Raw genomic sequence first — 230,686 nt, forward strand, 5'->3', positions numbered from 1 at the left:
ATTTTGATGCTAAACCTTTTTGACATGTAACATTTAACTCACCCAATTCAGATAAAATATTTTTTCTTGATACATTTTTATCTATAAAAGGATTTTCTCCCATATTATCTTTTAGTGTCGCTACTGCACATTGGCGAACACCGGCTGTTTCTAAGAAGTCAGCCCCCATATCTACTACTTTTTCCCCATTGTAATACATTTCCAAACAATGTTTATCAGTAACAGTTGCAACGTGAGAATACTCAATATTTTCCTTTTCACATTCTTTAATAAATTTTTCATAATCTTTCTTATCAATTGCCACCGCCATACGCTCTTGTGATTCACTGGTAGCTAATTCCGTTGCATTTAATCCTTGATATTTAGTTAAAACCTTATCTAAATGAATCTCTATACCGTCTGATAGCTCTCCAATGGCTACACAAACACCACCGGCACCAAAATCATTACATTTTTTAATTAGTTTCGTTACTTCCGGCTTTCTAAATAAACGTTGTAGTTTTCTTTCTTCGGGAGCATTACCTTTTTGTACTTGGCTTGACATTGTTTCCAGTGAATTATTAGTATGTTCAAGACTTGACCCACTTGCACCTTGAATACCATCACGTCCGGTACGTCCACCGATCATAACAACAATATCCCCGGCTATTAAACTCTCACGTTTATAATCACCGTCTTTAACCGCTCCAACGACAGCACCTACTTCCATATGTTTTGCCACATAACTGTCATCATATAGCTCTCTAACAAAAGTAGTAGCCAAACCAATCTGATTACCGTAAGATGAATTACCATGTGCTGTACCTTTAGCTATTTCCACTTGTGGTAACTTATACGCTAACGTATTTTCACGTTTTTGCAAAATATTTCCGCTACCCGAAATACGCATAGCTTGATAAACATAACTACGTCCTGATAACGGATCACGAATAGCACCACCGATACAGGTACTCGCTCCACCGAAAGGTTCGATTTCACTCGGGTGATTATGCGTCTCATTTTTGAATTGAATTAACCAACGTTCATTTTCTCCGTTATTTTTAATAGTTGTGAAGAAAGAGCAAGCATTAATTTCCTCACTAACTTCAATATTTTTATCTTTTAATACTTTAACATGATATTTACCGATAATACTAGCCATATCCATTAATGTTAAAGGTTTATCTTCTCTTCCTAAATCAGATCTAATTTTTAAATAATAATCAAAAGCGTCTTGCATTTCTTTTTTAAATAATTCCGATTTGATATTAACTTCTTCTAAAATAGTTTCAAAAGTCGTATGACGACAATGATCACTCCAGTAACAATCTAATACATAAATTTCAGTCTCTGTCGGATTACGTTTTTCTGATTTAAAATAATTTTGAATAAAAATTAAATCCTCTATATTCATTGCCAGTGAAAATTCTTTTTTTAGATTTTCTAAATCTTTTTTTGTAAACTCTAAAAAACCTGTTAAATTTTTTAAGGGTGTCGGCTCAGAGTTTAGATTAAATTCTAAAACAGATAAATCTTTTTTCCGTGCTTCTATAGGATTTACTAAATAATTCTCAATCAATTTTAGTTCATCTTCGGTTAATTTTTTGTCAAAAATAACTAGTTTTCCACTTCTTACTGTCGTTTTACTTTTTGCATCAAGCAACTTAATACTTTCTTCTGCACTGTCGGCCCTTTGATCATATTGAGCCGGTAGCACTTCATATGCGAAATATTTTCCGGTTTCTAATTCAATACTTTCAAATACTTCATCAACAACAATTTCAGAAAATACAGAAGTTTTTGCCAATCTATATGTTTTTTCATCTATATTATAAATATCATAAATAACGTACAACTTAACTTCTTCCAGTCCCAGATTGTATTCTAAGTTTAAATTTTCTTTAAGTTGCAATTCTTCTTTATTATATCCACTACGCTTTTTGACAAAAATTCGTTTATTGTTCATCATAACCTCCTAAAATGATATTTCCGTAAAAGTTAATATGCCCTACTTTTCTATTTTTACGCGGTTCTTTTTCATACAAATGTAAAAAACCATGCTTTTTTGTAATTAAATTTTTAAAATATTCTAAATCTTGACCGAGTATATTATATAAAGTTGTTTCTCTGTTTTGTATTTTGCCAACACGCAAACCGCAAATAGCCTCAATATGAGCTCTAAATTGACTCTTAGTAGCTGATTGCATTGTAATATGTCCGGAATTATGAACTCGCGGAGCAATTTCATTAAAAATTACTTTCCCGTTACTAATAAAAAATTCTACTGTAAGAACTCCAAAGTATTCTATATTTTCCAAAATTTTTCTTGTATATTCTATTGCTAAATTTTCTTGCTCTTCAGTTGCGGTAGTCGGAACTTTTGAACGAAATAATATATTATTTTTATGTTCATTTTCTACAACCGCAATTATTTGAATATCAAATTTATCTTTAACAGCTACAACCGATATTTCTTTATCCAATGTTATTAATTCTTCTAAAATTGTATATTGTTCAATCTCTTCTTTTTTAGAAATTATTTTTTGACCTTTTCCATCATAACCGAAGCGGACGGTTTTCATAAGATAAGTTTTTTCTATATCAATATTTGTGTCTTCTTCAATATAAATATAATCAACAGTTGGAATATTCAACTTATGAGCAAATTCTTTTTCATAGTACCTATGTTGCGTGATTTTTAAAACCTCAGCACTTTGAACTATATTATATATTTCCTCTAATTTTTCTAATACCATTGCATTAATATTTTCAAATTCAAATGTAACAACATCACTTACCTTACATAATTTTTCTATACTTTCCGTATCATCAAACGATGCTTCAATAAAAATATCACTGAATTGTTTTGCGCAACAATCAAAACTCGGGTCTAAAATAGCAATTTTATACCCCATTTCCTTGGCACTCATAGCCAACATTCTACCCAGCTGTCCACCACCAATAATTCCTATAGTTTTTTCCGGTAAAATAGTTTTAATCATAATGTCATCTCTTCCAATACTATTCTTTCTTGTTCTCGTTTAAATTCTTCATATTTATCAGCATATTTTTTATTAGTAATTCCTAATATTGATAAAGCACTTATTGCAGCATTTTTTGCTCCTGCAATACCTATTGCCATAGTTAAAACCGGAACACCTGCCGGCATTTGTACTATAGAATACAAAGAATCTACTCCACTTAAAACACTGGACTTTATCGGAACACCAATTACCGGTAAAGTTGTCATTGATGCAACCATTCCGGGTAAATGAGCAGCACCGCCTGCTGCCGCTATTATTAGTGAATAACCATTTGTTCGTGCATTTTTTGAAAAATTAACCAATAAATTTGGTGTACGGTGTGCACTAACAACCTTTTTATCATAAGGAATCTCAAATTCATCTAATAATTTACATGTTTCTATCATTGTTTTATAATCCGAGTTTGAACCCATAATAACAGCTATTTTCATACATTAAACTCCTTTTTTACCACTAACGTCCGTTTTATAATAACATATCTTAACAATATAAATTTTAATGTCCGTTTATATTTTAAATTATACTCCCATATATAAATTAAATCAAGTATAAAACGTATTTTTTTATTTTATTTTTAGTATTTCATTTCATAATATGAACTTTTATAATAATATTCAATAAAAAATATATATTTTACACATTAATTATTAACAATTAAATATTTTATATTTTAAAATAATTATTTGTATTGGTTAATATATGGTTATATACAAAATTCTCTGTTTTATCGTTTTAAAACGTATATATTATTTTATAAATATTTTAGCAATAGTCAGTAGTGGTATGAACGCCTACAACTAACCTAGGTTAATTCTAGAATTTTTAAGCATCTATGATGCGTAAAAATTCTAGAATTAAGGTGTGCAAGGCTACTCTAATCTTTACGAACAAAGTGAGTAAAAGATTAGTTAGTAGCTACTGCCACGGGTCAGCAGTTGATACTAACGTATCATCTGCAACCTATGGTTTTGACGATACTAGTGTCTTTGCATACGTCACTTCTAATATTTATGATGTGCAAATAGCACTCATAAATAAAGAATTGTCGCATAAAATTCTCCAAAAAAATACCTTTATCATTTTTCTATTACCACTACAAACATTGCTATTAGGCTCGTTGCTATTCTTCGTGGTGGATTTCTTAAAATTGTATCCCCACTATATAATCAGCAACAAAAAATATTTTGTATATAAATATATAATAAAAAAGCAGTATCGCTACTGATACTACTTTATATTTTTCCTCAATAATTCTACCATATGGTTGTTAGCAATAAATTCAACATCATTTTTTAATGGTTTCCACTCATAATTTCCATACTTATTATCTAATGCAGCTTTAATTAAATAATCAGCCACATTAGGATTTTTTGGTAAAATTGGTCCGTGAAGATATGTGCCTATTAAATTATTATACAATAATCCTTCTTTTTTATCATAATCATTATTTCCAAATCCAACTATAACATTACCTAGCGTATTATAATTATGATATGTTCTACCTCCGTGATTTTCAAAGCCGACGATATTTCCAAACATTTCCGATTCAACTAGTATATTCCCTATTAAACGTGGTGCATCTTTCTTCGATTCCGTATAAAAATTTAAAATATTTAACCCCGGCAATTTAACACCATCCACAGTTTTGTAATATTCCCCTAAAAATTGATAACCTCCACAAATAGTTAATGCCGGCACTCCGGCTTCTATGGCTGACTTAAACTCATTTTTTATCTTAGAAAATTGTTCAGTTGCAATGCACTGTTCTCTATCCGAGCCACCACCAATAAAGAACATATCACAGTTTGATAACTTTACACCATCCGTTGAAGTTATATTTTCTATTTTAAGATTTATACCACGCCATTCACATCTTTTTTTGAGTGCTATAACATTTCCAATATCACCATAAAGATTTAATTTATCAGGCATAAAATGATACAATTTCAATTCCATTTTAATTCTCCAATTCTTTTTGAGTTTCTATCAGTGCTGTATAATTCGGTATTACAATAGAATATTTTTCACTGTATTTTTTTAACCTCGCAACTGCCTCTTTTATATTTTCCAAAACTACTATATTGGCATTAATCTCACTGTATTTCAACCTTAATGCAAGTTCCTTGGCACGTTTACCTGAACAAATAATATTATTAATATTTTGAGATGCCAATATATTAAAATCAGTATCCCAAATCCATGAAATATCAAAACCGTCTGCACCGTTATCATTTAAAATCAATAAATAATTTATTCTCATATCTATTGTTTTTCCGATAGCTAATGAAGCGTTAAGTCCTGCCGGATTTTTAGCAAGGTTTAACAATGCAGTTGTTTTGCCGGTAATCTCAATACTTTGCATTCGCCCATTTTTAGAGGTGTAGCTTTCTAAACCTTTTTTAATTTTTTCTTTGTTTAATCCTAAAATATTTAACAAAGTATATGCTGCTAAGATATTGTAAATATTATAATCCCCGGCTAATTTCGTAGAGAAACTGTCTTCATTATTTACACTTAATGAAATAAAAGGTTTTAACTCAGCATAAGTTACTGTATAATCAGGATTAGGACGTGAAAATCCACAATTTGGACATTCATAATATCCAAGCTGACTATAATGAATATAACTATAAGTTAACTCTGTTCCACAATTCGGACAAAATTTCGATTCAGAAATTCCATAATCTGAAAATTTATACGCATCTTTACTTATACCAAAATATATATTATTTTTTCCGTATTTAGCAAGTCTTGTTACAAAAGGATCATCACTATTCAAAATAAGTTGAACATTTTTACCTTCTAATTGCTCCCCTATTGTTGCTATTAAAGTATCAATTTCTCCAAAACGATCTATTTGATCTCTAAAAAAATTATTAATAACAAACCTTGTAGGTGTTATATACTCCATTACCCTTTTTATGGATCCTTCGTCTATTTCTATAATTGCTAACTTTGTATTATTATTTGACTGAACAGCAAATGTTGAAATAATTCCATCCAGCATATTAGCTCCCTCAAAGTTATTTACAAAATTTATTCCCGCTTTTTTTAACGTATGTCCTATTAAATTAGAAGTTGTCGTTTTACCGTTAGTACCTGTAACAAAAACTATTTCATCAAATTGTTTTGCTAGCTTTACTAAAATATTTTTGTCTAATTTTCTTAGTACTTTTCCCGGTAAATCTGTTCCTTTTTTCCCAACAAGTTTACTTGTATTTCTTGTTAATTTTGCTAAATTTTTATAAAATGATAGCATTGGTTCTCCTTAATCTACAAACTATTTAAAGACGTATCAAATTTATAGCCAATACCCCAAACAGTAGTTATCATTTGTGCTACTTTAGGGGAAATTTTAGCTATTTTTTTTCTAACCCTCTTTATATGTGTATCTACAGTTCTAAGATCCGTATAGAAATCATAATTCCAAACAGCTCTCAATATTTCATTTCTCCTAAATGCTTTATCCGGCGATTTCGCCAAAAACATCAGTAAGTCAAATTCTTTCGGTGTTAAAAATATCTCGGTATCATCTACGATAACTTTATGTGAATTAACATCAATTATCAATCCCGGGAAAACTAAGACATCTTTTGTATATAACTCCGGTGTATAAAATACACTTCTTTTTGTTCTCTGTAGAATAGCATTCACCCTTAACATAAGTTCTCTTGGACTGAACGGTTTTATCACATAATCATCAGCACCAAGCTCAAAACCTTCCACTCTACTTTGCTCATCAGCTTGTGCTGACATAATTATTACCGGAGTGGCTTTCGTTTTTCTAAGTTCGGTTAATATAGTTTTCCCATTAAGCATTGGTAAATGAACGTCTAATAAAACACAAGAATAATCCATATATTTTAATCTTTCAAGTCCATCCTGCCCATTATCAGCCTCATCAACAATATATCCTTCCTTTTCAAGATACATCACCAATAATTTTCTAATTCTTTCTTCATCATCAACTATTAAAATTCTTTCAGCCACTTAAAAGCTCACCCCCTATAATCTACTTATCACCGTTTTTAGCCTTATTTATTAATCTCTTAACTTCATGAATAGTTAAAATGCGATATTCACCTTTTCTTAACCCCTCCAAAGTTAAATCCTCAATTGATTCACGTTTTAATTTTAATACTTCATAACCCAATGCTTCAAACATCTTTCTTATCTGTCTATTTTTTCCTTCATGAATAGTAAGTCTAACTAAGGTGTTGGAACTTTTATTTTTATTTTTTACAATACTTACTTCTGCCGGAGATGTTTTATAATCATCTATTTTTACTCCGGAACGTAGTATTTTTAAATGTTTTTCCTCTAACTTTCCATTAATTTTAGCAATGTACGTTTTTCTTATTTTATGACTTGGATGTGTAATGAGATTTATAAATTCTCCGTCATTTGACATTATAAGAACACCGGATGTATCATAATCTAATCTTCCTACAGGTACTACTCTTTCATTTACTGCTTCAAAAAAGTCTTTAACACAAGTTCTTTCTTTCTCATCCGCCATAGAAGTAATTACTTTTTCCGGTTTATAAAATAAATAATACCTTTTGTTTTCTTTTAAAAGCCTTGTCCCCTCCACAATAATTATATCACTAGGTTCTGCTTTTGCACCTAATTCTCTTACTACTGAACCATTTACACTGACCTTCCCATCCAATATTAATTGCTCAGCTTTTCTTCTTGATGTATATCCTGAGGCAGCTATTAATTTTTGCAGTCTTTCCGCCATTTTATATCTCCTAATCTTTTAAAAATTTGGTTAATTCATCTTCATTAATAATTTCTGATTTCGGCAATTCTTCCAGACTTTCTAACCCAAAAACATCCAAAAACAATTCCGTTGTTTCATATAATTTCGGTTTCCCGATTGTGTCTAGTGTTTTATTTGATACAATTAATTCCTTATTTACAAGAGAGTATATTATAGTATCACTGTTGACACCTCTTATTTTATCAATTTGAGTCTTTGTTATTGGTTGATTGTACGCTATTATTGCCAATGTTTCGAGTGAAGATTTTGATAATTTTACTAAATTTTTTGAAACAATAGCCTTTTTTATCATATTATATATTTCATCTTTTATCAACATTTTATATAATGAACCATATTTTTTAATCGTTAAAGAATTATTCTTTTTATTATATTCTTCACAGAAAACATTAAGCATATTTTGTGCTTCGGCACTGTCTATTTCCATAAAAGTAGAAAAAAATTCTATTGAAACTCCATCTTCTCCTTTCATAAAAAGAAGTGCTTCTATTGTTTTTCTTGTTTCATCTAATAGCATATTATTCTTCCTTTATTAAATATTTTAAATTTATTTCATTATCATCGATAATACACAGCAAATCCTGATCTTTTATCATACCTAATATACTAATAAAAACAAGAACAATCTCCTGTTTTGTATCATAATAACTAATTAGCTCGGAAAAAAATATTTTCTTTTTTATTTTAAAAATATTAAGTAAAGTGTGTTTCACCTTTTCTAAAGATAACTCACTTCTATAGCTAATTAACGTTTCTTCCGTATTATTATCATAAGATTTTAAAACTTTTTCCATAGCTTTTAATAATTTATCAGAAGTAATCTTTAAATTTCTTACGCTGGATTTATCTTCTATATTATGGCTTTCTTTATCTAAAAATAATTCTCTTTGCTGTTTTAAATTTTGAAGTTTAATACTTAATTCTTTATAATTTTTGTATTCTATCAACTGCTGTACTAATTCTTCTTCTGTTTCTTCTGAATTTATTTCATCAAAAACCGGTAACAAATTTTTACTTTTTATGTGGAGTAATGTTGCTGCCATTACTATGTATTCTTCAGCATTTTCCAAAGAAAATTCTTCCGTATTGTTTATATATTCCAAATAGCTTTCCGTTAATTTTGCCATTGGAATATTATAAATATCTATTTCCATTTTTTCTATTAGATGCAATAATAAATCAAGCGGTCCTTGAAATACTTCTAATTCAACATTATACATTATAAAATCCTTATCTTATCGATTTTCTCGGATGATTTGACAACATTCTTTTTACATTTTTTTTTCGTTGTAATTTTCTAAAATGTAATTTTAAACTGTGAATATTTTTTAAACCTAAAATTTCCTGAACTTCTTCAGCCGGAATTTTATCTTCTAATAGGTGAATTGCTAAAGAATTTCTAAAATTCATAGTATTCAATTCTTTAGTTAGTCCCAGTTCTTGTTGACGTTTTTTGAATATTTTCCAAAATCCTTGTCGACTTATTCCCTCTCCATCATGATTTAAAAATAATTTACACTGATCATCTATATCAAATTTATGTTTTTTTAATTCTTCTATATAATTTTTTATAGAAACTATAGCTTCTTCATTTAGTGGAACAGTTCTAACACCATCCTTAGTTTTATATTTTAAATATCCTATTTCTAAATTCACATCTTTTATTTTCAGATTTATACATTCAGTTGGTTTAATTCCAATAGAATATGATAATTCAAAAATAGCTTTATCTCGATAATCATTTAAAGTACAAGGTTCGATATCTAAAATTCTTGAAATTTCTCCTCGTGTAAAAATAACTAATTCGTCTTTTTCTTTTTTATCTATTTTTATATTGATATTTATTCTATCAGAAATAATCTTCTCTTCATACAAATAATCAATAAAACCATGAATAGTCGATATAGTCCTTGATAACGTTGCAGAAGAATATTTGTTATCCTTTAAATAATCAATATATTCTATGACAAATGGTTCATTAAGCCAATTATAATTTTCTAAATCATAACCACCTTCTTCAAGGTATGCCAAAATTTTTTTTATATCTCTATCGTATGATTCAACGGTATTATCAGAAAAGCTTTTACTTCTCAATAAATACTCTTTAAAACCATTTAGTATGTTCTCATTCATAAAAATACCCCCCTAGTACTTCAAAACTATTTTCCCTAAAATTTTATTTCTATACTAAATTATAACATTGCTAAAACTTTATGTAAATATATATCATTATGCTTTTCTCGTAAAATCATTTTGAATAATTTTAACAAAGAAAATATTTACTATAATAACTATTATTGGAGTAAGTATCGCCTTGTGAAAAAAATATTTTGATACTGCCGCTCCAAAAACTACTCCAAATAAAAATACTGAAATAACCAAACTATAAATTAAAAATGGTAATTTACTATTCTTTTGTCTCAAAAATACATATCTATATAAATGTTCACTCATAGAGCGTAAATTGCCCGTACAAAAAACACTGGCAAAAGCAAGATTATTAACTTTTCTAAAACCGTCAAATTGTATTGCACAAATAAACGAAATTACAATCGGTCTAATATCAATACCGAAAATTGTTTGCTTAAGAAAAATAAAAATCAATGCAAAAATTTGAGTAAACAAAAGCATATATATATGTTTAAACATTGATAACTGTTTGTATTTAGATTCAAAACTTTTACTTACCAATACACCGACAATAAACGAAATAATTGGCACGGTATAGTGAATAACTTCTGAAAAATTTCCGTCAACTATCCCTATTCCAACAAAAATTAAATTTCCCGTTTGTGCATTGGCGAATATTCCTCCACAATTAACAAAGGTATATGCATCAAAAAAACCGCCAACTACCGTTAATAGTAAACAGAAAATTAATTGTTCTTGTACCGGAAGATTTTCTTGTATTATATTTTTTCCTAATTTCATACTTTTTCCTTCCTTTTAAACTTTAATCAAATAAAACATCCCAAGTCTCTTGATTATTATAGCAATCAAAACACATTTCTAACTGTTTATAAGTAGTACGTGTTATTGATAAATCAGGCAGATTATCCAAAGAGAAAAACTTAGCATCAGCAGTTTCTGTATTATTTTCAAATTTGTGTTTAATATAATCACATAGAACAAATATTTTTACCATTCCAAATGGAAAATTCACATGATGGTGTTTATTATAATCAAATACGGCAATTAATTTTTTAGGATTAACTATTGCACCTGCTTCCTCACTAGCTTCTTTTATAACATTATCCCTTACAGATCTGTCAACATCTTGATACCCTCCGGGTAATGCCCACTTTCCGTCTAACTGCTCTTTTACCAATAGTATTTTATTGTCTTTTATTATCGCTGCTCTATTTTCAACTTTTGGGGTTTGATAGCCAAGCTCACCGGCAAAATTAATTTTTATTTTTTCCGGCGTAACATTATACTTATAACTTAACATCTCACAAGAAATTTCTCTAATTCTTTCAGCACGTTCTCTATCAAACTTATCCTTACTGTAGGCTAGTGAGCACTGTGCTAAAAATTGTAATTCTTTTGCCCAACTTTGCCATATTCCACTTTCATATACTCTTATCACATCTTCCAAATTTTTTATAAAAATTGAATTTTTTACATCAAGAAAATCATAATCATTTGAAAGTAAAAAAACGTTACTATACTTTGATTTTAAATTATGCTTATTATTTGTCAAAAATAATACGTTATTTTCTAATGTTTCTTTTCCATTAAAAAATTTATAATTTATATTTTTTTCATTAAATAAATTTAATAATTCTTCTGAAATGCTATTCCTCAATTCACCGTCAATTAATAATTTTTCGTACATAACCATCACCTCTATAACTTAATATTATATCACAAAAATTTTCTTTTATGTTACTTTATTAAATTTTTATTTTATAAAATAAAACGGTTTATTTTTGAAAAGTTAAAATTTATTTTATGTACATTTGTAAATGATGTGAGACAAAAAAAGTAAAAAATAAATACCAGATATAATAGAATTACATAGAAGCTAGCTTCTATGTAAACCGTATGAAGCCCCCGACGTAAATTACATTATTTGATTAGATTTGCCAGCTTTAATTCCTTAGAGAACATTTCAGATTTCTAAAACTTATTTGTCAAGGATTTGAAAAAGGCGTAGCCCTTGTCCTTGACAAATAAGTTGTGAAATCTATTATCTAACAAGGAATTAAAGCCGGCATATTTTTATAGACTCTTTCCGTAGCTCTTTTCTTTTTTCAACAGGAGAAAGCCAATTTAAAGTCTGCATAGGAAGACGGTTAGAGCGATATAGATACTTTTTCATCTGAGATATAAGATCATCATACGAAAAGAAAGATAAATGCCTGTAAAAACGTTCATTATCATTTCTATGACTACGTTCAACCTTACCGTTATGTCTAGGAGTTCTAGGTCTAATAAGTTGATGTTTAATGCCAAGATTATTACACAATACATCAAAAGGGTGTATTCGTTTAGTATCTTTAAAATGCGTAAATTCAAAACCATTATCAGTTTGAATTATCTTAGGTTTATACCCAAAATAATCAATAGCCATTTTAACAAATTGAACAGTAGANTGCAGCTATTCTTGTTTGTAAAGTATGAGGTATATATCGTTGTGTTTTTTCTATATTTTCTGTTATAATAGTTTTCATAAGAGTAAATTCCTTTTTTTGATTTGTAGGTAACTTCATTATACAGGATTTACTCTTCTTTTTTTATTATATGTCTCACATCTATTGTAACACTACATTTTGAAAAGTTAAAATTTATTTTAACATCTTGTAACTTTTTATTATTAGTTGTATAATAGGAGTGTAAACATATTAAAGGAGGGATTAGAATGAGATTTTTAGTTTCACTAATCTGGGCATTTATCTTTTCTTTTGTCGCAATATTTATAATAACATCGATTTTAGGAAGCAACGGTCAAAGTTATTCTGTACAAAATTGTGCTATTTTAGCTGTAATATTTACAGTAGCGGTTGCGTTATTAGAACTTTTAGGATTTGATAGAAAACGTAGTGAATAAGATATAAGTAATAATTTTATCAAAAATTTAGAAGAAAAGAAGTAAAGTTTGTTCTTCTTTTCTTTTTATTTAGAGGGGGATAAATTGGTGAAACGTGTTTTAGCTACCATGTGTTATATAGATGATGGTGAAAATTTTCTTATGCTCAAGAGAACAAAGAAAAAAAATGATATTCATGAAGGATTAACTATTAGTGTCGGCGGAAAATTTGAAGCGGGCGAAAGCCCTGAAGACTGCGTTATTAGAGAAGTAAAAGAAGAAACTAATCTTAATATTACAAAACCACGTCTTAGAGGAATAATTTCATTTCCTTTATTTGATGGCGAGAAAGATTGGTACACTTACGTTTTTACTGCTGATAATTTTAGCGGAACCCTAACAAAAAATTGCAATGAAGGTGATTTAGTTTGGGTGAAAAAATCGGAAATAAACAAAATAAATACATGGGAAGGTGATTATATTTTCTTAGAATGGTTAGTCACTAATAAACCATTTTTTTCAGCAAAATTCAATTATATAAATAAAAAATTTATTAATTATAATGTTGTATTTTATGAATAAAGGAGACTACAATGAATATAGAATTAAATAAACTATTTGAAAAAAATTTTTTAGTAGAAAAACAACACAGTGCTAAAAATATGAAAAGCGGTGATCTGGAAGTTTTAGCTACACCTAGTTTAGTAGCCTTTATGGAAGAGGCTTCAAAAGAGTATCTAAATACTTTTTTAGAAGATGGTTACGGTAGTGTTGGAATTAATATAAATATAAATCATATTGCACCTACTTTAATTGGTAAAACCATTTTAGTCAAGGGATGCATAAAAGAAATAATAAGAGAAAAAATAATTATTTTCTCTCTTGAAGCGTTTGAAAATAATAAAAAAATTGGCGATGCTAATCATATAAGAGCAATTATAGATAATGAGAACTTCATGAAAAAATTACTTGATAGTAATTAGTATTATTTAACTATTAAACTCATAACTATAACGCATAATAATACCCCTTTTACTGGACAAACCAGTAAAAGGGGTACATATCAATTCTTCCATGCTTGTATTTATTATACAACCTGAAAATTTATATGAAGCACGATTTTTTCATGCTTCATATAATTATACACCTCTTTAGGTTATTACATTTTTTCCAATTCTCTAGCTATTCTATCTATTTCATTGATATTTAAAAAACTATTCGCTATATAAGTTCCTTTTTTTTCTCCTACAGAACGCTCAACAGCATTAGTCATTAAATCCGTAAAAATTTTAACTCTAGTTACTTTATTCTTGATTTCATCTATCTTAGCATAATCCGTAATTTCTGCTGATAAATTTTTAAAATAAGAAATTTCTGAATTTACCTTCTCTTTTATAGTGTTAAATTGTTTTACCCTTTCGCTAATATCACGATTATTATTCAAATCTGTTTCGATAGTCCCTGCCAACTCATCAAATCTAATTAAATTTTTCGAAAAATTCAAAATTTTACCTTTTATAAAAAATTCAGAGTATTTTGTTTTATTAATTGAATAATTTTTATCAGTAACATTTTTAGTGTTAAATGATACCATATTGCCATTTTTTGAAATAATTTCTACGTTAAAATTTTTACCATTAAATTCATTAGCTGATAATTTATCTCCGGAAATTTGTTTTCCTGAAAGTGAATTAAGTTTTAAAGATTTAATAATTGTATTGAAACTCTCGTTATCAATAATTTCTTCATTAGAATAAATTATTAGCTTATTATCATTAACATTAAATTCTGTTTTTTCTAATTCTGATATAGTTACAGAATTTGTAATATTTTCTAATTGTTCTTTTGAAAAGTTTCCCTTATTAGTGCAACCTTGCAATGTAAATGCAACTGCTATTAATATTAATATGTATTTTTTCATAGCTTGTTTTTGAAATTAGAATAATTCCGGCGCTGATATAATATTTAAATTTTCATCAATTTCAAATATCAATGGTGTTCCTGTAGGTAAATTCAAATCTAATATTTTCTCATCTGAAATATTTAATAAATATTTAATTAATGCTCTTAGACTATTACCATGTGCTGAAATAAGAACATTTTTTCCATCTTTAATCTGTTTAGAAATATCACTTTGCCAATATGGTAATACACGATCAATAGTAAGTTTTAAACTTTCTCCTGTTGGGATTTCATCAACCGGAATATCTTTATATCTATCAATATTACCGGGATACATTTCACTAGTTTTATCTACTTGTGGTGGTGCTACATCAAAACTTCTTCTCCAAATATGAACTTGCTCAGCGCCATATTTTTCTGCTGTTTCCGCTTTATTTAACCCTTGCAAGGCACCGTAATGTCTTTCATTTAGACGCCAACTTTTATACACCGGAATCCATAGCAAATCCAATTCTTCTAAAAATATGTTTAACGTTTTAATTGCACGTTTCTGATATGAAGTGTATGCTACATCAAAAGTTAATCCTAATTTCTTTAGTGTTTGACCACCTTTTATAGCCTCTTGTCTACCTTTTTCTGTAATATCTACATCAACCCAGCCCGTAAATTTATTTTCAAGATTCCACTGGCTTTCACCATGTCTTGTTAATACTAATTTCATTAAGAAACCTCCTAGTTATAATTTATATTCACATTATACAACACTTTAAATAATTAGTACATACTTTAAAATGTAAAAAATATATGTAAACGTTATAGCAGGACTTCTAAAAATTTATTTTTAATAAACAAGATATTTAAAAATAATAAATTTACTTTTTTATACATTTATAAAATTAATTCATTTTTCTGTAATTATAAATAAAGTTTTCTTTATAATTTATCTATGTGTATATTTCTTTCTTTTAACTATTTTTAATTTATTTTTTTCAAAAAAAGTAAATACTTTTGCCAACATAACTAATATAATCAACCAATATAAAAACATAATATTACCTCTTTTCTTAAATACGTAAAACTTAATTTTTTCTCTGTATATATATAATATCATACGGAAAACCAAATTTCAACCGTAAAATTCATATTTCTTTATTTTTTAGAAAAATTTCTCTCAATATCCTTGATTTTAGATACGGTTTACTTTATAATTAAGTTAAGTATTATAAAGAATGGATAGATTTTTATGACTACAATATTTAGCAAACGATTTAAACAATGTCTTAAAGAAAAAAATATAAAACAAGCCGCACTTGCACGTGATACACAAATTACTCCTTCTTCTATTAGCGATTGGAAAAAGGGGAAATATATACCTAAGCGTGATAAACTCATAATTATGGCTGATTATCTTAATGTAAATCCCGATTGGTTGATTGGTGATTCTGAAGATATAAAAATTGAAATTGAGAATTTTGATGAAGAATATGAAGATATTATAGATAATACTCTAAAACTACCTATACTTGGTTCTATTTGTGCCGGAAGCGGTATATATGCAGAAGAAGAATATGATGATCATATCTTTATTGATCAAAGTATGCGAGCGGATTTTGCCCTTCGTGTTGAAGGTGACAGTATGATTGAAGCCGGTATTTTAGATGGTGATATAGTTTTTATAAAAAAAACTCCTACCGTAAGAAATGGTAAGATTGCAGCTGTTTTACTAAAAGAATGGAATGAAGCATCGTTAAAAAAAGTATTTATTACATCTGAAAATGTAATTTTACAACCTTGTAATTCTTCATATGAACCTATAGTTACACGTAATGTTGAAATTATCGGTGAATGCGTTGGTGTTTATCGAGAATTATAAATAAATAGGAATTAACTTTATGAATTAGACCTAAAGTTAGTTCCTATTTACTTTTATTTATATAATATCGCTATGCGATCACGTCCATTAATATCTTTTAGTACCTGAATGCGATAATTAGTCTGTTTTGCTAAGTACACTATCTTATCTTTTTGATTATAACCTATTTCAAAAAATATTACCCCTTGATCCGTTAAATAATGGTTTGCCTGCTCAATAATTTTTCTATAAAAATACATTCCGTCTTCTTCTGCAAATAGTGATAAATGCGGATCAAAATTTAATACATCTTTTTTTAGTGTTATTTTATCTGAATATGCTATATATGGTGGATTTGATACAATAATATCAAACTTATCTTCTATTTTTTCAAACAAATCAGAATTAATAAATTTAACATCACTTTTCAAATTTACAGAATTTAACTGTGCAATATTAAGCGCCTTACTACTTATATCACTTCCTACTATACTTATTATGTGTTCGGATATTTCTTTTTGCAAAGTTATTGCTATAATACCACTCCCGGTACAAAGATCTAATATCTTTATATTATATAATTTTTGTTTTTTCACATAGTCTATAATTTTATCCACCAATTCTTCTGTTTCCATTCGTGGTGAAAGGACATCACTAGTAACTTTAAATTTTCTATTATAAAAATATTCAAAACCGGTTAAATGGCTTAGTGGTATATCTTCCGCTATGTGTTTATTAATAAGGTTAAAATATTCTTCTTCAGTTTTTTTATCTAATTCACTTGATATTTCTTTATTAAATGTACTACTATTCTCATCTACTAAATACATTAATAAAAATCGCGCTAAACTTTCTTCTTTGGCATGCTTTCTCAAAAGAAAACAAGCCTTCGTCATAGCTTGTCTTCTTTTCATTACAGTTCTTCACCTTTATTTAATTCTGCCATTTTTTCAGCTTGTTCTGCTATACGAAGTGCTTCTAATATTTCCTCAAGCTTACCTTCCATTATTTGATCAAGTTTTTGAATAGTTAAACCTATTCTATGATCTGTAACTCTGTTTTGTGGATAATTATACGTTCTAATACGTTCCGAACGATCTCCCGTTCCAACTTTGGATTTTCGTTCAGCATCAAATTTTGCTTGCTCTTCTTGTTGATATTTATCGTAAACACGAGCGCGCAAAACTTTCATTGCTTTTTCTTTATTTTTAATCTGTGAACGTTCATCTTGCATTGATACTACGACACCTGTTGGAATATGTGTTAAACGTACGGCTGACATTGTCGTATTAACAGATTGTCCTCCAGCTCCACTCGAAGCAAACGTATCAACACGAATATCATTTTCATTAATTTCTATTTCAACCTCCTCAGCTTCCGGCAATACTACTACTGTAGCAGTTGATGTATGAATACGTCCGCTTGATTCTGTTGTCGGAACACGCTGCACACGATGTGCGCCGCTCTCGAATTTCATCTTAGAGTACACATCTTCACCGGAAATAATAAAAATCACCTCTTTGATGCCGCCAATACCCGTTTCAGAACGTTCTAAAATATCAACTTTCCACCCTTGTGATTCTGCAAAACGTGTATACATACGTAGCAAATCTCCGGCAAATAATTGGGCTTCATCTCCACCTGCTGCACCTCGAACTTCCACAACGACATTTTTACCATCATTTGGATCTTTTGGTAATAGTAATATTTTTAACTCTTCTTCCATCGGTGCAAGCGTCGGTTCCAATTCTTTGATTTCTTCTTGCATCATTTCTTTCATTTCTTCATCTGTTTCAATTTCAAGTAGTTCTTTCGTATCAGCAATTTGTTGAACTATATTTTTATATTCTCTAAATACCGATACTGTTTTTTCAATAGAGCGTTGTTCTTTTGAATATTCCATTAATTTTTTTGTATCACTTACAATATCAGGATCACTTAACAATTCATTAAGTTTTTCATAGCGTTCTTCTACTACCTCTAATTGACTTAATATTTCCATCATTTTCTCCTTATTATTTTTCTATTTCGTGACAATGACGACATCTAGCCTCATATGATTCGCTAGCACCAATTACTACGACCGGATCATCGTAACGTGCCGGTTTTCCGTTTATCAAACGTTGACTTCGACTAGCTTCTTTCCCGCATTTATTACATACAGCATGTAATTTTGTCACCATTTCGCTTATAGCCATAATTTCCGGCATTGGATAAAAAGGTTCTGCTTTAAAGTCCATATCAAGACCGGCTACAATAACCCTAATACCGTCATCAGCCAATTTATTTATTATTTCTACTATTGATTTATCAAAAAATTGTATCTCATCAACACCTATAATATCATATTTTTCATCTTTTATGTAGTCAAAAATTTCTTCTGCTTTATCGATACTGATTGATTTATAGCTATTTCCATTATGAGTAGATACTTTATCTTCTTCATATCTGTTGTCAATGCTAGGTTTAAATAATAAAACTTTCTGCTTAGCTATAACCCCACGTTTTATTCTTCTTAATAATTCTTCAGATTTTCCCGAAAACATACTTCCGCAAATACATTCTATCCAACCAAATTTTCTATTTTCCACCATATTATAATCTCCTACTGCAATATATTTTATTGCACAATATAAAATTAGTTTAACTAATCATATACATAGAATAAAAACAGACAATCCAAAAAGAAATGCCTGTTTTTTAATCTTACTTGATACCGTATTTTTTGTTGAAACGTTCGATACGACCATCTGCTTGAGCAAAACGTTGACGTCCTGTATAAAATGGATGTGTATCTGAACTAATCTCAACTTTCAATAATGGGTACGTATTTCCATCTTCCCACTCTATAGTTTCTTTAGATGGTTTTGTTGAACCGCTTAAAAATTTGAAACCACTAGTAGTGTCCATGAATACAACTTTACGGTAATCCGGATGAATTCCTTCTCTCATTATTATCTTCTCCTTCTGCCCTGAACACTTTAAATATGAACAGAGTTATTTTTAAGTGAGTTAATCACATACCTATTTATTATAAATAATCCTTCTAAAAAAATCAAGTCATTTTACTAAGAAATATAATTTTTTTTGATGAATTTTATTTATAGAATATTTTGAAAAATGAAATTTTCTATTTAAAATATTAAAATATGAAAAATAACGTAAAATAGCATGATTATAGCAAAAATAAAATTAATTTTTCTCGTGAAGAAATCATTATTTTTTAAGTATTAAAGAATTAAAATATTTGTAATCAAACTTTTTAAATTTTATAATTTTTGTACATTTGTAAATGATGTGAGACAAAAAAGTAAAAAATAAATACCGGATATAATAGAATTACATAGAAGCTAGCTTCTATGTAAACCGTATGAAGCCCCCGACGTAAAATACATTATTTGATTAGATTTGTCAGCTTTAATTCCTTAGAGAACATTTCAGATTTCTAAAACTTATTTGTCAAGGATTTGAAAAAGGCGTAGCCCTTGTCCTTGACAAATAAGTTGTGAAATCTATTATCTAACAAGGAATTAAAGCCGGCATATTTTTATAGACTCTTTCCGTAACTCTTTTCTTTTTTCAACAGGAGAAAGCCAATTTAAAGTCTGCATAGGAAGACGGTTAGAGCGATATAGATACTTTTTCATCTGAGATATAAGATCATCATACGAAAAGAAAGATAAACGCCTGTAAAAACGTTCATTATCATTTCTATGACTACGCGTTCAACCTTACCGTTATGTCTAGGAGTTCTAGGTCTAATAAGTTGATGTTTAATGCCAAGATTATTACACAATACATCAAAAGGGTGTATTCGTTTAGTATCTTTAAAATGTGTAAATTCAAAACCATTATCAGTTTGAATTATCTTGGGTTTATACCCAAAATAATCAATAGCCATTTTAACAAATTGAACAGTAGAGTATGATGATTGTTCTTTAAAAGGGAAAATAAATCTTTCCCTAGTAGCTTCATCAATGATAGTATATTGATAAAATTTATCAGGAATTTCTCCTACATAACAACGTTTAGGAACATATTTCACATCAAGTTGCCATTTTTTACCAATTTCAGTAGGTGTATTATAGGGTTTAGGTTTATAAGGAATTACTTTTTTCTTAGTATCTTTATAAAAACCTAATTTTCTAAGCACTCTAAATAAAGAACAAGGATGTCTTTTATAACCTTTGTTGAATTTAAGTTTAGCATATAATTCAATCATAGAAATATTAGGATTACGTTTAATAAGATTTTTAATCCAAGACAATTCTTCAACTGTATGGGCGTTAGGGTGAATGGAATGAGGTCTATGAGACTTATCTATAAGAGACTCTTTAGTACCGTCATATTTTTTATTCCAACGCAAAAGAGAGGCTTTTGATATTTTATAGCGCCTACAAATAAAGCGAATAGAGTTACCGTTTCTATAAGTTTTAACTGCAGCTATTCTTGTTTGTAAAGTATGAGGTATATATCGTTGTGTTTTTTCTATATTTTCTGTTATAATAGTTTTCATAAGAGTAAATTCCTTTTTTTGATTTGTAGGTAACTTCATTATACAGGATTTACTCTTCTTTTTTTATTATATGTCTCACATCTATTGTAACACTACACAAACTTTTTAAATTTTATAATTTTACTTTAACGTTTTATTAATAAATATGATATAATAATTATATTAATTTAGGAGGTTTTTTATGTTATTTTTTTCCAAACTGGGTCAAAATTTAATTTTACCTAAAGATGTACTTATTCAATCAAAAGAAACAGTAGCAGTTAAAGGTGCTGTTAATGCTACTGTAGGGATAGCTACTAAAAATAAAAAAGCTATTGGATTAGATAAAATAGATGAAATTATTAATGAAATAAATAAAACTGAATATCTACCATACTCTCCCACACCGGGACTTCCTAGGCTTCGAGAACTTTGGAAGGAAAAAATCTTAAAAGATAACGATGCTTTAGATGAAAAGTATTTGTCACTTCCAATGGTAACAACCGGTATTACTCAAGGTATCGATACCGTGGCCAATCTTTTTAGCGAAAAAGGTGATGCTCTTCTGCTACCAAATCTATTCTGGCAAAACTATGCACAAATATATTCTGTAAAATTAGAAAATAAAATCTATAGATACACTCAATTCAATAATAAAAATAATTTTAATCTGGAAAATTTTGAAAAAACCCTATATTCTATAAAAGAAAATAAAATTTCAATAATTTTAAATTTTCCTAATAATCCAACGGGATACACCCCTTCTGTTAATGAATTATATTCATTGATTAATATTATAGATTCTTTTGCCAAAAAAAAACCTGCTAAGAAACTTATAATTATTTCTGATGATGCTTATTTTGGTTTATTTTTTGAAAAAAATCATAAAAATTCTTCATTAAATTTTACCGCTAAACTTTCTGATAATGAAAATTGTCTTGTTATAAAATTAGACGGAATTACTAAAGAGTTTTACAGTTGGGGGCTACGTATAGGATTTATTACTTATTATACAAAAGATTCCAACCTGAAAAATATTATTTTAGAAAAAACTCAAGGATATTTACGTAGCACAACTTCATCCCCTGCTAATTTATCTCAGCAAATAGCTATTTGTTTATTAACAAGTTCAGCAGCTATAGACCAAAAAATAAAAAACGATAAACTTGTTGAAGAACGCTACAATGTACTAAAAGGTGCAATAAGGGATCAAAAACTAGAAAATGAGGTAACTATTCTACCTTTTAATTCCGGTTATTTTTTCACTATAAAAATGCCAAATAATATTAATGCCCATAAATTTAGATTGAAATTTTTACATGAGTATAAGTACGGAGTTTATTCAATGGATGATAGACATATTCGTATTGCATTTTCTTGTTTAGATAAAGAGATTATTCCCGATTTAATTAAGAAATTTAAAGAGTGTGTTATAAGCTTCAAAAAATAATCAAGAAAATTTTTATTCACTTCACAAAATCGAACCGAATTTTAACTATAAAACCTTTGATTTAATCTAATTTAATTGATTATATAATAAAATTAGATGAACAATAATGACCACCCCTGAAAAGGGGTGGTTTTCTCTTCGGGTATAACCCTTTGTTACTAACACGCACCTCAAGGCGCTGGCTTTCACATTCGTTCAAGCCCTATTGTATTTTTACGCCCGCTACCCGTCAAACGGGTTTATCTATTTTTTCTTATTTCCAAATGGATTTGTATATTCTTTTGTTGTCAGTTTATCTATTGCAATATCATGCGCTTCTTGATCTTTGATGTATTTTCTTATTGTACCTTCATTCAAACCTACAGTACTTACATAGTATCCTTCTGCCCAAAACTTTCTATTCCCATACTTATACTTCAGGTTTGCATGCATATCAAATATCATCAGTGAACTTTTTCCTTTCAAATATCCCATAAAACTTGATACACTATATTTTAGTGGTATTGATAACAGCAAATGTATATGATCTGGCATTATATGTCCTTCTATTATTTCCACTCCTTTATACTTACATAACCTTTTTATTATATCTACTATATCTCGTTTGTATTGATTAAATTCTATTTTTCGTCTATACTTAGGGGTAAATACAATATGGTATTTACATATCCACTTTGTATGCGATAAACTATTATGTTTATTTGCCATAATTAAAATCATCCTTTCTTTATTTTAGTGCTTGAACTACTCTTATTTTATCAAGAAAGGATGATTTTTCAATTGTTTAACTCTTTTCTCGCACCCGCATAGCGGGTGGTTTATTGTTTCGGAGACTTCGCCTCCTCAACTGGCTAAAGCCATTAATGAAAAAATGCTAAACAACGTGATGCTGTTTAGCATTTTTTCATTATTTTTTTCTCGTGCACCGCATTTTAAACAGAGGATATTTTCTTATTTTGTTATCTTAATTCTTTTTTTCTACTTTTACAAAATCCCAAATTTTAGCTATATCATCTACACTCTTACTTACTTTAGAAATATTTTTTTCTGTTTTCCCATTTATATTATAACAATCATACACGTTGTATAAAACTATATCTCCATCCATATTTTCATATACCATTTTAAGGATATGTTTACCATCTTTATTCTTATCACTTGAAATATTATGGTATATTAATTCTTTTATATCTTTAGGATATTGTTGATAAAGTACATCTGTTTCTTTATCATTTCTAGGTTTTTTTCCGTCCCATAAAACACGGGCGATTGTTTTATCTTCTACAAATTTTACAGCACCCGGATCAATATATCCACCTATCTTTAATGATTTACCAATTTTAGTTAATTCATTTCCCATATGATAAACTTCATCGTCTTTTGTAATAATGTAACTTCCTTGAATATCTTTAGCATTATCTATCACTTTTTCAAATTTTTTATCAAATTTCTTATTATAAACTGTACCATCTTTTGTAAGGGCTAAAAACCAATAATTAAATACGCTAGATGAAACCTTAACTACATCTTTTATATCATCAATTTTAGTAAATTCTTTATATGTTTTATCAAAACCGTTGAATTTTTCTTTACCAAATGAATATAAATTACCGTCTTTATCCACAGCTACAACACCTAAGTTATATGGAGTTGAACTAACAATATTCCCTCCCAGTTTTTTGGGTTCATTTAAGTGTCCTCCATTTATACTATCAACACCTTCTATGTACAAATCATTGTTTTTGTCAATCCAAGCATGTCCGGAAACAAGATCTTTTATATTTTCTAAAAACTTAGTCGGTTTATCAACATCAACAGTTTCTTTACTAAAGGCTAATCCCCCACCTATGTAATACGCATTTCCTTTGTTGGTAAGTACGGAAATTCTGGAACTATCCACTCTATATGTTTCTACTTGTTCTGTTCCTCCCGATGAGCTCTTTGAATCACTGCCCGATTTTCCACATCCTGTAACGATAAATAAACACATTACCGCTATAGTAAAAGCTACAATACCTTTTTTCATTTTTCTCATTTTAATATCTCCTTTTTTTGTTTTTTTATACTGCATTTCGCCTTTAGAAGTTACCCCTAATAACTTCTATACATTCTGTTTTAAGCTTATAACCACATCGAACTATATGATAATTATAAACTCAGACTTTACTTGCTACAGAATTTCTAAAAAATTCTCTTTAAAAATCTAAGCAAAAAGGCAAAAAATTCAGAATATTTAGCTAAAAATATTATAATATAATTGTAATAAAAAATCGACTTTTTTTATATTCGTATAGTACCAAGTTTTCTTTATTAATTTTCAAAGCAAATTCAAGTTTCACTATAATAGCTAACTTTGTACTCATAGTTTCATAACTTAGATATTAAGCTTTTTTCATTATGAATTTTATTGTTTCATTGAATAAATTTTTTGTTATTTCTTGAATAGTATTAATTGTTTAAACGTCATATTTTTTAATTAAATATATAATGATATTTATTTTTATTTCTATTAATAATTTTATATGGTAATTTTTTTCATTGCCATAATAATGGTTTTTTATCCTATATAATTTTTATAATTTTTTAATATTTTCATACAAAAATATTAAAAATCCTAGAAATGAGTTTTTTACAACTATTTCTTGGATTTTCTTTATTTTTGAATCAACTTTATTATATTCCATATCGCTACAGAACTATTTAATTTGATTAATTCAAAGGTATATATATCTATTTTATATTATCCATATCGTACAATTTACGATATTTTTCATTCGTTCTATACAACTTTTCATGTGTACCATCCATTTCTACACATCCATCTTTAATAAATATTATTCTATCCATATATTCAATAGAATTTAGATGATGCGTAATCCACACTATTGTTTTATCTTTACTTGTTTCAAAAATTGTTTTTAATAATTCATGTTCTGTTTTTGGATCAAGTCCAACAGTCGGTTCATCAAGTAACAGTAATTCATTATTTTGAATAATACTACGTGCAAAAGCTATACGTTGTCTTTCTCCACCCGAAAATCTACTACCCATTTCAAAAACATTTGTATCAATACCTTCCGATAGACTATCAATTAATGATGTTAATTGTGCTTTGTCCAAACTCTCAATTATTTTTTCGTTAATTTCCTTATCACTTAATACAATATCATCATTATCAAGTAATGATAATTTTAAATTTTCTTTAATTGTCATATCAAACAAATAAGGTTTTTGATTTAAAAGCGAAATTTCCGTACCTAATAATTTTTCACTTGGTACTTTATTCAATACTGAAATATTTCCTGTATAATTCGTATATGTTCCTGTCAGCAATTTAATAAGCGTTGATTTTCCTACACCACTTCGCCCTAATATTGCAACTTTTTCTCCTTTTTTTATAGAAAGTGAAATATTATTTAAAATTGTTTTCCCATCTTCATATTCAAAACTTACATTTTCAATATCAATAATATTATTTTCTTTATTATTTTTTGTAACTATTGTATCTAATGTTTTTTCTTCTTGTGCGTAGAACTCTTTAACTCGATTAATCGATACTTCATATCCCGGCATATGTGAGATTGCCTCACCCGTCATAACAGCAACACTCATTACAGATAGTGCCATCATACAAAATGAAGCTATATAAACATTTTCTATTGTATTATTTAATGTCATGTTCCAACAGCTGTAAATCATAAAAAATACAGTAAAACCCGCTAATAAGTTAACAATATTTTCTCTAAAATGAACGAATGCCTTTATCTTTGCTTCACGTTTAAGAAGTCGAGATTCTTTTTCTTGATAATCAATCATAAACTCTTTTATTTTATTTGATGAGATCCAATCACTTATTCCAAATACTGCACTCGTAAAATTACGATATAAATCATATTTTGCTTTTTTCATTATATGGAAATTATTACGTGTAAATATAAGGGATACAAATGGGACAACAAAGATGATAAACAATCCGAATAATGTAGCAATTATAGCATAACTCATATCATAACCAAACATTACTGTCACGAAAATCACATATAATATAAGTGAGATAACACTAGGAAAAATAGTCTTTAAATAAATATTTTGTAAATGTTCTATATCCTCCGATATAATTCCTAATAAATCACCTGATTTATATTCTTTTTTTAATTTCAGTGCTTGTGGTTCTAGTATTTTATACACCCTACTTCTCATTTTTTCAATAATACCCAGCACTAAATTATGACTTAATAGACGTTGCACATAAGCAAATGTAGATTGTGATAATGAAAAGGTTCTTGTTAATACTGTCGGCACTTGTAACATTAGTATATTCCCTAAACGTAATGATGACTTACTGATAAGAAATCCTGATACATACATCAGTGCTGCACCGCTAACTACAGAAAACATACCCAGTAGAACTACGGCACTCATCATTTTTTTGTTGCGTCTGATTTCAGTTCTAATAATAGAATTATTTTTCACCATAGCCACCTCCTACTAAATTTGATTTTAATTTATCATATCTATCACTTACTCTAAAATCAGAGATTTTTTCATAATCTACCACTTTTCCACTATCTAAATGAACGATATAATCTGTATTATTTAACCAATGCAATCTATGCGTTGCTATAATAACCGTGCGTTCTTTAAATAATTCAAGCAATTTTTCTTTTATCTCAAATTCGGTTTCAATATCTAAATGACTTGTCGGTTCATCGAGAATAATAATTTCTCTATCACTAATTAAAGCACGTGCTATTGCTACACGTTGTGCTTGCCCACCGCTTAATTCTTGTCCGGCTTCTCCGATTAAAGTGTCATATTTATCCGGTAGTGTGTTAATAAAACTATCCAATCCTACTATGTTACACACCTGTTCTAAGCGTTTATCACTTATATTTTCATCTGTATAAAAGAGAATATTGTTACGTATCGTATCAGGGAAAATATATGGAAATTGTGAAATATATGAAATTTTTAATGCCCATTGTATATCAGTAAGTTTTATTTCCTCATTATTAATACGAAGTATTCCTGTAGTTTGATTATTAAAACCGGCTAAAATAGAAATAAGAGATGTCTTACCACTACCGCTTTGTCCTACAAGGCACACCCTATCTCCTTTATTAATCGTTAAGGATATATTATTTAGAATAATTTTATTATCTTTTTGTAAACTAATATTTTCCAATGAAATATTTTTGACATTTGAAATATTAACTTTTTCTTCTTTATTTTTTATATTTTTTATTATCATACGATGAATATCTTCATATGCCATTTGACCATCTAATGTTGCATGATAATCTGTAGCAGCTTGTTTCATCGGCAGGAAAAATTCCGGTGCTATCAACAAAACTGTTAACGACGGTAATAACACTGTACTACCATCAAGCAAAAGTATTCCCAATCTTACTGCAAGCAGTGCAATAGCAATAGTGGTTAAAAAATCCAACGCAAAACTATTTAAAAATGCCACGGTTAGTGTTTTCATCGTACTTTGACGATATTCACTATTTTTTTTCTCCATGATAGGTAAATAATTTTTACTAATACCTAAAAATTTTAAAGTTTCTATTCCTCTAACAGTATCTATAAAATTATTTGATAAAGCACGATATTTTTTATATTGTCTATTAGCCATATCTCGAGCATTAATACCGAGCAAAATCATAAAAATTACAATTACCGGTATTACCGATATTATCATAAGTGCAGATACATAATCAGTATAAAATATAAATATTACTATAAGAGCAGGTATAATACCGCCACGTAACTTTTTCGATACATTAAGCTCAAAATATTGTTTTACTTTGCCAATTCCGTCAATAGCTAAAGTAACTAATTTACCGGAACCTTCTCTTGTTGTAAACTCAGGTCCTAAATTAAAATAACTGCTTAATAATTCTTTACGCAGGTTTTTTTCAAATTCAATAGCGTGTTTTTCTGTCACATACTGCTCCAAATGTAAAAACAGCGTTCTAAATATATAACCCATTAAAAAAAGTATACTATCTCTTAATACATTATCAAAATTTTTATCAAACAATCCCACGATAGCCTTAGCTAAAAAAGCAGCCTGTATAATAATACAAACTGCTTCTAATGTTGATAATACTAATAATGTCAATGTAAGACTTTTTTTAACAGGAAGTTTCAACTTTTCTTCCTTTTTCTTCATCAATTAGTACTCCAATTCATCTTCTTTTGTTAGTCGTTTTCTAAAAATAGAATATGACCATACTTGGTATCCAAGGACGAATGGCAATAAGAATAACGCTACTATTGTCATAAGTCTTAGAGTATAAATTCCGCTTGCAGCATCATATATAAATAGTGATTGTGTAACATCATTACTGTTTATGATAGCTCTTGGGAACATTCCAACAAAAACACTCAATGTAAGGAATGCTAACGTACCAGATGTACATAAAAATGCCGATAAATCTTTTCCTTTGAAGTTTAAAATGAACGAAACTACGAAGAACGCCACAGCTATTAATGCCAAGATTAATCCTATATAGTAATTATTTATAAAAATGTCCGTTTTAAACAACGCCCAAACTGCAAATACCAGTGTAACAACTGCAGCAAACGGGAATAATAGTGCGGAAATACCACGTGCGGCATTTCTTAATTCACCTGTTGTTTTAAGTGCTAAAAATTGTGCACCATGAACAAGCATTAGTAATAACATCATAATACCACCTAAAATAGTAAACGGTGATAATAATCCTAAAAATCCATCAATCAGATTTTTCTTATCATCAAGGTTAGCCCCTGTCATAAAATTAGCAACGGCTACTCCCCATAAAATCGGTGGTAAAAAGCTACCAATAAACATTGCGAAGTCACATGCTTTAATCCACTTTCTATTATTACCTAATTTACCTCTAAATTCAAACGAAACGCCTCGTAAAATTAAAGCAACAAGCATCAATACAAACGCAATATAATATCCGCTAAATAATTTACCATACCAGATAGGAAATGCGGCAAACATCGCTCCACCACCGGTAAGCAACCAAACTTCATTAGCATCCCAAAACGGACCGATTGTATTAAAGTACACACGTTTTTCAACATCATTAGTACCCAATATTTGTGCTAATATACCAACACCAAAATCATATCCTTCTAATACGAAAAATCCTGTAAATAACACTGTAATTAGTAAGAACCATATATTTGGTAAAGCTACTGACCAATCCATACTATGCTACCTCCCTTACAGTTGTTTCTTTTTTCTTCATCATATGTCTAAATAATACATATTGTGCTATACCTAATACTGTATATAAAATACAGAAGACCGCTAATGAAAATAGCACTGCTGCTCCGGAGTTAGAAGATACCCCTGATTCTGTAGGCATTACTCCAAAGATTATAAACGGTTGACGCCCCATTTCTGCCATAATCCAACCACAAGCAGTTGCTATCTCAGCTATCAGCAGCATCCATGGCATAATTTTTAAAAACCAACGTTTTTTAATTTCATTTTTTCTAAATGAGAATATTGTTCCCAATAATGCCATTAAGAATAATAATCCACCTGAAGCGCCCATAATTCTGAATGTATAATACATCACATGCACATTAGGAATATAATTTAAATGTTTTCCAATAATCGGATAATATTTTTCATCCATTTCTTTTTGAAGAGTGTGCATTCCTTTTAAACTACCTTCAAATTTATTGTATGCCAAGAAACTTAACATTCCAGGAATTTCAATTATTTCTTCTGTTTTTTGTTGTTTTTGGTCAATTTTTGCTAAAACAGAAAACGCCGCAACATTTCCCGAATCTTCATACATCGCTTCAGCAGCTGCTATTTTCATCGGATATTCTCTTACTAAATATTGTGCTTGAGAGTGACCGGTTACAAGTAATGCTGACGATCCTATTAAAGCACCTACAATAGAAACCTTAAATGCTTTTCTGAAGATTGAAACTTCATGACCTCTAACAATTTTCCATGCTGCAATTCCTGCTATAACAAATCCTCCTACAGTTAGTGATGTAGCAAGAATATGAGGGAATTGATTCCATAGATATGGATTTTTAACAATCGCAAAGAAGTCTATCATCTCTGCTTTTTTACCAATAATTCCGTTATCTACATATTTAACACCGACAGGATGTTGCATAAATGAGTTAGCTGATAAAATCCAAAACGCTGACATAATCGTTCCGATACTAACCAACCAAATACACATAGCATGTAATTTTTTATTAATTTTATCCCAAGAAAAAATCCAAATACCTATAAATGTTGATTCAAGATAAAACGCAAGCAATGCTTCGATCGCCAATGACGGACCAAATACATCTCCAACAAAAGATGAGTATTCAGACCAGTTCATTCCGAATTGAAACTCTTGTAAAATACCTGTTACGACCCCTACCGCGAAGTTAATTAGAAACAGATGCCCGAAAAACTTTGTGATTCTTTTATAATGTTCATCACCAGTTTTAACATAAATACTTTCAAATATCGCGATTAAGAATACCATACCTATTGTAATTGGTACGAAGAAAAAGTGGAACACTGTTGTTGCAGCGAATTGTATCCTTGCAAGTAATAGTGGATCCAACATAAAAATACCTCCTTTATTGTTTTAAATTATATTTAAAGTAAATATTACAATACTATTGTATAACATATTTTTATGATGTCAAAATAAAAATGTTAAAATATTGTATAATATCAACATTTTAACATTTTATGTTCACAATTTAGACAAATTTAGTTTTAATTAATAATGATAATAGCTATCAATAAGGGTTTTATTTAGTTATGTTTAACACCTAGCATTAAACTAATACACAAAATAATTAATACTATAATACAAACTTTTACAAATTTATATTCCTTTTCCGTATAATAAATTACTAATAATCCTAATATTCTTAAAACCGGAGTTAATATTAGAACAAAAATACCGCACATTAAATATGAATAATAATCAAATTTCGGCAAACCTTTTAACATTTTTATAAACGTATAATGTTCTATAACTAATCTACCGTCACTATGAGTAGTAAAAGCCAGAATAATACCTACAACGATAAATAAAGAACTGGTATAGACGCCTAATTTTAATATATTTGAAATAATAACATTAATATCCTTTTTATTATTCATCTACAGCACCCCCAGTCCTTTTAAGAACATATTGACTACAGTAAATAATAATATCGGTAAAAATATATATCGTATATATTTTGCTTCTAAACGTTGCATTACTTTCGCCCCTGTTCTTGAACCAATCAAAGTTCCAATAGCTATCGGTGCTGCTATTGTCGGATTAATTGTTCCATTGAAAAAATAAATTAATGCACTAGCTGTTGCGGTCACCCCCATCATAAAATTACTGGTTGCTGTACTTACTTTAATAGGTAATTTCATATAATTATCCAAGGCAATTACTTTAAAAGCACCACTTCCAATACCTAATAAACCGCTGGCAAATCCCGCACCAAACATAATCAGTGAACCATGAGGTACATTTGTTACGTTATAATTTACCGTTCTTTTTATTGCCTTATCATAATAAGATGAGTTTAATTTAAAAGTATCTGCATACTTATCATTCTCAACAATTTCTTCTACTCTTTTTTTAGTAATAATACCTGCTTTTTTCAACATTCCATAAAATGAGTTTAATAATATAAGTGAAAAGAATATATATAGTAGTTTTGATGAAAAAACTCCTGCCATCAAAGCTCCAACAACTCCACCCGCAGTTGTAAATATTTCAAGAAGCATTCCTACACGCATATTACTCATATGATCTTTTACAAAGGCTATTGCAGACCCGCTGCTTGTGGCTATTACCGCTACTATACTCGCTCCTATGGCATATTTAATATCAATACCGAATATAATAGTTAATGCCGGAGTAATAATAATTCCCCCCCCAAGACCGACTAATGATCCTAAAAATCCGGAAAAAACAGCAATTAAAATAAATTGAATTATTTCTGTCATAATATCTCCTAACTAATCTTTTGCATAGATTACCAAACAATTTTTATCAACATCTAATTCTATTTTTTTATTATCAAAAAATTCATTACTGGTTGCATTAGGTCTGGTCAAAGTCAACTCTAAATTCTCCGCTTCGTATTTGGCGTTTTTTATTGTCATAATAGTATGTTCATATAAGGGGACTATTGACAAATATTTGTATTCTTTTTTAGGTAAAAATATATTCTTACCTGCTTTTGCCACCATAATAATGTTATTATCATCAACAATATTCATTATCGTTTTAGAGTATTTTTCACTATTAAGTAATAGTATATTTCCAAAAAAATGATCCAATCTTTTTCCGGTTGCACCATAAATATTTATAATTCTTATATTTTTACATATACTATGTATTTTTCTTAATGCAAAATCTGCATCCGTTTCTATTTCATTATTTTTCTTATAATAATATTTAGAATTATTTTCTATTCTAAGTCGCTCATTATCATTAACAGAATCAAAATCGCCACAACCGATTAATAGCTTAATTCCCCTATTCACTAAATATTTTGCTCCACCATCAACACCACACCAATGACCCGAAGGTATTGAGTTCGGCTTTTCTCCATCAAGCATTATATTTATCTGTTTTATTTGTTCCATTATTTTAGTAATTCTCCCAAGGTTTGTTTTTTATTCTCTGCCGCAAACAAAAATGAACCACATACTAACAAATCGGCTCCACGTTCACGACATAATTTTGATGTTTCAATGTTTATTCCACCATCTACTTGAATTAAATAATTATAATTTTTGTTTATTCTGATATTATTTAATTCCACTATTTTATCAAGCATTTCATTTATAAATTTTTGACCGCCGAATCCCGGATTTACTGTCATTATTAGTACATAATCTACCTTAGGCAATAAATACTTTATACTTTCGACAGAAGTCTGTGGATTAAGAACTATTCCTGCTTTTTTCCCCGAATTCTTAATAACTTGAATTACTCTATCTGCATGATTAGTAGCTTCAATATGAAACGATACCATATCACAGCCAATCTTACAAAAACGCTTCACGTAATTTTCCGGATTAGCTATCATTAAGTGGCAATCAAAAAGTGCTTTTGTTTTTGTTCTTATTGATTCTATAATTGGGAAACCAAATGAAATATTAGGTACAAAATTACCGTCCATTACATCAATATGTAGCATATCAATTCCGACTTGTTCCAATTCTTTTATATCTCTTTCTAAATTTGCAAAATCTGCTGATAAAATTGATGGTAGTATTTTTTTCATTTTCAAACTCCTTTAAATTATTTAATATATTATTTTGACATTTTAAAGTTAGAATTTTATATAATAAAATTACTAATTTCTCTGTAATATTTAACAAAAAAATTTAATATTTTTTTTTCTGTGTTTCTTTTTCTTTGAAAAACATTTTATAATCTTCATAACGACTCTGTAATACTTCTCCCATTTTGACAGCTTCCTTTACACCGCAATTAATTTCTTCCACGTGATTACATGGTTGAAATTTACATGAATAATTACTAAACTCTCTAAATAAATATTGAATATCTTCTTTTTCTATAAATGTTATATCTATCGAAGAAAATCCCGGGGTATCCGCTATATAAAAATCATCAAGTTTATAAAATTCTATATGCCTTGTCGTATGGCGACCACGTCCTAAATGTTTGGAAATTTCTGCTGTTTCTATATTTAGACTACCTGATAATTTGTTAATAAAGGTTGACTTTCCTGCACCGGATTGCCCTGAAATAGCTATGTACTCTCCGGCTAATTGTGATTTTATTTTACTTATATCTCCTTCATCGTTAGTATATACTTTATATCCTATACTTTTATAATACTTCATTACTTTACATATATACTCATGTTCAGTTTTATTTAATAAATCTAATTTGGTAAAAATTAAGATAATATCAACATTACTGTTTTCATTTAAACAAATAATCTTATTAAGTAACTTGCTGGAAAAATCAGGATCTTTTGCTGATATAATAACCAAATTGTGATCAATATTTACTACTTTCGGTCTCAACAATTCATTTTTTCTACCCAGTATTTTTACCACATACCCTGTATTATTATCAGTCATCTGAATAATTACATTATCACCAACCAACGGTACAATTCCATCATTACGAAAATTTCCTCGTGCTCGACAAGTAATCATCTTTTCTCCAACCTGTACGTAATAAAATCCACTTAATGCTTTTAAAATTTTGCCTTTTTTTGTCATAATCATCCTTTACACTTTTTATATTACATATCTTTATTGTTTTTAACAATATTATTTATTATATTTTTTTGTGTTTTCTTAGCTAATTCTAACATTTCCACCGCATGTTCTTCTGATAATTTTGTTAAATTATCTCCTGATAACATTCTGGCTACTTCCATTATTTTTTCTTGGTCATTCAACTCTTTTATTTTTGTTAATGTTCTTTTATCAAATATCACTTTTCTAATCAGCAAATTTGTATCAGCTAATGCCGTTGTTTGTGGTAAATGTGAAATACACAATACTTGCGAATTAACACCTAACTGATACATTTTTTCTGCCATACGTTGCGAAACACGTCCACTAACTCCGGTATCAATTTCGTCAAAAATAATTGACGTTGCCTCAATACTGCGTGAAAAAATAATCTTCAATGCTAACATAACACGCGAAAGTTCTCCACCGGAAGCAACTTTTGACAATGATTTAAGCGGTTCTCCTAAGTTAGCACTGATAAGTATTCGTACATCATCACAACCATCTTGTGCAAAATCTTTTTCTTTGAAATCAACTTTTATTATACTTTTTTCCATATATAAAAACTTAAGTTCTTCTTGTATTAAGCTTTCAAGATGAATTGCTGTTTTTTTTCGTGCTTCTGTAAGTTTTTTAGCTAATTTCTTTATATCTGTTTCTATTACCGCACTTCTTTTTAAATAATTTTCTACATTTTCTTCATAGTTTTCTAATTCTTCTAATTCCTCTACTATTTCTTCTTTTAAAATAATCAGTTCATTTAATTTGCGTGAATATTTTCGCTCCAACATACGTATCTTATCTAATCTGAAATTAAGTTTATTTAATTTTTCTTCATCGTATTCTATGTCATCTGTATAACTGGATATTTCATATCTTAAATCATCTAATATATAATATAAATTTGTTATTTCTTCATATTTTTCATCAAAATTATCATTGTAACTACTTAATTCTCCTAAGTTGGAACGAATTCTTCCTAATTTTGACAAAATTCCACGCTCACCGTCTATATCTTCAGAAATACTATATGCCAAACTATTAACTTTTTCGAAATTTTCTAAGTAATCAATCTCTTTTTCTAGTTCAAAATCTTCATCTTTTTTTAATTTTAACGATTCGAGTTCATTATATTGATATTTTAAAAAATCTATCTTTTGTAAAACATCACTCTCTTGTCGTTTCAAATTGGAAATTTTTTCTTGTATTACTTTATACTCTCTATATTTTTCTTTATATTTTACTAATATCGGTATTATTGTTTCTTTTGAAAAAGTATCTATTAAATTTAAGTGATTTTTTTCAACTAATAATACTTGATTATCGTGCTGTTCGTGAATATCCAATAGATAAGCGGTTACTTTTTTCAATGTTGCCAGATTTACAACAATACCATTAATACGACAAATACTTTTTCCTGTACTGTATATATCACGTCTTATAATAATAACTTCATCATCTTCTACACCGAGGTCTAACTCTTTAAATATTTTTGCTACTTCTTTACTTTTTGGAAAATCAAATACCCCTTCTACACTTGCCTTATCTTCTCCGTATCTTATATAAGAAGTTGATGTCCTTTGCCCTGAAAGTTGGGATATAGCTGCGAGTATCATAGATTTTCCCGCTCCGGTTTCACCGCTGAGTACAGTCAATCCGTTTTTTAATTCAAGCGTCGCTTGTTCAATAATACCAAACTGTTTAATATTTAATTGTATTAACACGTACCTTCCCCCTATTTTATTTGAAGTGATTATGAGCATTATTTACTACATGCTCAATATTTATACTACCGTTATTTATATCTTTTTTAGCATTATAACTAAGTATCATAAGAAATTCAATATTCCCTTCTCCACCGGTAATAGGAGAATATGTTAAGTTTATCATACTAAAACCGACGCTGTTAGCAAGTAATAATACTTTTTCAATTACTTCTGTTTGAATTTTCTTATCTCTCACTATTCCACCCTTACCAACTTTATCACGTCCGGCTTCAAATTGTGGTTTAACTAATGCACACACCATTCCGTTATCATTAATTATAGCAGCAAGATTAGGTAAAATTAATGACAATGAAATAAACGATACATCAATAGATGCTATATCAATCGGATATATATTAAAATCTTCTTTTACACTATATCGAAAGTTGGTTTGTTCCATAACTTTAACATGTTCATTATTCCGAAGTTTCCAAACCAGCTGATTAGTTCCTACATCAAGTGCATAAACAAATTTTGCACCATGTTGTAAAGCGCAATCGGTAAACCCGCCGGTTGATGAACCGATATCAAGCATAACTTTATCTTTTACATCAAAACCTAATTCACTAATTGCTTTTTCCAATTTAAGACCGCCTCGACTTACATATGGCATTTGTTTCCCTTTAATACGAAGTGTAGCAGTAAAATCTACTTTCTCCCCCGCCTTATCTATTCTTATATTATCATTATATACTATACCTGCCATAATGGCTCGTTTTGCTTTCTCTTTTGAATCAAATAATCCTTGACTGACGCAAAGGATATCCGCACGTTCTTTTGTCATAACTACCTCTTTATCCAGTAACATATTCTTTAATATTGATTATAAAAATTATTTTCTAATTTATTATTATTACTTTTAAAATCAAAAAATTATTATTTTCATATACACTTATGTTTAATTTTACCATATTGTATGATTTTTGGCTATGCGTTAACTTGTCCTTTGTTAAATTAATAAAAATAGAGAACGACCTAAAATCGTGATTTCGTTAGAAATCAATTTTATATGATCGCTCCCACACAGTTCATTAAATTTAAGAAAAACTCTTTAAAATATATCTCTAAATCAATTTACCATAACGTATAACTACTAATGAGTAAATTATACTAGAATTTTTAACTTTTAAATCGCTCCTTATATTCTTAATTTTTTATCAACTGACATTTTTATATTCTACTGTAAAAATTTCCTTTTATTCTACATCATATCATTATCATGATAAATAAAATAATGACTTAAATATCTTTCAGTAACTCCATAGTCTCTTTTTCTTTTTTTGAAATAATTTTTAATATATCAGCAGCTTGTAAAACGCAGATACGTTCATCTGTTTCTCCTATTTTTTCAAATAGAGAAATTACCTCTGCCCATTTTTTAGCAATGTCGATAAATTCATTATACGCATGTTTAATAACTTGATTATTTGTTATTTGATATGCTTCGTGCAAAAAATCACGATAAATATTTCTAAATAACGCTCCACCGGTTCCTGATCTCTCCATTAGCATTGCAGAAGTTGAAAACTCGAATTTTCTATTTGTTGATCTATCAAACCATTTTATAATTTCTTTACTTGCTTTCTCAATACCTTTATAATTTAAGTTCTTAATAGGTGGATTCAGATAAGTATGTGCATTATTACGGATTGCGGTTATAATTGCTTCTTTCAATGGTATTATATCATTATCTTTTTCAAGGATATAATATAAATTTTTAGATGACATAGGTCCTTTTTCACTTCGTGCCATGGCTAAACTTTCTAATGATGTTTTCACATCAGAACCTTGTTGAACTGTATCAACTAAATAAGTATTTTTATCATCGTATCCAAGTATCGCAACATAATGACCTGCGAAATGGGGCGGATTTTTAAAATATTCCAAGTGATAGCAATCTAATTTTAAACCAACAGCCTTCCCACTATCAAGTAGTTGTTTTACCTCTTTCCATGCTTTTATTTTTGATGTTGTTTCTTTGACGGTTAATTTGAGATTCAAATTTTGTGCTATATTTTTTGTTAGTAAATCTGTTTTAATACGCCCTCCTATAAAAGGAAAATCCATATTTTTCATATTCCATATAATAAAGCCCAATCCTTGTCCTAAACCGAATAGTAACGGTTCGCTTAATTCAATTCCTAGTTGATTTAATAAAGTTCCTGTTGCTGTACTTTCACAGTGTTGCCCTATAAACGCTTTCGTTGTTATTTTCATTTTCTTAATCTCTCCAATTCATTTTTTATCCAACTTAACTCTGCTTTCAATAATACTTCACTTAAGCTAAATAATTGTCTTGCTGCTTGGACATTGCTACCTTTTTTCATTTTTTCTTGTAGAATTTTTAAATCTGTTAATAATACAGCTTGTCTGTCTTCTAAAGCAGTTATTAGTTCTAATGTATTAATTAAATGACTTGTAGCTAATCCTGTCATAAGATGTGTATTAGCAGGTTTTCTTTCTGAAATTTGATTTTTTGTTTTTTCTTTTAGCACTTCCATTCCCAAGTCCGTTATCTTATATTGTTTTTTCTCCTTTCCCTTAGTTGAAAGACTGGTTGCTAATTGCTTTTTCTCCAGACGTTCAAGTACATAATAGATAGAAGAAAAACCGATTTCTGCCGATTTTCTCATACCTCTTTCAGTGATTAAATTTTCTATATGATAACCATGCTGTGGTTGTTCTGCTAAAAGTCCCAGTATTATTTGTTCTGTTAATGATATTTTCATATTATTATTCTAGCACTAGAATACTTTCGTGTCAAATAAATATTAAATAACTATTTTTCAAAAATGTAGTGTTACAATAGATGTGAGACATATAATAAAAAAAAGAAGAGTAAATCCTGTATAATGAAGTTACACCAAATCAAAAAAAGGAATTTACTCTTATGAAAACTATTATAACAGAAAATATAGAAAAAACACAACGATATATACCTCATACTTTACAAACAAGAATAGCTGCAGTTAAAACTTATAGAAATGGTAACTCTATCCGCTTTATTTGTAGGCGCTATAAAATATCAAAAGCCTCTCTTTTGCGTTGGAATAAAAAATATGACGGTACTAAAGAGTCTCTTATAGATAAGTCTCATAGACCTCATTCTATTCACCCTAACGCCCATACAGTTGAAGAATTGTCTTGGATTAAAAATCTTATTAAACGTAATCCTAATATTTCTATGATTGAATTATATGCTAAACTTAAATTCAACAAAGGTTATAAAAGACATCCTTGTTCTTTATTTAGAGTGCTTAGAAAATTAGGTTTTTATAAAGATACTAAGAAAAAAGTAATTCCTTATAAACCTAAACCTTATAATACACCTACTGAAATTGGTAAAAAATGGCAACTTGATGTGAAATATGTTCCTAAACGTTGTTATGTAGGAGAAATTCCTGATAAATTTTATCAATATACTATTATTGATGAAGCTACTAGGGAAAGATTTATTTTCCCTTTTAAAGAACAATCATCATACTCTACTGTTCAATTTGTTAAAATGGCTATTGATTATTTTGGGTATAAACCCAAGATAATTCAAACTGATAATGGTTTTGAATTTACGCATTTTAAAGATACTAAACGAATACACCCTTTTGATGTATTGTGTAATAATCTTGGCATTAAACATCAACTTATTAGACCTAGAACTCCTAGACATAACGGTAAGGTTGAACGTAGTCATAGAAATGATAATGAACGTTTTTACAGGCATTTATCTTTCTTTTCGTATGATGATCTTATATCTCAGATGAAAAAGTATCTATATCGCTCTAACCGTCTTCCTATGCAGACTTTAAATTGGCTTTCTCCTGTTGAAAAAAGAAAAGAGCTACGGAAAGAGTCTATAAAAATATGCCGGCTTTATAATTCCTTGTTAGATAATAGATTTCACAACTTATTTGTCAAGGACAAGGGCTACGCCTTTTTCAAATCCTTGACAAATAAGTTTTAGAAATCTGAAATGTTCTCTAAGGAATTAAAGCTGGCAAATCTAATCAAATAATGTAATTTACGTCGGGGGCTTCATACGGTTTACATAGAAGCTAGCTTCTATGTAATTCTATTATATCCGGTATTTATTTTTTACTTTTTTTGTCTCACATCATTTACAAATGTACAATATTAAATAACTATTTTTCAAAAAATTTAAACTCAATTTATAAAGATTTAATTATAAAATCTTTATAAATTATTTGCTCGGCTACTTTTATTATATTTATAATTTTTCTTTTCGGTATTTTGAAACTATAATGGTTAATATATAAAAATACTAAGCAGTTATCTGTGACCGCTTAGTATTTTATCCTTATTTTTTCTCATATCTTGTATTCTACATAAAGCTTGTTATTTTACTTTTTTTATATTCCAAATATTTTTTGCGTATTCTTCAACCGCTCTATCAGCTGAAAAAATACCGGCATTGGCTGTATTAATTAAACTCATACGTCCCCATTTTTCTTTATCTTGATAAATTTTAGAAACTTTTTCTTGCATTTCTACATAACTGTCAAAATCTGCTAAACACATAAAATTATCTTGTGTTAAGAGATAATCTACGATAAAGCTAAAATTCATTCCACCAACTGTCATCGTACGAATAAAATCTAACGTTTCTTTAATACGTGGAGAACTGCTGTAGTATTCCCACGACTTATACCCACGTAGATTTAAGTCATTAACTTGTGATGTTTCTAAACCAAAGATAAAAATATTATCATGACCAACAGCCTCACAAATTTCGACATTTGCTCCATCTAATGTTCCAAGAGTTATCGCTCCATTTAACATAAGTTTCATATTTCCCGTTCCACTCGCTTCTTTTCCGGCTTGAGAAATTTGTTCGCTTATGTCAGCGGCAGGAATAATTTTTTCTGCTAATATAACTTTATAATCCGGCAAAAATACTACTTTAATATACTCCCTGACTAATTCATCAGATTCAATCATTTGAGAAATCGAATGAATAAATTTAATTATATTTTTTGCCATTTGGTATCCTGATGATGCTTTCGCCGCAAAAATAAATGTCCTTGGTACAGGTCTTAAACCGTTATATTTAATTTCTTTGTATAAATAAACAATATGTAACGCATTTAATAGCTGACGTTTATATTCGTGCAAACGTTTTACCTGAACATCAAAAATAGAATTTGGATTGACTGTTATGCCGGTTGTATTTTGAATGTATTCAGCAAGTTGTTCTTTTTTAATTTTTTTAATTTTCATTAATTGTTCAATAACTTTTTTATCGTTTACATAGTTATTTAATTTGTTAATTTTTGATAAATCTTTAATAAAATCATTACCAATAAGTTTTTCCAAATAGATTGCTAATTCAGGATTTGCTTGACCCAGCCATCTTCTATGAGCAATACCGTTCGTTACATTTCCAAATTTAGTTGGATATAATTCATTAAATGCCTTAAATGTCGACTCTACCAATATATCACTATGTAATTTAGATACCCCATTCACATTATGACTACCAACTATAGATAGGTTCGCCATTCTTATTTGATTATCATAAATAATAGCCGTTTGAGCTAGAGTATATCCTTTACCTTGTTCCAATACCCAAGCACAAAAACGCTTATTAATTTCTTCAATAATTGAGTAAATACGCGGTAATAATGGCTTGAACAAATCTACCGACCATTTTTCTAAGGCTTCTGACATAATAGTATGATTAGTATAAGCAAATGTTTTTGTTGTAATTTCCCACGCTTTTTCCCACGAATATCCGTATTCATCTAATAAAAGACGCATTAACTCCGGTACTCCCATTGCAGGATGGGTATCATTAATATGTAGCGCTACGTGCTCAGATAAATTTTCTAAAGTACCAAATTCATTATAATGATTCTTTATCAATTGCTGAAGTGATGCACTGATAAAAAAGTATTGTTGCTTAATACGCAATTCTTTACCCTCATTTGTACTATCGGCAGGATATAATAATTTAGAAATTGAAGAAGCGATTGCTTCTGCTTCTGATGATTTGGAGTATTCACCTTTTTCAAACAATTTCATATTAAACCCGGTTTTTGCTTTTGCTTCCCATAGTCTTAAAGTATTAACGCTATCTGTTTTGTAACCGGATATTAATAAATCATATGGTTCGGCTTGGATTGCCGTGTAATTCTTGTGTTCAACGGTAAAACCTTTTTCGGTTAATTTTTCCTCAACATATCCATAAAAACGTACTTCAACTTCTTCGTCATTACGATATACTAGACCGTATTTTCCAAGATCCAACCAATAATCCGGAAATTCTTCTTGCCATCCATTATTAATAACTTGTTTAAAAATACCATATTCATATAAAATAGAAAATCCCGTTACCGGATAATCATTACTTGTCAAAGCATCTAAATAACATGAAGCAAGTCTACCAAGTCCGCCGTTACCTAATCCCGGATCCGGTTCAATATTATAAATTTCATCTAATGAAAAATTATTATTCGCTAAATATTCTTTAACCTCTTGTTCTAATCCTAAATTAAATAAATTATTACGTAACGTACGTCCTACTAAAAACTCCATTGACATATAGTATGCACGTTTTTGTTTAGTTTTCTTTAATTCTTGTTCATATGCAAATTTTTTCTCCGATAATTCTTCCCGTACCGTACTCATAACAGCCTCATATATTTGACGTTTACTTGCTGCATCAATTGTTATTCCAAATTGTCTTTTTAAATATTTTTCTATTTTTATTTCAAATTTTTTTGCCCTCATCTATCTCTCCTAAATTATATTTTTCTATACTTATTACATTTTAAATATTATTAAACTATCAACTTATACATATTTATATATTTTACTGCTGATTTTTTCCAACTAACATCTTGTTGCATGGCGTTTTTTATTATTTTATTCCAGTTATAACGTTCTTGATAATAGCAATACGTTGCTCTATAAATCGCATCCAACATATCATAAGCATCAAATGTTTCAAAAGTAAATCCTGTGCCTTGAGATCCGTTAAACGGTTCAACAGTATCTTTCAATCCTCCTACACGATGAACGATCGGAACAGTACCGTAACGCATTGAAATCATTTGTGACAATCCACATGGTTCTGTTTTTGACGGCATAAGAAACATGTCGCATGCTCCATATATCTTTGCCGACATTTCGCCGGAAAACATGATTAAACTGCGCACTTTATCATGACGTCTAAACTCTAAAGAACGTAACGCATCCTCATAATGACTATCACCTATACCGAGAATAATTAGCTGCGCTCCGCATTTTAAAATTTCATCAGCTACATGCAATAATAAGTCAATTCCCTTTTGATGTGTAAGGCGGGTTACCATACCTATCATCGGTATATTTTCATTTATCTCCAACGCCATTTCTTCTTGTAATTTTAATTTATTTTGTACTTTATTTTTAATAGTTTCCAAATCGTAATTCTTATAAAGTTGTTTATCTGTTTTTGGATTAAATTTGTCTATATCTAAACCATTAACAATACCATGTAGTTTCCCTTGTTCAACCCTTAATATACTGTCTAAACCATAAGAAAAATACGGTTCTAAAATTTCATGAGAATATGTTTCACTCACCGTATTAATACAATCCGCCAATTGAATAGCACCTTTTAATAAATTCAAATTACCGTTATTAATTAATGCATCAAAATATTTATTATCTAAACCGAATAAATCTCCCATATCATATGGATTGAATATTCCTTGGAATTCTATGTTATGAATTGAAATGACACTTTTTATTTTATTATAAAAATTTTCACCACGTGATTTCAAATCATCTAAATATATAACTGATAGTGCTGTATGCCAATCGTTAGCATTAAGAACATCCGGTTTATATTCTATATGAGGTAATATTTCCAATGCCGCTTTTGAGAAAAATGCAAAACGCTCTCCATCATCATCTTGTCCATAAATACTCGAACGATTAAAATATTGTTCATTATCAATAAAATAAAATTTTACACCATCAATTTCCGTTTCAAAAATACCGCAGTATGCTTTTCTCCAACCTAAATTAATAAAAATATGTTTTTTATATTGTAAATTAAATTTTTCTCTATCAATTGAAGTATATAACGGTAAAATTACTCTTGCTTCAACATCTTCATCTTGCAATGCTTTTGGTAACGAACCTATTACATCACCTAGTCCGCCAACTTTAACAAAAGGTGCAGCCTCTGCTGCCACAAATAACACTTTCATTATAACATCTCCTTAGTTGTTATTAATCAATACAAAAAGTTTAAAACATCACCATATAGTCTTATTAACTTCATTATACTTCATTTTCTCCCCAAAATCGAAAACCTCATATAACCCGGCGATGCTCTAACCTCGTATATTATACTCTTTTTCCTTTTTCAATAATTATAGGATTGTTTTCTGCACCTTTTAGTTTCATATCTTCTGATATTTCAACTAATTTATCTGAAATAATATAATCAACATATGCATTACGATTAATTATTCCATTTTGCATAATAATTGAATTTTTTACTATTGCTCCTTCTTCCACTACCACGTCTCTAAATAAAATACTATTCTCAACAGTTCCTTTGATTACACAACCATCTCCCAACAATGAATTACTTACTACAGAATGTTCTCCGTAACGTGTAGGTACACTATCTTGAACCCGCGTTAGTATATCCGTCCCTGATAAAAATACTTCATTTAATTTATCACGATTTAATAAATCTCTGTTAAATTCAAAATATGATTTCACCGTATTAATAGTCATACTATACCCTGTTATTTCGTAGGCATAAACATTTAACTGGTGGAAGTTTTTAGCTACATAATCTAACAGTATATCTTCCCAACCTAGTGTTAATCCCTTTTTTACAACCTCTTTAAATAACTCTTTAGTCATATTATAAATTTTAACTTGCGTTGCACATACTTCATTCGAACCGTTAAAATGATATAAGCTGTCATACACGCGATTATTTTCATCAAAAATAATTTGTGATTCACCAATATTAGGTTGTCTATAAGTATACGCAAGTGTTATATCTGCATTAGTAGCTAAATGATATTTTAACATTTCTTTAAAGTCAATATTACCAATAATATTAGAATCCACTAGAATACAATATTCTTCCAATAAACTATCTGCATATACCACTGTATTACTCAATGCTTCTATTTTATTGCGTGCCACACGTGTTGATAAATGATTTGATAAAGGGGTAATGAACTTAAGTCCACGATTTTTACGATTTAAATCCCAATCTTTCCCCCAACCTACATGATCCATTAATGATTTATAGTTTTGATTACTGACGATTGCTATATTCGGCACTTCCGCCTTAACCAATGACGACAACATAAAATCCACCATTCTATATCTCGATGCAACCGGTAACGACGCAAGTGTTCTATCTCTTACCAATCCTTGCAAATCATTGCTTTTTTTATAACTATCTGCGAACAATATACAAAAGGCATTTACCATATCAAATTTCCCCCGCCTTTCTATTTTCATATACAATTTCATCTTTACCTATAATGGTAATCATCTCATGACCTAAAACAATATCTCTATGCCCTACTTCTACATATGCTTTAATAACAGCACCTTCTGCTGCAATAGAATTATAAACTTTTGCTCCCTGTTCAATATGTGCATTTTCCATAATAATACTGCCAACTACTTCTGCTCCTTCTTCTATTGTAACACCTGAAGAAATAATTGAACTGTTAACATTTCCCAAAACAGATGTTCCATCAGAAATCATAGACTCTTTTACCCGTGCCGTGTTACCGATATACTGTGGCATAACCCCTGCGTGACGATAGTAAATACGCCAAAGTTTATCATCAATATTAAAGTTTTCTTTGTTTTTAATTAAGTCCATGTTAGCTTCCCACAAACTTTCAATAGTTCCTACATCTTTCCAATATCCTGCAAATGGGAATGCATATATTTTCTTTCCTTCGTTAAGCATCATTGGTATAATATTTTTCCCAAAATCTTTTTCACTATATTTATTTTCTTCATCACGAATTAAATATTCACGCAATTCTTTCCAACTGAAAATATAAATCCCCATAGATGCCTTTGTTGAAATCGGATGCTCCGGTTTTTCCAAAAATTCTGTTACACGTAATTCTTCATCCGTATTTAAAATACCGAAACGATTCGCCTCTTCTATTGACACATTAATATGCGCAATAGTTAAGTCCGCATCCTTTTGTTTGTGAAAATCAAGCATTTCTTTATAATTCATTTTATAAATATGATCTCCCGACAAGATAAGTACATAATCCGGATTATACTGTTCAATATAATTTATATTTTGATAAATTGCATTTGCAGTTCCTTTATACCATTCTCCCGTTTTACCTGCTGTATATGGCGGTAAAATTGATAAACCGCCATCCATTCTATCTAAATCCCATGGTTGACCATTCCCCATATATGAATTTAACTCCAGTGGCATAAATTGAGTTAACACACCTACTGTCGAAATACCGGAGTTTGCACAATTAGATAATGGAAAATCTATAATTCGATACTTTCCACCAAACGGTACCGCCGGTTTTGCCATATCTTTTGTTAATACTTGTAATCTTGTTCCCTGTCCGCCTGCTAATAACATCGCCACTATTTCTTTTTTTCGCACCATTGTATAATCTCCCATCTATAAGTTTAGTATTTTTTCTCTATATATAATGTTGCATAAGGTGGAATATTTATACTTAAAGTATATTTAAAATTATTTTTTTCTTTTTTAACTGTTTTTAAATTTCTATTTTGTAATCCGCTTCCGTCATATTTTTTTGCATCTGAATTAAGTACCACTTTATAACTTCCCCAAGCATCTACACCAACTTCATAACCTTTTAAAGTTTGACCTGAAAAATTGGATACCACCAACACTTCTTTATCATTATTATCTTTACGTAAAAATGCAAAAACTTCATTTTGTTTATCATCAACAATATGCCACTTAAAACCGCTCCAATCACCATCGTTTTGCCAAAAAGCCGACGTTTGTCTATAGTATTTATTTAACTCTTTTACATAGCGATGTGTAGCTACATGTTTTGGATATAACATAAGCAACCAATCAAGTTCTCTCACTTCATCCCATTCAATAAATTGAGCAATATCAATTCCCATAAATGTCAATTTTTTGCCGGGATGAGCAAACATATAACCTAAAAATGCTCTAAAATTATTAAATTTATCATCATAAGCTACAGGGCTTTTATCTAATAAGGATTTTTTACCATGTACCACCTCATCGTGCGAGATTGGTAGTATAAAATTCTCCGAAAAAGCATAGTACATTGAAAATGTAAATTTATCATGTGAACCGTTTCTAAAAAAGGGATCAATTTCAAGATAATTAAGGCTATCATTCATCCACCCCATATTCCATTTAAAATTAAAACCAAGTCCACCGTGTTCTACCGGTACTGTAATTTTTGGATAACTCGTTGATTCTTCGGCAATCATCATGACGGTTGGATAATATTCTCTTACGTGATTATTCAAAGTCTTTAAAAAATCTATAGCTTCTAAATTTTCAAAGCCTCCATAAATATTTCGAGCAGATTCGTCATCATCACGACAGTAATTTAAAAAAATCATCGAACTAACCGCATCTACCCTAAGTCCGTCTATATGAAATTTATCCAACCAGTAAACAGCGCTTGATATTAAAAAAGATTTAACTTCATTTTTACCATAGTCAAAAACCCTTGTACCCCAACCAGCATGTTCCATTTTTCTAACGTCTGAATATTCATAACATTGCGTACCGTCAAATTCGTATAACCCATGTTCATCTTTTGTAAAATGTCCGGGAACCCAATCCAAAATAACGCCTATGTTATTTTGATGACACTTATCAACAAAATACATAAAATCTTCCGGTATTCCATACCTTGACGTAGGAGCAAAATATCCTGTTACCTGATACCCCCAAGATTTATCGTAAGGATATTCAGTTATTGGCATTAATTCTATATGGGTATAATTCATTTCTTTTACATAGGAAACTAATTCTTCTGCTAAAGCCTGATAACTTAATTCATTTCCAAGTTCATCATGTTTCCATGAACCAAGATGAACTTCGTATATATTCATCGGTTCCGTATAAGGTATCGTTCTTTTTTTCATCCATTTTTCATCATGCCATTGATAAGAAAAATCTTTATAAACCTTTGATGCGGTTTCGGGTCTTGTTTCTGAGTGTCTTGCATAAGGATCTGCTTTCCATAACTCTTTTCCACTCGAGGTTACTATAAAATATTTATAGCTATCATATTGCTTTATATTCGGTAATTTGATTTCATAAATACCCTTATTGCTAATTCGTTTCATCTCATGAATTTTCGGTTTCCAACCACAAAATTCTCCCGTAACATAAACTTTTTTAGCGTTTGGTGCCCATACTCTAAATGTGCATCCATCTTCACTCAGAAAGGAACCTAAAAAATCGTATGAATGATAATTTGTTCCCTCATGAAATAAATATTCCGCCACATTATCCACTATATTACCTCCTATTCCTAATTATAATATTTTCAGGAAACGTTTTCTTCATTTGCTAAAAAAATATAAAACCTATACTTCAAGAATAAAACTTATTTTTTAGCATTAATTATAAAAAAATTTCACTTTTATTTTACATTTTCATTATAGCATAAATCTTATTTTTATCAAAAGAATTTAATGATTTTTTTTATTTTTTATATTTTATTAATTTCAAATATAAAAAATTTTTTAGTAGTTTTTCTATATTTACTTTACTTGTTTTTTGTAATACAATAGATATGATTTTAATACATTTATAAATGGAGAATAAAAATGATTATTTACAATCCTATTCAAAATAAATTTCCTAAGGGAGCCGTTACTAATGATGAAAATATTAAATTTGAAATTTTAATAAAAGATAATTTTTTCTTTCATGATTTGAAAATTATCATAAAAAATGATTTTACAGGACAGATTATTTCTAAAAGTTTAACATTTAAAAACAACGAAAAAAATAATTATAACAAATATTCAGTAGAATTTGAAAAATTGGAAACTGGGTTGTATTTTTATCACTTTGAATTTCAATTTGATAATATTATCGCCTATTTAAAAAATAATCTATTAAATGCCGAATTAGTACATGATGAACATTCTTATACCGATTGGCAATTAACAGTTTATGATAAAAACTATAAAACTCCAAATTGGTATAAAGGATCGATTATGTATCAAATTTTTCCGGATAGATTTAAAAAAAGTGATAATTACGAGGCAACAATAGCAAAAAATGAAGATGACAGAATAAGACATATTGATTGGAATACTGTGCCACATTCCAATATTACTCATAAAAATTATAGTGCAAAAGATTTCTTAATGGGCAATCTGTTAGGCATTGAAGAGGAAAAAAATTATTTTAAACAGTTGAATATAGAAAGCATTTATCTAAATCCTATTATGGAAAGTTCTGAAAATCATCGTTATTCAACGGCAGACTATTTTAAAATTGATCCGTATTTCGGTACTAATGAGCAGTTTAAACAATTTTGTACTAATTTTAAAAATGATAATATACGCATTATCTTAGATGGTGTTTTTAGCCATACCGGTTCAGATAGTATTTACTTCAATCGCTATAATCATTATGACAGTATTGGAGCATTTAATTCGCAAAACTCTCCTTACTATGATTGGTTTTCTTTTTCAAACTTTCCTTATGAATATAATTCTTGGTGGGGTTTTGATAATTTACCAACAGTAATAAAGGAGAATAAAAATTATAGTGATTTCATTAATAATAAAGACACAGGTGTCCTAAATTTTTGGCAAAATTTAGGAATTTCCGGGTGGCGTCTTGATGTTGCAGACGAATTTCCGGATGAATTTTTAGATAGAGTAAGAGAAACGACTAAATATTACGATGAAAATTCTCTTATTATAGGTGAAGTTTGGGAAGATGCTACAAATAAATTCTCATATAATATACGTCGTCGTTACTTTTTAGGTAAACAGTTGGACAGTGTGATGAACTATCCATGGAGAAATGCGATTATTGATTTTGTAAAAAATGGTAATGCAGAAAAATTTGCTTATGAAATATCTCTATTGGTAGAAAATTACCCAAAACCTGCTCTTGATTCCTTAATGAATTTACTATCAAGTCATGATACTGAACGTGTTTTAACTGTGTTGGCTTTTGATGAACCTGAAGATGTTCCCGTTGATGAACGTCCTACTTATAAATTAAATTATGAACAATATAATAAAGCAAAAGAACTATTAAAATTTGCCAGTTTCATTCAATTTACTCTCCCCGGTGTTCCTTGTATTTACTATGGTGATGAAATAGGTATGTATGGTTTTAGAGATCCTTATAATCGTTTAGGTTTTACTCATGACAATAAAGATGAAGATTTATTATCTCATTATAAAAAATTATCTAACTTTAGATATAACCACAAAGAAAAATTTAAATCTAATTTTGAATTGGTTTATACTGAAAATAATTGTATCGCTTATTTAAGAAATAATATACTATGTGTAATAAATTTAGATTATGAGGCTCATTTTATAAAAAAATTTAGTGGAGAAATTCTTTTTGAAAACAACAAATCATACTCCACTCCATTTGGAATAGTAATTTCACCAAGAAGTTTTACTGCTATTAAAATAGTATAAATGAGATTGCCTAAAATATTATACTTTTTATAACAAATAGGTAGTTCATTGATTTGAAAATACACTTTTAAAAATTTTTCCCAAATCTAATGAACTGTGAGGGGAACCTAATAAAATCACGGTTTTTAAGTCCCCTCATTTTTCTATTATATTATTCTTTTCAAAATAATATAATTTTTTTTCTTTCTCACTAATTTTTATATAATTTATATTTTTTATATGAACCAATTAAACAAGATATAAATAATATAATAAAAATCAGCAATGTAACAAGTACAGATACTATTGAAAAATTCAAATAAAACAAACTACTTCCGGGTGCATCAGTAGTAAAAATACTCATATAAAATCCAAATATTGCCCATGGAGATATTAAAAGAAATTCAATTATCAATAAAATAACGATAAATCTTTTCCATGGCATTGTTAATATAACATCTAAATTATTATTTTTTCTACTAAGTATCATACCGATAAATACTATCAATAGTATTATTGACAGTATAATATGCCCATTTAATAAAAATAAAGCTAAAATCTTCTCTGATAATTCCATACTACCTCCCAAATTCTTTATATAAATGTTTTACACAGTTGCTTCTCTTCTGTATTTAAAAAATATTTTAGAATTAAACTTCTTTCACTTATTTTAATTATATATTATAATTGTATAGAAAACTATATTTTTGATATAATTGTAAGGAAATTTTATATAAATAATATTTCTAATAATATTTTATAAAAAACTAATTTATCATTCTATTAAAAATAAATTAATAATAAAGGATTGAGTAATTTGGAAATAAAAAGACAACATGTTAATTTTGACCTTCAGAGTAAATATGAACCTAAAGGCGATCAGGTCAACGCAATTGCTGAATTAACAGCCGGTATTAAAAATAACGAAAAATATCAAACTTTATTAGGTGCTACCGGTACTGGAAAAACATTTACCATAGCAAATATTATTAAAAATATCGGTAAACCTACACTAGTCCTTGCACACAACAAAACCCTTGCAGGACAATTATATAATGAATTAAAAGAATTTTTCCCAAACAATCGTGTTGAATATTTTGTTTCATACTACGATTACTTTCAACCGGAAGCCTATGTACCTTCTACCGATACCTATATAGAAAAAGATTCTTCTGTTAATGATGAAATAGATATGCTTCGTCATGGCGCTACATCATCACTTTTAGAACAAGATGACGTTATTATAGTTTCAAGTGTTAGCTGTATTTATGGTTTAGGTTCTCCCGATGAATATGCATCTCTTGTTTTATCACTCCGTGTTGGTATGGAGATAAGTCGTAATAAAATTCTTGAAAAACTTATTAATATTCAATATATGCGTAATGATGTTGAATTCAGCCGTGGAACATTTCGTGTTCGTGGTGATGTTATTGAAATTTTTCCGGCATCACATGGTGAACACTCTATTCGTATTGAAATGTTTGGAGATGAAATTGATAGAATTCGTGAAATTAATTCATTAACAGGGGAAGTTCTTTATGAGTTAGAACACATTTCCATCTATCCTGCCAGTCACTTTGTAGCCGGTGAAGTAAAAACTAAAGAGGCAATTAAACGTATTCGTAAAGAGTTGGAGGAACGATTAAAAGTTCTAAACATGGAAAATAAATTGCTTGAAGTTCAACGATTAGAACAGAGAACCAACTATGACTTAGAAATGATGGAAGAAATGGGATTTTGCTCAGGTATTGAAAACTACTCATTACATTTAACTTTGCGTGAACCAGGATCTACACCCTATACTCTATTGGATTATTTCCCTAAAGATTGGCTACTGGTAGTTGATGAATCACATGTAACCCTTCCTCAAGTTCGTGGAATGTTTAATGGAGATAGAGCAAGAAAACAGGTTTTGGTTGATTATGGTTTTAGACTTCCTACTGCATTGGACAACAGACCTCTTAATTATAATGAATTTGAAAGCAAACTAAACCAAGCCATTTTTGTTTCAGCAACACCCGGAGATTATGAATTAGAACACAGCAATAAAATTGTAGAACAAATTATCAGGCCTACAGGATTATTGGACCCTATTATTGAAGTTCGTCCCGTTAGTGATCAAGTATTCAATTTGACAAAAGAAGCACAAAAAATTATAGAAAAAGGTGAGAGAATTCTCGTAACTACTCTTACTAAGAAAATGGCAGAAGCACTTACCGATTATCTTAAAGAAAATGGTCTTAAAGTAAAATATCTTCACTCAGATATAAAAACTCTGGAAAGAATAGAAATTATACGTGATCTTCGTCTTGGAAAATTTGATATTCTTGTCGGTATAAACCTGCTTCGTGAAGGTTTAGATATCCCTGAAGTTTCATTAGTTGCCATACTTGATGCTGATAAAGAAGGATTTTTACGTGGTGATAAAGCTCTTCTTCAAACAATCGGGCGTGCTGCACGTAATTCTAACGGTCGTGTAATTATGTATGCTGACAACATTACCCGTAGTATGAAAAAAGCTATTGAAGAAACAAATCGTCGACGTGAAATCCAAACCGCTTATAATGAGCAACACGGTATAGTACCACAAACAATTATTAAAGATGTAAGGGATGCAATTAGTGCTAAGAAAGAATATATTGATGAAGAAATTAAAGAACTTGAAAATAAAACCAGTATTAACGACAATAATATCAAAGAACATCTTACTGAACTGGAACAAGAAATGTTCGCTGCGGCTAAAAAATTTGACTTTGAACGTGCGGCAAAACTTAGAGATACTATCTTTGAACTAAAAGAAAAATACAAACTTTAACATTAGTAAAATGTTTTCATATAACTACTATACTCTATTAATTTATGATATAATAAAAGGAAAGTTTAAATATCCCTTTTTATTTAGACTATAAATATTGTATAAAATAATGTTAGGAGATTAAACATGAAAAAAGAAAATATCGGAATCATTTATGGCGGCAAAAGTGCTGAACACTCTGTATCACTACTAACAGCAAAATCAATTATCAATGCAATTGATAAAGAAAAATACAACATCTTTCCTATTTTTATATCATTGGACGGCGCTTGGGCTAAGGGTAAAAAAATAACAAAACAAATTGAAAATCAAAAGGAGTTAATATTCTCAAATTTTGATAATGATATTAGCGGATTATTGTTCGAAAATGGATGTAAGTTTGATATAGTTTTCCCTGTTCTTCATGGCCCTAATGGAGAAGACGGTACTATTCAAGGGCTTCTTGAAATTATGGATATCTCCTATGTTGGTAACAATGTTCTTTCATCAGCTACCGGAATGGACAAAGTTATTATGAAACAATTATTTGAAGCATATAACTTGCCTCAACTACCATATGTTCACTTTATCGAATACACATGGAAAAATGATAAGGAACAAATCGTTAAAAATATTAATTCTAACCTAAAATATCCTGTATTCGTAAAACCTGCCAACCTTGGTTCATCTGTTGGAATTAGTCGTTGTAGTAACGAACAACAATTAATCGCAGGAATTGAAGAAGCCTTAAAATTTGATAAAAAAATCGTTGTTGAACAAGGTGCTGTTGATGCCAAGGAAATTGAAGTTGCAGTTATGGGATATAATGAAATCAAAACAACAGATCCCGGAGAAATAGTCAATATCTCTACAACTGAATTCTATGATTATGAAACTAAATATACTGACGGTCAATCAAGAATGGACATCCCTGCTCCAATCAATACAGCTTTCTACCCTAAATTTAGAGAAATGGCAGCCACAGCATTTCGTGCTATTAGCGGTTCCGGCTTAGTTCGTGCCGATTTCTTCTTAACAAAAGATGATGAGATATTTATAAATGAAGTAAATACAATGCCGGGCTTCACTCCATTTTCTATGTTTCCATCGCTTTGGGCAAATATGGGAGTAAGCTATCCAGAAATAATTGAAGAATTGTTTGCTTTAGCAAAAGAACGTTATAGCGATCGTCAAAATTTATTAACTGAAGAATAAGGATATACCACTTATGAAATATAATATTACTGAACTGGTAAAAATACTAAATGCTAAAAAAGTAAACTTAATAGATGATAAATACATTACCGGTATAGCTATTGATAGCAGGAAAGTTCAACCCGGAGATTTATTTATTCCTTTTTTAGGAGAAAATGTCGACGGTCATAATTATATTGAAACCGCCTTTAAAAAGGGAGCTGTCGCTTCCCTTTCTTTAAAGGTTAATTTCGAGTTAGATAAAAACATAATCTATGTTGAAAATAGTGAAAAAGCACTACAAACACTGGCACATCACTATTTAAAATCTTTAAATGTTAAAATCGTTGCTATTACCGGAAGTAACGGAAAAACTACAACAAAAGACATTATTAGCTCCATATTATCTACTAAATATAAAGTTCATAAAACAGCTGGAAATTTTAATAATGAACTTGGAGTCCCATTAACTATTCTCTCCGCTCCGGAAGATAGTGACATACTTGTTCTTGAAATGGGCGCTGACAATTTTGGACAACTGGATTATCTTTCAAAATTAGTTGAACCGGATTTCACCGTTATTACCAATATAGGAGAAAGTCATATTGAATTTTTCAAAAATCGTGAAGGAATTGCCAAAGCAAAATTTGAAATTACTAATGGCATGAAAAAAAATGGGGTATTTGTCTATAATGGCGATGAAATACTTATTAAAAACTTAATAAATCAAAGCAATATAACATCTATCTCATGTGGTGAGTTAAAATCTAATGATATAATCTTAGAAAACTATAATATTACCCGTAAATCTATTAATTTTAAATTAAATATTTCAAATACGCCGTTTAGTACATCATTAAAAGGTAAACATAATCTTTATAATATTATGTTTGCAATAGCAATTTCTCACAAATTAGGGCTTAGTTACAGCGAAATAAAAAATGCTATAAGTAATATTAAAGAGATTACTAAAATGCGACTTGAAAGCATACCCTACAAAAAAAATTCATTAATAATTAACGATGCCTACAACGCAAGTCCAACTTCAATGAAAGCAAGTATTGATGTTTTAAACGAATTAACAGATTTTAGTTATAAAACACTGGTTTTAGGAGATATGTTTGAACTTGGAAGTAACGAAATATCATATCATAGTTTAGTTGGAGAACATATTACTGACAATACAAAAAATATAAATCTTGTAATTAGTGTTGGAATTTTATCAAAAAATATTACTGATAATATTAAAAATACTATTTCCACACTTCACTTTAATACAACAGAAGAAGTGACAAATTACTTAAAGCAGAATACTCACCCTAACGAAGTAATACTTTTTAAAGCAAGTCGTTCAATGAAACTTGAGAAAATTATTGAAGAATTAATAAAACACTAACATTTTTTGTTCTGACCCCAAAAAGTTAGATTTTTGTTCTAACTTTTTGGGGTCGGTACATTTTCGTTAGTGTTTTATTTTAATTATATATTGGAAGCTATTTATCGCCCATTAATAAATCTTTCGGATGTTTTCTAAGTAATGTTATAGAAGCAATTAATACTGAAACTATAATAATTATCAATCCGAAACCTACAACTTTAGTCATATCCTCAGGGCTAACATGAACAGATAGATTTGTTAATGTTTTATTAAAACCATCTACTTCTGCACCTCCACCTATATTTGCTCCTTTTCCTTCAAGCGATAGCTTTTTAGTAATATTTTTAGTTACTTGTGAAAGTATACTGTCCCCTACCATTTTACTAACATAATTTCCGGTAAAATATGCTGCAATAAAACTGAATACACTTATTATTATAACTTCTGTTATAAATTGTAAAAGTATTTTAGTTTTACTAATACCTAATGCCAACATAATTCCCATCTCTTTTCTTCTACCATTGATCCATAAGAATAGAACTAAAGTAAGAACTAATGCTCCGAATATAAGCGCTCCTACTAATAGATTATTTGTTGCACCATAAATAGCATTAATTGATGATTGAAGTGCAGGGAAGTTATTGCTACTTTTTATAAGAGTGTATGACTGCCAATCAATATCAGATATTCCTCTTACTCTGTTCATTACTTTGTTTATGTTTTGCCCACCGCTAACAAAGAAAGTGGCATCTTGATAAATTGCAGTATCATCTGTAAAATTATATAATTTTTTGGTAGTTTCTGTATCTGTCACAAAAATGTTTTCATATAATTCTTGCGGGTAGGTTACTGATGTTTTATTTTTACCATCAAAGATTCCAACAACTTTAACCTTGGTTGTTTCATTTGCTTTATTAACATTATCAGCATCATGAACGTTTGATTTTAATGTTATAGTATCGCCAACTTTAATATTATTTTTTTGTGCAAAATCTTTATGAACTAAAGTAACATTTTTATCAGACTCATTAATATGGCGACCTTCAACTAATTTTAATGTTTCGGCAACAAATTTATCATCTTTAGATGAATCATTAATTCCCGTTACCATAACCGCACTTCCGAAATTTTTCTTTCGTTCTTCGCTTTGATTGTCAGAACCACCGGGTACTTCTACAATTTTATGATCTACTAGATCTGCCACTATATTTGTTCTTTTTACATAACCTGTAATACCTTCAGTTCCTTTTATTTTCTCTATATCTTTCCCTTTAAGATTACCGGCACCTCTTGATGTCCCTTGATTAACCCTACGGTTAATTTGCATAGAAAAACTGCTCGTTATATTTTTTAAAGTTTCTTTTGAAGCCGTATCTGTTGCATTCTTTACAGAAACACTACTCAATATTAGAGTTGACATACATAAAAGAATACAGAAAATAATAAGTGTTTTTATTTTTTTACGCCATACATATGCGATGGCATTTTTTATAATTGACATATTTTTTCTCCTTACGCTTAATACATATATAAAATTAAAATGTTTATTTATTAATTTCTACTAATTTTTGTTTTTTTAACTCTAAAACAATATCTGCTTTGCTTGCTAGTTGATTACTGTGAGTTACTACTATAACACATTTATTTCTCTCTTTTGCTGATTTGATTAAAATTTCGATAATATCCATAGCCGTATTTTCATCCAAGTTTCCTGTAGGTTCATCTGCTAATATAATAGGTGCTTCTGACACCAATGCCCTTGCTATTGCTACACGTTGCTGTTGACCACCTGATAATTTTAAAACATTACGATTAATTTCTTTTTCTTCAAGACCTAACTGTAATAATATATCTTTACCGGCTTCTTTATTAACTAATTTAATATTTTCAAGCGGTGTTAAATAATCAATTAAATTATAATTTTGGAAAACTAATGAAATTTGTTTACTTCTATGATGATTGTATCCACTTTCGGCAATATCCTTATCATTGAATAATATTTCTCCTTTTGTGGGAGTATCTAATCCGGCTAAAAGTGATAATAATGTTGATTTTCCTGCACCGGATTTCCCGATAATTGCATAAAATTTCCCACTTTCAAATTCATAATTAATACGATTTAATACACTTTCTCTGGAATTGTTATAATTATAACTTACATTATTAATTTTTAATATTGTCATGTTTAATATCTCCTTAACTCATATTTGATAAAATATCTTTTGGTTTTTTATGTAAAATAATATATGAAGTGCCTATTACTGATATTAGTATAATAAGAATTAGTATCCCATACGTTGAGATAATAGTTGTAAAATCTAATTTCGGTATAACACTTTCGAATATAGATGTAGATCCATCTTCAAATTGTCCGTTGTTTATAAATTCTTTAAACACATATTTTGCGACAATATTACCGCCGGTGGAAGATAAAATTATACTAAATACTGAAATTATCATTAACTCTATAATAAACTGAGCAATAATTTTAATTTTTGAAATACCTAGCGATAATAAAATTCCAATTTCATAAATTCGTTCTCTTAACCAAAACATTAATATAAGAGATAAAACAACAACACTTCCTATTATAATACCCAATGTTAATACGTCTATAATATTTTTAAAATTTATAACGGATGAAGAAACTGCTTCAAAATCTTTATTATTTTTCACAATATCAACACCATTCCAATCTATTGGAGTTTTTTTAGCGGTATCTACTGCACTATCAATTTCATTAGGATTAGATAAAAAATATACTGCCGTTGTAACTTTGTAATCATTGGCTTTATAACCCCATAATTTTTGGCTGGAATTATAATCTGTAAAAATAGTATTTTCCGTAGCGTCTGAACTCAAGCCGGTATTTTTTTCATTTTTTTGTCCTGAAAAAATTCCCGCTACTTCTAGTTCAACTTCACTACTCTCCTGTGTATTTGTTTCCTTTATAGCAACTCCACGTAATTTTATTTTATCTCCCACTTTTAAATTATTTTTTTGTGCTAATTTCTCATGTATAAGAACCTTTGAGTTGTCTTTTTCGGTAATAGGATTACCTTTTTCTAATTTAAAAACTCCACTTGTAAATTCTTTTTCTAATTTTGTATCCGTTGTCCCAAATATAGATACTAAATTACTTAGTTTAGAATTTGATTCATCTATTGTTACATTTTGTTTAACATCAACAACTTTTTTATCTGTTAGCTTTGCCAAAGTATCATATTTAAAATTGTATTTAGAAATTTTTTTATTTTCTAAAAATTTTTTAGCTGCATCTAATGTGATAGGTTGTTCAACATTTTTGCTAACTACAGTAAACCCTGTATTTGATATTTCATATATTTTTTTTTCAATTTTATTAGTAGCAAACATAATAGAAAAACTACTTAATAATGCAGTGGAAATCAATGTTAATATCAGAAATATAAGTACAGTTTTTACTTTCTTTCTACTGATATAATTCCATGCGCGTTTTGTAATTGACATATATATGTTCCTTTCTTAATAATTTTTATTTATGAAATTTTTATTTGGCTATAATTAATAAAAAATTATATACCATGACTTCAATAAATTAAGACTTAGTAAATTTAGCTATCCTCCTTAAATTAGAATTAAAAACATAGAATTATCTGACTACGTTTCCGGTGAATCGATCCTGTTTTTTATTCTAATAAAAATAACTTAATTTTACTTTAATATTTTACTTTAATTTTTTAATATAGATATTCATCATTTTTTTAACTTAAATCTAATGAACAAAGTTATATACTTAATACTACAAAAGCATAAAAAACAGTATTTTATCGACTATTTTTTTAATAATATTAAAAATATTTTTTAAAATAAATATTTTTTTAAAAATATAGTTATCTAAAAAAAAATACTATTAGAAAATTATAATAAAATATTTATGTTTTATAAAAGAATATTTTAATTATTAAATTATGAGTTGAATAGTTAATTAAGAAAATAATAATAAATATAGTCTTAAATATAATTATCTAATTTATCTATAATACCCATTTTGATAACTAAATTTTTTTTAATTCTATCAACTATATTTAGTATTTTATCCTTATTTTTTCTCATGCCCCATATTTTACATAAAACCTAAAAAAAGTATTTAATATAGATTTTTATACTCTATATTAAATACTTTTCTTATTATTTTATTTAATAGAATTCCTTATGCGTTCATATGCTCCGGGTTCTATCTTATCTAAAGAATTTCTAATTATTTCTAACGTTTTATTATAACGATATTCACGATAGTATTGTTCAGCAACTGTTAGTTGTTGATGCAATTCAACATTATCTTTTCTGTACCTGTTGGCATAACGAATTAATTTTTCAATCAATTCTATGTCAGTTAAGATGGTATTTACTTCAGAACGATAAATCTCCAATGACTCCTCTGCTTCTGCTACGGAACGTTTTAATAAATCTATATTAATAGGTTCTTTTCTTAATTCTTCTAAGGCATACTTGTAACTATCCGTTACATCTTTGTATAAAACAATAAATCTGTCGCTAAAACCGGGAACTCTGGAATTATCAAGTTTACGTTTAATAACCTCTTTCTCCTGATTAATAAATGATAATTTTTCTCTGGCAATACCCTCTTCTTCACGAAGACTGGTTAAATACCTTGAATAATTCGTTTGATCTTCCTCTATCTTCTCAAGTCCTTGACCTAGAAGTTCGACTTTTTCTTTTAAGTCTTTATAGTTAAGTTTCGGTTGATTATTAATATAAACGTCAATATCGTGTTTAATATTCAACAGATTATTTAACTCATCATAATAGTTTGCTACCATTTCTTCATCTTTTTGATAAATTTGGTATCTATTTTTTATTTCTTGAATATTATTATACAATGCTTCATTTAATTGGTCTTGTAAATTTAATTTATTTGTAATTTCACGATAGTTTTCTTCAATGTATTTCTTATACTCAAGTTCTTTTTTCAAATCTTTTGAAATCTCATCAATTACATCGTAAATTCCATCTAAAATATTTTCTATTAAATCAATATCTCCGGACTTCACCTTATCTCTTGCATCATTTAATTGCCACACACTGCTTTCTATTTTACCTGATATGTCTAAATGATTTAATTTAAAACCTTTTTTCTCCATTTCTTCTACTTTAAGACGTAGTGCTTGAATTTGTGCGGGACATGTTTTTTCGATTTCTTTCAACAGATCCGGAAGTATTTCCATTCTTTCTTTCAAATTTAATACAACATCTTTAATATGTACAATTTTTTCTTGTGCTTCTATGTACTTACCTGTTGAAGTTAACAATTTAAAATCATCTAATTGTGGTGCTATTTCTTTAATTTCTAATTCAAATTCTTCAGCAGCAGTGCCATATTGATGACGTTTAGCTAATAATTCACGGTTAAGTTCTTTATACTCTTGAACAATCTCCTCATAAAGTTCTTTATTACTAGGTTCAATTTCAGCTAACTCTTTAATTTCTTTTCTTATACCTGATATTCTATCTTTAATATTAGCGATTAATTCACCACTATTCATAATAATTTCATCAGCTTTTTTAAAGTTAAATTTGTCGATATATCCTTCTGCACTGTAAAGATCTTTATCTAATTCTTCAATATCAATACTTTGAATTTCGTACCATTCACTTTCCCAACTTGCATAAAGTTTTTCTGCCTTACCTGATATATTTATTGCTTTTATCTGCTTCAAATCATCAGATAGCGTTTCTCTTTCTAGCTCATCTTTCATAACTAAAAGAGGGTATAAATCTTGTTTTTTCCTGTTTCTTAAGATAAATAGTGCCACTATACCACCAAGAACAAGGACACACACAAATAAAAATATATATGTCATATATCTTCCCCCTGAAATTTTCATTAATTTATTAAATACAATAAAACCTATCAAAATTATACCATTTTTAAGAAAAAAAACAAAGTATTTATATCCATTTTTTCCTAAAAATTTTACTAGGTATATTAGAAAAATATATATAAATTAATAATAACATATTATCTTGAAAAAATAATAATAAAAATAAATTTATTGATATATATTTAATACTAATCATTTTTATTTTTAAGTAAAAACCCTCACCTTTTATGTGAGAGTTTATAACAATTTTACATTTTAATATTCATTAGAAAAAATTAACTCTAGGAAATAATCCTTTAACACTTTTATATATGTTCCTTTCATTCCTAAGGATTTTGACTCGATAATACCTGCACTTTCTAATTTACGCAGTGCATTAACAATAACTGAGCGCGTAATTCCCACTCTGTCTGCTATTTTGCTGGCAATAAGCAATCCTTCTGTTCCGTTTAATTCTTTAAAAATATGCTCAATCGCTTCTTTTTCTGAATATGAAAGAGAATTTAACGCCATATTAACCATATCTTTATCACGTGCCAGATTTTTTTCTTTATCTTGTTTTTCGTGCATGATTTCTATCCCAACTACAGTTGAAGCATATTCAGCAAGGACTAAATCATCGTCTTTAAAATCACTATCCATTCTACCGATAACCAGTGTACCTAATCGTTCACCACCACCACGAATTGGTAAGATTACCGTATAAGTATTACCTTCAAATCTTTCTTCTTCTTCTTCAGGAAAAATAGAAAGTTCATTTTTAAATGGAATATTTACTTTTGTTGCATAAACCTTCATCGTAGCATCCAGATATGCTTTAGGAACTTTTCTATCTTGGATTATTCTTTCCATTCTTTCATTAGAGTAATCAATAATAGAATCATACCCTAATATATTCCCTTCAACATCTAATATATAAACTACCGAGTCTAATATTGGGCTAAGACGCATTGCCATTGCTTCGAAATCAACGTTGTCATGTCTTCCTTCTTGTAAAATTGTGCTTATTTTTCTTGTTTTTTGTAATAAACTTGCCATTTTTTTCTCCTTACAAAAATACTTCCCTGCTTATTATAACACCTATTTTGCAAAATTGTAAGACTTTTTTTGAAATTTAATTAATTAATTTTGAAATTTTCTAAAATTTCTAATGATCTTTTATCATATCTTGTATATTTTTCTTTTTTATCTTTTATTTTCTCTTCCAGTGGTTTAATTATTCCAAAATTTGCATTCATAGGTTGAAAATTCTTATTTGTATTATCAACAATATAGTTCGCCATCGCTCCAATCATTGTCTCCGTTGGAAAAATTACTTCTTTACCCTCAGTATTATATATAGCATTTAAAGCCGCTACAATCCCTGATGCCGCACTTTCTACATACCCCTCTACTCCTGTCATCTGCCCTGCAAAATAAATATTTTTTTCTTTTTTTAAACGGTATGTTCTTTCTAACAGTTGTGGTGAATTAAGATAAGTATTTCTGTGCATAACGCCGTAGCGAACAATATTCGCATTTTCTAATCCCGGTATTAAATTAATAATACGTTTTTGTTCTCCCCATTTTAAATGCGTTTGAAACCCTACGATATTATAAAGTGTCCCTTCTTTATTATCTTGACGTAACTGCACTACTGCATATGGTCTTTTTTCTGTTTTCGGATCTTCTAAACCTACAGGTTTCAACGGACCGAATAATAGTGTTTTTTCACCACGTTTTGCCATTTCCTCAAATGGCATACATCCCTCAAAATAAATTTCTTTTTCAAATTCTTTTAGCGGTGCTACTTCGGCATTTATCAATTCATTATAAAAAGTATAAAATTCTTCTTTTGTCATAGGACAATTTAGATATGCAGCCTCTCCTTTATCATAACGTGATTTTAGATATACTTTTTCAAAATTTATTGAATCTTTTTCAATAATAGGAGCTGCTGCATCATAAAAGTATAGACCGTCTTGGTTTGTATATTTTCTAATATCTTCACTTAATAAATCTGTAGTTAAAGGTCCTGTAGCCACGATTACCGGAACATCACCTTTAGGTATCGCTGATATTTCTTTTTCTATAATATTGATATTTGGATGATTTTTTATTTTTTCTGTTATCATCTCTGAAAAGCGATCTCTGTCTACTGCCAAAGCACCACCTGCCGGAACTTGAGTTGTATCGGCACATTCTATAATAATAGAATTAAGTCTTCTCATTTCTTCTTTCAACAGTCCGACCGCGTTTGTTATATTGTTAGCTCTTAATGAATTTGAACACACCAACTCCGCAAAATTTTTCGTTTTATGTGCCGGTGTCATTTTTTTAGGACGCATTTCATATAAATCTACCTTAACACCACGTGTTGCTAATTGCCATGCCGCTTCACTTCCGGCTAATCCTGCTCCAATTACGATTACTTTTTTTTCCATCAAATTCTCTCTTTCTTATAATAAATCTGAAAATTCATCTTGTAAATTTTTTTCTATTTCTATATTTTTAGTTGTTACTTTTCCATTTTTATCAAATAAATAAGTTTCTATACTCGCTAAAGTTTTTTTAATTAGTTCTGAATAATCATCACGCATTTCATATTCTACTATTTTCTCTAATTTTGGTTTTGTTTTAGGCGATTTTGGTGTAAAAATAGTACAACAATCTTCAAATGGTAAATTAGAAATTTTCAAAGTGCCTATCTCAGTTGCAATTTTTATTATATCAACTTTATCCATTGTTAATAGCGGACGTAATATCGGCATATTGGTAACAGCATTAATGCAGTTCATTGATTCCAGTGTTTGACTTGCTACCTGACCTAATGATTCCCCGGTTGCTATAGCAAGACAATCTTCTTTTTTCGCAACTTCTTCCGCTATACTCAACATAAAACGGCGTGTTGAAGTCATAGTATAATTAGATGGTATTCTCTTTACTATTTCTGTTTGTAATTCTGTAAAATTTACCACATGTAATTTTACTCTTCCTACTACTTCACTAAGTTTTGTTGTTAAATCAAAAATTTTATTCAAAGCATCTTGGGATGTGAATGGTGGTGATTGAAAGTGAATCATTTCCACTTCAACACCTTTTACCTGCAAAGTATGAGCTGCCACCGGTGAGTCAATACCGCCAGAAAGCAATAATAATGCTTTTGATGATGTATTTACAGGAAAACCTCCAACACCTTTTATAAAATCTGTGAAAATAAAAATCCCTTCACTTCGTACCTCTACATTAATAATAAAATCCGGTTGTTTTACATTTACTTTCAAATTTGGGTAATTTACCAATACGTAACTTCCAAAAATATTATTTAATTCATTAGTATTATAATCAAAATGTTTATTCGATCTTTTAGTTTGGATTTTAAATGTGTAATTTTTATCTAATTTTGTATTCAATAAACTATCTATTATTTTTTTTGCTTTATCTATATTCAAATCAGCACGTAATACCGGTGAAAAATTATGAATTCCGGGTATGTGTTTTAATTTTTCTATGATTTCATCTATATAATCGTTGTTATCAAAATGAATATACATTCTATCTCGTTTAGTTTGAATATGAAATCCTTTTAATCCCTGTAAATTATAACGAATATTTTTTGTTAATTTTTTTAAAAATTCATTTCTGTTACCAGATTTTAGAGTAAGTTCCCCATATCTGATTATAATATGACTATATTCCACTCTCTATTACCTCTTTAAATTTTTTGTATTCTTCTTTAAATATGCTAATAAATGTTTCAATCTCTTCTAAAGTTGTCATATAAGAAAAACTGACTCTAATGCTTCCTTGGATATTTTCTTTTGATAATCCTCGTGCATACAAGGCTTCATTCAAATGAAATGTTTTTGATGAACAAGCACTTGTTGTTGATACCATTATATCATGTTCATTAAGGGCGTTAACTATTGCCTCTCCTTTTATCTTCGGTAAACTTATATTTAATATTGAATTAACATAATTATCATTTAATGGAGAATTTAAAACTACATATTCTAATTGTCCCAATTCGTCAATAATTTTCTTTTTAAAAACTTTATGTTGTTCTTTAGCAATATCTATTTTCTCAAATGATAGTCTTAATGCTTTAGCTAGTGATACTGCACCCGCTACATTAACCGTTCCACTTCGTAACCCGGCTTCCTGCCCCCCTCCGAATGTAATATTATGTACTGTACGACGTGATTTTAAATACAGTAGTCCAACACCTTTTAAACCATGAAACTTATGTGCAGAGATTGAATAGCTGTCAACCTTGGTCAAATTAATTTTCTCTTTTATAACCCCTTGTACACCATCAACATGAAAATGTACTTTCGGATAATTTTCTAATATCTTGATTATCTGTTCTATAGGCTGCACCGCACCAAAAATATTATTAACATGCATAACACTTACTAAAATCGTTTCTTTTGTTAATAAAGATTTTAAATGTTCAAGATTGATAAATCCATGTTTATCAACATCAACATAATCAAGAACAAAACCTCGGTGTTCTAATTCCCTAAACGTTTCTAATACAGATGGATGTTCAATTTTAGAAACAATAATACGATTACCAAAATCTTTTTTATGTTCTACGCTTCCCAATAAAGCAATATTATTACTCTCCGTTGCACACGATGTAAAATATAAAGTATCGCTATCAACACCCAATAAATTTGCTATTTGTTCACGTGCAGCCGTTAATAATTTATTAGCGGTTTTTCCATATTTATTAATACTGGCAGGATTGCCGAAATATGTGCTGTTAACTTCAACGAATGTTTTTAAAACTTCTTCATACGGCTTTGTTGTTGCACAATTATCTAAATATATCATATTATTTCCTTTCAATATATTTCTTTACTTATTCATTAATTACTATAAAAGTATATAACAAATAATACGTTTTATCAATAGTAGTTAATTAAAACAAATATAACTATATAGATATAGGTTTTTTATAAAATTAAATTTTTATTATCAAAAAATATAAATCATAAAATAAAATAGCACTAGGGATAATATTCTATGTGCTATCTTATCTAAACTATTTTCCATTATTTACAACATCTCTTAAAATTTGATCCCATTTAGGAAGGTTTCTATCTATTCTAACAGCTCTTTCTCCATTAATTTTTAAAATGCTATGTGAAGATGAAGCTAGAATAATAACTTCTTCATTTATTAGAAATTCATAAGAAAAAATTGTTTTAACACCGTTATGTTTGTCAATCCATACTTTTATAAAGATATCTTGATTTTCAAATTTAATATTTTTTCTTATTGAATATTTTACTTCAATATCGGCATAATATAAATCATACTCTATAAGACTATCAATATTAATGCCTAAACTACTAAAAAAATGTTTTTTAGCAAGATTAAGCCATTCATAAATATATTTATTATCTAAATATCCCGACTTGTTAAAAAATTTCTTTTGCAATTTGAATTTTATAGTTTTTTCATACATATTATCTCTCCTTAGCAATTAAATTAGAAATAGAGTTCATTAAAATCTCTGTTATTTCATCATGAGTTTTACCAGATTCTTTTAATGCTGTAGCATCTATTTCGTCACCTACAACTATCTTTATTTTAGAAAATAATCTAAAATTCTTGTTAGGTATTATAGCAAACGGTAATATTTTTGTTTTTGCCCTTGTTGCTATAAATGACGCTCCGTTATGTGATTCACCCAAACTAAGCTCTTTAGATTTAGAGCGAGTACCTTCCGGAAATATTCCGACTACTTCTCCTTCTTTTAATAATTTTATACTCTTATTTATTGCCGTTTTATCAAATGTTCCTCTTTTAATCGGTATAGCACCTGTTGACTCTAATGCCTGCTTTACAAAAAATATTTTAAACAATTCTTCTTTTGCAATAAAACGAATATTTTTAGAGAAAAATGCCGGAAATAAAAGCGGATCGTGATTACTCAAATGATTCCCGGAAATAACTATTCCTTTGGCATTTTCAATTTTTGAACCATTTATTATTGTTACCTTATAAAATATTCTATAATAAATCGATAGTAATATTTTTATAAATTTATACATAAATACACTCCCTCTAATTTAAAACATTTTTAATAAGTAAAACTATTTTCTCTACAACTTCATCTATAGATAAATCCGTTGTATCAATTAAAATTGCTGAATTAACTTTTACAAGGGGAGCAATTTCTCTATTTTCATCTTGATAATCACGTGCTGCAATATCCTTCATAACATTTTTAAAATCAACGTCTGTAATACCTTGTTTTTTAAAATCGAGAACTCTTCGTCTTGCCCGTTCTTCTACACTTGCCGTCAAAAATATTTTCACATCAGCATTAGGTAAGACAACAGAAGCAATATCTCTACCATCCATTATTATATTACCTACCTCTGATAAATTTCTTTGACTGTCAATCAGAAAATTACGCACAGCGGGAGATTTTGAAAATAAAGATGTATATTTCGACACTTTTGCCGTTCTTATTTTATCACTCACATCTTCTTTATTTATAAAAACATGCTGAATTCCATTTATGAATTTAACTTCAAAATTAACTTGTTTTAATAATTCAACTATTTTTTCCTCATATAATTCAGTTAAATTATTTTTTAAAAAATTATATGTTAATGCTCTATACATAGCTCCAGTATCAACGTAATTAAATCCTAATTTGTCAGCAACCAACTTAGTTATTGTACTTTTCCCCGATCCTGCCGGACCATCAACAGCTACTGATATATATTTCATTTTATACCTCACGAAAATTTACTTTTATTTCTCCTAAAATTAATTAGACATCTAAACAATTAATATTATAACATATACCACATTTAATCTCTAGTTTAATAATAATTTTATCTTAAATTAAATTGTAGTGTTACAATAGATGTGAGACATATAATAAAAAAAAGAAGAGTAAATCCTGTATAATGAAGTTACCTACAAATCAAAAAAAGGAATTTACTCTTATGAAAACTATTATAACAGAAAATATAGAAAAAACACAACGATATATACCTCATACTTTACAAACAAGAATAACTGCAGTTAAAACTTATAGAAATGGTAACTCTATTCGTTTTGTTTGTAGGCGCTATAAAATATCAAAAGCCTCTCTTTTGCGTTGGAATAAAAAATATGACGGTACTAAAGAGTCTCTTATAGATAAGTCTCATAGACCTCATTCCATTCACCCTAACGCCCATACAGTTGAAGAATTGTCTTGGATTAAAAATCTTATTAAACGTAATCCTAATATTTCTATGATTGAATTATATGCTAAACTTAAATTCAACAAAGGTTATAAAAGACATCCTTGTTCTTTATTTAGAGTGCTTAGAAAATTAGGTTTTTATAAAGATACTAAGAAAAAAGTAATTCCTTATAAACCTAAACCCTATAATACACCTACTGAAATTGGTAAAAAATGGCAACTTGATGTGAAATATGTTCCTAAACGTTGTTATGTAGGAAAAATTCCTGATAAATTTTATCAATATACTATCATTGATGAAGCTACTAGGGAAAGATTTATTTTCCCTTTTAAAGAACAATCATCATACTCTACTGTTCAATTTGTTAAAATGGCTATTGATTATTTTGGGTATAAACCCAAGATAATTCAAACTGATAATGGTTTTGAATTTACACATTTTAAAGATACTAAACGAATACACCCTTTTGATGTATTGTGTAATAATCTTGGCATTAAACATCAACTTATTAGACCTAGAACTCCTAGACATAACGGTAAGGTTGAACGTAGTCATAGAAATGATAATGAACGTTTTTACAGGCATTTATCTTTCTTTTCGTATGATGATCTTATATCTCAGATGAAAAAGTATCTATATCGCTCTAACCGTCTTCCTATGCAGACTTTAAATTGGCTTTCTCCTGTTGAAAAAAGAAAAGAGCTACGGAAAGAGTCTATAAAAATATGCCGGCTTTTTAATTCCTTGTTAGATAATAGATTTCACAACTTATTTGTCAAGGACAAGGGCTACGCCTTTTTCAAATCCTTGACAAATAAGTTTTAGAAATCTGAAATGTTCTCTAAGGAATTAAAGCTGGCAAATCTAATCAAATAATGTAATTTACGTCGGGGGCTTCATACGGTTTACATAGAAGCTAGCTTCTATGTAATTCTATTATATCCGGTATTTATTTTTTACTTTTTTTGTCTCACATCATTTACAAATGTACAAATAATAATTTTATCTTAAATTAAATATAGGAGACGGATAAAAAATACATTTTTTATTCCGCTCCTACAATATTTCCGATTAACTTATAATAAATCTTTAGAATTTTATTTTTTTCGAAATATATTCTTTAAGTTCACTTATTGGAAGACGAGTTTGTTCCATAGTATCACGATCACGAATTGTAACCATTCCATCATTTTCTGATTCGAAATCATATGTTATACAAAACGGAGTTCCTACTTCATCTTGTCGTCTGTAACGTTTACCTATAGAACCCGTTTCATCAAAATCTACCATAAAATCAGTTGATAATTCTTTATATATTTCCTCAGCTTTATTACTTAATTTTTTAGAAAGTGGCAATACAGCCGCTTTGAACGGTGCTAGTACCGGATGAAATTTAAGCACTGTGCGAGTATCATTTTCTCCAACCTGTTCTTCATTATACGCATCGCATAAAAACGCTAATAAAACTCTATCAACACCAACAGACGGTTCTATACAATATGGAATATACTTTTCTTTTGTTGATAAATCTTGATATGATAAATCTTGACCTGAATATTCCATATGTTGTTTTAAATCATAATCTGTTCTATCGGCAACACCCCAAAGTTCTCCCCAGCCAAATGGGAATTTATACTCTATATCGGTTGTTGCATTTGAGTAATGTGATAATTCTTCTTTTTCATGATCACGCAAACGAATATTCTCTTTTGTCATTCCTAGGTCTAGTAACCATTTTTCACAATAATTACGCCAGAAAGAATGCCACTCTAAATCTTCACCGGGCTGGCAGAAAAATTCAAGTTCCATTTGTTCAAACTCACGAGTTCTGAAAATAAAATTACCGGGTGTGATTTCATTACGAAATGATTTACCGATTTGCCCAATACCAAACGGAAGTTTTTTACGCATACTACGTTGAACATTTTTGAAATTAACAAAAATTCCTTGTGCGGTTTCCGGGCGCAAATAAATTTGACTTGTCGCATTTTCTACAACACCTTGATTTGTTTTAAACATAAGATTAAACTGTCTTATATTTGTAAAATCATGTCCGTTACACTCAGGACATTTAATATGTTCACGTTTTATAATATTTTCCAATTCTTCAAATGGTAATCCGTCTACAATTACATCTTCATTTTTTTCACTAAAGTAGTATTCTTCAATTAACTTATCAGCTCGTAATCTTGATTTACAAATTTTACAATCCATCATCGGATCACTAAAATTACCAATGTGCCCCGATGCTTCCCAAGTACGTGGATTCATGAAAATAGCAGCATCTAATCCTACATTATATGGTGATTCTTGTATAAATTTTTTCCACCATGCTTTTTTTACATTGTTTTTCAATTCAACACCAAGCGGACCATAATCCCATGTATTAGCTAAACCGCCATAAATTTCAGAACCCTGAAATACAAAACCTCTATTTTTTGCTAATGATAAAATTTTTTCCATTTTTATTCCTCCTAAAATTAAAATATAAAAACCCTAGATATGCTAAGCATATCTAGGGACGAAAATTTTCCGCGGTTCCACCCTGATTAGTAAAAACTCAACTCATTTTTAGTATTAAATTATATTAATGCCATTTTAAAATTATTGATCTTTCACCATCATCAACTCGCTCTAATATAGATATTTTACCATCTATTTATTAAAGTTTCAAGTAATTGCAGTGATTTTATAAACAAAATATTTACATTAATTATTAATAGTTTTCATTTAATACAAATTTTTATTCTATTATACCTTTAAATCTTAAGTAGTTTTCATAATCCATCTCTTTATTAATGACCCCATCCGGTGTCAACTCTATTACTCTATTGGCAATTGTTTGAATAAACTCATAATCATGTGATGTAAAAAATACAGAACCTTTAAACTGTATAATTCCTTCATTAACAGCTGTAATTGATTCCAAATCGAGATGGTTGGTTGGTTCATCAAGTAAAATAACATTAGCTTTTGATAACATCATTTTAGATAACATACAACGCATTTTCTCTCCACCTGATAACACATGAGCTTTTTTCAATGCTTCTTCACCCGAGAACAACATTCTTCCTAAAAATGAACGTAAGTAAGCCTCTGATTCTTCTTCCGGTGAAGCATATTGTCGTAACCACTCAACTAACGAAAGTTTTAATCCCTCAAAATATTCTGTATTATCCTTTGGCATATAACTACGTGATGTTGTAATACCCCATTTTACAGTCCCGCTATCCGGTTCTAGTTCACCGGCTAAAATTTTTAACAGCGTAGTTTTTGCCATTTCATCACCTAATAAAATAACTTTATCGTTTGGATTTGCTACAAAACTAATATTGTTTAATATTTTTTTACCGTCAATTGTTTTACTAACACCATCAACAATTAATAAATCATTACCAATTTCTCTATCCGGTGTAAAGCGAACGAATGGATAACGTCGACTACTTGGCTTAATATCCTCAAGTGTAATTTTTTCCAACATTTTTTTTCTGCTGGTTGCTTGTTTTGATTTTGAAGCATTTGCAGAAAAACGGGCGATAAAATCCTGAAGTTCCTTAATTTGCTCTTCTTTTTTCTTATTAGAATCTTCTGCCATACGACGTGCTAATTGACTTGAATGATACCAAAAGTCATAATTACCAACATATAGTTGAATTTTACCAAAATCTAAATCACAGATATGAGTACAGATATTATTTAGGAAATGTCTATCATGACTGACTACGATAACCGTATTTTCAAAATTAATTAGAAATTCTTCCAACCATTTTATAGCACTGATATCAAGACCGTTGGTCGGCTCATCAAGTAACAATACATCCGGATTACCAAATAATGCCTGTGCCAATAATACTTTTACCTTAATCGCATTATCTAATTCTCCCATAAACACATGATGATATTCAACACCAATTCCAAGACCTTCTAATAATTGAGCAGCATCACTTTCAGCATTCCAACCGTCCATCTCCGCAAATTCTCCTTCAAGTTCTGCAGCAATAATACCGTCTTCTTCAGTAAACGGATCTTTCATGTAGATTTCGTTTTTTCGATTCAAAACACTCCATAATTTCTCATGCCCCATCATTACAACATCGATAACTTGATTTTCCTCATAGGCAAAGTGATTTTGACGTAATACCGCAAGGCGTTCTCCTTTTCCTAATGATACATGCCCTTGCTGAGAATCAAGCTCTCCCGAAAGTAATTTTAAAAATGTTGTCTTGCCCGCTCCGTTAGCTCCAATAAGACCATAACAATTACCATTTGTAAATTTAATATTAACATCTTCAAACAGTTTTCTATCTGCAAAACGTAAACTTAAATTTGTTACTTGTAACATTCTTCTCTCCTTTGTTAATAATTGACAAGCTCACCACAATCATTGATGAGCTTATCAATTTTATTATTTATTTTCTTCTTTTTTACTAACACTTGCAATTAAATTTTCAATGTGGAGTGCATACTCACTTGTTGTATCGTATTCAAAAATAAATTCTGGAAATTTTCTTATTTTTATTTTTTTTGCTACTTCACTTTTTACAAAACCTTTAATTTTTGCAAGAGAATTTTTTGTTTTTTCTTTCTCTTTTTCTCCACCTAATACAGTGTAATAAACTTTAGCTTGAGAGTAATCTCCTGTCAAAACAACTTCTGTTACAGTTACAAATCCTAAGTTATGATTTTTTACTTTTGTGGTCAATACATAAGTAATTTCTTTTTTGATTTGCTCGGCAAGTCTGTTGACCCTTACTTCTGACATATACTATTACCTCCTATTTTTTTACTTCTTCCATTATATATACTTCAAAGACATCTCCTTCTTTAATATCATTGAAGTTCTCTACAGTCATACCGCATTCATAGCTACTTTGAACCTCTTTAACATCATCTTTAAAACGTCTTAATGTATCGATTTCTCCCTCATAAATAACTACACTATCACGAATAACACGTACTTTCCCATCACGTGATACTTTTCCTTCTGTCACGTAAGCACCCGCAATAGTACCAACTTTCGATACTTTGTACACTTGTCTTACTTCGGCAAGACCAATTACTTTTTCTACAAACTCCGGATCTAAAAGACCGGTCATAGCAGATTCAATTTCTTCAATCACTTTGTAAATAATACTGTGTAGACGAATATCAACTTGTTCAGTTTGTGCCATTTGTTTAGCATTATTATCAGGGCGTACATTAAATCCAATTACTACAGCTTTAGAAGCTATTGCTAATGTAATATCAGATTCGTTAATTGCTCCCACACCTGTGTGAATAATACGTACATTAACACCCTCTACATCAATTTTTGCAAGTGACATGGCCAAAGCTTCCACAGAACCTTGCACATCCGCTTTAATAATAATATTAAGATCTTTCATTTCACCTTGTTTCATTTGTTCAAATAAGGTATCTAATGATACAGCAGAATTTGCTTGACGTGTTGTTTCAATATATTGTTGTTGACGAATTTCACCAATATGACGAGCAGTTTTTTCATCACCGAATACAACAAATCTATCTCCGGCATTCGGGACATCTTGAAGTCCTGTAATCTCTACCGGTGTAGACGGTTTTGCTGTTTGAATATTTTTATTACGATCATTAATCATAGCACGAACACGACCAAAAGTATTACCGACAACCAACGGATCACCAACGTTTAGACTTCCGTTTTGAACTAATAACGTAGCTACTGCACCACGTCCTTTATCTAATTTTGCTTCAATTACCGTACCTAGTGCAAGACGGTTTGGATTTGCTTTTAGTTCTTGCATTTCTGTTACTAATAAAATATTTTCTAACAATTCATCAATGCCGTCACCTTTTAGTGCAGAAATAGGCACAAAGATAGTATCTCCACCCCAATCTTCCGGAATTAAACCATATTCAACTAATTCATTCATTACACGATCGGGATTAGCCTGCGGTTTATCCATTTTATTAACAGCCACAATAATAGGTACATCAGCTGCCTTTGCGTGATTAATTGCTTCAATGGTTTGAGGCATAACACCGTCATCAGCGGCTACTACCAAAATAGTTACATCTGTAATTTTTGCTCCTCTTGCACGCATAGTTGTAAAGGCTGCATGTCCCGGTGTATCTAAAAACGTAATCTTTTTATTTTTTGCTCGAACTTGATAGGCTCCAATATGTTGAGTAATACCGCCGGCTTCTCCTGCTGTTACATGAGTATTTCTAATAGTATCCAGTAATGTGGTTTTACCATGATCGACATGCCCCATAATTGTAACGATCGGTGCACGCTCTTTTAAATCTTTTTCTTCATCTTCCGCCTCAAAGTATAAATCTAAATCTTCTTTATTAATTTCTACTTCTTCTTGAATTTCTTTACCGTAATCAATGGCAATTAATTCGATTTGTTCCAACGTTAATGATTGATTAATATTTGCCATTATTTTAAGTTCCATAAATAATTTTTTAATTAGTTCGGTTGAATTGATATTTAATATTGTTGATAATTCTCCAACTGTCATCCCATCTTTAACTAAGATTGTATCTTCAGAAATTGTTTCTTCTGTCGGTACTTCTATAATAGCCGGCTGTTGTTTTTGAGATTTTTTTATACGTTCTTTTTTATTTTTATTTTTTTTCTTTTTACTTTTTTTACCTTCTTGTTCTACTTGCTGGTTAATATTTTTTTGTTTGTTATTTTTCTTTTGAGGCTTGTTTTCTTTTTTATTCTGTTTTTTAGTATCTATTTTCTTTTTAAAAATACTGTCTAATTTCTCTAACCCCTCTTGTGTTAACATTGACATATGGTTAGATACTTCGATATTAGCCTCTTTTAGTATATTTATTAATTCTTTTGATTGTTTTCCGATTTCTTTGGCATATTCATATACTCTGACTTTTTTCATTACTGTCGTCCTCCTTCTTCCAATAATTGTTTAAACTTTTTTATAAATCCGTCATCTGTTATTCCTACAGCTACTCTATTATCACGACCGATAGCAGCACTAATTTGTTCCACTGTGAAAAAAGTTACGTTTTCTACTTTATAAAAATTTGATTTATCTTCTAATTTCTTTTTAGTGTTTGCCCCACAGTCTTTGGCAATAACTAACAATTTTATTTTTTTATTTTTAAGATTCTTTACTATTAAATCTTCTCCGGTAATAAGTTTTCCTGCACGTTGCATTAAACCTAATAAATTAAATACTTTGTTCATTATTTTTTTGGTATTGACTTTCTATATATTAATCTAATAACTTCCTTATATATTGGTTCCATTTCTTCCGAGGTTGCACTGAAAAATTTTTCTAATTGTTTTTTTTCTTGTGCATTTTCGATTACTTCTAAATCTGATACAACATATGCACCACGTCCGGCTTTTTTACCTGTTGGATCAACGGAAATTTCCCCTTCTTTATTTTTTACTATTCTTAATAACTCTTTTTTAGGGAACATTTCATTTGTTAAAATACATCTTCTTGTTGGAATTTTTCTCTTTTTCATAGTACCACCTCAATTATTCAACTGCTTTTATATCAATTTTCCATCCTGTTAATTTTGCAGCTAAACGGACATTCTGCCCTTTTTTGCCGATAGCTAAAGATAATTGATCTTCATTTACTTTAACATTAGCAATTTTTTCCTCTTCATCAATAATAATTTCCTCAACATTAGCCGGAGCTAAAGCATTAGTGATAAATTTAATAGGATCCGAATCCCAAGTTATAATATCTATTTTCTCACCATTTAATTCATCAACTATTATTTTTACACGTTCACCCTTATTTCCGACACATGATCCTACCGGATCTATGTTCTTATCTTCTGTATAAACAGCGATTTTTGTTCTATCTCCTGCTTCACGTGAGATACTTTTAATTTCTACAACACCGCTGTAAATTTCCGGTACCTCTTGTTCAAATAGACGACGAATAAATTCCGGATGCGAACGTGATGCTAGTACATGAGGTTTACTTCCACGTGTTGGATTATCTACCTTGGCGATATATACTTTAATTGGTGATTGCGGAACATAAATTTCACCTTTTACTCTTTCATTCTCTCCTAAAATAGCTTCAATTTTTCCGAGTTTCACATAAACATAACGTGTATCAATTCTATCGACTGTTCCCGATAATATTTCTCCTTCATATTCACTATATTCTTTGTATAAAATTTCTTTTTCAGCCTCTCGTAATCTTTGTAATAGTGCCTGTTTTGCTGCTTGTGCACCCACTCTGCCAAAATCATTAGGAAAATCTTCTTCTTCATAAATATCCCCTACTTCGTAAGCTGGATTTATTTTTAAAGCATCTTCTAATGAAAATTCAATTCTATCATCATATACTTCTTCAACAACATCTTTTCTTATAATAAATTTATAGTCACCAGTTGTTCTGTTAAAATCCACTCTAACATTTTTTGCTGCATTAAAATTTTTCTTATATGCTGATAATAACGCTAATTCAATAGCCTCCACTAATATATCTTCAGAAATTCCTTTTTCTTGTTCAATTAATTTTATAGCTTTAAGCAAATCCTTGCTCATTTTTTTATTCTCCTTTTTTTATTAAAATTTAACAGCTAATCTAATTTTAGCAATTTTTTCATAATTAATCTTTGTTCTTTTTACACGAGCCTTATCCTTATACTCAATCGCTATTTCATTATCAACGACTTCCAATATATCACCATAAAACTCTTTTTGATTATCAATTTTTTCGTAAGTTTTAATATAAACATGTTTTCCTACGGAATCAGCCACTTCCACTAAATTACGTAAATCTCTCTCTATGCCGGGAGAAGATACTTCCAAATAATATTTATCACTAATAAAATCTTCCTTATCTAATTCAAGCGCAAGCCGTTCACTCAATACTACACAATCATCAAGTGTAAGTCCACCATCTTTATCAAAGTAAACACGTAAGAAATACTCATTACCTTCCTTAACATATTCAACATCATAAAGAGAATATTCCGTATCTTTAGTTTGTTGTTCGGAAATTACTTTTACCTTTTCGACAATACTCATAATAACCACCTCTCAATCTTCATTTAACAATTTTTTCACTATATAATATACTGTTGAAATAAATATATATTATTTTACAAATATTCCAGCAATGGTTAGCAGTGGTATGGACGCCTACAACTAACTTAGGTTAATTCGTAGAAGTAAGGTATGCAAGGCCACTCTAATCTTTACGAACAAAGTGAGTAAAAGATTAGCTAGTAGCTACTGCCACGGGTCAGCAGTTGACACTAACGTGTATCATCTACGCCTATGGCTTTGATGATACTAGTGTCTTTGCATACGTCACTTCTAATATTTATGATGTGCAGATAGCACTCATAAATAAAGAATTGACGCATAAAATTCTCCAAGTAAAATGCTTTTAGCATTTTACCATTACTTACAAACATTGCTATTAGGTTCGTTGCTGTTCTTAGTGGTGGAATACTGGCTTCACCTGAGATTATAAGCTCAGGTGAACCTTAAGAAATCCACTGCATACGTTAGCAGTGGGAACTAAGAATTTCATCGTCACTACATTCCTTGAAATTCAAGTTCCTGTTGCATACTTTACTTCTAAGATTTATTCGTGCTAAAGGCACTCATAAACCTAAGAATTAAAGAGAATTCTTAAGGTTGCCATACTACTATAAAATCAGCAATAAATAATATTTTGTATATAAATATATAATTTTTATCCAATATAAAAGAGCGGAGAACTTTCAAAATTCACCACCCTTTCGGTAATTTATTTCAATACAAGTATAATTGTAACATAATAACATACAAAAATCAAATTTTTATATATTATTCTGCACGTATGACTTCAATTTTATATCCGTCCGGATCTTTTATAAAATAATAACTCGGAGGAAACCCCGGTAATCCTTTTAAATCAGTAACATCATACCCGGCTTCAACATGTTTTGCATGTAATTTTTCCAAATTATCAACAGATATGGCAATATGCCCATACCCATTACCTAAATCATATGAACCATGATCATAATTATATGTCAATTCCAACTCATAATTGGAATTAGGCAAAGTTAGATATACTAATGTAAACTTATATTCCGGAAAATCTCTTACTCTACTCTTTTTAAAATCAAATGCTTCTACATAAAATTTTATTGATTTTTCCAAATCAGCTACTCTGTAACAAGTATGAATCATTGTTTGTACCATGATAATACTCCTTTTATTATAATATTGTCCATCCTAAAGCAATCGAGCCAATTCCTAAATGTGTAGAAATAACAGGACTAATTTCACCTATTTCCGTTTCTACACCAACATAATTATCTTTAATATAATCCCTTATTTCTATTGCGTTATTTGGAGAATCAATATGAAGAATACATACTCGAATATTCTCTCCTTTATTCTCTTCATAGAATTCATCAAAAAGTTCTAATATTCTGGAAACTCCTTTTTTATAAGTACGAATTTTTTGGAATGGAACTATCACCTTATTTTCAAAATGTAAAATGGGTTTTACTTGTAACAAGTTTCCTACCAAAGCTTGCGCTCCATTCAGGCGACCACCACGTTGAAGATGTGATAAATCATCAACCATAAAATATGCCTTAGAAATTTTTTTCATATCATTTAGTGCAGTAATTATTTCTTTAGGTTTTTTACCCTCTTTTATTAATTTAGCTGCTTTTATTGCGTAATACCCTTCCGGTAAACATGATATCTCTGAATCGAATGGATAAACGTTAATGCCATCAACCATTAATCCTGCCACTGAATAAGAAGAAAATGTTCCACTAATACCGCTTGACAAGGCTATCGAAATGACATCTGTATATCCCTCTTTTTTTAATTTCTCCAAACAGGCTACCACTTCTCCTATCGCAGGTTGTGAGGTAGTAGGAAATGTGTTATTAGGATTTTTCAAATACTCATTATATTTTTCCACAGGCATATCCACAATTTCTTTATAAGGAGTTCCATCTATAATTATATTAAGAAAAATTGTACGGATATCCAATTCTTTTTTTATTTCTTCCGGAAGATATGCCGTAGAGTCCATCATAATTGCTATTTTTTTCACTCTATTAGCGACTATCAAAAGATAGCTTTTCCTTTCCTAGAATTTTTCCACATTATAAAGTTCTAATTCAACTTTAGTTTCTCTTCCCATAAGTTCAATCATAACATCAACCTTGTAGTTAGATAAATCCAAATGAACTACTTTTCCTTCCATATCTACAAATGGTCCGGAAATAACACGAACGTGATCTCCAATTTCTATATCTACATCTACTACACTAGATAATCCCATTTGTTGTAAAATAAAGTTAATTTCTTCCGGCAATAACGGGCTTGGTTTAGTTCCCCCACCATGTGAGCCGACAAAACCTGTTACCCCCGGAGTATTTCTTACAACAAACCAAGAATCATCTGTCATTACAAGTTCTACAAGGACATATCCCGGAAAAGTTTTTCTATTAACTTCTTTTCTCTTCCCAGTCGGTGTAACAATAATTTCTTTTTCTTCCGGAACAACTATTCTAAAAATTTTGTCTTCCATATTTAAAGATTCTACACGTTTTTCTATATTGTCTTTTACTTTATTTTCATATCCTGAATACGTATGAATAACATACCATTCTTTTGTTACTGTATCGCTCATAACAACCTCTCTTATCTGCTAAAATGTCTAATTCCAGCCGTTATCCCTAAATCAACTATGTAGCTGAACATCATCAATATCCCAACTACAACTATAACTATCAATGTTTTTCTAACAAGTTCATTTAACGTCGGCCAACTAACTTTTTTCATTTCAGAAACTACATTTTTTAGAAATCTTACCATTAATTGCACTCCTCCTTTTAGAAATTTTCCATATCTAATAAATTATAACATAGTATAATCTATAAGTCCATATATTCCAATCATATTAAATCATCTACGCTGTGTAACATTATATCAAATTTTATAACTATTATCAACACGTTACTATAATAGTAAGTATAAAAATTTATTTACTAAATAATAATATTTCTTTTAAACACCATATTTCATCTATAATTATAAACTTTCTTTTTATTTCATCATACCCGCTTGCAGTTGATACATTTTATAATATATTCCTTGTTTTTCCAACAGTTGCTTATGAGTACCGGATTCAATAATTATACCTTTATCAAGTACATAGATACAATTTGCATCTTGAATAGTTGATAATCTATGTGCTATTGCTATAGTAGTACGACCTTTTCTCATTTTTGCAAGTGATTGTTGAATTGTTTCTTCTGTTTCCGAATCAATATTAGCTGTTGCTTCATCTAATATTAAAATTTTAGGTTTAAGAGCAACTGTTCTTGCAAAAGCAAGTAATTGACGTTCCCCGCTGGAAAAAGTTGAGCCACGTTCCGCTACTTTATTTTGATACTTGTCAGGAAGTTTTTCTATAAATTCGTCGGCATCTACAAATTTAGCCGCTTCTTTCACATCAGTAATTGTTAAATTATCTTGATACATCTTTATATTACTCTCTATTGTTCCGTGATATAAAAAAGGTTCTTGCAACACTAAACCAATGTTTTTTCGCAATTCACTCATTGAATATTCTTTTATATTTTGTCCATCAATGAGTATTTCTCCACGATTAAATTCATAAAAACGTAAAAATAAATTTATTATCGATGACTTTCCTGAACCTGTTGAACCTACAAAAGCAATTGTTTCCCCTTTATTAACTTTAAATGAAATATTTTTAAGAACATCTTTCTTACCATCATAAGAAAAACTTACGTTTTTAAATTCGATGTTTCCGTATTTTATTTTATAATCTTTATCTTGTTGTTTGGGTTCAAAATCTTTATTGTCAATTAATTCAAATACACGTTTAGCTGAAATAATTGACGCTTGAAGAATAGAAAAATTTTGCATAAGTTCTATTAAAGGATTAAACAACTGATTAGTATATTGTATAAAAGCATAAATCAACCCTGCGCTAAAAATTGAATTTTGCCATGTGAAACCGAAATAAGATAAAATTACCGCATAAGCCAACACTTTAAAAAGTGCCATTGCCGGGCGCAGAAACAAAGTATCCACCACTAACCATTTGTCTGTATAATATAAATGTTCTCTATTAATTTCTTCAAATTCGGATAGTAATCTTTTTTCCTGATTAAAAACCTGAACTATTCTCATTCCTTCTATGCTTTCAGACAATCTGCTATTTAAAGAACTTAACTTTTCCCTTGTAATTGCTACTAATCTACCGGATATTCTTTGATAAAAATATATTGACCCTAACATTATCGGAATAAATATAATCATTAAAAGAGTAAGTCGAACACTTAATGCCAACATAGTGGTAATTGTCACAGTAAACATTAATATTGAATTTAAAAAATTAGAAAAAATGGTCCCGAACATATCAGCTACAGCTTGAGTATCATTCGTTACTCTTGATACTACAGCCCCAACTGGTGTTTTATCAAAATAAGCCATTCCAAGTTTTTGAAGATGTTCAAAACTTTCATTTCTTAAGTCTCTTACAACACTTTGAGCCACCTTTGCAAAGAAATATTCACCAGTAAAAGAAGCGATAACACGAAGTAAAAATAATCCATAGTAAACTATTAGAAGATAAATCCCTGCTCCGGCTAAAGTTTTTGTTATGTAATTGTCTATGTAATATCTAGCAATCAGCGGAATTGCCGTTGTTATCAATGTTGTAGATAATATAAAAAATAATGCTATTAATGTTAAAACTTTATATCTTAGCATATAACCAAGCAATCTGAAAAATACTGATTTTGTTTTCATTATAGGTACTCTCCTTTCAGCTTTTCCTCTAGTTGCTGGTTATTGTACGTTTCTTTATACCAACCGTCTTTACTTAATAGTTCTTCATGTGTACCACGCTCAATAATTTCACCTTCATTCATAACCAGTATTAAATCAGCATGAACCACCGCTGATAAACGATGAGCTGTAATTATCGTCGTCTTTCCTTTTCGTTCTTCTTTCAAATTATTTAAAATTATATTTTCTGTTTTAGCATCAACCGCTGATAATGAATCATCTAATATCAAAATCTCAGGATTCATTATTAAAGCCCTGCTCATTGCTAAACGTTGCTTTTGTCCACCGGAAAGTGAAATCCCTTTTTCTCCAATAATTGTATCAAAACCGTCAGTCATATTTACTATATCTTCATATACCCCACATAACTTTGCGACATTTTCTACTTGTTTATCCGTAAAATTATTATCCGCAAAACGAATATTTTCTTTAATACTCATGGCAAAAAGCATCTGTTCTTGAGGAACATAACCCATTAGGCTTCGTAAAACACTCAGTTTATACTTTTTTATATTGATACCATCTATCTTAATCTCACCCTTTTTTATATCATGCTCCCTTAGCAGTAATTTTAGTAAAGTCGTCTTCCCTGAACCCGTTACACCGACAATACCAAGTGTTTGTCCTTTATTTAAAGTAAATTTAATATTAGATAACACCTGTTTATCTGAATAAGAAAAACTTTCTATATTATATTCTAATCTTATACCCTGCGGTTTATAACATACATCCTCTGTTTCTACGACATCACTTTGCTCAGCAAGTAAATTTTCTATACGTGAATAAGAAACTTCTCCTCGTTCCGCTATATAAAATAAATAACCGATTGCTTGAAGCGGCCAAATAAGCATATCTAAATATGTTATAAATGTTATCAATTCTCCAACGGTTAAATTACCACGATGAATAAAAATTCCACCAAATACTAAAGTTAGCATATAAGAAAAACCAATAAATATCAAAACCATTGGACTGAACAAAGCACTATATCTGGCTGCTGTAACATTTTTATTAAATACCATATCATTTATTTCATTAAAAGATGCACTCTCACTTTTTTGATAACCGAAAGATTTTGTTACCCTAACACCGGATACACTCTCTTGCACTTTATTATTTAAGTCTGAAAATGCTTCCTGTGAATCCTTAAAACTTCTATGACTTTTTGTTGCCAGTTTTCCTGTGAAATACGCTAAAAACGGGAGTGGAATAATCGCTATTAGTGTTAATTTAGCATTTAACATAAAAAACATTGAAAACAATGTAACAAGTGCTGTTATGCTTGCATCAACGGCAGACATAACACCCACACCACTCGCCATAGATACAGCATTTACATCGTTTGTTGCATGAGCCATTAAATCCCCCGTACGATATTTTTGATAAAATGATGGTGACATTTTTGTAAAATGCTGAAATAATCTAAAGCGTAAAATTCTCGCAAGATTATTAGCAGCACCAAAAATACATATTCTCCATACATATCTTAATCCATACATAATAAAGGCGGAAGCGATTAAATAAATTAAATTTACAATTAATTTATTAGACGTTAACGTTTTTTCTCCTATTGAATCTACTACATTTCCAATTACTTTAGGAGGAATTAAATTAAAAATACTGACAAATCCCAGAGATAATATTCCGATTATATATCTTTTCTTTTCTAATTTAAAAAACCAACTCAAACGTTTTGCAAAATTCATATAATTCCTTTCAATAATGATACTTTAATCATTTCTTTAATATTTTAGTTATGAAAAAGATCATTTTAAACTAAGTTATTTGAAAATTGAACTTTCTAATCATGACTTATAGAATATTTAATATTTTCCAAATAACGTAATTTTTAATAATAATGTATCCATAATTATAGCACATATTTATTTTGGTTTCATTAGTCTTTTTTAAAAAAAATTTACAATAGAAAACAAATAATTAATTCAGAAATTTATTATTAACTTTATATACTCTACACATAATTAATAAAAATATTCATTATTCTATAATTTTTAATGTTTGTACCAAAAATACTTTATCTCCTTATAATATTATCACAAATTTTTTCTTTATTAAATGCTATATATTTTTTATTGTAAGATTTTTAGTATCATATTATAATTATAAGTAATAATTATTGGAGGTAAACTATAATGAAATTATACTTGGCAGGTGCATTATTCAATGAGGCGGAAGTCGCTCAACGTCTTAAAGAAGGGCGTTTACTAAAAGAACATTTTAAAAATAAACTAACAATTTATAACCCTATTGAACAACCCTTTAACGAAAATAAACAATCGTTACCAACGCCACAAGATATTTTTACAGGAGATACTATAGCAGTAAAAGAATGTGATATTTTTCTTGCCGACGTTACAAATGAGGATAGTGGTGTAATGGTTGAACTCGGTTTAGCAATCGCCTTAGAGAAAAAAATTATCGCAATCAATTCTGATATAAGACTAAAATCTTCAAATAAATATAATATCCCCAGCTACGCTATGAATCACTACGTTCTCGGCGGTATATTAAAACATGGTAAATTAGTATATAATTTCCAAGAAGCAATAGAGGAATTAGATAACTTATTTTGCTTAAAAGCATAAAACTAATAAATTTAATCTGGAAGTTAAAAATTTTAATAGAATTTGTTAAACGCAGCAGTTCATTGATTTGGGAGTTTACTTTAGTGAATTTTTCCCAAATCTAATAAACTGTGCGAAGTAATTCTTAAAAATTGATTTCTAATAAAATTATAATTTTTTAATTACTAGCTATTTACATATAATCTAACGCTGAATTATCTATTGTTATTGTTATTTTTTGTGTAGCATAACTTTCTTCAAAATAATTATTAATATACTTCAAAAGTGGATAAAGTTTTTTATAATCAACTTCTTGAAATCTAATAGCTATATTAAATTTATACTCGTTATTTATTTTATAAAATATACTTTTATTTGGTCCAAGAATATTTTTATCACCGTATTTTTCTTTTAAAAAATTATAAATTGATTTTGCAACAAAACTCACCTTTTCTTCAGCATATCCTTTTATGGTAATAAACGAAATATTACAAAACGGTGGATAATTTATTAATTTTCTCCTTTTTAATTCGTAATTATAAAAATCTTTATAATTATGTCTTATGGCAAAGTCAATAATACTACTAGAAACATTAGTCTGAAAGATTACTTCTCCCGCTTTTTCACTTCTCCCCGCTCTTCCTGCCGTTTGCACAAGAAGTTGGAATAGTTTTTCATTTGCTTTAAAACTGGGAATAGCGATAAGAGAATCTATTGATAAAACTCCTACTAAGGTTATATTTGGAAAATCCAATCCTTTTGAAATCATTTGTGTACCTAAAAGTATGTCCGATTTATACTCTCTAAAATCCGTAAGGAGTTTTTCGTAAGCACCTTTTTTTCCTGTAGTATCTGAATCCATTCTTGTAATTCTAACATCTTTTATATTTTCTCTTAAATATTCCTCAACACGTTGAATACCATAATTCCCGGATACAAGTTCTGGATTGTCGCAACATTTTTTTATATTTGCTATTTTTTTATGAAAACCGCAAAAATGACATCTCAATGAATTATCATGCTTGTGATAGTTTAAACTTATATCACAATTTTCACAAGTGTACATATGACCGCAAGAAAAACAACGAATATAGTTTGTATATCCACGCTTATTCATAAGAAGTAAAATTTGTTCATTCTTTGAAATTTTTTCTTTTATTTTGTTCAATAGTTTTTTAGAAATTACCTCTTCTTTATCATGAACATGAAGCACTTCTACTTTAGGCAATACATTATTAAACCTTTGTGTTAATGTTAATAAATTGTTAGGGTTGTTTTTTTCAAAACGATAATATAGATCAATAGATGGTGTAGCACTGGCATACACTACACTACACTTATTATAAATCGCACGTTTCTTTGCAATATCCTTTGCTTCATAACGTGGATTGTCTGACTGTTTATAACTATTCTCATGTTCCTCATCAATAATGATAAGCCCTAATTTTTCAAACGGTGCAAAAATCGCTGAACGGGTTCCAAGACAAATTTTCACCTTACCTTCTTTAATTTTCTTCCATTCCAAAAATTTTTCTCGTGCCGTCAGTCTTGAGTGAATTACCACAACATTATTTCCGAAAATCTTTTTAAATTTTTTCTCAATTTGTGGAGTTAAAATAATCTCAGGAACAAGAATTATAGCCTCCCTTCCAAGCTTTAAAACTTCCTCAACCAATTTCAAATAAATTTCTGTTTTTCCTGAACCGGTGATACCGTGAAGTAAGTATTCATTAAATTTATTTTTATCTAAATTACACTTAATTTTATTAAAAATTTCTTTTTGATAGATACTTAATTTATTTGAATTTATATAGTTGTCATCCATTTTTTCTTCTTTTTCAATTTCAACTATCTTTATAATATTATTATCTAAAAGCTTCTTAACTACTGAAACTCCGATATCCAAGATTTCCTTTACTTTATTTTTTTTAATCCTTTTATTTTGTTTTAAGTATGCCACTAAAATTTTCTGCTTTTGAGTGAGCTTCTTACCATGATAATCTGCTAACTCCAAAAATAATTCAACTTCTTTATTATTATTTTCTTTTATTTTACTAATTAATTTTATAGCTTTTACCGATAATAAATATCCTATCTCCTGCTTGGAAAATAATTTTTCAAATTTTTTCTTTTCTATTAAATTATCTTTAAAATGTTTTCCATAATCTATTAAAAGAGTTTTATTAGCATCTAACAACTCATAATATTCTATGTATTTATTTTTTAAAATAGTTGGCACTATAGTTTCAATAACTTGTATTCTGGTACAAAAAAGTTCATTAGCCATCACCTTTGAAAGAAGCAACATTTCTTTAGTTAAAATAGGAAAATTATCTTTCAAACGTTTTATATATTTAAACTCTGAAATTTCCCCATTGTAGCGTTCAAAAATATTTATGACATATCCTTGAACTATTCTCGTACCAAAAGGAACTTCTACTCTGTAGCCTATAATGTCTTCTCCACGTAATTCTTCCGGAATTAAATAATAAAAGGTTCTATCTACATTATAAGCATTGACATCTACTATTACTTCTGCAAACATATGTGCCTCCTTTCTGATTATTAAACACCGAGCAAAAAATAAATTACCCGGTGTTTTAATTTACTACTCAAGTATATTAACAAGTTCTTGTGCTATATTTTCTTTTGAAGTCGTATTTATTTTTTTTATATTTTCAAATTTATCAATTATATATACTTCATTATTATCTGAAGCAAATCCTATACCTTCTTTTGAAATATCATTAGCAACAATATAGTCAAGATGTTTTTTTATTATTTTTTCTTTAGCATACTCCAATATATTATTAGTTTCGGCAGCAAAACCGACAACAATTTGTTTATCTTTTTTATTTTCTCCAACATATCTTAATATATCTTCCGTTCTTTTAAACTCTATAGTTAAATTTTCGTTTTGTTTTTTTACTTTTTTATCATAAGTTACCACAGGTGTATAATCAGATACTGCTGCTGCTTTTATAACTATATCATATTCTAAAAAGTTATTTTTGACGGCTTCAAACATATCATGAGTATTAACTATTTTTATTATTTTTATATTTTTATTTATGGGGACATAATTCACACCGGTAATTAGTAAAACCTCTGCACCGTGCTTAGCAAACGCTTCTGCAATAGCTATACCCATTTTACCGCTTGAAGGATTGGTAATACAACGAAACGGATCAATAAACTCTTTGGTCGGTCCGGCAGTCACCAAAACCTTTTTATTTATTTTTTTCTCTTCTGAAAAAACACATTGGACTATTTTCTGGATATTAGGAAACTTTCCACGACCGACATCTCCACACGCAAGAAGTCCTAAATCAGGTTCAATAAAGTTAAAACCAAGACTACTTAATTTTTTTATGTTTTCCTGAATAATAAGATTTGTATACATATTTGTATTCATCGCAGGTGCAATATATACCTTGTTCAAATCTTTTACCGCAAGAATTAAAGAAGTCGCCAAATCGTCTGCAATGCCATTAGCTATTTTAGAAATAATATTTGCCGTGGCAGGAGCAATAATAATTTTATCAGCCCATTTTCCTAAATCTATATGTTGAATTTCTTTCTCATTAACTTCGTCAAAAGTATCATCATAAACTCTATTTTTTGTCAAAGTTTGAAAAGGTAATTCCGTAACAAATTTCTTAGCATTATTCGTTAGAATAACTTTTACGTTATTTTCTTTTTTTATTAAACTACTTGATAAATCAATCGCTTTATAAGCAGCAATCCCACCAGAAACTATCAATAATATATTCATCTTGCTCTCCTATAAAAATATCTTTAATATAAATCTTGCTCTTTACTATGCCCAGGTCCAAATACTGCTAACTCCAATTTTGATAATCGTTTTAATATATCAAGATTTGTTACTTGTTGCGGTCTTTCCTCTTTATTGGTGTTTTTAATAGCCTCTATTTTAATTTTCAAATTTTGATTTTCTATTTCCAACTCTTTTATCTTCGTCAATAACTTATCCAACTTCATATAATCCTCAATGATTAAATCTAAATAATCATTAACGTCATCCTCACTATATCCTTTAGAACGGCTCTTTTTGAACTCTTTTTCGTAAATATTTTTCGCTGTCAAATTAAGTTCTACACTCATCTTTTATCTCCTTTAATTATAAAATTCATTAAAATATGAAACACAACTAACCAAATATAATGGAGCTGTTTCAGCACGTAAAATTCTTTTTCCTAATCCTATAGTTTTATAATCAGCATTTCTAAAATTACTTATTTCATTTTCAGAAAGACCACCTTCACTACCAAAAACCGCAAGAATAGATTTTTTATTTAGATCGCTACATAATAAATTTTTTAAATTAATATTGTCATTATTAGTAGACTCCTTTTCATATGCTACTATCTTATAATCCATATTTTTACCATAGCTAATTAATTCTTGCAAACCATCAACATAGATAATATTTGGTATTAAATTTCTTTTTGATTGTTCTGCTGCTTCTTTTATAATTTTTTCCCAGCGTTGTATCTTATTTCCAATTTTATCTTTTTTTATTTTGGCAATATTTCTTTCGGAGTTAAACAGTACAATATTAGCAACTCCCAACTCTGTTAATTTTTGGATTAAGTATTCTATTTTATCATTTTTTAATGGTGGTATGGCAACTGTAATTTCTACCGTTAATTCATTACTTGTACATACTCTTTCAAAAGGTTCTACCACCACACCATCAATTTTACTATCTATAATATTACATATATACTTTATTTTTTCTTTAAATACAATATAAACTTTATCATTTTCTTTTTTTCTCATAATTCTTACAATATGATTACTATCGTTTTTAGATAAAGTATATCTCTCATGTTCATCAAATAATTCATCTACAAAATATTGTTGCATAACTTCTCCCGATAATTTTCTCTATATGTACAATTTTACTCCATTATAACATTTAAAGCAATATAATAATTTATTCTTAACTTGACGGCTAATTTCAATTAGCTTATAATATAATTAGTTAATTCTGATTAGCCAAAAGGAGAAGAACATGAATACAAAAGAAAAAATACTATCCGAAGCCTTGAAACTTTTTGCTCAAAAAGGTTATTCTGACGTTTATGTCAAGGATATTGCGATGATGGTCAATATTAAGGCACCAAGTTTATATAAACATTTTAAAAATAAGCAGGAAATCTTCGATAGTTGCATTAAAACCTTTTATGAAAATATGAGCAAAAAGAGGAATACACTTCTTTTACCTAAAAACTCTGTCAATAATGAAATATATTTACATAAAAGTCGAATGGATATCATTCATATCGCACAAGAATTATTTGAATTTTATCTATTAGATGAGATTGCCTCAAACTTTAGAAAAATGCTTCTTATCGACCGCTATAAAGACCGCAACATTAATCGTCTATATGAATGACCCTATCACCTATCAGATAAAAGTGTTTTCTCTACTGCTAGCGGCAAATAAAATAAAATTTGGAAACGCAACAGATATGGCAAATGCGTTTTTCTCACAAATCTATTTTTTACTTCAAAAATATGACGAAAAAAAAGATAAATTAGAAGACGCTAAAAAGGAAATCGAGACATTTATAAATGTATTTTGTAATATTTGGGGGTTAGAGGAATGAAATGGTTAAAATTCACACTACTATTTATTGTAATTTTAGTAATCTTATATGTGCTTAGTACATCATTACGTTTGAAAAGCGACCTAAAGGAAGCTATGAAAAAGCTGGACAATTACCATCCTAATCAAATGAACTTATCTTATGGAAATATTGAATATCTTGATATCGGAGCCGGAGAAACCTTACTTGTTTGTCATGGGATATTTGGCGGTTTTGATCAAGGCTATGAAAGTGTAAAAAATTTCTCTAACAATTACAGAATTATTTCCCCCTCGCGATTTGGATACCTTAATAGCGATATATTAGGAAAGGGTACCCCAAAAGAGCAATGTAAAGCATATGTAGAACTTTTAGATAAACTAAATATTGATAAGGTATTTATTATAGGAGAATCTGCCGGAGGAACTGTAGCTATTCGATTTGCCCTAGATTATCCTAATAGATGTAAGGGACTTATTCTATACAGCTCTGCAATGCCTGAAACAAAAAAACCGGAAAAAATAAACTTACATCAAGCTCCACCTGATTTTTTGTGCAATAATTTAGCCATGTATTTAATCAGCCCATTTTTTAAAAGCACAATGGGTATGGATAGCAGTGTGGTTAAAACAATGCTGCCAATTGATAAAAGAAGTGCAGGGGTTAAAATAGATGGTAAGATTACAAATCCTGATATGCCGGTCAATTATGATGATTATCCCGTTGAAGCAATAAAAATTCCCGTACTGATTCTCCAAGCTAAAGATGACAAGCTAACAAAATATGATAAATTTATTGATTCTGTTAAGAGATTTGATAATATCACATTAAAAATATTTGATAGCGGTGGTCATCTTTTAGTTGGTCATGATGAGGAAATAAGGAAAACTGTATCTCATTTTATTTATCAAGTAAATCAGAATAACTAATTGATTTATAATAACCAACACAAAAGAAGATTGTACAAAAGTATAATTTTTTTATTCTATGTCAATAAGCATATACTATTTACGCTTTTCCATTGTCTTTATAGCTTTGACAACACCTTTACATACTCACGCCATATTCATATATATACTATATACAACCCAAAAAACTGCATCGAAGAGATGCAGTTTTTATACTTATTATCTATTAGTTGGGATATAACCATCTATATGTTCTTTTGCTAATTGTTCATGTTCTTCATAAGTTTTTGAAAAATAGGCTTTTCCATCTTTTGAGGCATGAAGGAAATATATATACTCTGTATCTTCAGCATTGTTTAACGCCTTAAACGATACCAAACCAACAGAGGCGATAGGTCCCGGTGGTAAGCCTTTAGTAACATAAGTATTATATGGTGATTGAAGCATTAACTCTTTTTGCGTAGGTGCTCCTGTTAATTTATCTGCTGCATAATTAGCAGATGGATCTGTTTGAAGCAACATACCTCTTGATAACCTATTAAGAAATACACTTGCTATTTTAGTATTTTCTCCATCTTTGGTAGATTCTTTTTCCAAAATACTCGCCATTGTAATATATTCATGAATGGATATTTGTTTATCTTTGCCTGCAATATTCCAAACACGTTTATTCTCTTTATACAATGGAACTATTTTTTCGTTAGCTACACTTATCATTTTGGTAATTAGAGTTTCTGCGGTTTCATTATCGTCCAAAGTATAAACAGCCGGATATAAATAACCTTCTAAAGCATATTTTATATTTTTCCCATAAATATCATTCGTTATTAGTTCAGGAAATTTCTCTTTAAGTCTACCGATAAATTTTGCATCGTTTACTTTTTCTAAAAATTCTTCCGCATTTATTTTCTTAGTTTTTTCCAAATTTTGTGCGATTTTTAAAATACTATCACCTTCTATTACAGCAAAAGTATTTCCGGCACGTGCCTTGTCTTTAGTTCCTAATTCTTCCATTATTTGAGATACACTCATACTTGGTTTTAGGTTAAACGTACCTACATAAAACGATAAACTCGGTTTCATCTTTGCGTATAACTTAAATATGGTAGCATCCCTTATTAACCCCTTATTTTTTAATTCTTCAGCAATTTTTTGACTTCCATAACTCTCTTTTACTTCTATTTGAATATCGTTGTTATTATTTTTATCTACAGGTGTTAATCCATAATAAAAATATGAAAGAAAAGCAACCGCAGCCGCTAACAATAATGTGAAAAATACTGAAAGTATTCCCCCTTTTTTCTTTTTCTTATTTTTTTTTCTTAATTCGTTCCTGCGTCTTATTTTATCTTCTCTCATTTTTTACTCACTTTCGTCATAGTAGAAAGTATCCAATACTTCAGAAATCATATCATACTCTTCATCAGTTTCAACAGGTTCAAATCTCACATTGTCATCATCTTCTACGCAAATCATAGGGAAAATGCTAATTTCTTCCTCATCAATAGTTTCTTCTTCTGCAAAAATATAATAAAGATTTCCATTAGTTGGGTTAGTAAATTCTAAAATTTTACGATATTCTTTTTCTTCACCTTCCAATGTACTTAATGTATAAATTTCTTCCGTATTGTCTATACTAATTTTTTTAAAATCTTTTTCCTGCATAATAATTACCTCGTTATTTTATTAATTTAATTTATCCAAATAGGTTTGTAATATTAATACTGCCGCCATTTTATCAATAACATTTTTTCTTTTTTTTCTGGAAACATTCGCCTCTAACAGCACTCTATTAGCTCCCGTAGTAGTAAGTCTTTCATCTTGAAGTATAATTTCAACATTTTTTATTTTCTTTTTTAACACCTCTACAAAATACAAAGTTGCTTCTCCACGAAATCCAACAGAGTTATCCATATTTTTAGGTAAACCGACTACGATTTTTCCAACATTATACTCAGCTACCAGTTCTTTTATTCTTTTAATCTTAAAATCTTTTATTTGTTCATTAATATTTATAGTTTCAACACCCTGAGCGGTAAAACCTAGTAAATCACTTACCGCAACACCAATAGTTTTAGAACCGTAATCAAGTCCCATTATTCTCTTATCTAACATCTATGACTCCTGAATAAAAAAGTGTAATAAATATTCTAATAGATCATCCATTTCTATCAATCTAATTTGCTCACGTGCATGATTATCCCTTGGAATATATATCGGATCTCCCGTTTTAATATATCCCATTAATTGATTTATAGGATCGTAGCCTTTCGATTTTATTGTAAGAACAACATTTTTCAAAATAGAATGAATATCTTTTTTATCATACAAACTGTTGTCAAATAGTCTTGTTTCATCAAAATTCGTCATAATCTACCTCCGATTATACTAACTCTACAATAATCCCTACTGCTTTTTCCCCTGTATGAGTTGAAATAGCGGGCGTTGTAGTCATTATATCTTCATCTTTTACAACATAATCTAACTCATCTTTAACTTCTTTTTTTATTAACTCAACATATTCATCTGCCAAAGCATTAGGTAGGCTTATTCTTTTAATAGATCGTTCACCTTTTTCATCTATTATTTTTTTTATTAAAGCATGTACTAATTTTTTTTTACCACGAACTTTGTCAACCGCAACCAGTTCTGTTTCCCTCAACTGTGTCAATACTTTTATATTTAATAAACCTCCAATAAGGGCTGCCGATTTGCTAAGCCTCCCGCCTTTTACAAGATTATCCAAACTATCTATCGTAACAAAGGTTAATATATTTTTCGCTTTTTCTCTAAGTTTTACAACCACTTTTTCCAGAGGAATGTTTTCTGAAAGTTCTTTTATGGCTTCTTCTAATAGATAAACCATACCTCGTGTCGTTGTTTTTGTATCAACCACATAAATATCTTTAAATTCTGCTCCTGCCGATAATGCCGTATTATATGTTCCGCTAAGTGCTGAAGATATAGTAAGAACTAATAATTTATATCCTTCTTTTGTCCATTTTTCAAATACTTTCAAAAAACTCCCAAGCGCCGGTTGGCTGGTAGAAAATTCATTTGCTGTTCTCATTTTTACTATATATTCATCATTGGCAATTGTTTTATAATTGTAGTCAACACCATCAATAGTCATTGTCAAAGGCACAACTTCAACATCATATTTATCAATCTCGTCAAAGGTTAAATCACTTGTTGAGTCAATAACTATTTTTACCTTTTCCATTTATTTTCCCTCTTTTCTTTTGTAGTGTAAAAATGAATAGTTAAATTCATTATCATCATCTTTTTTGAAATCTTCTTTTTCAATAAGTTCCCACTCTTCTAAAGAAAAATCCGGAAACTTCGTATCAGTATTTGTTACTGTTTCTACTTCCGTCACGAACATCTCGTCACAAACATCAAAATATTTATTATATATTGCTCCACCGCCAAAGATAAATACTTTTTCTGTTTTTATATTCTCAAGAATTTTTTTATCATCGCTAAAAACTTCTATATTTTTATAATTACCAAGTATTTCCGGATTTCTTGTTAAAACCCTGTTAACTCTATTAGGTAAGGCTCGCCCTATACTTTCCAGCGTCTTTCTTCCCATGATAATAGTCTGACCTGTTGTCAACTCTTTAACTCTCGACATATCATTTTTAATTCGCCAAGGAATAGTATTTTCATTACCGATGCCTTTTTCTTTGTCATATGCCACTATTAACGATACCATGATAACTCCCCTTTCTATACAGCAATAGGTGCTTTTATAAATGGATGACTTTCATAATCAACAACTTTAACATCTTCTATTTTTAAATCAAAGATACTTTCAAAATCAGTAATTTCTAAACTTGGTAAAGGAAAGGGTGTTCTTGACATTTGTTCTCTTACCTGATCAAAATGATTATTATAAATATGAGCATCTCCCAATGTATGGACAAATTCTCCAACTTCCAATCTGCATTCTTTCGCAATTAAAATAGTTAGTAACGAATATGAAGCAATATTAAAAGGTACTCCTAAAAAAACATCACCACTTCTTTGATAAAGTTGACAACTCAACTTTCCATCATTCACATAAAATTGAAATAAAGAGTGACATGGTGGTAATGCCATGGTATCTACTTCTGCCGGATTCCAAGAAGAAACAATTAACCGGCGAGAGTTAGGATTTGTTTTAATTTGTTCTACAACATTTTTCAACTGATCTACTCCATTGAAATTTCTCCATTGCTTTCCGTATACATTCCCAAGATTTCCATATTTATCAGAAAATTTTTTATCATTAAGTATTCTTTCTTTAAATAAAGCCATTTGCTCCTTGTATTGCTTATTAAAATCTGTATCAACTAGTGATTTATGCCCGAAATCTGTCATATCCGGTCCATTATATTCATCACTTTCCACCCATTTTTTAAAAGCCCATTCATTCCAAATATTATTTTTATTTTCTAATAAAAATTTAATATTAGTATCTCCTTTTATAAACCAAAGAAGTTCCGACCATACTAAATTAAAATTTACTTTCTTAGTTGTAAGTAACGGAAAACCTTTTGTTAAATCAAACTTCATTTGATAACCAAATATACTTTTTGTCCCTACACCGGTTCTATCCGATTTTTGCGTTCCTTTTTCTAAAATTTCTTTACATAAATCTAAATATTGTCTATCTGCCACGCTTATTCTCCACTATGCTTTATAATTATTTTCTTTTAAGTACGTCGCCAACTCTTTTATTTTTTCCAAAGAATCACGCCCTAAATGGTGTTCAATACCCTCTACTTCTTCATACACTTTTTCCTCATGAACACCGATTATTCGAAGAAAATCTTCCAAAAGTTCATGTCGTGTAAGAGCATACTCTCCCATATCATGTCCTTTTTTAGTAAGGGCTATCCCACGATATTTTTCATAAACTATATATCCTTCAACGTCTAATTTCTTCAACATTTTCGTTACTGTAGACGGATAAACATTCAAATGTTCTGCGATATCTGCAGATCGTGCATATCCTTTGTTCTGTACAAGCGAATATATTATCTCAATATAATCTTCCATTGTTGGAGTTGCTTTTGCCATATATATATATTTACCTCCTATAAAATTTTAAATGGTGATTTTTCAACTTCTGATTTTAAAGTCTCAACCTCTAATTTCAATATATGAGTTTGCAATAACTCTTTTACCAAATGCTCTGAAAAATGACCAATATCTATTACATTTTTTTTCATTTCAATAGCGTCAAGTGCTACGTGATAGCCGACATCACCTGTTAAGTACACATCTACTTCCGGTAAATCATAAATAAAATCACCACCGCTACCACCTAACAATGCTACTGTTTTTATATTTTTTTTATTACCTACTACTGCACTAACACTAGATAATTCAAATTTTTCTTTTAAATAAAAAATAAATCTTTCAAAAGAAAGTTCTTTTTTTAAATCACCATATCTACCTAGTCCGGCATCGGTATCTAATTTGTGTTCAAAAAGAACTTTAATGTTATTTAACTCTAATTTTTTAGCTAAATAATCATTAAGCCCTAAACTTGCTGAATCCAAATTTGTATGAAATGAAATTACTGAAATATCATTCTGAATTAATAGTTTTATTATACTTGATTTAAAATCATCCGAAAAATTTAATGATTTTATCGGTTTAAAAATAAGCGGATGATGAGAAACAATTAAATCTATTTTTTTTTCAATCGCTTCTTTTACCACTTGAGTCGTCACATCAAGACAAACCAATACTTTAGTAACTTCATTATTATAATCTCCCAACATTAAACCAACATTATCCCATTTTTCAGCCAGTTCAACATTTGCAAATTTATTTAAATGATTAAAAACATCTGCTACAGTCGGCATATTTATCCTCCTATTTCATTGTTCATACTATTATAACATTTTATAAAAAAATTTGCTAGAAGACAACTTAATTGTAACAAAAATAAAATATTTATATTATTTTATGAAAATTAATCATAATTCTCCTTTATTACCATAAAATACCGTTAAAAATATTTTTGTGAATAAATATATATTAATAATTAACTCCCCTAAAACTAATTTGTGTTTTAAGGGAGCTGTTGTTATATACTATATTTCTTTATCGTTTGATAAATAGACACGTGGAACTCTTGTATGAATAGCACATAATATTTCGTAACTTATGGTATTTTGATAGTCTGCAAAATCATCAATAGATAATTTTTTATTATTGTATTCTCCAAAAAATAATACATCATCTCCTACCTTTATGTTTTCCGAACATCTAACCATTAATTGATCCATACAAACTCGCCCGACAATTTCACAAAGCTCATCGCCCACTATTATCTTATACCCCTGAGCACGACGAAACAAACCGTCAGCATAACCTATTGGAATAGTTGCTATATATTCATCTTCTTTAGCTTCATATGTAGAACCGTAACCTACTTTACTTCCTTTTTTAATTCTTTTAACATGAGTTACTTTACTAACAAGACTTGCGATCGTATCTAATTTTATACCGTATAATTTTTCTATATTACTACTCGGATATTCACCATAAAGAGATATACCCACCCTTACTAATTGATAATCAGCATGGCAATTATGATATTTTATTGTACCTGCTGAGTTATCTAAATGGATATAAGTAGGTTTTTTTGTAAAAGTAGATAGTAAATCATTAAACTTATCTATTTGTTGGTTATCGTAGATATTATTTTCTCCATCTGCTTGTGCAAAATGAGAAAATACTCCTTCAAATATTATTTTCTCAGATTTTAAAAGATTGTCAACATGTCTCAATTCTTCTTTATCAAAAATTCCGATTCTATTCATTCCTGTTTCCAGTTTTACATGTACTTTTAATTTTGAATTATTTTTTACAACAGATATGGCTTGTGTTAACCAATCTTCCGAAGGACAACATAATGACACATTATTTTCAATAGCATAATTTACATTTAAAGGATTAGTTACACCTAATACTAAAATAAGTCCATCTTTTATTTTTTTTCTTAATTCTATTGCTTCTTCTAATGTGGCAACTGCAAAATATCTTGCTCCATTATCATATAAAAGTTCCGATATTTTATCAGCTCCTAAACTGTATGAATTTGCCTTTACTACAGCAATAACTTTTTTATCACCTGCCAATTTAACAAATTTTTTATAATTATTTAAAACAGCGTCTAAATTAACAATTAATTTTGTGGGTCTATCATTTATCATTTTCTACTCCTATCTTGTATTAAATTATAACACAATTAAACTATTTTTTAAATTTTTTATGTAATTCTTTATAGAATAATAAACCTATAACTGTAAGTCCTATTCCTCCTAATGCTAATGTAGTTTGAGAAATAAGAGTGCTTATTAAAGTATAACCTCCACCTAAAATAGCAATTATAGGAATAACCGGATATAACGGTACTTTATATGGGCGTTCTAAATCAGGATCTTTTTTTCGTAAAATTATTACAGCAAGAAATGTCGCAGTGTAAAAAAACCACATTACAAAAACTAAAAGATCTGTTAACATATCAAAACTTCCGGTTAACATCATAAGTCCCGCTAAAATTAAAAGTAATATCCCTGAATTTACCGGAATAGCTTCTTTATTCAGTTTTGTCCAAATATTTTTAAAAGGAATTTGATCACTTTTTGCCATAGCATATGGAACACGAATCCCAGCCATCGTAAAACCGTTAATCGCTCCGTAAACACTAATTAATATTCCTATTGTTAAAATTTTACCACCCAAACCGCCAAATAATTTGGCAGCCACTTCGCTTGCTACTGTTTGATTTCCTGAAATATGATCCAAAGGAAGACTTAATAAATATGCAACATTAATAAGTACGTATATAGCCATGACAACAGCTAATCCTAAAAAAATTGCTTTTGGTAAATCTTTTTTAGGATTTTTCATTTCTCCTGCCATACTACCCACATTCGTCCATCCTTCATAAGCGAACATGGCTGCAAGTAAAGCGCCGCCTAATCCTCCGGCAAAGGAAATATCCTTTCCTGCTTCTACCGGAAATAATTGTAGTGGTTGTGAATCCTTTTGAAAAAGACCGAAAAGTATAATTGCAATTAATGGTATCAATTTACAAATAGTTGCTACCGTTTGGATAATACCACCTGTTTTTCCACCTAAAAAATTTAAAAACATCAAAGAAGCAGCTACCAAAAATGCGATCGGAATATGCCATACTTTATCTAAATTTAATAAGTTTAAAACTTGTGTTGAAAAAATAACAGAAAGGGCAGCTATCATTGCAGGAAAATAAATAACCGACTGTGCCCACCCTAGTAAAAAGGCAGCTGTCTTTCCATATGCTTTTTCTATCCAGACAACCATTCCACCTACTTCGGGTATAGATGCGGCAAGTTCAGCTACGGTCAACCCCGCACAGATGGTAATTACCCCCGCTAAAATCCATGCAAGCAACCCTAAACTCATTGTGCCGGTAGTTTTATATATAATAGCAGCTTTAAAAAATACCCCTGCTCCTATTACCGACCCTATTACCGTCATAAATGCCGGCAAAAATCCTATCGTTTTTTTTAATTCATTCATAATATAAACCTCCTTTAATTTTTTATGAAATCGCTTTACGCGATTATATTATATATTATTTTTCATAAAAAATAAAGTGAAATAGTTGAAAAAAATTTTATATAACAGTTTTATAAATAAAAAATATAATATCCTTTAATTTGTTAGATATAGACTATTTACTATAATATAAAATAATAGTACAATTTATTAAATAACATATAACATACATAAAATATTATGTAAATTATAAAACATTATTAATTTCATATCTTATTAAAAATTTTGAAATAAAATGTAATACATCTATTACTAAAATTATGTATTAATATCATTTTTTATAACACTTTTTATTTACGGTTAAAAAATTATTTTAACTTACTTTAAAATATTTATGATATATTATTCTCAAAATTATACAAGGAGATAATACATGAAAAAATTTTTAAACAGTAAATTAATAACATGGCTATTGTTGGGTATCTATTTGATAATATTAACATGGGTTATTTTAGCTAAAATGCATTGGAGTTTACTAGAAAAAATTAATTTATCATGGATTTCTTCTCCACGTACTTTACTGCATCCGGGAGTGACGTGGACTGATATTAATCTTATACCATTTGCCGGTACAGCAATAGTTAACGGACATATTGATTATATTGAACCGATATTAAATGTAATATTCTTTATCCCCTTAGGTATGTTTATCAAAACTCTATATCCTCATAGTAGTATTATCTCAGGTATATTTTATACTGTATCATTAAGTGCAATATATGAGATTTTTCAATATATTTTTGCAATCGGCTATGCCGATATTACAGATATTATTACAAATACAACAGGCGGTTTTATTGGAATATGCCTTACTTTATTAATATCCGGAATTTTAAAACAACAGCATTTTCGAATTTTATTTAACTGCACCGCACTTATTTGCGAAAGCTACATTATTTATTATATTTACTACATATTATAAAAACAGCTAATGAATATCATTTCCATTAGCTGTTTACTAAATTTATACCCTTACACACGCTGTTTTGTCGGACGAATAATTACCTCATTCCATGCACTGTCTTCCGGTAAATCAATTGCTTGTTTTATTGACAATGCAACACGCTCTACCGGAATAGCATAAGTATTATAAAAATCTTCAAAACCTGCCTTCATTTCTTTATCTGTTACACTACTTAACAAATTTGTATGTATTGCACCGGGCGAAATAACTGTTACTCTAATATTCAATTCGCTTTGTGCCATTTCATCACGTAAACTTTCACTAATTGCTCTTACAGCCCATTTAGAAGCTGAATATACAGCACCACCCGCATGAGCAAAATGACCTGCTACCGATGAAATATTAATAAATTGTCCTGAATTTTTCTTTACCATATATGGTAATGCCGCTCCAATACCATATAATACACCTTTAATATTAATATCAATTGTTTCGTCCCAATCCTTGATTAATTTTTTTTGTAACAATGACTGTGGCATAATTCCCGCATTATTTAACCAAACATCAATTTTTCCAAAAGTATCAATTGCTAATTTAGCTAAATTTTCTACTTCATCTACTTTTGTAACATCTGTTACCTGATAAACTGCTTTTCCTCCTAAACTTTCCACCTCACTAACTAACTTTTCTAACAATTCTTTACGACGTGCAGCTAAGACAATTTTATGTCCATCTTTAGCCAAAAATTGTGCCGTCGCTTTTCCTATTCCGCTGCTTGCTCCTGTTATTACAATTACTTTACTATTTGACATATTTTAATTCTCCTTTTTAAAATTTGTTACTTCATTTAAGATATTAAGAGCATTTAAACTACGAGGATACTCGATATATGTTCTGTAATTATTATTCATAGTAACTTCTCCTAAATTATAATTTATTATATTCACTATCTATCACTTTTTCTAGCCATTCAGCTGTACCTGTTGTTATAGCAACATGACTGAACCAACTATCTTTTGTTGCACCATGCCAATGTTTTATAGCGTCTTTTATAATGACAACATCTCCTTTTGTTAATTTTTGTGCAGATTTATTTTCTTCTTGATACCAACCCTTTCCGTCTGTTACCATCAAAATCTGATACCCATTATGATGAATATGCCAATCGTTTCTGCATGCCGGCTCAAATGTAACATTTGCTATTTTAACATCTATATCTTTGTCCGACACAAGCATATTTATATAACTTTCTCCTATAAAAAATTCTTTATAATTAATATTTTGGTTACCTAAATTAAATAATGGTTCAAATTTTTCCATTACACTCACCTCTATTCTTTGTTATATTTTTTTTAATTTTTTCTCCACCGGGATAACATGAGTTTTATAGTTTTTTATTTTATATTCCAAGTGATCTAAATTACGTTGAATTTCTTCTCTTTTTTCAAGCAATCTATTATATTCTTCTTCCAGTAACTCTATTCGTGCAGGGATTGTATGATCACCATGCCCAAAAAGATTAATATACTCTGCTAATTTTTCAATACTCATTCCCGCATTACGAAAGTGTTTAACAAAATCAATCCAACGAATTTCTTCATCACCAAACTCACGAATACCTTTATCATTACGAGGTATTGGTGGTAAAATACCGATTCTCTCATAATAACGTATTGTATCCGTGCTGACACCACATAATTCACTTGCTTTTTTAATATTCATTATTATTTCCCCTTAATAAATTATAACTTCTCTGTAACAAACATGTTTTCCCATTGATATTTTTATTATTACTACATATATCCCCCCAACACCTCTTAATACTATAGCGTTCCATTTATATTTGAATTTTTATTGTTAAGTTTATCAACTTAACTGTATTTTTATTATATACCTTAGAGTTTACTCCAAGTCAACAGTATTTTAAAATTTTTTTATACTGTTAATTATTACAATACAAAATGCTGAATTTAAAGGTTGTATAATAAATACGGGGCATGAAAAAAAATCCATACCCCGTATTGTTTTTTAATATACAAAAAGACAAATATCCAATATAATTAAAGTGCAAAAAAATAAACTATGAAAGGATATCTGTCATGAATAATTTTAACACAAAAACAAAAGAAATAAAAGAGGGAGAATTCATTAAAAACCTACTACAAATAAAAGATAAAAATATAACTATTGAGAAAACACATAACGAAACTATAAAAAATAATCAAAAGTACTTTGTATTCAAAGGTACCTTAACATATAAACCCAAGAAGTGTGAATGCTGTGGTTGTCTTAATAAAGGTTATACTGTAGTTAAAAACGGCTTTAATGAACTTACTAGAATTAATCTATTAAAAATATCAGGTATCCCTGCTTATTTGGAACTAAGAAAGCAACGTTTCAAGTGTAAAACTTGTAATAAAAAATTTGTAGCTACTACTTCTTTTGTAGATAAATACTGTAGTATTTCTAAAAATGTTAAGTTTTCTATAATGAGTGATTTAGCTGATACTTTATCTTTTAAACAAATAGCCAAAATGAATAATGTATCGGTTAATACTGTTATAAGAACTCTTTATAAATGTAAATCCCATGTAGACATTCTTAACTATAATACCTTACCTGAGTATTTATGCTTTGATGAGTTAAAGTTTACTAAAGATAGTAAAAATGGTATGAGTTTTATTTTTTTAGATGCTTTAACTCATGAGATTATTGATATAGTTGATGGTAGAACTGAGTATATTTTAAATAATTATTTTTCCAGATTTTCTAAAGAGGCTAGAAGTAATGTTAAGGCTATTTGTATTGATATTTATACTCCTTATATGAAGTTGATTAGAAATAAGTTTCCTAATGCTGAAATTGTTATAGATAGGTTTCATATTATTCAAAATGTTAATAGAGAACTTTATTCAAAATGTTAATAGAGAACTTAATAGAACTAGAGTTAAGCTAATGAATATTTACAAAAAACAAAAAGGTATTAATTATACTCTTTTAAAAAATAATTGGAAGTTAATATTAGAAGATGAAAGTAATGTTACTCATGGTAGGTTTTTCTTTAATAGGAGTTTTAGGAGTTTAGTTACTAGACGTGATATTTTAGATTATTTATTAGGATTAGATTGTATATTTAAGGCTAGCTATGAGAGAGTTCAGGATATTAGATATGCAATAAGGTATAGAAATGAGTTGGAGTTTAAAGAATTAATTGAAAAATCTACTATCGATTTATCTGATGGTGTTAGTAAGGCTATTAATACTATGAGAAAACATAAAGAGTATATGCTTAATAGTGTTAGGTATTCTATTTCTAATGGTTCTTTGGAGGGTATTAATAATAAGATAAAGGTTTTAAAGAGAGTTTCTTATGGTTATAATAGCTTTTATAACTTTAGATTACGCATTTTAGTTGTTTCTAGGTTATTTGTTTCTGAGTATAAAAATAATATTTCTTTTAAGGGCGTTTTGAAAAATGCCAAGCAACACTGCATTGCTTAGCATTTTATCCTTATTTTTTCTCATGCCCCGTATTTGACACAGAGCCAATTTAAAAGGATTGAGTTCCGCTAATTGCAGAATTCAATCCTTTATTTCTATTCTAAATTAAAATTATTTTACCAAACTACTTCTCAAATATTCATCTACCATATCATATGTTGCCTTTATTGAATCAACATGAGTACGTTCATATGAGTGACTGGATTCTATCCCTGCACCTAACAAAGCATGTTTTACTTCTGCCCCTGCTCTCATTGCTGATGAAGCATCACTTCCATAAAATGGATAAATATCCAACTTAAACGGTATATTTTTCTCTTTTGCCAGAGCCACTAGATGCTGGCGAAATTCATAATGATATGGACCGCTTGCATCTTTTACACAGATAGATACAGTATATTCATCGGTTTGTTGATCATCACCAATTGCTCCCATATCAACAGCTAAATACTCCACCGCTTCTTTTGGAATGCTGGAGTTAGCACCATGTCCAACTTCTTCAAAACAACTAAACATAAAATGTGTAGTATATGGAAGTTCTATTTTTTCTTCTTTATATTTTCTTAATAAATCAAGGAGTATTGCAGCACTAACTTTATCATCTAAAAATCTACTTTTTATAAAACCTGTTTCAGTAACTATTGTTCGTGGATCAAAACTGATAAAATCACCTACTTCTATTCCTAACGCACGTGTTTGTTCAGCATTTGTTACTTTTTCATCAAGTCTGACTTCCATATTATCTTGAGTTCTCTCTATTGTACCTGCCTCACGATACACATGACAACTTGTCTGATGAACCAAAATTGTTCCGCTGACAGTTTTATTATTGCTCGCTATATGAACCAGACAATTTTCACCTTCTATCATATTCCAAGGATAACCGCCTATTTTATCAAGTTTTAAACGACCATCAGATTTTATAGCTCTTACGATGGCTCCTAATGTATCAACATGTGCCGTTATTACACGATGTTTACTATCATCTTTTCCACAAACTGTGACACTAACTCCACCTTTATTTGCTTTAGTAACGCTGTAACCTAGTTGCTCTATCTCATCAACTAAATAATTCATTACATTTTTTGTGTAACCGGTCGGTGATGGAATACCGGTTAATTTTGTAATATAGTTAATAGTTTTTTTCATGAGTTAATCCCCCTTTAATATACTCTATAAATGATTATACCATACTCTCATATTTTACCAAATATTTAATTTCAATAATTTATCATTATACTTAAAATACAAAATAATATCTTAAGACTGTTTTAAATAACGTATTTACAATATTTTTTTATTATCAACTATAAGTTAAACAGTTTTATTCTAATTTTAATCCCGCTAACTTTTCTTTTAGTGAATTATTTTCTAATTTTTCCTGTTTCATATATTTTCTCTTATCTACTCTACTTGCCTTATCCTTTTTATTGGATTTAATTCTCTTATCTACTTCCTTTTGTTTTAAAGAATTTCCACATACGCAGCGATAAGTGGCGTTTTCTCCATTTCCAAATAATGTCATCTTTTTATGACAAGTATCACAACGTAAGTTTGTTAAACGACTAATAACTTTACGATTTCGACAATTTGGATTAGAACACTTCAACATATTAGTTCCCTTTTTATTGACTTCAAGCATAAAGTTTCCACATTCTTCACATTTTCTCCCACTAATATTATCATGCTTAAATTTATCTTCGCTTTCCTTTATTTCGGTAATACATTCTTTAGTATATTCTTTAATATTATGTAAAAACTTATCTTTTGATAATTTATTTTTTGCGATATTATCAAGTTCTTTTTCCCATGTTGCCGTCAAAGACGGGCTTTTCAACTTCTTAGGAACTAAATTTAGTAATTGTTTTGCCTTATTTGTAGTTTTTATTCTACCATTATCAAGTATTAAATAATCGTTGGAGAATAGTTTTTCCAATATATCCGCTCTTGTTGCAACAGTACCGATACCATTAGTTTCTTTTAAAATCCTTCTCTCATTTTCATCATCAACAAATTCAAAAGGATTTTCCATTGCATAAATCAAACTACCTTCAGTATAATAATTAGGCGGTGTTGTTTCCTTTTTTACAAACATTAAATTCTCCAATTTTACATTTTTTTCATCAATAGTTATTTTTTTATCTAATATTTCATCACTTGCTAATACTTTATATCCTAAGTTGATAGTTTTTATGCCCTTTGTTTGAAATTTCTTTCCCGATAAACTAAATCCATATGCTATTTCCTCATAGTGATAATCCGGTAGCAAATTCTCTAAAAATCTTCGCACTACAAGGTTATAAATTTTTAATTCCACATCCGTTAATACTATATAATTTGGTCTTTCTTCTGTTGGAATTATAGCATGGTGATCACTTACTTTTGAATTATTTATGATTTTTTTTGTATTAAAATTTTTTTCTTTTAATATTTTAGAAATTATTTCTTTATAATCTCCACCTATTGCTTTTAATCTGTCTACAATAGTGGATTTCATGTCTGTTGTTAGGTATCTGCTGTCCGTTCTGGGATAAGTTAAAATTTTATGTCGTTCATAAAGATTTTGCATTATGTTTAGCGTTTGTTTAGGAGATAAACCAAATAAATTACTGGCTGTTTGTTGAATATCTGTAAGGTTATATAAAGGTTTCGCTGAAGATTTTCTTTCTTTTATTTCCACTTTATCAAAATAAATTACTTTATTACGATTTTCTTTCACAAACTGTTCTGCTTTTTCTAAACTAAACTCACTTTCATTACAGGTAAATTTTACACCTTCTATATTACATTCAAAAGTGTAGAATTTCCTTGATTTAAAATTTTTTATTTTTTCTTCTCTTGTTAAAACCATTTGAAGAGTAGGAGTTTGAACACGTCCACAGTTTAATGAAGCATTATATTTTAAAGTTAATGCCCTTGAAGCGTTGATTCCGAACAACCAATCAGCATTAGCACGTGCCAACCCTGAATAATATAATCCGAGATAGTCATTACCACTTTTTAAATTTTTAAAACCGTCTTTTATTGCTTTATCAGTAACCGAAGAAATCCAGAGGCGTTTTATATTTTTTTTAAAGTTGGCTTTTTCTAATATATACCTTGCAACCAATTCTCCCTCACGTCCAGCGTCAGTCGCAATAATCACTTCACTTACATCTTTTCTATTTAGTGCATTTTCTATTATTTTATATTGTTTAAAAGTTTTTTTTATAATTTCCGTTTTCATATGTTTTGGAATCATAGGAAGCTTTTCTAACCCGATATTATTAAATTCTTTATATTTATCCGGTGTTTGAAGTGTTACTAAATGCCCTAAAGCCCAAGTAACAATATATTTATCCCCTTCCAAACAACCATTTTTGTTATTTTTAGCACCGAGATTTCTGGCAATATCTCGTGCCACTGACGGTTTTTCGCATAATACTACACTTTTCATCTATATATCCTCTTTTATAAAATTTATTTTTATTAATTATTATGAACCATATTTAGATACTACAACAACCTTATTTTGTTTTCTATTCTAATTTTTTCTAAAACTATTACTATAAAAAGACTATCTTAAAATAATAAGAATGGTGAATTATATTGAATTTAAACATAATCATTCACCAAAAATATTTTCATCATAATGAAAAATATTAAATCCTAATTTTTAAGTTAGCCTTATCTTATCACTGTAATTTCTACACTATAAAAATTTTAATTACTCTGAAATTACTTGATCAAGGGTTGATACTATTCTTGCCCGACCTTTTATTTTGAAATTTTTAATATTATCAAAAATATTCAAAATAATTACCTCGCCTTTATTTAAAATCTCCAAAGATTCTTCATTGTTTATTTTCTTGGTAATAACTTTAACATTATCCACTTCGGCTCTTATTATTATATAATCAGCTTGTTTCATATTTTCACCCTATTACAGTTTAATTTTATATTGAATATCTTTTACTAAATTGTTATCTTCTAAAAATACCCCTGTTTTTTTACTGGTTACCGTCTTAGAACCTATTTTTTTTATTCCCCTCATAGCCATACACATATGCTCCGCTTCTATAACAACATAGACACCTTTAGGGTGTAGTTGTTCTTCCATTGCATTTACTATCATGAGGGTCATATCCTCTTGAATTTGCAAACGACGACTTGCACTTTCAACAAGACGTGCTAATTTACTAAGTCCTGTTATTTTTCTATTTTTAGGAACATATGCTATATGACATACTCCATAAAATGGAAGCATATGGTGTTCACATAGTGAATAAAATTGAATATCTTTCACTAATATAGGTTCATCGTTATCTGATTCGAAAAATGTATTAATTTCCTCTTTGGGATCTACATTCGTCTTTGATAACAATTCTTCATACATTTTTACACAACGTTTTGGTGTATCCATAAGTCCCTTTCTTGTAGGATCTTCTCCAAAGTTTTCTAATAAAGTTTTTATAAGTTCCATTGACTGTTCTTTATTCTTCAAAACCAACCTCCAAATTTTTTATGATAACACTATTTTACCACAAAAACGACTAATTCAATAGAGAAATATTTTCTGTTCTTAAACCAGAAAGTTGCTAATTTGACAAAATAAAAAGCCTAAAATACAAACTATCTTAGGCCTTTTTATTTATTTCCTATTATTTTACTGCATCTTTAAGTGCTTTACCAGCTTTGAATGCAGGTACTTTACTAGCTGCAATTTCAATTACTTCATTAGTTTGTGGGTTACGACCTTTACGAGCAGCTCTTTCTCTTACTTCAAAGTTACCAAATCCAATAATTTGAATTTTTTCACCTTTAGCTAGAGTTTCTTCAACTGTTTCTACGAATGCTTCGATAGCTGCAGTTGCTTGTTTTTTTTGTAGTCCTGATTTCTCAGCTACTTTTGAAATTAATTCTGATTTATTCATTAATCCTTTACCTCCGTTTTTGAGTAGCGGTTTCCCGCTTCACTTATTAAATATTACCATATTACCAAGTAATAATCAAGTTTTTATTAAAGAAAAATGGCGAAAAATATGTTTTTACATGATTTTATTTAATTTAGCATCATTTTTTATTTTATTTGTTAATAAATTTTCATTAAATCCAACTTCTTATACCTAGAAAATTATTCAAATCTATTTAATTCTTCACTAGCTACATTTTTCATCAAATTTTTAGCACAATCATTTATTGACAAATCTTCATACAATACTTTATAAATATTTTCTGTTATAGGCATATAAACATTATATTTTTTTGCAAGTTGATAGCAAACTTTTGTAGTTCTAACTCCTTCTGCCACCATATCTAATTTAGCAACTGCTTCTTCTAATGTATATCCCTTACCAATTAAATAACCACAATTATAATTTCTTGAATGTTTTGAAGTACACGTTACAACTAAATCTCCGATACCGCCAAGTCCTAAGAAAGTCATCTGTTTTGCACCTAGTTTTGTCCCAAGACGTGTTATTTCTATTAATCCGCGCGTAAGTAAAGCGGCCTTAGCATTATCTCCTAATTTCATTCCGTCTATTATTCCACAACCAACTGCAATAATATTTTTTAAAGCACCACCCACTTCTACACCGATAATATCTTTATTGACATAGATTCTAAAATATTTATTATGAAAAATTTTCTGAGCTAATTTATTTAATTTATCATTTTTAGAAGCTATAGCCACAACGGTAGGATTTCTTAAAACTAATTCTTCCGCGTGTGACGGTCCGCTTAAAACTCCGACACCTTTTAATAAATTACTATCTATCTCATCTTCTATTACTTCTGACATACGTTTATTAGTTTCCATCTCCAACCCTTTTGAAACATGAATAATATACTTTGGAATATCTAAATAAACATTTATTTTTTTCATTGTCTCTCTCATTGCTTTTGTTGGAACTGCTATTACTAATACTTCACCAAACTTTACCGCTTCTTCAAGATTACTGGTAGCGATAACATTTTCAGGTAACTTTATATTTTTTAAATATCGTTTATTAGTGTGTTCAGTATTTATTTCATCCCTTGTTTTCTCATTTCTCGAATACAGTCGAAGTTCGTGTCCGTTATCAACTATCGCCTGTGACAATGCTGTTCCCCAGCTTCCAGAACCTATTACTGATATTTTCATATTATTTTCCTCACTAATTTTATTCAATAACTTTTATATTAAATTTATTATATCAGAAAAAATGAAATTAATCACTAACTAAATATGGTTATATAATAGGGAAAAAGTTTTTCACTTTTTAGTTTATTTTTTTATTAATAATCTAAATGAATTTAATAACGCTATTACCGTCATTCCCACATCGGAAATTATTGCTTCCCACATAGTTGCTATACCAAATGCACCGAGCGTTAAAAATATAACTTTTACTAAAATAATCGCTATAATATTTTGGTAGGCTATATGACGTGTTTTTTTCGCTATATTAATCGCTGTAATAATTTTTGACGGTTTATCTTCCATTAGCACTACATCTGAAGTTTCAACAGCAGCATCGCTCCCTAAACTTCCCATTGAGACACCTATATCAGCTCGTGCTAGAGTTGGTGTATCGTTAATACCATCTCCAATAAACATAACTTTTTTTCTATTATTAATTTTTATTTTTTCAAATATTTCCAACTTATTCTGTGGCAATAATTCAGCATAAACTTCATCTATATTCAACTGTTTCGACACGTTTTCAGCTAATATTTTATTATCTCCGGTTAACATTATTGTTTTTATTTTTTTATCTTTCAAAGAATCTATGAATTTTTTGGTGTCTGCTTTTATTTTATCAGCTATAACTATGCTACCGATAAATTCATTGTTTTTAGCAATATATACTATTGTACCTAATGAATTATTTTTTTCAAAGACAATTTTATTTTTAATCATCAACTTATCATTACCAACTAATATGTTATCACCATTATACGATAAAGATACGCCATAACCACTTAACTCTGTATAATCTTTTATTAAATCTTCATTGATTTTTAATGTAGTATAGTTTTTTATTGATACTGCTATTGGATGATTAGAATAATATTCTCCTGCTACTGCTAATTTTAGCAACTCTTCTTTTGTTGTATTTTTTACAGTGATTGCTACTACACTAAAAACTCCTTCGGTTATTGTTCCCGTTTTATCCATTACAACTGTTTCTATTTTTGTCAATAAATCTAAATAATTACTTCCTTTTACTAAGACCCCTTCTTTCGAAGCTAATCCCAATCCGCTGAAATAAGTTGTTGGAATGGATACTACCAATGCACAAGGGCAGGAAATAACCAAAAACATACATGCTCTATACAACCAAGTATCTATATTAAAATTCTCTAAAATTAACAAAGGTATCACAATTAATAATAATGCCCCAATAACAACAAGCGGTGTATAAATTTTTGAAAATTTTGTAATAAATTTTTCTGAAGGAGCTTTTTTGTTCGCTGCCTCCTCTACCAATTTTAATATTTTCATAATAGAAGAATTTTGAAAAGTATTTATTACTTTTACTTCAATAACGCCGTGATAGTTAACATATCCTGCTAAAACTTTATCATTTTCTTTAACACTGCACGGTATTGATTCTCCTGTTAAAAAAGAAGTATCAACGTTTGAACTGCCGGAAACAACAATACCGTCTAATGCAATCTTTTCTCCAGCTTTTATTACTATAACGTCTCCTATTTTTATATCTTCCGGTTTTACCGGAACTACCCCATTTTTTTTTTTAAAATTAGTAATATCCGGTCTTAATTTTAATAAACTCTTTATTGAATTCCGAGATTGTTCACTTGCATAATCGGCAAATATTTCACCTAATTGATAGAATAACATAACCGCTACCGCTTCTGAATATACTCCTATATAAATTCCACCAATTGTTGCTATCGCCATTAGAAAATTCTCATCAAAAAAATTACCTTTAATAATGTTTTTTATTGATTTATATAAAACATCATACCCTAAAATAAAATATACTAAAAGTAGTAATAATAAACTGTAATTATTATTACTAAATAACCCCGCTGTTATAAATATTAGTATCCCTACAACAAATCTCAATACATTATAAGATATTAAAAATTTTATAATATCCCTTTCCTTTTTCATTACAGTCACCTCACTTATTAATTTCTTATTTATGACTAATATGTTCTAAAACATTTTCCAATATTTCATAAACGTGTTTATCACTGAGTGAATAAAATACTTCTTTTCCTTCTTTTTCAGCTTTTACAATATTCCCCTTTTTTAACTGCTGAAGATGATAAGAAGTGTTAGCCACAGTTTCATTTATAATTTCAGCTATATCTTGAACACAAAGTCTTTTTTTCATTATTAAATAAATAATATCAATTCTCCTTTTATCAGCTATTAGGTTTAAAAAATTGTATACTTTATCTCGTTCTTCTAAATTCAAAATAATACACCTCTACATTCAAAATTCTATTTGAGTACATTTTATCATACCCCCTCTAAACATTCAAGTGTATTTTTGAATATAGAAATCATTACTATTTAGCATAAATTATTTTATTAATATATCTTTTTTATGAAATATGCTATAATGAAAGAAAATATTTTAGGAGATTAGATTATGAAATGGTTTGAGATAATTTTAATAGACGGAAATCGCGGATTGATAAATTTAAACAATGTAATTGATATTTGGAAAGACTATGATGCCGAGTACGCAACTTTATCACAGGTTAATGGAGATGATATAGAAATTCCCGCCTCTGAATATGATAGAATAAAACGTGCTTTGGAATTAAAAGGATATGTTTTAGGAGGTTTATAATAATTATGACTCGATTTTTAAAAATCTTTATAACCTTAACTATTATCACTGCTATCGGTTTAGGGATTTTCTACTACATAAATAACAGTTCAAAAGATAATAATACTGTTGATGATAAAACTAATATTGAAACAACGGTAAAAAGCGAAACAGGTTCACAAGAAGATGTTGAGGGTACCGTTGTTGCTAAACGTAGTACAGAAAATAATTAAAAGGAGTTTTACAATATGAAAATCAACTTTAAAAAAATATTCGGAGTATTATTGACCGGTGTTCTTATCTTTTCTTCTATTAACACTTTTACTACTAATATTATTGAAGCGAAAGGCAGCACTGTTAAACCATCTTCTATTAAATCCAGTAGTAAACCACGTACTTCCGGCAGCTCTAAAAGCAGTAAGCCGAAAGGTAAGACTTCAAGTAAATCTACCACTTCGACAAAAAGAAATTTTTCTAAAAGCTCTAAAGGAAGTTACAACCATAATTACAACAGTTATAATAATCAAAATTACAAAAAACAATATACAGATTATCTAAACAATAACTATCGTTCTAGCGGATTTTTCTCAGGTAACAGTATAACAAATATGCTACTTTGGTACACTTTATTCCACCATTCAACAACTCCACACACCAAAGTTCATGCCAGCGATCAACAAAAAGAACTTGTTGATAATGTAAAGGATAGCAAAGTTCCTGTTTATATGCTAGAAATAAAAACAAAAGAAGGGGAAACAAAATACATTTCAGTTACAAAAGAACAATATGATAAAGTAAAAGAAGGAGATAATATTTCTCTTAAATCAGGACACTTAGAAATTAAAAATTAATTAAATAAAAATTTTCCCCGATATATAGTAAAGCTATATTGTTAATTATCTTTATTGAATAATTAACAATATAGCTTTATAAAATTTTTCTATCTAATTTGATATTGACATTTAGTATTAATATTTAGTATTTAATTTTTATAAAATCCCTTTCTAAATTCAATCAATTTCGTTTTCTTGTTAATAATTTAATTGGAGTTCCTTCAAAGTTGAATGAATCTCTTATTCTATTTTCTAAAAATCTCTCATAAGAAAAGTGCATTAATTCCGGATAATTAACAAAAAATACAAATGTCGGTGGGTTAATAGCAACCTGAGAAGCATAAAAAATATTTAGACGTTTCCCTTTGTCCATTGGAGTAGGGTTCATAGATACCGCATCTACAACAACTTCATTAAGTGTTGAAGATTGAATACGGCGTTGTCTATTTTCATAAGATTCTTTTATCAATGGAAAAATATTAAATACTCGTTGTTTAGTTTTTGCTGAAACATAAATGATTTTAGCATAATCTAAATATGCAAAACTATCACGAATTTTTTCATTAAATTCGTTCATAGTTTTATCATCTTTAATTATCGCATCCCATTTATTAACAACAATAATAACACCTTTACCTGATTCATGAGCATATCCTGCTACTCGTTTATCCTGTTCAATTATTCCCTCTTCTGCATTTAAAACTACCAAGACAACATCAGAACGCTCAATTGCTTTTAACGAACGTAATACTGAATATTTTTCACAATTTTCATATACTTTACCACGTTTTCTTATTCCCGCTGTATCAATTACTACATATTCATCACCATCATGAACAAAATCGGTATCAATCGCATCACGTGTAGTTCCTGCTATTTCAGAAGCTATAACACGCTCTTTCCCTAAAATAACGTTAATCAAACTTGATTTTCCTACATTTGGTCTTCCTATTAATGAAAATCTGATTTTTTTATCCTCTATTTTTTCGTCAACTACTTTGAAATTTTTACAAACTTCATCAAGTAAATCTCCTATACCCAAGCCGTGTGAACCTGAAATCGGGAACGGCTCTCCAAATCCTAGTGAATAAAAATCATAAATCATGTGATTCATATCAAAATTATCAATTTTATTAACGGCAAGTATTACAGGTTTATCAGTTTTATATAACAACTTGGCTACTTCTTCATCGTCGGCAGTAACACCATCACGTCCATTAGTTAAGAAAATAATAACATCCGCCTCATCTATCGCTAGTTCCGCCTGTGCTCTAATTTGTTTTTGAAAAGGTGTATTTTCCAATTCAATCCCACCTGTATCAATCATAAAGAATGAATAATTTAACCATTCTGCTTTTGAGTATATTCTATCACGAGTTACACCCGCAACGTCTTCTACTATCGAAAGACGATCACCTATTATTTTATTAAAAATAGTAGACTTTCCTACATTTGGTCTTCCAATAATAGCTACTGTTGGTTTTGCCATTACACAATTCCTCCTTAGCTTTTTTACAAAATATCTTCCATTCAAAAAATAATAGCAATAGACAAATTTTTAATCTACTGCCATTATTTTTAATCATACTTGTTAAAATTAAAGTTCAATTTCTTTAAATTTATCTGCAACGCTGAATGAAGTATCCTCATCTTTTAAATATGAAGTGTCAAATTCCGACTCTTTCTCCTCTTTAGGCGCAACCGGTTTTTCTATTAAATCTTTAATTGTTAAAGATAATCTTTCATTTTCAAAGTCTACATCTAATACTTTAACATTTACTTTATCACCGGCTTTTAATACATCTGTCACATTATTTACTCTTTCATGAGAAATTTGTGAAATATGTACTAAACCTTCAACATCTTCCATCACTTCAACAAATGCACCGAAATCAGTTGTATTACGAACAATACCCTCTAGTACATCGCCTACTTTTATTGTGCCACGTGCAATTTCCCATTGTGTTGGCAATAATGCTTTTGCTGATAGAGAAACTTTACCTTTTTCTTTATCAAGAGAAATAATCGCCACTTTTATAACATCACCGACGCTTACTACCTCTGATAATTCATTAAAACGTTTGTGTGATACTTCTGAAATATGTAGTAACCCGTCAATTTCTCCAATATTAACAAATGCACCGAAACTTGCAAGTCTTCTCACCGTTCCTTCTACAACATCACCTACTTTCAAGTTTTCAAATGCTTCTGCTAATTTTCTAGCTGCTTCCTCTTCTAAAATAGCTTTTCTATTTAAGATAATTTTATTTTTAGATTTATCCACTTCTTCAATTTTAAAAGTGAACTCTTTCCCAACGAAATCTGATAAATCTCTTCTAAATCTAATGTCAATATAAGAACCCGGAATAAATGCACGTAGTCCATCCACCTCAGCCAATAAACCACCTTTAGTTTGTGCAGAAACAGTTGCAGTAACATATTCCCCATTTTCGAATTTTTCTAATATCTGTTTCCATGATAACTCTATAAGTTTTCTATACTCAGCATTTTCTAAAATTCGATGAGATAAATAAATTACTCCCGGTACATCTTCTTTTCTTTTTTCACGATCAACACGAATACCTGTTACCTGTGCTTCTATTTCATCACCAACTGATAATACTTCTTCAATATTTTCAAACGGCTTTCTAGTGATCTGATTTCGTAAAATAACGCAGTCATATTGTGCCCCTGCAACATCTACATACACTTTATCTTCATCAATTTTAGATACTGTACCAGTTACTTTATCTCCTTTTTTTAACATTTCTGAACTGTTTAATAATTCCTCAAATGAAGTTGTCATTACTTCTAATCCTCCTGTGCTTACAATACATACTATCCTATATTATACATCAAAACTAAACTATTGTCATTCTTTTTACGTTAATTTTTTAATTCTTTTTTTATTTGTTCAAGAAGCATTTCTTCTTCAGTGTCTAATTCATAGGTTTCTAACAAATCCGGTCTTCTTAAATAAGTTCGTTTCAGACTTTCTTTTTTACGATATATTTCTATATTTTTATGATGTCCTGATGTCAATATGCCCGGTACTGACATTCCTTTATAATCTTTTGGTCTGGTATATTGCGGATATTCTAATAAACCTGTTGAAAATGAGTCATCTTTATGCGACTCCTCCTTTCCTAATACATTCGGTACTAATCTGACTATACTGTCAATCATAGCCATAGCTGCGAATTCTCCACCCGTCAAAATAAAATCACCAATAGATAGTTCGTCAGTTACCAAATATTCCCTAATTCTTTCATCATATCCTTCATAATGCCCACAAATAAATATTAGGTGATCTTCTTTTGATAATTCTTCAGCTTTTTTTTGATTAAATCTTTCTCCTTGCGGACAAAGTAATATTATTCTAGTTTTAGAATGTTTTCTTAAACTTTCTACAGCATTAAATATCGGTTCCGGTTTTAATACCATTCCTTGTCCTCCGCCAAATGGATAATCATCTACCTGATTATGCTTATTACCGGAAAATTTTCGATAATCAACTGTATTTATATTTACTAAATTTTTTTCTCTCGCTTTTCCTAAAATTGAATGATTTAATGAATCAAACATATCCGGAAATAAAGTTAATATATCTATCTTCATTAATCAATTAATCCTTCCATTAATTCGATTTCAATTTTTTTATTTATTACATCAATATTTTTTACTACGTCTTCAATATAAGGTATAAGAAATTCTTTCCCGTTTTCTGCTTTTACTACCCAAACATCATTAGCTCCCGGAGTTAAAATCTCGGATATTTCTCCTAATTTTTCTCCATGTTCATCATATACCCTACAACCTATTATTTCATAAAAATAAAATTCATTTTCCTTTAGTTCATCGATATTTTCAGAATCAATTTTTATTTGCATATTTTTCAATTTTTCCGCTTCTTCTATTGTGTCAATCCCCTCAAATTTAACTAAAAGTGAATTTTTATGATTTCGATAGTTTTCTACTGAAACTTCCCTAATCACCCGATTACCTTGGGTAATAAGAAGCTTACTTCCTTTTGAAAAACGTCTTTTTTCAAAATCAGTAGAAGAAATTACCTTAACTTCTCCTTTTAGTGAATGGGTATTTACTATTTTTCCTACTTTTAAACGCATTAAAATCTCCTTTAATATTTATTATATCAATGTTAAATAATATTTTTACAATAGTAATCTATGCCTTAGTTGTCACAACATAATGCTATCTTTTTATTTTTTCTCTTATAATAGATGATATATTTTCTACTATAATTATCGCCGTACAAAGTCCAATTAATAATGTTGATATTCTGTTCCAATTCCTATATTCTATATTATTAACTAATAACTGACCTATTCCACCTGCTCCAACCATACCAAGTATTGTTGAATTTTTTATATTCATTTCAAATCTATATAAACTAATTGTTACAAATTCCGGTAGATAACCGCTAAAAATTATCTTTATATAACTAATAAAATTACCCAGCCCTATACTTTTTGTTGCTAATAATATATTACTATTTATTCCCTCTAATATTTCACTATACATTTTTGTTACAACTCCTACAGTGTAAATATATAGAGCAAAAAACGAACTAATAGTTCCGGGCCCAAAGCCTCTAAAAAATATTAGCGCTATAATAATAGGAGGAAATGTTCTTAAAACATTAATAACAACTTTAAAAATTATCGCTTTATATTTTCCAAATAAATTTGTTGATGCTAAATATGAAGTAAATATTGCCGTTAGACTTGCAAGTAAAGTTGCAACAAATGCTATCTCTATACTTGTCAATAATGCAAAAAACATTTTTGAAAAATAAGAAATATCCGGATTAAATAATTCCTTAAATAACACTTTTAGTTGACCTAATCCTAATAAAAATCTCTCTTTTGTTATTGTTAAGAAATTTATTACATAAATTAATGAACTAATTATTACTATCGGTATTAATATTTTTTCTATTTTTTTTCGTAAAAAATATTCTTTTTTTGATAAATTATTTTTATCTTCCATAGTTCTGAAGTAATAACTAATTAAATCTATAATAAAAATCAAAAGTACTAAAATTATAATTATCAATGATACTCTATCATAACGTAAATGATTTAGCTCCGTCCATAATCTTTGACCAATTCCACCCGCTCCGACCATGCCCAAAACACTGGCTCCACGAATACCGGATTCCAATATTAAAAAATAAATTGAAAATATCGCCGGTTTTATATTAGATAGCAAGGCTGTTTTATAAATAGCAAATCTTGAAACTCCAAGGCTTTTCATCGCCTCTATATGTTTTATATCCACTTCCTCCGCATATTCTTTTAAAAGCTTAGTTGCAGTTAAAAAACTGATAATATAAATGCTTAAAAACCCACTAAAATTTCCTGTGCTAAAAAGACTTACTAATATAGCTGCCACTATTAAAAATGGTATTGTCCTAAAAATCGAGAACACTGCACTTAATATTTTAGGTAATATTTTTATATTAAACAAAATATTTGTTAATAACGGGAGAATAAACAAAGCTGTAAACAGTGCTAAAATTGATGAAAATACCGCAATGTTCAAAGTTTCTAAAATCGGTTCATAAAGGCTACTAAGTATACTTAAATCTAGTGGATACATTCTTGACAATAAATTTTCAACTCTAGAAAATCCTAAAGAAAAGCTTTTAGCATCATAATTTAGTATAGAAATAGCTATACCGATCAATAATATTGAGTTCAAAATAACACTTTTTATTTTTCTTTTAATGATATAATTCTTTAAGTTCATCATTCGTTACACTTTCTGTATAATTGTAAAACAAAATCTTACCATCTTTTAATCCTAAAATTTTATTACTATATTTTTTAGCAAGGACTATATCATGCAGATTTATCAATACTGTTATGTTTTTTTCTTTATTTAATTTCTGAAAATTATCCATTATTATACTAGTATTTTTTTCATCAAGACTGCTCACCGGTTCATCTGCCAGTAAAATATTCGGTTCTTGTGCTAGAGCCTTTGCTATGGCTACACGTTGTTTTTGCCCACCGGATAAATATTTTGATTTTTTAAATATTTCTTCATTTAGCCCAACTTGTGTTAAATATGTTATTCCTTGTTCATATTCTTTTTTAGTATAGCCGGACATCAATTGAATAAAAGATTTTTTAGCAAGATATGGTGTTAAAACGTTATCTATTGTGTATAAATTATCTAATGTATTATAATCTTGAAATATAAAAGCTATCTTTTGTCTAAATTTTTTTAATTCATTTTTATTAAATTTTGTAATATCGTTATTATTTATTATTATTTTTCCACTAGGTACATTTAAGAGATTCAAGCATCTAAGGAGCGTTGATTTACCTGCACCGCTTTTCCCAACTATTGCAACAAAATCTCCCTTGTTTATAGAAAAATTCAAATTGTCCAAAACTTTCTTTTCTCCATAGCTAAATGATAAATTTTCTATTTTTATTTCTTCGTTAACCAATAAATCACCTCATTTACTTCTTACCGTACTAAAATTTAAGATAAAATTTCTTGTTACAATTATAACACTTTCTTAAATAATTTTCAGCATCTATTTGTTATAGTAACATCGCTATTATTAGCACTAACAAAAAATATAATATTTTTCATGAATTTTCAACATTAGTTATTAATAATATGAATTTTAATAATATTTGTCTAATATAAAAAGGAATAACTCTTCGTTACTCCTAAATTACTTTACCTATTGTAATTCTATACTTCAAAGATTTTTTATTTTGAGTTTTTTCTTTTATAATAAATCTTCCATATTTTCTAATAGAAATTATGTCACCTACATTACAAGATTTTTCTCCATTTTTTGCTACAACATGATTTAATTTTATAAAATCTTGAATCAAAAATTCTTTCACTTTACTGCGTGACTTATTGGTTATTTTTGCTACAATACTATCAAGTCTGAACGAGGAACTGACTATTTCAAAATTTTCAAATTTTTTCTCAAACTTAACATCTAACATATTCACTTTCTTTAATGTTATATTAATCTTTCCGATTTTTGTTAGATTCATTATAACAAAATCTGAAATACTACTATCCACAAAAATATAAAGTGTATTTTCTTCTACAATAACGTCTCCAAATCTATTAAAATTTATTCCAAGATTGTGGATAGCACCTAAAACATCTTTATGTCTAATTGTGTTAAATTTATTATTATATGTTGCTCTTAAACAAGTTATCTCAAAATCAACATTATAATATTCGTTTGCTACCAACTTTGCTTTTTTTCTCTCTAAATTAACAACTCCACCGAAAAATTCTACTTTTAATTCCGGATAATTATAAATTATTATTTTTTCTAAAATAATTTGCTCAAATTGAGTTAGAAAAAAGGTAACCTTATTTCTATTGTTGAAGAAATCGATTGTTTGTAATAGATTTTCCGCCGTTTCTATTTCTTCTTTTGATGCTGAATATAAAAAATTCAAATTTTTCATAATTCACCTAAGAAAATATAAATCCTAAAAGTAATCGTCTTAATATATCCAATGCAATAAAAGCTATGATTGGAGAAATATCTAATATTCCAAACGGTGGAATAAGTTTTCTAAAAATTTTCAAGTATGGTTCACAAAGTTTTTCCAAAAATTCCACTATAATATTATTTCTAAATTGTGGAAACCATGATGATAATATATATGCCAGTATACAGTATTCATAAAAATTAAATAAATAATTAATAAATCTATATACCCAAAAATATTCTGTTAAACTTAGCAATATTAATACTCTCCTTCGTAAAAATCTCCCGATACATCAATACCGTTAGGTACACATAAATAAATATCTTCACCTATAGTTTTTAATTTTGCATTTAGCGCATAAATACCACCCGATACAAAATCTAATAATCTATCAGCTGTTTCTACATCTAGTTTGCTTAAATTAATAATTACCACTTTATTTTTTTTTATATCATCAATAATATCTTTACTATCCGCAAATACTAGCGGTTCTGTTAATATTACATTATTCATTTTACCGGTTATTGGATTAGATGTCGCTTTATTCACTGAATTCTCCTTTGAAATTCTTTGTTTTGGTTGTTCTTTTTGTAATTCTTTTTGAATTGTTTGTTCCTCTTTTACATCATCTTCGAAATCTTCTTCACTCACAAACAGGTTATTAAATTTTTTTATCATACTCATAATATCAAACCTCTATTTAGTTATATTTAACTGTATAATTATATCATAATTTTCATTATTTTTAAACCGATATATTCGTTATAATACACAAAGAACCTTAAAGTTGATTAAAACTATAAGATTCTTTACTTTGTTCACTCATAATATTTATTATATCTACTTCGAAGAGTATTTATTAATTTAGTTATTAATACTTTTAAAATTGAATAAATCGGTATTCCTAAAATAGCACCAACTACTCCGAGTATATTGACACCTATTAAAATAACGAAAATAACTGTAAGTGGGTGCATATCCATACTTTTCCCCATGATATTTGGTGATAAAATATTCCCTTCAACAAATTGCACTATTCCCCAAATAACCAACATTTTCAAAACCATTATACCACTGGTTGAAGCTGCAACCAACATTGCAGGAATTATCGCCATAATAGGTCCTAGATAAGGAACAATACTTAAAAATGCGGCTATCGTTGCCAACGAAAAAGCGTAATGCAAGCCGATAATATTATACCCTATATAAAGCATAACTCCCAAACATAATGAAACCGTCATTTGACCTTGGATATAAGAACCAACCTTATCATCAATTTCATCTATTGTTTCCGAAATTGATTTTTTCAATCTGTTAGGCATAGAATTTATCAAATAAATTTTAAATTTTGCGGCATCTTTTAATAAAAAGAATAACACAAAAGGAAAAGTCATAAGCACCGAAGCAGTTGATGATAATGAAGAAGCAATACTTTGAGCAACATTTGTCACTATTGTTACAGCTTGTGCACTAATTTTTGCAGTATTCAAATTGGAACTAATATATTCATTCACCGCTTTTACATAGGTATTTTCTGAATTAGTTGCAAGATACCCTCGAACTATTTCTATATATTTAGGTAATGAGCTTACTAAAGCCTGAGTTTGTTCAACAATTATCGGAACTACTCCAATAATTACCACTAAAATTACCAAAACACCTACAAATATAGCAAGCAAACTAGCGATAAAGCGTGGCATTTTTCTAGAAAAAACATTTACCAACGGATTTAATATGTAATAAAATGCATAAGCTAAAATAATTGGAGTTGTAATACTTGATACTATGGCTTTTATAGGTGAAAAGATATATGATATTTCAGTATATAAGTATATTGCTATCCCTAACAATATAACTACTATTAAAATATACAAAATAAATTTTCCACCTAAAAATGCCAATAATCTATCTTCTCTGGAGTTTTCTACTATTTCTTTATTTTTCTTTATCTCTTCTTTAATCTTTTCTTTCATAAAATCCTCCTTCGTTATTTTATTAAGTGTAATGACAATTCATATATTGTCATTATTGCATTATAACCTAAATATCCTATAGCGAACGACACTAGACTGATTAAAATTTTTATTTCCTTTGTACTATTTTTTTTAAAGAATTTACCAAAATCTAATTTCATTAAGCTAAAGTTACTAACTAAAATCATTATAAATAACAATGTTAATTTTATAAAATTCATATTTTATCCTTTATATCTAATATCTATTTGAACATATCAAGCCAACCTTTTTTCTTAAATATCCATAACATTCCAATAGCAATTATCAGCATAACACCGCAGATTAAAAAGTAGCCATATTCCCACTCTAACTCCGGCATATTTCTAAAGTTCATTCCATAAAGACCAACTATAAATGTCAACGGCAAAAATATTGTTGAAATAACAGTCAGCATCATCATAATATTATTAGACCTAAATGAGTTATAAGTCATATAATTTTCTCTAATATCACTGGCAAGTTCTCGTGTTGCTTCAATAATTTCTGTTTGTTGAACAAGGTCATCATAAATATCGTGAAAATATTTTCTGTCGTTATCGGTCATTTCAACACGACGGGATACTAAAAATCTATGGAGTAACTCACGCATCGGCAATAAACCACGTCGCAGTTTTAACAAGTCACTACGAAGCTCAAAAACCTCGTCCATTATTTTACTGCCGGCATTATATGAGTCGTATTCTTCAATTTCATCAAGACGATTTTCTATTTTTGCAATAATTGGAATATATCCTTCCACTATTTCTGATACCAACATATGCATCACATGAAGTGGTGAATATTGTGCACCACGCTGTAAGATTTTCGGAATAATTTTATTAATATATCGTATATGTGAGAGGTGAAAAGTTACAATATAATTTTTTCCGACAAACATATTTATTGTTTCATAGTCATCATCAATATTTTTCAAAACATGAGATACTAAAAAGATTTGTTGTCGTGTTATTTCAATTTTTGGTCGTTGAAGCAATGTCATACAGTCTTCAATCAACAATTCGTGAAACTTAAAAAATGTAGACAATAGGGTTATCTCACTTCGTGTCGGTGTGTCAAAATCAACCCAATACCAAGCAATATCTTGATCATTAAGTCTTGCCAATTTGACATCTGTTAAGATATTTCCTTTTTTATCTACTGCTAGTGTTTTTAACATTAGATCTCACCTCTCTTATATTATTTTCACAACTACAATAATATCATAATTAATGAAATTAGTAAATTTTTATTTAATATTATTTGTAATATGATTCATAATTATTCCGGCAGCAACTGCCACATTTAAACTTTCGGCTTCTCCTGTCATTTTTATTTTTAAAAGATTATTTACCTTTTCCAAGATATTGTTATCAACCCCTGCACCCTCATTACCAAAAATAACAGCAATTTTCTCTCCTACATCATTAATATCTTCCAAATATTTATTACCTTTTAAAGATGTAGCATGTAAATCAAAACCTTTCATTTCACCAATAAGATTTTCCAAAACTATATTTTCAAAACAATCAATATGAAACTGACTTCCTTGTGTACTACGAAGAACTTTTTGCCCATATAAACTTGTCGTTTTGTTCCCCAAGACTACACAATCAAAACTAAAAGCATCCGCTGTTCTTATAATAGTTCCCAGATTCCCAGGATCTTGTACCCTATCCAAAATAAGAACCCTATTATAGCAATTAATATCCAATTCTTTTTTTTCTATACTACATACAGCAATTACCCCTTGAGAAGTCACTGTTTCTCCCAGTAATTTTATAACACTGTCCGAAACTACCACAAATTCTTTTGAATAATTTAATTCTTTTTTATTAAAATTTTCTGAAATTATTATTTCTTCTACAACATTAGCCTTTAATGCTTCTTTTACCAGATGAATTCCTTCTACCAAATACTTATTATATTTTTTTATATTTCTATTTTTTTTTAATTTTTGAAGTTCTTTTATTTTTTTATTATTGCCTGATGTTATCATTATTTTCTCCATGGTATTATTAAATAAAATGTCTAACTTTTACTATTATAATCAATATTGAATAAAATTACAAACTATGATATAATTTTTTTATTAATAATACGTAAAAGGAGTTTATTATGTCAATTTGGATATCAACACTAATAGTACTGTTTGTCATCGGCTTAATTGCATTATTTAATTATCTAAGATTGAACAGAGCTGTTACTAAGCTACCTTATGTTGAATTTAGACAAAATCTTAGAAAAGTTCAATTAGTTGATGTAAGAGAAAAAGAAGATTTTAAATATGCTCACATTAACGGAGCTAGAAATATGCCGCTTTCTCAATTCAATTTTTTATATACTTCTCTTAGAAAAGACCAACCTATTTATCTTTGTGATAAAAACGGAACTATGGCACCACGTGCTGCCCTTACACTAAAGAAAAATGGTTATACTAATGTCTTTATGTTAAAAAATGGTTTACAAGATTGGAAAGAAAATCTTAAAACAAAAAGATAACCATAAAACCGGTATCAAACGATACTGGTTTTTTTGTCGTTACAGTAATATACATTCACTGTTTTATATGTTATAATCTTATGTAAAATTAACTATATATTTATATACAAAATATTATTTGTTGCTGATTCTATAGTGGTGTGGCAACCTTAAAAATTAACCTTTGAACAGCAACTAACTTAATAGCAATGTTTGTAGTGGTAATAGTAAAATGCTAAAAGCATTTTACTTGGAGAATTTTAGACCTTGGCTAAAATTCTAGCCGAAAAATCCACCCACGTAGTGGGTTAGTTGTAGGCGTCCATACCACTACTAACCATTGCTGAAATATTTGTAAAATAATATATAAATTTTACACACTAGTTTAAATAAATACCTATAAGGAGAAGTTATGGCATTCGATGGTTTTTTTACACGAAAAATAATTAATGAATTATCTCAAAATCTTATTCAAGCTCGTATCAATAAAATTAATAATATCTCAAATGACGAATTTATCTTTTCTATTAGAAAAGGAAAAAATTTAAAATTATTTTTATCGGCAAACTCATCAAGTTCCCGTATTCATTTTACTAATATCCAATACGAAAATCCTTTAACACCATCTAATTTTTGCACCGTATTAAGAAAATATCTTACCAATGGAATAATTTCAGATATTACCCAAGTCAGTAATGATAGAATTATCAAAATTAGAATTAAAAACTTTGATGAACTTGGTTATGAAAAACATTATATTTTAATAGTGGAATTAATGGGTAAACACTCTAATATTATTCTTACTAACGAAGATGAAATAATCATCGAATCATTAAATAACAGCTATAGCCTAGAATACAAACGTTCTACTATAGCCAATATTAGATATACTCTACCCCCAACCGATAAAAAATTAAATCCTTTTGATTTTGAGAATTATACAAAATTAAACCCTAAAAATGAAAATAAAAAATTTCTCATCCAAAACTTTTATGGTGTTTCTTCTTTGCTTAATAATTATATTTTACAAAACTACCCGAACGACATGATAAACGGTCTAAAAGTCTTGTGTAATTCCTTTAATACCGACTTTAGACCTAGTATAATTAATAATAAAAAAGATTTTTACTACTTCGATATTACCAATACTAATGAAACAACTTTTAAAACATTATCAGAATTATTAGATTTTTACTATATGGACTTAGTTAAGAAAGCTACTAATAAAAATACTGATAAAAAATTATTCGATTTCATAAAAAATAAACTTAACAGACTTAACAATAAATTAAAAATTTTACAAAATGAGTTGGATATTGCAAGAAATAAAGATGATTTCAAATTAAAAGGACAACTTCTAATTGCAAATATTTATTTATTTAAAAATAATGTTCCCGAAATTGTTACTGTTCAAAATTTTTACAGTGAAAATTTAGAAAACATTAATATTAAATTGGATACAACGCTATCGATCGAGCAAAATGCCGAAAAGTATTTTAATCTATATAAAAAAAATATAAGAACAATAGAAAATCTGGAAAAACAAATCGCTCTTACTAATGAAGAAATAACCTATTTTGATACTATAAAATTTCAAACGGAAAACGCCGATAAGACAGAACTTGTTGAAATTAAGGAAGAGCTTATTAATGGCGGCTACTTGAGAGAAAAACAAATACAAAAGAAAAAAAATAAACAAAAGTATTTTACCATTGAAAATAATGGTATTACAATTTATATTGGAAAAAATAATATTCAAAATGATACTATAACAAATAAATTAGCCCATAGAAATTACTTATGGTTTCATGCCAAAGATATCCCCGGAAGTCATGTAGTAATTTTTTCAAATAACCCTGATGAAGAAACTATCAATATAGCTGCTAACTTAGCAGGTTATTATTCTAAATTCAAAAATGAAACAAACATTGATGTTGATATGACTTTAATAAAAAACGTTAAAAAAATTTCCGGTGCTAAACCCGGATTCGTAACCTATACAGGACAAAAAACATTAAAAGTTAAAATTGATAAATTATTAATTAATAAGTTAATAAACTCTAAATAATTAGTTATTATTACAATTTAAATCGATTATTGAAAATTTCTTAGCTTTATTCTAATAACCTATTTTTCTTAGAATTAGGAAAATTTTCAGAATAAATTCATAATATTATCCGGTGTATCTCTATACATTAGTTCATTAATTTACAAAAAGGAGCGACCCTACAAAATCGATTTCCAACGAAATTGCGATTTTGTAAGGTTGCTTCAATACAGTTTATTAGATTTTGGAAAATAAATCTCTTTAAAACTATTATCAAATCAATGAACTGCTACGTCTAACTACTAATAGGTAAATTTTATTAAAATTTTTACTTTTAGGCTAGTCCCTAACCTATTCTATTACATTTACTGTTAATTGCTCAAGATATTTTTTAAAAGTTCTATTGATATCTTCATCTATTCCTTTTGTCGCTTTTAAATCTACAAACAATTCTACTTTTTCATTATAATTTTGAATCATTATTATATTACTAAGAACACAGATATTAGAAACCAAACCACACAGCTCTACCTCTTTATAATCACTACGTGATACATAATTTGCAAGGTCAATACTTCCAAAGGTCGTTTTATTAAATACTTTTTTAGCGTCTTTTTCAAAATTTGCTACTTTACCATATAAACCATGACCATCAGTATCTATAATGCAGTGTTCAATCGGAAGATGTTTTCCCTCTCGTGTAGTTAAATAGTTTGTATAGTGAGTGTCTTTTGTGAAGATAATATCTTGCCCTGATTTCTTATACTCTTCTATTTTTTTAACTATTATCTCATCTAACTTTTCTGCCGTTTCAAAGCCTAAAGCCCCATCTACAAAATCTTTTTGATAATCAACAACTACCAACAATTTTTCGCTGGTATCGTGTTTCAAACAAACTCTTATGTATGCTAAAAAAGTAATAATTGCTAAAGCTCCTAAGCAGTAAAAAACAGTTGACATAATTAATTTAGGGTGTCTATGTGAATTAAAAATAATAAAATAAGATATTATTGCCAAAAATATTATTACTAATACTGTTATAAATTTTATTCTTTTTTTAAAATATATGCTAAAATCTTTTTTCCCTAATTTTCTATAGATTAGATAAATAAATAACGCTATTAAACCTATAATAATTAACATAGATCCATATCTATGCATTAATCTGAACGCATGGTGTGCACTTGGTCCTAACACATATCCTAATGATATAAACACTACTACCCAAAATATTCCTCCAATTGTTGAATAAGTATGAAATTTTTTCCCATTCACCCTTGAAATTCCGGAAAAATATCCCATTATATGACGAACTCCGGGTAAAAAATATGCAATTATTATTACAATATTACCATATTTATTGAAAAAATCTGAAGCTTTTGTCATTCGATAAGGAGTCAACCCTATATATGATCCGCACTTATCTACAGCTTTTGTACCAAGACGTCTTCCGATTTCGTAGGAAAACTGCATTCCGATTACTGTTCCCAATGCACTAGCCGTTATCATTCCAATATAACTGGCATGTCCGCCGTAAGCCATTATTCCGGCAAATAACATCATCGTTTCTCCCGGAAGCGGTAAGGCAGCAAACTCTAATATTAATGAAATAAACAATATCAAGTATACATGTTCTGCTAATAGTTTAAATAGCATTTCCATTTATAAACTATACTCCTTTTTCTTTTTATATGACTAAGATTATACCATATTTAAAATTTTACAGCAAATTTTAACCTTTATTATAAATATAAAACAATTTATATAATTTTCAAAGATTAATTTAATATAAAATAAATTCAATTTACAAATAATGAAATTATATGGATTTTTTTAATAATTCATTGATAAATATACCATCTTGTATTGCTTAAATAAATTATACAATCAATTTATCTTATATTAGCGGTTTCTTATTAGGAATTCCTGCTTTACGCGGATACTTATTCGGCGTTTCTTTTACCTTTCTTATTTCAAGAATATGTCGCTTTTCACCTTCTATTTTAAAATCAATATCTTTTTCTAATTTTCCTCCAAGCACCTTAAATGTATTTATAGCTTCAGATACTTCTTCATCTGCCTTTTGTGCTTTTAAGCTGAGAAAGTATCCACCTTTTTTTACTAGAGGTAAACACAACTCTGCCAGAACATTAAGTCTTGCCACAGCACGTGCTGTTACAATCTCAAAACTTTCCCGATATTTTTTATTTTGTCCCACTTCTTCCGCTCTCGCATGAATAAAGTGACAGTTTTCTAAATTTAATTCTTCCCTTAAAAGTTCTAAAAATTTTATTCGTTTATTCAATGAGTCAATTATTGTAACTTTCAAATGTGGGTATATAATTTTAAGCGGAATTGATGGAAAACCTGCTCCACTACCAACATCACAAATATTTTCTATATCATTATAATCTCTATAAAATGCTAGAGAAACTGAATCATAAAAATGCTTTGTATAAAATTCTTCTTCTTCCGTTATTGCAGTTAAATTAATTTTTTTGTTCCATTCAATCACCAATTTATAATATTTAGTAAACTGATTTTTTTGAATATCGGTTAAATTAATACCATGTTCATTAATCAGTTTATTAAAAAATTGCTCTTTATTCATTACTTCTTGCTCCTCTACATTGTTCCAAGTATATTAGTAATATTGAAATATCCGCCGGATTTACCCCTGAAATTCGTGATGCTTGCCCTATTGTTAGTGGTAACACTTTTTTTAATTTTTCTCTTGCTTCCAGTGCAAGGCTTGGTACTTCATCATAATCCAGATTAGTTGGTATTTTCATCTCATTCATTTTTTTTAATTTTTCTACCTGTTGCAATGATTTTTTAATATAGCCTTCATATTTAACTTCTATTTCTACTTGCTCTATTACTTCTCGTGATAATATAACTTTTTGATTTGCTAAATACATTATATCAACATAGCTTAACTCCGGACGTTTTAACATATCAAGCGCTAATATTCCATCACGTATTTCTGCACTGTTTAATTCTTTAAGTTTTGACAACGTTTCTTGTGTTGGTGTTATTCTAAAAGTTTTTAATCGCTCGATTTCAGCAACTACCATTTTACGTTTTGCAACAAATTTTTCATAACGTTCTTTAGTTATCAAACCATATTGATAAGCCTTTTCTGATAACCGCATATCAGCATTGTCGTGTCGCAATAATAAACGGTGTTCTGCTCGTGAAGTAAGTAGTCTGTACGGCTCATTTGTTCCCTTAGTCACCAAATCATCAATTAAAACTCCGATATAAGCCTCATCGCGTCCTAATATCATCGGTTCTTCTCCTAATACTTTACACGCTGCATTAATACCTGCTATTATCCCCTGACCTGCTGCCTCTTCATAACCGCTGGTTCCATTTATTTGTCCTGCGGTAAATAATCCATTGATTAACTTTGTTTCTAATGTTGGCCATAATGTAGTCGGATTAACGGCATCATATTCAATAGCATAACCATTACGCATAAGAACGGCATTTTCCAATCCTGCAATTGAACGTACCATATCACGTTGCACATCATTAGGTAATGAAGTTGATAAACCTTGAACATAAATTTCTTTTGTATTACGACCTTCAGGCTCTAAAAATAGTTGATGGCGTTCCTTATCGTTAAAGCGAACATACTTATCCTCAATACTTGGACAATAGCGTGGTCCTGTTCCTCTTATCATACCTGAATACATCGCTGAACGTCCTAAATTTCTATCAATAATCTCATGTGTAATTTTATTAGTATATGTTAACCAACACGGAACTTGATCTTCAACGAATTCTGTTGTTTCATAACTAAAAGCATGCTTAACATTGTCACCGGGTTGAATTGTTGTTTTTGAAAAATCTATGCTATCTGCATTTACACGTGGCGGAGTTCCGGTTTTAAATCTCACCATTTCAAAACCCAGTTCTTCTAATTGCTTAGCTAAATCAATAGACGGCATCTGATGATTTGGACCTGATGAATACTTAATATCGCCAACAACAATTTCTCCTCGTAAATATGTTCCTGTAGTAATAACTATAGTTTTTGCTTTATAGCATGTACCTAACATCGTCTTTAATCCAATAACTTTATTATCTTCTATAATTAGTCCTTTAACCATTGCTTGTTCAATATCTAAATTTGGTGTATTTTCTAATAAGCGTTTCATTTCCAATTGATATTGTGCCTTATCTGATTGAACACGTAATGCTCTTACCGCCGGTCCTTTAGCTGTATTTAACATTTTACTTTGGATATTTGTTTTATCAGCAATACGTCCCATTACACCACCCAAAGCATCCACTTCTCTTACGACAATACCTTTTGCCGGACCTCCAACACTTGGATTACATGGCATAAAACCAATTGTGTCAAGGTTAATAGTTACCATTAACGTACTAACCCCTTTTCTACTTGCAGCATGTGCCGCTTCAATACCTGCATGTCCTCCACCAATAACAATCACATCATATTCTTTTAAAAATTCAGTCATAGTACCTCCATATATTTTAACGTAATTGCAAAATAATGCTTTGACCAAAATTTTGATTGATTACTAAATTTTTACTTTATTATCTTATCACAACAACACTAAAAACACTAATAAAACACATATATAACTGCAAATTCTTCTATACATTTATTATATGTTTAAAATATAAGTAGAATTTTATACATATGAAATAAGCCTTTAATAATTATCTAAATTAAAATTATATTTCTTTATATCAAAAAAATATAATTTAACCAAGAAACCTTTCTTAGTTAAATTATATTAGTTGTTACAATACTATAAGGCAGCTGAGAAATCTTCAATAAATTTCTCTATATTTTCAAAGTCTTCATCAGTATCCGCCTCAATTTCAATTTTTAAATTTTCTGTAGGATTAGTTGCACCGGTTTTCTCTATTTGCTCGTCAAACTGATCTACGCAAACACAATATTGTTCATAAATTGTATCTCCAGTACCAATTACACCGTAAATTTTTCCGGAATAATCTTTCTCTCCAATCGCTTCAAAAAATTCTTCCATTTCGTCCGGAAGTTCACCTTCACCATAGGTATATGTTGCAACTATAAAAGCATCCGCATCATCCAGAAAATCAAAATCTTCCATATCTTCTATAAATAATTTTTCAACTTCTATCCCTTTTCCCTCAAATTTTTCTATTATTAAGTCTGATAACATCTCCGTATTTCCTGTCAGACTGGCATACACTAATTTAATATTCATAAATTAAACTCCTTTATTTTCTTTTGTTTTTTATTTTTATTAATTTTTTTCTAATTTTTAACGCCGTTTCAAACAAAATATAAATCGGTCTATTTACTACATAGGTAAACACACCCTCATATTCAACACACTCGCCACCTAATGATTTTTTAAAAGTATAAAGATTATCATTTATACTTTTCACTCCGCCAAGATTATATGATACACAGCCACGTTTGCGAGCATTTTCCATAGCTTTATAGTTCATGTAAATATTCGGCTGTAAATATCTAAATTTATTAGAAGAAGCCGCATATAAATAATATGATTTTTTACCACAATAAAGAACTAAACACCCCGAAAGATAAATACTATCTGATTTATATTTTAAAATTTCTTCAATATCCTTATTTAAACTATTAATTTTATTTCTTATTTCGGTTATTGTTGTTTCCCAAACTTCTTTTTTCTTTTCATCAAGCGATTTATTCACTTTTTTTTGCAAACCGGCTATCTCTTTTTCCAATAATTTTATATTGTTCTCTATATTATTTTTGAATGTATTTGCGTCTAAACTTATTAAATAAAAATCTACATCATTATCCCTTTTGAAAAATTCTATTATATTCTTATAATATTCATTGTTGCGTAACGAAATACCATTTCTTTCACTTGTTTCATCAGACAACTGAGTAAATATGTCAACCTTTTCCAATCCTGCATTCTCTATTTTTAATTGTGCTTTTTCTGCTACTCTTAATAATCTTTCAGTTTTTTTATTTAAGTATTCTCTTGTATCGGTTTCTAAATCTTTAAAATGTACAATCATATCATATTGAGTCTGATATGGAAAATCTTTTTCCTCGTGACCGCGAACTTTAAAACCTTGATTTTTTAAATCATCTACTAAGATTTTAGAATTATTACGCAATACGTTTGTTTCAAAGTCAATTAAAATAGCATGATGTTTTTTACATAACTTTTTGACTTCATTAATAATTTTCATATTTAACTCACTATTTTTATTATCACCTGTATATCCTTTAGGTATATAGGCAATAGTGTATTTTCCTAAACCTAATCGTCTGAATAACACTAAACAACTAGCCACTACTTTATTATTATTTTTTATCGCTATTTTCTCGAAGTACCATTCATTAACAGATTTTACCTCACCCCACGAAGCAAGTTGTAATAATTCACCTGTTGAATGTTCTTTTACAAAACTATCAAATTTTTTATTATCAATATCCAAATCTATTTCGAACATTATACACTCTCCTAACTCAATATATTATGCCACAAACTACTTTATAGTTTATTATATCAAAAAAAATAATAACTTCCAATAATATTATTATAATAAAAATTAAATCTTAAGATAAATATTATTATTGTTACTCACTAATTTTTCTATATTTTGTAGACAACTAAATCGAATAATTATATTTACATAATTCAAATTATTTTATTATAAATTTAAAACTTAGTGCAAAAAAATTGCAATTTGATAAAATGTGTAGTTTAATAATATGTATCATTTTAGAAAATGGAGGTAAAAGTTATGGAGAATGGGTTTACTCGTTCCCATCATATCTGTAGATGCTTGTAAAATTCAATAATAAAAATTTTACAATATTTATGAGCTACAGCTCAACAGGAGGATAAACAATGGGAAATAAATTTACATTTTTTGAGAAATTTCTAATGATTTCTACAAAAGAAACACTATTATTTTTACTTATACTTTTTGCATTATTTTACTTTATGTACTATCTTGCTAAAAAGAGAGTTAGTTCTTCTAAAAGAACATTATTAGCAACAGCCATAGGACTTATTTTAGGGATTATTATCCAAGCATATTCCGGTTTTAGTGATGATCCAATTAAAATAAAATATGTTGCTGAAACTACCAAATGGTATTCACTATTTGGAAACGGTTTTATTGATTTAATTAAAATGCTGATTATTCCACTGGTATTAGTATCAATTATCAACGTTATTGTTAATATCAATGCAAACACAGATGTTAAAAAATTGACAAGACTTACTCTTATTGTTACTTTGGGTATGGTTGCTATCAGTTCCATCGTAGGTTTTGTAATTTCTACCATCTTCAAACTTGGTAGCAGTTCTATAGCACTTGGTAGTGGAGATAGTAAAATTAAAACTGTCAAAGATGTAGTTACCATTATTAGAGAATTAATACCATCTAATCCAATTAAGGCAATGGCAGATTTTAACGTAATAGGCATTGTTATCTTTGCGATGTTTATCGGTATCGCTGCACGTTATATTCAAAATAAAAACGAGGAGAAAGTTAGTACTTTTGTTGACTATATTGCCAATCTTCATGCAATAGTATCTCGAATGACCGTTATTGTTATAAGATTGTTACCTTACGCAGTTATCCCTCTACTTGCCAACACCATTGCACAACGCGGACTAAAATCTATAAAAGATGTTTTATTATTTATAGTTTTACTATATGTAGCAGTAGTAATCCAATTTATTATTCAAGCATTTATTCTTGTACTACATGGAATCTCACCGATCACATATTTCAAAAAAGCAAGCAAACCTCTTTTACTTGCATTTACATCCCGTTCCAGTGCCGGCACTCTTCCCTTAACAATCAGTACCCTCACTAAAAATATGGGAGTTAATCAATCAACGGCAAATTTTGTTGCCTCATTTTCATCAACGGCAGGAATGCAAGGTTGTGCCGGTATTTATCCGACAATGCTGATAGTATTCTTAGCTAATGCTAATGGCATTACTATTGACGCTACTGTATTTATTATGACAATTATTGTTGTAACACTGGGATCTGTCGGTATCGCAGGTGTACCCGGTACTGCAATAACAGCTGCCAGCGTCAGTGTTAATGGTGTTGGATTTGGCGCATTATTCAACCAAATTAATCCTATTTTAGCTGTCGATCCTATCTTAGATATGGGGCGTACTTGCCTTAACGTTAGTGGAGGAATTAGTAATTCTATTATTGTAGATAAGCATTTAAAACTTTTTAATAAAAAAGCCTTTAATAGTTTTGAAAAAATAAACGAATAAAAAACAAAAAAATCTCTTAAGTAATCTTCAACTTAAGAGATTTTTCATTATCTTCATATTACCCTTTAAAATAAACGTTTACTCGTTTGAACTCTTCTTCCCAATTATTCCAATCAAGTTTTACTTTTGAATTTTCTCCTAGAATATCACTAACAACATTTTCTATAGTAATACCCTCAAGAGCTTCTTTTATTGATTTGTTTATCGCATCTACTTTTTTCAAATATTCTTCATAGCGTTTTTCTAAACCTAAAGCACCTTCGAATATTTTAGAAACATAATCTGTTTTTAAAACAAAAATTTCTACATCACCATTCAGGGCGACATAAATATCATATAAAGAAATTCTTTTCCCGCTGCGATATTTATAACCCCCACCTACTCCTGTATTCGCTTTTACCAATCCATGTAGAACTAATCTTCTCATAATTTTTTTCAAATATGTTGGTGATATATTAAGTCTATGACTTATTTCCCTTGAATTAAGAAAAACATGCTTGTCTTGGGTATATAACATAACCATTATACAAATGGCTTGCTCTGTACTCTTTGTCAAATGCATAAAACTTTACCTTTTTCCCTTCATAAAAATTTATATTTAATCTACTACAATTCTATTCTATATTATCCAAAATGTCAAATATTATCTAATTTTTTCTCCCCAATATTGATAATAAGTGCACTCTATCGATCCATTAAATAACTTTCTTCGTTTTGTAGCTTTCTTACCATATAAATACTCAAACTTTTTATTGGATGTAAGCAGATATAACGACCAATAACGTCTATCCTTTAATGCTTCTCCTAAATATTTATACATTGCTTCTACTTCTTTTTTTTCACCTAGACGTTCACCATAAGGAGGGTTTGCAATGACACAACCTGCTTCTTTTTTTACAACAAAATCATATACTGACATTTGTTTGAAATTTATAACGCCTACCAAACCAATTTCTTCTGCATTATTTTCAGCTGTTGCTATCATTTTGGGATCTATATCTGAACCATATAATTCTAATTCTTTTTCATAATCTATTGCTTCTTCTGCATTATTTCTTTCTTCATCAACCAACGCTTTAGGAATCCACGGCCATTTTTCAAAATCAAAATTTCTATTTATACCGGGAGCCATATTCTGCGCAAGCATAGCCGCTTCTATTAACAAAGTTCCTGAACCGCAGAAAACATCATATAACGGTGTTTCTCCTTTCCAATTCATTAATTTAACCATAGCCGCCGCTAATGTTTCTTTTAATGGGGCTGTCCCTTGTTTCGCTCTATAACCACGTTTATGTAGTCCATCTCCCGATGTATCTAACAAAATAGTCGCTATATCATTCAGCATAATTATCTCTAAGCGATAGCGAGCACCGGTTTCCGCTAACCAACCGGTAATTCCATAACTTTTTTTCATTTTTTCTACAATCGCTTTTTTTACAATTGATTGACAATCCGATACACTAAACAAAGTTGATTTATGACTACGTCCATCAACCGGAAATTTTGCATCTACCGGCAAATATTTATCCCATTCAATTTCCTTGGTTTTTTCAAATAACTCTTCAAATGTATATGCAGGAAATTGTGCTACAACGATTTTTACCCTATCAGCACATCTTAACCACAAATTAGATTTTACTATAGCTCTTTTATCTCCTGAATAATAAACCCTTCCATTTTCTAATTTTGTTTCATATCCTAATTCTTGAACTTCTTTCGCTACAATAGCTTCTATTCCCATCGGGGTTGTTGCCACCAAATTATATTTCATTTCTTCCTCCTTAAAAAAGAGCTCCTAAGAGCCCTTAAAACAACTAGTTATTTTTCTTATCATAAGCCATATTCTGTATCTATCTTACTATAACGAGCCTAGTTTACTCTCGTAAAAATAGTTATGATCATCTGTCTAAATATAAATTATATTTCCGATTTTTACATTCATTTCTGCAAAATCAGTGCTTCTACCAAAATTTGAATTGCTCGCTCAAGGGGTTTACCTCGTTCCACTTTTTATATTTCTATAAAAACTTCGTCACTGTGGCACTTTCAAGATATATACAACCATATAATATAAATAATTACTTAGGTTATATTGTCTGCCGTTACTCTTAGAAAGAATACCTAAACTTATTGTTTCGTTTAGCGTTGAACACTACAAGCATCTCAGCTTGTGCGAGTATGGACTTTCCTCAGCTAATACAAGCTGCGATCACTCAAAGAAAAATATTTTTTAATTTATTATAAATACTATTTTACTGTTAATGTTATTTTTCCTTCTGCTATTTCTTCTAAAGCTTTTCCTACTTCTTTGTGCGAAATATAATTATCCAATTTTTCACTTTCCGGTTCTGCAAATAGTTCTCTAGCTCTTTTACTAGCCAATGACACTAACATATATTTTGAATTTACTTTTGTTTTTAAAACATCTAATTTTGGGTATAACATAACTCTCTCCTACATTTCTTCTAATTCTAACAAGGCACGACGATATTTCATCTCAATACGTTCTCTTTTTAAATGTTCGCTCAATATAATCGCCTTTATTCGCTCTACCGCCTTGTCAACTTCATCATTTTCCACCACATAGTCATAAAGGTGCATCATATTTATTTCTTTTTTTGCTTTTGCTACCCGTGATTCTATAACTTCATCACTTTCCGTACCACGTCCCTTTAATCTATCTTTTAAATCTGCTATACTCGGTGGTGCCAAAAAAATAAATAGTGCATCAGGAATTTTACTTTTTACTTGTCCAGCTCCCTGCACTTCAATTTCAAGGAAAATATCTTTGCCTTTTTCCATGGTTTCCCTTACATATTTTACCGGTGTACCGTAGTAATTATCCACATATTGTGCATATTCCAACAGTTCACCTTCTCCAATTAAACGTTCGAATTCTTCTTTTGTTTTAAAAAAGTAGTCAATACCATCTACTTCTCCGGGACGCATACCTCTTGATGTCATTGATATTGAATATTCAAAATCAACGTCATTACTGGCAAAAATTCGTTTTCTAACGGTTCCCTTCCCTACTCCAGATGGCCCCGATAAGACAATTAATAATCCTTTCTCCATTTTTTCTATCCTTCTAAATATGATTTATTATCTTACTATAATACCACAAAAATATCTAAATTTAAACTATTTCTGTCCAACGTTTAATATATTTGTAATAAATTAATTAATTAACTGTAATTATCAGTTATTTTCTATAAATATACATAAATTTTAAAATACTTATTTTCTTCATCACTAATGACATAATAATAAAGAAGATAGTTAGATTACTCGCTAACTATCTTTTTCTTATTATAAATAATTACACCTAAAATAAGCCATATTATTAAAAATATTAAAGCAGGTATATCCAACATTGCAGGTGATATTGGGAGTAATAGTAGTAATATAAAACTTATAGAAATAATTATAGCTATAAAACAAAGAATTTTTTCAAATTTTTTATTAGCATATTTAAAACTTATATAACTGACATATCCATAAGCTACAGCCGCTAATACACTCGCCATATCTACTATATATAATATAACTTCTCTACCTATCCAAGGGGCAATTAGACTAACAGTTGAAACAAAAACAATAGCATAAGGATATACATCATTTTTATTTTTTTTACTATATTTTTTATCCATTATATCTTTTTTTGACAACGATGCTATTAACTTGCTACTGGCAATCATAAAACCATTTATACCACCGGTTACCGCCGCCCATAAGGCTACTAACATAAACGAAAAGCCTATATATCCCAGCTTACTGATAACAGAATCCGCCACTGCCCAATTTGTTGCTGCTGCCTCGGTTGGCGAAAAGCTAAACCCTGCTATAAGATTTAACCCTGCATATATGAAAACACCACATACTATAGATATTAATGCTAATATTGTTGCTTTATGTACTTTAAATTTCAATTCTTTTGCAACTTGTGGTATTACATCAAAACCCACAAATAAAAACGGAACTATTGCAATAACTGACGAAATTTCTTTCAAGGAAAATTTATAATTTTCTATATAGTTACTTCTAAAAATTGTCATATCACTTTTAATACCCACAAAAATTATTAACAAAAACACAATACTCACCAGACATAGACTCATAACATTTTGTACCTTTGAACTTACCCTAAGTCCTTTTATATTTATATATGCAAAAATAATAATTATTGATGACATTAATAAAATATCACTTATGTAGACTGAATATCCTGCAACAGAATATAAATATCCAAAATTGTATTTTTCTCCAAAAATCACCCTAAACAGAAGAACATATGCACTTGCATTTAAAGGAATCATGCTTAAATAACACAAACTTAATGACCACCCCACTATAAAACCGTGAAGTTTTCCCAATTCATTGAAAGCATAAGAAAATTCCCCGCCTTCTTCGGTATTTTTTTCTAACATTTTATGATAAGCTACTTGTATCAGCATCACTAAAATACCACCTGTAGCTAAACCTATAGTTGTATTAATTACTCCGGATTTACTTAAAAATTGCTTTCCCGGCAATGTAAACGATCCCCACCCTATAATGGATCCTATTACCAGAGAAAAAACATCAAAACGCCCCAGTTTTTTTACCATAAGACCTCCTACGCTAACTATTTATTATTGAAATAGGGAACGAGATAAAATCAAAATTTTTAAAATATTGATTTTATCAACCGTCCCCATAATTCTCCAAACTTACAAAACTTATCTATATTAAAAAGAAAGTCAGAATATTTTACATTTTAAAATTATATGAAACTTTTTAAATTTTAGATTAATTTTGTAATTCTATGTTAAGCTACAATAAATTAAATCTATAATTTGTGACAATAGGCTCTCTTCCTGTTGTTATATCTGTAAAATATTCATATAGCGATATACCTAAAAATGAACCTGAAATATTTATTACATTTTTGTACCCTCTTAGATTTAATTCTCGAACCATATAGTAACTTCGTTGTGATGATAAACAATGCACATATACAGGTCTATCTTTCGGTATTTCATCTAATCTTTCTCTAAATTCACTAAGCGGTATATTAACAGCACCTTTTATGTGGCCTTCTTCATATTCCACTTTTTCTCGTGAATCTATTATATATGCTCCCTCTTCAACCAATTTTCTTACTTCACTTGTGCGAACCTGCTTATATTCACCATTTAACAAATTACAAGCTACTAAAGCTGCCATGTTGGTAGCATCTTTTGCTGTGGTAAAATACGGAGAATAACATAATTCTAATTCTTTTAAATCTTCTATATTAGCTCTATTCATAATCATTGCCGCTATAACGTCAACCCTCTTATCTACAGCTCCTTTTCCTACAGATTGTGCTCCCAATATTTGACCTGTTGGAACTTGGAAAATAAGTTTAAAGTGAATAGGGTTGGCAGATGGTATTAAACCTACTTTGTCTTTCGGTATAATATATGCTACATCATAATCAATACCTAATTTTTTACAATCTTTTTCATTAAGTCCCGTACTTGCAGCATTGTAATCAAATATTTTTACTACAGATGATCCTATTACACCTGTATTTTTATATGTTCTTCCATATATATGGTCTGCCACTGCACGAGCTTGTCTTTGTGCCGGCCCTGCCAACGTTAGACGAACTTTTTTATTTGTAATAAAGTGTGTAGTTTCTATTACATCCCCTACAGCATAAATATCCGAATCTGTAGTTTGGTAATGATGATTTACAAGAATACCACCTGTTTCTCCAAACCCTAATCCTGCTTCTTTTGCTAATCCTGCTTCTGCTACAACACCTATTGCTAAAACCACTGCTCCTGCTTTTATTTCTTTTCCGGACTCTAAAATAATTTTACCATCCGCTACTTCTGCCAATTTTTCATTATATAAAAGTTTAACACCTTTATCATAAATTTCTTTATTCAAAACTTGAACCAAATCATAATCCATAGGTGCTAATATCTGATTAGTTCCCTCTACCAACACAACATTTTTTCCGGCTTCTCTTAGACTTTCCATTACCTCTAATCCTATAAACCCACCACCAATAACGGCAACATCTTCTATAGAATTGTTATCAATATATTTTTTTAGTCTATCAATATCTACAACATTTTTTACTGTAAATACATTATCTCTATCTACCCCTTTAATTGAACTTGGGCGAATGGCTCTTGCTCCCGGAGATAAGATTAATTTATCGTAACTTTCTTCATATTCTTCACCGGTGGCTACTTTTTTAATAAGAATTGTTTTTTCTTCTTTATTAATTTTAATTACTTCATGTAAAACTTTTACATCTAAGTTATATTGTTTTTTTAATAATTCCGGTGTCATTAAAATCAAATTGTCAGCTTCCGGTACTACTCCTGACAGATGAAACGGTAAACAACAATTTGAAAAACTTACGTGCGGTCCTTTTTCAAATACTTGAATATCCGCATATGAATCTAACCTTCTTAAACGTGCAGCTGCAGACATTCCTCCAGCTACTCCACCTACTACTAAATATTTTTTGCTCATAATTTGAGTCCTCCTCATAATATATTTTTTATTTAAAATCTCTGACATCTCTATGTCTTGGTGGTATCAAACATGAACTTCCCTTAAATAATTTTAATCCTACGACCGCTCCCAGTGAAATTGCCACTAAGAATACCCAACCTGAAATTGAAAAATTAGGTAATGAAGAATATAACGCACCAATATTACAACCTTTTGCTAAACGAGAACCGAAGCCCATAAGTAAACCACCAAGCCCGAATAAAAATGCATTTTTTGAATTGAATTTTAAATTCAACTTAAATCTTCCTGCCATAAGAAACGCTAAAAATGATCCTACAACAATCCCAATATCCAAAAGCACACCTGCATCTGCCAATATTCCATTTGATATTGCTTTATATACAGAATCAAACGCCTTATCATCAAAATGTACTCCAAATAATCCTAAAAACCATACCGCTATGTGAGTAAACGCTGATGTTACACCCCATGCCTTATTAGTAAAAATTATATAACATCCGGAAATAATACTAAGAATTAATGCTCCTGTTTTAAAACTCCATCTTTCTACAAATACCTTATGATATAATGCAGAACCCCATGGGCTAACATCTAAGTTATCTTTTAATTCTTTCTCAAAGTCTTCATAGTCAGACTTCGGATCTAAATAAGTTCCCTCTTTTTTTCTTTTATTCTCATAGGCTTTTGTTAAAATATACAAAAACAATAACCCTACAAATGTTAAAATTATTGCACCAAGATAACCTACATATTGTGGAAAATGTATTCTTACCCCAACTTTTCCTATAGGATTTCTATCAATAACTTCTCGTAAATAATGACCCGGTATAGTCCCTAGAATAAACAGTGGAAAAGCAATCATTGCATGCCCTTCCCCTTCACCGAAGTCGGCAAGTGTTCCTGAAGCACAACCACCGGCGATTATCATTCCTATACCAAATAAGAAACCACCTAATACAGTTCCTATGTTTGTCATAAAAACATTTTGTGTTCCCGGAATTATAGCTTCTCCATTTTTTGCTAAAAATGCCGGAATTGCTCCTTTGGTACTCGCCGTCCATTGTATTGCTCCATAGATTAAAGTTACAGCTGCAAAAGTTATTAATAAAGCTTTTGTCAAACTACCTTCTCCTCTAACATATATTCTCTTTATTCCCCCGGCAAAGCCAAATCTTGATCTCGTTAAAGTATAACCGAATCCCAAACCGATTAATAATCCAAATATTAATTTTGGTACGTGCAACTTAAATGAAAACCAAACTAAAAATAATATTACTATGCATCCTATTATTGGTTGAATTTTATTAAATTTTTTTGCGAACTCTTCTGTATTCATACCTTGTCTCCTTTAATTTTACATTTCGCTAAACCTCTACTTTCCTTTAAAAAATTATAATTTCTAAATTACTTAAAATTATTATTCAACAATCCTAATTCACCTGAATTAAAAAATAATTATTTATGCGCATTAAATAGCTTTATACAGCCATTTAGATTCTAAACCTATAAATAACCTACAATTTTTATAAAACAAATGTCATAAATTTTTCAATAAACCAATGTCATAACTTAGATTATCGTACTATCCTAAGTTAAATATTACGGTACATGGTTGAAAAATCATATAATTTATAGGTGAAAATCTTTGTATTCTGAAAATACCTCCTTTACTCATAATAATATTACTCTAAATAATTATTTTTCATCTTTTATAATAATATATTTCTTTTTGAAATGATTTATACAAATAAATACAAATTATATTTTATTATAAAAATTTATAGTTATCTTTTACAACATCAAACTGTATCATTACAGTTTATCTTTTTGTACTCCAATTATATATTAATATAAAAGCGTTGTCAAGAATTTAATATCATTAAAAATATTAAATTCATTTTCTATTATAATATAAATATTTTATTTTGAAATATAAAATATTATCTTTTTATAGATATTAAATCTCACTAATATATTCTTTTATTCATATTTCATATAAAAAATAATTAAATATTAATAAATGTAGTTATATAATAAATATACTAGAAAATTAATGTATTTAATATTAAATATATTAAAGATAAAAATTTAAATTATATAACACTATATAAAAAATTATATAAAACAAGCCTTAACCAAAATATAATTACTTAAAATATCACTTATTTTGTTATTTTATAGCTGAAATTATTTTATAAAATAAAAAAGACTGTAAAATAAATAGAAATGATAGTTTCCTTCCATCTTCTCTATTTATTTTACAGCTGAAAAATGCCAAGCAACAGCATGTTACTTAGCATTTTAATCTTTATTTTCTCATACCCTGTATTCAACACAGAGCTAATTTTTGTATGTTTTACTATATATTATCATTTAAAAGATTTATTCCATAAATCCTTTTATTATATTACTAGCATTTTATATAATGTTATATAATGTCAAATGATTAATTTAATAGTGTTTCTTATTTTTTATATTCTCATATAACATCATATAAATTTAACTTAAGTCCATTTTTTGCTCACTTAAATTTTAAAATTAATCACAGATAATATCTCCTCTTCTTATTTCTACTACATCAGATATATTCACATCTTCTGTGCCATCTTGACTTTCATATATTAAAGAAAATACATTGCTTGCGTCATCTTCTATTACTCTTACATAGTAAGTAAAATTATCTTTAGAGAGCATATAATAGCTAGAAAGGCTACTAGAAACGAACTACCTTCAGGTTTTGCAAATTCTATTTTAAAATCATATATAGGTTATGAAAAAATAAACGTTAATCAAAAAGAAAACGAAAACTTAATGGCAAGTAATAAACTTGTTTCTATTGGAGATAAAGTAAAAAAATTAGATTAAATAATTGACAAATTATGGGAAAGATGATAGAATGATAGTCAGATTAGAGGGCTATGCCCACCGTGAGAAGTCTCTTATCATTCTACAGGATGAAAGGAGGCTTTTTTTCTACAGATAATTACTCGAAAAAACACTATTTTTTGAGCGAAAAAGTGGATAATTTGCGGACATATTATTTAACGAATATATTTATTAAACAAATTAGTTTCATCTAAATTTCTAGCAACCTTTTCTAAAATATCATCTTTTGAATACTTTTCAAAAAATTTAGATTTGCTAAAAGTTTTGCCGACTTCAAAATCCTCAATCATTTTATCAACTGCATTATTATTAATAAGCAGTTCAAAATTTACCTCCGCATAAATAATATAATCATCCCCGAACCTTTCTTTGAAATAAACTTTTTTAATTTTCATTGGAACAAATGCAATATCTAACCCTAACTCTTCAATAATTTCGGAAATTGTTAAATCTTCTTCCTCAAGTTCAACATTACTACAAATTTTTACTTTTTTATTTCCGTTTACATAATATAACTTTTTATTTTCTAATTTTAACATTTTTTATTCTCCTTTTTTTTTCTAAATAATATTCATGAAGTTTTTTAGCGACTTTCAAAGTCATGTTCTCAATGGAATATTTTCCACTTCTATAATTTTGAATAACACTTAACGCAACGCCAGTATCTTTTGATATTCTATAATCAGTTATTTTGAGCTTAAACAGCTCTTCTATATCTTTTATTACTTTTTCTATCATAACTCCTCCTAAGTAAATATTAAAATTATTGAGATTATAATTGCGGCAATCCCTAACAGCAATATTAACATTTGTATTTTTTCTTTTCTCATGCTATAATGTGAGTAATTGAGGTACTTGGAGCTTTTGCTAAGCTCCTTTCCCTTGAAGTATTTAGAAGATTTTACCAAGTAATTCTACTATCGTCTTTACCGTTTGGGTTATGGCTAAGACTATTGATATTTTGACTAGAATTTCTTGATTGGAATCTTCTTTTTTATTTCTCTTACCCACTTTCTCACCTCTTTATATTTATATTATACCTTATATAACGTATAAAGTCAATACTTTTTTAAAAAAATTCCTAAATAATAGAAATATTTAAAAATTTCCGTTATTCAGGCAATAAAAAATACCCCCTATCAATAATGATAAGGGGGCTGAATAAAAATAAAGCGGTTATATTATACTACATATCTTTAATATTGACAAGGAATATTAATCTCTATATCTCCATTCACCATATTCTTTACCAGTTTTAAGATCCTTACTTGCGACATAACGTCTTTCTCCACTGTGTGAGATGTAAGATAACCATTCGTAACCATTAGCGTAGCAATATTCCATATAATTAAATTCTTCACCATTTTCGTAAGTTGCTACTACTTCACTATCTAACGATGGAGCTGAACGCACATTTAACTTATCAACAGTTACCTTGAATGTTCTAGCTTTATCTAATGCTTGTAAATCGGTATTAGCTGGGTTATTAGCCGGTGTGTCGTTCACTGGGAAGTAGAACCACCCAACAATGCCGCTAAAGTCACGATTTCTATATCGGGCAGGACCGCCTACATATAAACTATCAGCGTTACCATCAACATTTTGTTCAATGGTACTCATTGTATACCCGTCACTATCAGCAATTACTAATCCTGTGTGCCCGTAAGAATGACCAGCAATATAAGTTGTATCCATAACAAACACCGCCCCCGCACGTGGCTTAGAATTGACATCTCCTACCACATTATATTCAACTGTATAACCTAATGATTTAGCACTATTTAATAAATCTATTGCATTACCTCTTAATGCTTTACCAAAGAATAATACACTTAAGTAATTCGGTAAATCGACACATTGAGTGCCATATGCTCCGTCTTGATCTACCCCTATTCCTAAATTCGCTATTCTTTTTGCTTCATTTACTATATCTATTGTTTTAACCATTTATTTATCCTCCATTTTTTCATAATAAAAACACTAAGAACTTAATCTTAGTGTTTCTTTCTACTTTTTACCTATATTTAAAAATGCATTAACCAAACCTGCTACAGCCGGAATAGCGAAAATCCCAGCTCCTGTATTATTTCCGTTATAAGCTAAAAATACACTACAACCTAATCCTAGTAAAGAGATGATAAATCCAAATATTAATCCTAATTTTTCTTTATTCAACTCCGAACTTAAAAGCTGTTTTTCTTGTCGCATTCTGTGTTCAGTTTGGTTCTCGACCATTTTCATAAATCTATCAGCACCGTTAGGAATTATTTTATCGAATTCTCTTAACATTTCTGGCGGTGGTACAGCTCCTTCATAAGTAATACTCTGCCTCATTACTAGTTTTTGAATTATCTGACCTCGTTCTTCTTCTGGTAATTCTTTTAATTCTTTTTCTAACTCTGCTACTTTATCATTTTCTTGCTTAGCAATATTTGTTTCTGAACTCATTATAAGCTACCTTCATATCACTCTCTACAGTTTTCCAATCAGATGCAAGGCTGGCTGCATCATTTTTTATTTCGTATTTTGTTGTACTTCCTCCTAACATATTAGAAAAACCAAATACAATAGCTATTCCTTTCAATAAAGAAAAAATCACTGATGTTTGTTTCATGATAATCTCCTCCTTTGATTAAATTAATTATACAATTTAAAAAAAGAAAATTCAAGGAATTAGATATGAATTCCAAATAAATGATGTAAATCTAAAATATTGAATTTGACTATAAATTCATTTAATTTTTTATAATTCGTTTCTATCATACAAGAATTATTATGAAATTTCTTTTTATAATCATCATACAATTTTTTAAAATCAACATTATCCATTTTCTCTCCATAAAACAAAATTAAGCACGGATTAGAAAAGACTCTAACCAGGTCTTACGATTAGTCGAATTGTTGGTTGACTAACTCCTCTTTGTGCTTCTTAGGCTTATCTCCAAGGAACAGTTCTTAAGCTCTGCCAAGTAGTGTAATGTGCTTCTATTACACTTTCGTATCACTACGAATTTTAACGTTAAAACGAGACTGAAAGGAGGTGAATAGTTTCCTTTTTATCTCTGAAATTATTTTAATACAAATTCTACTTTTTGTCAAACACTATAAACAACTGTTCAAAGTGTGTTAATTATTTTTAACTTCTCTTATCCCTTTGTGAATTTGATGTAGTCCAGTTGCACTTAAGCCACTAACAATACCTATTACTATATTATGCCCTGAATATCCCTCTAATATGCAAATTAAAACTGCCCCTACAACTGCTAATATTGCGGGAATATAATTGTTAGGTATTTTAGGAAAGCTAGTCTTAATGCTGTTTCCTATCAGTAAACAAAGTGCCATTATTGCTGGACTTATAAATTGTTGTAATTCTGTCACTTATTATTCCTCCTTGTTTTCTATTAAATCTTTTAATTTAGTAAGTCTTTTTAATATTCCTTTTGGGAAAGGAACTCCTAATACTGTTAAATTCTCAATAACTGAAATTAAATAGCTATATATAAGATATAAAACTATAGTTGTTGCCACAGATTTAAATCCAATTGCTGTTAAAATTGGAAATGATATTATGATAAACATAATAATAGCTGTGTGCTTTAAAATCCCTTTCCTGCTTAGTGTTGAGTTCACCTCGTGAGTAACCCAAGATTTTGCAATTCCAGATAATATATCAAATATTATTAACGCCATAACAATATATAAAATTGCAATATTAAAAAATTCCCTAAGATGTATTACTAAATCCGAAAATCTTAATTCTATTAATGCCATTTAAATTACTCCTGTTTAGTTTTTTCCAATTCCTCTAAAATTTTATCCTCTATCTCGTATCTTTTTTCCCTAAGTTCTTTTTCGTGTTTACGCATTTCTACACGATTTTTAGAGTACAATTCTCGGTTATACATACTTTCGTAAATTTCTGATACTCCTTTATCGTTAATTTCTACAGTTACTAACTTCACTGTTTCATCTCCTACCTTAAATCTACCCTCTAATTTTGTTGTTTTTTTAATTTCCAAAGTCATTATTCTTTATCTCCTTTTTCAAATTGTTCTAAAATATCATCAATTAGTATTGTTTCGTATGCCGATAACTCAACTTCAAGTTCTAACAAATCATTAAAAAAGTCAGTGTAACGTTCAGAATATTCACCCCCTTGAATTATTACACTTTCAGTATTTAACTCATTTAACTCTTTGATAAACTCGTCTACATTAGCATTATCTTTATAGATTAAATTGCCGTCACTATCAACTTTAGGTTGATCTTTATCATATTCAACGTATACCTTAGCTAGTTCAGTTCTATCTTCAATATAAGTTTCTAATTTTTCCTGTAGTTTTTTAAGAAACTTAGCACGCCCCCTATTAGCTTTCATTTTTTTTATTGGTAAATTTGATACCGTCTGTAATAATATTTCCAAGTCTTTATTCTGAATTTTTAATTCCATTCTTTATGCTCCTATTTTTTCTTCTAATCGTTTTAATCTAATATTTAACTCTTGAATTGCTTTAAGCCCTATATTACCAAGTCTAAAGTCATCTAGTGCTAACTTATCACCTTGAGAAAATACCAAGCTGCTATCCAACGCTTGAATGTCCTGAGCAATCAATCCGCATTTAGTGTAGTCTTTTTTATGCCCGAATTTATCCCTTTTCCAATCGAATTGTTTGAAGTTTAATTTTTCAATAAATTCTATTGCGTTATAATTACTATCCTCAATCCCTAATTTCAATCTTCTATCTGATGATGAAGAGTCAGGCGTGAACCACCAAGTTCCTGATGAACCCGTTCCGTCATCAACATATAATTGACCGCTACGTCCGTCCCAACCTATAAATGCAATTTTATAAATCCCATTAACAGGAGTGTCTTTATATCTATTAGAGATTATAGCGTGTCCTTGTACAGGATTGCCATTAAATTTATTGCAAATTGCAGCATAACCGTGCACTGTCAACAATGTATTATCGACGTTAGGATAAACCGTTTGTCCTGCGACAGAAAAATCTGGGTCGTGGTAAATAAATATCCCCTTAGGATAATTATCCCATGTATCACCTAAAATCTGAACCCCTGTTCCATAATTAGCAGTATAAGAAGCAGGAGTGTTAATTTGGAGTCCTCTATCTACTGGTTGCATATAACCATACTCACCTATTTTTATCTTAGTAGTACCTGTAAGTGTTGACCCGGTAATTGTAACCCCCTCAATAGTTCCACCATATATCCTATCTCCGCTTAAATACCCAGTGGTAATTTGAGTAGCACTGATGTCAACGGCTTGTAATTTATTGATAAATGCACTATTGGCAAACAACTCTTTAACCAATAGATTATTTACTAACAATTTATTAATCATTGCTTCATCAACTTTCAATGCGTCAGCGGTAATGCTTTCAGCCGTCATATGAATAGCTTGTATTGATCCGGCGGATATATGCCCAGTTTCTATTGACCCTGTTGATATATGCTTAGAGTTTATAGTTCCGTCAACAATTAACTCTGCTGACCTTTTTTGGCGAATTTCTAAATTTTTACAAGCTATTTTGTGGAAGTTGTTATTTCCTTCTTGATATATTCCTAATCTGTAATATTCAATATCTGAAATATCAGGGTTAACCCTTAAATCAACTCCTCGTTTACTTGATATATAAGTTGAATTTTTTGAAGCAATTTTTTTAAAAAAGTATTCTGCATTTTGACCGTTTCTCTTTATTTCAATTATAAAGTTAAGGTCATAAGTTAAGTTACCTTGCCAGATAAATTCTCCTATTATTCTAAATTCATTTTTATTTAATAGGTTATCTTCTTTTATTTTAGAGGTTAGCCATAGTGAACGTTGCTCTAATCCAATTTCATTTCGCTTATCAACTTCAACCAAATTCTCATTACTTGGAGTAATTATAAATTTATCAGTTATCGCTTGGATACTGTCAGGACTTATTCTTAGCATACTAGCTAACGACTTACCGTTGAATTGTCTTCCTGACCCAAAATCAATACCGTCATCAGTTATTCTCATCTGTGAGTATTTAACTAAGTCATTAGGATTAATGCTGCCAACTTTATTTAACGTTTCAGTTGCTGTTTGCTTCCAAGTATTTAATGCGTTTATTTGGTTAGTACTATCTTCAGGAGCTGGAGACCACGAACTAGGTATTACAGTTCCATATCCAAGATAAGGTTCAGCTATTTTGCAATGCCCATTTTTATCAATTGCCACGAAAAAGAAATTATTCTTCGTGAAATCAAAATCGCTTTCTGCTATAAATTTAATCTCTTTAATTACCCATTGATTTTTTGGCATATTATCGGATAAATTAAAAGATTTTAAAGTAGAGTTATTTTTATGATTTTTTAATCTTAACTTAACTCCTGCGTCGTCATTTACATCACTAAAAATATAGATTGGTAATCTAATTACTAACTTATCGCCTTTTTTAACTGACGATATGCTACTTTTAACGTTAAGACCTTTCCAACCGTTACTAGTTGCTCCTGTTACTTGCCATTCAATAGAATTATGCCCGTTATAATCATTTTGATTAATTTTTAAAGTAGCACTTGTATTTTCTATTGAATTTGAGTCTGGGAAATGCGTATTTAAAAGTAAGTTACGGTTACTATAGCTTATATTATCAATAGCACTTGATATTTCCCTAGTAACGCCCTTGCTGGTTTCTTCTAGCTTATTAGTAAGATTTTGAGCTGTTACATATCCTTTACCGTCAATTACTTTTAATACTTCTGTTCTTTCTCGTTTTAAAGCTTCTACAGTGTTAGTTTCAACCCAAGACTTCATTGTTTGAGTTCTTTCGCCGTCTTTATTTACATAATCTTCTAACTTGACTATTTTGTTTGATAAGCCATCAGCGGTTACTTTAAATTCTGATTTAACAGCATTAATGCTATCGTTGGTATCTTTTTTTATCTTCTCAAACTCTCTAGTAACTTCGCCGTTTAGCTCTGTTACTTTATTAAATGCAGTTTCGCCTTTTTCTTTGGCGGAAGCTATTTCTTTTTCTAAATCTGCTATTTTACCAATGTTACCAGATTTTATTTTTTCTATTTCTTTTTTTGTTTCATTAAGGTTTTTATCAAAATCATCTCTCGCCTTGTTAACATCTTCCCTAACTTTCGACATATCCTTTTCAAAAGCGGTATTAATTTCTCCGGTTAATTCTTCGGCTTTTATATGTGCTTCTTCAATTCTTTTTTCTAAGTTTTTCTCAAAATCGTTTGATCTTATATTATATAGTTCCTCGTGGGCTACAATTTCTTTTTGCACATACGTTTGAAAATTCTCATCTAATATTCTATAATTTGTTGCCATTTGGTTATTAGCTTGTTCTATTTTAGCGTTGATAGAACCTATTAATTGTTTTGTAGAACTTTTATTAATCTCTCCAAATTCCACCTCTAAATACTTATCATTTAAAGCGTCATATACAATCTTGCAGCAATTTATAACTTTTCTCACATTAAGTTTATCAAATACAACCATTGCCTTATCATTTATATTGATGTTTCTATATTCATTATCAGCTACATTGAAACTATAATTTTTTATAGGAACATCTCTTGTATCTTCTTCGTTAAATAAATGTATTTCACACCAACGTTTTAGATCATCTACGCTATCTATATCGCTACTTCCTATACTTAAGCTAGCTTCATATACTCTAGCGTATTTATCAATCAAAGGACTTTTATATATAGTTCTGAATATTTTTTCCTTTTCTTCTTTTTCAGTTTTTCTATTTTTTTCTTGTTCCTCAAATTTTTTTCTACGTTCTTCTTCTCTAGCTGCGTTATTTTCTAATATTCTAGCGTTATTTTCTTGCTGTTTTCTAAGGTGTTCCTGGTGTATTTCATCTTGTGTCCTTTTCGGTCTATTTTTGTTAGCTTGATATTCTTGCTCGGCTTTTTGTTGCCTTATTAATCTTTCTTCCGCTTCTTTTTTCTCACGCTCTTTTATTTTTTGTTGACTTTTTTCGAAACGTTCTCTACGTGCTTGTGCTTTTTTACGTTCTCTTTCAGCTTTTCCCTCTTCTGAATTATCAGGTTGATATTTGCAAGTAACGTGATATTTAGTTACTATATTTTTAAAATCAACAGTTTCTTGTAATTGGGAAATATTTTTACTTTCGTGGAATAAAATTTCCGTATTTTTACTAGAAGCCGTATGAACGAATGTAACTTTATAATTATCATATTCTAAATGGCAATCAAAAGTTTTTAAAATTCCCTTTTCTCCAAATATCAAATCATACAATGGCGTATCGTTACATTCAATTACACCATCTCTTTTGAAATTACTATCAAAAGTAAAATCTTTCATACCCTTAGCACGAACTATTCTATTTAAATGCCCACAAATTAATTCTATGTTACCATAACGTGAAAAATCATTATAAGATCCCTCGTGTCCCTCATCAACAAACGGGATAATGATATTTTTACAATCGAAAAAGACATGTTCGCAAAACACGTCTTTATATTGTTCTTTTGTTATAATTTCTTTTACCCTATAATCTTGATTAAAAACACTAGTTCCTACATGAATTATTTCATCAACGTTTATATCTTCGTCAATAGGCAACTTAAAACCTAAAGTATCCTGATAATCTTGAGTTTTTGTCAATTTAACATCAGTAGCACTTGCTAAGTTTTTTTCTGTTTTTGCTCTAATTATCAATCTTTCCACCTCCAGGTTACTTCAACTTCTAAACTTTCCCCGTCTATTAATTGTATTTTATTATCACCAACATTTAGCTTAGGATAGTATCCCTCATATTCGCTTGATATATTTTTATATTCACCTGTAAGATTAGTAACATTTTGTTTCCTATTCTTACAAATAACTATATATCCACCGTTCGAATTTTTTAAAGTGTTAGTTACACCGTTAACATTAAATCTTAATGTTCCATTACCTTTTATAATGAATTTAGGTTCAGCATGAGCGTTACCAATATTTTTTATCGTTGTGATTGTACCCTTAGTAATATTTATATGTTCTGAACCGCTTTTATATATAAAAGCATTAAAATAAACTGGGATAATAAGTTTAACGTATTCAGGACTATCATAATAAACGGTTTGAACTGCACCATCTATATAATATTCACGATATTTACCTGGTTCTTTAGGTAATGTTATTCTATTACCATTTCTAAACGCTTCTATCACTTCATAGCGTTTTACTTTTCTAACAATAACTGTGATTGTTGGGTTATAACCTTGATAAGTATCTGCTGAATATACATAGCTATCATCAAAACTATTATTTTCAGTTTTAACTTTTTTTTCAGTTACCCCTTTATAATCATCAAAATTTAAGATACCGAGATTAAGTTTATAATCTGCGGTATCCAATATTATATCGTCATCTTTATAGATTATCATAACCTAATCTCCTATCTATAATTTCATGTTGTTTGTATGTTATATTGCCAACTTTTTCGCCATCAAGATATACATTACTTTTCAGTTCTAAATCATTTATTTTACCGATTAGTACATTAAGTGTATCAATAACTCCGGTATTTTGTGACATGTTATGTTGTATAGAATAATCGGAAACAGCACTAAAATTCATGTATTCTTTCATTTTATCGCCTACGTTGAACTGTTTAGCATTCTTCACAGTATCGCTTAAAGTATTACGTATATTATCAGTTACTAAACTTGCTTTTTCGCTGATACCTACCGCCATACCCTCTGCCATACCGTATCCTATAATACGTTTAAATACTCTTGATGGAGAATTAATACCTAATGCGTCTTTCGCTGCTTGTAAAGCACCGTATGCTATTCCTCTTAATCTACTAAATAAACTTCCTTGACTACCGTTAACACCTGCAACTATTCCGCCTATCATACCGCCACCAACACTCCAAAATGACACAGAACTGGCACCATTTCTTCCGTGATTAGCTGTTTGTTGTGCTGCATTCCACACATGACCGTCACCGCTTTTTATGCCTTGACCTAACTGTTGTGATTTTTGACGACCGACAGGTGACATATCTGTGTTAGCAACTTTACCAACCATACCGTTTGTTATAGCGTCCATAGGATTATCAATGTTCGGTTTCCCGTTTGCTATTCCGCCACCCATGCCGTTCATGATACCTACACCTAACGGGAATAAGTTTACTCCGCCGACTATACCAGTTATGCTACTTACAACAGTTGTTATTGATGAATCAACCTCGGATTGTCCGTTGTTAATTCCGCTAGCTAATTGGTTCATAGATTGCGAACCTTGTTCATTCATTTTATTAGCGACTTCATTTCCCAACTTATCAACATCTATACCCGCTTTTTGTAATGCTTCTCTGTATTTATTTCTAGTTTCTTCTGGTAAGGTATTCATGGTATCTAAGAAAGATTTAACGTTTTTGGTTTGTGATTCGGTTAAAGTACCACCATTTGCTATGGCATCTTGTATCATACTTAACCAAACTCCAAGTTGTTTAGCTTTATGTTCACTAAATTGATTATTTAGATTATCATAATGCCATTTTTTCTCGTTTTCATAACGTGTATCTTCTTCTTTTTGTTTAGCAATTTGTTGTTGGTATGTTAAGTTTGTATCTTCCCAAATTTTTTTACTTCTTACTTTATGTTGTCGTTCTACTTCTTCTATGCCTTGGCGTGCAGTAGCTAAATCTTTAATATAATTTTGTTCTATACCAAAACGTTGAGAATAACCGTCTATTGCAGTCTGCATACTTTCAGAATAACTTTGTTTTTCTTTAGCTAAACGTTTATCATATTCAGCTTTTAATTGTTCTGAAGATTTTCTCATTTCAGGCGGCAAATTATTATTAATCTCAATTTGTTGGTCGTACCATTGTTGTAAACTATCGTTTGATTGTTTGTGTAAATCACCTAAATCCTTAACATGTTTGTCAAAGTTTCTTATATAGCTTTCATCATCAATATTTTTATTAGCGTTCAAATTTTTAGATAGACTAATTATTTTTTTATATGAACTTTCAGTTTTAGAAGCTCTTTCGTTTTCTAATTGATTAATACTTTCAATGTTAGCTTTAATAGTTTCAACTTCCTGATTATTAAGTGTTCTATTTTCTGCTGTTGCACTTTCAATAGCCTTAGTTATTTTTCTGTAATTTTCCTGGACCGATTGTGCCAGTTCCTCTAATTTATGTTGATAACTATCTTTACCGTATATTTGTTCTAATGCACTCCTAGCACTTGCTACACGTTTTTTAAATTCGCCTACAGCTTCTCCTACTTTACCGAATGTATTTCCTAACTTATCGGCACTTTCTTTAGCGTTACGTTGTGCCACAATTAACGGATCGTATTTTTCTTTTAACTGTGTTATTAAAGTTCCTAATGCAGTACCTAACGTTAAAGAAGCTGTAATAGGATTAGTCATTGCTAAACCAAAGTTTTTGAATTGAGTTTTAGCACTTCCTATTGCCCAAGTTAATGGTGGTATTACAGCAGTTAAACCTACAACTCCAGTTATGAATTTTTTAGTGCCGTCACTAGCGTTGGCAAGAGAATTTACTACTCCAGTTCCGCTGTCTACTATACTTTTCATAGCTGGCGCCCATGCTTTACCTACTTCATAAGAAGCGTTGCTAACACTTGCTTTAAATCTATCAATAGCACCACCGACACCACTTGTTAGCTGGTCAGCCATTTCTTTTGTAGCACCTTTAGAGTTTTTAATAGAGTTAGTTAAATCATTAACAGAGGTGTCAGAAGCATTTAAAATAGCCATCCAACCACTCATTGCCGTTTTACCGAACACAGTAGCTGAAAATTGTGCTTTTTGTGCTTCGGTCATTCCTTTAGTTTTTTCTCTTAATTCAGAAATAACTTGAATTAACGGTTTAGTCTTACCATTAGCGTCTGTCATGCTAAAACCTATTTGACTTAACGCTGCTTTCGCTTGTGCTGATGGTTTAACTAGGTTTGTAAGACCTGCTCTTAATGCTGTACCTGCTACCGAAGCTTTAATGCCGTTGTTAGCCATTATGGCAATAGCACTAGCCGTATCTTCTATAGTATATCCTAACGTACCAGCAACAGGAGCAACGTATTTCAACGTTTCTCCCATTTTGGTAATATCTGTTGTAGATTTAATTGAAGCCATAGTTAGAACATCGGTAAATCGTGCTGTTTCATTTGCTTTTAAGCCAAAGGAAGCTAGTCCGTCGGCTACTATTTCGGTAGCTTGTGCTAGTTCCATACCTTCAACTTTCGCTAGGTTCATTACATTTATAACTTCTCTTTGAGCGTCAGCAGAACTCCAGTTTGCTTTTATAAGTTCTTCCATACCGCTTGCAACTTGTTTTACGCTATAAACCGTTCCTTTCGAAGATTCTCTAGCACTTGCTTCAACTTCTTTAAATGAACTTGTAAATTTTTCTCTTACACCGTCAGAAGCAGCGGCAGCAACTCGTCTTAAACCGTCATCAGTTTCTCTAAATTCATTTAGAACCCTACTCATACCATAAGTTACAGGTAGCGTATATCCCAGTGTAAAGTTTCTACCAGCGTCACGCATAGCTTGAGCATTGCTTTGTAAACTTTGATTAAAACTAGAAAAGAAACCACTAAAACCACTTAATTTAGCAGAATTAATCAATCCAACACTTTTGTGTAATTCTTTTACGTGTCTATTGCTTTCTGCGATTTTAAGGTTTAATCTAGTAAATTCTTCTCTGTTATTAGTAGTTTTTACTCTGTCTAAATCTGTTTTTAAAAGCTTTGTCTTTTCTCTAGTTTTTGTTAGTTCATTTCTTGCTTCTTCAAGTTTTAGTGATTTTAAAACACTGTTATTAGGTGCAAATTCTAATTCTTTTTTTAAACTTTTACTAGTTTCTCTACTTTTCTTAAGTTCGCTATCAAGTTTTTCAATTTGAACTAAAGTTTGATTAAATTTAGCACCGCCTAACTTATCAAGTTCGTTACGTACGTTTTTAGCTTCCGCTTTAGTTTCTTCAAGTTTTGCTTTTATCCTGTTGAAACCTTGAGGATCTGTTTTAAAATCAATTTTCCTTAAATCTTGAACAAGAATAAGAGTTTGCTTATCTAAGTTATCAACTTGAGATTTAAGCTCTCTAAATTTACTAGCCGCAGCACTAACGTTACCTACATCTAATTTTAAGGCTTTATTCAAGCTTTCTACATTGGTTTTACTTCGTTTAAGTTCGTTTTCTAATTTTTCTAATGCTTGAATATTGCCTAAGTTAGATAAGACTTTGTTTATTTCTCTTAAACTAGATTTTAAAGTTTCATTTTTAGAACGTAAAACTTCTAATTGGTTAGTAAGTTTTTGAACTGTTCTAGTTTCTCCGAGTTCTGCGTGTTTCGCTATTTGTTTCTTTAAGTTACCAATAAGTTTATAATTTTGAGCTATTTCCCTATTCAGTTCTTTTTGTTTTTGAATTAATAAACTCGTACTATGAGGGTCAAAACGTAAAGCAGTGCCAATCTTTCTAAGTTCTGTTGCACTTTCTCTCGCAATAGCATTTACTTTACTAAAAGCCGATTTTAATTGTGAAATATCCGCTTTAAGCGTTATCCGTCTACCACGTTCTTCTAAAGCCATTAATTGTCCCCCTTTCTTACAATTTATCAATAATATCTTGCGTTGCTTTTAATGGATAATCGTAACTATCGTTTCCTTGCTCTACAAAAGTACCAGTTACTATACACATAGGTATTTCTTTCATATCTGCATATGTAAACCCCGCCTGTTTACATCTAAGTAAATAAAGCGGGGTAGTCATCTTTCTTACACTTACTTTTTTTCAGTTTCACTCGCTACATTTGGAGAAGTGGTTTCCATATAACAAGCGAATATATTCTCAATAGATTGTACCAAATCGTATGGTGTAAATTCTCTACTGAATTCTTCAAGTGTTTTTTCTGAGCCTGTTAAAGCGTACGCTAGATTTAGATATATTTCGTATAATTCTATGAAAGTCTTGTTATCATCTTCGATGCCGAAAATATCTACTCCAGTTTCTTTAAAAAAACGTATTGGAAAATCTGCGGTCAATATTTTTGTTTCGTATGTGTTTTTTCCGATTTTCAATTCCATTAATTTTGTTCCCCTTTTTTATTATAAATGATTAAGTGTATAAACTTTTTCAAACCATTTAGTATAAACTTCTTCTTCGGTATCTTTAGATGTTTTAAGTCTACCAATACCTTTTTCGTTTGTTAACCCCTCGTAAGAAAATTTCAGTATAGGAACGTCAATTTTTTCAGTAGTTGTTTTATATTCATATTTAGGTTTTGACAATTTAACACGTAACAAACAATGTCTTTCTGCTTTTTCGTTACCGTCAACCTCAAAAAGTAAAGCAATTTCAGTTGGTTGTGTATACATGTCTTCGTATTGTACTTTTTTAGTATCTTCTTTCATACCTAATACATCTTTTTCAAATTTATCATCAACGTTATAAATACTAAGTTCCCCTTTATATCCTGCTGATGACGTTGTAACAAAAAACACTAACCCCTCTGAAAAGTGTTTTTCTGATGATTGTTCCAATTCCATTGTAAGTTCAGTTGTACCCATTAATTTTGTTACGGTTCCAAAAGTTAATGTTCCGTCTTGACCTACAGTTACAGTTGCGTAATGCACATTTTTTAAATTAAATAAATATTTATTGCTCATTTGTTTCTCCTTTTTCTTCTAATAAATCAAACGTTGCACGTAATAAAACTACCCCCTCTAAAGGAGTTTGCTCGTAGTTGACTACTTTTTTAATACCATACAACGTTTCTCTAAAGTTTTCTGCTAGTTCATCATCACCGCCATGGTAATATAACTCAATGTTAAACTCGTGCTTATAACAATATATATCGCTATCAGCACTCACTATTTTTTTTGTATTCCTGAATATAATAAATGGTGCTTGAATTTCTTCTGTTTTATCAAAGTTAAAATAAGCAACAGGAATACCTAAATCAGTCAAGGCATCGTAAACCGTCGTCAAAATATTGTTCAAATAAATCTCCTGCCTTTTCTTTAGCTTTTTCAAAGTGCGGTATTCCCGCTACACGTTTACCAGTATATACTCCTCTGATAAACATCTCGTGTCCATCTTCTAATAAATGCACTGAATATGGACTATTTTTGTTATGAACAACATATTCTATTCCGCTAGCTACTGTTGTGTTATTTCTAACACTCCAACCTCTAGCATACCTACCGCTTTTAACTGGTGAAGTAACTAATAGTAAGGCTCTACCCTCTTTTGCCGCTTTATAAGCGGCTTTATCAGCTATTATATGCACTTTTAAAGGGTAGGTTTCTAAATATTCTTGTAAACCAAAGTCAGATATACCGATAGAAATAATATTACTCATCTTTATACTCCAAATACATTAGAAATTCTCTGTTTCTATTCAGAACACTTTCTATTGATAAAATATTCCAAATTTTATCGTCTATTTTTACAAAACAGTCTTTAGTATTAAGAGATAATGCTTTTGGTGTAAATCTTATTCTTATACGCAGTTTACTCTTATCATTACTGTGTCTACTCTCCCAAAATTCACTATTTCTTAAATTACTAAGGTAAGCGTAGCAAGTGAACAATTCTTCTTCCGTTCTATCACCACGCCCACCATAACTATTTATTTTTACTCCATAACGGATGAAAGATACTTTTTTGTTAAACATTCCTGTAGTTATAACCATAAGTACCCCCTATTTCACAAAATTAATTCTATTATTCTCAATAATATTGTCGACTAATTTGTTATTATATTTATTTCCTGTTTGATAATCTCTATTCCAGTAAAAGTCACTTACTAGTATAAGAAGTGCTGTTTTTATATCACTTTTATTTCTTATAACTGTTTCTTCCAGCCCAGTATGACTAATCATATATTCTACAGCACTGTCTAATAGTAGTTTTAATTGACTGTCTTCTGAATCATCAAGTACCCTAATATATTCTTTTACATCTTTTACAGAAATTTCAGTCAATTATATCAACTCCTATTCTTTGTTTTTAAGTAAAGCAAACGCTTGTTCGTCGGTAATTTTACCGCCAAATTGTCCGTGAATATTAATACCTACCGCATGTTGTGTAGCGTATAATTCATTTAACACTTGAATATTCATTTCTTCACTTACAGCTAAACCGTATTCTGAAACGTTAGCGTATAATACTTGACCCGCTGGTGCAAAATCTGTAACTTGAATAGCGGTATCTAAAATTTGGAAACCAAACCCGCGTGTTACATCTGGTAATACATAGTATCTACCCTCTTTATCTTGTAATTTTCTCAAAATAGTTAACATTTCTTTATTCATTACAAATACAGCTGTTGATTGATGTACAGTAGGTAATTTGGCTTGCAAATCAATTAAATCATTGATAGAATATTCGTCTTTTTTAGCTAAAGTAATAGTATTTCCAACTTCTGCTGTAAATAAAGAGTCAAATTTCCCAGCTGAACCTACTACTACTGATTTTTCTAAGAATAATCTAAATTGTTCAGCGATTTTATTAATTAAGAAACTTTCGATGTCAAAATTAACGTTATTGATTAATTTTTTAGAAATTCTTAATAGTCCTGAAATACGGAAAGTAGATAATTTAACGTTTGTGAATTTAGCGTTACTTTCTACAGTATCTGCGAATTCATCGTAGAAATTAATAGTAATTGTAGAAGCGTCGAATTTTGGAATTAATAATTCACCCGTGATATCGTATCTTGTCAATAGTGGCAAAATATTACTTTCTTGCAAGATTTTCTCTATAATTCTATCTGACAATGTTTGTGGGATAATAGCCCCTGCTTCTGCTGCTTTGAAGTTGTTTCCGACTCCTGCTCCAAAAGCTCGTAAATCTAATGTAGGGTTTTTTAAGAACTCTCTTAGTTCTTGTGATACATCTAATTTATCTACTTCTGTATTTACAATCTCACGTTCTTCAACTTCTAAAATTTCAATACGTGAGTCTAATTCAGCAATTTCTTTTTTTAGTTCTTCAAATTCTGTATTTTCGCCCTCTGTAATACTTCTTGTTTCTGCAATAGTTTTAAATTCTTTTATTTTTTCGATTTTTTCATTTCTTAATTCAATTAATTCTTTTAAAGTCATATTTTATTTTTTCCTTTCATTTAAAAATTCATCTATTTTGGCAATAAAAATAGAGTTATCAAAATCTCTTTGTAACTCTTCTTTTGGTGGTTTTTCTTCTTTCACCTCTATATTTATTCTTTCGTAACTCCTAATCTCTAAAGGCTCGTTTGCAATATCTCTTACATTCAAACTCATAGAGTTATAAGCTGGTATATGCTCATTATCTAAGATAGATACTTCATATAAATTTAGACTTTCGACAGTTCTTAGCGGAATATCACTATAACTTTCATTTACATTCTCTTTTAATGGCACAAAGCCAAAACTCCAACCACTAAGTTGGTTGTTTCTTGCTTTTGAAACTACTTCATCATCAGTTATCTCTGCTTCTGCATATAGTCCTATACTATCTTCAAAAATAGTTAAATTATCAGTGGTATTTCCTAATTCTCGCTTGTAATCATGATTAAACAATATTTTAATATTATTATTTCTTCTTACAGCGTCGCCGAATGCCCCCTCTTTTATTTTTTCATAAAATTCAGCATTGTCTTCTCTTAAACGTTTAGAAATACGTTCTGCAACATTCACATAACCACTTATTATAGCTTTATTATCCGTAACTCTTATCTTCATACTAGTTCCCCCCTTTCCAAGCCATATAGTTATTTAGTTATTTAGTTATTTAGTTATTGCAAAACCGGCAACCGAAGTGTAATTAAATTCCGCTAAACGCTTAACGCCAGTCGTTTGTCCTGTGTATTCAAAACTAAATCCTTTTGTAGTTTGTTTTAAATTTTCTACACCTGTAAAAATATATGTATTACCATTATTTGTGAAAATTATCAATTCCATTGTTTTTATCCTTTCTCATCATCTAAATTATCTTTATTATCATCTAAAATAGATGTGTCGTCCTTATTTTTTGGTTCTATATCATCATTGTATTTAGGATTGAAATTCATAATACCTGTATCGTTAGTAGCAGCTAATACTTTATTAATATCAATAGCAGTGTTTGTATTAACGTTTAATAGCATATTAATATCTTTTACATCATCACGGTAATACATAGCGTCTGCAATGTTGAATTTATAGAAACCAAAATTTAACCTTGGCATATTTTCCAAATCTCTGACTTCGTCCATACTCATAATATTATTTTTAATAGCAATCTGATAAGCTTCAAAACGTTCTTTCAAGTTTCCTTTAAGCAACTCTTTTGTATCAAAAGCAAAATAGTACACGCCTTGTTCTTTTTCTAACAATAAATCTCTATTCAGACTTGCTTCAATAGTTGCTAACAGTGGCAAAATAGTAAAGTTTATAAAATTGAATTTATCCTCTTCATTTGCACCACCATTTATAATACTTACAGGCACTCCAAACATTGCTGCAATCTTATTAAGTTCAGAAGCATTGGCTTTAGCTTCGTTTTCAACGTCTTTTTTCTTTTCTAAAGGTTCATAATTAATAGCACTATTTAAAAATATATAACCGCTATTTTTATCACTTAACATTTTTATAACGTCTTCTCTTACAGCGTCTAAATTTTTAATATTCTTCTCCATCTTGAACATACCTTTAGGTAAAAAACCACGTTTCGCATCCGTCAGAAGCCGTTCCATTGTTTTTACGATAAGTAAAAAATGTAACCCTGTTTCATCAATAATAGATTTTCCCCGCATACCGTCTTTAGTATTTCTGGTTATTCTTAAAGTATCATGTGGTCTAAGAGTTTTATCATACGCATGTATTGTGAATAATTTATTAAAAGGGTCTGAATTACTACTGATAGCAACATTTTCTAAATAAGAAATATCACTAACTTTGTTGCCGTTTCTTTTTATGTAAAAATAACAGTGACCTTTTAGGAAATAATCTCTAACAATTAGTTTTTTTAGTTCAAAACTATTAGTCAAACCATTATCTACTTTAGTGTTAAGAATTTTAACTCTATTATCGTTTTCTACTTCTTCTCTACCTTTGTTAGTCTTTTTATACAATTTCAAATCTGTAGAAGCTATAACATCACTTACACGAGAAACACAAGCATTTACTATAGGTATTTGCAAAGCGTCATCTATACTAACATTGTCACTAGCATAACCGAAAATTTCTTCGAACAAAGTAGCTTTTTGTGTATCTTCTTCGTTTTCCCTTTTTCTAAATCTACTAAAAATCCCCATTTCGTTCCCCCTTTCTTGTTTATTAAACAGTTTCAAGTCATATTTAGGACTATAAAACAGCACTTACAAATGTATTGCCTAATATTTCATTTTGCATTAACAAATGAACAGCACTAAAAGCAGCTGCTAACATATCAATTTTACCAGTGCTTCTTTTCTTGTTAACCCATTTATTCAAGTTATTATCATAAATAACTCTTGCATTTTGGAAATTTTGTACAAATAATGGATTATCTTCAAATTGTATTTCCTTATTCAAAATTTTCTCCTCTACCAACTTAACGGTAGGATGTAAAACGCTACTATGTTGTCTTACCTGTACAGTAAGCAAACCTTCTTCCTCTAACTTTTGCACAGTAGACGGAGCATTCCATAAGTCATAACCTACCGCCATAACATTGCAATTTAATTCATCTTCTAACCCAATAATAAATTTTTCAACAAAACCATAATCTATAACTTCATCACCACAAGCAAAGCAATTACCTCTATCAATATGTCGCCTATAGTTAGTTTTTTCTTTCCTACTTTTATCTTCTACCTTTGCTCTTGGAATAAACGCCCAACTATCTAATAATATCGTTTCTCCGTCATCATCAAGGCTAGCGATAGACACCGCTACGTTATCCGTACTAAGTGCAAGGTCTAGTCCTACATAAACATCACGACCGCTAAAGTCTACCATAAGTACTACACACTCTTTTACCTTATCTACGCTAATGTATTCTTCGCCACTAAATGTAGGTAAGAAATGATTCATATGTTTTGTTAAATATTCAACACGTTCACTTTCGATAGCTAGTGCTTTATCACGCATATAACGAATACTTTCGTAGTTTTTTTCAATCCTCAAAGGATTAGCCATTTGTATTCCCTTTTCAGTCCACAAGTTATCTTTATCAGCGTAATATAATAAAGAAAATAACCTTTCGTTTTCTTCTGTTCCGCTATATATTTTTTTTAGATGTTCCAATTCTTCTAACATAATACTTCTATCTTCGGCATAAGCTGTAGTTATTTTAAATATTAAAGGATTGTCTACGTTCAGCTGTCCAGATTCCATAGCTTTTATATTACTCTTATCTTTGAAAGCCCCTATTTCGTCAGCTATAAATGCAGATGGACGTATAGCATTATTGCTATTAGCTTGAGAAGTACGCGCTTGATACGTATTCTTATTAATTAAACATGTTATTTTGCCAATAAGTGTATTAGTAAGTTTAAAATATCCGGCTAATACTGGGCTAGCTGTTATTATTTGAGTAATTGCTTTTTTAACTTCCCCTGCTAAATCTCTGTCTATACATATTGAGTAAAACTCCGAATAGTCAGCTTCGGTTAACATTAAAATAATTAAACATAAAGCACAAATAAAAGTTTTAGCATTTTTTCTAGGTATAAAAAGGATAATTTCACGATGTTTGAACATCTTAACATCATTTTTAAATCTCCAACCAAACACATTTGCTAAAAAGAAACATTGAAAATCATGCAAACTATCATAAATACTTTTACCTACTACGTTAATACCTGTAGCCATATTCATTATTTTTAATAATTCATCTATCATCTTTATACTTTCTTCATCAAAAAAGTATGGAAATTTTTTCTTTTTCTGTTCTTTTAAGTTTTTTAAGAAACGCTCACATTCCCATTTTACTTCTGGCGTGGTTATTTCTTTTCCTTTAATGACGTTGTTAGCGTACCTTTTAGCATTTTCAAATAACAGCTAAACCACTTCCCTTTTTAATATACTTTTTAAATCTATGTCGTTTTTTTGTTCTCCTAATTTATCGAACAACTTAGATAATTGAGCAACAGTAGCAGTTAATGCCTTACTAGAAGCATTATAATTAGTTATAGCAGGGTGAGCTACAATAGTAGGTCTTCCTTTTACATATTCTTTTTCAATTATTACTCCGTCACTATCCATTTCTGCTTTTAATTGCCGACAAACACCTACATGTGTTTCAAAAACATCAAACAACTCTTCGAATAACATTCTATCTCCAACACTCAAACTTTGTGCTGCTTCGAAAACCATTTTTTTATTGTCTTTAAATTTTTTTGATAATTTAAAAAGCTGCTTTTTTTGCGTTTTTTTTGCCACGAACATTCTCCTTTCTATTTTTAACTTTAATTTCTCTGAATTAGTCCATTTTTCGCTTCCCTTTTTCCAATAATGATTAATGTCCGAAAAAAATTGAGAATAAGGGGGACCAGGTTGGTCGTCAAAATATCCTAAATATTATTTCATTTCTACGGGGGGCATGGTAGTTTTAAAAAGGGAAAAAACTCAACAACTCAAAATAACAAATAAAAAAAGCTAATGAACGTTAGCACTGTGCTAATTCCATTCATTAACTAATTTAAAATATATCAATCAACTAAATAATATTATTTAATTTTTAATAACTAATTTAATTTATAATTTCAACTACAATAATCAAGTTATCAATTTGCTAATCAAAATAAATTAAATAAACATTTAAAAAGTTCATTCAAACATTTAAAACAATAAAGTAATAATAAACAAATTAAATAAATTTAATCAATCAATATATAATTACTACTAAAAAATATTAAATTACCTTTGAGTATTAGAGTTAAATGGTCATTATATCGTTGTTAATATCGTCTTCCCTATATTGCCAAATCAGTTGCGTCAACTCATCTCTTGTTATTGTTCCGTTCTCAGCTTGCTTGTGATGAAAAATACATAACGTTATTAAATTATCTTTATCAAATGCATTTTCTAAATTCTCTCTGACTTTTTCGATGTGATGAACCTCTAACGAATTAGGACTAACCAACCCACAACTGCGACAAACTAAGCACTGATTATTATCTAAATCTTTAATTAATCTGCTTAATTTTTTCCAACGATTAGATTTAATTACATTTAAATAATCTTTAGATTTACTATATTTATTATTTTTATCCCGATAATACTCACGCTTAGGCTTGCAATTTAAAGATTTATCATGAATTTTTTGGCAGTAACTACAAGTTTTTAAAATACAACCGCCCCCTTTTTTTTATAAAATACTCTATAATAAAATAATACCGTCCAATTTGACCAAATAGTACAGAGATATAAAATAAAAAAAGCTAGATTTCTCTAGCTTAAAATTAAATTCCATGTAATAAATCTAATATGAATTGATTGCCGCCGATAACTCTCTCATAAAAATCAACTGTAAATTGATAATCTTCCTCATCATCTTCATGATTAACTTGGAATACAATTCCATCAACTTCCTCATTTTCAATATTATCAATATGTTTTTTTAACTCATCCACTGAATAACAATCAGTAATATCATTAGGATTTTTTTCGTTCCAATAACTAACCCACGCATTTTCTGGTAATAATAACTCATCTACTATTTTATTTAATTTATTTTTCATTTTTCTTATTCTCCTTTTTTATTTCTAATAATTTCAACACTTACACGATTGCCGTTATTATAATTTTCGTGAAGTTCATTTAATAATTTTATAAAATCGTTATCGTAATAATTTTGACCGCCGCCGAAATTATACATTAAATTTATTACTTTCATTTGTCTATCAATATTTTTACAAAATAAGTTACTCTCGCTAAATTGCCCCCAGCCGAAAAAATATTCAACATCTGATATTAATCTATCAAGGCAGTAATTATTTTCTAATTCTGTTAAAAAATCTTTCTCTAATTTTTCATTCGTTCTACTGATTGAGTGAAGTCGCCAAACTTTGCAACTCAATCAGTTTTTTTATTTATATATCTTACCTTACAATTATATTATATCGAAACGCCTGACGTTTGTCAATGTTTTTTTATAAGTTATTTTAATTTTTTTTCAACTATTTTTTTTATTTCTCTTAAATGTTCTTCTTTAGCAATTTTCAAAAATTTAAACGTTGCACTTTTCCCACGTCTATATATCGTTTTTTGCCTACTCTCCTCATTTTCCGCATATCTATTACGATCTTTAGCGTTTCTAATTTCTTTAGCTTTTTGTTTTTTTTCTTCACTCATAAAGAAACTCCTTTCTTTTTTTAATTTAATATGTTATAATTATTTAAAAGGAAAGGGCGAACGGTTGGGACTTCGTCCACCCCTTTATAGATTATATTACAGGATTTTAACGCTTAGAAGTGCCTTTCTTAGCGTTTTTCTTTTCGTTTATAAATTTGTAAATATTAATCAAACCATTAACAATATTTACTACCATTAACAAATAAGTAAAATCTTGCATACTTTCCACCCCCTCACCGTCCAAATATTTGGCGGCGTTCCTTGCCGGGTGTAAGTCCTATTCAACTTACAAATAAATTATAACATAAAAAGCGGCTGTCGTCAACAAGATATTTACATTTTTTTCTAAATATTTTAAAATAATAGTAAGGACAAGGAAAAGATAGTTTTTTAAAATATTTCTTCTATTATATAGTAAATTAACGTTTGTTGTTTTTTAAATTTACGGAATTAATTGTTTAATAAATTAAAATATTTTATTATTAAAACCCATTTGGAAAATAAACTACCTATGCAATACACCCTCACTCCTGCTAGGAGAAAAAAACGTTAAATTTGGGGGTATATACATAATCGTTAATCAAATTAAAAAAATAATATTGATTGTTGTTTAACAATCTTTTTTTATTATTTATTTGTAATTATTAAAAGAAAAGTAATTATAAAAAAAGAAGATAGTTTTATTATCTTCTTTTTGTTTTGTTTATATTAAGTGTATTTTTTATATAATAACAGAATATGAATAATTTTCGGCTACAAAATATCGTATTTTTTATCTTTTTCGTAAACTTCTTGTTCTATCTTGATAATTTGTGGTAATAATCTATCTTTCAAAATTTTTATTTTATCATAAACAGAACTTCGGCTATAGCCAATTTCGTATCCTATTCTTTCACATGTATATTTATATTTAAAACGCAACAACCAAATATCTTGCATAATAGGATCGCAATTATTATATTCATATTCTAATAACTGTAAACATCTTTTGCGAAACTCATAATTTTTATTCGTTATTTTTTTTACCCAAAAATTCTCTGTTTCCCGTCCTGTTTTACTAGAAACAACATTTAAATTATCTCCTGCATTTTCTTTTTCAGTCATCAGGTATAAATCTAATCTTTTTCGTATTCTACTTTCATTATTAAGTAAATAAATAACAAATCTTTCGTTACTTTTGCATTTGTAAACCAAAACTTTTTCCTCACTTTTCAAAGAAATAAAAAATATTTTTTTCTGAATTTTATACAAAAATTCAGTTTTATAAATTTTGGATGGGGGGATTTTTTTACTAATTTAACACACCTTTGATAAAAGTAACATCAGGAGCAAGGAAAAATTGTAAAAATACTAATAATATAAAAGCTACAATAAGAGAACATAATACTTTCCCTGTTAGTTTAAAGATCTTTTTATCATATCCGTATCCATCTTCAATTATATAGTCTATAAGCAATAACCCAAATACAATAAATGTAAAAGTAGCTGCAATTCCAATCACAACACCAACAATCCCGCATAATTCATATATTAAATATTGCGTACGTAACGTTGTATATAATTCTGGTATCTTATCCACGCTTACACTTAATTTTTCTGTTATCTTTTTCATTAATTCGTCCATTTCACACCTCTTAATCTTTAGTTGCTAAACACCAAAAAACAAACAGATTTAAAAATAAATTTATAATTATTAATATATCTTCCATTTTTAATTTAAAACCTCCAATATCTCATCACCAAATAAATCAATACATTCTTGTGTTATTTTTTGGGATTTAAAGTAAGGTAATTTAGAAATAAAATTATTTGAGTAATTGTAATCTACGAACAAATCGTTTTTGTTTACACGAATAAAATACTTTAATATATCGTCACTATCCCAATCAGGCTTCCAATCTCCGTTTTTTTCTTCTGCCCACTGTTTTATTTTGAATAATAACTGACGTTCTTTAGCAAAACGTTCAGCTTCCTCTTTAGTTTTGAAAAGTAAACCACGTTCGTATCCTTGTTTCCAATCGTCGGCATAATAGGCGTAGTCTATACGTCCTACATTGTTCACATAGTAAAATATTTCATCTTCATCAGGATACTCCAGTTCGTATGTATCCTCTACCACCTCTACCTTACTCATTAAATCATTAATCAAATCTTGTTTTAATTGTTCTAATTCTTCTCTAGTTAGTTTCATTGTTAATCTCCTTACTTAAAATTTAAAATCATTTTCGAAAATATTACCTACTACTTCTGAAATTGTATTTGTAAACCACAAGTCTTCTTCTACTAATCCTCTATAGCCCAAATAATACTCACCCATAACGTTTTTTCTTATTTCCGAATATTTATTATGACATTTTACTATATCCCCCTCATAGATGTTATTACCATTCTTATCTTTAAATCCTGTATTTTCCATGAATATAACTTCTTCAAAATTAAACAAATATAAAAATCCATGTTTATCATGAAATCCTACTGTTTTGTTATCAAAATTTAAACATTCAACATCGTACACTTTTTTTCTATCTTTAACATATATTTTAGGTGGTAACATTATTACTCCTCCTTATCCCAAGGAAATTTATCCAGTGTCGCCAATATATCTTCCCCTTCAACTTCTTCTAAAAATTCCTCAATAGTTTCTACTTCTGAATTTTCATACAGCATATATAAATTTGAACATAATGTTTCTTTATCTAATTTTATACACTTCATACCAATAACTTCTATAGGTTTACCTTTAATTATTATCATTCTTTTATTCCTCCAACAAATAACTATCTTTATAAACATTACCAGCTATTACATAATTATCACTATTCACTAATGGCTCGTAATAGTCTTCAAGTTTCCAATTAATATAAAATTCTTCTTCATCGTCACATTCAACTATTCCATAGTCCCAACTTTCATGATTGAAACTACCCTCATCAGTCAATATATCACCCTCGTAAATTTCATCACCGTTACCATCATATTCACCCGTTGATTTCATTAATTTGTAGCACTTACTTCTTTTTGGCGCTGCTATTCCGATATGATAACTTATAACGTTAGTATCAAAACGCACACTATCAACATTCACCATCATAAATTTATTAGTTAACCACGCTCTATATTTCATTGCTGTACCTCTCTTATCCGCCTAGCCTCGGGTTAATAGCTTCAAAACTGAAATCCTCGTATTTTCGTTCTTCATCTCTTACCAACTCGCCGCTTATAACTGTGACGTATCTTTCAAATTCCATTCCTTTGTCACAAGCAAAAATATTAAAGTCAACATTATATTTTTCGCTATGTTTGATAAGAATTTTTTGCACATCAATATCCCATGCTTGTTTTATATCTAATGTAACGTAACAAATGCTTTCCTCACCGTCATGCCAAAATTCAATTACGTCATTTTCTATAAAAAAACGATATGATTTTTTTAAATATAAATCGCTCAAAAAGTTTTTTTCCGAAAACGAAAATACGCACTCCATATCATCATTGACGAATTTAATTGGAATTTGTTCAGGCGAACTTAAAATTTCATCGAATTTTACAATTACTATTTCGTGTTCAAAAAAACTAATTAAATCTTTCTTTTTACCTCTAATTTTTAAATTGCCCTCGCACCAATTTGGCATTATAATTCATCTCCTTTTAATTTATCCATTCAATAGTTGTTTTTCCTTCGTGCCCTTTTTCAAATATAAACCATGCATAGCATACCGCACTTGACGTATATTTATCAAAACGACCATTTTTCGCACAATTTAGTCTGCTACTCGACACATATATTACCTTAGGTGGGTTCGCTTCGAAAAATTTTTTTCGTAACTTTCCCTCTAAAAATTGAATTTTTAAAAACATAGCTACCTTATTACCTGCGGGTATTATATTTAGTGCGTGTTTTAAAAATTCCAATGCTATTTTATACGGCGGATTTGTAATTATATCTCCTAACCAAGCGGATCTTTCAAAAAAATCTCTAACACCACCATAACCTCTATCAATTAAATCTTCACTAATAACATCATATCCATACTCCATAAGCACCTTAGACAAATGCCCCTCTCCACAAGCAGGCTCTAAAATCAAATTACTAAAGTTTTCTTTTTCTAGCAATAAGTGCATTGCTTTTGGCTCAGTTGCGTAATAATCATTTTGTTCCCGTTGCCTTTTTGAGTGGTTACTCGCAGCTAAAGTTGTAAATACTGTTGTTTTGTTACTCATAATCTATTTTATTTAATCTCCTTACTCTGATAATTTTTCAATCTATCTTCTAAATTTTGATTAGCGTCATCTAACTGTTTATTTTGATAAACTAACCAATCTATTCTTTTATTCAACATGATGTTCTCATTCGCTACTTTTTGTAAATTTTTACCCGTGTGGTAACCGCCCACATACATTCCAATGACGAATGTAAATGCCATAATTACTAGTATTATTAATATTTTATTTATTTTATCTAGTGTCATAACGATATCCTTTCTTTATAACGCTGAAGCTAGTATTGTTATTACTGCTATAAAAATAAACACTAATACAAATATTACTCCAAGATTTTTATTGATTTTTATCTTATCATTTTCTCCCGATAGAAAATCAATACTAACATTAAAGTAATTTGCTAATTTTATTAGTCTTTCTTTATCAGGAATACGACCTTTTTCATATCCACTAAGCGTTGTGTGAGGTATCCTTACCTCTTTACTTAGTTTTCTAAGGCTAACATTTTTATTTAATCTTAAATATTTAAGTCTATTCGAGAATTTTTCTTTATTCATGATTTCCTCCTAAATCAATACTTCTTAACCATTCTATAAAATCTTGCTTTTCTTTCAATAAATCAAAGCCAGTTTCTTTTGATATTACTTCCGCCATATCTTGACTACTTAACCACTCTTGGTGATAATCTTTAAATATTGTCATCATCTCTTGATAAAATTCCCCTAACCTTTTACCACCCCAGCCTTTATTTCTAAGTGCTAATAATGGAACTCCTAACAAATTAATAAATATATCCTCGTAAGTTGCTTCTAAAACTTTAATCTTATTCCGTTCTATTTCGTTGTGTATTTGTTCTTTAACTTTGATTTGAGTAAATTTCTTTAAATCTTTCACACTAACATTATTCAACACATTAGATTTTTTTATTTTCTTTTTCTTATGTTTTTTCTTTGAAACTGCCATTAGTCAAACTCCTTGATAAACTCATTAAATTCATTGTCAATCTTTTCAACTTCTCTAATTTTGATGTAAATACCGCTACAATCATGCCAACGTTTTTTAACTATCAAATCAGTAATCAAACTATCATCTTTGTAATAACCTAGTTTAGCTAAAGTATCCTGTAATGTTTTTTGTAAATTATCTAAATCAGGTCTAGTTCCTTTTCTTTGACCATTTTTAGCTTGTTTAGTCTTAGGGAATACCCAAATCACTGTAAGCTCTATAGGCGTGTCAAACGGCTTATTAGGCTGCTTACCACACAACGCTTTAATAAGTTGCCCTTTAGCTAGTTTAGTTTTCGATGTTTCGTAAAATCTTTTTGTCTTGGTCGAAAATTTCTTTTGTTGTGCTGTAGTCCTTGGAAAATCTTCGCTTTTTATTTTTGTAAAAAAATTAAAAATCATCTTAAATTACCCTTACAAATTTATTAATAAAATATATTTGCCCTTTACCTGTTACTTTCGGAGTTTTAGTTATTCTAATAGAGCCGTCAGGGTTGTTATGCGTGCTTTCTTTAATCTCAAATAATTTCAACTCCATGCTTTTTTGAGTAGGCATGTTCCAATCATTGCCTTTTCTTTTGATTAAATATCCCTTTTCTCTTAACCAGGCAAATAGTCTTTTTTGCCCTATACTAATTCCGTTTTGTTTTAATATTTTTGCTAAATCGCCAATTAAAATTGATGTATGGCTAGAATTAACAGCGTCAGCAAATATAACTTTTGGCTTTTGTTCTTCTATCGCAGTTTCCAAAGTTTGAATTTTCTTATCTGCAATTAATAACGCTCTTGCCATTATCCTTTCAGGGCTGTTGAATTCTTTCTCAACTTTAATAAAATACTGTCTTACTTCTTTTCCTTTATCCGTTCTTTGCAGCATTGCTATTTCTTTAGCCATATCAAATTTGATAGCATGGTCTAAAATAGTTCTCCTAACATTTCTATTTCCCTCTTTTTGAACTTGCTCAATTTTGAGCGGGTTGAAATCTATTCCTTCCACAAACCCATATTCACACATTCTAGGGAACCAGTCTTTATATGCTGTATTCACTTCCAATGCTTCATGTAGTATTCTACCGCTTACTATCGGCTCTTGATTTTCGTTTAATTCTATTTTTATAATTTCTCGCATTCTATTCTCCTTTTTATTCTTTTAACCAATCATAACCTAAAGAACTTTCAGAATTTTTATTATCTTTAGATTTGATTGAATTGTATAAACTTGTGATTATGTAATTCTTTTTATGTTTTATTTTTTTGTTATTTAAGATTTTATTAGCACAATATTCTATATGCTCATCTTTTATTTTTTTTAATTGATTTATAATTTCGTCAATTTCTACGCGTTTGCCGTTTATCCTAAAACTCTTGTTATTGCTATTCATAACATCTTTTACAACATCTTTTATAAACTCTTTTTCTTGCTCATGTGAGTTTATAAAACCAATTTGACGTTTCTGATACCCTCTCGCTTTGATAAAATCATTTTCGGTATAATTACTCCAAATTTTCTCCGAAACGTCTGAATGGTATCTTAAATCGTCTAATTTTGATATTTCTGTTTCAAACTTAGAACTATTTTTTTGATTTTTGTTATTTTTATTTATTTTTTTACTAGAAAAAGTGTATTGTTTTTTGTTTGTATTTAAATTATCTTTATCAGCTTTATCATTTATACGTTTGTTATAACTATACTCTTTTTTATTGTTTGATATTTTATTATGGTTATATATATTATTACTAGATATGTTATTATAGTTATTACTAGTATTACTAAAGGACTTATTATAGCTTATACTTGTATTACTAGTATCTTTGATAAAGTTATTATATTTAATATATATATTATTATCTTTATTAATATCTTCTATGGAGTTGCCATTTTGGCAATCCGCAAATTGCCAATTTGGCAATCCACCCTTGCCATTTTGGCAACCCTTGCCATTTTGGCAACCCTTGCCATTTTGGCAATTGTTTTTTTGTATTTTTTTGTCATTGTGCCTTAACATTAACGTCTTCACAGGTTCATCGGGTTTCTTTTCAGGTTCACCACTAATGTTAAAATATTTGTTATATTTATTATTTATTTTATTGTAATTTATTCTATAATATTTTCTATTCCCTTTTCTCAAAGTGATTAAATATTTATTTTTCTCTAAGGTAGATATAATTCTAATTAATGTTCTTTTTGTAAAACAATTTTTAAAATCTCGTTCTATCATTTCATCGAAAGAACTCCACATATAGTAATAACCGTTTATAAAATTCTCGCTATTCTTCTTATTAATTTCTAACCAATAATCAATCTGTTGGAGGACTAGAGCTTCGTTCAGATACCCTACTCCCCCTAATACTTCTAATAGTTCTAAGTTAACTACTAATACTTTACCATTTTGTTTGAATATATCTCTTTCCATATTTTAATCTTCTGCAAAAGGATTTGGTATATCGTCAAATACTGTGTTAGTATTATTAACTCCCATCATCGGGTTAAATCCAAAGTCCATTTGAGTATTATTATTTTGTCTGATGTGTTCTAAAGCGTCAGGTGCTTGTTTATTGTTATATCCATTATTTTGATTGTTATATCCTTGGTTAAAGTTATTCTGTTGGTTATATCCGTTGTTATTAAATGACTGATTATATTCTTGATTAAATTGTCCTTGTTGTTCTCGTTGTTGTTTGCTTTCTAAAAATTGAATACTGTTAACCATAACGTTTGTTGTGTATACCGTGTTACCTTGGTTATTTTGATAACTTCCAGTTTGAATACTTCCTACAACACCTATTAAGCTGCCTTTACCGCAAAATTTAGCTAGGTTTTCAGCTTGCTTGTTAAATACTTTACATGTTATAAAGTCTGTATCTTTTTCAGCTTTAAAAGCTCTATTTACGGCTAATGTAAAGTTAACATAAGCTGTGTTATTAGCACTGTATTTTAATTCCGGGGCTTTAGTTAATCTCCCAGTTAAAGTTACGTTATTTATCATAATTTCTTATCTCCTTTATCTCTGGTTAAATAAATTGAATACTTGCATTAATTGGTTATCTGTTAATTCATCAAAGCTATTTGCTTTAATATTGTTATTATTTAACCACCCTTTAATTTGGCTTATTTCGGCATTACTATTTAGCATTTGTAATATTTTTACTCTATCTATTTTTGTCGTGTTTTTTACTTTAATATCTTGTGCGTCTAACACGTCATTTTCGCTTATATTTAACGCTATATTATACGCATAACGTCTTGCGTATGTTATCATAGCACCTATATCTTGTTGTTTGCCTAATTGCTCTTGAATAGGGCTGTAAAACGTTTCTGAATGCCCTGTTTCAGTATCATAAATAATAAGCTCTGCTTGGGATTTTTCTCTATAAATATTTATGTGGTCTGCTAACCCTATTTCATCAAATATCTTATTAATATGTGGTAAAAAGTCACTCAATTCAAAATAATTAAATTTTTGAAATGGGTTATAACCACTTTTTTTAAAATCTTTATTTTGTAACTTTAGCCTTGCTTTTTGCAATTTTTTATATAACTTAGCTTTATTTTTTAAAATATCTAATTCTTCACTCATTAAGCTTCCACCACCCATTTTAGATAATCACCTAACACTTCTTTAAAAAAGTCGCTTTCTAACTCATCTTTAGTGAATAACTGCACTAAATCTTCACTGTGAAAACTTAATTTATCCATTGCTTTAAATTGTTCTGTTATTCTGTTGAAAGTAATATATTGCTGACCACCTAATGTTAATCCCGGTAACGGTATTTCATAATATCCTGTTCTATCTTCGATTCTAGTATCTTCATAATATCTAACTATTTTTTTTAATGTTATAGGGGTATTTCGAAATGTAATTGAATATTGTTCTGTTACCCCTGTTATTCCATATACAACACTTTTTCTTGTAATTTTTAATTCTTGACTTTCTTCGTCTTCAATTATGTCATATCCCATATCTTTAATTTTTTCTTTAAATTTTTTAGTCGTTATCATAGATTATCTCCTTTGCTAATACCCTATAATAGCTTGGTATTTTTTCTAATTCAGCTACAGTAAATGATTGTTTTAAAGTAGAACGACCTCTGCTAGCGAAATAACAATCTTTGTCTTCATCGTAAGTAAGATATTGTTGATAGCCGTCGCTAGTTTTTAAGTTAAATAGTGGTATTTCAAATAAAGTAATATTTTTTTCTTCTCTCTCATCTATTGGAGTATCTTCGTATTCTCTCATTATTTGTTTTAATTCAATAGGAGTGAAACTATAAGTATTAATTAAATTAATATTACAAAATACTACTCCTAAGCTTCCGCTGCCATTACTGATACGAATTATTGGTGAAAAATCATTTTCAAATTCTATTTCATATCCTAATTTTTTAACTTTACTTATAAATTCTTTTGTTAACATTTAATTTCTCCTTTAAATAATTTATATATTCTTCTACTACCTCTAGTTCCTCTAATTCATTTAGTAAAGTATAGCTATTTTCTACATCTTTATCTAACTCATATTCTTCACTAAAATTAACTAATGTAGATATAATATACTCATCATCATATTTTTTTATTTGTTTTAATACTATATCTTGATTTTTGTTTAATTTTCTTATTTTATCGTAAACAGCTATACTTTTGCTTTGAATACAATCTTCTAAATCTTCTTTTAAAACTTTTAAATGTTTAGTATTCCATTTTTCAGCTTCTAAAATTTCTTCTGCAAAAGAAAGTAATGTGTAAGCTGCTTTTAAGTTAGCGTTATCTCTCATTACTTGCTTTTTCCTCCTAAATATGTTATTTTTAACTTATAATATGTTATTTATACAGTCCTTTCTCAGAGGGCTGTTTTTAATAATTCTCTTTCTGTCTTTGGATATTTATTTTTGATTTTCGCTCGTACGCTTCAAATAGATCTTCAAGCGAATAATATAACATTGCTATATCTAAAATTAACTCAATTGCCATTTCGCTTTCTTGAACAAATACTGTATTTATTACTCTTTTAGCGAACAAATAACCTTTGCTTATCTCATTTAACATTCCTTTTTGATGAGAATTATTCTCCATTCTTTTTGTGATAAAAATACATCTCATTAGGCTTAAATTTCGCTTATCATCATTTAACAACGATAAAGCAAATGCTAAGCAATCGGCTAATTCCTCTAATTGTACTTCTTTAGATTTTCCTCTATTCTTTTTCCAATCTTTGAATAATTCAAGCGTGTTATACCATTCGTGAAACTCTTCGTGTAAAGCTGTAGTTATATTTTCCCTTCGCCATATTTCAACATGGGCGTCGACTTCACATTGCAGCGATTGAAGTTCGATTAATTTATCGTGTAATTCATAAGTATTCATTATTCAACGTCACTCTCCGGGAAAAAATTATCAATTCTTTTATCAAAGATATACGCCCATGCCATTGCAGTGAATAGAGATACTGCTAAAATAGTCCCCCATTCTATATTGCTTGCCATCAATGCGAACGCGCTAGTCGTTGTAATTGACAAATATACAGCGTTGTTAGTTCCTCTGTGTAGTTTCATTGCCAAACTCCTTTAAATAGTTCTACTTCTTTTATTAAATTTGTGTCTTGAAAATAATCTCTCCATGATAGGTAATGTACGAAAGCTTTTATCTCTATCCCTTTACATTCACTTAAATAACTTTCTCTTGGATAATATCCCGCTTCCCACAGTTTTATAAACTCATCTTTATATTTGTTAAATTTAGTTGTCCCTATGTTGGGAAATATTTTCGCTGCTCGTTCTGCATTTAGCCATTTAGTCTCTATCATATTTTCACCTCCTTTAATTTATTTAAATCGATATCCAGTACCTTAGCTATCTTAACAGCGTTATCTAACTTAGGGCTAGATGTGTTACCATTAAGCATAGAGTGTAATGTTTGTTCAAAAATACCTGTTTCTTTCGACAACCTGTAAATTGTCATCCCTTTATTTTCTAATTGTTCTTTTACCGCTTTATAAAATGCTTTCATAATTTTGAAATTATTTCAGTAGACTTTAAAGATTAACTTTCTGTGATTTATATTTAAGAACATCATATGTAAAGTTTAATACCGCGTAGCACTCTTCAAATGTTAATTCTTTTTTTTCAAATAAAGATACAATTTCATTTGTCAAGGGTGCTATTTTTTCTTTTATTCCATCTACTAAATCTGGTTTCATTTCTGTAGGATATTGACTTGATATTCTATTAATCGTATTTAAAATTTCTTCTCTTTCCATTACCATCACTCCTTATTTAATCTCTTGAACTACAGATTCTTTAACTAGAAAATCTGTAGTTCTTTCTAAAACTTTTCTAGCTTTCCAATATGGAAGATTATGCTTAGCTAAAACATTAATAATCTCATTTCTAATCGGTTCTTCTTCTTTAAGAGAAAATTTATCATGAGTATTAACTTCTGTGTATTTAACATCTACAAGTTCATTATTTACATTTACAATAGTTTCCGTTTTAATCTCCATTCCCACTCCTCCTTTCACTAATTTATGATATAATTACCTCAAAGGAGGTGAATTATAATGAAGTTAAATTATGAATTAATTAGAAATCTACTTCTAACAGCAGAAGACAAAGAAAATAATAGTTCTTTATCTCAAAAAGAATTAGATGAATTTATTGATAAATTCGATTATACTTTTGACGAACTAACTTATCATCTAAAACGATTAGAAGAAGCAGATTATATTGATGTCACTATTCGATATGCTTCAAATCAAGTATATATCTATGCACTAAATTATATTACTTGGGATGGGCATCAATTTTTAGACACTATCCGTTCTGATAAAGTTTGGTCTACTTCTAAAAAAGTCGCTAACGATTTAAAAGTAAAATCTATTTCTGCTTTTACTCAAATTGCTTTTCAAGTAGCTTCTAATTTAATATCTAATTACTTATCATTTAAATAATTAGTTTTATAAAACTCTTGAGTGTTATTTAATATATCTATTAAAACCTCGGGAGTTATTTGTTTTCCATGTTCAATCACCTCTATATCTAAAGTTAGAGTAGCTTTAGATGTTTTTAAATCTTTAGATACAGGGTATTCTTTTTGTTCTATTTTGTAATTTTTAATAAAAGCTATCATATTTTTTTCTCCTTTCTTCCCTTGAGCAATAAGGGAGTTTTTTAATATAAATTCCTAGTTACACGTTGTTTATATGCTATAATTACCATACAGGCTCATTCGCCAAGTAATATAGGAGGTAATTATAATGGATAAAAATTTCAATAATTTTCTTAACAATCTAACACCTGATAAAATTTCTAAAATCGCCAACGAAGCCGATAAAAGTGTCGAAGTTTTTAGAAATCAAGAAGACGATAGAACCCGTTTAGGAAATCAAGTTGGCGGTATATCGATAAAAATTACTTTAGGTCTGCTTGAAGAGTACCATAAATGGTTGCACCAAGAAGATTAGAGTCAACCTTAATAGACTTACGCTCATTTGCGTGGTCTATTAATTTTTTTGCAATAAACACACTGCTTATAATTAGTAGTAGATTTTTCATACCCCTCACTCCTCCTTTCTAAATTATTCCCTCAACTCTTAAAATGTATTCAATTTTTTCAATTCTTTCTTTAGGAGTTCTTTTCCCTTTTAGAATATCAATTACATACGGGACAGAAATACCAACCATATCAGCAAGCCATGTGATCGTTTTCTTTTTAAGTTCTAACTTATATTTCACTTCCCTGTAAAACTCTTCCGACATATTATCACCTCCATTAAGTTTTTAATTAAAGTTTTAACTGAAATTGTTGACAAAACATTAAGTTTTATGCTAAAATTTAAGCATAGTTAAATAAACCAATAAATAAATCTATATTATTAGTGTTACAAACGTTTCCCGACGTTATTTTATTTAATTTTGTTTATTAGCTAAATAACTAGCTTAATTTTATTATAATAGATTTAAACTTATTTGTCAACATATTTTTTAGGTTTAAACTTAATTATTTTAATTTTATTGCTAAAAAAGGATGTGAAAACCTTGAGTACAGTGCATATAATTAAACAATTAGCAAATAGAAAAAATATGAGTTTTGCTGAATTAGAAAGAGAAATAGGTCTATCTAATGGAACTATCGCTCGTTGGGGAAAAGCTTCACCTAATTCTAAAGGATTGGAAGCCGTCGCTGATTATTTCAACGTATCAGTAGATTACCTACTAGGCAGAGAAAAACCGCAAGAAGATGAGTACGAACAACAGTTAGTCGCAATGTTCAGGAAACAAACAGACGGCATGAATGATTCTCAAAAAGAAAAATTCAACAAATCACTAGACAAATTATTCTCAGTCGCAGAGGTCTTACTAAGCGACGAAGATAATTGGAAAGGAGATTAATGAAGAAATATGAATACAACATCGTAAGCCAAGAGAGATACTTACAATATCGACAAAAAGCGTACGAAATACTGAGAGAAATCGGACTTCCTCCGAAACTAATCACATACAAACATATAATAAATCACTTTAGGAAGAAGTACAACATAAAATTTGTTCTATTTGATGTAGAATATCCAGAATTTGGAATACAACCACAAATAAACGACTACTTCGGGCACTTGCTAAACACAAACATAGTCCAAGGAGTCGATATGGAATTTATTAAAAAGTGTTCGGGTATGATCATACCAAAAAAAGACAAATACGTAATAATGATAAATCAATCTTCAGGATACATAGAAAGGATAATATTTACTATATTACATGAATTAAGTCACGTCCACTGTCATTTACAAGGGAAATTTAATAGAACATTCATGTCACTTAATAGTGAAATGATAGCAGGAGAATACCCAAAAGAATTACAACCGTTCGAAGATGAAGCAAACATAGTAGCCTCAATTCTATATTTGCCAGACGAAACTATAATAGACCTAATAATAAATGGTTATAGCTATCAAGCGATACAAGAAGAAGTAAAAATAAGCAATGCAGCTTTATTTAATAGATTACGAAACTTCCTTATTTACAACAATATAGCACCATACCAAGCTACTAATATTGTAACAAACTTCCGAAATGGAGCACAAATAAGAATATAAAAGCATTGCTATTTGCAACACAAAATAAAAATTCCCTACTCCTGCAAGAGTAAGGAAAAAATTAGATACTGCAATATCTCGAAAGAATGTGTATGTGTATGATATATCACCAAACTACACTATAAGTATATCATACGCATCTACTCAAATCAAGAAAGGGTGTGTATTTCTATGTGGATAGAAGAAAGAAAAAACGGAACTTATATGTATAGGGAAAGAATAAAAGATGTTACTGGTAAGATTAAAACAATCAGTATCACGTTAGATGTTAAAAATAAAAAATTAGCTACTGAAATATTAAAACGAAAAAGATTAAAAGAAGAAAGTTACGTTGATTTAAGAATATCGTTTTTTAAAGCGTTAGAAATATATTTAGAAAAAGAAAAAGATGACTTGAAATTTAGTACTTATAAATTATATCGAAGTAGAATTACAAAAACTCAAAAAACAAATTTTGATATACCGTTATTAAATGTGAATGCTACATATCTTGATGATTTGATAAAAAAAATAGCTAAAACTAACAACACATATAATATTTATTTGAAATTCTATAAACGTGTATTAAGGGAAATGTACAAGTTAGATTACTTGCGAGATATAACCTGGTTAGATAAATTAGAAACAAAAGAACATAAAGTTAGTTATGATGGAAAATATTTTGAACTAGATCAAGTTAAAAAAATATTAGAGGAGATTAAAGATAATCAATATTACCATGATTTAATTGATTTTTTATTCAATTCTGGATTAAGAATAGGTGAAGCATTAGCTCTTACTGAAGAAGATATTCTTGAAGATGGTAGACTTAGAGTAAATAAAACACTAGATCAATTTGGGAATATCTACGCTCCGAAAACTTACGAATCAAATAGAATTATATCGTTAAATAAAAAATGTCAGGATATTATAAAAAATAGAATTAAAGTTAATGCAATAAAGGCTAGCATGAATAGTAGATATATAAATAAATATCTACTATTCCCTAAGAGTAATGGTGATTATAATTCATATAGTAGCATAAGTCAATGGACTAGAAAAAATATTCATTCATATAAATTTACATTTCATATGACTAGACACACTCACGCTTCATTGTGTCTAGATGCTAACATTCCTATAGAATTAATTTCAGCAAGATTAGGTCATAAAGGAACAGAAATAACAAGAAAGGTATATATTCACAAAACTAAAAAAGCAAAACAAAAAGAATTAGAGATTTTCAGAAATATAGAATTTTAAAAAAGGTAGTTTTTACACTACCTTAATTTTTTTATTATTTTTTTATGTTTTTTAAAAGTTATTTTGGACTTGCCCACTTTTTGCCCACTAACAAAAAATCTAACCATCTAAACCTTATTATACCAACGTTTAAAAAGGTTATTCCATAAAACCTTTTAACTTATTTAATTTAGATGGATGTTTTAATTTTCTTATTGCTTTTGCCTCGATTTGACGGATACGCTCTCGAGTTACACCAAAGGCACTGCCCACTTCTTCTAACGTATGAGTTTTTCCATCTTTTAAACCGAAACGAAGTTTAAGAACATTTTCTTCTCTATCTGTTAATGTTTCCAAAATTTCTTCAAGCTGTTCTTTTAACAATTCATTTGCTGCATGTTCTACTGGAGATTGTGCCTCCTTATCTTCAATAAAATCTCCTAAGTGAGAATCATCTTCTTCTCCAATAGGTGTTTCTAATGATACAGGTTCTTGAGCAATTTTTAAAATTTCTCTAACTTTTTCCGGTGTCATATTCATTTTTTTTGCTATTTCTTCAGGTTTAGGCTCACGTCCTAAATCTTGAAGTAATTGTCTTTGTACTCTAATTAAACGATTGATTGTTTCCACCATATGCACCGGGATACGAATCGTTCTCGCTTGGTCAGCTATTGCACGTGTAATTGCTTGTCTAATCCACCAAGTTGCATATGTACTAAACTTAAATCCTTTTGAATAATCAAATTTTTCTACCGCTTTGATTAAACCCATATTTCCCTCTTGGATTAAATCTAAAAACAACATTCCTCGCCCTACATATCGTTTTGCTATACTTACCACTAAACGTAAGTTTGCCTCAGCTAAATCTTTTTTTGCTTGTTCTTTTTCGTCTTCAGTTCCACTTTCTATAATTTTAGATAATTCCAATTCTTTTTCTTTTGATAATAACGGTACTTTCCCTATTTCTTTTAAATACATTCTAACAGGATCATTTGTTCTTATCCCGGCTGGAACAGATAAATCTTCTAAATCTATTTCCTCTTCCTCAGCATCTTGGTGATTTACATTTATTAAAATAATATCCTCACGATTTAATTCTTCGTAAAAATCATCTATTACATCAGAAGAAATATCCAATTTTGACAAAGCATCTACTATTTCTTCTTGTGCAAGTTCACCTTGCTTTTTACCTTTTTCTATAAACTCTTTTTTTATGGTTTCAAAATCTTTTATCTTTTTAGCCATGCCCTTCTCCTTATTTTTTGTATTTTTTTAACTGTTCCAATAATCTTTTTTGTGTTTCCATATCCATTTCTTGGATAGCTATTTTTAATAATTCCTTCAATTCATCAATATTAACTTCACGCTTTTTAAAATGATTTATATAATCATTAACCACTTCATTATTTGGATTTTCCTCTATTAAAAAATCTGTTTCATCAATATACGTTGCTAACTGAATCGTATCTTCATCATCAATGCTATGAATAAATTTATGAATATAAAACTCAAAATTATTATTATAATAAATTATTAAATAATCTAATAATTTTTCGAATGAATGATGTTTAAATTCACAGTCTTCTAGCTGTTCGTAGTTTTCTATAAAAAGAATTCGACTTTTAAAAAAATATTTAAATAACTTACACATTTTCTTATCATAATTTATATTATTAAATATTTGTGACTTGTCTTGTGGTAGCTGCCACTGTCTAAATACTTCTTTTTTTCTTGTTGTTCTAGTCTGATGCAACTCTTTAACAAGAATTTGACGTTCTATGCCGAATTTTTTTGCTAAATAGTTTAAAAGTATATATTTTAATGATTCATCTTCTATATAAGAAATATTTTTCAGTATTTCATTTTTATAGTTTATCTTTTGTTCAATATTTGTTTTTGATTCTGCCTCACAATAGTCAACTTTAAAGGTGATAAAATGTTCTTTATTATTTTTAAAATAAGTTTGGGCATCAAAATCTTTATTATTTTTATTTTTTTGTGTTAAAAATTCATCCAAATCTTTTGCACCGGAAAATTTTAATTTAAAAATATTATCCGTTTTTTCTATTATCCTGTTTCCCAATTCTATTTGTGCTTTACTTCCTGCTGAATCATTATCAAGGCTAAGTGTTATTTTATCAACTAACGTCAGTATCTCTGCCAATTTATTATTGTCGAGATTTGTTCCCATTAGAGCAACAGCATTTTTTATGCCACCTTGATGTGCTTTAATTACGTCCATATATCCTTCACAAAGTAGTATTTCTTTGTCTTTTGCTATAAAAGGTCTGGCGTCGGAAAAATTATAAAGAACTGTTCGTTTTTCAAATATTTTTGTTTCTTGAGTGTTATAATACTTAGCTATTTCTTTATCTTCTGACATGGTTCTTCCGGAAAAGGCAACCACTTGATTTTGATTATTTTTTATAGGAAACATTATCCTATCTCTGAAAACATCATAATAATTATTACTTTCGTTTTTTCCAAGCAATCCCGCTTCCACCATTATATCTAATGATAAATTATTAGAAGTAAAAAAATTTAATGCTATATTATTACTTTTTGGGGCATATCCTAGATTAAAATACTTTACTGTTTCCAAAGTTAATCCCCTATTTATTAAGTAATTTAGAGCATCTTCCGCTTCTTTGGTATTTAAAAGAATATAATTATAATAATCCGCAAGTAGCAAATGTCCATAATACATTATATCCAAATCGTCCGTTAAATTATAACTTATATCTTTTGATTCATTTGACTCTAAATTTAGTCCTAATCTTGTTCCTAATTTAACTATTGCTTGGTTATATGTAATATTTTCAATAAGCGATAAAAATTGAAAAATATTTCCACCCTTACCACAACCGAAACAGTGAGCAATCTGCTTATCGGGAGATACCGTAAAAGAAGGTGTTTTTTCATTATGAAATGGGCATAAACCTATATAATTTTGCCCACGTTTTTCTAATTTTATGTACTCGCTAACCAAATTCACTATATCTATATTCTCAAAAATATAATCTATATCTTGTTTAGAAATTTTTCCCACTTTACTCCTCCTTTAATAATTTAAAATTATCAACTATATGAAAAAGCGATAAAATTTCCTTTTTATAATTATACCACAAATTCTCAAATTAAGATATAACTTAATTCATATTGTTTAAAATAACTTATTTAGAAATTTGTCCTATTTTCAAAATAATTTTATAATTAAAAATATTTACAATAAAAACTGTCCTAAATTGACTTTCTTTTATAATATATTTATAATATTGTTATAAAAGAAAAAGGAGTTTTATTTGTGAAAGCTATTATTGTTGGTGGCGGAAAAGTTGGTGAGCTTCTGTGTGCCGACTTTTCTGACACTTTTAAAGAAGTTACTCTCATAGATACAAATGAGAAAAGAGTAGAAAAATTAGTTGAAGCATATGATATCCAAGGTTTACTTGGTAACGGTGCTAATTATGATATACTTCAAGAAGCAGGAACAAACATGGCAGATATGTTTATTTCTGTTACAGCCAGTGATGAAATAAATATTATTTCTTGCATTACTGCTAAACAAATGGGTGCAAAGTACACTATTGCCAGAATAAGAAATCCGGAATACTCCAAAACGAAAGAATTTTTAAAATCTTCTCTCGGAATTGACCTTGTTGTTAATCCTGAATATGAAGCTGCTAAACAAATTTATAATATGTTAAAATATCCTTCCGCAACAAAGGTTGAAAGTTTTTCTTGTAATAAATTCAACATATTAGAAGTTGTTATCAATGAGAACAGTCTTCTAAATGGTGTTTCTCTTATAGATAGTAAAGAAATTATTACTTTCCCTTCATTAGTTTGTTTAGTAGAAAGAAAAGGATTGGTCTTTGTGCCACGTGGTGATTATATTTTTGAAGTCGGAGATAAAGTCCATATTACAGCAGATAATAAAAATTTAAAAAAATTCTATAAACTTCTTGGTAATAAAGAAAATATTGATAATAAATTATCTTCCGCTCTTATTATCGGCGGTGGAAAAATCGCCTACTATCTTATTAAATTTTTAGAAAAAGCCAACTTTTACACAAAAGTAATAGAAATTAATAAAGAAAAAGCTATTTCACTTAGTGAAACTTATCCAAATGTTGATGTTATTTGGGCTGACGGTAGTGATCGTGATACTCTGGTAGAAGAAGGTATTCAAACTTTTGATAGTTGCATTTCTCTAACCGGTCTTGATGAAGAAAATATTATTATTAATCTTTATGCAGATAAACTGGGAATAAAAAAATCAATCGCTAAAGTCAACAGAGCTTCTCTTAAACAAATCGCCGAAGATATTGGACAATATTCTTATATAACGCCAAAAGAAATAATTGGAAATGTAATTTCAAAATATAGTAAATCTTTACAATGCAGTAAGAGTTCTGATATAGAAAATTTTTATCGAATTGCAAATAATCAAGTTGAACTTATTGAATTTAAAATTAGTGACAGTAATTTAAAAGTTATTGGGACAAAACTAAAAGATTTAAAACTTAATAATAACATCTTAATTCCCTTTATTGTAAGAAATAATAAACAAATATTCCCTAATGGTGAAGATGAAATCAAATTAAATGATAACGTTATTGTCATTTGCTATAAACAGAAAATTGAGCATATTGATGATATTTTAATTAAATAAGGGAGGAGAAAATAATGAATTATAAAATGATTTTCCATGTAGTAGGAAAAATGTTTAAGTTACTATCAGCATTACTTATGCTTCCAATTTTTGTTTCTCTTATTTATAAAGAACGTCAAAGTACCCTGCTATCTTTTTTGGCAGTTGCGGTACTTTGTTATATTTTTTACTTTGTTATTGATTACTTTACCGATGGAGAAAGAGATAGAGATTTTTATAATCGTGAAGGTTTTGTTATAGTTACTCTTACTTGGATTATTTTTTCACTATTCGGAGCATTACCTTTCTATTTTTCAGGTGAAATTCCAAATTATATAGATAGTTTATTTGAAACGGTCAGTGGTTTTACAACTACCGGTTCTACTATTTTACCTGATATTGAAAAATTAGATAAAAGTATTTTATTATGGAGAAGTTTTACCCACTTTATCGGAGGTATGGGGGTTATAGTTTTTGCTCTTGCTATTTTACCACGTTCTCCGCATAACATTCACATAGCAAAAGCGGAAATTCCCGGACCATACTTCGGTAAAGTAGTTTCATCAATAAAACAAACCGCAATCTATTTGTACAGTATTTACATAGCTTTAACAGTTATTTTGTTTGTTTTGTTGTTAATTGGAAATGTTGGAGTATTTGATAGTTTAAATATCGCATTCTCTACTGCTGGTACCGGGGGCTTTAGTATAAAAAATTCCGGAATTGCTTATTATAACAGCACATATGTTACCATCGTCGTAGCTATTTTTATGCTTATTTTTTCTATGAATTTAAATATTATCTACTTCGTAATCTTTAAAAAATTTTTTAAAGCATTAAAGAGTGAAGAATTACTTTGGTTCTTAGGATTGGTAGCATTAACATCTATTATTATATTCTTAGATATTTATCGTTCATATGATACACCATATCATAGTTTATTAGATGTATTTTTCACCGTATCATCGGTAGTATCCACAACCGGTTTTACCTATAATAACTTTGATATATGGCCAACATTTTCTAAAATGATTATATTACTTTTAATGATTGTCGGCGGATGCGCCGGTGGAACTGCCGGCGGAATAAAAATTCCTCGTTTTATATTTTTTGTTAAAAATGCAAAAAACTCAATCAGCAAAGCATTAAGTCCTAAAAAAATAATTTCAATTAAAATTGACGGAAAAATAATAAAGGACACTAACCCATTAGCAAACTATTTATTACTTTATAGTTTTATTTTTGTATTCTTATTACTAATTACCAGTATTCAAATAAACGATTTTCAGGATGCTGTTTCTTTAGTAGTAACCACTATAAGTAATGCCGGACCTGCATTTAATAACTACGGTCCGTTAAATAATTTTTCTTCTGTACCATATTTTACTAAAATTGTTTTATCAATTTCAATGCTTTTAGGAAGGCTTGAACTTATACCGTTAATTGTACTGTTTTCTTCTAAAACATGGAGAAAACGCCATACTATTAAAAAATAATATAAAAAGATGAAATTCATGAGTTTCTACTTATAAATTTCATCTTTTATTATTGTTACTATATTTTCTATCTCATCATTTATTTTTTCATCCAATTCTTTTTTTGTTATAAGATTATCATTATGCGCTTCTGAATACCCCAATATGACTGATAATGAATTTTTTACTTTGTGGAGCATAATTTTTTTCTTTTGTTCATTTTTATCAAGTTCAGTAGTTTTTAAATAAATTACCACTATATTAATTATTATTAAAATTGAAAGAACAATGTAAAAATAACTATTATAATAAGAAGCCACTAACGTTAAAATTATAAGAATATTAATTATAAAAAGGCTAATCATATTTTTCATGGTATAAGTTATACACCTCTTTTTTATTTATATTAAATTCTTTTGCAGTATTTTTTATCGCTTCAGATTTTTTTTCTCCATTTTTTACTTTATTATAAATAATATCTACTAAATTTTCTAAATTAATTTCTTTTAATTCTTCTTTTTTGTTTGGAGATATTATTATAACAAACTCTCCTTTAGTTTTTATTTCACTATTTTTAAGCATAATAAGGATTTCTTTTGCCGATTTTGTTTCTATTTGTTCAAACACTTTAGTTAATTCTCTTACTATTGAAATTTCTCTTAATTCATCAAGAGCAACTATAGTTTCTATCAAATTAATTATTCTGTGAGGAGATTCATATACTATTCCTGTTGTTCTGCTTTTTAAAATAGAATTTAATTTTTCTTTTAATTCTTTGTTTTTTCGTGGTAAAAAACCATAAAAAGTATAATTGTAAGACTCTAATCCACTGGATATTAATGCTGTAAGTCCTGCATTAGCACCGGGGAGTGCTACAACCTTTAAGTCTAATTCTCTAACTTTTTTTACCAGTATATACCCCGGATCTGAAATACAGGGCATTCCTGCATCAGTAACTAATGCAACACTTTTTTTATCTTTAAGATATTCAACTATTTTCTCACTCATTTTATCTTCATTATGTTCACGATAACTAATTAATTTTTTACTTAATATTTTATAATGAGTTAATAGCTTTTGCGTATTTCTAGTATCTTCACAAGCTATAATATCCACTTCTTTCAATACCTTTAATGCTCTTAAAGTTATATCTTCAAGGTTTCCTATTGGTGTTGGTACTAAATACAGCATTATTTTTCTCCTTTAGTTTAGCATTAATTTCTTTTATATAATTTTTCTTTTCTTGTGTTAAATTTTCTTGAATATATGCTAATTTATTTTCTTTTTTTAATTGTTTAAAAGCATATTCTCTTTTTATCGCTTCACTTTTTGTCAAAAATTCTTCATAATATTTCAGTATAACCGGTACCCTAGATTTTGTGTATTTTGCACCTTTTTTTGCATTATGTACTTCTAATCTTCTTAGTATATTCGTGGTATACCCGACATACAATGTATCATCAGAACATTTTACAACATACATAAAACTTTTAGTCAATACCATACACCTTCTTCATCTCGTTAGTATACGTCCCATCTTCGTTATAAATATATAAAGGCTGCTCCACTTTTATATCATTTACAGCTGATATACTACCTTCTACTAAAACCATTTTACTTCCTTCACTGGATTTCTTACTGTAAACAAACCTTATCCTTTTAATAGAAAGCCCAACTTTTGAACATTCAGATATTATATCGGCAATTCTGTAAGTTCTATGAACCAGACTAAATTTCCCGTTTTGCTTTAATAAATATTTAATAGCAGCAACAACATCTGCTAAATTACACAGTAATTCATGGCGAGAAATATTATGATTAAATCTTTCACGTTTTTTCGGCATAATTTCAACCGGAAAATATGGCGGATTGCATAAAACATAATCAAATGATGATGGATTATACAGTGATTTCACCTCTTTTATATCACCGTTTTGAACATGAATATTTGTTAAATTATTATATTCTAAACTTTTCTTAGTAAGTTCAACCAAATCCTTCTGTATCTCCAACATTTCTATACAAGCTCTACTTCGTTCACGTAAAATAATGGAAATACCACCGTTCCCACTACAAAGTTCTATAATATTTTTCTTTTCGCTAAGTGGTACGTTGGAAAAATAAGGGAGTAAAAATGAATCTGTTGACATACTGTAATAATCTTTTTTCTGAAAAATTTTAAAATTTTTTGAAACACTGTCCAATCTTAAATTTTCTTCCATACTACCCTCTATATAATAATTCTATTTTTTGATTGTTTAATAGCAGAGAAAAAAGGAATTTTTCTAAAACCAACATAGCTGAAACATTTAAACTTATGTCGGCTTTTGCCTGCAAAACACTTTCTTGAATTTTGCCAATATTCTTTATATCTTCTTCTATCGTCATCTGCGGATATAAATTACTGATGAAAATTGATAAAAAATCAAAAAAGTTAGAAATTTCATCTTTTGTTTTAAATTTCTCTAACATATATAGATTAGCTAAATGCCTATTTTTCTTATACTTCAATATAAACGTATTTAATATATTTTCGAACTCAGAAAAATTATTATTTTCCTGTTCGCAAGATCCAACAAGGCGAATATGCTGACAACGTGATGTAATAGTTGGTAAAACTGCACTAAGATTTTTGCAACTAAGTATTGCTATAATATTTTCTTCCGGTTCTTCTAAAAATTTTAAAATACTATTTGCGGCTTGCGGACTCATTTTTTCAATATCTTTTATCCAATATACTTTTTTACCGTAAAAAGATTTTATTGCTAATTCTGATTTTAGTTTTTGAATTTCTTCTTTTTTTATTGTAGATTCTTCACTATTTATTTTATAAAAATCAATATAATTACCATTATCGATACTTCTACAATTTCTACAATTTTCACAACTATAAAAATTTTTTTCATTATTATTCAAACAAAAAATTGCTTTAACAAACTGAATAACGAATTTATCAGAATATAAACTATCCTTGCCTATAACAAGATAGGCATGGGATAGTTTATTATTTTTTAAAGCATTTTCTACTGATTTTAATGAAATAGCATCTTTTTTAAATATTTTCATCATTTAAAAATCCTTCTACTACTTCTAACGCCTCTTTTTCTACAATATTGTAAGGCTTATTAGCGTCTATAGTTTTTATCCTTTTATTATACTCTAACGAAAGTTCATCATAACCTTGTTTTACTCGTTCATAAAATGAAAATTCTTCCAAATCCATACGATTATTATTATCTCTATTTTTTGTTCGATTTAAACCTATTTTTACATCTACACTGAAATATATAGTCAAATCCGGTTCTAAACCATCTGTTGTATACTTATTTATATTTATTATATCGCTCTTTTCTAGTCCTCGACCGTAAGATTGATACGCAATGGAACTATCTACAAATCGGTCACAAATAACTATATACCCTTTTTCAATATACGGTATTATCTTATTTATAATATGATCACGACGACTCGCACAAAATAGCAAACTTTCTGTTTTAGCATCTATTCGATTATTACTGTCAAATAATAATTCTCTTACTTTTTCACTAAACTCTGTACCACCGGGTTCCCTGGTTAAGATAACTTTATATCCTTTATTCACTAAGTATTTCGTTATAAATTGTAAAAAAGTAGTTTTCCCGGAACCATCTGTTCCCTCTACCGTTATGAATTTTCCTTTCATTAATTGTACCTTTCTATTTATTAATAAATTTTGTTATTCTCTCTACAGCTTCTTTTATATTTTCAATACTTGTTGCATAACTTATTCTAAAATAATCATTATATGCCGAACCGAATGCAGTCCCCGGGATTACACCAACTTTGGCTTCTTTCGCTAACAACTTACAAAAATCCATTGCACCTAAACTACTATATTGTTCAGGGATTTTTGCAAAAATATAAAATGCACCCTCTATTTCCGGAATTTCAAATCCTAATTCACGAAGTTTTGGAACCATATAATCTTTTCTTTCACGATAAGTTTCTATCATGTGTTGATTATATTTTTCCACCTCTTCATTTTCCAATGCCTCTACTGCTGCATCTTGAATAAATGTCGCTGCCCCTGATACGGTAAATAAATGGAAAACACCGATTTTTTTAATCATTGCCTCCGGCGCTGCAATAAAACCTACACGCCACCCTGTCATAGCATGTGATTTTGATAATCCACTGATTAATACCGTTTGCTCCGGAATAAATGTAGCTAATGAAGTATGTTTATAGTCATATGTTATATCTCCATAAATTTCATCACTCACTACAAAAATATCATATTTTTTCAAAACATCCGCTATAGCTTCAACTTCATCTCTAGTATAAGATACACCGCTTGGGTTATTCGGATAGTTAATTAATAAAGCTTTAGCATTAGGATTTTCTGATAAAACTTTATCCAATTGTTTCGGTGTCAGCTTAAATCCATTATCAACAGTATCTATGAATTTAATATTACATTTATTTAAAATACCTACACCTTCATAAGCAGAAAAATATGGCGTTACAATTAAAATAGTATCTCCCTCATTAGTTATCGCAGATATTGTATGTTCTATAGCTGCAGATGCCCCTATCGTAACAATAACTTCATCAGGTAAATAGTTCAATCCGAATTTATTTTTTAAATTTTTTGCCCATGCAGTTCTTAGTTCTACAATACCGTTATTTACAGAATAATGTGTTCTATTATTATCTAAAGCATTTTTTGCAGCTTCTTTAACTTCTTCTGCGGTATTAAAATCCGGCTCCCCTAACGTCAATTTTATAATACCGTCTATTGTTGAAGCAAATCTGTCAAACTCCCTTATCGGAGATCCTGTTAAATTCGCAAGTGATGTATTAAACTTATTTTCTAATGACTTTTTTATTTCCATAATTTCTTACCTCTCTCCATGTTTTATACTATTCATTTTAACACATTTCATAGAAAATTAAAATTCAAATAATATCCTATACTAAAATAATTTTTGTAAAATTTTTAGTTTAGAATACAACTTTATATTTAATACTTAAAAAAATCTCAACCCACTTTTAATATTCAGAAAATTTAAAAAAACTATTGCAATATTTTTTCATTAGTATTATAATGATAGAAAATAAGTAATTATTTATTATTTTTTAAAACATATAACATACGAAGGAGTAATTTTATGAACAAATTAACAGTAAAAGATATTGAATTAAATCTTACTAGCCATCCAAAAGAAAAAACACCTGATGATAAACTAGGCTTCGGGCAAGTTTTTACCGACCATATGTTTGTAATGGATTGGGACACGAAACGTGGTTGGCATAATCCTAAAATCGTCCCCTATGGACCGCTAGCTATCTCACCTGCACTAAATACTTTACACTATGGTCAAAGCATCTTCGAAGGTATGAAAGCATATATTGCAAATGGTGAACCGGTATTATTTAGACCTGAAGAAAACTTCAAACGCCTTAATAATTCTGCCGATCGTATCGCCCTACCGAAACTTGATGAAGAATTTGCCTTAGCCGCTTTAAAAAAATTATTGCAAATTGATAAAGAATGGATTCCTAAATCAGAAGGAACATCTCTTTATATCAGACCACTTATGTTTGGTGCCGAAGAAGCGTTAGGCGTTCACCCTAATAATAAAGTAAAATTCATTATTATGCTGTCGCCGTCAGGAAGTTACTTTAAATCCGGCTTACAACCAAATAAAATCTTCGTAGAAAATGAATATGTTCGTGCAGTTCGTGGTGGTTTCGGCTTTGCAAAAACTGCAGGAAACTATGCCGGTTCATTAAAAGGGCAGGCAAAAGCACAAAAACTCGGATATTCTCAATCATTGTGGTTAGATGGTGTTGAGCAAAAATACATTGAAGAAGGTGGGGCGATGAACATCTTTTTCAAAATTGACGGTAAATTTATTACACCTGAACTAAATGGTTCTATTTTACCGGGTATTACTCGTGATTCAGTGATTAAATTATTACGTTCTTTAGGTGAAACTGTTGAAGAAAGAAAACTTGCACTAACAGAAGTATATGAGGCATATGATAACGGAAAACTTGAAGAAGTATTTTTATCTGGGACAGCAGCAGTTATTGCGCCCGTTGGAGAACTGTTTGACGGTACCAAAAAATTAGAGATAACCACTGAAGCCGGTGAATGGACTACTAAAGTTTATGAACAATTAACAGGTATTCAGCTTGGAAAAGTAGAAGATACTTTCGGTTGGGTTACTAAAGTAGAAGAATAAAGTATTAAAGAAGGAAACTAAAACAACTAGTTTCCTTCTTTATTTTTATAGCTTTGTCTATTATTTTAAAAATTTTAATTTGTTTTTTTCTTATATGCTAATGTGTAAAGTCCTGCTACTAAAATTGCTCCACCTAGAAAATTCCCTAAGAAAATAACTCCCATATTTTCGGCAAACTGTGCAAATGTAATATTTGCACCACCAAACATTGCAGCCGGTATTACAAACATGTTAGCAACGACGTGCTGAAACCCAACAGCTACGAAAGTCATTATTGGAAACCATGTTCCAAGTATTTTCCCACTGACATCTTTAGCACAGAATGATAACCATGCACCCATTCCAACTAACCAGTTACAACCAACACCTGAAAATATACCTTGCCAAAATGTTGAATTAATTTTTGCTTCTGCTGTGACTAACGTTTTTTCAAAAATTACCCCTTCGGTAAGTCCGGTAACATGTCCTAAAAAATACGCAACGAAGATTGCTCCTACTAAATTAGCAAGTGTTATTATAATTAAATTTTTCACAAAAAGTTTTAAACTTACTTTTTTATTAAAAAATGCCAATGTCACCGCCATCATATTACTGGTAATCAATTCTCCACCACCAACCAGAATACAAATAAGTCCAATTGGAAAAACAGCAGCACCTAATAAAACACCTAATCCCGCCCATTCATGGGGTATAGAACCGGCTATTCTAAGATAAGCTAAATATCCCACCGAGATAAATGCTCCACCTAAAAACCCTAAACTTAGCATATATTTTAGGCTACCGTTGGCTTTCATAACTCCTTTTTTACTAGTGTATTCGTATAATTCCTGTGGCTCTAAATAAGCCTTTGTGTGCATAGCTTCTGCCATAATTATTTTTCTCCTTATTTTTTAACTATAGCCATTATACAACATTAAAGTAGTTTTTTCAATCTGTTTTATAATAAGTTATTAAAACAATAAAAGATAATCTAAAATTCAATTTCAACTTTAGATTATCTTTTTTACTATTTACTTTCTTTTTTTATTAAGTTCAATAATATTCCTAAAACAAATCCTAATATCGCAAAATTAATCCATGCAAAAACACCTTGAATTGGTAAGAATTTCACTAAAAAATTATCAATAACCGGTACAGAAGTCCCTATAGTTGAAGTTACTGTTGTATATAAACTGAAAAGTCCTGTCAATAATGCTGTACTTGCATAAACAATTTTTTTCCCGCCGAATAGATTATTTAAGAATCCTAATGCAATCAATACCATAGTTAGTGGATACAATAATACCAATACTGGAACTGCCCCTTTAATAATCGCCGCTAAACCATAATTACCAATTGCAAATGAAAACACTGTTAGTATTATTGCATATACTTTGTAGTCAATTTTAGGATATAATTTATTGAAATATGTTGAACACGCCGTTACCAGCCCTACACTTGTTGTTAAACAAGCCAACAGTACAATAATAAACAATAATACTTTTCCTACATTACCGAAGTAATATGTTGTTGCACCTGTTAGAACTCCTGCTCCTGTTTTTTGTAGACCTAAGATCGATACCGATGTTGCACCGATATTTGAAATAAAGATATATACCAATGCTAATAAAAGTGCAGCAATTAGTGCAGATTTTAAAGTATTTTTTGCCACTTCTTCTTTTGTTTTTGCTCCATATAATTTTACGGCATTAATAACAATAATTCCAAATACCAGCGAAGCTAAAGCATCCATAGTATTATATCCTTCCATTAAACCGCTGGTAAATGCCAAACCATTTGTTGCATACGTTTGTGTTGGAGCTTGATAACTTCCCATTGGTTTTACTAGTGATGCAATTATTAAAATAATCATAGATAATAATAAAACCGGTGTAATCATTGTACCTATTCTGTCAACAAGTTTATTAGGATTAATAGCAAGCCTTAACGTTGCCCCCATAAACAAAGCTAAAAATATTGCCTGTACATATATTGTATAGTTTGCCGGTATAAAACTCGATAAACCTAATTCAAAAGTAGTAGTTCCTGTTCTGGGAATTGCAAAAAATGGTCCAATAGTTAAATATAATAACGTAGTAAATAATATACCAAATGTTTTCCCTGCTCTACTAGATAATTCTAATAAATCTTGAGCACCTGAATAACCCATAACTAAAACCCCAAGTAGAGGTAATCCCACTCCCATTATAATAAACCCAATCATCGCAATAGGCAAGCGATCTCCTGAATTCTGACCTAAAAACGCCGGAAATATTAAATTTCCTGCTCCAAAAAATAATGCAAATAGCATAAGTCCGATAGAAATATATGGGTTTCTTTTTAAAAATTTAAGCATTCCATTTCCTCCATAATCTTTTTTTAAAACCTTGTATATATACATTAATACATTTATTAGTTTTTGTCAATAATATTTTTGAAAAATAACGATTATTTTATTATAAAATCGTTTAAATTTTCTGAAAAATTAAAATCAAATAGTTATAAATTAATTTTTACTGTAAAATTTATCGACAAGTAACAAGAATCTTATGATATGTGATTTGCAGAAAATTTCATTTTTTCTATCTCTAAAAAATTAAAGAAATAATATTTAGTTTACAATAGAAAACTATTATTTTAAAAAAAGAAATTCTAATCTTTAAACCTTACTTAGATAGAGATTAGATATGTTTTAAATTCAAATTTCCAAATAACAAGTTAAATTCTATGACACCTACTACAAAAATTTTTCTTCTTAGTTTTTCCGATTTTATTACTTTTTCATATTTCATATTCTATAAAAGTAAAAAATAATTAGTATAGATTTTTCTTATCCACACTAATTATTATACAACCTTTTTTTATTTTTTTATTTCTTCTATATAATCACAGTTAGCACAAGTCACACCTTTTTTATTTTCATATAAAATGTTATTACATTTTGGGCAGAATCTATTAATAGGTTTATCCCATGATACAAAATCACATCCCGGAAAACCTTCACAACCGTAAAATACTTTCCCTTTTTTTGATTTTTTCTCCAAAATATCATGATTATGGCATTTCGGACAGGTTACACCAATTTTTTTCTGTATAGTTCCTGTATATCTACATTCCGGAAAGTTGGAACATGCTATAAATTTACCGAATTTCCCTAATTTATAAACTAGCGGTGCCCCGCAATCAGGACAGTTTTCTCCTGTAAATTCCTGTTTAATTTCTATTTTTTCCATTTCACGTTCAGCTTTTTTAACATCTTTACTAAATCCTGAATAAAAATCCGAAATAGTTTTTTTCCATGTTACTTTTCCTTCAGCTATATTATCAAGTTGATTTTCCAAATTAGCGGTAAATTGTGTATTAATAATATCCGGAAAATATTGTTCTGTTATCTTGCTGACAATGATTCCCAGTTCTGTTGGTGTAAAAACTTTATTTTGAAGTTTTACATAGTATCTTTTTTGCAAAGTTTCTACTATTGTTGCATAAGTCGAGGGTCTACCTATACCTAATTCTTCCAATGTTGCAATAAGTTTTGCTTCTGAATAGCGTGCAGGTGGTTGAGTAAAATGTTGTTCCTCTTTTATTTCTTTTATTTTAGCATTTTCCCCTACTTCAAACTTCGGTGCAACTTTTACCTTTTCTTTTTCTTTTAATACCGCTAAAAAACCGTTAAATATCAAATTAGAGTGTGTGCCTTTATAAACAACTTTATTATTCTCAAATGTTGTAACATTCATTTCATAGACAGCTGCACTCATTCTACTTGCAATAAAACGTTCCCATATAAGTTTATATAATTTATATTGATCCTTTGATAAGTAATCTTTTATTATATCTGGCGTATAATCTATATTTGTAGGTCTAATACCTTCATGTGCATCTTGAACATTTTTACTTGCTTTTTTTGATTTAGCGGTAGCCAAAATATATTCTTTTCCGTAATTGGTTAAAATAAAATTATTCGCACTTGCGACCGCTTCATCTGATACACGTGTAGAATCGGTTCTCATGTATGTGATAAGCCCCGTTACCCCACCAAGTTTTTTTAAATTAATACCCTCATACAACTCTTGAGCAACACTCATTGTTTTTCTGGTTTTAAAATTTAATTTTCTTGAAGCATCTTGTTGCATTGTTGATGTAATATAAATATTAGGAGAATTTCTATTTTTCTTAGATTTTGTCACATCAACTACTTTAAAAGTTTCACCTTTTATTGCTTTTTTTATAGTATCAACAATGTTTTTATTTTCTAATTTTATTCTTTCACCTTTATATGAATAAAAATTTGCAGTAAGAATCTTTCTATCTTTTATGAAGTCTATCGGCATTGACCAATATTCTTCCGGTTTGAAATTTAGTATTTCTTCTTCTCTATCTACAATTAATTTCAATGCCGCATTTTGTACTCTCCCGGCTGACAGTTTAGGTTTTACCTTTTTCCATAAAACCGGAGAAATGTTATATCCAACCAATCTATCTAAAATACGTCTTGCTTGCTGTGATTGAACCAAATCTGTATTGATTTTTCTCGGATGCTTTATTGCCTCTTTCACTGCATCTTTTGTTATTTCATTAAATACTATTCTGTTATCTTCATTATTATCTAACCCCAAAATATATGCAATATGCCACGCTATTGCTTCTCCTTCTCTATCGGGATCGGAAGCTAAGAATACTTTTTTCCCTTTTGCTTCTTTTTTCAAACTTTTTATAACATCCCCTTTACCACGAATAGAAATATAGTCAACCTCAACATTTCCATTGTCTAATACTTCAACTCCCATTCTACTTTTGGGTAAATCTCTGACATGTCCTTTTGATGAAATTACTTTATATTTTTTTCCTAGATATTTTTCTATCGTTTTTGCCTTTGAAGGAGATTCGACTATAACTAAATTTTCTGACATTTATTACTCTCCATAACTTTTTTAATAAGTAGTATCTTAAAACATTTTTTTATTTTTGTCAAATTTTTATATTTCATATATGATAAAACAGCTAACATATAAATTACAAAATTAATAAAATTTACGATATAACAACTACTCTTTACTATAATTAATCAATTTTGGTTAGTATTAATGGCTCCTGATTTTCTCTGACAACTATAGTGTGTTCATATTGTGCAACATACGAATTATCTGTTGTTATTAGCTCCCAATCATCTTTATCACTGTTTTCAACTGTACGTGCTTTTGTTGAAACAAATGGTTCTACAGCTAAGCACATTCCGTTTTTTAAAATCAAATTATCCCATGGATCAAAATAATTAAATACATGTTGTGGTTCTTGATGAAGAGATGTTCCAATTCCATGTCCGGTTAAATTTTCTATAACCTGTAATTTATGTTCTTTTATTTTTTTATGAACATTTTTCCCGATTTGATTTATTTTTGCCCCTGCTTTAGCGTGTTTTATACCTTCATAAAATGCCTCTTGAGCCACCTCACAGACTTTTTCTTTCATCTTGTCATCAACTTTACCAACCACAAAAGAAACCCCGGTGTCAGCATAATATCCGTCCTTACATCCGGATACGTCTATATTTAATAAATCTCCATCTTTTAAAATTTTTGTTGCTGACGGAATACCGTGTGCAGCTTGGTGATTTAAAGAAATACAAGTATACCCTGGAAAATCATATTCTGTTATCGGAGCAGATTTTGCACCATATTTTTCAAATAATTCTTTCGCAATATTATCCAGTTCTTTGGTGTTTACCCCCGGAACTGCCTTTTTCTTCATTTCATCACGTATCGTTGCACAAATAAAACCTATCTCTTTCATTTTTTGCAATTGTTCTTCTGTTTTAATTATCATTACAATATACTCCTTACATCTAATCTATTAATTTTGATAAATTTTTTATCGTATATGTTGGTTGAATTTCTTTTTCTTTTAATTCTTTTAAACTTGTAACACCGGTTTGAACATGTATCGTATCTACACCGCTATTAATACCGGACATAATATCAGTAGAATAATTATCACCAATCATGGCTATATCACTTTTTTTATAATTAAATAAACTCATAGCACTATCCATAATTATTTTACTGGGTTTTCCTATTATTGTAGCTACCGTACCTGTAGCATACTCTAAAAATTTTACCTGACCACCGTTACTTGGAATAAAGCCATCGGCTGTTGGAAGTAACGTATCCGGATTTGTTCCGATTAATTCAGCTCCATTAAGAATTGCCTGACAGGCAATGGATAATTTCTCATAAGTCAATTTTCTATCAAGACCGACTACCACGGCTTCAATCTTATTTTTAGAACTAACTTGTTCAAAATCACATAAGGTATCTATAAGACCCTTTTCTCCAATAATGTATATCATTTTATAACCTTTTTGTCTCAAATATTTCCTAGTAGCCTCACTTGAAGTAAAAATGTGTTCTTCTGTTGTTTCTACATCAAACTTTTCTAATTTTTTAACAACATCTTTAGGTCCTTTCGTGGAGTTATTTGTTAAAAACAAATAGTCAATATTATTTTTATTGAGATAAGAAACAAATTCTTTAGCATACTTAATTTTCTTACTTCCGTTGTAAATAGTACCATCTAAATCAATAAGATACAATTTATACTTTTTTATTTCCATTTTATTCACCACTATTTTTAATTTTACTTTGAATAATTTTAGGTATATCCACAAATAACTAACTACTATTGTACAATGATTATAAAAAAAATAAAAGCATTAATTCTGTTTTTCCAAATTAATGCTAAATAAATTTATTAAAAATACTATCTAAAAAGACTAACCACGAATTCATTTCAGCTAATTGTCTTTTTTCATGATACCAAACAATCATAATAAGCGATTGAAAAGTTATATACCACTTTAATCTATTTCTATACTTTAAAGTCGGCTTTTCTCCATAAATATCAAGCCACTCATTCCAATTATCTTGTGGAATATACTTATATAATATATAAGAAATATCTATCGCAGGATCACCCAATATCGAATGTTCCCAATCAACTAAAAATAATTTTCCATTATCCGATAATAACCAATTATCTTTATTTAAATCGGTATGGCATGGAGCATATCGAACATTATCATCCGGAATATTATTTTCCAAATAATTAAGTGCATTTGTGATATTGTTGTTTTTTCTAAGTTCACTATTGATTAAAGATTTCAAATTACTCAACGAACTAAGTGCAGTTTCTTTTTTATAACCTTGTGCCTGCATAATTTTTCTTAGTTTAATAGAAGTATGAACCTTTTTTAAAATTTTCGGAATACGTTTATCGGTCATATCAGAACGTTTTAATGTTCGACCATTTTCAAAATCTTGTGCTATCAGCACGTCACCATTACTAATTCTTTTAGTCCACCTTAATTTAGGAACTATCCCTTCTGCCGAAAGGGTAGCTATCATCGGAGTAGTATTTTTCTTTATAAAATAATTATGGTTGTCTCTTGAAAAAAAATAATCGTCTTCGTAATGCTCATCTAAAGTCCAACCCATTTGATAATATTCTTTAGACATCATACTGCTCCTTTCTAAATTTTTTTACTAACTATAACGCACTATTTATTTTACAATCTTTAATAGAATTTTTCAAGGTAATATTTTGTGTAAAAAATTAAAATTCTCAAAGATATTTTAATTACAAATTATGCAATTAATAAAAAATATCTTTGAGAACATAAAATTTACTTATTTTTATAACTATAAATATTTTTTACTATAAATATTTTAATAGAAAAAATTATTCACAACAAAGTCTGTATATTCCTTCAGCATAAATAGCAGTTGAAAGCAATAAATCATCTACCAAGATAAACTCATTTGCTTGGTGCATTGTATCTTGTCTTCCGGGTAATAACGCACCAAATGCAACACCTTTTTTAAGACAACGTGCATATGTACCGCCACCTAAAACAAAGGCATCATTTTCTTTATCACCGGTATACTTTCTATATACATCAACCAATGTTGTCACTAATTCATCATCTTTAGATACATAATGTGCCTCTTTTGTGCTTGTTATTTCAAGAGTTATATTATCTATTTTTAAATTATTTAATTTATCAACTAAATTAAAGTTTTTAGGATATCTGCTGTCCGTAGAAGCAAAACCTACTTTTTCGGCAGCATTATATTTTACAATACCATAATTATAAGTTGCCGCTCCCATTTCATCATCTTCGTATTTCAAACCTAAACGTTCCCCAAACGGATCATTGGCTAATTTTTCTGTAATAAAACCTACGAAATTTTTGCCATTTACATCTAAATTTAACATATTTAGAAACTCTGCCAATTTAGTTGCACCGTTAATACCTAATTGTGGCGTTGAACCATGAGCGGCTTTACCTTTAAGTTCTAATTCTATATTTTCTTTTACACTTACAGTTCCATCTAATTTTTCATCTGCCAAAAATTTTTCAAATTTTTCTTTTATATCACGAGCATCACCTTCTAATACGGCTTTAGCACTGGCAACTACCATATTTGGAACTTGACCGCCTTCAAAGTTTAACAACTTATAATCATAAGCGTTCTCTTCATCTTTAAAGTTTAATTTATAATCAAATGTTGCACGTGCTTTCTCAGCATAAACCAGTGGATACATTGCATCCGGAGTAAATCCGGTAGCAGGTTGCTCCTCATGTTCAAAATACGATTTAACACATCTGAAACCTGTTTCTTCGTCACTACCAATAATTAGACGAACACGTTTGTTCCATTTAACCCCCAGTTTATCCAATAATTTGATAGCATAGTAAGCTGCCATAGTAGGGCCTTTATCATCTAAAGCACCACGTGCAAATAATTTACCTTCTCTAATTTCCGGTTTAAAAGGATGGCTGATCCAATCTTCTTCTACCACCGGCACTACGTCAACATGTCCTAAAATACCGAACAATTCTTCCCCATTACCTGCTTCAATGTGACCGGCTTTATTTTCAACCAATTTGGTTTTGTAACCGTCACGTTCTCCAAAAGATAAAATCTTATCTAACGCCTTTCTCGGTCCACTTCCAAAAGGAGTCTCATCCGTTACATCTGTTCCTAAAACTGATCTAACGCTTAATAAATCAAATAAATCCTTTAGTAATTCCTCCTTATGTTTTTGTACCTCTTCTATAAAATTGATATTCATAACATATCCCTCCATAATTATTTTTTTAAATTTTTTATTTCCTTATCCGTTAAGTATCTATATTCTCCTAATTTTAAATCTTCATCTAAAATTAAGGTTCCTATTGATATGCGTTTTAAATAAGTTACATCTACACCTAAAGACTTCATCATTCTTTTTACCTGATGAAATTTTCCTTCAGTAATACTAATGTAAGCTGTACTTCTTTCTTGATTAGAACTCAATACTTTCAACACTGCACTCTTACATCTATATCCATCTTCAAGAATAATACCTTTTTTTGCAATTTCCACTGCATTTTCTTCTAAAAATCCATCTACCTCAAGATAATATTTTTTCTTAATATCCTTTTTAGGTGATATTAGCTTATGTGTAAGTTCGCCATCATTTGTTAAAAACATCAACCCTACGGTATCTTTGTCCAGCCTCCCTACAGGGTGAGGATTATATATTTTATCATTATCATTTAATAAATCAACTACCGTTTTACTATCTCTGTCTTCTGTAGCCGAAATCACATCTTTTGGTTTATTCATCATAATATAAATATATTTTTGATAAAGTAATCGTTTACCATTAAATATTACTATATCATGATTTTCATTAATTTTAAAGTCTACTGACTTAATAATTTCGTTATTTACTAAAATTCCTTTTTTAATTTCTTTTTTCGCAACTGCTCTGCTTAAACCAGTAGTAACACTGATAAATTTATCAAACCTCACTATCTAATTCTCCTTAATGATTTAAGTGAAATATTTTTTCCAAATAAATATTTAACGAATTTCATTTTAGTTACACAATAAAAATATGTACTTGCCCCTATTACGGCACAAATTACCATAAGTATCATACTTGACAGTTTTGATTCCAAAGTAAAATTTTGTATAATAGCCGAATAAACGGCAGCAACTACTATAAACATTATAAAACAGCTGCAAATAAGAATTAAAAATTTCCCAACAAATTCTTTTGCTTTAAGTCTGACCTCTAAGTTTATCACCACTACATTCATCAGTATCATTACAACATATGTTGAAATTGACGAAAGAATAACTCCGTTTGTCTCAAACCTAATTACAAAAGGTGTTATTGTAAAATATTTCACTGCAAAGCCGACTGCTATTGTTACTAAATTTATAACTTGTCTATTAACCGCCTGCATAATAACACTTGTTAAACTATACAATGAAAATAAAACCGCCAACGGTAAATAAAATCTTAAAAGTTCCGCATTAATTATACTTCTACTATAAAAGGTGGCATACAATGGGTCAGCTAATATATACATCCCAACTAATGCCGGTAAAACAATCATCATAAGTGATAAAATTACTTTATTGATCTGATTACTAACACCCTCTTTTTCACCTTTTGCATATAGTCTGGTTATTGAGGGTAAAAAGGTACTGGAAAAAGCCGGTGCTATAGCAACAGCTATCATAACAACTTTATTTACTAATTGCAAAGCTGAAAATCTTCCATCAACTATATCTGCTTTTCCTAAAATTGTCATACCACGTATAAAATTATGCTGATCTATTATATTTAAGATTGGAAACAAACCAACAATAAAAATAAACGGAATTGATACAGAGAAAAATTCTTTTACTAAATCTTTTGTTGAAATATTTAGCTCCACTAAATTAGTCTTTGTATTATATTCCAATCCACCGCTATATTTTTTGTAAAAATATACTAATGTTAAAACTGAAAATATTGCTCCAATTGTTGCCGAAAATGTCGCAGTTACATTGCCGATTACAATACCTTGATTTAAAACTTTTATAACAATATATGTAGCAACAAGCATAAATACAATTCTCATAACCTGTTCAATAAATTGACTAATCGCTGACGGTAACATAATTTCATGCCCTTGAAACAAACCACGAACCCCTGCTGATACAAGAACAATCGGAATAGCAAAGCTTAAACTTTTTAAAACCAATGCACCATCTGCCGGAGTAAATTTTTGTTGACTGCTAATTAATATTTGTTCTGAAATATAATCTGAACCGAAAAACAGAACAGAAAAACCGATAACTCCCATAGTTATTAATAAAATAGAACCTAATTTTACTATTCTTTTACTAACATCATACGCACCTAGTGCATTATATTTAGCCACCAACTTTGCGATAGCTAACGGGGTACCGGCTGAAGAAATTTCTAATATTGTTACATAATAGCTGTATCCATAATTAAATAAAGCCATTTGTTCTTCGCCGCCAATTATTTGGTAAAACGGTATTAAGTACACCGCACCTAAAATTTTAGTTAAAAGTAAACTAATACTTAACAAAGCTGTTCCTTTAAACAAGGAGTCTTTTTTCAAATTTTCCACATCCAAACTTTATTATTTAATTATAAAATACTATAAGTATAAATATTGATAAAAATAAACTAAGGCTGCAGCCAAACTATATGCCGCCACTAACCTTAACACTTTGTCCATTCTTCTTTTTTTAATTTTGTTATTAGCAACCAATAAAATATAAGTTCCCAATAATAAAACAAAAGAAACAATAAACACTATAATAGACATAAATATCGCCATAGTTTAATTCCTTTCACATCTAATGTTATATAGTTATTTTATCATGATTTATATATTTTTTAAATAGCAAAAATAAATAAAATTTTTACAAATCAAACTATTTTCTTAAATATTCTACAATATATTTCTTTAATTTTAATAAAATTTAAAATTTGTTATTCAAATGAAACACTTTTTAATTATTTATAAATTTTTTAAACGAAAGTTAATTAATAATAATATTTTCTTTTATATTGTATATTCAAAAATATAATTTATAAATATATATTCTTTAAAAATATATTTTTATCGGTATTTATTATTAATTATTTCAAGTAATTTTATTTCTATATTAAAGTAGTTTTATGATATAATGTATGATAAATTATATATTTTGAAAATATATAATATTTTTATTATTTATAGGAGGTATTAATATGAAATATATAGTCGTTGGAACATCACACTTCGGTTACGAAGCTGTTCAAACTATTTTAAAAAATGAAACACAAGCAGAAATACATTTATACGAACGAGGAGATTCAGCATCGTTTATGGGTTGAGGTAGTCAGTCATATTTAGATGGGACATCTAAAACATTATCTGAACTACATTTTGCCACTGAGGAATCTTATCGTTCACAAGGAATTAATATTCACTGCAACACTGATGTTATAGGATTAAATACAAAAGAAAAAACTATTACGGTAATTACACCTGATGGTAAAGAAACTCATCATTATGACAAATTGTTGCTAAGCCCCGGTGGAGTAGCTGTTAAACCGCAATTTGAAGGTATTGAACTAAAAAATATTCATACTTTTCGTGGACCTGAAGATACTCAAGCAGTAGCTGATTGTATGAAAAACAGCAAAAAAGCCGTTGTTGTCGGTGGTGGTTATATCGGTCTGGAAGTAGCGGAATCTTATGCTAAAGCCGGTATAGAAGTTACTATTGTTGATTTCGCCCCTCGCATTCTAAATACTTATTTAGACAAAGAATTAACAGATATTTTAACAGCAGAAGGAGAAAAACATAATCTAACAATTCGAGATGAAGAAAAAGTTCTATCATTTAAAGGAGAAAACGGAAAAGTTCGTTCTGTCGTAACAGATAAAGGAGAATACCCTGCTGATACTGTTATCATTTCTGTTGGAGTTCGCCCTGATGCTTCTTGGCTAGGCGGAGAACTTGAATTAACAGAACGTGGTTTTGTTGTTACTGACGAATATTTAGAAACTTCTGCTAAAGATGTTTTTGCCGGTGGTGATTCTACACTATTACCTTACTCACCTACCGGTGGTAAACTACCGATAGCTTTAGCTACTCTTGCACGCCGTCAAGGTGTTGTTGCTGCTCTTAATGCTTTAGGAAAAAAAGTTAAAATGCCGGCTGTAAATGGAACATCGGCACTATCATTCTTTGATTACAATTTTGTTAGCACCGGACTTTCTAGTAAAGGAATTAATCTTTATAATGGTAATATAGCTAGCAAATACGTTAAAGAAAAACTTTATCCTGATTTTATGCGTAAAGAAAATAATTTAATTCACATGAAAATTTACTATGATAATGATACCCATCGTATCCTTGGTGCACAACTAATGTCCAAACATGATATTACCGATGGTATTGCCGCAATTTCAATCGCAATTTCATCAAACTGGACTTTAGAAGAGCTGGCACTTGCCGATATTTTCTTCCAACCGGAATTTGACAGACCATGGCATTATATTAATGTCCTTGCAATGGCAGCCCTTGATTATAAATGGGGCGGTGCTGATAAACTGCTATTCTAATTCTACATTTTAAGAAAGCTATAGTAAGGAAAAAAATCATAATCATATAGAAATTAATTTTTTGAATTTCTTATAAAATATAAAAATCTCGAGCCTAAAACTCGAGATTTTTTATTATAGTAAAACTTTATCGTTTTCTCGTCTTTCTTTTGGAGAATTACGAACTTTTATTTCTATTTTTCCTTTTTTATTTAATTCTTTTACTTTAAGAATTGCCCAAAGTTGTGCGGCGATGAACAGTGAAGAGTAAAGACCGAATAATAATCCAATTAACAATGCTACATTAAAGGTTAAAATTGAACTGCTTCCTACTAATATCATAACTATTACCGTAATTACAACTGTTAAGACAGTATTAATAGAACGAGTTAATGTTTGTCGAAGTGAAACGTCAACAATTTTATAAATTTGTTCTTTTGATTTTAATACTTTTTCATGACGCATATGCTCTCTTATTCTATCAAAAGTAACGATTGTATCATTAATAGAATATCCGACAATCGTCAGAACAGCTGCAATAAATGTAATATCAACTTCTAAGCGAAGAATACTTGTCATGAAAATAATTACTGCAACATCGTGAAGTAAAGCAATAACACTTGTAACCCCCATACGCCACTCAAATCTAAAGGCTACATAAATTATAATACCGATTGAAGCATAGATTAAAGCATAAAGGGCATTTTTCACAAGTTCTTTTCCTATCACCGGCGATACAACACTTAAATTTGCATCTTTTTCATATTTTTTAGAAAAATATTCTTTTATTTCTATTGATTTATCTTGTTCAAAACTATCTTTAGAGTGAACTGTAGCCTGTTTTTTATCAGGTGATAATACTATTTTTTCTTCAGATATTTTCAAGTTACTTAGATCTTCCTTGATTTTTTCCGTTGTCAATTCCGTATTTGAGGCTACATCTATTCTTGTCCCACTTGAGAAGTCAATACCTAAGTTTAGTTTGAAAAGACCCAATGATATACTTCCTGCAATCATAATCGCAAGACTTAATGCAAAGAATTTTTTCATATGTTTTGTAAAATTCACCTTCTCAAATTTAGTATGTAATTGTAATGAGGTAATACCAAATTTAGTTTCCTGAATATCTTTTTTATTTACACCGAAATATCCCGTTTTATTATTAAAGATATTTGAATTTACCAACAAACTTAATAACATTCTTGTGCCAAATACTGATGTTATAAAACTGACTAAAATAGAAAGTAATAACATCGTAGCAAATCCTTTAACACTACTTGTACCGAAAATAAATAATACAATAGCCGCAATTACTGTTGTAAATTGCGAGTCGAAGATTGTCCATAATGACTGCTTAGCACCGTCTAAATAAGCCTTTTTAAGTGGATATCCCGCTCTTAATTCTTCCTTAATACGTTCGTACATAATAATATTGGCATCAACCGCCATACCTACCCCAAGTATTAATGCCGCAATACCCGGTAAAGTCAGCACTCCGGAGATCATATTAAAGAATATTACTGTAATATAAACATAAGCAAGCATCATTACACTTGCAACAAAGCCCGGTACACGGTATACGATTAACATAAATAAGCAAATAATCGCCAATGAGATTGCTCCGGCTAAAACCGTTTGATATAAAGCATCACTACCGAATTGTGCACCAACAGAATTCGAATAAATTTCTGTAAGTTTCACCGGTAAAGCACCTGAATTAAGTAATGCCGCTAATTCTTTTGCTTCTTTTACTGAAAAATTACCGGTAATTTGAACATCTTTTGAATTAATAGTTTGTGTTACTTGCGGTGCCGAAATATATTTAGGCTTCGATTTTGATGACTCTGCTTTAAACGAATCTCCTTCGCCAAAATCCATCCAAATAACCATTAGGTTTTTCCCGGTACCACGTTTACTGATTTCAGAAGTAATATTACCGAATTTTTCTGCATCTTTTAATTTTAAATTTACATCCGGTTTAGAACTTTGGTCATATCCCTGCGAGGCTCCACCCTCAACTAAATCCGAACCGTCTAACAACACTTTGTCATCTACATCACGAATTGTCAAATTGGCTTGCGTAGATAATACTCTACGTGCTGATTCCTGATCTTTTACTCCGGCTAGCTCAACACGAATTCTATTTCCTGATTCTACTGTAATTACCGGTTCGCTAACTCCTAATATATTTATACGACGACTGATAGTATCGGCTGTTGCTTTAACAGCAGCTTCATCTATAGTCTGACCTTCTTTTAAGGGTTCTACTTGATAAAGAACCTCAAAACCACCTTGAAGATCTAGTCCTAAGTTTACTTTTTTTGCATTAGATTTTGAAGTTAATCCTATTGTTGTCAGAATAATTACTACTAATGACAAAAAAGCAAGTATTCTACTAGATTTTTTCTTCACGTTCTTTCTTCCTCTCATGAACGTTCTCCTTTATTTTCAAATTTTGACTGTTGTAATAATTTTTTATATAGTGATTACTTTCCAGTAGTACCACAACACAATTACAATTAGCAAAAGTGAATTAATTTTTAGCAGTCAATTTTTTATTAATTATTTAACTTGTAAATAAATACACGCTACCTATTAATGTATCAAATTTTTAGTAAGTTCGCAAGTATTATTCTATCGCATCTACATATTTTTCAATATATTTTATAACCGAAAAATCATTATTATTCCCAATAACTTCGTCACACATCTCGCAAATTGCAGTGGTTGCATTATTTGGACAAACGCTCCACCCCGCAACATCGAACATTTCTTTATCGTTGAAGTTATCGCCGAACACCACACAATCATCAGTTGTATAACCGTAGTATTCAGCTAACTTTTCTATAGCAGCCCCTTTGTTACAATTTTTAGGCATAATATCAAAGAAATCTGTCGCTGAAAATGTACCGTCAACCGGAAAAACTTCTTTTACCTTCCCAAAAAAATGTTCTACTTTCTTATGGTCTTTTGAAATCATCATCACCTTTTGACAACTCTCATTATTTTTTTTAATTTCTCCAATAATATCATTATGAACATACATGGGAGTTTTTAACTCTTCCGGCATATTTTCTTCAAGTCGTTTCATTCTTTTCATACTAAATGATAATCTATCACAGTAAATATAATTCAGTGTATATATATGAAACTCTATACTGCTGTCATTTAACTCCCTATACATAGAATATATAGCTTCAATTTCCTCTATTTCAAAGTTTTTCTTATATACTATTTCCCCTGTTTTAAGATTACGAATTAAACTACCGTTATTTGAAATAACAACATCATTCATCCCCAAATTATGATAATAATGTTTTACAGCAATATCCGGCCTACCTGTTGCTATAATAAATTTTATATCTTTAGCCTGTAATTTATTCATAATTTCTTTTGCATTCGGAGCAATTTCTTTTTTATCATTTAGAAACGTGCCGTCCATATCTGTTATAAACCATTTCATATTTCTATTTTTTCTCCTTTGTAAACACCAAAAACTTACTTATTACATAATTAGCTGCTAAAACAACAAATTGAATTATAAATTTCGATATATAGGCATTCATTCCAATATATATAAATAACTCCACTCCAAATACTTCAATAACTAATGTTGATAATCTTGCTGTAAAAAATTTAGTAAGTTCATAAAAAATTTTTCTAAAACCGATAGCCTTTGAATTAAAAACATATTTAGCATTAACAAAATAAGCAAATAATATAGATAAAGTTATTGATATTAAATTAGCAGGTCGAACCGCCATACCGTAATAATATAAAATAAAATAGGTTACAACATTTACAAGTGTTGTACAAACACCAAAGAAAATATAATTGACAACACTTTTATATCGTGGCTCTTTATATAATTCCAAACATTTATTAATTAAATTTTTCATAGTATCCTCTTTTAAAAACATAATATTTCTTGAAAAGATTTTTATAATATTAGTCGCAGAAAAAACACTATCTATATAATCATCTTTATTAAAAATATTTTATATAGAAAACAGTAATAATTTTCTTTAACCAAAAATATATTTTCTTTTTTATAATTTACTATACAATTTTATTTCCGGATATTTATCATTAAACCAATTCATAGCAAAATCATTTTCAAACAAGAACACATAATTATCTTGTAAGTCTTTTACTAAAATACTACGTGAGCTTGACATATTTTCATTTACTAAATCTTCATTCTCTATCCAGCGTGTTGTCTTCTGTCCAATACGTTCCATTATAACTTCTGTATTATATTCGTTTTTCATACGATGTTCAAATACTTCAAACTGTAGTTGCCCTACTGCTCCTAAAATAATTTGGTTAGTATGTAATGTTTTATAATATTGAATTGCTCCTTCTTGAACAAGTTGTTCCACACCCTTATGAAAATGTTTTTGTTTAAGCACATTTTTAGCCGAAACTTTAACAAAAATTTCCGATGTAAACGACGGTAAAGCCTCAAATTCTACTTTTTTATTTTGGTACAATGTATCACCAATTTGGTAATTGCCACTATCATATAAACCTATAATATCTCCCGCATAGGCTACGTCGACGGTTTCTTTGTCATCAGCCATAAAGTTTGTAGAGCGTGATATTTTCAATTTTTTCCCGGTTCTCGTCAATATTACATCCATACCACGATTAAATTCTCCTGAACACACACGCAAAAATGCTATCCTATCACGATGTTTAGGGTCCATGTTAGCTTGAATTTTAAAAATAAATCCTGAGAAATCCGAATCAATCGGATTAACATCATTTCCGACTACATCTTTTCGACCTTTTGGTGTTGGAGCATTATCAACATAATAGTTTAAAAAACTCTCTACTCCGAATGATGATAATGCAGAACCGAAGAAAACAGGAGTTTGTTCACCTTTTAGTTGTTTATCATAGTCATAGTCAACTCCGGCTTCTGTAATTAAAATCATGTTTTCTACACATTTTTGGTACATTGTATCTTGAGATAATGGGTTATTATCAATAATATTATACTCCTTATCTAATTCAACAAACTCGCTATTTTCACTAAACGGTTCTATATAATGATTTTTTCTATCCATGATACCGAAAAAATTTTGCCCCATACCAACCGGTAAATTCATCGGATATGTTTCAATTCCCAATTTCTCTTCAATTTCTTCTAATAATTCCAGTGGTTCTTTAATTTCTCTGTCAAGTTTATTAATAAAGGTAAAGATTGGGATCCCACGCATTCGACATACTTTAAACAGTTTTAACGTTTGTGCTTCAATACCTTTTGCTCCGTCAATAACCATAACCGCACTATCTACCGCCATTAATGTTCTATATGTGTCTTCCGAGAAATCTTCATGCCCCGGTGTATCAAGAATATTAATAATTTTATTATCATAATCAAATTGCATTACTGACGATGTAACTGAAATACCTCTTTGTTTTTCAATATCCATCCAATCACTTTTGGCAAATTTTCCTGTTTTTTTCCCCTTTACCGTTCCAGCTTCTCTTATTGCTCCACCAAACAGCAATAATTTTTCAGTTAAAGTCGTCTTCCCTGCATCAGGGTGAGAGATAATCGCAAAGGTTCTTCTTTTTTCTACTTGTTCTTTTATCTGTTCTATCACTTTATTATCCTTTCTTTACTACCCTATCGTTAAACTTTTTCTCTGCTTCTTCAAGCGCTACAATCGGGTCAGAGTGCCAGACTTTTTTACCGCCTTTAAGAATTTCATAATCTTCTCTTCCTTTTGATGCTAGAATAACTACATCTCCGGGATTAGCTAATTCGATAACTCTTTTTACCGCATCCGTTCTGAACCAAATTTTCTCATAATTTTTATGCGTCATTCCCTTTTCAATAGATGACATTAAAACTTCTACATCTTCATCACGTGGGCTGTCCGTAGTAATAACCACATAATCCGCTTCTGAAATAATTTCACCAATTAACGGACCTTTAGAAATATCACGTCCACCTCCCATTCCTGTAACAAGTAGCGTTCTTTTTCCACGTCTTATATCTCGTGTTGCTTCTAACAATTTTTTATATCCATCCGGTGTATGAGCGAAATCACTTATTATGTCTATTGGTAAATTATCACCTAATATTTCCATTCTTCCATAAAGTGGACTTAATTTCGGTAAAATCTCTACTATATTTTCTACACGTTTACCTTTTAACCATACTGCAATCATTGAAGCAAGTACATTACTCACCATAAAATCTCCGATATAATTCATAACACATTTAAACTCCCCTTCAGGAGATTTTAAAGTAAATCCGGTTTTATATACACCATTTTCTTTATATTGTGTAATATTATATGCAAAAAAATCAGCGGTTTTATCTTTTAATGAATATGTAATTTCTTGATGATATAAGCACTTAGCCATTATATTATAATAGTCATCATCTTTATTTAAAACACCAAATTTTGCTTCATTCAAATTATTTCCCAGTGTTGAGAACAAAAGTGATTTATCATAGGCATAGGTTTGCATATCGCCATGAAAATCAAGATGTTCGTGTGTTAAATTAGTAAAAATCGCAATATCAATATCTACATTATATATTCTACCCAATACCATTGCATGTGATGATGCCTCAAATGCAAAGTTTTTAATATGCTGTTTTCTTACTTCACCAATTTTATTATGGAGCGTTACAACATCTGGTGTTGTGTTACCTAAATATATCGGTGTTTCATCATTTTTGCAAAAACCGTTTGTCCCAAGATATGCACTGGTTTCTCCAAATAGGCGTAACATATTATGAATAAGTGTTGAAATACTTGTCTTCCCGTTAGTTCCTGTTACCGCCACCGTATGAACCTTTTCACCAACATTTAAACGATTTGCTATTATACTTGCTATTTTTTCTATTTCCGTTTCTTTAACAACAATAACAGCACAAGTATCAGTCGGATAATCTTCATAACGACTGGCAATAACTAAACTTGCCCCTTGTTTAATTACCTTCTCTATATAGTTGTGTCCGTCTACCGTATATCCCTTAATCGCAATAAACACATCACCTTCTCCAATATTTCGTGAATCTTGTGAAACGGTGTTTACATTTTCAGGTAAAGTACCGTAAATTGTTTTTATTTTTATATTGTCTATAATATCTAATATATTCATCGTGTATATACCTTTTTTAAAATTTTCTAACTACTAAATTATACCATGCATGTAAACAATACTCAACTCAATACACTAAATATATTGCACTGTGATTAAAACTATTGTAAGATAGTAAGGAAGAAAATTTCGATAAAGTATTTTAATCGTCCAACTAGATTTTTAATTATTCTTAAAGGAGTTCTCATGTGTAATGAATTAATTAACAACTTACTCAATCAAATAACAAATCATAATATTGTAAAGATCACTTTTTCTAATATCCGCAATAAAGATCTTGAACTGGATAAAGTTATTGCCAAACTTGTTGAAATAAAAAATGACATTTATATTCAATTTGAATATCGCTACAAACGAGTTATAAAACACAAAAATATAGATATTGCCAATAAGATTGACTTAAACAAAATATTAGAAGAATTATTCTCACTGGCTAAAGATATTAATGTTATTTCCGGTGACGAAATAATAAATATAAAAATTTCTAAAAAATTTAAAATAAGTATTAAACGTACCAAAACAACTAAAAAGGAGATAACGTTTAACCACAATAACAAGAAAGAATATTTTCTTGATGAAAAAACTACTTACCCATTTCTAGTTGAACTCGGTATTCAAAATCTCGACGGTAGAATTAAAAAAAGTAAATTTAATAAATTTAAACAAATAAATAAATATTTAGAATTTATTAAACATAGCGTTGATCAATTAGACAACAAAAATCAAATAACAATTCTTGATTTTGGTAGCGGAAAAAGTTATTTGACATTTTCTACCTATTATTATTTAACAGAAAAGTTAAATCTTAATGTAAAATTAATCGGTATTGATTTAAAGAAAGAGGCAATTAATCTCTGTAATCAAATTGCTCAAAAATTAAATTTTAATAACCTTTCTTTTGTTTATGGAGATGTTATTGACTATGAAAATGAGGAAAATATTGACATGGTCATCAGTCTTCATGCCTGCAACACGGCGACTGATATAGCTATTATTAAAGCACTTACATGGCAAGCTAAGATATTTCTTGCCGTACCATGTTGTCAAAAAGAAATTAATTCTCAACTAACAACCGATTTTATACCACTTATGCTGAAACATGGTATTATAAAAGAAAAATTTTCTACGCTTCTTACCGATTCTATCCGTAGTGAAGCATTAGAAATATTCGGTTATAAATCTGATATTGTCGAGTTTATCTCTGAAGAAAATACACCAAAAAATCAGCTTATACGTGCTTTTAAAACAACAAATAATATTGATATAAAAAAACTACAAGAATTAAAAAAATTTACTGAGATGTTAAACATTAAAATGTTTTTACTTGATGAAATTGAGAAATTAATGTAACTCTTAATTCAAAACCGCAAAAAAACTGAACAGGAATTTTCTGCTCAGTTTTTCTTTTATATTTCGTTAAAATCTATATTTTTTATAATTTTATGTATTAAAATAATATTACATTGGTAATTATCGAAACTTATCTAATAAAATTTAAAAATCGTCTTACATTTGTTTGTGTAAGACGAAATTTTTCTTATATCCTTATATATGTAACCACAATAGTTGAATAACAAACAACATTGCGAATATATACATTAACGGATGAATATCTTTCCATTGTCTTTTTGAAAGTTTTAATGCTACATAAAATATAAACCCAAATGCAATACCATCGTTAATTGAACCTGTTAATGGAATACCAATAATTGTTACAAATGCCGGAAATGCTTCTGTAATATCGCTCCATTCTATTTTAGCAATACTTTCCATCATAAATGATCCTATAATAATTAATGCCGGTGAAGTTATTGCCGGTACCGATGCTAAACTACTGGCTAACGGGAAGAAGAACAATGATATTACAATAAAGAAACTTGTTGATAGAGATGTAAGTCCGGTACGCCCCCCATTGGCAACACCTGATGAAGATTCAATATATGCAGATGTTGGTGTACTTCCGAATAAAGATGCTGTAAGTGATGCTATTGAATCAGCAAGTAATGCTTCTTTCACACGCTCCATTTTACCATTTTTAATTAGTCCGGCTTGAGTCGTTACTGCAACCATAGTTCCTGTCGTATCAAATAAAGTTACCATCAAAAATGTAAAAACTACTCCATATAAGCCTAATTGTAAGGCATTTACACTTTCAGTAATTGGGTTATAAAGTAAACTTAAATCCATATGTGGTATTCCAAATATCTTATCTACTTTTAATAAACCGGTAAAATAGCTAATAATTGCAATAACAGCCATACCAATAAAAATAGCTCCTTTTACTTCTAACGCAAGTAAAACTAAAATAATAAAAATACCTAAAATCGTCATGTAAGCAACAGGATTTTTTAAGTCACCAAGTGATAAAATAGTATGTTCATTAGCGACTATTAATGAAGAATTTTTCAGTCCCAAAAAAGCTATAAATAGACCGATTGCAGCTGAAATACCATATTTTAAATTATTAGGTATAGAATCAATTAAACTCTCCCTAAATTTTGTTGCTGATAATATAACAAAAATTACCGCTCCCATAAAACATGTAGCAAGAAGTGTTTTGTAATTATAGCCTGACGTTGCAGCCAAAGTCGCAAAGTATGAATTTATCCCCATACCCGGTGCTACAACAATCGGATAATTTGCTCCAAACGCCATTATAAGAGTACCAACCAACACCGCTAATATAGTTGCGGTAAATACTCTATCTAATGGAATTCCTGCTGCTGATAATACAGCGGGATTGACTACTAAAATATAACTCATTGAGAAAAACGTGATTAATCCTGAAACAATCTCCGTTTTAACATTCGTATTATTCTCTTGTAATTTAAAAAGACGTTCTAACATATTAGAAATGCTCCTTAGTTTTTATTAATGCATTTAGCACATTATTTATAATATATCTTTTATGAGTAATTGTCAAGTTAATAAAGTAATAAAGTTCTGTTTTTTTTGTATTTTTTTAATTATATACTTCTAATGAACGGTTTTAGTTTTATTTTTTTATTTTAATATTTTACTTATTAGATTTTTATCAGTTTTTCACGAATTATTATGTTTTCTATTTATATTATTATTTAAAATAATTATTTCTTTATAAATATTAGCTTTTATGTCTTATATTGCTATTTATCTAAATTTTATATATTTTCTATAGAAAATAAAAAAGGAGCAACTCAAAAATCATAATTTAATGGTTCTTTGTCAATAGATGTTGATAAAAAAATTCATAAAAAAATATTTAACTCATAAAAAGATTGATATTACTAACTTAATTCAATCTTTTTTATGAGTTATTTCTTTGTTTTTTACCATATTTTTAAATTTTTTAACGACAAATAAACCTACCAAATAGAAATTTTTGACTTTTATTGACTATTTCTACTCTTATATAGGTTGACTTTATTTATTCTTTTTTATCTTCTATGTTTTATCCTGCCCTTATAGTTTTAGGTACTTTTTTACTATTTTTTACTTTTTCTTCTGATAAATAATTAAATATCATAAATATTCTTGTTCTGAAATTTTGAAAATTTCTATACCCACAAGCATTGTTTTTTAATCTTTTTATATTTCTATTTGCAGCTTCCACTACTCCATTTGAATATGGATATTTTATTGAATTTATTATATATTCTTGATATTTTATATATGTTTTTATTGTTGATTTTATTTTCCAATGGCTTATATTAGTATTTTGAAATATTTCATCTAATTTCTTTTCATTTTTTTTATCAAATATTTCAACTACTGCCTGCATTAAATAATATGCTTCTTCTAATTCTTCTGATAATGATAATATGTATTTTATTACATCATAATCTGAATAAAAGTTATATCCTCTGTATTTTCTATAATTAGTTGTTATTTTTTCTGATTTTAATTTTATCAAATTTCTAAATCTATAGAGAACTCTATAATTAAAATCAGTTACTTTATATTTATTCATAACTTCTATTCTTATCTTATTTAATGTTTCTATCGCTAATTTTATTATATGAAATCTATCTATTATTATTTTAGCGTTTTTAAAATGCTTCTTACCTGATGATATATAAGTATCCCACATATCCGTTACAAAATATTTTACTTGCTCTTTTGCTTCTTCTGTATAATTTGAAAAATAATTATCTAAATATTGCTTTCTACGTGTTATTAAAAAATCTTTTACTTTTCTTTTTTCTATATCATAGATTAAACAATTATATTTCCCTTGATATGTTTTAACTCCGTTTATTTCATCTATTCCTAAAACTTTTGGTAATGTATCCTTTCTAACTTTTATATTTTTCTTATATCTCGATATTTGTTTTTGTACATAAGACGTTGATATTTCATTACTATTAGCTATATCATTTAATGAATTTTTTGTCCTTGCTAATTGATAATCTACTATATTTGATACTACTCTTACTTTCCTACAATGCTTTTTACAATCTTTAAACCTTACACTAAAACAATAATTACATTTTGTACAAAGTATTCTTTGTTTTTCTAAAATTAAATAGGATTTTATTCCACATATATTAAGTATTTGTAATTTTACCGTATCTGTCCCATTTTTTAATAACTTTATTTCTTTACATTTAGGACATCTTTTTGGAACATAACTTATATTCCCATATATATAATTTACTTGCTTATTATCCTCTTTAACTTTTTCAGAGTGATATAATTTTAATCTTTTTTCTTTGAAGTTTAAAAGTTCTAATATATTTATCGGCATACTTCCTCTTTTCTTATTAACTAAATAAAAGTAAAGGGAAGGGTAAGAGTATTTTTTAAAATTTTTATTCACTTCGTTTCTAAAATTTTTAAAAAATCTTCCTTACTCTTCCTTGACTTTTATTTTTTTATGCCTTCTTTTCGCTTTTCGATAGCAGACGGAAAAACAAAAAATTTCCCTTCTATCGCTTTGCTATTTTACGGCATAAAACCGTAATTTTATTTTCTCTTTTCCTGTTTTTGCTCTAGCTCCGGAAAAAACTGGGTTGGGCTTTCTCTTTTATTTTAACACATTATATACTTTTTATATTTTCTTTACCTTAGTTTTTTAGTTTTTAAATAAAAAATTTAGAAAAATATATTTTAAAAAATTGTTTTAATTAAAAAAGAGAGTTTTTACACTCTCTCTTAATAATATTTACTTTCTATTAATACTTCACCTTCATTATAATGATTTAAATACTGAAAATCATTCAATTTTATATATTCTTTAATTGTTTTTCTAATCTTCTTCATCAAATTCTACATTACAAATTTTTACTTTTTATTACCATTCGCATAATATAACTTTTTATTTTCTAATTTTTACATTTTTTATTCTCTTTTTATTTTCTATTTTTTCCCAAATAATATACGTGAAGTTTTTTAGCAACTTTCAAAGTCATATTTTCAATAGAATATTTTCCACTTCTATAATTTTGAATAACACTTAACGCAATTCCAGTATCTTTTGATATTCTATAATCAGTTATTTTCAGATTAAATAATTTTTCTATATCCTCTATTACTTTTTCTATCATAAATCCTCCTAAGTAAATATTAAAATTATTGAAATTATAGTTGCTGCAATTCCTAATAGCAATATTAACATTTGTATTTTTTCTTTACCCATGCTATAATGTGAGTAATAGGGGTACTTGGAGCTGTTATTAAGCTCCTTTCCCTTATGATAATTTAGAAGATTTTATCAAGTAATTCTACTAACGTCTTGACTATTTGAGCAATCGCTAAGACTATCGAAATTTTAACTAGAATTTCTTGATTAAGATCTTCTTTTTTTTTCTCTTACTCACTTTCTCACCTCCTTATATTTATATTGTACATTATATAAGGTGCAAGGTAAATCCCTTTTTTTAAAATTTCCTAAATAACAGAAATACCTCAAAATGTTTATTTTAAAAACAAAAAATAACCCCTACACTGATCTGACCCCAAAAAGTTAGACTTAGGATAGCGTAGTAGTTGTAATGACTGCTACGCTATCTTTTTATATTTATACAGTCATATGTTTAATTCTATATTGCTTAGGACTTAACCATCCTAATTTCTCTTTTTCTCCTCTTTTTTAAAAAAAGAGGAATATGAGTTCAAAACTCTTATTCCTCTTCATCAGTCCTATATTTTGTAGACCCATAATATTTACTTTCTATTAATACTTCACCTTCATTATAATGGTCTAAATACTGAAAATCATTCAATTTTATATAATCTTTAATTGTTTTTCTAATTATTTTCGAATCTTCTTTAAAATTATCTTTTACTGGTTTTACTTCATAACTCATATAATTATAAGGGGTTCTTTCCACTCATATTTCCTGAATCCAAATACTTTTATCAGTCATTTTCACAATTTGATAAAAATCGCAATTTGTTTGCTCATATCCCCAACAACTTGATAAAATTTCTCCTACTTGTAATTTTTCTTTTTGTATTAACATTTTAAAACTCCTTTGAAATTATTTTTTTGTTAGCTTGTATTTATTGTTGTTTAGCTAACTTATATTTATATTATAACGTAATTACGTTGTTCTGTCAAGTGTTTTTTATAATTTTCTAGATATTTTTTCCTGAATTAATAATTTTTCTAATTCTAATAAATGTTCATCTGTAGCCATTTCTAAAAATCTTTTTGAACCACTTTTCAAATTCGTATATATTCTTTTTTTCTTAGTTTCTTCATTATTTCTATAAAGTTCTCTATCTCGCTTATTTCTTTTTTCTTTATCCATTTTAAAAACTCCTTTTTTCTAATTTACTTTATTATATCGTATTTACGTTAAATTTTGCAAATAAAAAAAGGATAAGGCTTTTACACCTTACCCTCTAGCCTAATTATCTTCAAGTTTTATTTCTAATTGCTCATATAATTTAACATCTTCTGTATATAATCTTTCATTAAAATCTACTTTTACTTTTCCTGTAGATAATAACTTTTTATTTACTCTATCTAAATCTTTATAATTATATTTTAAATTATCATATTCTACTATTTCATCAAAATAATATACATTATGATACTGAATTAAATAATCTTTAATATCTTGTCCATAAAAAAATATCATCTATAAAATCTTTATAATTTCCTTCACAAATAAACTTTTTCATTAAATTCCAATATTCATTCGCTTTTTCCGAATCTTCTTCAAACAATTTTTTATAATATTCATTATCAAATTGTTCTAAATCTTCAATAAATCTATCTTCTTGAAATGTAGGTTCCATTGAATTTAACATTTGATTTAATTCATAATACATTTCTTGAAATGTATCTCCTTGTATTTCTACTAATCTATTATATCCTCTGTGTTTAAATTTTAATTCTAACATTACTTTTTTCTCCTTAATTGCTTTTATTGACAAGTTAGAAAAAATAATTTAAAATTAACTTATTCAATTACTTGTTAATTGAATCCTTTAAATTTGAAGAATTAGTCTGTGATTGGTAGTTGCTTGGCTAATTCTTCTTTTTTTATTTTTTCTATCTTATATTTATATTATAGTACATTTACTATATTTTGTTAATACATTTTTTGAAATTATAAATTTTTTTGTATTTCTTTTAATACTGTTTGTTATTTATAACAACTTTACATTATATTTCTATAATGTTCGACCGATAAACGCACTTTAAAACTATTACCTACTTAAATAATTAAAACAATAGAGCTAGCGTCTTCTCCGTCTGCAAGTTTGATATAGGAATACTTGCTTTTCCTTTTTACTAATGTTATATTAATATTGTATTCATACTAGAGTGCATAAGTTATCTTTTTATTAATTTTAAAACTTATTTTATCTACCGGCAAGTATGATAGGTGTTTTATTTTAATAACTAGATAATCTTTACCAAAAAGTCTAGTCTTTTATTGATTAGACTTTTTTTAGTAATTAAATGTACAATTATTTAGTTCTAATCATCTTTTTAAAAATAAAAAAATAATTAGTATGGATTTTTCTTATCCACACTAATTATTATACACCCAATTTTTCATTAAAAATAGATTTTATTAAGTTGCTCCCTCACAGTTCATTAAATTAAATTTTGAAAAAATATTTTAAAGTATATTCTCAAATCAATGAATTACTTCCTAATACTAATAATAAGCAAATTTTATTAAAATTCTTAACCTTTATTTTTTATAACACTATGCTAAAATACTTTCACATCTATGACAAACATGTTCTTCATTAACAGTTTCAACAATATTCCAGCAACGTTCACAACGTTCACCGCTTGCTTTTGTTATTTTAACTTGTGAATAATCATAGTTTACGCCGTCATTTTCCTTAACTACTACTTTACTTGCAATAAATAATTGGTGTAAATTATTTACAGAATTCAACAATTCTACTATTTCTTTATTATCACTGTAAATTTCTACAGCTGCTTCTAATGATTTACCGATTACTTTTTCATTACGACTTTCTTCTAACGCTTTATTTACATCATCTCTTACTTTTAATAATTTATCCCACTTCGTTTCTAATACATCATCAACGATTACATTTTTAACAGGAAAATCCAATAAATGCACAGATTCCGCATCTTCATAAGGCATATTATCATAAATTTCTTCTGCAGTAAATGACAAAATAGGCGCCAATAATCGAACAGATTTATTTAAAATTGTATATAATACTGTCAACATGCTTAAACGTTTATGAGAATTTTCCGCTTCGATATATAAAATATCCTTACCGTAATCTAAGTAAAATGAAGATAACTCCACATTAAAGAAATTTACTAATTCATTCACTAAAGTATTAAATTGATATTTTTCATAATTGTCTAAAACATTAGATACAACTTTTTCAAATTTAAGAATCATGTATTTATCCAATTCTTCTAAATCAGCATAAGGCAATACATCTTTTCTATTATCAAAGCTACCGTTAAATAAATTTCCTAATAAGAAACGGAAAGTATTTCTTATTTTTCTATATGTTTCCGATACCTGTTTTAAAATATCATTAGAAATACGAACATCTTGTGTATAGTCAACACTTGCTGACCATAGGCGGATAATTTCCGCTCCTAATTGTTTACCTACATCGTTCGGAGAAATGACATTACCTAATGATTTACTCATTTTATTACCATTTCCATCCATAACGAATCCTGCTGATACTAATTCTTTATATGGTGCTACTCCTGACACTGCTACCGACGTAATTAATGATGAATTAAACCAACCACGATATTGATCACTTCCCTCAAGATATAAATCAGCCGGATACGTTAAATCGTCACGTAATGCACAACACCCTTGATGTGATGTACCAGAATCGAACCAAACATCCATAATATCCATCTCTTTTGTAAACTCTCCGTTAGGACTTCCTACATGGGTAAAGCCTTTCGGCAATAATTCTTTTGCATCTTTGTAGAACCAAACATTAGACCCCTCTGTTTCAAAAATTTTGGCTACATGCTCAATAACATTATTATCTAATATTGCATCACCGTTTTCAGCATAAAATACAGGAATAGGTACTCCCCAAACACGTTGTCTACTGATCACCCAATCTCCACGATCACGAATCATATTGTATAATCTCGGTTTCCCCCACTCACTATAAAATTTAGTATTATCCACCGCGTCTAAAAGTTGACCTCTAAATGCCTCAACTGAACAAAACCACTGTGGTGTTGCACGGAAAATAATAGGTTTTTTAGTACGCCAATCATGTGGATACGAATGGGTAATATTTTCTTGTTTTAATAATAATCCTAACTCATTTAAACGCTCAATGATGTTTTTGTTAGCATCAAAAACAAATTGTCCTGAAAATTCTCCCGCCTCTTTTGTTAAATTACCTTGATTATCAACGGGTGATAATACCCCGAGTTTATATTGTAATTGACCGACAAGGTAGTCATCAAGTCCGTGACCCGGAGCAGTATGTACCAAGCCGGTACCTGAATCCAATGTGACGTAATCAGCTAAAATTAATGTAGATGTTCTATCTAAGAATGGATGCTTACATAATAGATATTCCAAATCCTTTCCTAATAACACTTCACCTAATTCATATTCTTCCCAGCCGAATTTATCTGCCAAATATGCCACGCGTTCTTTCGCCACTAAGTAACTTTCATTATTATGTTTAATTACTTGGTACTCAAAATCCGGATGAACAGCAATACCTAAGTTAGCCGGTAATGTCCACGGGGTTGTCGTCCAAATAACAAATTTCGTTCCTTTTTCAACTGAACCATTTTCGCTAATTAACTCAAAAGTCACATAAATAGATGGCGATGTATGTTCCCTATACTCAATTTCCGCCTCTGCTAAAGCAGATTCTGATGATGGCGACCAATAAATAGGTTTCAATCCCTTATAGATATATCCTTTATCTACCATTTTACCAAATACACGAATTTGTTCAGCTTCAAACTTTGGATCTAACGTAATATATGGGTTATCCCAATCTCCTATAACGCCAAGCTTCTTAAAGTCTGTACGCTGTTTGTCAATTTGTTTCAATGCGTAATCTTTACATTTATTTCTAAATTTTGTAGCCGGCATAGATTTTCTATCAACACCGTTATTTACCAATACCTGTTCAATAGGAAGACCATGCGTATCCCACCCCGGTACATAATTTGATAAAAATCCGTTCATATTTTTATATTTAACGATAAAGTCTTTTAATATTTTATTTAACGCATGTCCGATATGAATATTACCATTTGCATAAGGAGGACCGTCATGTAATACATAAGTTGGTTTTTCTGCATTTTTTTCTAAAATTTTTCGATATAAATCCATTTCAGCCCAGCGTTTTAAAAATTCCGGTTCTTTATTTGGTAAATTTCCACGCATTGGAAATTTTGTTTTCGGCATTAATAAAGTATCTTTTAATTCTACCATTGTTAGCTCCTTTCAAATTAAAAAACCCTTAGTAATTTAGAAGAGGGCGGAAATATTCCACGGTACCACCTCACTTAACTCATACTAAGAGCACTCATTATTTATATAATTGTTAATGTCAAAAGTGATAATTACTACAATCTCATAAAGTTTTTCACCAGCCAACTTCTCTCTATTAATCAATTTATAATAATCATGTCTTTATCAAACTTGCTATAATTATATTATATTATCTAACAATTTTCAAGAGTTTTATAAAAATTATATATTTATATACAAATTTTTTAAACCAATCGTAAGTAATATAAGCACTTGTGATATATTTTTATTTACAATTCATCATAAATTTAAAATTAAAGTTCGTTACTAAAAGTACCATATCACTATAAACCTAACAATCAAAATAATTAGTATAGATATTTTTACCTATACTAATTATTTCATTTTATTATATCTCTCTTCTAGCACGTCTTCTTGGACGTGGGTACATTTCTTGTTCTACTTCGTTTTTACCATAACCGCTAGTAAATGAACTTGCTTCGGGTTGTGCCGGACGTTGTTGTAATATATCTCTTTCCACACTTACACCGTCTTCTTCAAATCCTGTAGCAATTACAGTAACAATAATTTCGTCTGTTTTTTCCAATTCATCGTTAAATACTGTACCAAAAATCATATTTACTTCATCATCACTGGCTTCTTGAACAATACTAGCTGCTGCTTGTGCTTCAAACAGACTTAATGAAGGTCCACCTGTGATATTTAATAATACACCTTTTGCTCCAACAATAGAAGTTTCCAATAAAGGAGAAGAAATAGCTCTCTTAGCAGCTTCAATAGCTCTATTTTCGCCAGAAGCTACCCCAATACCCATTAGTGCAGAGCCTTGATCTGCCATAATAGCTTTTACATCTGCAAAATCCAAGTTAACAGTACCTGAAACATTAATTAAATCAGAAATACCCTGAACCCCTTGACGAAGTACATTATCAGCTTCAATAAATGCTTGTAACATTGGAGTAGATTTATCAACAATATCCAACAATCTATCATTTGGAATA

Annotated in this window: 237 protein-coding genes, 1 other RNA gene and 5 pseudogenes (2 of these 243 only partly in view); 33 read left to right on the forward strand and 210 right to left on the reverse strand. The window is 29.2% G+C overall.

Annotated elements, in window-relative coordinates; translation table 11 throughout:
- The 13 genes and pseudogenes from BQ7358_RS07160 to BQ7358_RS07220 form a co-directional block, all read right to left on the reverse strand.
- Positions 1-1,945, reverse strand: the 5' portion of a protein-coding gene (locus BQ7358_RS07160; protein ID WP_072520408.1) for a phosphoribosylformylglycinamidine synthase. Its footprint begins 1,730 nt before the window's first position; only the first 1,945 of its 3,675 coding nucleotides appear in the window; its start codon is at positions 1,943-1,945; its stop codon lies off the left edge, out of view.
- Positions 1,935-2,981 (reverse strand): 5-(carboxyamino)imidazole ribonucleotide synthase, encoded by a 1,047-nt coding sequence (locus BQ7358_RS07165; protein WP_062173401.1) that lies wholly within the window; start codon positions 2,979-2,981, stop codon positions 1,935-1,937. Before BQ7358_RS07165 ends, BQ7358_RS07160 begins: the two co-directional genes overlap by 11 nt.
- Positions 2,978-3,454, reverse strand: coding sequence for a 5-(carboxyamino)imidazole ribonucleotide mutase (gene purE, locus BQ7358_RS07170; protein ID WP_072520409.1), 477 nt, complete (start codon positions 3,452-3,454; stop codon positions 2,978-2,980). The genes BQ7358_RS07165 and purE overlap by 4 nt, the downstream gene beginning before the upstream one ends.
- A 796-nt stretch (positions 3,455-4,250) precedes the next feature.
- Complete coding sequence (locus BQ7358_RS07175; RefSeq protein WP_062173397.1) at positions 4,251-4,979, reverse strand: type 1 glutamine amidotransferase; 729 nt, start codon at positions 4,977-4,979, stop codon at positions 4,251-4,253.
- 1 nt (position 4,980) lies between these two features.
- Positions 4,981-6,282, reverse strand: coding sequence for a Mur ligase family protein (locus BQ7358_RS07180; RefSeq protein WP_062173395.1), 1,302 nt, complete (start codon positions 6,280-6,282; stop codon positions 4,981-4,983).
- A gap of 14 nt (positions 6,283-6,296) precedes the next feature.
- A complete protein-coding gene (locus BQ7358_RS07185) occupies positions 6,297-7,013 on the reverse strand; it encodes a response regulator transcription factor (protein WP_021752818.1) in 717 nt (238 codons plus the stop codon).
- A gap of 22 nt (positions 7,014-7,035) precedes the next feature.
- Positions 7,036-7,767 carry a pseudouridine synthase gene (locus BQ7358_RS07190; protein ID WP_072520410.1) on the reverse strand — a complete coding sequence of 244 codons (732 nt, stop codon included), beginning with the start codon at positions 7,765-7,767 and terminating at the stop codon, positions 7,036-7,038.
- Between the two features lie 10 nt (positions 7,768-7,777).
- A complete protein-coding gene (gene scpB, locus BQ7358_RS07195; protein WP_062173391.1) occupies positions 7,778-8,326 on the reverse strand; it encodes an SMC-Scp complex subunit ScpB in 549 nt (182 codons plus the stop codon).
- A gap of 1 nt (position 8,327) precedes the next feature.
- Positions 8,328-9,029 (reverse strand): segregation and condensation protein A, encoded by a 702-nt coding sequence (locus BQ7358_RS07200; RefSeq protein ID WP_062173389.1) that lies wholly within the window; start codon positions 9,027-9,029, stop codon positions 8,328-8,330.
- Positions 9,030-9,039: 10 nt separating this feature from the next.
- Positions 9,040-9,942, reverse strand: coding sequence for a tyrosine-type recombinase/integrase (locus BQ7358_RS07205; RefSeq protein ID WP_072520412.1), 903 nt, complete (start codon positions 9,940-9,942; stop codon positions 9,040-9,042).
- 96 nt (positions 9,943-10,038) lie between these two features.
- A complete protein-coding gene (locus BQ7358_RS07210) occupies positions 10,039-10,740 on the reverse strand; it encodes a YoaK family protein (protein WP_062173386.1) in 702 nt (233 codons plus the stop codon).
- Between the two features lie 22 nt (positions 10,741-10,762).
- Positions 10,763-11,647 carry an NUDIX hydrolase gene (locus tag BQ7358_RS07215; protein ID WP_072520413.1) on the reverse strand — a complete coding sequence of 295 codons (885 nt, stop codon included), beginning with the start codon at positions 11,645-11,647 and terminating at the stop codon, positions 10,763-10,765.
- A gap of 369 nt (positions 11,648-12,016) precedes the next feature.
- Positions 12,017-12,406, reverse strand: a pseudogene (locus tag BQ7358_RS07220) (integrase core domain-containing protein); the annotation flags it as partial.
- A gap of 267 nt (positions 12,407-12,673) precedes the next feature.
- On the opposite strand from BQ7358_RS07220, the gene BQ7358_RS07225 reads away from it, so the two are divergent.
- From BQ7358_RS07225 to BQ7358_RS07235, 3 genes are all read left to right on the forward strand, one after another.
- Positions 12,674-12,862, forward strand: a complete 189-nt coding sequence (locus BQ7358_RS07225) for a DUF2929 family protein (RefSeq protein ID WP_021752811.1) — start codon at positions 12,674-12,676, stop codon at positions 12,860-12,862.
- Between the two features lie 87 nt (positions 12,863-12,949).
- The gene (locus BQ7358_RS07230; RefSeq protein ID WP_106388777.1) at positions 12,950-13,423 is read left to right on the forward strand and encodes an NUDIX hydrolase; all 474 of its coding nucleotides are present in this window, start codon (positions 12,950-12,952) and stop codon (positions 13,421-13,423) included.
- Between the two features lie 11 nt (positions 13,424-13,434).
- On the forward strand, positions 13,435-13,824 hold the full coding sequence (locus tag BQ7358_RS07235; RefSeq protein WP_072520414.1) for a thioesterase family protein: 390 nt from the start codon (positions 13,435-13,437) through the stop codon (positions 13,822-13,824).
- Between the two features lie 176 nt (positions 13,825-14,000).
- On the opposite strand, the gene BQ7358_RS07240 is transcribed toward BQ7358_RS07235, so the two are convergent.
- Entirely contained in the window at positions 14,001-14,762 is a 762-nt protein-coding gene (locus BQ7358_RS07240; RefSeq protein ID WP_231723748.1) for a hypothetical protein, read from the reverse strand.
- 15 nt (positions 14,763-14,777) lie between these two features.
- Entirely contained in the window at positions 14,778-15,464 is a 687-nt protein-coding gene (gpmA, locus tag BQ7358_RS07245; RefSeq protein ID WP_062173384.1) for a 2,3-diphosphoglycerate-dependent phosphoglycerate mutase, read from the reverse strand.
- Between the two features lie 522 nt (positions 15,465-15,986).
- Here gpmA and BQ7358_RS07250 point away from each other — a divergent pair.
- Complete coding sequence (locus BQ7358_RS07250; protein WP_062173382.1) at positions 15,987-16,616, forward strand: helix-turn-helix domain-containing protein; 630 nt, start codon at positions 15,987-15,989, stop codon at positions 16,614-16,616.
- 53 nt (positions 16,617-16,669) lie between these two features.
- Here the strand turns inward: BQ7358_RS07250 and prmC are convergent, their stop codons facing one another.
- The 5 genes and pseudogenes from prmC to BQ7358_RS07275 all read right to left on the reverse strand — a co-directional run bounded on the left by prmC (position 16,670) and on the right by BQ7358_RS07275 (position 21,111).
- Positions 16,670-17,509: a peptide chain release factor N(5)-glutamine methyltransferase gene (gene prmC, locus BQ7358_RS07255; protein WP_062173379.1), complete on the reverse strand. Its 840-nt coding sequence runs from the start codon at positions 17,507-17,509 to the stop codon at positions 16,670-16,672.
- Positions 17,509-18,597: a peptide chain release factor 1 gene (gene prfA / locus BQ7358_RS07260; protein ID WP_062173377.1), complete on the reverse strand. Its 1,089-nt coding sequence runs from the start codon at positions 18,595-18,597 to the stop codon at positions 17,509-17,511. The genes prmC and prfA overlap by 1 nt, the downstream gene beginning before the upstream one ends.
- A 13-nt stretch (positions 18,598-18,610) precedes the next feature.
- The gene (locus BQ7358_RS07265; RefSeq protein ID WP_062173375.1) at positions 18,611-19,189 is read right to left on the reverse strand and encodes a thymidine kinase; all 579 of its coding nucleotides are present in this window, start codon (positions 19,187-19,189) and stop codon (positions 18,611-18,613) included.
- Positions 19,190-19,301: 112 nt separating this feature from the next.
- Positions 19,302-19,547 carry a type B 50S ribosomal protein L31 gene (locus tag BQ7358_RS07270; protein ID WP_003145327.1) on the reverse strand — a complete coding sequence of 82 codons (246 nt, stop codon included), beginning with the start codon at positions 19,545-19,547 and terminating at the stop codon, positions 19,302-19,304.
- 578 nt (positions 19,548-20,125) lie between these two features.
- Positions 20,126-21,111: pseudogene (locus BQ7358_RS07275) on the reverse strand (DDE-type integrase/transposase/recombinase).
- A 181-nt stretch (positions 21,112-21,292) separates the two neighbouring features.
- On the opposite strand from BQ7358_RS07275, the gene BQ7358_RS07280 reads away from it, so the two are divergent.
- The gene (locus BQ7358_RS07280) at positions 21,293-22,540 is read left to right on the forward strand and encodes an aminotransferase class I/II-fold pyridoxal phosphate-dependent enzyme (protein WP_062173373.1); all 1,248 of its coding nucleotides are present in this window, start codon (positions 21,293-21,295) and stop codon (positions 22,538-22,540) included.
- A 243-nt stretch (positions 22,541-22,783) separates the two neighbouring features.
- Here the strand turns inward: BQ7358_RS07280 and tnpA are convergent, their stop codons facing one another.
- The 15 genes from tnpA to BQ7358_RS07355 form a co-directional block, all read right to left on the reverse strand.
- Complete coding sequence (tnpA, locus tag BQ7358_RS07285; protein ID WP_062171958.1) at positions 22,784-23,248, reverse strand: IS200/IS605 family transposase; 465 nt, start codon at positions 23,246-23,248, stop codon at positions 22,784-22,786.
- A gap of 256 nt (positions 23,249-23,504) precedes the next feature.
- Positions 23,505-24,575: a hypothetical protein gene (locus tag BQ7358_RS07290; RefSeq protein WP_072520415.1), complete on the reverse strand. Its 1,071-nt coding sequence runs from the start codon at positions 24,573-24,575 to the stop codon at positions 23,505-23,507.
- 695 nt (positions 24,576-25,270) lie between these two features.
- Positions 25,271-27,016, reverse strand: a complete 1,746-nt coding sequence (gene cydC, locus BQ7358_RS07295; RefSeq protein WP_072520416.1) for a thiol reductant ABC exporter subunit CydC — start codon at positions 27,014-27,016, stop codon at positions 25,271-25,273.
- Positions 27,003-28,718: a thiol reductant ABC exporter subunit CydD gene (cydD, locus tag BQ7358_RS07300; RefSeq protein WP_062173366.1), complete on the reverse strand. Its 1,716-nt coding sequence runs from the start codon at positions 28,716-28,718 to the stop codon at positions 27,003-27,005. The genes cydC and cydD overlap by 14 nt, the downstream gene beginning before the upstream one ends.
- Positions 28,719-28,721: 3 nt before the next feature.
- A complete protein-coding gene (gene cydB / locus BQ7358_RS07305; RefSeq protein WP_062173364.1) occupies positions 28,722-29,750 on the reverse strand; it encodes a cytochrome d ubiquinol oxidase subunit II in 1,029 nt (342 codons plus the stop codon).
- Position 29,751: 1 nt separating this feature from the next.
- Positions 29,752-31,134, reverse strand: coding sequence for a cytochrome ubiquinol oxidase subunit I (locus BQ7358_RS07310; protein ID WP_072520417.1), 1,383 nt, complete (start codon positions 31,132-31,134; stop codon positions 29,752-29,754).
- A gap of 194 nt (positions 31,135-31,328) precedes the next feature.
- Positions 31,329-31,682, reverse strand: coding sequence for a DUF1634 domain-containing protein (locus tag BQ7358_RS07315; RefSeq protein WP_062173361.1), 354 nt, complete (start codon positions 31,680-31,682; stop codon positions 31,329-31,331).
- On the reverse strand, positions 31,683-32,528 hold the full coding sequence (locus BQ7358_RS07320; protein ID WP_083577644.1) for a sulfite exporter TauE/SafE family protein: 846 nt from the start codon (positions 32,526-32,528) through the stop codon (positions 31,683-31,685).
- Positions 32,529-32,540: 12 nt separating this feature from the next.
- Entirely contained in the window at positions 32,541-33,173 is a 633-nt protein-coding gene (locus BQ7358_RS07325) for a thiamine diphosphokinase (RefSeq protein ID WP_062173359.1), read from the reverse strand.
- Positions 33,173-33,817, reverse strand: coding sequence for a ribulose-phosphate 3-epimerase (gene rpe, locus BQ7358_RS07330; RefSeq protein ID WP_062173357.1), 645 nt, complete (start codon positions 33,815-33,817; stop codon positions 33,173-33,175). The genes BQ7358_RS07325 and rpe overlap by 1 nt, the downstream gene beginning before the upstream one ends.
- A gap of 103 nt (positions 33,818-33,920) precedes the next feature.
- Positions 33,921-34,790, reverse strand: a complete 870-nt coding sequence (gene rsgA / locus BQ7358_RS07335) for a ribosome small subunit-dependent GTPase A (RefSeq protein WP_062173355.1) — start codon at positions 34,788-34,790, stop codon at positions 33,921-33,923.
- Positions 34,791-34,813: 23 nt separating this feature from the next.
- Positions 34,814-36,532: a DNA repair protein RecN gene (gene recN / locus BQ7358_RS07340; RefSeq protein WP_062173353.1), complete on the reverse strand. Its 1,719-nt coding sequence runs from the start codon at positions 36,530-36,532 to the stop codon at positions 34,814-34,816.
- A 16-nt stretch (positions 36,533-36,548) separates the two neighbouring features.
- Positions 36,549-37,358 (reverse strand): TlyA family RNA methyltransferase, encoded by an 810-nt coding sequence (locus tag BQ7358_RS07345; RefSeq protein WP_072520419.1) that lies wholly within the window; start codon positions 37,356-37,358, stop codon positions 36,549-36,551.
- A 455-nt stretch (positions 37,359-37,813) separates the two neighbouring features.
- On the reverse strand, positions 37,814-38,791 hold the full coding sequence (locus BQ7358_RS07350; protein ID WP_072520420.1) for a BtrH N-terminal domain-containing protein: 978 nt from the start codon (positions 38,789-38,791) through the stop codon (positions 37,814-37,816).
- Complete coding sequence (locus BQ7358_RS07355) at positions 38,788-39,303, reverse strand: PadR family transcriptional regulator (protein WP_062173347.1); 516 nt, start codon at positions 39,301-39,303, stop codon at positions 38,788-38,790. Before BQ7358_RS07355 ends, BQ7358_RS07350 begins: the two co-directional genes overlap by 4 nt.
- Positions 39,304-39,464: 161 nt before the next feature.
- Here BQ7358_RS07355 and BQ7358_RS07360 point away from each other — a divergent pair.
- A pseudogene (locus BQ7358_RS07360) lies at positions 39,465-40,415 on the forward strand (DDE-type integrase/transposase/recombinase); the annotation flags it as partial.
- Positions 40,416-40,927: 512 nt separating this feature from the next.
- On the opposite strand, the gene BQ7358_RS07365 reads toward BQ7358_RS07360, so the two are convergent.
- From BQ7358_RS07365 to glgB, 5 genes are all read right to left on the reverse strand, one after another.
- Positions 40,928-43,321 (reverse strand): glycogen/starch/alpha-glucan phosphorylase, encoded by a 2,394-nt coding sequence (locus BQ7358_RS07365; RefSeq protein WP_062173345.1) that lies wholly within the window; start codon positions 43,319-43,321, stop codon positions 40,928-40,930.
- A gap of 50 nt (positions 43,322-43,371) precedes the next feature.
- A complete protein-coding gene (gene glgA, locus BQ7358_RS07370; RefSeq protein WP_062173343.1) occupies positions 43,372-44,790 on the reverse strand; it encodes a glycogen synthase GlgA in 1,419 nt (472 codons plus the stop codon).
- 139 nt (positions 44,791-44,929) lie between these two features.
- The gene (gene glgD / locus BQ7358_RS07375; protein ID WP_234971573.1) at positions 44,930-46,075 is read right to left on the reverse strand and encodes a glucose-1-phosphate adenylyltransferase subunit GlgD; all 1,146 of its coding nucleotides are present in this window, start codon (positions 46,073-46,075) and stop codon (positions 44,930-44,932) included.
- On the reverse strand, positions 46,047-47,219 hold the full coding sequence (locus BQ7358_RS07380) for a glucose-1-phosphate adenylyltransferase (RefSeq protein WP_062173339.1): 1,173 nt from the start codon (positions 47,217-47,219) through the stop codon (positions 46,047-46,049). Before BQ7358_RS07380 ends, glgD begins: the two co-directional genes overlap by 29 nt.
- A 23-nt stretch (positions 47,220-47,242) precedes the next feature.
- Positions 47,243-49,096, reverse strand: coding sequence for a 1,4-alpha-glucan branching protein GlgB (glgB, locus tag BQ7358_RS07385; protein WP_062173337.1), 1,854 nt, complete (start codon positions 49,094-49,096; stop codon positions 47,243-47,245).
- 315 nt (positions 49,097-49,411) lie between these two features.
- On the opposite strand from glgB, the gene BQ7358_RS07390 reads away from it, so the two are divergent.
- Entirely contained in the window at positions 49,412-51,262 is a 1,851-nt protein-coding gene (locus BQ7358_RS07390) for a glycoside hydrolase family 13 protein (protein ID WP_062173335.1), read from the forward strand.
- Positions 51,263-51,452: 190 nt separating this feature from the next.
- Here BQ7358_RS07390 and BQ7358_RS07395 read toward each other — a convergent pair whose 3' ends face one another.
- Positions 51,453-51,818 carry a hypothetical protein gene (locus tag BQ7358_RS07395; protein WP_062173333.1) on the reverse strand — a complete coding sequence of 122 codons (366 nt, stop codon included), beginning with the start codon at positions 51,816-51,818 and terminating at the stop codon, positions 51,453-51,455.
- A 240-nt stretch (positions 51,819-52,058) separates the two neighbouring features.
- Here BQ7358_RS07395 and uvrB point away from each other — a divergent pair, with 240 nt between their 5' ends.
- The 3 genes from uvrB to BQ7358_RS07410 all read left to right on the forward strand — a co-directional run bounded on the left by uvrB (position 52,059) and on the right by BQ7358_RS07410 (position 56,625).
- Positions 52,059-54,056: an excinuclease ABC subunit UvrB gene (uvrB, locus tag BQ7358_RS07400; RefSeq protein ID WP_072520421.1), complete on the forward strand. Its 1,998-nt coding sequence runs from the start codon at positions 52,059-52,061 to the stop codon at positions 54,054-54,056.
- Positions 54,057-54,182: 126 nt separating this feature from the next.
- Positions 54,183-55,250, forward strand: a complete 1,068-nt coding sequence (locus tag BQ7358_RS07405; RefSeq protein WP_062173329.1) for a D-alanine--D-alanine ligase — start codon at positions 54,183-54,185, stop codon at positions 55,248-55,250.
- Between the two features lie 13 nt (positions 55,251-55,263).
- Positions 55,264-56,625: a UDP-N-acetylmuramoyl-tripeptide--D-alanyl-D-alanine ligase gene (locus tag BQ7358_RS07410; protein WP_072520422.1), complete on the forward strand. Its 1,362-nt coding sequence runs from the start codon at positions 55,264-55,266 to the stop codon at positions 56,623-56,625.
- Between the two features lie 97 nt (positions 56,626-56,722).
- Here the strand turns inward: BQ7358_RS07410 and BQ7358_RS07415 are convergent, their stop codons facing one another.
- The 11 genes from BQ7358_RS07415 to cmk form a co-directional block, all read right to left on the reverse strand.
- On the reverse strand, positions 56,723-58,108 hold the full coding sequence (locus BQ7358_RS07415) for an ABC transporter permease (protein ID WP_072520423.1): 1,386 nt from the start codon (positions 58,106-58,108) through the stop codon (positions 56,723-56,725).
- 43 nt (positions 58,109-58,151) lie between these two features.
- Positions 58,152-58,790, reverse strand: a complete 639-nt coding sequence (locus BQ7358_RS07420; RefSeq protein ID WP_062173324.1) for an ABC transporter ATP-binding protein — start codon at positions 58,788-58,790, stop codon at positions 58,152-58,154.
- 13 nt (positions 58,791-58,803) lie between these two features.
- On the reverse strand, positions 58,804-60,096 hold the full coding sequence (locus BQ7358_RS07425; protein ID WP_062173322.1) for an ABC transporter permease: 1,293 nt from the start codon (positions 60,094-60,096) through the stop codon (positions 58,804-58,806).
- Between the two features lie 686 nt (positions 60,097-60,782).
- Positions 60,783-62,471, reverse strand: coding sequence for a septation ring formation regulator EzrA (locus tag BQ7358_RS07430; protein WP_062173321.1), 1,689 nt, complete (start codon positions 62,469-62,471; stop codon positions 60,783-60,785).
- A 276-nt stretch (positions 62,472-62,747) separates the two neighbouring features.
- The gene (gene codY / locus BQ7358_RS07435; RefSeq protein ID WP_021752568.1) at positions 62,748-63,530 is read right to left on the reverse strand and encodes a GTP-sensing pleiotropic transcriptional regulator CodY; all 783 of its coding nucleotides are present in this window, start codon (positions 63,528-63,530) and stop codon (positions 62,748-62,750) included.
- A gap of 80 nt (positions 63,531-63,610) precedes the next feature.
- Positions 63,611-64,915: an FADH(2)-oxidizing methylenetetrahydrofolate--tRNA-(uracil(54)-C(5))-methyltransferase TrmFO gene (gene trmFO / locus BQ7358_RS07440; RefSeq protein WP_062173320.1), complete on the reverse strand. Its 1,305-nt coding sequence runs from the start codon at positions 64,913-64,915 to the stop codon at positions 63,611-63,613.
- A 15-nt stretch (positions 64,916-64,930) separates the two neighbouring features.
- Positions 64,931-66,172, reverse strand: coding sequence for a tRNA uracil 4-sulfurtransferase ThiI (gene thiI, locus BQ7358_RS07445; protein WP_062173319.1), 1,242 nt, complete (start codon positions 66,170-66,172; stop codon positions 64,931-64,933).
- A complete protein-coding gene (locus tag BQ7358_RS07450; RefSeq protein WP_072520424.1) occupies positions 66,162-67,310 on the reverse strand; it encodes a cysteine desulfurase family protein in 1,149 nt (382 codons plus the stop codon). The genes thiI and BQ7358_RS07450 overlap by 11 nt, the downstream gene beginning before the upstream one ends.
- A 211-nt stretch (positions 67,311-67,521) precedes the next feature.
- Complete coding sequence (locus BQ7358_RS07455; RefSeq protein WP_062173317.1) at positions 67,522-67,947, reverse strand: acyl-CoA thioesterase family protein; 426 nt, start codon at positions 67,945-67,947, stop codon at positions 67,522-67,524.
- A 1-nt stretch (position 67,948) separates the two neighbouring features.
- The gene (locus tag BQ7358_RS07460; RefSeq protein ID WP_062173316.1) at positions 67,949-68,536 is read right to left on the reverse strand and encodes a lysophospholipid acyltransferase family protein; all 588 of its coding nucleotides are present in this window, start codon (positions 68,534-68,536) and stop codon (positions 67,949-67,951) included.
- Between the two features lie 13 nt (positions 68,537-68,549).
- Positions 68,550-69,224: a (d)CMP kinase gene (gene cmk, locus BQ7358_RS07465; RefSeq protein WP_062173314.1), complete on the reverse strand. Its 675-nt coding sequence runs from the start codon at positions 69,222-69,224 to the stop codon at positions 68,550-68,552.
- Positions 69,225-69,445: 221 nt separating this feature from the next.
- Between cmk and BQ7358_RS07470 the strand changes: the two are divergent.
- Positions 69,446-70,396 (forward strand): annotated as a pseudogene (locus tag BQ7358_RS07470) (DDE-type integrase/transposase/recombinase); the annotation flags it as partial.
- Between the two features lie 384 nt (positions 70,397-70,780).
- Here BQ7358_RS07470 and BQ7358_RS07475 read toward each other — a convergent pair.
- The 14 genes from BQ7358_RS07475 to BQ7358_RS07540 all read right to left on the reverse strand — a co-directional run bounded on the left by BQ7358_RS07475 (position 70,781) and on the right by BQ7358_RS07540 (position 85,231).
- A complete protein-coding gene (locus BQ7358_RS07475; protein WP_062173312.1) occupies positions 70,781-72,154 on the reverse strand; it encodes a glycine--tRNA ligase in 1,374 nt (457 codons plus the stop codon).
- A 280-nt stretch (positions 72,155-72,434) separates the two neighbouring features.
- Complete coding sequence (locus tag BQ7358_RS07480) at positions 72,435-74,033, reverse strand: ABC-F family ATP-binding cassette domain-containing protein (RefSeq protein WP_062173310.1); 1,599 nt, start codon at positions 74,031-74,033, stop codon at positions 72,435-72,437.
- A gap of 63 nt (positions 74,034-74,096) precedes the next feature.
- Positions 74,097-74,453, reverse strand: a complete 357-nt coding sequence (gene rbfA, locus BQ7358_RS07485; RefSeq protein ID WP_062173308.1) for a 30S ribosome-binding factor RbfA — start codon at positions 74,451-74,453, stop codon at positions 74,097-74,099.
- A gap of 13 nt (positions 74,454-74,466) precedes the next feature.
- Positions 74,467-76,578, reverse strand: coding sequence for a translation initiation factor IF-2 (gene infB / locus BQ7358_RS07490; RefSeq protein WP_072520425.1), 2,112 nt, complete (start codon positions 76,576-76,578; stop codon positions 74,467-74,469).
- Positions 76,578-76,889, reverse strand: a complete 312-nt coding sequence (locus BQ7358_RS07495) for a L7Ae/L30e/S12e/Gadd45 family ribosomal protein (protein WP_072520426.1) — start codon at positions 76,887-76,889, stop codon at positions 76,578-76,580. The genes infB and BQ7358_RS07495 overlap by 1 nt, the downstream gene beginning before the upstream one ends.
- Positions 76,889-77,176 (reverse strand): RNase P modulator RnpM, encoded by a 288-nt coding sequence (rnpM, locus tag BQ7358_RS07500; protein WP_062173300.1) that lies wholly within the window; start codon positions 77,174-77,176, stop codon positions 76,889-76,891. Before rnpM ends, BQ7358_RS07495 begins: the two co-directional genes overlap by 1 nt.
- Before the next feature lie 13 nt (positions 77,177-77,189).
- The gene (gene nusA, locus BQ7358_RS07505) at positions 77,190-78,221 is read right to left on the reverse strand and encodes a transcription termination factor NusA (RefSeq protein ID WP_062173298.1); all 1,032 of its coding nucleotides are present in this window, start codon (positions 78,219-78,221) and stop codon (positions 77,190-77,192) included.
- 21 nt (positions 78,222-78,242) lie between these two features.
- Positions 78,243-78,707: a ribosome maturation factor RimP gene (gene rimP, locus BQ7358_RS07510; RefSeq protein WP_062173296.1), complete on the reverse strand. Its 465-nt coding sequence runs from the start codon at positions 78,705-78,707 to the stop codon at positions 78,243-78,245.
- 789 nt (positions 78,708-79,496) lie between these two features.
- Positions 79,497-79,877 carry a lactoylglutathione lyase gene (gene gloA / locus BQ7358_RS07515; RefSeq protein ID WP_062173294.1) on the reverse strand — a complete coding sequence of 127 codons (381 nt, stop codon included), beginning with the start codon at positions 79,875-79,877 and terminating at the stop codon, positions 79,497-79,499.
- A 16-nt stretch (positions 79,878-79,893) separates the two neighbouring features.
- Positions 79,894-80,733: a DegV family protein gene (locus BQ7358_RS07520; protein ID WP_062174718.1), complete on the reverse strand. Its 840-nt coding sequence runs from the start codon at positions 80,731-80,733 to the stop codon at positions 79,894-79,896.
- 54 nt (positions 80,734-80,787) lie between these two features.
- Positions 80,788-81,333: a transcription termination/antitermination protein NusG gene (gene nusG / locus BQ7358_RS07525; RefSeq protein ID WP_021752585.1), complete on the reverse strand. Its 546-nt coding sequence runs from the start codon at positions 81,331-81,333 to the stop codon at positions 80,788-80,790.
- Between the two features lie 11 nt (positions 81,334-81,344).
- On the reverse strand, positions 81,345-81,518 hold the full coding sequence (gene secE / locus BQ7358_RS07530; protein WP_021752586.1) for a preprotein translocase subunit SecE: 174 nt from the start codon (positions 81,516-81,518) through the stop codon (positions 81,345-81,347).
- Positions 81,519-81,749: 231 nt separating this feature from the next.
- A complete protein-coding gene (locus BQ7358_RS07535) occupies positions 81,750-83,486 on the reverse strand; it encodes an ABC transporter ATP-binding protein (RefSeq protein WP_072520427.1) in 1,737 nt (578 codons plus the stop codon).
- A complete protein-coding gene (locus BQ7358_RS07540; RefSeq protein WP_062173290.1) occupies positions 83,486-85,231 on the reverse strand; it encodes an ABC transporter ATP-binding protein in 1,746 nt (581 codons plus the stop codon). Before BQ7358_RS07540 ends, BQ7358_RS07535 begins: the two co-directional genes overlap by 1 nt.
- 447 nt (positions 85,232-85,678) lie before the next feature.
- Here BQ7358_RS07540 and BQ7358_RS07545 point away from each other — a divergent pair, with 447 nt between their 5' ends.
- On the forward strand, positions 85,679-86,131 hold the full coding sequence (locus BQ7358_RS07545; protein ID WP_174222373.1) for a nucleoside 2-deoxyribosyltransferase: 453 nt from the start codon (positions 85,679-85,681) through the stop codon (positions 86,129-86,131).
- Between the two features lie 172 nt (positions 86,132-86,303).
- Here the strand turns inward: BQ7358_RS07545 and priA are convergent, their stop codons facing one another.
- The 4 genes from priA to BQ7358_RS07565 form a co-directional block, all read right to left on the reverse strand.
- Positions 86,304-88,655: a replication restart helicase PriA gene (gene priA, locus BQ7358_RS07550; protein ID WP_072520428.1), complete on the reverse strand. Its 2,352-nt coding sequence runs from the start codon at positions 88,653-88,655 to the stop codon at positions 86,304-86,306.
- Positions 88,656-88,718: 63 nt separating this feature from the next.
- Positions 88,719-89,885 (reverse strand): bifunctional phosphopantothenoylcysteine decarboxylase/phosphopantothenate--cysteine ligase CoaBC, encoded by a 1,167-nt coding sequence (coaBC, locus tag BQ7358_RS07555; protein WP_062173284.1) that lies wholly within the window; start codon positions 89,883-89,885, stop codon positions 88,719-88,721.
- A gap of 23 nt (positions 89,886-89,908) precedes the next feature.
- Entirely contained in the window at positions 89,909-90,235 is a 327-nt protein-coding gene (locus tag BQ7358_RS07560) for a DivIVA domain-containing protein (RefSeq protein ID WP_021752592.1), read from the reverse strand.
- Between the two features lie 12 nt (positions 90,236-90,247).
- Entirely contained in the window at positions 90,248-91,000 is a 753-nt protein-coding gene (locus tag BQ7358_RS07565) for an RsmE family RNA methyltransferase (protein WP_062173282.1), read from the reverse strand.
- A 148-nt stretch (positions 91,001-91,148) separates the two neighbouring features.
- On the opposite strand from BQ7358_RS07565, the gene BQ7358_RS08520 reads away from it, so the two are divergent.
- Positions 91,149-91,532, forward strand: coding sequence for a TetR/AcrR family transcriptional regulator (locus BQ7358_RS08520; protein ID WP_062173280.1), 384 nt, complete (start codon positions 91,149-91,151; stop codon positions 91,530-91,532).
- Positions 91,533-91,742: 210 nt separating this feature from the next.
- The gene (locus tag BQ7358_RS07575) at positions 91,743-92,654 is read left to right on the forward strand and encodes an alpha/beta fold hydrolase (RefSeq protein WP_083577646.1); all 912 of its coding nucleotides are present in this window, start codon (positions 91,743-91,745) and stop codon (positions 92,652-92,654) included.
- Between the two features lie 198 nt (positions 92,655-92,852).
- Here the strand turns inward: BQ7358_RS07575 and mltG are convergent, their stop codons facing one another.
- From mltG to BQ7358_RS07630, 11 genes are all read right to left on the reverse strand, one after another.
- The gene (gene mltG / locus BQ7358_RS07580; protein ID WP_062173276.1) at positions 92,853-93,992 is read right to left on the reverse strand and encodes an endolytic transglycosylase MltG; all 1,140 of its coding nucleotides are present in this window, start codon (positions 93,990-93,992) and stop codon (positions 92,853-92,855) included.
- Positions 93,993-93,995: 3 nt separating this feature from the next.
- Complete coding sequence (locus BQ7358_RS07585; RefSeq protein ID WP_062173274.1) at positions 93,996-94,298, reverse strand: DUF1292 domain-containing protein; 303 nt, start codon at positions 94,296-94,298, stop codon at positions 93,996-93,998.
- A gap of 21 nt (positions 94,299-94,319) precedes the next feature.
- Positions 94,320-94,748 (reverse strand): Holliday junction resolvase RuvX, encoded by a 429-nt coding sequence (gene ruvX, locus BQ7358_RS07590; protein ID WP_062173272.1) that lies wholly within the window; start codon positions 94,746-94,748, stop codon positions 94,320-94,322.
- Positions 94,749-95,003, reverse strand: a complete 255-nt coding sequence (locus BQ7358_RS07595; protein ID WP_021752599.1) for an IreB family regulatory phosphoprotein — start codon at positions 95,001-95,003, stop codon at positions 94,749-94,751.
- A gap of 13 nt (positions 95,004-95,016) precedes the next feature.
- Positions 95,017-95,856: a DegV family protein gene (locus BQ7358_RS07600; protein WP_062173270.1), complete on the reverse strand. Its 840-nt coding sequence runs from the start codon at positions 95,854-95,856 to the stop codon at positions 95,017-95,019.
- Complete coding sequence (locus BQ7358_RS07605; RefSeq protein ID WP_062173267.1) at positions 95,857-96,351, reverse strand: dihydrofolate reductase; 495 nt, start codon at positions 96,349-96,351, stop codon at positions 95,857-95,859. It abuts the gene before it with no gap.
- Positions 96,352-96,365: 14 nt separating this feature from the next.
- Entirely contained in the window at positions 96,366-97,298 is a 933-nt protein-coding gene (locus tag BQ7358_RS07610) for a thymidylate synthase (RefSeq protein WP_082729123.1), read from the reverse strand.
- A gap of 12 nt (positions 97,299-97,310) precedes the next feature.
- Complete coding sequence (gene mntR / locus BQ7358_RS07615) at positions 97,311-97,700, reverse strand: transcriptional regulator MntR (protein WP_021752603.1); 390 nt, start codon at positions 97,698-97,700, stop codon at positions 97,311-97,313.
- Positions 97,701-97,717: 17 nt separating this feature from the next.
- Entirely contained in the window at positions 97,718-98,494 is a 777-nt protein-coding gene (locus tag BQ7358_RS07620; protein WP_062173264.1) for a Nif3-like dinuclear metal center hexameric protein, read from the reverse strand.
- A gap of 231 nt (positions 98,495-98,725) precedes the next feature.
- On the reverse strand, positions 98,726-99,850 hold the full coding sequence (alr, locus tag BQ7358_RS07625; protein ID WP_082729122.1) for an alanine racemase: 1,125 nt from the start codon (positions 99,848-99,850) through the stop codon (positions 98,726-98,728).
- A gap of 40 nt (positions 99,851-99,890) precedes the next feature.
- Positions 99,891-101,204: an APC family permease gene (locus BQ7358_RS07630; protein WP_062173262.1), complete on the reverse strand. Its 1,314-nt coding sequence runs from the start codon at positions 101,202-101,204 to the stop codon at positions 99,891-99,893.
- A gap of 412 nt (positions 101,205-101,616) precedes the next feature.
- Between BQ7358_RS07630 and BQ7358_RS07635 the strand changes: the two genes are divergently transcribed.
- The gene (locus tag BQ7358_RS07635) at positions 101,617-102,165 is read left to right on the forward strand and encodes a VanZ family protein (RefSeq protein WP_062173260.1); all 549 of its coding nucleotides are present in this window, start codon (positions 101,617-101,619) and stop codon (positions 102,163-102,165) included.
- 50 nt (positions 102,166-102,215) lie between these two features.
- On the opposite strand, the gene BQ7358_RS07640 is transcribed toward BQ7358_RS07635, so the two are convergent.
- The 3 genes from BQ7358_RS07640 to BQ7358_RS07650 all read right to left on the reverse strand — a co-directional run bounded on the left by BQ7358_RS07640 (position 102,216) and on the right by BQ7358_RS07650 (position 103,869).
- Positions 102,216-102,959, reverse strand: a complete 744-nt coding sequence (locus BQ7358_RS07640) for an SDR family oxidoreductase (protein WP_062173258.1) — start codon at positions 102,957-102,959, stop codon at positions 102,216-102,218.
- Positions 102,960-103,074: 115 nt separating this feature from the next.
- Positions 103,075-103,467: a cupin domain-containing protein gene (locus BQ7358_RS07645; RefSeq protein WP_062173257.1), complete on the reverse strand. Its 393-nt coding sequence runs from the start codon at positions 103,465-103,467 to the stop codon at positions 103,075-103,077.
- A gap of 21 nt (positions 103,468-103,488) precedes the next feature.
- On the reverse strand, positions 103,489-103,869 hold the full coding sequence (locus BQ7358_RS07650; protein ID WP_062173255.1) for a MerR family transcriptional regulator: 381 nt from the start codon (positions 103,867-103,869) through the stop codon (positions 103,489-103,491).
- Between the two features lie 377 nt (positions 103,870-104,246).
- On the opposite strand from BQ7358_RS07650, the gene BQ7358_RS09215 reads away from it, so the two are divergent.
- Both BQ7358_RS09215 and BQ7358_RS09220 read left to right on the forward strand, forming a co-directional pair.
- A complete protein-coding gene (locus tag BQ7358_RS09215; RefSeq protein WP_062172723.1) occupies positions 104,247-105,071 on the forward strand; it encodes an ISL3 family transposase in 825 nt (274 codons plus the stop codon).
- Entirely contained in the window at positions 105,040-105,648 is a 609-nt protein-coding gene (locus BQ7358_RS09220) for a transposase (RefSeq protein WP_234971554.1), read from the forward strand. Before BQ7358_RS09215 ends, BQ7358_RS09220 begins: the two co-directional genes overlap by 32 nt.
- A 111-nt stretch (positions 105,649-105,759) precedes the next feature.
- Here BQ7358_RS09220 and BQ7358_RS07660 read toward each other — a convergent pair whose 3' ends face one another.
- The 8 genes from BQ7358_RS07660 to BQ7358_RS07695 form a co-directional block, all read right to left on the reverse strand.
- Positions 105,760-106,797, reverse strand: coding sequence for a M42 family metallopeptidase (locus BQ7358_RS07660; RefSeq protein WP_062173253.1), 1,038 nt, complete (start codon positions 106,795-106,797; stop codon positions 105,760-105,762).
- 175 nt (positions 106,798-106,972) lie between these two features.
- Positions 106,973-109,084, reverse strand: a complete 2,112-nt coding sequence (locus BQ7358_RS07665; protein WP_062173251.1) for a DNA topoisomerase III — start codon at positions 109,082-109,084, stop codon at positions 106,973-106,975.
- A 270-nt stretch (positions 109,085-109,354) separates the two neighbouring features.
- Positions 109,355-109,558 carry a trp RNA-binding attenuation protein MtrB gene (mtrB, locus tag BQ7358_RS07670; RefSeq protein ID WP_021752615.1) on the reverse strand — a complete coding sequence of 68 codons (204 nt, stop codon included), beginning with the start codon at positions 109,556-109,558 and terminating at the stop codon, positions 109,355-109,357.
- Positions 109,559-109,570: 12 nt separating this feature from the next.
- Positions 109,571-110,131, reverse strand: a complete 561-nt coding sequence (gene folE / locus BQ7358_RS07675) for a GTP cyclohydrolase I FolE (RefSeq protein WP_062173249.1) — start codon at positions 110,129-110,131, stop codon at positions 109,571-109,573.
- Positions 110,132-110,288: 157 nt separating this feature from the next.
- On the reverse strand, positions 110,289-110,561 hold the full coding sequence (locus tag BQ7358_RS07680) for an HU family DNA-binding protein (RefSeq protein WP_003144688.1): 273 nt from the start codon (positions 110,559-110,561) through the stop codon (positions 110,289-110,291).
- A gap of 200 nt (positions 110,562-110,761) precedes the next feature.
- On the reverse strand, positions 110,762-111,772 hold the full coding sequence (locus BQ7358_RS07685) for an NAD(P)H-dependent glycerol-3-phosphate dehydrogenase (protein WP_062173248.1): 1,011 nt from the start codon (positions 111,770-111,772) through the stop codon (positions 110,762-110,764).
- Positions 111,773-111,895: 123 nt separating this feature from the next.
- The gene (locus BQ7358_RS07690; RefSeq protein WP_234971574.1) at positions 111,896-113,752 is read right to left on the reverse strand and encodes a heavy metal translocating P-type ATPase; all 1,857 of its coding nucleotides are present in this window, start codon (positions 113,750-113,752) and stop codon (positions 111,896-111,898) included.
- A gap of 25 nt (positions 113,753-113,777) precedes the next feature.
- Complete coding sequence (locus tag BQ7358_RS07695) at positions 113,778-114,062, reverse strand: ArsR/SmtB family transcription factor (RefSeq protein ID WP_083577647.1); 285 nt, start codon at positions 114,060-114,062, stop codon at positions 113,778-113,780.
- 177 nt (positions 114,063-114,239) lie between these two features.
- Between BQ7358_RS07695 and BQ7358_RS07700 the strand changes: the two genes are divergently transcribed.
- The 3 genes from BQ7358_RS07700 to BQ7358_RS07710 are packed head-to-tail and all read left to right on the forward strand — an operon-like array spanning position 114,240 to position 115,273.
- Positions 114,240-114,443: a hypothetical protein gene (locus BQ7358_RS07700; RefSeq protein WP_062173246.1), complete on the forward strand. Its 204-nt coding sequence runs from the start codon at positions 114,240-114,242 to the stop codon at positions 114,441-114,443.
- A 5-nt stretch (positions 114,444-114,448) separates the two neighbouring features.
- A complete protein-coding gene (locus BQ7358_RS07705; RefSeq protein ID WP_062173244.1) occupies positions 114,449-114,655 on the forward strand; it encodes a hypothetical protein in 207 nt (68 codons plus the stop codon).
- A 15-nt stretch (positions 114,656-114,670) separates the two neighbouring features.
- A complete protein-coding gene (locus BQ7358_RS07710) occupies positions 114,671-115,273 on the forward strand; it encodes a hypothetical protein (protein ID WP_062173242.1) in 603 nt (200 codons plus the stop codon).
- A gap of 163 nt (positions 115,274-115,436) precedes the next feature.
- Here the strand turns inward: BQ7358_RS07710 and der are convergent, their stop codons facing one another.
- The 13 genes from der to BQ7358_RS07775 form a co-directional block, all read right to left on the reverse strand.
- Positions 115,437-116,744 (reverse strand): ribosome biogenesis GTPase Der, encoded by a 1,308-nt coding sequence (gene der, locus BQ7358_RS07715; protein ID WP_062173239.1) that lies wholly within the window; start codon positions 116,742-116,744, stop codon positions 115,437-115,439.
- Positions 116,745-116,852: 108 nt separating this feature from the next.
- Positions 116,853-118,061, reverse strand: coding sequence for a 30S ribosomal protein S1 (gene rpsA / locus BQ7358_RS07720; RefSeq protein WP_062173237.1), 1,209 nt, complete (start codon positions 118,059-118,061; stop codon positions 116,853-116,855).
- An 80-nt stretch (positions 118,062-118,141) separates the two neighbouring features.
- Positions 118,142-118,873 carry a tRNA (guanosine(37)-N1)-methyltransferase TrmD gene (gene trmD / locus BQ7358_RS07725; protein WP_072520431.1) on the reverse strand — a complete coding sequence of 244 codons (732 nt, stop codon included), beginning with the start codon at positions 118,871-118,873 and terminating at the stop codon, positions 118,142-118,144.
- Positions 118,873-119,382: a ribosome maturation factor RimM gene (gene rimM / locus BQ7358_RS07730; RefSeq protein ID WP_062173233.1), complete on the reverse strand. Its 510-nt coding sequence runs from the start codon at positions 119,380-119,382 to the stop codon at positions 118,873-118,875. Before rimM ends, trmD begins: the two co-directional genes overlap by 1 nt.
- An 85-nt stretch (positions 119,383-119,467) precedes the next feature.
- Complete coding sequence (locus tag BQ7358_RS07735; RefSeq protein ID WP_231723810.1) at positions 119,468-121,030, reverse strand: PhnE/PtxC family ABC transporter permease; 1,563 nt, start codon at positions 121,028-121,030, stop codon at positions 119,468-119,470.
- Entirely contained in the window at positions 121,002-121,736 is a 735-nt protein-coding gene (phnC, locus tag BQ7358_RS07740; protein WP_062173229.1) for a phosphonate ABC transporter ATP-binding protein, read from the reverse strand. Before phnC ends, BQ7358_RS07735 begins: the two co-directional genes overlap by 29 nt.
- Positions 121,737-121,965: 229 nt before the next feature.
- Complete coding sequence (locus BQ7358_RS07745; RefSeq protein ID WP_062173226.1) at positions 121,966-122,736, reverse strand: YlmH family RNA-binding protein; 771 nt, start codon at positions 122,734-122,736, stop codon at positions 121,966-121,968.
- Positions 122,737-122,743: 7 nt separating this feature from the next.
- Positions 122,744-123,019 (reverse strand): YggT family protein, encoded by a 276-nt coding sequence (locus tag BQ7358_RS07750; RefSeq protein WP_062173224.1) that lies wholly within the window; start codon positions 123,017-123,019, stop codon positions 122,744-122,746.
- A gap of 2 nt (positions 123,020-123,021) precedes the next feature.
- Positions 123,022-123,447 carry a cell division protein SepF gene (locus BQ7358_RS07755; protein ID WP_062173223.1) on the reverse strand — a complete coding sequence of 142 codons (426 nt, stop codon included), beginning with the start codon at positions 123,445-123,447 and terminating at the stop codon, positions 123,022-123,024.
- 134 nt (positions 123,448-123,581) lie between these two features.
- Positions 123,582-124,736: an AI-2E family transporter gene (locus tag BQ7358_RS07760; RefSeq protein ID WP_072520432.1), complete on the reverse strand. Its 1,155-nt coding sequence runs from the start codon at positions 124,734-124,736 to the stop codon at positions 123,582-123,584.
- Positions 124,737-124,750: 14 nt separating this feature from the next.
- Positions 124,751-124,957 (reverse strand): DUF1146 family protein, encoded by a 207-nt coding sequence (locus BQ7358_RS07765; protein WP_062173220.1) that lies wholly within the window; start codon positions 124,955-124,957, stop codon positions 124,751-124,753.
- Positions 124,958-124,980: 23 nt separating this feature from the next.
- Positions 124,981-125,934, reverse strand: a complete 954-nt coding sequence (corA, locus tag BQ7358_RS07770) for a magnesium/cobalt transporter CorA (protein ID WP_062173219.1) — start codon at positions 125,932-125,934, stop codon at positions 124,981-124,983.
- Positions 125,935-126,003: 69 nt separating this feature from the next.
- Entirely contained in the window at positions 126,004-126,753 is a 750-nt protein-coding gene (locus BQ7358_RS07775; protein WP_072520433.1) for a TrmH family RNA methyltransferase, read from the reverse strand.
- Positions 126,754-126,872: 119 nt separating this feature from the next.
- Here BQ7358_RS07775 and BQ7358_RS07780 point away from each other — a divergent pair, with 119 nt between their 5' ends.
- Together BQ7358_RS07780 and BQ7358_RS07785 are read left to right on the forward strand one after the other, a co-directional pair.
- Positions 126,873-127,256 carry a rhodanese-like domain-containing protein gene (locus BQ7358_RS07780; protein ID WP_062173215.1) on the forward strand — a complete coding sequence of 128 codons (384 nt, stop codon included), beginning with the start codon at positions 126,873-126,875 and terminating at the stop codon, positions 127,254-127,256.
- Between the two features lie 391 nt (positions 127,257-127,647).
- The gene (locus BQ7358_RS07785) at positions 127,648-129,303 is read left to right on the forward strand and encodes an Rqc2 family fibronectin-binding protein (protein WP_062173213.1); all 1,656 of its coding nucleotides are present in this window, start codon (positions 127,648-127,650) and stop codon (positions 129,301-129,303) included.
- 330 nt (positions 129,304-129,633) lie between these two features.
- Here BQ7358_RS07785 and BQ7358_RS07790 read toward each other — a convergent pair whose 3' ends face one another.
- The 5 genes from BQ7358_RS07790 to BQ7358_RS07810 all read right to left on the reverse strand — a co-directional run bounded on the left by BQ7358_RS07790 (position 129,634) and on the right by BQ7358_RS07810 (position 135,762).
- Positions 129,634-130,944, reverse strand: coding sequence for an isochorismatase family protein (locus BQ7358_RS07790; RefSeq protein WP_072520434.1), 1,311 nt, complete (start codon positions 130,942-130,944; stop codon positions 129,634-129,636).
- A gap of 235 nt (positions 130,945-131,179) precedes the next feature.
- Positions 131,180-131,893 (reverse strand): 16S rRNA (guanine(527)-N(7))-methyltransferase RsmG, encoded by a 714-nt coding sequence (gene rsmG / locus BQ7358_RS07795; protein WP_062173210.1) that lies wholly within the window; start codon positions 131,891-131,893, stop codon positions 131,180-131,182.
- A complete protein-coding gene (gene mnmG / locus BQ7358_RS07800; protein ID WP_072520435.1) occupies positions 131,886-133,772 on the reverse strand; it encodes a tRNA uridine-5-carboxymethylaminomethyl(34) synthesis enzyme MnmG in 1,887 nt (628 codons plus the stop codon). The genes rsmG and mnmG overlap by 8 nt, the downstream gene beginning before the upstream one ends.
- Positions 133,773-134,069: 297 nt before the next feature.
- The gene (locus BQ7358_RS07805; protein WP_062173206.1) at positions 134,070-134,513 is read right to left on the reverse strand and encodes a flavodoxin; all 444 of its coding nucleotides are present in this window, start codon (positions 134,511-134,513) and stop codon (positions 134,070-134,072) included.
- 13 nt (positions 134,514-134,526) lie between these two features.
- Positions 134,527-135,762, reverse strand: coding sequence for a lipid II:glycine glycyltransferase FemX (locus BQ7358_RS07810; protein WP_062173204.1), 1,236 nt, complete (start codon positions 135,760-135,762; stop codon positions 134,527-134,529).
- A gap of 401 nt (positions 135,763-136,163) precedes the next feature.
- Between BQ7358_RS07810 and BQ7358_RS07815 the strand changes: the two genes are divergently transcribed.
- Positions 136,164-137,564, forward strand: coding sequence for a cation:dicarboxylate symporter family transporter (locus tag BQ7358_RS07815; RefSeq protein ID WP_062173203.1), 1,401 nt, complete (start codon positions 136,164-136,166; stop codon positions 137,562-137,564).
- 58 nt (positions 137,565-137,622) lie between these two features.
- On the opposite strand, the gene BQ7358_RS07820 is transcribed toward BQ7358_RS07815, so the two are convergent.
- From BQ7358_RS07820 to BQ7358_RS08110, 64 genes are all read right to left on the reverse strand, one after another.
- The gene (locus BQ7358_RS07820) at positions 137,623-138,126 is read right to left on the reverse strand and encodes an RrF2 family transcriptional regulator (protein ID WP_021752694.1); all 504 of its coding nucleotides are present in this window, start codon (positions 138,124-138,126) and stop codon (positions 137,623-137,625) included.
- 81 nt (positions 138,127-138,207) lie between these two features.
- A complete protein-coding gene (locus BQ7358_RS07825) occupies positions 138,208-139,335 on the reverse strand; it encodes a THUMP domain-containing class I SAM-dependent RNA methyltransferase (RefSeq protein ID WP_072520436.1) in 1,128 nt (375 codons plus the stop codon).
- A 57-nt stretch (positions 139,336-139,392) separates the two neighbouring features.
- Positions 139,393-139,785: RNase P RNA component class B (rnpB, locus tag BQ7358_RS07830), an RNA gene on the reverse strand.
- A gap of 26 nt (positions 139,786-139,811) precedes the next feature.
- Positions 139,812-140,009, reverse strand: a complete 198-nt coding sequence (gene rpoZ / locus BQ7358_RS07835) for a DNA-directed RNA polymerase subunit omega (protein WP_021752692.1) — start codon at positions 140,007-140,009, stop codon at positions 139,812-139,814.
- A gap of 9 nt (positions 140,010-140,018) precedes the next feature.
- Positions 140,019-140,639: a guanylate kinase gene (gene gmk, locus BQ7358_RS07840; RefSeq protein WP_021752691.1), complete on the reverse strand. Its 621-nt coding sequence runs from the start codon at positions 140,637-140,639 to the stop codon at positions 140,019-140,021.
- A gap of 209 nt (positions 140,640-140,848) precedes the next feature.
- Positions 140,849-142,171 (reverse strand): APC family permease, encoded by a 1,323-nt coding sequence (locus BQ7358_RS07845; RefSeq protein WP_062173201.1) that lies wholly within the window; start codon positions 142,169-142,171, stop codon positions 140,849-140,851.
- Positions 142,172-142,376: 205 nt separating this feature from the next.
- Positions 142,377-144,080, reverse strand: coding sequence for an FAD-dependent oxidoreductase (locus BQ7358_RS07850; protein ID WP_062173200.1), 1,704 nt, complete (start codon positions 144,078-144,080; stop codon positions 142,377-142,379).
- A 28-nt stretch (positions 144,081-144,108) separates the two neighbouring features.
- Positions 144,109-145,419 (reverse strand): YeeE/YedE family protein, encoded by a 1,311-nt coding sequence (locus tag BQ7358_RS07855; RefSeq protein ID WP_062173199.1) that lies wholly within the window; start codon positions 145,417-145,419, stop codon positions 144,109-144,111.
- 1,202 nt (positions 145,420-146,621) lie between these two features.
- On the reverse strand, positions 146,622-146,777 hold the full coding sequence (locus BQ7358_RS08690; protein ID WP_159428392.1) for a hypothetical protein: 156 nt from the start codon (positions 146,775-146,777) through the stop codon (positions 146,622-146,624).
- Positions 146,778-147,124: 347 nt separating this feature from the next.
- A complete protein-coding gene (locus BQ7358_RS07860) occupies positions 147,125-147,508 on the reverse strand; it encodes a hypothetical protein (RefSeq protein ID WP_072520437.1) in 384 nt (127 codons plus the stop codon).
- Entirely contained in the window at positions 147,489-147,707 is a 219-nt protein-coding gene (locus tag BQ7358_RS07865; protein WP_234971575.1) for a hypothetical protein, read from the reverse strand. Before BQ7358_RS07865 ends, BQ7358_RS07860 begins: the two co-directional genes overlap by 20 nt.
- Before the next feature lie 477 nt (positions 147,708-148,184).
- A complete protein-coding gene (locus tag BQ7358_RS07870; protein WP_072520438.1) occupies positions 148,185-148,916 on the reverse strand; it encodes a CHAP domain-containing protein in 732 nt (243 codons plus the stop codon).
- 60 nt (positions 148,917-148,976) lie between these two features.
- The gene (locus BQ7358_RS07875) at positions 148,977-149,417 is read right to left on the reverse strand and encodes a DUF2335 domain-containing protein (protein WP_072520439.1); all 441 of its coding nucleotides are present in this window, start codon (positions 149,415-149,417) and stop codon (positions 148,977-148,979) included.
- Positions 149,392-149,583 (reverse strand): hypothetical protein, encoded by a 192-nt coding sequence (locus BQ7358_RS07880; protein ID WP_072520440.1) that lies wholly within the window; start codon positions 149,581-149,583, stop codon positions 149,392-149,394. Before BQ7358_RS07880 ends, BQ7358_RS07875 begins: the two co-directional genes overlap by 26 nt.
- A 59-nt stretch (positions 149,584-149,642) precedes the next feature.
- The gene (locus BQ7358_RS08695; RefSeq protein WP_159428393.1) at positions 149,643-149,798 is read right to left on the reverse strand and encodes a hypothetical protein; all 156 of its coding nucleotides are present in this window, start codon (positions 149,796-149,798) and stop codon (positions 149,643-149,645) included.
- Between the two features lie 297 nt (positions 149,799-150,095).
- A complete protein-coding gene (locus tag BQ7358_RS07885; RefSeq protein ID WP_200773561.1) occupies positions 150,096-150,350 on the reverse strand; it encodes a phage holin family protein in 255 nt (84 codons plus the stop codon).
- Positions 150,351-150,353: 3 nt separating this feature from the next.
- Positions 150,354-150,743 carry a phage holin family protein gene (locus BQ7358_RS07890; RefSeq protein ID WP_021753573.1) on the reverse strand — a complete coding sequence of 130 codons (390 nt, stop codon included), beginning with the start codon at positions 150,741-150,743 and terminating at the stop codon, positions 150,354-150,356.
- A gap of 5 nt (positions 150,744-150,748) precedes the next feature.
- Complete coding sequence (locus tag BQ7358_RS07895) at positions 150,749-150,997, reverse strand: hypothetical protein (protein WP_062173766.1); 249 nt, start codon at positions 150,995-150,997, stop codon at positions 150,749-150,751.
- Positions 150,997-151,422, reverse strand: coding sequence for a DUF1617 family protein (locus BQ7358_RS07900; protein ID WP_062173768.1), 426 nt, complete (start codon positions 151,420-151,422; stop codon positions 150,997-150,999). Before BQ7358_RS07900 ends, BQ7358_RS07895 begins: the two co-directional genes overlap by 1 nt.
- Before the next feature lie 3 nt (positions 151,423-151,425).
- On the reverse strand, positions 151,426-155,673 hold the full coding sequence (locus BQ7358_RS07905) for a tail fiber domain-containing protein (protein WP_072520441.1): 4,248 nt from the start codon (positions 155,671-155,673) through the stop codon (positions 151,426-151,428).
- A complete protein-coding gene (locus BQ7358_RS07910; RefSeq protein WP_072520442.1) occupies positions 155,670-156,383 on the reverse strand; it encodes a hypothetical protein in 714 nt (237 codons plus the stop codon). Before BQ7358_RS07910 ends, BQ7358_RS07905 begins: the two co-directional genes overlap by 4 nt.
- Positions 156,370-160,575: a phage tail tape measure protein gene (locus tag BQ7358_RS07915; protein WP_072520443.1), complete on the reverse strand. Its 4,206-nt coding sequence runs from the start codon at positions 160,573-160,575 to the stop codon at positions 156,370-156,372. The genes BQ7358_RS07910 and BQ7358_RS07915 overlap by 14 nt, the downstream gene beginning before the upstream one ends.
- Positions 160,576-160,591: 16 nt before the next feature.
- Entirely contained in the window at positions 160,592-160,756 is a 165-nt protein-coding gene (locus BQ7358_RS08815; protein WP_174222375.1) for a hypothetical protein, read from the reverse strand.
- 11 nt (positions 160,757-160,767) lie between these two features.
- Positions 160,768-161,070, reverse strand: coding sequence for a hypothetical protein (locus BQ7358_RS07920; RefSeq protein ID WP_072520444.1), 303 nt, complete (start codon positions 161,068-161,070; stop codon positions 160,768-160,770).
- A gap of 21 nt (positions 161,071-161,091) precedes the next feature.
- On the reverse strand, positions 161,092-161,652 hold the full coding sequence (locus BQ7358_RS07925) for a major tail protein (protein ID WP_072520445.1): 561 nt from the start codon (positions 161,650-161,652) through the stop codon (positions 161,092-161,094).
- Positions 161,642-161,986 carry a hypothetical protein gene (locus tag BQ7358_RS07930; RefSeq protein WP_072520446.1) on the reverse strand — a complete coding sequence of 115 codons (345 nt, stop codon included), beginning with the start codon at positions 161,984-161,986 and terminating at the stop codon, positions 161,642-161,644. The genes BQ7358_RS07925 and BQ7358_RS07930 overlap by 11 nt, the downstream gene beginning before the upstream one ends.
- Positions 161,946-162,347 (reverse strand): HK97 gp10 family phage protein, encoded by a 402-nt coding sequence (locus tag BQ7358_RS07935; protein WP_072520447.1) that lies wholly within the window; start codon positions 162,345-162,347, stop codon positions 161,946-161,948. The genes BQ7358_RS07930 and BQ7358_RS07935 overlap by 41 nt, the downstream gene beginning before the upstream one ends.
- Positions 162,340-162,681 carry a phage head closure protein gene (locus BQ7358_RS07940; protein WP_072520448.1) on the reverse strand — a complete coding sequence of 114 codons (342 nt, stop codon included), beginning with the start codon at positions 162,679-162,681 and terminating at the stop codon, positions 162,340-162,342. Before BQ7358_RS07940 ends, BQ7358_RS07935 begins: the two co-directional genes overlap by 8 nt.
- Positions 162,682-162,690: 9 nt before the next feature.
- Positions 162,691-162,972, reverse strand: coding sequence for a head-tail connector protein (locus BQ7358_RS07945; protein WP_072520449.1), 282 nt, complete (start codon positions 162,970-162,972; stop codon positions 162,691-162,693).
- Between the two features lie 12 nt (positions 162,973-162,984).
- On the reverse strand, positions 162,985-164,094 hold the full coding sequence (locus BQ7358_RS07950) for a phage major capsid protein (RefSeq protein WP_072520450.1): 1,110 nt from the start codon (positions 164,092-164,094) through the stop codon (positions 162,985-162,987).
- Positions 164,095-164,097: 3 nt separating this feature from the next.
- On the reverse strand, positions 164,098-164,712 hold the full coding sequence (locus BQ7358_RS07955) for an HK97 family phage prohead protease (protein ID WP_072520451.1): 615 nt from the start codon (positions 164,710-164,712) through the stop codon (positions 164,098-164,100).
- A 45-nt stretch (positions 164,713-164,757) separates the two neighbouring features.
- On the reverse strand, positions 164,758-164,931 hold the full coding sequence (locus BQ7358_RS08820; protein ID WP_200773562.1) for a hypothetical protein: 174 nt from the start codon (positions 164,929-164,931) through the stop codon (positions 164,758-164,760).
- A 5-nt stretch (positions 164,932-164,936) separates the two neighbouring features.
- Positions 164,937-166,265, reverse strand: a complete 1,329-nt coding sequence (locus BQ7358_RS07960) for a phage portal protein (protein ID WP_072520452.1) — start codon at positions 166,263-166,265, stop codon at positions 164,937-164,939.
- Positions 166,266-166,314: 49 nt separating this feature from the next.
- Positions 166,315-167,835, reverse strand: a complete 1,521-nt coding sequence (locus BQ7358_RS07965) for a terminase large subunit (protein WP_200773563.1) — start codon at positions 167,833-167,835, stop codon at positions 166,315-166,317.
- A gap of 159 nt (positions 167,836-167,994) precedes the next feature.
- Positions 167,995-168,375 carry a hypothetical protein gene (locus BQ7358_RS07970; RefSeq protein WP_072520454.1) on the reverse strand — a complete coding sequence of 127 codons (381 nt, stop codon included), beginning with the start codon at positions 168,373-168,375 and terminating at the stop codon, positions 167,995-167,997.
- A gap of 496 nt (positions 168,376-168,871) precedes the next feature.
- Positions 168,872-169,285, reverse strand: coding sequence for an HNH endonuclease (locus tag BQ7358_RS09300; protein WP_122983165.1), 414 nt, complete (start codon positions 169,283-169,285; stop codon positions 168,872-168,874).
- A 112-nt stretch (positions 169,286-169,397) separates the two neighbouring features.
- Positions 169,398-169,676 (reverse strand): hypothetical protein, encoded by a 279-nt coding sequence (locus BQ7358_RS07975; protein WP_072520455.1) that lies wholly within the window; start codon positions 169,674-169,676, stop codon positions 169,398-169,400.
- A gap of 5 nt (positions 169,677-169,681) precedes the next feature.
- On the reverse strand, positions 169,682-170,014 hold the full coding sequence (locus tag BQ7358_RS07980) for an LPD11 domain-containing protein (RefSeq protein ID WP_072520456.1): 333 nt from the start codon (positions 170,012-170,014) through the stop codon (positions 169,682-169,684).
- A gap of 80 nt (positions 170,015-170,094) precedes the next feature.
- Positions 170,095-170,289: a hypothetical protein gene (locus BQ7358_RS07985; protein ID WP_072520457.1), complete on the reverse strand. Its 195-nt coding sequence runs from the start codon at positions 170,287-170,289 to the stop codon at positions 170,095-170,097.
- Between the two features lie 753 nt (positions 170,290-171,042).
- Positions 171,043-171,483: a hypothetical protein gene (locus tag BQ7358_RS07990; RefSeq protein ID WP_072520458.1), complete on the reverse strand. Its 441-nt coding sequence runs from the start codon at positions 171,481-171,483 to the stop codon at positions 171,043-171,045.
- 97 nt (positions 171,484-171,580) lie between these two features.
- On the reverse strand, positions 171,581-171,913 hold the full coding sequence (locus tag BQ7358_RS07995) for a hypothetical protein (protein WP_072520459.1): 333 nt from the start codon (positions 171,911-171,913) through the stop codon (positions 171,581-171,583).
- Positions 171,914-172,000: 87 nt separating this feature from the next.
- Positions 172,001-172,480, reverse strand: coding sequence for a hypothetical protein (locus BQ7358_RS08000; RefSeq protein ID WP_072520460.1), 480 nt, complete (start codon positions 172,478-172,480; stop codon positions 172,001-172,003).
- 15 nt (positions 172,481-172,495) lie between these two features.
- On the reverse strand, positions 172,496-172,843 hold the full coding sequence (locus tag BQ7358_RS08005; protein WP_021753597.1) for a YopX family protein: 348 nt from the start codon (positions 172,841-172,843) through the stop codon (positions 172,496-172,498).
- A gap of 2 nt (positions 172,844-172,845) precedes the next feature.
- Positions 172,846-173,043, reverse strand: coding sequence for a hypothetical protein (locus BQ7358_RS08010; protein ID WP_072520461.1), 198 nt, complete (start codon positions 173,041-173,043; stop codon positions 172,846-172,848).
- A gap of 4 nt (positions 173,044-173,047) precedes the next feature.
- Positions 173,048-173,413: a YopX family protein gene (locus BQ7358_RS08015; RefSeq protein ID WP_072520462.1), complete on the reverse strand. Its 366-nt coding sequence runs from the start codon at positions 173,411-173,413 to the stop codon at positions 173,048-173,050.
- 13 nt (positions 173,414-173,426) lie between these two features.
- On the reverse strand, positions 173,427-173,921 hold the full coding sequence (locus tag BQ7358_RS08020) for a hypothetical protein (RefSeq protein WP_072520463.1): 495 nt from the start codon (positions 173,919-173,921) through the stop codon (positions 173,427-173,429).
- 16 nt (positions 173,922-173,937) lie between these two features.
- Positions 173,938-174,510 (reverse strand): hypothetical protein, encoded by a 573-nt coding sequence (locus tag BQ7358_RS08025; protein ID WP_062173811.1) that lies wholly within the window; start codon positions 174,508-174,510, stop codon positions 173,938-173,940.
- 8 nt (positions 174,511-174,518) lie between these two features.
- A complete protein-coding gene (locus BQ7358_RS08030; protein ID WP_072520464.1) occupies positions 174,519-174,758 on the reverse strand; it encodes a hypothetical protein in 240 nt (79 codons plus the stop codon).
- Between the two features lie 15 nt (positions 174,759-174,773).
- Positions 174,774-175,067 carry a helix-turn-helix domain-containing protein gene (locus tag BQ7358_RS08035; protein ID WP_062173813.1) on the reverse strand — a complete coding sequence of 98 codons (294 nt, stop codon included), beginning with the start codon at positions 175,065-175,067 and terminating at the stop codon, positions 174,774-174,776.
- Complete coding sequence (locus tag BQ7358_RS08040; RefSeq protein ID WP_072520465.1) at positions 175,060-175,473, reverse strand: hypothetical protein; 414 nt, start codon at positions 175,471-175,473, stop codon at positions 175,060-175,062. Before BQ7358_RS08040 ends, BQ7358_RS08035 begins: the two co-directional genes overlap by 8 nt.
- Positions 175,473-175,916, reverse strand: a complete 444-nt coding sequence (locus BQ7358_RS08045; protein WP_072520466.1) for a RusA family crossover junction endodeoxyribonuclease — start codon at positions 175,914-175,916, stop codon at positions 175,473-175,475. The genes BQ7358_RS08040 and BQ7358_RS08045 overlap by 1 nt, the downstream gene beginning before the upstream one ends.
- Position 175,917: 1 nt before the next feature.
- A complete protein-coding gene (locus BQ7358_RS08050; RefSeq protein WP_072520467.1) occupies positions 175,918-176,643 on the reverse strand; it encodes a phage antirepressor KilAC domain-containing protein in 726 nt (241 codons plus the stop codon).
- 13 nt (positions 176,644-176,656) lie between these two features.
- A complete protein-coding gene (locus BQ7358_RS08055; RefSeq protein ID WP_072520468.1) occupies positions 176,657-177,928 on the reverse strand; it encodes a hypothetical protein in 1,272 nt (423 codons plus the stop codon).
- Between the two features lie 3 nt (positions 177,929-177,931).
- Positions 177,932-178,501: a single-stranded DNA-binding protein gene (locus BQ7358_RS08060; protein ID WP_072520469.1), complete on the reverse strand. Its 570-nt coding sequence runs from the start codon at positions 178,499-178,501 to the stop codon at positions 177,932-177,934.
- A gap of 15 nt (positions 178,502-178,516) precedes the next feature.
- The gene (locus BQ7358_RS08065) at positions 178,517-179,092 is read right to left on the reverse strand and encodes an ERF family protein (protein WP_159428395.1); all 576 of its coding nucleotides are present in this window, start codon (positions 179,090-179,092) and stop codon (positions 178,517-178,519) included.
- Complete coding sequence (locus tag BQ7358_RS08070; RefSeq protein WP_072520471.1) at positions 179,092-179,514, reverse strand: hypothetical protein; 423 nt, start codon at positions 179,512-179,514, stop codon at positions 179,092-179,094. The genes BQ7358_RS08065 and BQ7358_RS08070 overlap by 1 nt, the downstream gene beginning before the upstream one ends.
- Entirely contained in the window at positions 179,501-179,929 is a 429-nt protein-coding gene (locus tag BQ7358_RS08075; protein ID WP_072520472.1) for a hypothetical protein, read from the reverse strand. The genes BQ7358_RS08070 and BQ7358_RS08075 overlap by 14 nt, the downstream gene beginning before the upstream one ends.
- Entirely contained in the window at positions 179,904-180,287 is a 384-nt protein-coding gene (locus tag BQ7358_RS08080; RefSeq protein WP_072520473.1) for a hypothetical protein, read from the reverse strand. Before BQ7358_RS08080 ends, BQ7358_RS08075 begins: the two co-directional genes overlap by 26 nt.
- 79 nt (positions 180,288-180,366) lie before the next feature.
- Positions 180,367-180,876 carry a dUTP diphosphatase gene (locus BQ7358_RS08085; protein ID WP_062173833.1) on the reverse strand — a complete coding sequence of 170 codons (510 nt, stop codon included), beginning with the start codon at positions 180,874-180,876 and terminating at the stop codon, positions 180,367-180,369.
- Positions 180,876-181,064, reverse strand: coding sequence for a hypothetical protein (locus tag BQ7358_RS08090; RefSeq protein WP_040461274.1), 189 nt, complete (start codon positions 181,062-181,064; stop codon positions 180,876-180,878). Before BQ7358_RS08090 ends, BQ7358_RS08085 begins: the two co-directional genes overlap by 1 nt.
- Positions 181,061-181,315 carry a hypothetical protein gene (locus tag BQ7358_RS08095; RefSeq protein WP_072520474.1) on the reverse strand — a complete coding sequence of 85 codons (255 nt, stop codon included), beginning with the start codon at positions 181,313-181,315 and terminating at the stop codon, positions 181,061-181,063. Before BQ7358_RS08095 ends, BQ7358_RS08090 begins: the two co-directional genes overlap by 4 nt.
- Positions 181,312-181,518, reverse strand: coding sequence for a helix-turn-helix domain-containing protein (locus BQ7358_RS08100; RefSeq protein WP_072520475.1), 207 nt, complete (start codon positions 181,516-181,518; stop codon positions 181,312-181,314). The genes BQ7358_RS08095 and BQ7358_RS08100 overlap by 4 nt, the downstream gene beginning before the upstream one ends.
- A gap of 25 nt (positions 181,519-181,543) precedes the next feature.
- Complete coding sequence (locus BQ7358_RS08105) at positions 181,544-181,768, reverse strand: hypothetical protein (RefSeq protein WP_072520476.1); 225 nt, start codon at positions 181,766-181,768, stop codon at positions 181,544-181,546.
- A 12-nt stretch (positions 181,769-181,780) separates the two neighbouring features.
- The gene (locus BQ7358_RS08110) at positions 181,781-182,011 is read right to left on the reverse strand and encodes a hypothetical protein (protein WP_072520477.1); all 231 of its coding nucleotides are present in this window, start codon (positions 182,009-182,011) and stop codon (positions 181,781-181,783) included.
- Between the two features lie 57 nt (positions 182,012-182,068).
- Between BQ7358_RS08110 and BQ7358_RS08115 the strand changes: the two genes are divergently transcribed.
- A complete protein-coding gene (locus BQ7358_RS08115) occupies positions 182,069-182,458 on the forward strand; it encodes a DUF2513 domain-containing protein (protein ID WP_072520478.1) in 390 nt (129 codons plus the stop codon).
- Here BQ7358_RS08115 and BQ7358_RS08120 read toward each other — a convergent pair.
- Positions 182,440-182,637: a hypothetical protein gene (locus BQ7358_RS08120; RefSeq protein WP_072520479.1), complete on the reverse strand. Its 198-nt coding sequence runs from the start codon at positions 182,635-182,637 to the stop codon at positions 182,440-182,442. The two genes, BQ7358_RS08115 and BQ7358_RS08120, sit on opposite strands and share 19 nt — an antisense overlap.
- Positions 182,638-182,764: 127 nt before the next feature.
- Between BQ7358_RS08120 and BQ7358_RS08125 the strand changes: the two genes are divergently transcribed.
- Positions 182,765-182,971 carry a hypothetical protein gene (locus BQ7358_RS08125; RefSeq protein ID WP_072520480.1) on the forward strand — a complete coding sequence of 69 codons (207 nt, stop codon included), beginning with the start codon at positions 182,765-182,767 and terminating at the stop codon, positions 182,969-182,971.
- A 109-nt stretch (positions 182,972-183,080) separates the two neighbouring features.
- Here the strand turns inward: BQ7358_RS08125 and BQ7358_RS08130 are convergent, their stop codons facing one another.
- Complete coding sequence (locus BQ7358_RS08130) at positions 183,081-183,266, reverse strand: helix-turn-helix domain-containing protein (RefSeq protein ID WP_072520481.1); 186 nt, start codon at positions 183,264-183,266, stop codon at positions 183,081-183,083.
- Positions 183,267-183,554: 288 nt separating this feature from the next.
- Here BQ7358_RS08130 and BQ7358_RS08135 point away from each other — a divergent pair, with 288 nt between their 5' ends.
- From BQ7358_RS08135 to BQ7358_RS08145, 3 genes are all read left to right on the forward strand, one after another.
- Positions 183,555-183,899: a helix-turn-helix domain-containing protein gene (locus tag BQ7358_RS08135; RefSeq protein WP_234971581.1), complete on the forward strand. Its 345-nt coding sequence runs from the start codon at positions 183,555-183,557 to the stop codon at positions 183,897-183,899.
- A gap of 254 nt (positions 183,900-184,153) precedes the next feature.
- Positions 184,154-184,603, forward strand: coding sequence for an ImmA/IrrE family metallo-endopeptidase (locus BQ7358_RS08705; RefSeq protein ID WP_159428396.1), 450 nt, complete (start codon positions 184,154-184,156; stop codon positions 184,601-184,603).
- A gap of 171 nt (positions 184,604-184,774) precedes the next feature.
- Entirely contained in the window at positions 184,775-185,845 is a 1,071-nt protein-coding gene (locus tag BQ7358_RS08145) for a site-specific integrase (protein ID WP_072520484.1), read from the forward strand.
- Positions 185,846-185,983: 138 nt separating this feature from the next.
- On the opposite strand, the gene rpoD is transcribed toward BQ7358_RS08145, so the two are convergent.
- On the reverse strand, positions 185,984-187,069 hold the full coding sequence (gene rpoD / locus BQ7358_RS08150) for an RNA polymerase sigma factor RpoD (protein ID WP_062173198.1): 1,086 nt from the start codon (positions 187,067-187,069) through the stop codon (positions 185,984-185,986).
- Positions 187,070-187,079: 10 nt separating this feature from the next.
- Positions 187,080-188,873 carry a DNA primase gene (gene dnaG / locus BQ7358_RS08155; RefSeq protein WP_062173197.1) on the reverse strand — a complete coding sequence of 598 codons (1,794 nt, stop codon included), beginning with the start codon at positions 188,871-188,873 and terminating at the stop codon, positions 187,080-187,082.
- 255 nt (positions 188,874-189,128) lie between these two features.
- Between dnaG and trkA the strand changes: the two genes are divergently transcribed.
- Both trkA and BQ7358_RS08165 read left to right on the forward strand, forming a co-directional pair.
- Positions 189,129-190,499, forward strand: a complete 1,371-nt coding sequence (gene trkA, locus BQ7358_RS08160) for a Trk system potassium transporter TrkA (protein ID WP_062173196.1) — start codon at positions 189,129-189,131, stop codon at positions 190,497-190,499.
- Positions 190,500-190,513: 14 nt separating this feature from the next.
- Positions 190,514-191,974, forward strand: coding sequence for a TrkH family potassium uptake protein (locus tag BQ7358_RS08165; RefSeq protein WP_062173195.1), 1,461 nt, complete (start codon positions 190,514-190,516; stop codon positions 191,972-191,974).
- A gap of 26 nt (positions 191,975-192,000) precedes the next feature.
- Here BQ7358_RS08165 and BQ7358_RS08170 read toward each other — a convergent pair whose 3' ends face one another.
- The 7 genes and pseudogenes from BQ7358_RS08170 to BQ7358_RS08200 all read right to left on the reverse strand — a co-directional run bounded on the left by BQ7358_RS08170 (position 192,001) and on the right by BQ7358_RS08200 (position 196,827).
- The gene (locus BQ7358_RS08170; protein WP_062173194.1) at positions 192,001-192,327 is read right to left on the reverse strand and encodes a hypothetical protein; all 327 of its coding nucleotides are present in this window, start codon (positions 192,325-192,327) and stop codon (positions 192,001-192,003) included.
- Positions 192,311-193,144, reverse strand: coding sequence for a 16S rRNA (cytidine(1402)-2'-O)-methyltransferase (gene rsmI / locus BQ7358_RS08175; protein WP_062173193.1), 834 nt, complete (start codon positions 193,142-193,144; stop codon positions 192,311-192,313). The genes BQ7358_RS08170 and rsmI overlap by 17 nt, the downstream gene beginning before the upstream one ends.
- Positions 193,145-193,208: 64 nt before the next feature.
- A pseudogene (locus tag BQ7358_RS08180) lies at positions 193,209-193,451 on the reverse strand (GIY-YIG nuclease family protein); the annotation flags it as partial.
- The gene (locus tag BQ7358_RS08185) at positions 193,444-194,175 is read right to left on the reverse strand and encodes a tRNA1(Val) (adenine(37)-N6)-methyltransferase (protein ID WP_062173192.1); all 732 of its coding nucleotides are present in this window, start codon (positions 194,173-194,175) and stop codon (positions 193,444-193,446) included. The gene BQ7358_RS08185 and the pseudogene BQ7358_RS08180, both read right to left, overlap by 8 nt.
- A 1-nt stretch (position 194,176) precedes the next feature.
- Positions 194,177-195,019: a DNA polymerase III subunit delta' gene (locus BQ7358_RS08190; RefSeq protein WP_072520486.1), complete on the reverse strand. Its 843-nt coding sequence runs from the start codon at positions 195,017-195,019 to the stop codon at positions 194,177-194,179.
- Positions 195,006-195,635, reverse strand: a complete 630-nt coding sequence (gene tmk, locus BQ7358_RS08195) for a dTMP kinase (RefSeq protein ID WP_062173191.1) — start codon at positions 195,633-195,635, stop codon at positions 195,006-195,008. The genes BQ7358_RS08190 and tmk overlap by 14 nt, the downstream gene beginning before the upstream one ends.
- 13 nt (positions 195,636-195,648) lie before the next feature.
- Positions 195,649-196,827: an aminotransferase class I/II-fold pyridoxal phosphate-dependent enzyme gene (locus BQ7358_RS08200; protein ID WP_072520487.1), complete on the reverse strand. Its 1,179-nt coding sequence runs from the start codon at positions 196,825-196,827 to the stop codon at positions 195,649-195,651.
- Between the two features lie 276 nt (positions 196,828-197,103).
- On the opposite strand from BQ7358_RS08200, the gene BQ7358_RS08205 reads away from it, so the two are divergent.
- Positions 197,104-198,183 (forward strand): branched-chain amino acid aminotransferase, encoded by a 1,080-nt coding sequence (locus BQ7358_RS08205; protein ID WP_062173189.1) that lies wholly within the window; start codon positions 197,104-197,106, stop codon positions 198,181-198,183.
- Positions 198,184-198,257: 74 nt separating this feature from the next.
- Here BQ7358_RS08205 and BQ7358_RS08210 read toward each other — a convergent pair whose 3' ends face one another.
- The 10 genes from BQ7358_RS08210 to BQ7358_RS08255 all read right to left on the reverse strand — a co-directional run bounded on the left by BQ7358_RS08210 (position 198,258) and on the right by BQ7358_RS08255 (position 209,857).
- Complete coding sequence (locus BQ7358_RS08210; protein WP_062173188.1) at positions 198,258-199,052, reverse strand: formate/nitrite transporter family protein; 795 nt, start codon at positions 199,050-199,052, stop codon at positions 198,258-198,260.
- A 137-nt stretch (positions 199,053-199,189) separates the two neighbouring features.
- Positions 199,190-200,518 carry a branched-chain amino acid transport system II carrier protein gene (gene brnQ / locus BQ7358_RS08215; RefSeq protein ID WP_072520488.1) on the reverse strand — a complete coding sequence of 443 codons (1,329 nt, stop codon included), beginning with the start codon at positions 200,516-200,518 and terminating at the stop codon, positions 199,190-199,192.
- 505 nt (positions 200,519-201,023) lie between these two features.
- A complete protein-coding gene (gene topA / locus BQ7358_RS08220) occupies positions 201,024-203,075 on the reverse strand; it encodes a type I DNA topoisomerase (protein WP_062173186.1) in 2,052 nt (683 codons plus the stop codon).
- Between the two features lie 151 nt (positions 203,076-203,226).
- Positions 203,227-203,988 carry a type I methionyl aminopeptidase gene (gene map, locus BQ7358_RS08225; RefSeq protein WP_072520489.1) on the reverse strand — a complete coding sequence of 254 codons (762 nt, stop codon included), beginning with the start codon at positions 203,986-203,988 and terminating at the stop codon, positions 203,227-203,229.
- Positions 203,989-204,007: 19 nt separating this feature from the next.
- Entirely contained in the window at positions 204,008-204,775 is a 768-nt protein-coding gene (locus BQ7358_RS08230) for a TIGR01457 family HAD-type hydrolase (protein ID WP_062173184.1), read from the reverse strand.
- 124 nt (positions 204,776-204,899) lie between these two features.
- Positions 204,900-205,676 carry a phosphotransferase family protein gene (locus tag BQ7358_RS08235; RefSeq protein WP_062173183.1) on the reverse strand — a complete coding sequence of 259 codons (777 nt, stop codon included), beginning with the start codon at positions 205,674-205,676 and terminating at the stop codon, positions 204,900-204,902.
- Positions 205,677-205,899: 223 nt separating this feature from the next.
- Positions 205,900-207,297, reverse strand: coding sequence for a dipeptidase PepV (gene pepV / locus BQ7358_RS08240; RefSeq protein ID WP_062173182.1), 1,398 nt, complete (start codon positions 207,295-207,297; stop codon positions 205,900-205,902).
- Between the two features lie 17 nt (positions 207,298-207,314).
- Positions 207,315-208,022 carry a pseudouridine synthase gene (locus BQ7358_RS08245; RefSeq protein WP_072520490.1) on the reverse strand — a complete coding sequence of 236 codons (708 nt, stop codon included), beginning with the start codon at positions 208,020-208,022 and terminating at the stop codon, positions 207,315-207,317.
- Positions 208,022-209,644: a putative polysaccharide biosynthesis protein gene (locus tag BQ7358_RS08250; protein WP_231723808.1), complete on the reverse strand. Its 1,623-nt coding sequence runs from the start codon at positions 209,642-209,644 to the stop codon at positions 208,022-208,024. The genes BQ7358_RS08245 and BQ7358_RS08250 overlap by 1 nt, the downstream gene beginning before the upstream one ends.
- A gap of 30 nt (positions 209,645-209,674) precedes the next feature.
- The gene (locus BQ7358_RS08255; RefSeq protein ID WP_062173179.1) at positions 209,675-209,857 is read right to left on the reverse strand and encodes a hypothetical protein; all 183 of its coding nucleotides are present in this window, start codon (positions 209,855-209,857) and stop codon (positions 209,675-209,677) included.
- A 416-nt stretch (positions 209,858-210,273) separates the two neighbouring features.
- On the opposite strand from BQ7358_RS08255, the gene BQ7358_RS08265 reads away from it, so the two are divergent.
- Positions 210,274-211,635 (forward strand): NAD(P)/FAD-dependent oxidoreductase, encoded by a 1,362-nt coding sequence (locus tag BQ7358_RS08265; protein WP_200773564.1) that lies wholly within the window; start codon positions 210,274-210,276, stop codon positions 211,633-211,635.
- A gap of 114 nt (positions 211,636-211,749) precedes the next feature.
- On the opposite strand, the gene secD is transcribed toward BQ7358_RS08265, so the two are convergent.
- The 5 genes from secD to BQ7358_RS08290 form a co-directional block, all read right to left on the reverse strand.
- The gene (gene secD / locus BQ7358_RS08270; RefSeq protein ID WP_062173178.1) at positions 211,750-214,044 is read right to left on the reverse strand and encodes a protein translocase subunit SecD; all 2,295 of its coding nucleotides are present in this window, start codon (positions 214,042-214,044) and stop codon (positions 211,750-211,752) included.
- A gap of 199 nt (positions 214,045-214,243) precedes the next feature.
- Complete coding sequence (locus tag BQ7358_RS08275; protein ID WP_072520492.1) at positions 214,244-215,077, reverse strand: Cof-type HAD-IIB family hydrolase; 834 nt, start codon at positions 215,075-215,077, stop codon at positions 214,244-214,246.
- A 4-nt stretch (positions 215,078-215,081) separates the two neighbouring features.
- Positions 215,082-215,513, reverse strand: coding sequence for a GtrA family protein (locus BQ7358_RS08280; RefSeq protein ID WP_062173174.1), 432 nt, complete (start codon positions 215,511-215,513; stop codon positions 215,082-215,084).
- 150 nt (positions 215,514-215,663) lie between these two features.
- Positions 215,664-217,229 (reverse strand): peptide chain release factor 3, encoded by a 1,566-nt coding sequence (locus BQ7358_RS08285; protein ID WP_072520493.1) that lies wholly within the window; start codon positions 217,227-217,229, stop codon positions 215,664-215,666.
- Between the two features lie 4 nt (positions 217,230-217,233).
- Positions 217,234-218,745 (reverse strand): UDP-N-acetylmuramoyl-L-alanyl-D-glutamate--2,6-diaminopimelate ligase, encoded by a 1,512-nt coding sequence (locus BQ7358_RS08290; protein WP_062173172.1) that lies wholly within the window; start codon positions 218,743-218,745, stop codon positions 217,234-217,236.
- 186 nt (positions 218,746-218,931) lie between these two features.
- Here BQ7358_RS08290 and BQ7358_RS08295 point away from each other — a divergent pair, with 186 nt between their 5' ends.
- Positions 218,932-220,095, forward strand: coding sequence for a class I SAM-dependent methyltransferase (locus tag BQ7358_RS08295; protein ID WP_072520494.1), 1,164 nt, complete (start codon positions 218,932-218,934; stop codon positions 220,093-220,095).
- Positions 220,096-220,290: 195 nt separating this feature from the next.
- Here the strand turns inward: BQ7358_RS08295 and BQ7358_RS08300 are convergent, their stop codons facing one another.
- The 10 genes from BQ7358_RS08300 to ftsZ all read right to left on the reverse strand — a co-directional run.
- Positions 220,291-221,592 (reverse strand): NCS2 family permease, encoded by a 1,302-nt coding sequence (locus BQ7358_RS08300; protein ID WP_062173170.1) that lies wholly within the window; start codon positions 221,590-221,592, stop codon positions 220,291-220,293.
- 583 nt (positions 221,593-222,175) lie between these two features.
- The gene (locus tag BQ7358_RS08305) at positions 222,176-223,471 is read right to left on the reverse strand and encodes an ISL3 family transposase (RefSeq protein ID WP_062173169.1); all 1,296 of its coding nucleotides are present in this window, start codon (positions 223,469-223,471) and stop codon (positions 222,176-222,178) included.
- A gap of 604 nt (positions 223,472-224,075) precedes the next feature.
- A complete protein-coding gene (locus BQ7358_RS08310) occupies positions 224,076-224,270 on the reverse strand; it encodes a hypothetical protein (protein ID WP_062173168.1) in 195 nt (64 codons plus the stop codon).
- A 576-nt stretch (positions 224,271-224,846) separates the two neighbouring features.
- Positions 224,847-225,056, reverse strand: a complete 210-nt coding sequence (locus BQ7358_RS08315) for a hypothetical protein (RefSeq protein ID WP_062173167.1) — start codon at positions 225,054-225,056, stop codon at positions 224,847-224,849.
- Positions 225,057-225,188 carry a hypothetical protein gene (locus tag BQ7358_RS09225; protein WP_256386956.1) on the reverse strand — a complete coding sequence of 44 codons (132 nt, stop codon included), beginning with the start codon at positions 225,186-225,188 and terminating at the stop codon, positions 225,057-225,059.
- Positions 225,189-225,293: 105 nt separating this feature from the next.
- Positions 225,294-225,479 carry a hypothetical protein gene (locus BQ7358_RS08320; RefSeq protein ID WP_062173166.1) on the reverse strand — a complete coding sequence of 62 codons (186 nt, stop codon included), beginning with the start codon at positions 225,477-225,479 and terminating at the stop codon, positions 225,294-225,296.
- A gap of 99 nt (positions 225,480-225,578) precedes the next feature.
- Entirely contained in the window at positions 225,579-225,812 is a 234-nt protein-coding gene (locus BQ7358_RS08325) for a hypothetical protein (RefSeq protein WP_062173165.1), read from the reverse strand.
- Positions 225,784-226,077, reverse strand: coding sequence for a hypothetical protein (locus BQ7358_RS08330; RefSeq protein ID WP_062173164.1), 294 nt, complete (start codon positions 226,075-226,077; stop codon positions 225,784-225,786). The genes BQ7358_RS08325 and BQ7358_RS08330 overlap by 29 nt, the downstream gene beginning before the upstream one ends.
- Positions 226,078-226,895: 818 nt before the next feature.
- Positions 226,896-229,625, reverse strand: coding sequence for an isoleucine--tRNA ligase (gene ileS, locus BQ7358_RS08335; RefSeq protein ID WP_062173163.1), 2,730 nt, complete (start codon positions 229,623-229,625; stop codon positions 226,896-226,898).
- Positions 229,626-230,073: 448 nt separating this feature from the next.
- Positions 230,074-230,686 carry the 3' portion of a cell division protein FtsZ gene (ftsZ, locus tag BQ7358_RS08340; RefSeq protein ID WP_021752684.1) on the reverse strand. 479 nt of this gene lie beyond the right edge of the window, so only the last 613 of its 1,092 coding nucleotides appear in the window; its start codon lies beyond the right edge, outside the window; its stop codon occupies positions 230,074-230,076.

The sequence above is a fragment of the Gemella massiliensis genome (assembly GCF_900120125.1).
GTDB lineage: Bacteria > Bacillota > Bacilli > Staphylococcales > Gemellaceae > Gemella > Gemella massiliensis.

What these genes read in the sequence shown, in the direction of transcription:
- BQ7358_RS07455 (WP_062173317.1), bottom strand. Translation starts at nt 67,947, where the DNA reads ATGTATGAAAAAACTATAAAATTCAAATTGCAAAAGAAATTTTTTAAC.
- cmk (WP_062173314.1), bottom strand. Translation starts at nt 69,224, where the DNA reads ATGAAATATATATCAGTAGCTGTTGATGGTCCGGCAGGATCGGGGAAA.
- BQ7358_RS07965 (WP_200773563.1), bottom strand. Translation starts at nt 167,835, where the DNA reads ATGATAGATGAATTATTAAAAATAATGAATATGGCTACAGGTATTAAC.
- BQ7358_RS09215 (WP_062172723.1), top strand. Translation starts at nt 104,247, where the DNA reads ATGAATAATTTTAACACAAAAACAAAAGAAATAAAAGAGGGAGAATTC.
- BQ7358_RS08300 (WP_062173170.1), bottom strand. Translation starts at nt 221,592, where the DNA reads ATGTTAGAACGTCTTTTTAAATTACAAGAGAATAATACGAATGTTAAA.
- BQ7358_RS08100 (WP_072520475.1), bottom strand. Translation starts at nt 181,518, where the DNA reads ATGAAAGCATTTTATAAAGCGGTAAAAGAACAATTAGAAAATAAAGGG.
- BQ7358_RS07620 (WP_062173264.1), bottom strand. Translation starts at nt 98,494, where the DNA reads ATGCCGACTGTAGCAGATGTTTTTAATCATTTAAATAAATTTGCAAAT.
- rpsA (WP_062173237.1), bottom strand. Translation starts at nt 118,061, where the DNA reads ATGACAACTTCATTTGAGGAATTATTAAACAGTTCAGAAATGTTAAAA.
- brnQ (WP_072520488.1), bottom strand. Translation starts at nt 200,518, where the DNA reads ATGCTTAAATTTTTAAAAAGAAACCCATATATTTCTATCGGACTTATG.
- BQ7358_RS07405 (WP_062173329.1), top strand. Translation starts at nt 54,183, where the DNA reads ATGAAAAAAGAAAATATCGGAATCATTTATGGCGGCAAAAGTGCTGAA.
- BQ7358_RS07365 (WP_062173345.1), bottom strand. Translation starts at nt 43,321, where the DNA reads ATGAGGGCAAAAAAATTTGAAATAAAAATAGAAAAATATTTAAAAAGA.
- glgA (WP_062173343.1), bottom strand. Translation starts at nt 44,790, where the DNA reads ATGAAAGTGTTATTTGTGGCAGCAGAGGCTGCACCTTTTGTTAAAGTT.
- BQ7358_RS07205 (WP_072520412.1), bottom strand. Translation starts at nt 9,942, where the DNA reads ATGAATGAGAACATACTAAATGGTTTTAAAGAGTATTTATTGAGAAGT.
- BQ7358_RS07345 (WP_072520419.1), bottom strand. Translation starts at nt 37,358, where the DNA reads ATGACAAAAGAACGTGCGGATATCCTTTGCGTCAGTCAAGGATTATTT.
- BQ7358_RS07325 (WP_062173359.1), bottom strand. Translation starts at nt 33,173, where the DNA reads ATGGAACAAATAAAACAGATAAATATAATGCTTGATGGAGAAAAGCCG.
- BQ7358_RS07600 (WP_062173270.1), bottom strand. Translation starts at nt 95,856, where the DNA reads ATGGAAAAGGTAAAAATAGTTATTGACTCAACAAGTGATTTAACCTTT.
- BQ7358_RS07215 (WP_072520413.1), bottom strand. Translation starts at nt 11,647, where the DNA reads ATGTACGAAAAATTATTAATTGACGGTGAATTGAGGAATAGCATTTCA.
- BQ7358_RS09225 (WP_256386956.1), bottom strand. Translation starts at nt 225,188, where the DNA reads ATGTTAATACAAAAAGAAAAATTACAAGTAGGAGAAATTTTATCAAGT.
- BQ7358_RS07480 (WP_062173310.1), bottom strand. Translation starts at nt 74,033, where the DNA reads ATGTTACAAGTAACAAATTTAAGTTTACGTTTTGCAGATAGAAAACTG.
- BQ7358_RS08120 (WP_072520479.1), bottom strand. Translation starts at nt 182,637, where the DNA reads ATGATAGCTTTTATTAAAAATTACAAAATAGAACAAAAAGAATACCCT.
- BQ7358_RS08320 (WP_062173166.1), bottom strand. Translation starts at nt 225,479, where the DNA reads ATGGATAAAGAAAAAAGAAATAAGCGAGATAGAGAACTTTATAGAAAT.
- BQ7358_RS08145 (WP_072520484.1), top strand. Translation starts at nt 184,775, where the DNA reads ATGTGGATAGAAGAAAGAAAAAACGGAACTTATATGTATAGGGAAAGA.
- BQ7358_RS07395 (WP_062173333.1), bottom strand. Translation starts at nt 51,818, where the DNA reads ATGGAATTATCAGAGAAGATTTTAGCTTTATTTTTATTAAATGGGCAT.
- BQ7358_RS07935 (WP_072520447.1), bottom strand. Translation starts at nt 162,347, where the DNA reads ATGAGTAATATTATTTCTATCGGTATATCTGACTTTGGTTTACAAGAA.
- BQ7358_RS08000 (WP_072520460.1), bottom strand. Translation starts at nt 172,480, where the DNA reads ATGAAACTAACTAGAGAAGAATTAGAACAATTAAAACAAGATTTGATT.
- BQ7358_RS08050 (WP_072520467.1), bottom strand. Translation starts at nt 176,643, where the DNA reads ATGCGAGAAATTATAAAAATAGAATTAAACGAAAATCAAGAGCCGATA.
- BQ7358_RS07755 (WP_062173223.1), bottom strand. Translation starts at nt 123,447, where the DNA reads ATGAGTATGATAAAAAAATTTAATAACCTGTTTGTGAGTGAAGAAGAT.
- glgD (WP_234971573.1), bottom strand. Translation starts at nt 46,075, where the DNA reads ATGAAAATAGAAAGGCGGGGGAAATTTGATATGGTAAATGCCTTTTGT.
- BQ7358_RS07955 (WP_072520451.1), bottom strand. Translation starts at nt 164,712, where the DNA reads ATGAAGATAAGAGTTACGGATAATAAAGCTATAATAAGTGGTTATGTG.
- BQ7358_RS07380 (WP_062173339.1), bottom strand. Translation starts at nt 47,219, where the DNA reads ATGGTGCGAAAAAAAGAAATAGTGGCGATGTTATTAGCAGGCGGACAG.
- BQ7358_RS08030 (WP_072520464.1), bottom strand. Translation starts at nt 174,758, where the DNA reads ATGACACTAGATAAAATAAATAAAATATTAATAATACTAGTAATTATG.
- BQ7358_RS07825 (WP_072520436.1), bottom strand. Translation starts at nt 139,335, where the DNA reads ATGAAATATAATTTGGTGGCAACAACCCCGATGGGAATAGAAGCTATT.
- BQ7358_RS07995 (WP_072520459.1), bottom strand. Translation starts at nt 171,913, where the DNA reads ATGGACGAATTAATGAAAAAGATAACAGAAAAATTAAGTGTAAGCGTG.
- BQ7358_RS07940 (WP_072520448.1), bottom strand. Translation starts at nt 162,681, where the DNA reads ATGGTTATAACTACAGGAATGTTTAACAAAAAAGTATCTTTCATCCGT.
- BQ7358_RS08305 (WP_062173169.1), bottom strand. Translation starts at nt 223,471, where the DNA reads ATGCCGATAAATATATTAGAACTTTTAAACTTCAAAGAAAAAAGATTA.
- BQ7358_RS08325 (WP_062173165.1), bottom strand. Translation starts at nt 225,812, where the DNA reads ATGATATTTTTTTATGGACAAGATATTAAAGATTATTTAATTCAGTAT.
- BQ7358_RS07585 (WP_062173274.1), bottom strand. Translation starts at nt 94,298, where the DNA reads ATGCAGGAAAAAGATTTTAAAAAAATTAGTATAGACAATACGGAAGAA.
- nusA (WP_062173298.1), bottom strand. Translation starts at nt 78,221, where the DNA reads ATGAGCAAGGATTTGCTTAAAGCTATAAAATTAATTGAACAAGAAAAA.
- BQ7358_RS07210 (WP_062173386.1), bottom strand. Translation starts at nt 10,740, where the DNA reads ATGAAATTAGGAAAAAATATAATACAAGAAAATCTTCCGGTACAAGAA.
- BQ7358_RS08060 (WP_072520469.1), bottom strand. Translation starts at nt 178,501, where the DNA reads ATGATAAATAACGTAACTTTAACTGGGAGATTAACTAAAGCCCCGGAA.
- BQ7358_RS07310 (WP_072520417.1), bottom strand. Translation starts at nt 31,134, where the DNA reads ATGTTGGATCCACTATTACTTGCAAGGATACAATTCGCTGCAACAACA.
- BQ7358_RS07915 (WP_072520443.1), bottom strand. Translation starts at nt 160,575, where the DNA reads ATGGCTTTAGAAGAACGTGGTAGACGGATAACGCTTAAAGCGGATATT.
- rsmI (WP_062173193.1), bottom strand. Translation starts at nt 193,144, where the DNA reads ATGCTGTATTTAGTACCAACACCAATAGGAAACCTTGAAGATATAACT.
- BQ7358_RS07810 (WP_062173204.1), bottom strand. Translation starts at nt 135,762, where the DNA reads ATGTTCGAAATAGATTTGGATATTGATAATAAAAAATTTGATAGTTTT.
- mtrB (WP_021752615.1), bottom strand. Translation starts at nt 109,558, where the DNA reads ATGAAACAAGCTGATTATATAATAATAAGAGCCGAAGTGGATAATGTT.
- BQ7358_RS07975 (WP_072520455.1), bottom strand. Translation starts at nt 169,676, where the DNA reads ATGAAAAATAAATTAAATAAAATAGTAGATGAGTTATTATTACCAGAA.
- BQ7358_RS07180 (WP_062173395.1), bottom strand. Translation starts at nt 6,282, where the DNA reads ATGCTATCATTTTATAAAAATTTAGCAAAATTAACAAGAAATACAAGT.
- BQ7358_RS07390 (WP_062173335.1), top strand. Translation starts at nt 49,412, where the DNA reads ATGATTATTTACAATCCTATTCAAAATAAATTTCCTAAGGGAGCCGTT.
- BQ7358_RS07235 (WP_072520414.1), top strand. Translation starts at nt 13,435, where the DNA reads ATGAATATAGAATTAAATAAACTATTTGAAAAAAATTTTTTAGTAGAA.
- BQ7358_RS07355 (WP_062173347.1), bottom strand. Translation starts at nt 39,303, where the DNA reads ATGAAAATATCATTAACAGAACAAATAATACTGGGACTTTTAGCAGAA.
- BQ7358_RS07250 (WP_062173382.1), top strand. Translation starts at nt 15,987, where the DNA reads ATGACTACAATATTTAGCAAACGATTTAAACAATGTCTTAAAGAAAAA.
- BQ7358_RS07190 (WP_072520410.1), bottom strand. Translation starts at nt 7,767, where the DNA reads ATGGCGGAAAGACTGCAAAAATTAATAGCTGCCTCAGGATATACATCA.
- scpB (WP_062173391.1), bottom strand. Translation starts at nt 8,326, where the DNA reads ATGCTATTAGATGAAACAAGAAAAACAATAGAAGCACTTCTTTTTATG.
- BQ7358_RS07845 (WP_062173201.1), bottom strand. Translation starts at nt 142,171, where the DNA reads ATGGTAAAAAAACTGGGGCGTTTTGATGTTTTTTCTCTGGTAATAGGA.
- rpoZ (WP_021752692.1), bottom strand. Translation starts at nt 140,009, where the DNA reads ATGTTATACCCAAAATTAGATGTTTTAAAAACAAAAGTAAATTCAAAA.
- prmC (WP_062173379.1), bottom strand. Translation starts at nt 17,509, where the DNA reads ATGAAAAGAAGACAAGCTATGACGAAGGCTTGTTTTCTTTTGAGAAAG.
- BQ7358_RS07425 (WP_062173322.1), bottom strand. Translation starts at nt 60,096, where the DNA reads ATGTCAATTACAAAACGCGCATGGAATTATATCAGTAGAAAGAAAGTA.
- BQ7358_RS07595 (WP_021752599.1), bottom strand. Translation starts at nt 95,003, where the DNA reads ATGACGAATTTTGATGAAACAAGACTATTTGACAACAGTTTGTATGAT.
- BQ7358_RS07165 (WP_062173401.1), bottom strand. Translation starts at nt 2,981, where the DNA reads ATGATTAAAACTATTTTACCGGAAAAAACTATAGGAATTATTGGTGGT.
- topA (WP_062173186.1), bottom strand. Translation starts at nt 203,075, where the DNA reads ATGTCAGAAAATTTAGTTATAGTCGAATCTCCTTCAAAGGCAAAAACG.
- BQ7358_RS07565 (WP_062173282.1), bottom strand. Translation starts at nt 91,000, where the DNA reads ATGCAACAATATTTTGTAGATGAATTATTTGATGAACATGAGAGATAT.
- BQ7358_RS08275 (WP_072520492.1), bottom strand. Translation starts at nt 215,077, where the DNA reads ATGAAATGGTTTATAACAGATATGGACGGCACGTTTCTAAATGATAAA.
- BQ7358_RS08170 (WP_062173194.1), bottom strand. Translation starts at nt 192,327, where the DNA reads ATGAAAAATATGATTAGCCTTTTTATAATTAATATTCTTATAATTTTA.
- BQ7358_RS08705 (WP_159428396.1), top strand. Translation starts at nt 184,154, where the DNA reads ATGGAATTTATTAAAAAGTGTTCGGGTATGATCATACCAAAAAAAGAC.
- BQ7358_RS08310 (WP_062173168.1), bottom strand. Translation starts at nt 224,270, where the DNA reads ATGATAGAAAAAGTAATAGAGGATATAGAAAAATTATTTAATCTGAAA.
- BQ7358_RS07680 (WP_003144688.1), bottom strand. Translation starts at nt 110,561, where the DNA reads ATGAATAAATCAGAATTAATTTCAAAAGTAGCTGAGAAATCAGGACTA.
- BQ7358_RS08690 (WP_159428392.1), bottom strand. Translation starts at nt 146,777, where the DNA reads ATGCTCTCTAAAGATAATTTTACTTACTATGTAAGAGTAATAGAAGAT.
- BQ7358_RS07880 (WP_072520440.1), bottom strand. Translation starts at nt 149,583, where the DNA reads ATGAAACAAACATCAGTGATTTTTTCTTTATTGAAAGGAATAGCTATT.
- BQ7358_RS07175 (WP_062173397.1), bottom strand. Translation starts at nt 4,979, where the DNA reads ATGGAATTGAAATTGTATCATTTTATGCCTGATAAATTAAATCTTTAT.
- BQ7358_RS07910 (WP_072520442.1), bottom strand. Translation starts at nt 156,383, where the DNA reads ATGATAATCTATAAAGATGACGATATAATATTGGATACCGCAGATTAT.
- nusG (WP_021752585.1), bottom strand. Translation starts at nt 81,333, where the DNA reads ATGAGCGATACAGTAACAAAAGAATGGTATGTTATTCATACGTATTCA.
- rnpM (WP_062173300.1), bottom strand. Translation starts at nt 77,176, where the DNA reads ATGAAAAAGAGAAAAATTCCAACAAGAAGATGTATTTTAACAAATGAA.
- gpmA (WP_062173384.1), bottom strand. Translation starts at nt 15,464, where the DNA reads ATGAAATTAGTATTAACAAGACATGGTGAAAGCCAGTGGAATCTTGAA.
- BQ7358_RS07735 (WP_231723810.1), bottom strand. Translation starts at nt 121,030, where the DNA reads ATGATGAACTTAAAGAATTATATCATTAAAAGAAAAATAAAAAGTGTT.
- mntR (WP_021752603.1), bottom strand. Translation starts at nt 97,700, where the DNA reads ATGGCAAAAGCAACTCCAACAATGGAAGATTATATTGAGATAATATAT.
- BQ7358_RS07870 (WP_072520438.1), bottom strand. Translation starts at nt 148,916, where the DNA reads ATGGTTAAAACAATAGATATAGTAAATGAAGCAAAAAGAATAGCGAAT.
- BQ7358_RS07520 (WP_062174718.1), bottom strand. Translation starts at nt 80,733, where the DNA reads ATGATGGACTCTACGGCATATCTTCCGGAAGAAATAAAAAAAGAATTG.
- cydD (WP_062173366.1), bottom strand. Translation starts at nt 28,718, where the DNA reads ATGAAGAAAAAGGAAGAAAAGTTGAAACTTCCTGTTAAAAAAAGTCTT.
- BQ7358_RS08280 (WP_062173174.1), bottom strand. Translation starts at nt 215,513, where the DNA reads ATGAAAAATTTAATTAATAAATGTTTGGAATTATATAAAGAGCCACGA.
- BQ7358_RS07645 (WP_062173257.1), bottom strand. Translation starts at nt 103,467, where the DNA reads ATGGAAAAATTTGAACCATTATTTAATTTAGGTAACCAAAATATTAAT.
- BQ7358_RS07290 (WP_072520415.1), bottom strand. Translation starts at nt 24,575, where the DNA reads ATGAGAAAAATGAAAAAAGGTATTGTAGCTTTTACTATAGCGGTAATG.
- BQ7358_RS08035 (WP_062173813.1), bottom strand. Translation starts at nt 175,067, where the DNA reads ATGAATAAAGAAAAATTCTCGAATAGACTTAAATATTTAAGATTAAAT.
- BQ7358_RS07775 (WP_072520433.1), bottom strand. Translation starts at nt 126,753, where the DNA reads ATGATAACATCAGGCAATAATAAAAAAATAAAAGAACTTCAAAAATTA.
- codY (WP_021752568.1), bottom strand. Translation starts at nt 63,530, where the DNA reads ATGGCAAGTTTATTACAAAAAACAAGAAAAATAAGCACAATTTTACAA.
- BQ7358_RS08105 (WP_072520476.1), bottom strand. Translation starts at nt 181,768, where the DNA reads ATGGAAAGAGAAGAAATTTTAAATACGATTAATAGAATATCAAGTCAA.
- BQ7358_RS08820 (WP_200773562.1), bottom strand. Translation starts at nt 164,931, where the DNA reads ATGGAATTGATAATTTTCACAAATAATGGTAATACATATATTTTTACA.
- BQ7358_RS07630 (WP_062173262.1), bottom strand. Translation starts at nt 101,204, where the DNA reads ATGAATGAATTAAAAAAAACGATAGGATTTTTGCCGGCATTTATGACG.
- BQ7358_RS08065 (WP_159428395.1), bottom strand. Translation starts at nt 179,092, where the DNA reads ATGAGTGAAGAATTAGATATTTTAAAAAATAAAGCTAAGTTATATAAA.
- rpe (WP_062173357.1), bottom strand. Translation starts at nt 33,817, where the DNA reads ATGAAAAAAATACTACCATCAATTTTATCAGCAGATTTTGCAAATTTA.
- map (WP_072520489.1), bottom strand. Translation starts at nt 203,988, where the DNA reads ATGATAATTAAAACAGAAGAACAATTGCAAAAAATGAAAGAGATAGGT.
- BQ7358_RS09220 (WP_234971554.1), top strand. Translation starts at nt 105,040, where the DNA reads ATGTTAATAGAGAACTTTATTCAAAATGTTAATAGAGAACTTAATAGA.
- BQ7358_RS07865 (WP_234971575.1), bottom strand. Translation starts at nt 147,707, where the DNA reads ATGATAGAAAAAGTAATAAAAGATATAGAAGAGCTGTTTAAGCTCAAA.
- BQ7358_RS07350 (WP_072520420.1), bottom strand. Translation starts at nt 38,791, where the DNA reads ATGAAAATAACAACGAAAGCGTTTATAGGGCAACACTGTGAAAGTACA.
- BQ7358_RS07535 (WP_072520427.1), bottom strand. Translation starts at nt 83,486, where the DNA reads ATGAAAACAAAATCAGTATTTTTCAGATTGCTTGGTTATATGCTAAGA.
- BQ7358_RS08695 (WP_159428393.1), bottom strand. Translation starts at nt 149,798, where the DNA reads ATGGATAATGTTGATTTTAAAAAATTGTATGATGATTATAAAAAGAAA.
- BQ7358_RS07640 (WP_062173258.1), bottom strand. Translation starts at nt 102,959, where the DNA reads ATGTCAAATAGTAAAGTAATTGTAATAACAGGAGCAAGCAGCGGAATA.
- BQ7358_RS08210 (WP_062173188.1), bottom strand. Translation starts at nt 199,052, where the DNA reads ATGGCAGAAGCTATGCACACAAAGGCTTATTTAGAGCCACAGGAATTA.
- cydC (WP_072520416.1), bottom strand. Translation starts at nt 27,016, where the DNA reads ATGGTGAAAAATAATTCTATTATTAGAACTGAAATCAGACGCAACAAA.
- BQ7358_RS08235 (WP_062173183.1), bottom strand. Translation starts at nt 205,676, where the DNA reads ATGTCTAAAGAATATTATCAAATGGGTTGGACTTTAGATGAGCATTAC.
- BQ7358_RS07820 (WP_021752694.1), bottom strand. Translation starts at nt 138,126, where the DNA reads ATGCATTTGACAAAGAGTACAGAGCAAGCCATTTGTATAATGGTTATG.
- gloA (WP_062173294.1), bottom strand. Translation starts at nt 79,877, where the DNA reads ATGGTACAAACAATGATTCATACTTGTTACAGAGTAGCTGATTTGGAA.
- BQ7358_RS08520 (WP_062173280.1), top strand. Translation starts at nt 91,149, where the DNA reads ATGAATACAAAAGAAAAAATACTATCCGAAGCCTTGAAACTTTTTGCT.
- trmFO (WP_062173320.1), bottom strand. Translation starts at nt 64,915, where the DNA reads ATGGAAAAAAAAGTAATCGTAATTGGAGCAGGATTAGCCGGAAGTGAA.
- BQ7358_RS07760 (WP_072520432.1), bottom strand. Translation starts at nt 124,736, where the DNA reads ATGAAAGAAAAGATTAAAGAAGAGATAAAGAAAAATAAAGAAATAGTA.
- der (WP_062173239.1), bottom strand. Translation starts at nt 116,744, where the DNA reads ATGGCAAAACCAACAGTAGCTATTATTGGAAGACCAAATGTAGGAAAG.
- mnmG (WP_072520435.1), bottom strand. Translation starts at nt 133,772, where the DNA reads ATGACTGAATTTTTAAAAGAATATGATGTGATTGTTATTGGTGGAGGA.
- BQ7358_RS07705 (WP_062173244.1), top strand. Translation starts at nt 114,449, where the DNA reads ATGACTCGATTTTTAAAAATCTTTATAACCTTAACTATTATCACTGCT.
- trmD (WP_072520431.1), bottom strand. Translation starts at nt 118,873, where the DNA reads ATGAAGATAGATATATTAACTTTATTTCCGGATATGTTTGATTCATTA.
- BQ7358_RS07265 (WP_062173375.1), bottom strand. Translation starts at nt 19,189, where the DNA reads ATGGTGGAAAATAGAAAATTTGGTTGGATAGAATGTATTTGCGGAAGT.
- BQ7358_RS08045 (WP_072520466.1), bottom strand. Translation starts at nt 175,916, where the DNA reads ATGATTTTTAATTTTTTTACAAAAATAAAAAGCGAAGATTTTCCAAGG.
- BQ7358_RS08130 (WP_072520481.1), bottom strand. Translation starts at nt 183,266, where the DNA reads ATGTCGGAAGAGTTTTACAGGGAAGTGAAATATAAGTTAGAACTTAAA.
- purE (WP_072520409.1), bottom strand. Translation starts at nt 3,454, where the DNA reads ATGAAAATAGCTGTTATTATGGGTTCAAACTCGGATTATAAAACAATG.
- BQ7358_RS08015 (WP_072520462.1), bottom strand. Translation starts at nt 173,413, where the DNA reads ATGAAATATAGAGCGTGGTTAACTAATAAATTTATGATGGTGAATGTT.
- BQ7358_RS07270 (WP_003145327.1), bottom strand. Translation starts at nt 19,547, where the DNA reads ATGAGAGAAGGAATTCATCCGGATTACCGTAAAGTTGTATTCATGGAC.
- BQ7358_RS07790 (WP_072520434.1), bottom strand. Translation starts at nt 130,944, where the DNA reads ATGGAAATGCTATTTAAACTATTAGCAGAACATGTATACTTGATATTG.
- BQ7358_RS07415 (WP_072520423.1), bottom strand. Translation starts at nt 58,108, where the DNA reads ATGTCAATTATAAAAAATGCCATCGCATATGTATGGCGTAAAAAAATA.
- BQ7358_RS08815 (WP_174222375.1), bottom strand. Translation starts at nt 160,756, where the DNA reads ATGACTACCCCGCTTTATTTACTTAGATGTAAACAGGCGGGGTTTACA.
- BQ7358_RS07545 (WP_174222373.1), top strand. Translation starts at nt 85,679, where the DNA reads ATGAAATTATACTTGGCAGGTGCATTATTCAATGAGGCGGAAGTCGCT.
- rpoD (WP_062173198.1), bottom strand. Translation starts at nt 187,069, where the DNA reads ATGGCTAAAAAGATAAAAGATTTTGAAACCATAAAAAAAGAGTTTATA.
- secD (WP_062173178.1), bottom strand. Translation starts at nt 214,044, where the DNA reads ATGAGAGGAAGAAAGAACGTGAAGAAAAAATCTAGTAGAATACTTGCT.
- BQ7358_RS07960 (WP_072520452.1), bottom strand. Translation starts at nt 166,265, where the DNA reads ATGGGGATTTTTAGTAGATTTAGAAAAAGGGAAAACGAAGAAGATACA.
- BQ7358_RS07710 (WP_062173242.1), top strand. Translation starts at nt 114,671, where the DNA reads ATGAAAATCAACTTTAAAAAAATATTCGGAGTATTATTGACCGGTGTT.
- mltG (WP_062173276.1), bottom strand. Translation starts at nt 93,992, where the DNA reads ATGAGAGAAGATAAAATAAGACGCAGGAACGAATTAAGAAAAAAAAAT.
- BQ7358_RS07785 (WP_062173213.1), top strand. Translation starts at nt 127,648, where the DNA reads ATGGCATTCGATGGTTTTTTTACACGAAAAATAATTAATGAATTATCT.
- alr (WP_082729122.1), bottom strand. Translation starts at nt 99,850, where the DNA reads ATGATAAATGATAGACCCACAAAATTAATTGTTAATTTAGACGCTGTT.
- BQ7358_RS08025 (WP_062173811.1), bottom strand. Translation starts at nt 174,510, where the DNA reads ATGAGTAACAAAACAACAGTATTTACAACTTTAGCTGCGAGTAACCAC.
- BQ7358_RS07450 (WP_072520424.1), bottom strand. Translation starts at nt 67,310, where the DNA reads ATGATATATTTAGATAATTGTGCAACAACAAAGCCGTATGAAGAAGTT.
- BQ7358_RS07605 (WP_062173267.1), bottom strand. Translation starts at nt 96,351, where the DNA reads ATGGTATCGTTAATAGTGGCATATGACAAAGAAAAAGGCATCGGTAAT.
- rbfA (WP_062173308.1), bottom strand. Translation starts at nt 74,453, where the DNA reads ATGTCAGAAGTAAGGGTCAACAGACTTGCCGAGCAAATCAAAAAAGAA.
- BQ7358_RS07815 (WP_062173203.1), top strand. Translation starts at nt 136,164, where the DNA reads ATGGGAAATAAATTTACATTTTTTGAGAAATTTCTAATGATTTCTACA.
- BQ7358_RS07950 (WP_072520450.1), bottom strand. Translation starts at nt 164,094, where the DNA reads ATGACTTTAAAAGAATTAATTGAATTAAGAAATGAAAAAATCGAAAAA.
- BQ7358_RS07650 (WP_062173255.1), bottom strand. Translation starts at nt 103,869, where the DNA reads ATGAATATTAAAAAAGCAAGTGAATTATGTGGTGTCAGCACGGATACA.
- BQ7358_RS07240 (WP_231723748.1), bottom strand. Translation starts at nt 14,762, where the DNA reads ATGAAAAAATACATATTAATATTAATAGCAGTTGCATTTACATTGCAA.
- ruvX (WP_062173272.1), bottom strand. Translation starts at nt 94,748, where the DNA reads ATGTTAGATAAGAGAATAATGGGACTTGATTACGGTTCTAAAACTATT.
- BQ7358_RS08295 (WP_072520494.1), top strand. Translation starts at nt 218,932, where the DNA reads ATGTGTAATGAATTAATTAACAACTTACTCAATCAAATAACAAATCAT.
- BQ7358_RS07430 (WP_062173321.1), bottom strand. Translation starts at nt 62,471, where the DNA reads ATGACATATATATTTTTATTTGTGTGTGTCCTTGTTCTTGGTGGTATA.
- BQ7358_RS08115 (WP_072520478.1), top strand. Translation starts at nt 182,069, where the DNA reads ATGAAGTTAAATTATGAATTAATTAGAAATCTACTTCTAACAGCAGAA.
- BQ7358_RS08005 (WP_021753597.1), bottom strand. Translation starts at nt 172,843, where the DNA reads ATGTTACCACCTAAAATATATGTTAAAGATAGAAAAAAAGTGTACGAT.
- BQ7358_RS08205 (WP_062173189.1), top strand. Translation starts at nt 197,104, where the DNA reads ATGAACAAATTAACAGTAAAAGATATTGAATTAAATCTTACTAGCCAT.
- corA (WP_062173219.1), bottom strand. Translation starts at nt 125,934, where the DNA reads ATGTTAAAAACACTAGCAGTAGATAAAAAAGGAAATATCTTAACAGAT.
- BQ7358_RS07315 (WP_062173361.1), bottom strand. Translation starts at nt 31,682, where the DNA reads ATGAATAATAAAAAGGATATTAATGTTATTATTTCAAATATATTAAAA.
- BQ7358_RS07560 (WP_021752592.1), bottom strand. Translation starts at nt 90,235, where the DNA reads ATGAGTGTAGAACTTAATTTGACAGCGAAAAATATTTACGAAAAAGAG.
- ileS (WP_062173163.1), bottom strand. Translation starts at nt 229,625, where the DNA reads ATGGTAGAATTAAAAGATACTTTATTAATGCCGAAAACAAAATTTCCA.
- BQ7358_RS08290 (WP_062173172.1), bottom strand. Translation starts at nt 218,745, where the DNA reads ATGAATATATTAGATATTATAGACAATATAAAAATAAAAACAATTTAC.
- BQ7358_RS08040 (WP_072520465.1), bottom strand. Translation starts at nt 175,473, where the DNA reads ATGGCAGTTTCAAAGAAAAAACATAAGAAAAAGAAAATAAAAAAATCT.
- BQ7358_RS07700 (WP_062173246.1), top strand. Translation starts at nt 114,240, where the DNA reads ATGAAATGGTTTGAGATAATTTTAATAGACGGAAATCGCGGATTGATA.
- BQ7358_RS07540 (WP_062173290.1), bottom strand. Translation starts at nt 85,231, where the DNA reads ATGAATTTTGCAAAACGTTTGAGTTGGTTTTTTAAATTAGAAAAGAAA.
- BQ7358_RS07920 (WP_072520444.1), bottom strand. Translation starts at nt 161,070, where the DNA reads ATGGAATTGAAAATCGGAAAAAACACATACGAAACAAAAATATTGACC.
- BQ7358_RS08110 (WP_072520477.1), bottom strand. Translation starts at nt 182,011, where the DNA reads ATGGAGATTAAAACGGAAACTATTGTAAATGTAAATAATGAACTTGTA.
- BQ7358_RS07690 (WP_234971574.1), bottom strand. Translation starts at nt 113,752, where the DNA reads ATGAAAAAGGAAAGGGATATTATAAAATTTTTAATATCTTATAATGTA.
- BQ7358_RS08200 (WP_072520487.1), bottom strand. Translation starts at nt 196,827, where the DNA reads ATGGAAATAAAAAAGTCATTAGAAAATAAGTTTAATACATCACTTGCG.
- BQ7358_RS07850 (WP_062173200.1), bottom strand. Translation starts at nt 144,080, where the DNA reads ATGAGCAAAAAATATTTAGTAGTAGGTGGAGTAGCTGGAGGAATGTCT.
- rimM (WP_062173233.1), bottom strand. Translation starts at nt 119,382, where the DNA reads ATGCGTTTAAAAGTAGGAAAAATAGTAAATACCCATTCACTAAAAGGA.
- BQ7358_RS07765 (WP_062173220.1), bottom strand. Translation starts at nt 124,957, where the DNA reads ATGAATTTTATAAAATTAACATTGTTATTTATAATGATTTTAGTTAGT.
- BQ7358_RS07660 (WP_062173253.1), bottom strand. Translation starts at nt 106,797, where the DNA reads ATGAAAAAAACTATTAACTATATTACAAAATTAACCGGTATTCCATCA.
- BQ7358_RS07460 (WP_062173316.1), bottom strand. Translation starts at nt 68,536, where the DNA reads ATGTATAAATTTATAAAAATATTACTATCGATTTATTATAGAATATTT.
- secE (WP_021752586.1), bottom strand. Translation starts at nt 81,518, where the DNA reads ATGGTAAGATTTCTAAAAAATGTAGTTTCTGAAATGAAAAAAGTTAGT.
- BQ7358_RS07985 (WP_072520457.1), bottom strand. Translation starts at nt 170,289, where the DNA reads ATGAGTGAAGAAAAAAAACAAAAAGCTAAAGAAATTAGAAACGCTAAA.
- pepV (WP_062173182.1), bottom strand. Translation starts at nt 207,297, where the DNA reads ATGAATATCAATTTTATAGAAGAGGTACAAAAACATAAGGAGGAATTA.
- prfA (WP_062173377.1), bottom strand. Translation starts at nt 18,597, where the DNA reads ATGGAAATATTAAGTCAATTAGAGGTAGTAGAAGAACGCTATGAAAAA.
- BQ7358_RS07855 (WP_062173199.1), bottom strand. Translation starts at nt 145,419, where the DNA reads ATGAATACAGAAGAGTTCGCAAAAAAATTTAATAAAATTCAACCAATA.
- BQ7358_RS07890 (WP_021753573.1), bottom strand. Translation starts at nt 150,743, where the DNA reads ATGGCATTAATAGAATTAAGATTTTCGGATTTAGTAATACATCTTAGG.
- BQ7358_RS07280 (WP_062173373.1), top strand. Translation starts at nt 21,293, where the DNA reads ATGTTATTTTTTTCCAAACTGGGTCAAAATTTAATTTTACCTAAAGAT.
- infB (WP_072520425.1), bottom strand. Translation starts at nt 76,578, where the DNA reads ATGAAAAAAGTCAGAGTATATGAATATGCCAAAGAAATCGGAAAACAA.
- BQ7358_RS07200 (WP_062173389.1), bottom strand. Translation starts at nt 9,029, where the DNA reads ATGTATAATGTTGAATTAGAAGTATTTCAAGGACCGCTTGATTTATTA.
- BQ7358_RS07685 (WP_062173248.1), bottom strand. Translation starts at nt 111,772, where the DNA reads ATGAAAATATCAGTAATAGGTTCTGGAAGCTGGGGAACAGCATTGTCA.
- BQ7358_RS08095 (WP_072520474.1), bottom strand. Translation starts at nt 181,315, where the DNA reads ATGATAGAGACTAAATGGCTAAATGCAGAACGAGCAGCGAAAATATTT.
- BQ7358_RS08125 (WP_072520480.1), top strand. Translation starts at nt 182,765, where the DNA reads ATGGATAAAAATTTCAATAATTTTCTTAACAATCTAACACCTGATAAA.
- BQ7358_RS07225 (WP_021752811.1), top strand. Translation starts at nt 12,674, where the DNA reads ATGAGATTTTTAGTTTCACTAATCTGGGCATTTATCTTTTCTTTTGTC.
- BQ7358_RS07410 (WP_072520422.1), top strand. Translation starts at nt 55,264, where the DNA reads ATGAAATATAATATTACTGAACTGGTAAAAATACTAAATGCTAAAAAA.
- rsgA (WP_062173355.1), bottom strand. Translation starts at nt 34,790, where the DNA reads ATGACAAAAAAAGGCAAAATTTTAAAAGCATTAAGTGGATTTTATTAC.
- BQ7358_RS07320 (WP_083577644.1), bottom strand. Translation starts at nt 32,528, where the DNA reads ATGACAGAAATAATTCAATTTATTTTAATTGCTGTTTTTTCCGGATTT.
- BQ7358_RS08010 (WP_072520461.1), bottom strand. Translation starts at nt 173,043, where the DNA reads ATGATAATAATTAAAGGTAAACCTATAGAAGTTATTGGTATGAAGTGT.
- coaBC (WP_062173284.1), bottom strand. Translation starts at nt 89,885, where the DNA reads ATGAATATATTATTGATAGTTTCTGGTGGGATTGCTGCTTATAAAGCG.
- tnpA (WP_062171958.1), bottom strand. Translation starts at nt 23,248, where the DNA reads ATGGCAAATAAACATAATAGTTTATCGCATACAAAGTGGATATGTAAA.
- BQ7358_RS08020 (WP_072520463.1), bottom strand. Translation starts at nt 173,921, where the DNA reads ATGCCAAATTGGTGCGAGGGCAATTTAAAAATTAGAGGTAAAAAGAAA.
- BQ7358_RS07860 (WP_072520437.1), bottom strand. Translation starts at nt 147,508, where the DNA reads ATGTTAAAATTAGAAAATAAAAAGTTATATTATGTAAACGGAAATAAA.
- rimP (WP_062173296.1), bottom strand. Translation starts at nt 78,707, where the DNA reads ATGAGTATTGTCGAAAAGGTAAAAGTAATTTCCGAACAACAAACTAAA.
- BQ7358_RS08085 (WP_062173833.1), bottom strand. Translation starts at nt 180,876, where the DNA reads ATGAATACTTATGAATTACACGATAAATTAATCGAACTTCAATCGCTG.
- BQ7358_RS07805 (WP_062173206.1), bottom strand. Translation starts at nt 134,513, where the DNA reads ATGAATATTAAATTAGTGTATGCCAGTCTGACAGGAAATACGGAGATG.
- BQ7358_RS08185 (WP_062173192.1), bottom strand. Translation starts at nt 194,175, where the DNA reads ATGGAAGAAAATTTAAGATTGGACAGTGTTTCAAAAAATTTTAAAATT.
- cydB (WP_062173364.1), bottom strand. Translation starts at nt 29,750, where the DNA reads ATGGATTGGTCAGTAGCTTTACCAAATATATGGTTCTTACTAATTACA.
- BQ7358_RS07635 (WP_062173260.1), top strand. Translation starts at nt 101,617, where the DNA reads ATGAAAAAATTTTTAAACAGTAAATTAATAACATGGCTATTGTTGGGT.
- BQ7358_RS07900 (WP_062173768.1), bottom strand. Translation starts at nt 151,422, where the DNA reads ATGGAATTAAAAATTCAGAATAAAGACTTGGAAATATTATTACAGACG.
- BQ7358_RS08055 (WP_072520468.1), bottom strand. Translation starts at nt 177,928, where the DNA reads ATGGAAAGAGATATATTCAAACAAAATGGTAAAGTATTAGTAGTTAAC.
- BQ7358_RS08070 (WP_072520471.1), bottom strand. Translation starts at nt 179,514, where the DNA reads ATGATAACGACTAAAAAATTTAAAGAAAAAATTAAAGATATGGGATAT.
- BQ7358_RS08090 (WP_040461274.1), bottom strand. Translation starts at nt 181,064, where the DNA reads ATGAAACTACACAGAGGAACTAACAACGCTGTATATTTGTCAATTACA.
- gmk (WP_021752691.1), bottom strand. Translation starts at nt 140,639, where the DNA reads ATGGAGAAAGGATTATTAATTGTCTTATCGGGGCCATCTGGAGTAGGG.
- BQ7358_RS08330 (WP_062173164.1), bottom strand. Translation starts at nt 226,077, where the DNA reads ATGTTAGAATTAAAATTTAAACACAGAGGATATAATAGATTAGTAGAA.
- BQ7358_RS07875 (WP_072520439.1), bottom strand. Translation starts at nt 149,417, where the DNA reads ATGAGTTCAGAAACAAATATTGCTAAGCAAGAAAATGATAAAGTAGCA.
- tmk (WP_062173191.1), bottom strand. Translation starts at nt 195,635, where the DNA reads ATGAAAGGAAAATTCATAACGGTAGAGGGAACAGATGGTTCCGGGAAA.
- BQ7358_RS08255 (WP_062173179.1), bottom strand. Translation starts at nt 209,857, where the DNA reads ATGGCGATATTTATGTCTATTATAGTGTTTATTGTTTCTTTTGTTTTA.
- BQ7358_RS07780 (WP_062173215.1), top strand. Translation starts at nt 126,873, where the DNA reads ATGTCAATTTGGATATCAACACTAATAGTACTGTTTGTCATCGGCTTA.
- BQ7358_RS07475 (WP_062173312.1), bottom strand. Translation starts at nt 72,154, where the DNA reads ATGGAAAAAATTTTATCATTAGCAAAAAATAGAGGTTTTGTATTTCAG.
- BQ7358_RS08080 (WP_072520473.1), bottom strand. Translation starts at nt 180,287, where the DNA reads ATGAGAGATAACGCTAACTTAAAAGCAGCTTACACATTACTTTCTTTT.
- BQ7358_RS07895 (WP_062173766.1), bottom strand. Translation starts at nt 150,997, where the DNA reads ATGACTTTGGAAATTAAAAAAACAACAAAATTAGAGGGTAGATTTAAG.
- BQ7358_RS07925 (WP_072520445.1), bottom strand. Translation starts at nt 161,652, where the DNA reads ATGAGCAATAAATATTTATTTAATTTAAAAAATGTGCATTACGCAACT.
- BQ7358_RS07575 (WP_083577646.1), top strand. Translation starts at nt 91,743, where the DNA reads ATGAAATGGTTAAAATTCACACTACTATTTATTGTAATTTTAGTAATC.
- rsmG (WP_062173210.1), bottom strand. Translation starts at nt 131,893, where the DNA reads ATGAATAAAGAGCAATTTTTTAATAAACTGATTAATGAACATGGTATT.
- BQ7358_RS07495 (WP_072520426.1), bottom strand. Translation starts at nt 76,889, where the DNA reads ATGAACAAAGTATTTAATTTATTAGGTTTAATGCAACGTGCAGGAAAA.
- BQ7358_RS08165 (WP_062173195.1), top strand. Translation starts at nt 190,514, where the DNA reads ATGAATTATAAAATGATTTTCCATGTAGTAGGAAAAATGTTTAAGTTA.
- BQ7358_RS08190 (WP_072520486.1), bottom strand. Translation starts at nt 195,019, where the DNA reads ATGAAAATATTTAAAAAAGATGCTATTTCATTAAAATCAGTAGAAAAT.
- BQ7358_RS08230 (WP_062173184.1), bottom strand. Translation starts at nt 204,775, where the DNA reads ATGGAAATAAAAAAGTATAAATTGTATCTTATTGATTTAGATGGTACT.
- priA (WP_072520428.1), bottom strand. Translation starts at nt 88,655, where the DNA reads ATGTTTGCAGAAGTAATAGTAGATGTCAATGCTTATAATGTAGATAGA.
- BQ7358_RS07420 (WP_062173324.1), bottom strand. Translation starts at nt 58,790, where the DNA reads ATGACAATATTAAAAATTAATAATGTAAGTTATAATTATAACAATTCC.
- BQ7358_RS07665 (WP_062173251.1), bottom strand. Translation starts at nt 109,084, where the DNA reads ATGAAAAGTGTAGTATTATGCGAAAAACCGTCAGTGGCACGAGATATT.
- BQ7358_RS07745 (WP_062173226.1), bottom strand. Translation starts at nt 122,736, where the DNA reads ATGAAAAATTTGAATTTTTTATATTCAGCATCAAAAGAAGAAATAGAA.
- BQ7358_RS08075 (WP_072520472.1), bottom strand. Translation starts at nt 179,929, where the DNA reads ATGTTAACAAAAGAATTTATAAGTAAAGTTAAAAAATTAGGATATGAA.